This is a genomic window from Proteiniphilum sp. (assembly GCF_040307845.1).
Lineage (GTDB): Bacteria > Bacteroidota > Bacteroidia > Bacteroidales > Dysgonomonadaceae > Proteiniphilum.
This window is the reverse complement of the sequence record NZ_JAWRIS010000036.1, coordinates 1-186,538: the sequence shown is the minus strand read 5'-3', so window position 1 is coordinate 186,538 and position 186,538 is coordinate 1. Positions and strand designations below refer to the sequence as shown.

Below are 186,538 nucleotides of genomic sequence, written 5' to 3'. Positions count from 1 at the left end.
AATTTATCCTTATGCATTGTTGTTCTTTCTAAGAACTACAAAGATGAGAATTGAAATCCGTTTAATCCAAAAATGACTACAACTAACTAAATTTCAAATATTTCAAAGAACTCTACGAGATTTTAATAGGACAGTAATGATACATTATTAAATCGATAAATGAATATAAACATTGTTTTACTTATGGTGAGGACTGAAATCGAGTCCGTATAAAATACCAAAGAGAATAAATATTTTTAGTGTTATGAAAACGCATTTATATAAAAAATCGTTCTTATTTTTCTTTTTATTGGGTATGTCGTTTCTCCTTCTTATCGCTTGTTTCAGTGTAGGGGGAAGAGAAATTTCAAAAAATGATCAGCCGGATAAAGAAATGTTCAAGAATCCCGGCAAAGACCATTATCCCGAAACCTGGTTTCATTTTATCGGGGGCAACGTATCGAAAGAAGGCATAACGGCTGACCTGGAAGCCATTGCCGCGGCCGGCATCTCAGGTATCCAGCTGTTTCACGGCCAGTTCGGGGGTGAGTGGCCGGGTGTATCCCCACAGATCAAGGCATTGAGTGAGTCGTGGGACGACCTTATCGTCTGGACAGCCGAAGAATGCAAACGGCTGGATTTGAAATTCACCATGCAGAATTGTCCGGGATGGTCGTATGCCGGGGGACCATGGATAAAACCGGAGAACTCCATGCGGCACATGGTGTATTCCCGTACTGACATAGACGGCAGCCAGACGGTAAGCATCCCGTTGGGAATACCCCAACCCAGTGAGGAGGAGTGGCGCAATTATCAGGATCTTTTTGTGGTTGCCTTCCCCACACCGGAAGGTGATACGGGTGCCCGTTTAATTCCAGCCAGCGTGAATAGCAACCGCGCCGGTCTGCCGTGGAAAGGATGCCTTGTGGAACAAAAGCGGTTGATGTTACCACCTTCCTTGTCGGAACCGACAATTATCGATATCGAATTTGACAACGAAACAACCGTCCGCACGGTGGAGTTTCCACCGGTAAATTCATTTTCCCACGCCTGGAGCTATTCACCGGATATTACAGTGGCCATTTATGCCGTAACCGGTGATGGGATGAAACAGGTTGCCCGGCTGGACATGCCGCCGGGGAGCTGGCAGGATGACCGGCCCATCTCCATTGCTTGTGAAGAGACAACCGCACGGTCCTACCGGATAGAGATATCCAACCTGCATGACATGGCGATATCCTATATCAACCTTTACTCCGCCGCCCGTCAACAGAACTGGGAGTCGGAGGCGGCATGGACGTTAAGGAGGATCGTAAGGGAAGGTTATCCCCAACAATCTTCGGCCGCCTGGATTGATCCCTCCTCCATTGTGGATATCACGGAGAAAATGGATCCTTCAGGAGTACTCTCCTGGGATGTACCCGGAGGGAAATGGACTGTCCTCAGGATAGGCCATGTGAACACCGGGATGAAGAACGGTCCGGCTCCCCCGGAAGCTACCGGGTGGGAAGCCAACAAACTCGACGTGTCGGGAGCCAGGGCAAACTTCGAAGGTTATATAGGCCGTTTACTGGCCGACAACAGCAGCCTGAAAAACGGGTTACTGGATGGCATGCTGATAGACAGCTGGGAATGCAGGACGCAGACATGGACGGCAGGGTTGGATAACACCTTCCGGGAAAAATGGGATTACTCCCTTTTCTCCATGTTCCCCGCCATCTTCGGGTATGTAGTGGAGGATCCTGAAACTACAGCACGTTTCCTGCGCGACTGGAGGGTCACCTTAAACGACCTGTTGGTAAAGAATTTTTTCGGAGAAATGGGCAGCATCGCCCGTGAAAACGGGTTGAAGATATCCTTTGAAACGGCATCCGGAGATGTTTTCCCCGGGGATATCCTCGAATACTACAAGTATGCTGATGTTCCGATGTGTGAATTCTGGCACCCGAGGCAGGATTCTTATGTCGGCAGCTTCGAATTCAAACCGGTAAAGCCGTGTGTTTCGGCAAGCCGGGTATATGGAAAGGGAAGGACAGCCGCCGAGGCTTTTACCTCCTTCAACCTGACATGGGATGAACATCCCCGGTTCCTGAAAGAGATAGCCGATGAACATCTGGCGAGGGGAGTGACCCATCTGGTATTCCACACCTATACCCACAATCCCCGCATAGATTTTTTGCCTCCCAGTACCTCTTTCGGGTCGGGTATAGGAACTCCTTTTCTGCGTCTGCAGACATGGTGGGAGCATATGCCGTACTTTACGGACTATCTGGCAAGATGCAACTACATGCTGGAAAGTGGGAACCCGGTATCGGACGTGTTGATGTATCTGGGGGACGAGCAGAACCACAAACCGCGGCAGTCGCTGGAATTCCCGGAAGGATATGCGTACGACTACTGCAATCCGGACGTATTGTTGAACCGTCTGTCAGTCGAAAACGGGCAACTGGTGACCCCCGAAGGGATTGCATACCGCATGCTGTGGTTATATGACTGCAAGAGGATGTTGCCCGAAACACTGGAGAAGATACTTTCCTTTGCAGAGCAGGGGATTACCATCGTGGGGGAAGCACCTGCAGGCATTGCGACACTGAGTGGAGGAAAAACAGAAGAGGCCCGTTTTAAGAAGGCAGTCGAAGCCCTTTGGGGAGACAGTAGCCAAAGTGTCCGTCAAGTTGGAAAAGGGAAGGTTTATACCGGTGATATAGGGGTAGCTTTGACAGCGGAGAAAATTCAACCCGATATTGACATCAGGTTTTCAGATGTGCGTTGGCTACATCGCAAGGCAGGCGGCTCCGATTTTTATTACCTGTCTACCCCGGAAAAAAAAGGATATCAGGGTACCATCTCATTCCGTACCAAGGGTAATGCCGAGGTATGGGATCCGCTGACGGGTGAAACAAAAGGATTGGCATCCGGGTTGACGAAAGAGGGTTATACACAGGTTGAGATGGATCTCCCGGCAGGTAGTTCCTGCTTTGTGGTGTTTAGCGATAATGCAGCTCCGGCGGAGAAACCGTTTAACGTTACAGCAAAAACGGAAATTCACAACGGTTGGGAAGTCTTTTTCCCCGTAGGATGGGGGATAGGAGAGTCGCCCGTTAGGATCGACCGGTTGATGCCATGGAAGGATATCCCCTCACTAACCACGGAAGGGAAAGCTTTCTCGGGAACGGCTGTCTACTATACAACATTTAACATGGATGAGAAAGCGGATCATGTGAAGTACTTGCTTGACCTGGGACGGGTGGAAATGATCGCCAAAGTCAGTCTGAACGGAAAGGATGTAGCCACCAAATGGACTTATCCCTACCAGATGGATATCACCGAATACCTGCAACCGGGCGAAAACAGGCTGGAAGTAGCCGTGACCAGCACATGGTTCAACCGCCTTGCCTATGATGCGGGTTTACCCGAACAGGAGAGAAAAACCTGGACTATCAACGGACCGAAGGAAGGATTGCCACTCAAAGATTATGGGTTATTGGGACCGGTATTCATCTCTCGGGTAAATATCAGTGCCAATGTGGTGCTGGGGGTTTCCAAAGCCAGCCATTCAAAATCACTACAGGTCTCCTGAAACCTTCAGTTCCCTGAGTTAGAATGGTGTAATTCGATAGGGCTTCAACACCGCCCTATGCGCTGCCCGTTGCGCTATAAAAGCTTCCGCAGGCGTAATGGATGCCGGCACAAAACCATTTCCGACAACCGATTTACCCGACAAAAACTCGAACCAGGTGCAGGCCGCCGTATAACGTCCCAAACCGAGGCTCAGATGGTATCCGTCACGATTAAAATTATCGCCGATAAAGCTGCTCCGTCCGTTTTGTATGGCTGTTCCCGAAGGGACTATTTTGCGGATACCGACACGCTTCGCCGCTTTCCGGGAGGTTTTCACAATCGCGTTGTACATCTCCGTTTGATTGCTGTGATATTTTGGAAACTCGTTGTGTGTGGAATTGGCTGCGTATGCCCACGTTTGATGAAACAGGAACGTTACCCTGGGATTTGTCGCCAGGCCTTTCACGTAGGCCGTTAGATTGGCGAGATACGGAAAATAAGTATCCATCAATCCCGAATTGCCACTATTCTGTTGAAAGCTGATGTAATCCCATTTTTCGTTGGTAATACCCTGTTCCAGCGTGAAATTGTCAATGGTTTTCGTACCGTTCCCATCTATCCTGCGATAGCGGTAATCGGCCTTGTCGCTCTCGGCATTGTTCCAATGGCGTTCCAGGGAACAACCGCCGATGTAGAGATTGCCAATGACGAAAACCACGCCGGCGTCTTGCCCGAGACCGTAAAGGTAATTTTCTACCGCATCTTCCGAAAAACTGTTGCCAATTGCCAACACCCGAATGGTATCCTGCGACCACGCTCCGATGGTAAAAAGCAGTATAAAAACCCAGCAAATAAAAATTTTTTTCATTTTGCTATGTTATTAATGTAATTATGGTTATGTTCAATCAATTGAAATTGAAACGATGGAATTTCTTGCATTTTCGTATGACTTACAGATGATTCGCAGATAAAAAATAGATTGATAATCAATGCTGCAGGACAAAGGTATGTAAATTCTTTCACAATCAATAAACTCAGTCAATCATCTCTTATAGATCGATTCCAAAGTTTTTATTGAAATTCCGGTATTTGGTATATTGTTTTGTATTTTGAAATTATATTTTTAACAAAAGTCCATAATGATGAATAAGGATAATAATAAACATTTAGTTAGTCAATTGATTTTGCAACAAATTCCGGATTTTGTCCCCTGCCAGCATTTTTGTTTGTTTCAATTTCCGAATAGGGAACGGGGTACAAGTCATTATTATCGTTAATGTTATCTTTATTCGATGGATTATATTCCCTCACCCTATAGGTGTATTTGCGTTTTATAGGGTAGGGAGGGTATGTTTCACTGTCTTTTATTGCTTCTTCCTTCGTTCCGGAAATTCGTTACTTCTTTCTGAATAAAATCTCTTTCTGCCTGCTGGGCTTTGAATAATTTTTCGGGTGAGAGTACTTTTTCGAATTTGGTAGAGTACTCCTTGTCGAGTTCCGCCTCTTTGACTTTGACATCCACATCATCTTCCAGCATTTTTCTGTACTCTTCTTCAGAGATATTGCTGTTGTCTTTGATACGCTGCACCTTATCTCTGTGCGTTCTATGCAGTTTAAACTTCTTTTGTGTCAATTCACTGCTCAATGGAAAATATTTAGTGGCCTCATCCTGTGTGAGTCCCGCTTCCTTTGTCACATATTCCTTTCTCCTTTTTTCATAATCCGCCATATTCATTTTCCTGTTCTGGGGAGTCTGGGCAGAGAGAATTAAGAAGTTAGCCGGTAGTATGAGCATACATAAAAGCAAAATAACAATTCTTCTCATCACAAAATTTGTTTTTAAATGATGGTTGATACTTTCAGTTCAAATAATACTGATGATACATGTAGTCGAAATAGCTGTCGTCAACCAACTGCTCTTCGAGATATTGATAGAATTCTTCTTCGGTAATCTGTACGGTAGACCAATAATTATCGGTATTTTCGTATGAACCCGAGAGAGTTTGTTGACTTGCTATCTGGTTTTCAGCCATATTGTCATTTCCCGGAGTTTTCATCAGGAAATCAATGGTGATATAAAGTCCGACGAACATAGCAGCCAGATAGACCCACGGCTTGGCTCTGTCCCACATTGAGACCGGCTCCGGGACTACAATCTCTTTTTCCGGTAAGCGATTCATTATTTCTTGATTGAATTGCGCGAAATAATTTTCGGGAACTTTAAAAGGATTTTTAGTCTTATCTATTTCTTCTAATTTGTTAATTTTTGTATCCATACCTCCTGTTTTTGCGCTGCTCTGTTGAATAGACTTAATGGATCGGTAAAAGTTTAATGGGGTTCACTTAAAAATTTTTCAATTTTTTTTACCGCATGATGATAAGATGCTTTGAGTGCCCCTACTGACGTTCCCAATATATCTGAAATATCTTCATATTTCATCTCTTCGGAGTACTTCATCTGAAAGACGAGACGTTGCTTTTCGGGAAGGGTAAGAATGGCTTTTTGGAGAAGTTTTTGCGCTTCGTCGCCATCGAAATAGGGATCGCTCTCCAATGTATTCAGCAGAAATGAATTGTCGTCATCTAAGGGGATATTGTTTTGACTTCGTTTCTTATTGAGGAAGGTGATACTTTCGTTAATGGCAATACGGTAGAGCCAGGTGGTGAGTTTGGCTTCACCCCTGAAGTTCTCGAGATTCATCCAGGCTTTCACGAATACATCCTGTAAAATATCGTTGGCATCGTCATGTGAAAGTACCATTTTCCGTATCTGCCAATAGAGCCTTTCACTGTATTCGGAAACAAGCCTGGCAAATCCCTTTCGACTTGTTCGCGGATCACGCAGCTCTTCCAGTAACTGTTCCTCGTTATTCATTTCCTTTATATATGGACTTCAAAGGTAAACGATTTTTATTAACTTTTTGTTTAGTTCTCGTCTCCTTTTTCAAACCAGATCACAAAATCCACAGCGTCACCGGGATTCTGCTGCCACCATTCCATGGATTCGGGAAAGTAAGACACACTGATATAGCGGCAGAAGGTATCATAATAGCCGGATTCTGCAATATGGGAAAAGAAGGGAATATAAAAAGTCCAGAAAACGCCTTCTTTCGCCCCTTTGCTCTCCCGGGTGAGTACGTTCATGATTTCTTTGTTGACCGTTTTAAAGAGGGTAAACTCATCTTTTTCCCCGGGGGCGTTATTTAATGAATCGAGTGTAGTAGTGATGGCATGGTACACTAAGTTGCGGTTTAGTCCGTCTTCAATACTTAAAGGGGGAATCTTGTCGCGGTGCGGTATCGTATCGGGCTTATTGCGCATCATCTGTTGTTGGATGAACGACCTTTGCACGGGTTCTTCAGCTATTTTTATCTGCATGATATTCAGCATTTCCTCAAAGGCGGTCTTCGAACGCTTACTATCGGGTTCCAGCAAAAGAAACATCTGGAACGACAATATGCTCTGTACCCATAATCCATTATCATTAAGCGCATAAGCATTCAATAAAAAGGCGCCGCTATGTGATTTATCCAGGTCGATGGCTCTTTTTATATGCCCCAGTGTTTTATTGTTATCTCCTTTTTTATAATAATTCAGCGCCAGGTTGAAATGTAGCAGGTACTCATCACCATTTTTTATTAAACCTTCCTGAAGTAACGCTATGGCTTCATCTATCCTGTCCATTCCTGCCAGCGCCTCACTCTTTACCGCGTATGCGCCTGATGATAGTTGTTTGTTGCCGGAGTTGATTACTTCTGTACTATATTTAGATGCATTCTGATAATCCTGTAATGCCAGGTAGGACAATGATAACTCATAAGTTGCCTGTACCGATGCGGGATCAACGGCAAGAGCCTCCTTATATTTTTCGATGGCTTCTTTGAATTTCCCCTCATCATGCAACCCAACCCCTTCGTCGATTAATTCTTCCGCGTTGGCATTTTGCCCATAAGAAAGAAACAATGATGACGAAGCAATCAATAAAGTGATTAATAATATAATTTTTTTCATTATCGTGTAGTCTAAGTTTAATAAACAGGTCCCTTGAGTGATATATAGTATAGACGAGTTTGTCCGGATTATGTTATCACGAAAGGACGAATAACTCTTTACATCACGAAAGGGCGAATAACTTTTTTAAGAAGGTAAAAATAGGACAAAAAAATATAAGTTCCGGTTCTTATCGATAAAATCAAGTCCATTTGTAACACAAATAAACAAATGATTCCCTAAAACAAAATGATTTTTACATTTTTTGGTGTCGCCCATAAATTAGACTACCTTTGTTTTTTCTATTGAACAATTAATTATGCAGTATATCCAGGTACAATTCAATTGCGATCCCAATACAGAGGTGTTGACAGATGTCCTTTCGGCCCGGTTGGGTGAGATTGGATTCGAATCGTTTGTCCGGACGGAAACAGGTCTGGATGCCTATATCCCCTTACCATATCTATCCCCGGAAAAGGTAGATCAACTCCTATCCGACTTTCCGCTGGATGCCGGGATCACTTACTCCTGTTATGAGATGGAAGACAAAAACTGGAATGAAGAATGGGAGAAGAATTACTTTCAACCGGTAGTCATTGATGATGTATTATGTATTCGAAGTTCATTCCACAAGATTGAAGATGAGTGTAGATACCGTATATTGATAGATCCCAAAATGTCGTTTGGCACAGGGCATCATCAAACTACGGAACTGATGATGAGGGAACTGTTGAATATGGACCTGCAAGGCAAGTCCCTTCTCGATATGGGCTGTGGTACCGCTGTCCTGGCTATTCTGGCATCCATGCGGGGAGCTTCTCCGATAACTGCCATCGATATCGATGAATGGGCATATCAGAATGCCATGGAGAACACCCGACTGAATGGCATCGACAATATCCGCCTGTTCCAGGGTGGGGCGGAATTGCTTGGTGATGAAACGTATGATGTGATCCTGGCCAATATCAACCGGAATATTCTCCTTCAGGATATGCCGGTTTACAGGAAGGTATTGAATAGAGACGGGGTGCTGGTAATGAGTGGTTTTTATAAGGAGGATATCCCTGATATACGTGCCGCCGCCGAAGGCAAGGGCCTGACATACGGACACTTTTCAGAGTTGGACCAATGGGTTGCCGTTACATTTTGTTGTCAATAAAATAAGCGTTACCTTTGCGCTGATTTTTAGACCGTTTTCGTTAAGCTAAATGAGCAAAAGAAAACTTGTTTGTATTATGCCATAGCGAGAAAACGCCTAATATAATTGAAAGATTGATAATTTATCTGTTTTAGGTTAGTATAATATGGAGTGGTTGATAGAATTAATTACCGGAACGAGTATTGCACATTCAATACTTGTGATGGCTTTGGTAATCTCTATAGGATTATTATTGGGGAAGGTAAAGATCTTCGGTATTTCGCTTGGAACGACCTGGATACTCTTTTTCGGTATTTTTCTTGGGCATATCGGTTTACAGATCAATGAAGAAGTACTCCATTTCCTGAAAGAATTCGGTTTGATCCTGTTTATCTATTCTATAGGGATGCAGGTGGGACCCAGCTTTTTTTCATCGTTTAAACAGGGCGGGGTTACCCTTAATATGCTGGCATCCGGGGTGGTCCTGCTTGGTGTGCTTATCACCTATATTCTACATTTGGTAACCGGATTACCTATCGCTACCATGGTCGGTATATTGTCGGGTGCAGTAACCAATACGCCGGGATTGGGAGCAGCACAGCAAACTTATGCCGATGTGACGGGAACCACCGATCCTACTATCGCTACAGCCTACGCGGTTGCTTATCCGTTGGGAGTGGTGGGAATCATCATGAGTATTGTCCTTTTCAAGTATATCTTTAAGGTCAATTTTGCCAAAGAAAATAATACATTAGACAATAATGATACCTCCAAAATGACGGAAGCCCACATGTACTCTCTGCAGGTGATGAATCCCTCTATCTTCGGTAAAAATATCCGCGATGTAAAACGGTTGATAGATAAGGAATTTGTCATATCAAGGGTATTACATGCAAAAACAGGAGTGTTGGATGTTCCTCAGACAAAGACGATTCTTGAGGAAAATGACAAAATACTGGTAGTTTCCAACCTGAAGAATATCGATGTGATTGAAGCATTTATCGGACAACGCATTGATATGGACAGAAATGAATGGAATAAATTGGATTCCCAACTGGTCTCACGCCGGATATCGATTACCAAACCGGCAATCAACGGACGTTCCATAGGCAGCCTGAAATTACGTAATCTCTTTGGCGTCAATATTACCCGTGTGAACCGTGCCGGGGTCGACCTGATTGCCGACTCGCGTCTTCAACTACAACTCGGTGACCGGGTGACGGTCGTAGGCTCGGAAGAATCGATCGCGCATGTAGAGAGATTCCTTGGAAATTCTTTGAAGCGGCTGAGAGAACCCAATCTTATTTCTATCTTTATAGGAATTGCATTAGGGGTACTCGTAGGGAGCATTCCTTTTATGATTCCCGGAGTTCCCCAGCCGGTAAAACTCGGACTGGCAGGCGGACCACTTATTGTGGCTATCCTGATCAGTAAATTCGGGCCGAAGTACAAGCTGGTTACTTACACAACCATGAGTGCCAATCTGATGTTGAGGGAAATCGGGATTGCCCTGTTTCTTGCCTGTGTAGGACTCGGTGCCGGTGAGAATTTTGTGGAGACCGTCGTGAATGGCGGATATAAATGGGTAGGGTATGGAGTTATTATTACCGTGGTACCCCTGCTCATAATTGGGATTATCGGTCGGAAAGTGTATAAACTGAACTATTTCACGTTGATGGGGTTGATTGCGGGTAGTATGACCGACCCTCCTGCATTGTCTTATGCCAATGCGACAGCAGGGAATGATATGCCCGCGGTGAGTTACGCCACTGTCTATCCGCTTACGATGTTTCTCAGGGTGATCACGGCCCAATTGCTGATCCTTCTCTTCCTATAAACCGTATTATCCTGCAAATAAATCCATTATCCCGAAAATCAGCCGTATTATCACGGCTGCATTGTCCCGCAAACGATTGCATGGGAATCCGGAGAAAAAGCTCCCTTTTTTATCCGGCCCGTCCATGAAACATTGTAGCTTTGCTTGTCAACCATAAAAATAGTGAACAGATATTGGCAATGGCACACCTTACATTTACAATCAATTATCATACCGCATGGGGAGAACAGGTCTGTCTTTGCGGGGCTACGCCGGAACTGGGAAATTTCAATGAAAATCAGGCGATCATTCTTGGCGCCGATGGCGACAACTGGTCTACGGCAGTAAATATCGAAGACACATCAGAGATCACCTATTATTACTTCATCAGAAAAGGAGGGTATACCACCCGCCGTGAATGGGGGAATAACCGCAAGCTTCATATTACCACAGGCCGGAAAGAATTTATTATTCATGATCTTTGGAAGAACAAACCATATCATTCCTATCTTTACTCCTCTGTTTTTATCGGTACTGTCTTCCGGCACCAAATGATTCCGTTCCCTTCAAGATATTATTCCCAGACTGTTTTGTTGAATGTAATCTGTCCTTATGTCGCCGGTAATCAGATACTGATGATCAGCGGTGAATGTGAAGAACTGGGCCAATGGGATCTGAAGTTGGCCAAACCGCTCTCTTATATCGACGAAGGAGAGTGGCAGATAATGCTTGACGCAAAAAAACTACCTCCCACGAGTGAATATAAGTTCGTAATTATAGATAAAGTTACCGGTGATGCCATACACTGGGAAGATGGCGGAAACCGTGTATTGGCAGCTTCGGCGGCTCATAAAGGAAATACGGTGCTTGTGGAGATGGCTTTGCTCTTTCATTATCAATCCTTTACTTACCGGGGAGCGGGTGTGTCCATACCGGTTTTTTCCCTGAAAACGGATGAGAGCTTCGGGGTGGGTGACTTTGCCGATCTTCGCAAAATGGTCGACTGGGTATCGCTTACCCGTCAGCAGTTAATCCAGTTATTACCTGTAAACGATACTACCGCCACGAAGACCTGGCGGGATTCATATCCCTATAGCGCTATCTCGGCCTATGCCCTGCATCCCATATACCTGGGATGCAGTGACTACCCGCTGACAGTGAAGAAAAAACAAAATGCTTTCCGGAAAGAAGCAAAAGAACTGAATAGCTTGCCGGAACTCGATTATGAAAAAGTATTGTCGCTAAAAATACGCTATGGCCGGGAACTCTTTCAACAGGAAAGAGAGAAGGTGTTTGCCTCGGAAGAGTATCTCGCTTTCCGTGAGAAAAATGAATCGTGGTTGTTCCCCTATGTCTGCTATTGTTATCTGCGCGATAAAAAGGGTAGCGCCAACTTCAGGGAGTGGGGCGACTATGCCGTCTATGATGAAGCAGCATTAAAGAAAATGGTCGATACGGATACCGAAGCCAAAGAAGAAACACAATTCTGGGCTTTCCTGCAATACCTGCTTCACCGGCAATTCTCAGGAGTGAAGATCTATGCAAACGAAAGGGGGGTAGCGTTGAAAGGGGATATTCCTATAGGGATAAGCCGTAACAGTATAGATGCCTGGGTCGCTCCTGATCTCTATCATATGGATACCCAGAGCGGTGCGCCGCCCGATGATTTCTCTTTCTTCGGCCAGAACTGGGGGTTTCCTACGTACAACTGGCAGATGATGGAAAAGGACGGCTATGCCTGGTGGGTGACCCGTTTCCGCAAGATGGCAGATTATTTCGATGCGTACAGGATCGATCATATACTGGGATTTTTCCGTATCTGGGAAATACCACTCGACGCTGTTCAGGGATCACTCGGCCACTTCAGGCCGGCTCTCCCTTTCTGGGTAGAGGAGATCAACCGCGCGGGAATTCCCTTTGATGAGGAACGGATGGTACAGCCGTTTATCCATGAACATTTTTTACCGGATATTTTTGCGGAACATACCGAGGAGGTAAAACGGGAATATCTGGAGACAATTGGATGGCAGCGGTATGCATTGAAATCGCACTGTGATACCCAAAGAAAAGTAAAGCAACTTTTTGAGACTAAAAAGGATGATAAGAGCAGGAGGATATGCGACGGGCTTATGTCGCTATGTGCAGAGGTGCTTTTCGTGCGCGATCCGCAGGATTATCACCGTTTTCACCCGCGCATCACGGCACAATATACCCATTCGTATCGCTACCTCGATATTCATGTAAAGGAGGCGTTCAACCGACTGTATGATGAATTTTATTATCACCGCCATAACTATTTCTGGCGTGAAGAGGCAATAAAGAAACTGCCGGTACTTATCTCATCGACGAAAATGATGGTATGCGGCGAGGATCTGGGCATGGTACCCGATTGTGTGCCGTCGGTGATGCACGAACTGCAAATGCTGAGCCTGGAGATCGAGCGGATGCCCAAAGATCCATTCGTCACATTTACCGACCTGCAGAGATTGCCTTACCTGTCCGTATGCACTACTTCCACCCATGATATGTCGCCCCTGCGTTTATGGTGGACGGAAAACCGGGAACTTACGCAACGCTATTACAACGAGGTATTGCACCACGAAGGCGTTGCCCCTGCTGAGTGCGATACTGCTATCTGCCGGCAGATCATTGAGCGTCATCTTCGTTCATCGGCCATGTGGGTGATTCTGCCGTTGCAGGACTGGTTGTCGATCGATGAAAAAAACCGCAATCCCAATGTTGCCGCCGAACGGATTAATGTGCCCGCAAATCCTGAACATTACTGGCGCTATAGAATGCATATCTCGCTGGATGATCTGCTCAGGGAGGCCGGTTTTAATGGAGACGTGGCGATGTTGGCGGAGAGGTAGGTGGTTAAGTGCCTGAGTGCCTAAGTGGTTAAGTGCCTAAGTGGTTAAGTGCCTAAGTGGTTAAGTGCCTAAGTGGTTAAGTGCCTGAGTGGTTAAGTGCCTAAGTGGTTAAGTGCCTGAGTGGTTAAGTGCCTGAGTGGTTAAGTGCCTGAGTGGTTCGGTGGAAAGGTGAAAAAGTAAAAGAGGGTAAATCATTGCGATGTACCCTCTTTTTAATTATGAGGTTGTTGTATGGTTACGCTTTTCCGGCGCTTCCCAGTACACTTTCGGTTTTGTGCATATAAAGCTTCTTCAACTCATCGCGAGCCGGACCGAGGTATTTACGCGGGTCGAATTCAGCCGGTTTGTTGGCGAATACTTCACGTATGGCAGCAGTCATTGCCAGACGTCCGTCGGAGTCGATATTGATCTTGCACACCGCTGATTTGGCAGCTTCACGCAATTGTTCTTCAGGGATACCAATGGAATCGTCCAGTTTTCCTCCGTATTGGTTGATAGTCTTTACATACTGCTGTGGAACAGAAGATGATCCGTGGAGTACGATAGGGAATCCGGGGATTCGTTTTTCAATCTCTTTCAGGATATCGAAACGCAATGGGGGCGGTACCAGCACACCATCTTCGTTGCGGGTACATTGTGCGGGAGTGAATTTGAAAGCACCGTGGGAAGTACCTATGGATATGGCCAGTGAGTCAACGCCGGTACGCGTTACAAAATCCACTACTTCATCAGGTTCGGTATAGGTGTGGTGTTCTGCTTGCACGTCATCTTCAATACCTGCCAATACCCCGAGTTCCCCTTCAACGGTTACATCGTGCTGATGGGCATATTCAACCACTTTTTTAGTCAGGGCAATATTTTCTTCGTAGGGAAGATGAGATCCGTCGATCATCACAGAAGAGAAACCGCTCTCTATACAATCCTTGCAAAGCTCAAAGCTGTCACCATGATCGAGATGGAGCACGATAGGTATTTCATAACCCAGTTCTTTTGCATATTGCACAGCTCCCTGGGCCATGTAACGCAACAATGTCTGATTGGCGTATTTGCGTGCGCCACTCGATACCTGAAGGATCACGGGTGACTTTGTTTCAACGCAGGCCGAGATAATGGCCTGGAGTTGTTCCATGTTGTTGAAGTTGAAGGCCGGAATAGCATAACCCCCGTCAACTGCTTTCTTAAAGATCTCTCTTGAGTTTACAAGACCTAATTCTTTATAACTTACCATTGTTCTAATTATTTATTATAGATTGAAAAATCTGAAATTTTGTCACAAAAATACGATATAATCCGCAATGAAAGAAATTTTTATGCGAAAGAGTCATTAAAAATGATTATTGAACCGTGAAAAAAGACAAATCCCCGTGTTAACAAAAGCGTGGAAATGAGTTGTAAATCCCTTTTTTCTTCTTATTTTTGCAAGCGATACAACAAACTTTGAATGCATCATTGAGTCTGGATGATACCGTTAAAGTTATTTATCGCCCATTCTAATATTATTTACAATAACTTACAATTTTTATTTATGATGATCTTAGGAATACCGAAGGAGATTATGCAAGGCGAAGCCCGAGTTGCCGCAACTCCTGAAACCGTAAAAAAATTCATTAAAGATGGCGTGCAGGTATTAGTAGAGGCCGGTGCCGGGATAGGCTCACACTATTATGACGAACAATATGCCGAAGCCGGTGCGGAATTGATTTCCGACCCGAAGCAACTGTTTGAGAGGGCCGACCTTATTTTGAAAGTCAAAGAACCGCTTTTCAATGAGAAAGAAAACAAGCATGAAGTAGACATGATGCATAAGGGACAATACCTTATCACTTTTATTCATCCCGCTTCACCGGTGAACCACGTAATGGTGAGTAAACTGGCTGCGGCAGGAGTGACCAGCCTTACCCTGGACGGCATTCCCCGCATCTCGAGGGCGCAGAATATGGATGCCCTCACTTCCATGAGTACCTGTGCCGGTTATAAGGGGATGATCATGGCGGCGGACGACCTCTCTTATTTTATGCCGCAGATGTTTACTGCCGTGGGGATGCTCAAACCGGCCAGTGTCTTGGTTATCGGCGTGGGGGTAGCCGGATTGCAGGCGCTTGCCACAGCCAAAAGGCTGGGTGCCGTCACCTATGCCATGGATATTCGTCCGGCAGCCAATGAACAAGCCAAGAGCCTCGGTTCGAAGGTGATTGAATTGGGGATACCGGCTGAAGTGGCTATGGGAGAGGGCGGTTACGCCAAAAAACTTTCCGACGAGTGGTTGGCAAAAGAACGGGAGGAATTGCGCAAAGTGCTGAAAGATATGGATATTGTATTCCTGAGCGCGCTGGTACCCGGAAAAGTGGCTCCCATCCTTATCACCGAGGAGATGGTGAAAGAGATGAAGAACGGTTCTGTTATTGTGGATGTCTCCATCGACCAGGGCGGCAACTGCGCTATCACACCCGCCGGCAAGAAAGAGGTAAGGCACAATGTGACGATCAACGGTATCAAGAATATTCCCGGATTGATCCCCACAAGTTCCACATGGATGTTTGCACAAAACGTGTATAATCTGGCACATTATCTGATAAATGAAGGGGCGATTGTATTGGACCTGAACGATGAAATTACCCGTTCTATACTTGTGACCCATGATCAGGAAATAGTACATGAAGGAACCCGTGAAGCGATGGGGATATAATATTGCAAAATTGATAGATATGCATCCGATTATTTTGGTTCTTGTTTTTATTGTCGCCTCCATTGTCGGCTACCTGATTATCAGGAATGTACCGAGTTTGCTGCATACACCGCTCATGTCGGGAATGAATGCCCTCGCGGGGATCATCATCCTTGGTGCATTGGTGGTGGTGGGCCTTTCAGGTTTAGAAGCCGGAGGGGGGGCGCGACTTGCGGGGCAAATCCTGGGGGGACTGGCAGTGATAGGCTCCATAGTGAATGTGGTAGGAGGCTTCGGCGTGACACACAGGATGCTGAAGATGTTTGATAAAAAGAAAAAATCAGGTAAATCATGAGTAGTACCGTATACATAGTAACTTGTGTCATTCTGTCGATAGCTGTCTTGGTGGGAATCTCGCTCATGAGTAAAGTGAAAACCGCAGTGGCTGGTAACCTGCTCAGTGCTTTGAGTGTTTTTGCAGGCGTTGTTGTCACCTTGCTGCATTATAATATTGTGTCTGTATGGAGTATTTACCTCTACATGTTGATAGGAATATTAATAGGTGGCGCGATGGCGGTCAGGGTGAAAATGATCCAGATGCCACAGCTTGTAGCACTGCTCAATGGAATAGGAGGGATAGCTGCCGCATTGGTGGGAATCTTGTCGCTGCTCGGAATAGGCGTGCCACAGGGCGGATATCCCGCCTTTGAGAGATTCACCGCTATGTTGGCTATCGTGGTAGGCCTGGTCACCTTTACCGGAAGTATGGTGGCGGCCGGCAAACTCCATAAACTCTTGCCACAAAAACCGGTCATCCTGAAAAATCATGCGGCATTGTTGAAGACAAGCATCGTGGTGCTGATCGGAGTAATTCTCTTTTCCGCTTTTCCTGTCGACAGCGCTTTTTGGATCACAGTTGTGTTAATTATAAGCATCGTGGTGAGTTCCTTCTTCGGCTACGCTTTTACCATCAGGGTGGGGGGGGCAGACATGCCTATCACCATTTCGCTGCTGATTTCGCTCAGCGGGGTAGCCGGTGCTATTGCCGGAATGGCGCTCAACGACCTGCTGTTGGTGTCGGTAGGTGGTATTGTCGGTGCCTCGGGCTTGCTCCTCACCCAGATCATGTGCCGCGCGATGAACCGCAAGCTGGGAGACATCCTCACCGGCAAGACGTCCGTTTTGAGAGAAAACGTTGAATTGCCTGAAACCGGGGTAGAAACTGAAACTTTCCCGGAAGAGGATACCGTTCCTCAAGAGGGGGGTCAGCATTCTGAGGTCGAAACCATGGCCAATGAAGGAGAAATATTGAAAGCGGCCAAGACAGCCATCATCGTACCCGGTTATGGCATGGCATTGGCACAGGCACAGCATCTGGTGCGTGAATTGGCCGACAAGCTGGAATCCAACGGCACGGAAGTCAAATATGCCATTCATCCCGTTGCCGGACGTATGCCCGGACACATGAACGTGTTATTGGCTGAGGTCGATGTACCTTATGAACAACTCTATGAAATGGATGCGGTGAACGACCAGTTTGCCGAGACCGATGTGGTGATCGTGATAGGAGCCAATGACGTGATCAATCCCGCCGCCCGCGATGCGAAAGACACGCCTATCTACGGAATGCCGGTATTGAATGTGGACCACTCCAAAGAAGTTTTTATATGTAATTACGATTTGAATCCCGGTTATGCTGGGGTCGACAATCCCCTCTATAAAAGGAATCACGGGGTCCATCTCTTATTGGGAGATGCCAAAAACTCATTGAGTGAGATTATAGCCAAACTGGATTAAATGCAAATTTGCCTCTTATTTCCTTTGAAAAGATGAAAAATTTATTTTTCTTTGTTTATCATATTTAAAACATTTATAAGTAACCCTGAAATTATAGTCATTGACAATGGAAAATTTCAATAAGAGCAGCGAAATACAAATAGAACTAAGCGATGAAATTGCGCAGGGCGTCTATTCTAACCTGGCTATTATATCGCATTCCACGTCTGAGTTTGTTATTGATTTTATCCGTATTGTGCCGGGTGTTCCCAAGGCAAAAGTCAAGTCGAGAATCATACTCACGCCTGAACATGCAAAAAGGTTGCTGATGGCGTTGAAAGACAATATAGACAAATTTGAACAGCAGAATGGGCCGATCAGGATACAGAACGATCCTGGTTTCCTGCCGCCTATAGGTGGAATAGGGCAGGCGTAGGGTGAATTCTACAGAGAAGCGCTTCAACGGAATAATTAAGATTAAATATTCAAATTTATGGATTTACTAAGTGTGTCTACAGTCAATTGGTCGAGGGCACAATTTGCTCTTACTGCCGGCTATCACTGGATATTTGTCCCGATCACGCTCGGGTTGGGGCTTATTATGGCCCTCATGGAAACCATGTATGTGAAGACGGGAGATGAAAAATGGAAACAAGTCTCCAAGTTCTGGCAAAAGATCTTCGGCATCAACTTTGCCATTGGTGTGGCTACAGGTATCATCCTGGAGTTTCAGTTCGGCACCAACTGGTCTAACTATAGTTGGTTCGTGGGGGATATCTTTGGTGCTCCCCTTGCCATTGAAGGGATCTTGGCTTTCTTTATGGAAGCTACGTTTATTTCTATCATGTTTTTCGGCTGGAACAGGGTGAGCAGGAAAATGCACCTTGCCTCCACCTGGTTGGTATTTCTTGGTGCTACCCTATCGGCATTCTGGATCCTGGTCGCCAACGCCTGGATGCAATATCCGGTCGGCATGGAATTCAACCCCGATACGGTACGGAATGAAATGGTTAATTTCTGGGCCGTGGTGTCTTCACGTATAGCATATAATAAATTCCTACACGCCGTCTTCTCGGGTTGGGCTGTTGGAGCCGGTCTTGTGGTAGGCGTCGCCGCATGGTACCTGTTAAAAAAACGGCATATAGACTTTGCCCTGAAGAGTGCGAAGGTCGGGGGTATAGTCGGGCTGGTGGCTTTTGTCATGCTGGCGGTTACCGGTGACGGTTCTGCCTATGAGGTATCTCAGAAGCAGCCTATGAAACTGGCGGCCATGGAGGGTCTCTATGAAGGAAAAGAAGGTGCCGGACTGGTAGCTCTGGGAATGTTGAATCCTGCCAAGCAGTCACATGACGATGGAGTGGATCCCTATATTTTTAAGTTGGAGATACCCAAACTCCTGTCGTTCCTGGGATATAGAAATGTGAACGCGTTCGTGCCCGGCATCAACGATATCATCGATGGAGGGTATACTCTTCAGGACGGGACTACAGCCCTCTCTTTTGAAGAAAGAAAAGCCCGTGGAGAAAAGGCCATCCAGGCACTGGCCGATTATCAGGTGGCGATGGCGGAGGGACGTAATGCCGATGCGGCCAACCACGAGACTATCCTCCGGGAAAATTATGCCCATTTTGGTTACGGTTACCTTGAAACAGGAAAAGACCTGGTTCCCCATGTGCCTCTTACTTTCTATACTTTCCATTTGATGGTGGTCATAGGATTCTATTCTATCCTGTTCTTCGGGATACTCCTCTATTTTGTCTACAAGAAAGATTTGCGCGACACGAAATGGCTGCAATATGTGGCGTTGTGGAGTATACCCTTGCCCTTTATTGCCGGTCAGGCAGGGTGGATAGTGGCAGAAATGGGCCGACAGCCATGGACGATCCAGGATATCCTTCCCGTACAATTGGCTGCATCTGCGGTATCTCCCGGTAATATTATTACCACGTTTATCATTTTCACGGTATTGTTTACGGGGATGTTGATTGCGGAGGTGACTATTATGGTAAAGCAGTTCAAAAAAGGGCCAGATCCACTTCCCGGGGAAGAAAAAGCCTGATCGTATTACATGGTTAAACAGACTAAAAGAAAAAACAATGATAACTTACGACTTTCTACAACAATACTGGTGGTTTATAATGTCACTCCTCGGCGGTTTGCTGGTATTCCTGATGTTTGTGCAGGGAGGACAGTCCATGTTGAACTCCCTATCGAAGACAGAGAGTGAGAAGAAATTGCTTATTAACGCTCTTGGGCGCAAATGGGAATACACCTTTACCACGCTGGTCACTTTCGGTGGAGCTTTCTTTGCCTCGTTTCCCCTCTTTTACTCGACCAGTTTCGGTGGGGCTTACTGGGCCTGGATGATCTTGCTCTTCTGTTTTGTATTACAGGCCGTATCTTACGAGTTCCAGTCCAAGCCGGGAAATATCTTCGGCCCGAAAACCTATCGTGCCTTCCTTTTCCTTAATGGTGTGCTGGCTACATTTCTGCTGGGTGTAGTGGTGTCTTCTTTTTTTACCGGATCAGAATTCACTGTCGGTAAAGGGAACATTGCCGGGTTAGGTGCTTCAGGATTTACTATCAGCCAGTGGCAGAACCCGCTTCATGGCCTTGAATTATTGGCGGATGTGAGGAACCTATGCCTCGGGCTGGCGGTGCTTTTCCTTGCCCGCACCCTGGCAAGCCTTTTCTTCATGAACCGGCTCGATCATGAAGTACTCGAAAACAGATCCCGTAAATTCACCCTTTATAATGGGATACCTTTTGTGGTGTTCTTCCTGATTTTTTTGATCTGGACGCTGATTGCTGAAGGTTACGCTGTGAATCCCGAGACAAAAGAAGTATTCATGGAGCCAATGAAATACCTTCATAATTTCCTTGATATGCCGATTGTACTGGTGTTTTTCGTGTTAGGTGTAGTGGCGGTACTCTATGGAATTTTCAATACGGTTTTCAATCCCAACTTTAAGAAAGGTATCTGGTTCGCGGGTGCCGGGACTGTCGTCACCGTAACCATGCTCCTTTTGGTGGCCGGTTATAACAATACCGCTTACTATCCTTCATCGGTTGACCTGCAGAGCTCGCTCACGCTGCAAAACTCTTCGTCGAGTTACTTTACCCTTTCGGCAATGGCGATAGTGTCGCTCCTTGTGCCGTTTGTGGTTGCCTATATATTCTATGCATGGAGGGCGCTGGAGAAGAAGAAACTTAATCTGGAAGATCTGGAGTCCGACGGACACGCTTATTGATAAAATATGTACCTTTGTACCGATAATTGTAAAGTTTTTCATTATGGAGGTATATCATAGGATGTCGGTTTTCTTGCTGTTCATCCTTGCGTTGCTGTTCTTCATTTCCTGCAACCAGCAGCAGGGGGAACGCAGTATGTTCAGGGCAGAGAACAACATAGAGTTCGATACGGTCAGTCTGGTTGCCCGGCACCACCTCGACGGGGATACGGCAAACCCTTATTGTAATATAGGGGTGAATTTCGTGTATCCTGTTAGTAGTGGCAGGATGAGTCTGGATATGTTGCAGCAGTTCTTTATCCGGAATACATTGGGTACCCCGTATGATACTTTGTCCCCTTCCGGGGCAGTGCAGGCATATATGCATAATTATATCGAGAATTACACTGCCGATGCGAGAACATACCGGGAGAGTGCCGAAGAAATCCGTGAACTTAACAACTTTATCTCAGGTATCGATGCGTCCGACAGTGAACATTATACCGAAGATTTTTTCTATTCTTACTATGAAAGTCTTTCCGACTCCATTGTCTACAATTATCACGGGATACTGTCTTTTCAGGTGAAGCAATCCAATAACAAAGGGGGGGCGGCTTCTTATGACTCCTACCGGAATTATGTGTTGAACCTCAATACAGGCCGGCAGGTCACTGAGAATGATATTTTCAACGCCGGATATGATACGGCACTTCAGCGCCTTATTATTGCATCTCTACTGGAACAGGCCAATGCCGGAAGCATAGAAGAACTGGAAGATCTCGGTTTCTTCGGTGTGCAGGAGATTGTGCCTAACCAAAATTTTTTACTGAATGATAAAGGAATCATTTATACGTATAACAAGGGTGAATATTCGGCCTACCAGTTAGATGCACCACAGGTATTCATCCCCTATGAAATGATGTTCTCCCTGTTGAGGGAAAACAGTATTGCTGCTAAATTAGCCAATGTAAAGTGAAGAGTATAACCACTTATTTTCCTTCGCTTACCGCGGAGCAGAAACAACAGTTCGAAGCGCTGTCCGATCTTTATACCGACTGGAATGCAAAAATCAATGTGATTTCCCGTAAGGACATCCAAAATCTCTATCCGCATCATGTGTTGCACTCACTGGCTATTGCCCGTTATATCCGTTTTACGCCGGGTTCTACTATCTTGGATGTGGGCACGGGAGGCGGTTTCCCGGGTATTCCACTGGCTATTTTCTTTCCCGAAGTGCAGTTTGTACTGCTGGACAGTATCGGTAAAAAGGTGAGGGTCGCAAAAGAGGTATCCCAGGCAGTGGGATTGAAGAATGTAGAAACGGTGCATGCCCGTGTGGAAGAAGAGAAAAGAAAATTCCATTTTATAGTGAGCCGGGCAGTGATGCCTCTGCCGGAACTGGTCAGGATTACGCGTAAAAATATCTCACGGGAACAGATAAATGCTTTACCTAATGGAATTATTTGCCTGAAGGGAGGAGATCTTTCGGCTGAGTTATATCCTTACCGGCAGATAGCAGAGTTGGTTTCTCTTTCGGATTACTTCTCAGAATCGTTTTTCCAGACGAAAAAATTGGTCTACCTGCCATTAAGTTGAATCGTTTGATTTGAACGTTTTCCCATATTTTTCTGTAAATCCAAAAGAAAGCGTTATTTTTGTGCTAAATGAAAATACCACGGGAAAGGGTACAACTCCTTTCCCGATAAGAATGTGGCAAAATGAATATAAAAACATTTGAATTCAATCCGTTGGGAGTAAATACCTATGTATTGTCCGACGAAACCAGGGAGTGTGTCATAATTGATCCTGCTCCTTTTTACCCCGATGAAAAGGAATTATTGCTTAATTATTTGATCGATAATGGTCTTAAGATAAGGCATATACTGAATACCCACCTGCATTTTGACCATATCTTCGGGATCAATTTGCTTCACTCTCAATTTGGCCTTAAAGTGGAATGTCATCCCGACGATCTTTTTCTGTTGGAAGATATAGCCGGCCAGATGCAAGTCTTCGGACTGCCGGGCGGTAACGCCGATTTTAAACCGGAAATAGGGAATTACCTGAGCGAAGGGGATGTGATCACATTCGGGAACCAATCGCTGGAGGTATTTCATACGCCGGGACATTCGCCTGGCAGTGTGGTCTTCTATAATGAAGCGGAAGGTTGTGTTTTTGGAGGGGACCTGCTTTTCTATTCCGGCGTAGGACGGACTGACCTGCCGAGAGGAAGTTACGAAGAACTGGTAAGCAGCATACAAACCAAGATGTTTACCCTGCCCGATAGGACAGTAGTCTATTCCGGACACGGTCCTACCACTACTATCGGATTTGAAAAAAAGAATAATCCTTTTGTCGGACGATAATCAGACAATCAATAATAAGTAATTTACCCATAGTGCGAGTTATGATAAAAATGGAACAATTTAAAAACCGGCATATCGGTATTACTGAAGCCGATAAACAGAAAATGCTTGAAGCAATCGACCTCTCATCCATGGATGAGATGATCGATCAGACAATCCCGTCGGATATCCGCCTGACGGAGCCTGTCTCTTTGCCGAAGGCTTTGTCGGAACAGGAGTATGCCGAGGAGATCGCTCATATAGCATCACTGAATAACATCTATACTTCCTATATCGGTATGGGCTGGTATGATACCGTAACCCCTGCGGCGATCTACCGGAACGTCTTCGAAAATCCGGTATGGTATACCTCTTATACGCCTTATCAGGCCGAAATTTCACAGGGGCGGTTAGAGGCATTGCTTAATTTTCAAACCGTAGTGAGCGAGCTTTCGGCATTGCCTCTGGCCAACTGTTCACTGTTGGATGAGGCTACCGCCGCGGCCGAAGCCGCCACGATGATGTACGGGCTGCGTAGCCGGGAGCAGGTGAAAAATGGGGTAGAGACGCTGTTCGTGGATGAGAAAGTTTTCCCTCAGACATTGGCGGTGCTTAAAACGAGGATGTACCATGCAGGAATAGAGTTAGTTGTCGGTGATTATAAAACCATCACTTTTGATAAGCCTTTCTATGGGGCGATTATTCAATATCCTAATAGCGACGGGAGTGTGGAGGATTATGCCGACTTCACTGAAAGGGCGCACAAGGCTGAATGTAAAGTGGCTGTGGCCACCGACCTGATGGCGCTCACGCTACTCGTCCCCCCTGGTGAATGGGGGGCCGACATCGCTTTCGGAAGCAGTCAGCGTTTCGGCATCCCTATGTTCTACGGAGGCCCGTCCGCCGCTTTCTTTGCTACCCGCGAAGAGTACAAACGTTCCATGCCGGGACGTATCATAGGCATCTCTAAAGACGCTTACGGCAGGGAGGCGCTCCGCATGGCGTTGCAGACGCGCGAACAGCATATCAAACGTGAAAAAGCTACTTCCAATATATGTACGGCGCAAGCTCTGCTGGCTACCATGTCTTCTTTTTATGCTGTTTACCACGGTCCGGAAGGACTCAAAAATATTGCCCGCCGTATCCATTCCATTGCAACCCATGTGGGTGAGGAATTGAAAGAGATGGGTTGCAAGCAGTTAAACAGCAGTTATTTTGATACACTCAAGATCAGTCTGCCCGAAGGTATATCAGTACAGGATATCCGGGATAACGCCGAGATGCGCAGTATCAACCTGCGTTACTTTGAGAGCGGCGAAGTGGGAATCAGTATCGACGAGACTACCAATCCTTACCGGGTACATGAATTGCTGGCTGCGTTTGCCATGGCGACAGGCAGTTCGAAGGAGTACCTGCTCGAAGAGTTGCCCCTGAAGAGCAGTTTGAAAGAGGCACAACTCAGGAAATCCGATTTCCTCACTCATCCCACTTTCAACAGCTATCATACTGAAACGGAGTTGATGCGCTATATTAAACGGCTCGAACGCAAAGATATCTCGTTAGCGCATTCCATGATCTCGCTCGGCTCATGCACCATGAAGCTGAATGCAGCATCGGAACTGCTACCGTTGGGACTTGCGGGATTTCAGCGTATTCACCCCTTTGCACCGTTGGAACAGGTGGCAGGATATACGCAGATGATCAGCGAACTGGAAGAGATGCTGGCTGAGATCACAGGATTTGCCGCCACCAGTCTTCAACCCAATTCAGGAGCGGCAGGCGAATATGCCGGATTGATCACCATTTCCAGCTACCTCGAAAGCAATGGTGAAGGGCATCGCAAAGTGGTACTGATACCCGCGTCGGCGCACGGCACGAATCCCGCGAGCGCGGTACAGGCCGGATTCAGGCCGGTAACGGTCGCCAGCGACGCAAACGGGAATGTGGATATGGATGATTTACGGGCCAAGGTGGAGCAATATAAGGATGATTTGGCCGCCTATATGATCACTTATCCATCTACGCACGGCATTTTCGAAACAGGGATCAAAGAAATGTGCCGTTTGATCCACGAAGCGGGTGGTCAGGTCTATATGGACGGTGCCAATATGAATGCACAGGTAGGATTGACCAATCCCGGTACCATTGGCGCCGATGTGTGCCATCTCAACCTGCATAAAACATTCGCCATTCCCCATGGAGGCGGCGGCCCCGGCGTAGGGCCTATCTGCGTGGCCGAACACCTTGTACCTTTCCTGCCCGGACATCCGGTGAGCTTGTCGACCGACAAGAACACTGTGTCGGCTGCGGCTTACGGTAGTGCCGGGGTGACAGAGATCACCTATGCCTATATCCGTATGATGGGAGCCGATGGACTGAAAGAAGCTACAGAGGCCGCCATCCTTAACGCGAACTACGTGGCGGAAAAACTGAAAGATTCCTATGGCATCGTCTATCGGGGCGCCCGGGGCAGAGTGGGGCATGAGCTTATCCTCGAATGCCGCGGATTGAAAGATGTGTCAGGAATTAGTGAGACCGATATCGCCAAGCGTCTGATAGATTATGGTTATCATGCACCTACGCTCTCTTTCCCGGTACATGGCACATTGATGATAGAACCTACTGAAAGCGAAAGCCTGGCAGAACTGGATCGTTTTGTGGCAGTGATGAACCAGATCCATGAAGAGATCATAGAAGTGTCGCGCGGTGAGTATCCGGCGGATGACAATGTGTTGGTGAATGCACCGCATCCCCAGTATGAAGTCACGGCTGATGAATGGAAGCACGCCTATCCGCGGAGCAAAGCCGCTTACCCGCTACCTTTTGTTGCCGAAAACAAGTTCTGGGTGAATGTGGCACGCGTGGATAACGCCTATGGCGACAGGAATCTGGTTTCCTGCCTCTGTCAGCAATAATTGTTGAATGCTTTAATGAATGGGTTGGTCATGAAAAGATTTTTGAAATATTTGAAAACAAAATTCTTCCTTAGGTATATACTATACTGTAACCCTTTCATATAAATTTGTCATACTTCAGGAGTTGATGGATTAAATAAAAACAGAGGAGGCTGCCCACCGGGACAGCCTCCTCTGCTTTACGATGTTTATTTAGATAAACTATTTCCAATACTTGCCAATCAATAGCCGAAAATATCTTCCTGGGAAAGCCGAATGACAGGTCCATAAGTTTCGAGCTGTTGGAGATCAAGATCTTCTTCATTGCCCAGTATGCAATAGGAGTAGGTGCGGTTCTTCACCCATTTCTCCTGGAATGCTTTTACATCGGAAAGCGTCATGTCCTGTGCTTGTTCAAACAGTTCCTTCCGGCTATCGGTCTCCAATCCGAGATCCTGCGCGTTGATATATGCCCAGAGTATATTCTCCTTAGTGATGCGGTTGGTACGCAGCCGGGTAATCAGGCCGTCTTTTGCCAGGTTAAAGGCATTTTCCGATTCGGGCATGTCATTCAGTATCAGGTGGAATGCTTTCAATGCGTCGTCCATCTTGTCGTTCTGGGTGGCAATAAAAGCCCGTAAGATATAGGGACGGTTCAATTTTGAAGGGGGCATCAGGTAAGCATAAGCCGAGTAGGCGAGGCCCCGGGCTTCACGCATTTCCTGGAATACGATGGAATTCATGTTGCCGCTGAAGTATTCGTTATACATTTCCCGGATGGGTTCGATCGTCGGATCGAATACAGTCCCGTCGTTGGCGACCATTGCCATGTATATTTGCTTTGCATCGTATTTGGCCAGATATACATTGTTCTCCTTGATCGGTTCCTGTTTGAAACGGTTGTTTTCCGGCACGGGAGCCAGTGTGGCGGGAACGCGGTGCAATTGATTGAGGGTAGTAAGGAATTGGCTATCGCTTTCCGGCCCGTAATAAAGGATACGGTGTTGAAAATGGTTGAGTTGTTTTATTTTTGCCGTCAGTTCTGCGGGGGCCATTGTAGTGAGTTCTGTTTCCGAAAGGATGTTTTTGTCGGGAGAATCCGGCCCCCAGATGGCATATTGCAATAATTTGTTGAAGTTCTGGCCTTGATTCAGTTTGGCATCGGTACGTTTTTTCAGGATGTCGGCAGTCAGGTTGGCATAAGCCTCCGGATTCACCTTCGCATCAGCAAGCAGTTCTTCGAAGAGTTCCAACGCTTTATCCATGTTTTCGGCCAATCCGCTGAGCATCACATACACCCGTTCGCTACCGGGATATACCCCGAAAGAACACGCCAGGTTGTAAAATGCGGTTTTGATCTCTTCGGGAGATTTAGTAGAAGTCCCGAGATACCTCATATATTCGAATGCCGTCCCGATCGCCTTATCGTTGTTATTTCCCATGTCGAAAACATAAATCAGATTGAAAAGGCCGTTGTTTACATTTTGTTTATACAGGACGGGAATATCTGATTTGGCTTTCAATTGCTTGAGATCTTTTTCAAAATCGAGGAATACCGGCTCGATGGGTTTCACTTCCGATTGTTGTATTTCGACCAGAAACCGGCTGCTGGCATCGCGGTTCATCGCAATAGGGGTGATTTGTGGTTTGGCGATTTTCAGCTCATTGGGATCTTTGCCTTCACGTTTGTAAATTACAGCGTAATTGTTTTTAAAATAAGCATTGGCAAAATTGATCACATCTTGTTTTGTGATCTTTGCAAGACGGTCTAAACGATTCACCTGGTCTTTCCATTCCAGCCCATTGATGAAAGTGTTCACGTACCAGTTGGCACGTCCCGAATTACTTTCTATGCGTCTCATCTGGCTTAATTTCAGGTTGTTGACCGATGCAGAGATGAGTTCTTCCGAAAAATCACCTTTCTTGAGCTTATCGATCTGGCTGAGAAGTAAATCGCGCGCTTCTTCCAGCGTTTGTCCTTGTTTGGGGTTGGCACCCATGACGAAGGCGCAATAATCGCTCATGCTGTAAAGTCCGCCATAAGCAGAAAGCACCTTCTGCTGCTGGATCAGGTTCAGATCAATTAGGCCGGCCTGTCCATTGTTCATGATCAGGCTGATAATGTCGAGCAGGTCCTTTTCCGGGCTTGCTGTTCCGGGAAAACGCCATCCCAGTGAAACGTTGGCAGCTTCCAGGCCGAGCACTTCAACAGATACCGGTTTTGTAAGCTCTTCCTTATCGGTAAGTGGCAGGGGCGGTAAATTATTGTTCGGCTTCATATTTCTGAAATGAGTGTCTATGATCCTGATCATTTCATCGGGATCGAAATCGCCGGCGAGACAGATAGCCATGTTATTCGGCACATAGTAAGTCCTGTAATACTTCTTGATATTGGTAATGGAAGGATTTTTCAAGTGCTCCTGCGATCCCAGTATGGTTTGTGAGCCGTAAGGATGGTGGGGGAAGAGTGTTGCCAGCATCCTTTCATAGACTTTACGTCCGTCTTGTGTGAGCGACATGTTTTTCTCTTCATACACGGTTTCGAGTTCGGTGTGGAACCCCCGGATCACATTATGCTGAAAACGTTCCGCCTGGATTTTTGCCCAATTCTCCACCTGGTTCGAGGGGATATCGTCGGTATAGACCGTCATGTCGAAACCGGTATAGGCATTGGTTCCCGTGGCTCCGATGGCCGACATCAGTTTATCGTATTCATTGGGGATAGCCAGTTTTGACGCTTCATACGAAACACTGTCTATTTGCTTGTAAATGGCAGCACGTGCCTCTTCACCGGTCGTATTGCGGTATACTTCAAAAAGACGTTCGATCTCGTCGAGCAGCGGCTTTTCTTTTTCATAATCCTGTGTGCCGAATTTGTCGGTTCCTTTGAACATCAGGTGTTCAAAATAATGGGCCAGCCCTGTTGTTTCGGAGGGATCATTCTTACCACCTACTCGAACAGCGATAAACGTTTGTATACGAGGTGTTTCTTTGTTCACACTCATATACACTTTCAGTCCGTTGTCCAGCGTATAAATACGCGTGTTGATCGGGTCGTTGGGAACGCTTTCGTAAGTATACGATGCATTCTGCGCCAGAATAGTGGTAGCAAAGAGAATTGCTGCCAATAAAGTAAAGAGTTTTGTTGATTTTTTCATGAGATAATATTTTTATTATACTAACTTAGGTCATCAAAAGAAAATGGTTCAGAACCAGAACTCCCGGGTTCAAGAACTGGTGCTGATATGTCAATCGAAGTGCAACCCTTTTTACATTAATCCCGGTAGTTCTCCCTGTTCGAATATTATCAAAGGGGAGTTTACTACATCTTTCTGGAAGATCCGGATGGTGGCATCATCTACTTTTGTGAGCAGCACTTTTACCCGGTTTTCCATCACATCGGGATAGGCGCCGGCAAAACTACTCACCAAAGGATGATCTTCCGGGATGGAGCTATTCATTAAAAAGGCGTCTATACTGTCCATTACCCGCATCATTTGACGGTAAGAATATTGTACGGTCTCCACATTAAAATTGTCCGTGCCGAGTATCTCTGTTAAGCGTCTTTTGTGTTCCTCCCGGTTACCGGTTACCGTAACCACGAACATGCCGTTGTTATTAATGAAAGCCCCGCCGTAATATTCGGGATAGAGAGTAGGGTCAGCTTCCCTTTCCATCCAATCGTCGCCGAAAGAAGTTAACAGACGGTCGAATAATTCTTCGGGTGATAGGGCTTTTGGCGTATTTGAATTTTCGATTGCAGATTGTGAAAGGGTTGTCCCTTCATCCTTTTTATGTTGATTGCATGATACTGCAAAACAGATTATCAGAAAAGAGATAGAAATGAGGAATGTATTAGTTTTCTTCATAAAATTATTATCGTCTTTATTCTTTATTCTCCTCTACAAATACTATAACATCTATAAAAGCGATTTGTTTTCAGTGAATTCATGAAAATTAATTGTTTTTGTGTCTTATGCGAAGGGGTTTTATGTAATTTTGTGGTTGATATTCCATTTAAAAGAAGTTGACAATATGCGCTACCAGTCTTTTCTATACATATTGACCGCCACACTGCTTTTGTTTTCATGGCAGGCGTGCGACGAGGATGATCCCAGTGTCAATGCTTCACGTCTGCGACTCAAATTGACGGACGCAGCTTCCGTAGTGGTGAGGGATCTTTACGTGGATATCAGTGATATATCGGTTTTTCTGGTAGATACCGAAACCCGTGAGGGGGAGTGGGTTGACCTTGAATTTCCCGGGAGAACATACGATGTGTTGAAATTAAGGAACGGGAAAATGGTGCAATTGGTGGACCAATACGTGCCTGCCGGCAGGGAGTTGCAACAGATCAGGATAAAATTCGGGAACGACAATTATATGGTAGAAATAACCGATGTGGAGATTGAAACCATACCGTTACAGATTCCCCCACAATTAGAAGAGGGCCTGGTGATCGATGCCATCCCGATGGAAATGAGGCTTAACACGATTTCCAATATGGTTATCGACCTGAATGCCGCAATTTCCGTCCGGATAATGGAAAACGGGGATCGTTACCTCTTTCCGGTAGCACGGGCTTTTCCGGAAGTCTATGGTGGAAAATTGAAAGGCTACGTGGCGCCTCTTGATGCCAATCCGTATGTGAAAGTCATACAGGAAACGGATACCTTTTTTAGCATTCCCGAGATTGAAACAGCAGGAGACCAGATGGTTATGTTTCAGTTTATAGGATTAAGGGAAGGAGATTGGGAAGTGCATTTTATGCCCAATCCGGAATCGAATTTCAAAGATACGGTAATCATCGCGACCATCGAAGAGGGAGCGACTTTCAACATCAGTCCCAAACCTGTCCGGTTAAAGCGTCTCACAGAGGAATGATTTAATTTATTTTCACACTCGCAAAGATACAATCATGGGCATCTTTATTATCTTTGCTGCAAGATTTCACTATAATACAAACGGATCAAGAGTGAAGGATTAAGAGTTGATTTCAGAAATAAAACAATTTAATAAACATTGATCAGGCATGAGAAAGTTCCATTACGCATTGGTTTTAGTAACCCTGCTGCTTGTCGGGGTATCTTGTAAACCCAAACAAAGCGCTTATAAACAAGTATATGAAGCAGCCAAAGAAAAAGAAATGCAGGAAACTGCATCCCAGCCCACTACTGTGGTGAAAGATGCCAGTCCACTTCCTCCGGTAGAAGTATCCGTAAGAAAAGAGAAGGTGGAGCCGGTTTATCCTACCGATGCCGCAGGATTGAGGAAATATAGTGTGGTGATCGCCTCACTGAGCGTGAAGTTGAACGCTGAATCATTAAAAGGCCGTATGGAGAATGAAGGATATCCGGTTATCCTGGCTCAGAACGAACAAGGCATGTATCGCGTGATCGTTGCCAGCTATGATGATAAGGCAGATGCTGCAGCCAAACGGGATGAAATTTACCATGCTTATTCAGCCAAAGGTAATACGGAATATCTGAGGAGAACCTATGGAGTGCCTTTCAACGATCTTTGGATTTTGGAAAGAGAGTATTGATTTTCTACATTTTTTATTCCTGCTTTGTATTGAATTATTATAGTATACAAAACCGAGAGCTGCCCATTTCAGGAAATGTGGCGGCTTTTTTCTTACATTTGTTATATGAAAGTGAGATTTCTGGGTACGGGTACTTCCACCGGTGTCCCGCAAATCGGGTGCGATTGTGATGTTTGCAGTTCAACTGACCCGAGGGACAGGCGGCTCCGGACGTCGGTAAGGATCGAGATAGACGGGAAAGTGCTTATAATCGACTGTTCTCCCGATTTCAGAGAACAAATGCTATCTCAACCGTTCAAAAAAATTGATGGCATACTTCTTACTCATGAGCATTATGATCATGTGGGGGGAATTGATGATTTACGACCGTTCTCCATTTTCGGGGAAGTAGACCTCTATATGGAGGAACGGCTGGAGAACGCCCTCAGGGAGAGATTACCCTACTGCTTCGCGGAATACAGATACAGCGGAGTGCCCAATCTCGCCGTCAGGCGGATCAGCGCCGGTGAGGATTTTCAAATAGGAACCATAACGGTGACCCCTATCCGTGTAATGCACTACAAATTACCTATTTTGGGATTCCGGATACGGAATTTTGCTTATCTCACCGATATCAAGACGGTGGAGGAGGCCGAACTGAGAAAACTGGAAGGTGTAGACACGCTGGTTGTCAGTGCACTCAGGAAGACAGCACACATTTCACACCAGACATTGGATCAGGCGTTGGAAATGATAGGCAGGATAAAACCGAAGAAGGCTTACCTGACGCACATGAGCCATGAGATCGGCCTCCATGCGAAAGTGGAGGAGGAACTCCCACCGAATGTTTTACCGGCTTATGACGGGCTGGAAATATCAGTCTGATTGAGTCTCCTATTTCGTTTTTTTAACCTAACAAGACGCAGCGTTTTGCTGGCCTGTACATCTTTATTGTGAGACATTTGCTATATTTGTGTAGCGTTGTGTTTCGTCAGAAAAGAAACGGACTGGTTTTTGTCGATTTCTGTTTAAACTTTTCCGAAGTTTCTATGTCAAAGAGAATGACAGATAAATTATTTACAAACAAGATATAAAGAGGGAGAAACTATGAAGACTAAAAAAAACTTATTAGCAGTTTTGCTGGTCGCTGTTCCATTGTTCGGTTTCGCCCAGGAATGGGACGATATTTATGCCGATCCTACTAAGAAAGAGCCGGTAAAGGTTCAGAAGAAAGCCGAAGAGCCACAAAAGAAAAAAGTGGTGGTCGTGCAGGGTGACGCATCGAACATGGCGGTGACTGCCAATGGCCGGGACGTTGACGAATACAATCGTCGCGCCGGCAGCAATGAATTCGCAGAAGATACTGTCTATGAACAGGAGCAGAATAATTACGAAGAGTATGCATATACCGACCGGATCGTCCGGTTCCATGACCCGGAATCGAGCATCAAGATCACCGGTGCGGATGAGGTGATCGTCTATGTAGGCGATGACTTGTATGAGAATTATAACAACCGCGGATCGAACACCAATATATACTTTGGTATGGGAATGGGATGGGGTGCCGGTTATTATCCCTGGTATGACCCATGGTACGATCCCTGGTATTATGGTTATGGCGGTTGGTATGGCTGGGGAAGCCCCTGGTCTTACAGCAGGTGGTATTCGCCCTGGTATTATGGCTGGTATAGCCCCTGGTCTTACAGCAGATGGTACTCACCGTGGTATTACGGTGGTTGGTATGATCCCTGGTACTATGGTGGATATTGGGGCGGCGGCGGTTACTATCATGGTTTCCATGACGGCTATTACGGCAGTCTGACCCACAACCGTACCGGAAGAAGTTCCGGGACTTACAGACGGAGTTCCGCTACCAGCAGGGGAACCTCTTCCATGGCAAATGTTTCGGGAAGAGCATCAAGAAGCGGCACCCGCAGTGCTGATGTTTCGGGAAGAAATAGAACGACTGCTTCATCAAGGAGTGCTGTCTCCGGCAGGAGCAGTTCATCGGTGAGCAACAGGAGTGCTTCCGCTTCTCCAAGAACCCGGATTGTGGATAATTCCGGCAGGGTATATGATTCCAGGAACGGACAGGTGATCAACCGCTCAAACAGCAGTACGAGGTCAAGTGCAGTCAACCGCAACAGCAGTACATCAACCCGTTCATCGGGTACTTATAGCACTGGCAGAAGTTCATCTACTACTCCTTCACGGAGCAGTTCTACTTATCAAAGGAGCTCATCATCATCCCGCTCTTATCAGAGTACTACTCCCACCCGGAGTAACAATACCTATTCAACCCCGTCGAGAAGCAGTTCTACGAGCAGGAGTTCTTCCACCTATTCCTCACCCAGCAGAAGCAGCAGCTCTTCTTCCGGTTCTTTTAGTGGAAGCAGCAGTAGTAGCAGCGGACGTAGTTCCGGAGGAAGCAGTGGCGGTAGCTCACGTTCCAGCAGTGGTCGCAGGTAACAGAACGAAATAATTAAATGCCAAATCATTATGAAGAAGATCATTTATATCCTTTTTTCACTATTCCTATTCACGGTGCCTCTGTTTTCCCAGAGTGAGGTTGATGCTTTGCGCTTTTCGCGGGAAGATCTCCATGGCACAGCCCGCGCTATGTCGATGGGCGGAGCATTTGGAGCTTTGGGGGGCGACCTGACCGGCGTCTCCATCAATCCTGCCGGAATAGCGGTATACCGTAGTTCCGAAGTGACGGGTACGATGAATTGGATGAAAGAGGGTTCAAAGGTGGGGGACATAAAAGCCAATAAAAATACCTTCAACTTAGATAATATCGGGTTCGTGGGATATTTCCCGTTGAGAAACGACGTGACGCCGCTGATCAATTTCGGATTCACCTATAACAGGTTGAAATCGTTCGATAAGAAGGTTTCTGCGATGGGTGATGCCCGTGGGACCCTGTTGGATTATATTTACAATGATTACAAGGTTGGTTTGGACAATGGAGCTATCAGTAATCCGGACGACCTGGTATGGATTGAAGATAAATACGATCCTTTCTTGTCACAACCATGGTTACCAACGCTTGGCCGCAACGCTTTTCTTCTTCATCCCAATCAGGGAGGGACAGCGCTTGTGCCGCTGGATACGAGAGGGGAAACGGCCTTCAGCGAAATCGGGTTGCGTGAAAAAGGGTATATAGATAACTATGATTTCACGGTGGGGACGACGGTCAATAATGTCTTAAACCTCGGCCTGTCGCTTTCTATCAAAGATGTGTACTATAGTCTATACTCCCGCCTGGATGAAGATTTCAATGACGGTGGATATACATTGAACAATTGGATGAAGGTAAGTGGAGCAGGCGTAGGTGTCAAACTTGGCGCTATCTACCGGCCGGTGAACGCTTTGCGGATCGGTCTGGCTTGGCATTCTCCTGTCCGGTATGCGATGACAGAAACTTATCAGGCTGAGATGTTGGAAGATATCGAATCATACCTTCCTTCTTATGTGAATTATGAAGAGGGGGGTATCCATTCGGCCGTGTTCACCAACGATTATGATCTGAGGACACCGGGGAAAATAGTAGCCAGCGTGGCAACAGTGTTGGGAAGCAATTTTATTGCCAGTGTGGATTATGAATTGAAGGATTATGGTAATATGAAGCTGAAACTTCCTTCCAACTCACCCGACGATGATCGATGGTATGATGGAGACAATGAAATTATTTCCCAGGATCATAAGATGGCATCAACGGTGAAAGTGGGAATGGAATACCGTTTCACACCCCAATTCTCGGGCCGGTTGGGATATGCGTGGATGCAGAATCCCTATGATGCTGACCTGGTGGATTTCGGTGACGCCGTTATTGCGGGGGCAAACACCATACACCGTATCGAAGGTGACACTCATTACTTTACCGGTGGATTAGGTTACCGTTTCAATCAGAATTTCTATCTTGATATGGCGGTTGTCTATAAAACCCAAAAAGATGATCTATATCCCTTCCCCAATTATTATCTAAATGATAAACTGGAAGTTGATGCGGCTCCCTTTTCCCTGAAAAACAATTCCATCAGAGGATTGCTTACTTTAGGGTATAGGTTTTAAATGCAATATCTGTCAAAGAGCCGGGGCTATTTCAGTCCCGGTTTTTTTGTGCGGAATGGGAGGCATTGTAGGCCTCATGCTTTGAAAACAGGCTGAAAACGTGCAAAGAATTTGTAAAAGCACTACCTTTGCGGCAGAAACAAATCGAAATTTCAACTAAACGATTAAAAAGGTACATCAGATGTCAGAAGATAAAAAAGGATACCTTGCCTCCGGTAATCAAAAGAAAGTAACTACTCATCGCCTACGCGAGATGAAGCAACAGGGCGAAAAGATATCGATGCTCACAGCCTATGACTATTCCATGGCGTCTGTGATCGACCAGGCAGGTATTGATGTAATCCTGGTAGGAGATTCGGCCTCCAATGTGATGGCAGGAAATACTACTACCTTGCCGATAACGATAGAGCAGATGATCTATCACGGAAAATCAGTAATGAACGCGGTAAAGCGGGCGATGGTGGTGGTGGACATGCCTTTCGGCAGCTATCAGGGAAATCCCTACGAAGCTGTGGGCAATGCGGTAAAGATGATGAAAGAGACACAGGCCGATTGCCTGAAGCTCGAAGGAGGAAAAGAGGTTATAGAATCCATCAGGGCTATCCTGAACGCCGGTATTCCTGTGATGGGACACCTGGGGCTTATGCCGCAATCGATCAACAAATACGGAACCTATGCCGTACGTGCCAAAGAAGAAGAAGAAGCGGCCAAACTGATGGAGGATGCCCGTCTGTTACAGGAAATAGGATGCTCTTCCATCGTGCTGGAAAAAATTCCGGCAGCACTGGCGGGCGAGGTGACGGCGGAGCTGGCCATCCCGACGATAGGGATTGGCGCGGGGCCTCATGTGGATGGGCAGGTGTTGGTGATGCATGATATGCTGGGATTGAACAAAGGCTTCTCACCCCGTTTCCTGCGTCGTTACGCCAATCTGTTCGATGAAATCACTATTGCTGTCCGACAATATATGAACGACGTCAAATCGTCTGATTTCCCCTCAGCGGACGAAAGCTACTGACTGTTTGCTTCGCGTTATTCGATAGTTATTCGGCTTCGCCGTTATTCGCTTCGCTGTTATTCGGCTTCGCCGTTATTTGTGCTTCGCACGTAATACAATCGAATAACAACCGAATAACAACCGAATAACAATTGAATAACAACCGAATAACAATTGAATAACAACTGAATAACAATTGAATAACAATTGAATAACAATTGAATAACAATTGAATAACAATTGAATAACAATTGAATAACAATTGAATAACAATTGAATAACAACTGAATAACAACCGAATAACTATAGAATAATCTCGGGATAAGTAGGAATTTCAGTGAGGTATTGATAGGACTGGAGTGCATAATCCATGTGGCAGCAATGGTGAATCAAGCCGTTGGACACTACGATATAGGGGACTTTTAAAACGCTGTTGTAGCGGGTGATCTGGTCGAATACCTCCTGGGTGATGGTTACGTTCGGCCTTTTGTATTCCACCACCATTACCGGTTCAAGCTGACGGTTGTAAACCACCGTATCGCACCTTTTCGAAAGAGAGTTCAGTTTAATTCCTGCCTCGTTGGCTATCAGTGAGCCGGGAAATTGTTTCTCCGAAATAAGATAATGGACAAAATGCTGGCGTACCCATTCTTCAGGGGTCAGTGCCACGTATTTTTTACGTAAAGGATCGAAGATCTCCAACCCATCACCCTTATTACGGATTTTTGTATCGAAAGATGGCAAATTTAAATCGTACATTGTATCTTTGTTTGCAGAATAGCGGATTAGCCGGCACAAAATTACCTTTTTTAATGTGATAATACAAGGGGAAAGGTGGTTAAGTGGTTAGGTGCGTAAGTGCGTAAGTGCCTAAGTGGTTAAGTGCCTAAGTGGTTAAGTGCTTGAGTGTCCGAAGAGGTTGGGCGGTTAAGTAGTTACATGTCAGGGTACTTGAGTAGTGCCCAATTCGAATTTCTAAATTCTCAGTGCAAAAAATAATGAAAACAAAACAGGAAATTGTGGAGAATTGGCTTCCCAGATATACGAAGCGTCCGCTGGATGAATTTACTAAATTTGTCTTGCTGACCAACTTCCAAAAGTATGTCGAAATTTTTGCCGATCATTTCAATACGCCGATCATCGGTTTAGACGCCAATATGCCCAACGCTTCTGCCGAGGGAATCACTATCATCAACTTTGGTATGGGTAGTGCCAATGCTGCTACCATCATGGATTTGCTGAGTGCGGTATCACCATCGGCGGTGCTCTTCCTGGGGAAATGTGGGGCTTTGAAATCGAGAAGTGGATTGGGTGATTATATCCTGCCTATTGCCGCTATCCGGGGTGAAGGCACGTCGAACGACTATTTCCCTCCTGAAGTACCTTCCCTGCCTGCATTCAGCCTCCTGAGGGCGGTTTCTTCCAATGTGCGCGACTTTAACCGCGACTACTGGACAGGTACGGTCTACACGACTAATCGTCGCGTGTGGGAATATGACGATGATTTTAAGAATTACCTGAGGCAGATACGTGCCATGGCCGTAGATATGGAAACAGCTACGCTCTTCACCTGTGGCTTCGCCAATCATATCTCCACAGGAGCGCTACTGCTCGTGTCTGACCAACCACTGATCTCCACCGGCGTGAAAACAGAGAAGAGCGACCAGCATATCACCGAGAATTTCGTGGAAGAGCATGTGAAGATAGGTATTAAGTCGCTTTCATCCATTATGAACAGGGGATCCACCATCAAACATTTGCGATTCGACTGGTAGTCAATCAAAAAATTACCAATTACTAATTACCAATTACTAATTACCAATTACTAATTACCAATTACTAATTATCAATTACTGATTACTAATTACTAATTACTAATTGGCACTACCTGTCCCGGTTTGTCGAGATTAGTTTTATTATTCATATTGTCACATTAGCACATTGTTACATTGTCACATTAGCCTCATTATTCACATCATCACATCATCACATTATCGAATCATCAAATCATCAAATCAACCAATGGCTGCCTCCACACAATCATCTTTCAATATTCTTCGCAACGATATTCTGCAACGTCGGTTCAAACCAGTGTATCTCTTCATGGGAGATGAATCCTATTTCATAGATGCCCTGACTGATTTGCTTTCGGACACAGTCCTGACAGAAGCCGAGAAGGATTTCAATATGCTTACTTTCTACGGCGTGGATGCCGATGTCAATCTTATTATCTCCTCAGCGCGCCGTTTCCCTATGATGGCGGAATATCAGCTTATCCTTGTGAAGGAAGCGCAAAATCTCGACAAGTTCGAGTTGTTGGATCTCTATGCCAAAAATCCTATGCCTTCCACTATCCTGGTTATCAATTATAAACATGGCACGGTCGATAAGCGGAAAGCTGTAGTTAAGAGCATCCTTAAGACAGGAGAGGTCTTTGAATCTAAAAAATTGTATGAAAACCAGATACCGGCATTTATCCAGTCATGGTTGAAAGAGAAAGGGATAGGCATTGATGAGAAATCGGCACAGATGCTGACTGATTTTGTGGGGAATGATATCAGTAAACTGATCCCACAGCTTCAGAAACTAGAGGTATCGCTTCCGGAAGGAGAGCGGCGTATCACTTCCGCATTGATAGAGAAGAATGTGGGTATCAGTAAGGATTACAACAATTTTGAACTACAGAAAGCCATCATTTCCAAAAATATCGTGGCAGCTAACCGGATCGTGGATTACTTTGATAAAAATCCGAAGGAGAACCCGATGATTGCCACGATTGCCGTATTGTTCAATTATTTCAGTAATCTGTTGGAATGCTTCTGGTTGCCGCGGAAAGATGAACAAAGTATTATGAATACACTGAATATGCGGTCTGCTTATTTTGTGCGCGATTATATGACGGGGTTGCGTAATTATAATGCCCAAAAAGTGATGGAGATTATTTCAGACCTGAGGACATTCGACGCCCGGTCGAAAGGTGTAGATAATATATCTGCTACACAAGGAGAGCTGTTGAAAGAATTGGTTTACAGAATTATGCACTGAAACCGGCATCCCGGTCATCGGTACCCACGGGTTATTTTCCGATAATCCAGTTTATGATTTTGTCGCTCATAGGGCTTTCCTTCGGCAGTACAACATCCACCAGATACCCTTCTTCATCAACCATGAATTTCTGAAAATTCCAGGTCACCTCCTGATCCAGAACTCCGTTCTCTGATTTATTTGTAAGCCATTTATACAACGGGGCCTGATCTTTTCCTTTTACACTGATCTTTTCCATCATGGGAAAAGTTACGCCATAATTGGCTGTACAAAATTCTTTGATTTCCTGGTTGGTGCCCGGTTCCTGTCCCATAAAATTGTTCGCCGGGAAACCGATAATGACAAAATTCAGATACCGGTATTTCTCATAAAGCTCCTGTAATTGTTCGTATTGGGGAGTTAATCCACATTTAGAGGCTACATTCACTACCAGTACTTTTTTCCCTTTCAGGGAAGCCAGGCTGAAGTCGTTCCCGTCTATATCTTTTACGGTGAAATCGTATAACGTTTTTCTTAATTCCATATCATGATTATTTTCCGTGCTTGCTGCTGTTTGCCGGATGGATTGGTTTTGTCTTTCCCTGCCATTACATTGTATGGTGGTAAAAGTTAATAATATGACAGCCCAAAGTTTTATACTAATTAATCGCATATTCAATCTGTTTTAATTATTGCATTGGGGTATTCTCTATGTTCAACAGATAAAAAACATTCTAAACAAGTTTCATCTATTATATTCTTATCGGAATAGTCCCATTATTAAACAGTGATGGAGAACAAACAGTTCAATTCTTCCCTCTGTTTTTTTCAGGAGCAAAATATACACATAAAAAATAGCTATCAATTATCTATATATCAGATAGATATGCTTGTTTTAAGTCTCTGGGAGCAAGTTTATTCAATATCTTTCTTACATCAGTATGAATTTATATGATTCTCACGGAAAATGAATTTGTAAATTACATTCATGACATTTTTTAACTAACAAATGTACACTAATAACTCAATAATTCGCTTTACAAAAGTAAATAAGGGTGAGGCATACATTTGTTTAAAGTATATTTTTAGCATCAAACGATAAATGTTACATTTCTATATTCCATGGATTAACAGTTCAATATCAGAGTATAATATAATAGGTATATTATTATATAAAAGATTATTATTCGAAATATATGAACTTTAAAAACAGATATGATGGATATAAACTGGATATTGGCTGTCTCAGTGTTAAAAAATAGCATTTTATTATATTTAAATATTTGTATATGAGTTGTTTGTTATTATTGAATAAATAAATAGTTTAATAGTAATAGAGAGTGGTTTAGAATTGGCATTTTTATCCGGGTAGATTTGTAAACCAAAACATAAACATTTGTAATTTACAAATCTATCGGACTCTTGTTTCCATTTGTGGATAATTTGTTATACATTTGTATCGTTACTTTTGTACTCAGATAGAATATTTCATCCTAATAACGCCTAATAATGATTATATGAAGGATCGTATTAAACTAATCATGGAAAAAGAAAACCTGACACCTGCGAAATTTGCAGACAGGTTGCAGATCAACCGGGCTATCATATCTCATATTCTGAATGGTAGAAATAATCCCAGCCTCGACGTGGTCACCAGGATCCTGGGTGAAATGAATTACATCAATAGTGAATGGTTGATCAATGGTACCGGTAATATGTACAAAGAGGAATACAAGGGCAATTCTGCTTCGGTAGAGCCTGATTTATTCCATCAGGATACGCCGGATATGGGCAGAACAGCGGAACCCATTGAAAAATCGAAAGAAATTGGTTTTAAACAGCTAAATAATAATAGTTATACATCTGAAGAAGAGGTTATTATGTCCTATAAAAACAATGATCGAAAAATCACCCAAATAATTATTTATTATGATGATAACACTTTTGAGATATTCGGTCCTCACATGAAATAGTTTACTCTTTTTTGAGTATGCCATGTTAAGCGTCGCAATCTACCTGTTTTCCTTTTCGGAATAGCTTCATAAAAAAGTTAAACATTGAAAAGGGTGTTTTTATTTGCTGTGAATATTCATATCTTTGATTCTTTGGTATGGTATAATACATAACCACCGGACATACTTTAAGACGTGTTGCCGATGAAAGAAGAAGATCGACATACAGACCTGGCTGCTCCGGCACCCGTATTACGGCTGATTGACGCAATTGTCCTTATCGTGGGAATTGTGGTTGGTGCAGGAATTTTCCGAACCCCTTCGGTTGTTGCAGCCAATTCTCCCGATCAATTCTGGTTTATTGCCGCGTGGATATTGGGAGGGGGCGTTTCCCTGACCGGTGCTCTTTGTTATTCCGAATTGAGTGCGGCTTTCCCCAATGCCGGCGGTGATTACCACTTCCTGAAGACCGCTTTCGGAAAAAGATTCTCCTTTTTATTTGCATGGTCCCGCGTTACGGTCACACAAACAGGATCCATCGCCCTGTTGGCCTATATAGCGGGTGATTACCTGGCCGAACTCCTTCCTTTGGGAGCTTATTCTTCCGCCTTTTACGCTGCAGCCATTGTGGTTTTCCTTACGTTGGTAAATATATCAGGTATCCGTTTTGGAACAGGTTTTCAGAAGTTGTTCATGGCTTTGCAGATTGTGGGAATTCTGATTATTGTCCTGACCGGATTTTTAGTAGAACCCACCACAGTCCAGTCACCTGTGCAGGTTGCTGATCCCGGTGTCTCATCCAATGCATCAATAGGACTGGCACTTATTTTTGTGCTGTTGACATTCGGTGGCTGGAATGAAGCGGCGTATATTTCAGCCGAGTTGAAGACCGGCAGTCGGAAAATGGCGTTCGTGCTGATTATCAGTGTTCTGATTATCACATTGATCTATCTGCTGATGAATCTATCCTTCCTGAATGTGCTGGGATTAAGCGGAATGGCAGCATCGGAAGCGGTGGGGATTGATATGATGCGGGCTACGCTGGGAGAAAGAGGGGTGATCCTGATCGGTTTGCTGGTCTCTCTTTTTGCTCTTACCTCCCTTAATACGACCATTTTTACAGGGGCGAGAGCTAATTATGCGCTGGGAAAGGATTTCTCTCCACTGGCATTTCTGGGAAAATGGGACAAGAAAAAATCATCGCCTGTCAATTCATTGATATTGCAGGGATTGATTGCGGTGGTGCTGATCGTTTTTGGAGCTTTTACCCGAAACGGTTTTGAAGCCATGGTCGATTTTACCGCACCTGTCTTCTGGTTTTTCTTTCTATGTACCGGTTTAAGCCTGTTCGTGCTGAGAAGAAAACAACCGGATGTTCCACGCCCGTTTAGGGTACCGTTGTATCCGGTTATCCCGTTTCTGTTTGTCGCTCTTTGTGCCTATATGCTCTATTCCAGCCTTTCTGTCACCGGAACAGGTGCACTGGTGGGAGTAGCCGTCTTATTGGTCGGATGGGGAGTCTCTTTTTTTCAGTAGTTATTCAGTAGTTATTCGGTTGTTGTTCGGTTGTTGTTCGGTTGTTGTTCGATAGTTAATCAAATTTTAAAAAGTTAAAACCTATGAAACGAGCATGAACATCATTCACCCAAGTTGATGATTATCGCGAGTTCCATACAACGAAATGAAAAAAAATCGTATGAAATCAATGAATTTTCTTATTACATTCCTGTTTTTGTGCGGAGCGCTTCAGCTCAATGCACAGCAAATTGAGTTGGATGTGCCTTATGTGCCTACCCCGCAGAAGGTAGTGGAAGGTATGCTCGATCTTGCCAACGTAGGCAAGGGAGATATAGTGTATGATCTGGGATGCGGTGATGGACGCATTGTCATCACTGCGGCAAAGAAATATGGAGCCACCGGTATAGGGGTGGACCTTAATCCGGAAAGGATTAAAGAAGCCAACGAGAATGCCGGGGAGGCGGGAGTCGAAGACAAAGTGACATTCTACGAAGGCGATCTTTTTGATTTCGATTTCAGTAAGGCTTCGGTACTGACCCTTTATCTCTTACCGGATGTCAATCTGAAGTTGATGCCCAAAATATTGTCTGAGATGAAGCCTGGTAGCCGTGTAGTTTCCCATGCTTTTGATATGGGCAACTGGAAACCGGACGGACAAATTTCGGTGGATGGTAAATCCATATTCCTCTGGATAGTCCCGGAAAAGGAGTGACCTATTCTCAATGCCCGTTGGCAGAATAGAAATTTAGATGTATTTTTGTACTTTAAATAATTCAGATGCAAGTACTCGATTTCACTGTTCGCTCCAATGAGGCCCTGAATGATCACAATCACCTGATAAAGGTTGCACCGGCACGCAATGAAATATTGCCGGAAATGCATCCCGGGCAGTTTGTACAGATTCTCGTGGATAATTCGCCCCATGTCTTTTTAAGGAGACCCATATCTATCAATTTTGTTGATAAGGAGAAGAATGAGATATGGCTTCTGGTCCAGAAAGTAGGTGAAGGCACGGAGAAAATATGCAGCATTCCGGCGGGTGGGATCATAAACCTGATCTCTCCGCTGGGAAACTCTTTTACCCTGCCTGAAAGGAATGGCAGGTATCTTCTTGTGGGTGGAGGGGTAGGTACTGCGCCCATGCTTTTCTTGGGTAAGAGAATGAATGAGGTCGGTATTGAACCCGATTTTCTGCTGGGCGGACGTTCAGCGGAAGATATCCTGCAACGGGCGGATTTTGAGCGGTACGGGTCACTTTATTGTACAACCGAAGACGGCTCTTTAGGTGAAACAGGGTTTGTCACCCATCACTCTGTCCTCAAAGAAAAAAAATATGATTTTATTTACACCTGTGGCCCGAGACCAATGATGGTGGCCGTGGCAAAATATGCCCATGAGCATGGAGTTGGATGCGAGGTATCACTCGAAAACCTGATGGCATGCGGTTTTGGTGCTTGCCTCTGCTGTGTGGAAAAGACTGTCAGGGGAAATATCTGCACCTGTACCGAGGGGCCTGTCTTTAATATAAAAGAACTATTTTGGTAATGTATGTTTCACATGTAAATTTGAAATGGGGCACAAAATATTGCCAGATGAACGATTTAGTGGCAAACGTACGACTTACGAAACTTCAATTGGGTATAAATTACGTGTAATGAAATTAAACTCAACATGGCTGGATTAGAAGTACATATAGGGGATTTAAAACTGAAGAATCCGGTGATGACCGCTTCCGGCACATTCGGGTATGGAACGGAATATGCCGATTTTATCGATTTAGGACGTCTGGGAGGTATTTTTGTGAAGGGAACGACCCTTGCCCCCAGGCAAGGTAATGATTATCCCAGGATGGCTGAAACGCCCTCCGGCATGCTCAATGCCGTCGGACTTCAGAATAAGGGGGTGGATTATTTTGTAGAACATCTCTATCCGGTCATCAAAGAGTATGATACTCACATGATCGTGAATGTATCAGGATCTACCGTAGAGGACTATGTGGCTTGTGCCGGGAAATTGGCGGATCTTGACAAGATGCCGGCTATCGAGCTGAATATCTCCTGTCCCAATGTAAAGGAAGGCGGCATGGCTTTTGGTACTTCCTGCCAGTCGGCAGCCCAAGTGACCAGGGAAGTACGTAAAGTATTCCCCAAAACATTGATTGTGAAATTATCCCCCAACGTGACTGATATCACTGAAATTGCCCGTGGTGTGGAAGACGAGGGGGCAGATGCCGTGTCGCTTGTCAACACTTTTCTGGGAATGGCTATCGATGTGGAGAGTCGCAGGCCGAAATTATCCACCATCACAGGAGGGCTTTCAGGCCCCGGTATCAAGCCGATTGCCATACGCATGGTATGGGAAGTGTTTAATGCGGTGAAGATCCCCATCATCGGGATGGGAGGGATATGTAACTGGCAGGATGCCATTGAATTTATTTTGGCCGGAGCTACGGCGATACAAGTGGGTACCTATAATTTTATTGATCCTACGGCTTCCGTCAAAATCGTGGAGGGTATCAACGACTATCTCGACCGGCACCATATCTCTTCAGTGAATGATCTGGTAGGGAAAATGATTGTTTAACAGTATATTTTTATGATATTTGCTTTCGTTTTAACTCTAAATCTATCATAATGATGTTTTCTGAGGGTTATTGTTTGACAAAATGAATAAAAGTCATACCTTTGTGGATTCAAAATCTAAATTCACATTGAAGTAATATGTCAAAACTACAAATCCCTGCCGGTTATGCGCCGCTTCTGAACCTGAAGCAGACAGAACTGGGAATTAAAAGCATAAAAGATTTTTTTCAGGCTAATCTCTCTTCCGAGTTGCGTCTTCGCCGTGTCACTGCACCTCTTTTTGTGGAGAGCGGAACAGGTATCAACGACGACCTGAATGGCGTGGAGCGGCCGGTACGGTTCCCAATCAAGGATATGAACGACCGGAACGCGGAAATAGTGCATTCGTTGGCAAAATGGAAACGGCTGACTCTGGCTGATTATGAGATAGAAGAGGGGTTTGGGATATATACCGATATGAATGCAATCCGTGCCGATGAAGAGTTGGACAACCTTCATTCGCTTTATGTGGATCAATGGGACTGGGAACTGGTTATAGGAGAAAAAGACCGGACGGTAGAATTCCTGAAGCGGATAGTCAGACGAATCTATGCCGCCATGCTCCGTACCGAATACCTTGTGTATGAGTTGTTTCCTGCCATAAAACCGCAGCTACCCTGCGAAATATCATTTATCCACTCGGAAGAATTGTTACGCAAATACCCTGCTCTGGATGCCAAGCAGAGGGAGGATGCCGTCACACGGGAATATGGTGCGGTATTTGTGTTGGGCATCGGTGCCCCCTTGTCCAACGGTGAACTGCATGACGGGCGCGCCCCTGATTACGACGACTGGAGTACACCCAACAGCGACGGTTATCTGGGACTAAACGGCGACCTGCTGGTCTGGAACCCTGTACTGGAAAAGGCGGTAGAGCTATCTTCCATGGGTATCCGGGTAGATCCTGCCGCTTTGAAGCGACAATTGGAACTGCGTGGAAAGGAAGACCGGTTGTCGCTCTATTTTCATCAACGCCTGATGAAGGGAGAATTACCTCTATCCATCGGTGGAGGAATCGGACAATCGAGGCTCTGTATGTATTATCTCCGCAAAGCACACATAGGAGAAATACAGGCCAGTCTTTGGCCCCGTGAGATGAAAGACGAAGCCAGAAAACAAGGAGTCTTTCTCATCTGATCCCCATTTTTATGTGTTATTTCGTGGTCTTTCTCTCTTTTAGTGCTTGGGTAATTTTTCATTATTCACTTTTAGTTTTTAGTTTTTAGTTCTTAGTTTTTTCATACCTTAGTAGTTTCATTAGACATAACAAAGTATGGATGTAAAAATAGAGGAAAGCTGGAAGGAACATCTTCAGCAGGAGTTTGAGAAACCTTATTTCAGGACATTGACCGATTTTGTGCGGAAAGAGTATACTATCAAAACCGTATATCCACCGGCAAAGCTGATTTTTAATGCATTCGACAGCTGCCCTTTTGACAAGGTGAAAGTAGTCATAGTGGGGCAGGATCCTTATCATGAACCGGGACAGGCGCATGGTTTGTGTTTCTCGGTGAATGAAGGAGTACAGATTCCCCCTTCATTGGTGAATATCTATAAAGAAATTGAGGATGATCTGGGAATACCCGCACCCCGGTCGGGTGATCTGACACGATGGGCGGAACAGGGAGTGCTTCTGTTGAATGCCACCCTTACAGTGCAGGCACATCGCGCCGGTTCACATCAGGGAAAAGGATGGGAAGAATATACCGACGCCGTCATCCGATGCCTTGCCGAAGAGCGCGACCATCTGGTTTTTATCCTTTGGGGTGCTTATGCCCAGCGAAAAGGGGCAACCATTGATGCGAATAAGCATCTTGTGCTTAAATCTCCACACCCTTCGCCACTCTCTTCGCATAGAGGATTCTTTGGTAATAAGCATTTTAGCCGCACCAACGATTACCTGCTGGCCCACGGCAAGGATCCGATCAATTGGTAATATTAACTCCTTTATCCTACGCTTCCTTCCAGGCTGATCTGGAGTAATTTCTGCGCCTCTACGGCAAATTCCATCGGGAGTTTGTTCACCACTTCCTTCACATATCCGTTTACGATCAGCCCGATGGCCTCTTCTTCACCCAATCCGCGTTGGTTGCAATAAAAGACCTGATCTTCGCTGATCTTGGAGGTGGTCGCCTCATGTTCGAGTATTGCCGTAGGATTTTGTATATCGGTATAAGGGAAAGTGTGGGCGCCGCAATGATCGGTCAGCAGCAGACTGTCGCATTGGGAGTGATTACGTGCATTTTCCGCTTTCTGGGTCACCTTCACCAATCCCCGATAGCTGTTCTGGCTATTACCTGCCGAGATCCCTTTGGAGACGATACGGCTACGGGTATTTTTTCCTATATGGATCATCTTGGTGCCGGTGTCGGCCTGTTGATAGTTGTTAGTGACCGCAACCGAATAAAATTCTCCCACCGAGTAATCACCCGCCAGGATACAGGAAGGATATTTCCAGGTGATGGCCGATCCGGTTTCCACCTGGGTCCAGGAAATTTTGGAGTGGGCCCCTTTACAGATACCCCGCTTGGTGACGAAATTATAGACACCTCCTTTTCCTTCTTTATCACCCGGATACCAGTTCTGTACGGTAGAGTATTTTACTTCGGCATGATCGAGCGCGACAATCTCCACGATGGCCGCATGCAGTTGGTTCTCGTCACGCATGGGAGCGGTGCATCCTTCAAGATAGCTCACGTATGCGTTGTTATCGGCCACAATCAATGTACGTTCAAATTGTCCGGTATTGGCCGTATTGATACGGAAGTAGGTAGAAAGCTCCATGGGGCAGCGTACCCCTTCCGGGATATATACGAATGAACCGTCGCTGAATACCGCCGAGTTCAATGCCGCAAAATAATTATCCTTATAGGGAACCACTGTCCCTAGATATTTCCTTACCAGATCGGGATGGTGCTTTACTGCTTCACTGAACGAGCTGAAGATAATCCCTTTCTCGGCCAGTACCTCTTTAAAGGTGGTTTTGATGGAGACGCTGTCCATCACGGCATCTACTGCTACCCCTGTAAGTTGTTTCTGTTCTTCTAGAGGAATACCCAAACGCTCAAAAGTCTTCAACAATTCCGGATCGACCTCGTCCAGGCTTTTCAGACTTTTCTTTTTTGTTGGATCGGCATAGTAGATGATGTTCTGGTAATCAATCTGCGGAATCTTCAGATGTGGCCAGTCCGGCATTTCCATCGTCAACCAGTGACGATAAGCTTTCAAACGGAATTCGAGCAACCATTCCGGTTCTCCCTTTTTTGCCGAAATTAACCGGATAACATCCTCGTTTAACCCTTTCTCAATGACCTCGGTCTCCACGTCAGTGGTGAAACCAAATTTATAGTCCTGGGTAGTTAACTCATTTAATATCTGATCTTGATCTAATTCTTGCATAATTGTTCTATTTATTTACATGCACCTTTCTTCGTGACATGCGGCCTAAGCCATAGGGATATATTTCTTCCGGAAGGCAAAACCCCCGGCAGTTAGTAACAACTATTCCGCTGCTTTTGTTGTACAAAGATAATCCTTTTTCTCCAATTCAACCCTAACAGGTTACTTCAGAGGTGATATCTCAAAATTAATTTGAACAATCTTAACGATCGACATACCTTCAAAAAATATTTTTTTGATAGCTTTTTAACTTCAATTTGTAAGAAAAAGGGTTAAATTTGCAGAAAACAACAACAACGATTAAATCTGACACAATTATGGAGCGTATATTTTATATAACTTTCATTTGCTTCGGATTAAGCTATTTGTTAGCTTGTAATAACCCACAGCCGGAGGCCTCCGATTTACTGGAAGAGGCGGAGCGGCTCATTGAGGTTTACCCTGACAGTGCCATGCTTCTTATCGATTCCCTTTTTTATCCGGAAAAGAGCCTGAATCACGAAAATTATATGCGTTTTCTGGTAAGGCAGGTACAGGTAAAATATAAGGTCAACCGCCCCATAGTTGAGGATACGTTGATTTTTCAGGCAAGAGATTATTACTCAACCGGCAGGAAAGATCCTCAACTTGCAATATTAGCCTGGTTTTATAGCGGATGCGTTTATCGTGAACGAAAGGAATACAAAGAAGCAATGCAGCAGTATATAGAGGCCGAAAAGTATGCATCACAAGCCGGAGATATAAGTCTAAAAGGACTGGTTCAATACAATATGGGTGATTTGCTTGCCGGTCAAGGATTATATCTTAAAGCAATAGACCACTATAAAAATGCGGAACATATTTATGCACAATCTCCTGAAAAACTATATGAAAAACAGGCGATTAGTATTAGTGCTATCGGGCGGATGTTTTTGTTGTCAGGTGAAAATGACAGTGCGGTTCAGTATTTCCATGAAGGTTTGGAGATAGCTGAGTCTAAGAATGACACGAAATTACAAAGTCTTTTATCTCAAAATCTGAGTGTAGCTTTTAGAGAGAACAAGCAATACAAAAAAGCGGAAAAATATCTACGCAAGTCGTTTCAATTTAATCCGGATAGTATTGAAATACCCCGCTATTATTTAAATCTTGCCCGGCTTTTTAGGTATCAAGGACAGGTGGATTCTGTAATTTTCTATACCCATAAATTATACCAAAGCATCAGTACAATCGATAACAATACTTTAAAGGCAAGTGCATATGAGTTTCTGGCATCAGTCGAAAAAGAAAATGGCAATTACGAAACAGCGTTTGATTACAATCAAAAATACACCAATGTGTTGATTGAGATTATGAATGAGCGAAACAGGCAATCTATTTATGAAGTACAACAGAAATACAATTTTGAATTACAGCAAAAACAATTTGACGACAAATTCACAAAAGCAGAGCGATTTATCACCCTTCTTATAATTGTAATTTTGATGGGAGCCTTGACATTTTCTTTATATACCTTTAAACAAAGAAAGAAACATATCCTGGCACTACAAAAGATCAATATTCTTCGTAATATGGCGGATGATTTGAAACGGTTACATAGTAATTATGAGTCCGATAAAGACAGAAAGATACGCAGTTTAATGATGGATAAATTCGACACCGTTAAAAAGGTGGCACTGCTGAATAACTCGATTAAAGAAGATGACTCTCCTCAGAAGGTATTAGATAAGTTGAACGAGATTGTGTATGGTAAAAATTTTGAAGAGGAATGGTTGGCAATTTTCCGGGTTTTTAATGAAATCAATCCGGGTGTCTCTGAAGATATTCAGCACCAATATGCTAAGTTTTCAAATAACGAGTTCAGAATATTTATACTGAGTTACGCAAAATTCAGTCCTAATGAAATCGCTGTCGTTTTAAATCTCACCTACAATACTGTGTTGACTTTACGGAGTTCCATCCGAAAAAAAATAAAAATGAACGGTTCCAGACCGGACGATCTACTATACCTATAAACATAACTTTCCCTTTTAATCCGATAAAGATTCAAATTTCACTTCAAATATATTTCTTAATGCCATCTCAATGCCAGTCTACCTATAATACTAAATAACAGTATTATAGGCAAACATTATCATTAAATATTCTAAAGCCTATTGCCTACACAAAAAGGAAATTCTACTTTTCGGACATCATAATTTAAAACATTTGCACTATGAAAAGTCGATTACTTTTACTTACTCTTTTATCGTGTATGTCGATGCTAAGCGCGATAACAGTTCAAAACACGGAAGATAGCAATCCAATTACATTGGAAGGAGATCTTCAAACTGGCAGCATCCGCAAAGGAGGCAATGACGTTACAGCTGAGGTGCAGGGTAACGTGATTGTTGTTCAATTCCACACAAATGTAGGCAATCTGCTGGTTACGCTCACCAATAGCATGAGCGATACGGTATTTGAAATGACGGTAAATACTTCGGAACAAAGTCAGGCATTTATTCCGCTGTCGGGTTTATCATGCGGCATGTATACGATCACATTCAGTAACAATTTTGGCTCACTATACGGCGATTTTGAGATTTAATCTTTAACAACTGCATATATTACGGTAGCTGTTGCGATTTATTCTTGCAAAATATGCAAGTAAGTTCTAAAACAGAAAAATATGTAATATGAGTTTCCCATTTTTCAAGCAATTGGATGCAATGGATTGCGGCCCCTCTTGTCTGCGAATGATTGCCAAGTACTACGGAAAGAATTTTTCCGTACAACAATTGCGGGAAAAATCGCATATTCTGCGGACCGGGGTTAACTTATTGGGATTAAGTGAAGCTGCTGAAAGTATCGGTTTCAGGACTACAAGTGTCCGTACGACCATTGAAAAATTAAAGGAGCAATCCAAGTTACCATGCATCATTCACTGGAACCAGGAACATTTTGTAGTCTTGTATAAAATCAAACGTAAAAAAGATAAATGGTTTTTCTATGTGGCCGATCCGGCTTATGGGCTATTGAAATATGAAGAACAGGAATTTAGGAATTGCTGGATAACAACTGTTCAAGGAGGAGTAGAGAAAGGTGTGGCCATGATGTTGGAAACCACTCCCCAATTTTATGAGACAGACCCGGTAAAATACGAAAGTATATCGCTTTGGTTCCTCTTGAAATATGTAAGGCCATATAAAAAAATGGTCACACAATTGATTATAGGATTGTTCCTGGGCAGTTTATTACAACTATTACTACCCTTCCTTACCCAGTCAATCGTAGACCAGGGGATCGGGCACAGGAACCTGAATTTTATCCAACTGGTTTTAATAGCCCAATTGGTGCTTGTGTTGAGCCGCACAATCATAGAGGTCATCAGGCGGACCATCCTGATGCACATAAGTGCCCGTGTCAATGTATCCTTGATATCCGATTTCCTGATTAAACTCATGAAACTTCCGATGCGGTTCTTCGACAGTAAACTGGCCGGCGACTTAATCCGTCGTATAGAGGATCACAAACGCATCGAAACTTTCCTGACGCAGTCCGTATTGAGCATTCTCTTTTCCGGTATTACAATTATTGTTTTCAGTATTGTGCTGGCGGTTTATAACCTGAGGATATTTGTATTATTCCTTGTTTTCAGCATATTGTATGTCATCTGGATCAAACTGTTTATGAAAAGGAGGGCGGACCTCAACCGTAAAAATTTCGAACAGATGTCCTTGCATCAAAACAATTTGATGCAATTAATCTACGGGATGCAGGATATTAAACTGTTAGGTTGTGAAAAACAAAAGAGGTGGGAATGGGAAGGCATACAGGCGTCGCTATTCCGTATCAACATAAGTTCACTCAATTTGGGGCAATGGCAACAGGTAGGAGCCGTTTTAATAAACGAAGTGAAGAACATACTGATTACAGTGTCTTCGGCAGTGGCTGTCATAGACGGGAATATCAGCCTGGGTGCAATGCTCTCCATCCAATATATCATTGGACAGATGCAGGGCCCGATTGAACAGTTTGTCCTTTTCATGCAACAGGAACAGGATGCCCGGTTAAGCCTGGAAAGGTTAGGTGAAATTCATGGACAAGAGGATGAAGAACACAATGATATGAATGATATCAAAGAGATTGGCCATGAATTACCATTATCTTTCAAGGATGTGTCTTTTACTTACGGTTCATTAAAATCAAAACGGGTTATCAAGAACATTTCGCTTGATATTCCATTTGGCAAGACGACGGCTATCGTCGGACTCAGTGGCAGTGGAAAAACGACATTAATAAAATTACTGCTGGGATTTTATCCTCCTACCGAGGGAGAAGTATTATTGGGAGAAAATTCTCTCCAGCATGTAAGCTTCAAGGAATGGAGGAAACACTGCGGGGTTGTGATGCAGGAGGGATATATTTTTAATGACACCATTGCAAACAACATCGCGCAAGGTGACGATATGGTAGACAAGGAACGCCTGCTATATGCAGTACAGATGGCTAATATAAAAGAGTATATTGAAAGTTTGCCTCTACGTTATAATACAAAAATAGGAAATACCGGGCAGGGACTCAGCCAGGGTCAAAAACAACGCATATTGATCGCAAGGGCGATATACCGTAACCCTGATTACATCTTCCTTGATGAGGCCACGAACGCTCTGGATACCAATAATGAACGGGTCATCCAGGAAAACCTGAATAACTTCCTTGCCGGTAAGACGGTAGTAATCGTAGCTCACCGGTTAAGCACGGTAAGAAATGCCGATAGGATTGTTGTGCTGAAGCAGGGACAAATCGTAGAAGGCGGAACTCATGAGGAACTTGTCAACATGCAAGGTGATTACTATAATCTGGTAAAAAATCAACTGGAAATAAGCAACTAAAAGTATGGACACGCTTAAAAATATAACAGATAAGGATACTCCGACAGGTATAGAACTGTATAACAGGAGTGTTACTGATATATTGGGGGATGCTCCGGCATGGTTGATACATACCGGCAGCTACATGCTGTATGGATTATTGTTCTTAATACTGTCAGGTGCGACATTTATCAGTTATCCCGATGTCTCCAAAGGAACTGTAATTATCGAAGACACTGAAAATGTAAACTGGGTGACCACTAATTCCGGTGGAAAGATTGATATGTTTTTTGTGAGAAATGACTCCCTTATAAAAAAAGGCGACACAATCGGCATCATACAGAATCCGGCACGTTTAAGTGATGTGAAAAGATTCACCCGCATTCTTGGGAATGTTGAACGTTATTATATTACTAACAATACAAATCTTCTTAGAGTATTTCCCTTTGACCTGGTCATGGGTGAAATGTCTGAAGCTTACAATACGTTTACACAGGCCGTTAGAAATTGTATGATATACGATGATTATAACCACTATTCCCAAAGGAAAGCTTTCCTTCAAAAAGAACAACAGATTTTAAAAAGAAATGCGGAAAACAATGAATTGGCTATTTTAAGGATAGACCGGGAAATATTTGAACTTTCTGTCTCACATCAATTGGAAATGGAAAAGAACAGGAAACAACTGGAACTTGCCTACGAAAACATGGTAAACAGTATTATAAAATGGGAGACAAACTATATCATAAAAAGCAGGAATGATGGACGGATAGTACTGGGAGAAGTCAGGGATTTGACACATGTGGTAAGTATGGGAGATACAATATGTACGGTCATTTCAGATAAGGAAGAAAAATTTATCGGTAAAATGTATCTGACTCAGGAAAAGGTAGCAGGCATTGAACCGGGAAACACGGTCAATATAAAATTATTAAAGTATCCTCCCCATACTTTCGGAATTTTAGTGGGCGAAGTTTCTACTGTTTCTTTTGTTCCATTTTATAAAATGTATTCAGTGGATATCGTATTTCCCAACAAACTGAGGACAACGACGCGTAATGAGATAAAATATGAATTGGGGTTGAAGGGAGAAGCCGAAATAATCACTTCCAACAGGAGTATCCTGTCGAGGATATTTAATCCAATCTATAATATATTCAATGATCCATCAGATAGTAAAATAATTTAAATAATCACTTAAGGAGGAATATTATGAAAGAAAAGGATGAAGAAGAAAATATGGAAGAAGATACTTCCGAATTGAATATCGAAGAGTTGACCGACATACAGGGAGGAATTGAGGATGATGACAAAACAATTACCCCAACTTGCGGACTTGGATGTTTTCAGGGTTCCGGCTCGCCCGGGAAAGACTATGAAATAGATGAATAGTCTAAATATCAATAAAGTCCTAAAAAACAGGACATTTTATCAATTATTAAAAACAGATTTTATGAAAAAAGAAGAATTCAAGAAAATTGCTGACGATGTACAGACTGCAGCTGAAGAAGTAAAGAAAGATGTGGAAACTTTACTGGATGGTACTCTCGAAGAAATTGCCGGCGGAGCTCAAGGGGCTGTCGACCTTGAAGAAGATGGACTTTGTATTTGTCTTTCCAAAGCAGGTTCATAGTTAGTCAAGTAGAAGATGTGTGATTAGCTCACACATCTTCTACCTTTTAAAGTATCATTTAAATACGTATCCATATGAAAATCTACTTCAACTCCCAGTATGCTATCAGAAATGAAGAAAATTGCTCATATCTCGTAAAAAAGAATATGAAAGAGCCTCGTTTATCTAAAGAAGAATATGACAAGATTCTCCCAGTTACTCTTTTACCCCCGATTGTTGGATATCTAATAGATCGACTTGCCGGGAATGAGCTAAATGATGCAATTAATTCAATTCATATGGATCTTGATATCTCAAAGAATTCACTCTATGAATTTATTAGAAAGATCATAGACAATGAACATTTCCTGAGAATGAAATTTCAGTCAACGACGGTATTATTACCACCATATCTTCTTACTAAAAATTCAAATCACGGAAGGATCATTTCATTAACCGATTTTCATCCATTGGATAATTTTATTAAGAAAAGGCCGGCATTCCCGTTATTCATTAGCCTTATGATTACTTCAAAATGCCAAACCGATTGTGTATATTGTTATGCAGATAAATCACGCAAAGATGATCTGGACATAGAAACAATTTTAGGCGTAATCGATCAAGCATATACTGAGGGTGCACTCTACATGAATATAAGTGGAGGAGATATTTTTGCTATGAAAGAATGGAGAAAAGTCTTAAAAAAACTATATAAATGTAATTTACAACCATTTATATCAACAAAGATTCCTTTAAAGGAAGCAGATATTATATTTCTAAAAGAAACGGGAGTAGAGAGAATACAATTCTCCATTGACTCATTCCTTTCGGATGAGATTAATTTAATTGTGAGAAGAGATAAAGAATACCCTGAACAAGTAAAAAACACATTCTCCCTTTTAAAAAAATATGGGATTCTTCTGGAACTAAAATCCGTTATAACTAAATATAATTCTACTTTAAAAAGTGTCAGAAACACTCTTGAGATATTCGAGAACTTCAGCGATATTATTCAGAGTTGGAATATTACTCCTGCCTTCTACTCCGAATTTAAAGGTAATTACAGTAACTATCAAGCTACGGATAATGCCTTGGGTAATATATTAGAACTAATAGCTGGAGTAGAATCTCCCATTCCAGTTATTAAAAGAAATTTGGAAAACAAATTGCATATCTCTAAAATCCCTTATATGGATGATAATGATTTTGTTTGCAAAAACAGGAATTGTGTCGCAAATACTTATTCTATGGCCATAATGTCGAATGGCAAATCTACCCTTTGTGAAATGATGTATTATAATCAAAATTTCTATACAGGAGATATTAAAAATAGTACAATCAAAGAAATATGGAATTCAGATTTATCTCTCAAATTCTTTGCACCAAAGCAAAACGAAATAGTAAACACTGAAAATAATCCTTGCTTTACTTGTAAATTGTTTGAAAAGTGCAAAACTCAAAATTACAAAAAGATTTGTTATGTTGACGTCGTGAAGGTGTTTGGCCCACAAAGATATGATTACCCGGATCCTCATTGCCCGAAAGCCCCAACTCATAATCCCGAATTATTATTATATTAGATCGGTAGGACATAGGATTAGAGAGGGGATTTGTTCCTGTTGAATATTCACAACAGCTACATATAATGAATTATCCAATTACTCTTGTATAGAAATAAAATATTTAATTAAAGAACAAAAAGAAGGTGAAGATAATTTACAAGAAGACCTAACCAATTGAATATAGAAGAACTGACTAATATCCAAGGTGGGATTGATGATGATAATATCATACCTCGGTCTTGTGGACTTGGATGTTTTCAGGGAGCAGTATCTCCCCAGTGAGAGAAAAAGAATAATAATATTATCAATGAATATAGGTGATCACTATATATTAAGATAAATAAGACGTCAATTTATCAAACTCTGACAATCTTTTGAATAGAAAAAAGGATTGGTGGTTTTGCAAGTTAAAACAGCAAAATGTGAATTATTTATTAACAATTTAATTATTGAAAAATTATGAAAGAAGATGAAGTAAAAAAAACAGAAGATGCGAAAAAGGAAGAGGTCATTACAAATGACGAGGCACAAACTTTAGAAGGCGGTGTTGCAAATGTAGAATCTTCAGAGCCTGCAAGCACAATATCCGGAGACGGATATGCTGTTAAATGCTGTAACAAAGGAGAGCCCGTAGAAGTTAGTTGATGACAACCGTATTGATACAAAGACGATTAATCTATCAAAACATTTAAATAAAATATAGGATAGAGAGAAATAAAATTCTAAGTTACTTTCTATTTCTATCTTCTTGCCGTGTTATTAAAGATAGTAAACTTCGTCGATGATTATAACGATTATTTATGATTCAGGGTGCATAAGGAATTTGTCTGTATTAATTTTCAATGTGCACCCGAATCTAACCTCAAAAACAAATAAAAAGAAAGTTATGATAGATTTTCCAAAAATCACTCTTAATAGTAGATATATCCCTCGAATAGCACGTGGGGAAAAGAAATATCTATTAATAGATACAGTTGGACTTACAGAGTATTCACTTACATACCCTCTATTTTTCATATTAAATCAAATCAAATGTAATCCTATTTCCCTCAAAAATTTACAGATAGCATATGCAGAAAAGAAATTAGAATATCAATTCGATGATCTAATTGAAATAATAAAAGAAGACCAAATACCCAATTTGTTGGTTGAGTCTTCTACGAGTTCGTCAGAATCAAAAAATTTTTATCGGAATAAAAATCAAATAACGTCTCTCGCTGAATACAGTCCTGAAAGAGTTGATTTTTTTATTACAAAATATTGCAATCTCAAGTGCAAGCATTGTTTTGAAAGCTCATCTTTCGAATTAAGAAAACCTGCTCCAATTGATTTAGACTTGGCCAAGAAAGTATTTGAACAGATGGACTACATGAGCGTTAGTCAGCTCAAGATTACCGGTGGAGAAGTACTCACAATTCCAAACTTCATGGAAATATTAGAATTATCTCTAAAATTCCGTTTTCAAGTGATGATTTTAACAAACGGTATTCTATTGAATGACAAACTGATAGAAAAACTTAGAGCTAAAAATGTTTTGATAGGTCTTTCTTTAGATGGTGTTGACAAAGAAACTCATGAAGGACTAAGAGGAAGAGGAAGTTTCAAACGCCTGGATATAAATCTCAAAAAATTAAAAGAAGCTGGAATTAAATACTCCTTAACCACATCGGTTAATTCAATGAATTACAAACAAATAGAGGAGATAACTGAAAAAGCATTTAATACTTATGGTGCAGCGAATATCACATTTAGCTATGTTAGATCAATGGGAAGAGCCGCAGAAAATAAGTTTTTGTTTATAGATCCCGGAAAAGAAGATGAAATTAGGAGTAAAGTAGAAAACTTGGGCAGAGTTTTTGGAAATGACAAAGTGATATATTCAAATGATACCAATCTGACTAAAGAGGAAAGTAGCAGTAATACTATATCTTGTGCTGCAGGAACAAGTATCATGGCTATGGATTCTGATTTTAATGTTTATCCATGTATTTATGGTATTGGGATAAGAGATCTCTATATAGGATCATTGAAGAATGAGACTTTAGAAGACATATGGTACTCTGATAAGTTTGATATTTATAGAGGAAAATTAAAGTTAGAAAATTTACCAGAATGTTATAGTTGTACTTACAACAAGAAATGCTGTCTTAGAAACTGTAGAATTAAACCTGTATTCGATGGTATGAGTTTTTATGATCCTGTGTCATACTGTTTTAAAAATCAAATAATTAATAGCTAATATAAGCCTTCAAACTTTATCCAAACTATATAAAAAGTAGTGCAAATACGAAAAATAAAAAAATAAAATTATGAAGACAAAAATTATATCAACAATCCTATTACTCAACGTTTTCGTATTTACTATGAAAGCAACAACTTCAGTACAAGGTAGAATTATTGAAGAATCAACTAATTTACCCATGGAGTATACCAATATATTGTTATTATCTATACCTGATTCCGCTTTTGTTACCGGCACTACCAGTGATGAAAATGGATTGTTTCAATTCAATAATTTAAACAATGGAAAGTATGTACTGAAAATATCTTATATAGGGTTCGAACCTAAGCTTATTCCTATAGTCATATCATCTGAACCTCTTGAATTAGGAAGTATAAAATTAGAAGAATCAAATATATTGAGTGAGGTGATCATTACATCTAAAATCCCTCCATTTCAAGCCGGAATAAATGGAGGGATCGTAGCTAACGTATCAACCACTTTGTTAAGCAGTGTGGGAACAGCAAGTGATGTATTACAGCGGATGCCGGGCGTTATATCTGACAATGGGAAATTGTCAGTATTTGGGAAGGGGGCTCCCATTGTATACATCAACAACCGCAAAGTACAGGATGCGTCGGAATTGGAGCGGATTGAATCGTCGGAAATATCCACAGTGGAACTGATTACCAATCCCGGTGCAAAATATGATGCCGAAGGCCGTGCCGTGCTTTTGATCAAAACAAAAAGTCGGACAAACGGTTTTTCAACCCAGGTGACCGAACGTCTCAGGATAGGGAAATATTTAGGCGACAATGAAAACATCAGCGCCGCCTATACCACGGGCGGACTGAACCTGTTTGCAACCTATTACCATAACTATAGTAAGCGGGAATCGACCGAAGATCATTATTTCACATTAGAGAATGAGGAGGGCGTATGGAAATACAATACACTATTGCCCGACTATGTGTATTCCAACAATTCACAGCAAATTTCCGCCGGGTTTGATTATTCCATGAATGACATACACTCTGTCGGCGGGCAATATCAATTTTATACAAGTGACTATAAGGATACGATGCCAATCTATACTACCACGGATTTGAATGATGACCGGTACGAAACTTCACAGGCACAAACTTCTTCGAAAAACGACGGCTATCGACATTTAGTGAATGCGTTCTACAACGGCGATTTAAGCGACAGGTTTTCGCTCCGTCTTGATTTTGACTACCTGAAAAATCACGATGAAGGGAAGCAGCAGTCCAATGAGATCATCAATGATTCGGACACAAGGATAGTGGATATTTTCAATCAGACCGATTACGATCTGTACGCAGGCAAATTGACGAACAGTTGGAAATCGGGGTTCGGGCTTGTTGAATTTGGTGCGGAATACAATTACATCTCCGGCGACGGTTTCGTGCGCAGCAACGGCAGTACGGACAATACAGAATTTACCAACAAGGAGCAAAAAACGGCCGGCTTTGCCAGTTACTCGCACACGTTATGGAACGTTAACGTAGTTGCGGGTTTGCGTTACGAGTTTACCTCGGAACAGTTTACCGAAGGCGAAGAAAAGACAGAGATCATCGACCGCTCATACAGTGACTGGTATCCGAATCTCTCGGTTTCGGGTGCGTTGGGAGATGTGAATTTGAGCTTTGCGTTCAATAAAAGGACACGACGCCCCAGTTTCTCTCAACTTAACGGCAACGTGGTTTACATTAACCGCTTTGTTTTTCAAAGAGGCGATCCCTATTTAAAGAAATCCAATATTTATGACTTGAATCTGCAAGCGACACTGAAAGCTTTCACCATAAGTGGCGGTTATGCGTACACAAAAAACCCCGTTTTATTCTTTCTTACGGAACAGGAAAACAACGCCAACTCAATTCTATCCACGTATGCCAATTTTCCGAAATACCGGGAACTGTATGCCACGTTTAACTGGAACACCAGGATTGCCTTTTGGCAACCGAATTATTCGATTAGCGCGGCTCAACCGTTTTTTTCAGCAAATTACAACGGGCAAATGATTGATTACGACAAGTTCAACTACAATTTCCGGGCATATAACGATTTTACGTTACCCGCAGGTTGGGTGCTGTCATGCAATTTTATGCATTGGAGCGACCGTCAGGACGCCTTCTTTGAATTAGTTAGTTATCAGCGTCTTGATTTAGGTGTCCGCAAATCATTTCTTAATAATTCGTTACGGATGAACCTGATGGTATATGATATTTTCAATGGTGTAAAACTTGAAAATCAAATGAAAATTAATAATCTGGATTGGTTTTCAAATCAAAAGTTCGAATCTCGCTATGCCTCTCTTTCGATTACATATTTATTCAACAATTACAGAAAGAAATATAGAGGTAGCAGCGCTGCTCAAGACGATATTAACCGATTTAATTAGTAGTATCCATGCTATATAATGAAAATGAAGTCTACATCCTCAACCCGGCTTATGTGATGAGAAACGATTCACGCCGGGTTGTCATTTTTTCCGGATTAGAACGAAATCATTTAAGCGCAAGGAATTGGGAGAGTTATATCCTCCCTTTACATGCAAAACTGTTCAGCTTTTTCACTTTTGACAGGCCATTAAATGTTACCATCACCTTATTGAGCCAATATTTGAAACGCGATATTGAGGCTATAAAAAGAATCATTTTTCCTTTTATCGAGAATCCTTTGTCAGTATACACAAAATATAAAGATAAAAAGGTATTCATACCTAAAAATGTAATTATAAATAGAAACCAAATAGAGGGGGAAGTCAATTACTTGAATTTAAAACCAGATCATTTTAACTGTCATCAGATTGATATAGTATCACGGCGGTTGTTCACAGCCCCATCATTACTTACGATCATGCTGAACAATACATGCGCAGCCGATTGTGTGTATTGTTACGCAGATACGAAAACTAAAATTCAAAAAAGATTGAAGACTTCCCGTATCATGGAGTTAATTGAAGAGGCCCATGCAATGCAAGTGAGGGCCGTCAACCTCTTGGGAGGTGAAATATTCCTTCACCCTGATTGGTCCATCATACTAAAAAAATTAGTGGACTTGAACATGCCTCCAGAATACATTTCAACCAAATATCCAATCAATGCTGATATCATTGATGCCATCAAAAGAACAGGATATAATAATCCTATTCAAGTATCATTAGACACTTACTCAGCTGACATATTGAAAAGAACGTTATCAGTAAGGACCAGATACCTTTCCCAAATCATAAATGGAATCGAACTGTTAGATAAAAGCGGGCTAAAATACAGGATTGCGTCTGTACTGACAACCCATAATACGAATATCGAAAATTTTGAAAATCTTTTTCGCTTCATATCGAATTTGAAAAATATCAAGGACTGGCGTATAACTCCTGCCGTGAATTCAATCAAAGTAGAATATGAACGTTTTAGAAAACTCAAACCAACCAAGGATGCAATAGAATCTTTGTACGAATTTATAGAAAGGAATATAATCCCTTTTGTTGATTTTTCCATATTGCTGAACCGTATTGTACTTAACAGGGAATTTTATTACTGTAGAACCGGCAGCAATGACTTCAAAGGGGAGAGGTGTTCGGCATTGAATAATCACCTGTTTATTTTACCGGATGGGAAGGCAACCATTTGTGAACAGTTATATTGGCATCCACAATTTTTGATCGGAGATGTTTCAACGGATAGTATTTCGAAAGTCTGGACCTCGCGCGACGCTTTTAGATTGCTGACATTAAAAAGGGACGACATTCAAGAAAATAGTTCATGCAAAGAATGTCAACTTTTTGATGAATGTTTTTCCAACAATAACCGCTGTTGGGTTGATATTATCAAAGTGTATGGAAAAGAAAACTGGGATTACCCTGATCCTCGTTGTTTCTATGCTCCCCCAATGATCAATAATTTAGGATTCTAATATAATACGGCATCTACCGCTACTCCCGTAAGTTGTTTCTGTTCTTCGAGAGGAATACCCAACCGCTCAAAAGTCTTCAACAATTCCGGATCTACTTCGTCTAAGCTTTTCGGGCTCTTCTTCTTTGTAGGATCGGCATAGTAGATGATATCCTGATAATCGATCTCGGGAATTTTCAGGTGCGGCCAATCCGGCATTTCCATCGTCAACCAATGCCGATAAGGTGATATCTCAATTAATTTGAACAATCATTGCTTTCAGAATGTTAAATTAGCACATAAATGAATGAATGTGATGATTTATTATTGTGCAAATCATCAAATCAACAAATCAGTAAATCGACAAATCAATAATCTTATGAAAAGAGGAGCATTTTTCTTAATTATCTTTACCGCCTGCTTCGGCCTAATGGCGCAATCTAATTATAAAGTGGATCCGGCGCACGCTTCAGTGAACTTTAAGGTGAAACATAATGGTATTACATTTGTACAGGGGCGGTTCGATAAATTCGACGGTGCCATTATTGGTAGTCCGCAACAGTTGGAATCGGCAAGGGTCTTTTTCAATATAGAGGCAGAAAGTATCAATACGGGTATAGCCATGCGCGACGATCATTTACGAAGCGCTGATTTTTTTGAAGTGAAACGGTTTCCGACCATGTCGTTCGAAAGTACGAATGTCGAAAAGGTGGAAGACGACAAGTACAAATTACATGGCAAGCTCCAGATCAAGGATGTTACCAAAGATGTCACTTTTGACGTGGTATACGGTGGTACGGTGAAAGGAAAAGACGGTTCGGAAGTGACAGGATTTATTGCCACGAACAAGATCGACCGCTTGGATTACAAGATTGCTTTCGATCCTGAAGGGACAGGGATTGGAAAAGACGTTTTTATTACTCTTTTCCTGGAATTCAAAAATAATTAAGTAGCTGCACGAAAAAAGCCGGCATTACGTCGGCTTTTTTCGATTTTAATTTGCACTATTTCTATTTCTTTAAATACTTTGAAATAACACCATCTGGTAATAAGATATCCGACAATTCTGTATAAGGTACCGATACATCAATGATCCCCATGGCAAAAGGAGCGATCTCATACTGGTTATAGGAGTAATGGATATTTTCTCCGTCGAGCCAGAAGTTGTTATTAGGTACAATATCTTCAATGGTGAAGAATCCTCTCATAAGAAGGGAGTCAGGAACCGGCGCATCGTAATTTTTCATCAACTGGGCCACAATTTTTTCTGTAAGTGGCTTAAAATATCCCGGTACGAACAGATCCTCTTCCGAAAGGGTAACTAACCCGTTCAGGTCGATATTGGTATAGGTGATCCGGGAGGAGCCGTGCGCACCTCCCTCATAATCGCTGTACTCCACGGCATAACTCAACAGGGAATCGTTCCGGTATAATATTTTATTGCTGTTATTCATGATATACCAGTACCATGAAGGCATTTTTCCTTCTAAGCGGGTTTTGTCTTCATAATAATAGTTCGACAATGATTGATACCGTTCCGTATATTCTTTAAGATATTGATCCACGGCTTCCTGGGGGAGGAGGGCATCATAATTACTATCCCCAAAGAATGTTCCCTGGAATATCTGTTGTAAGCGCGCCAGGCTTTCGCTATCCCGGAATTTTACAGGATAGGTAAAAGACACATTTACATCGGCATAGGGCAGGGTAGTATCGTTTTCTTGCAAAAGCGGAATATGCCGCGACACCACAATGCTGTCAAAATCTATTCTGGATGATTTTGCTCCTCTTCTTTCGTTGCACGAGACCAGCATGATTCCCGTCAGGAGGATAAGGATTGAAAATTTAGTTGTGATTTGCATACTGTTATCGATTATCATATTGATATTTACTATATTGGCACTGCCTGTCCCGATTTATCGGGATTATTCCCATTGACACATTATTCCCATTGGCACATTAGTCACACATCATCACTTAATCACTTAGGCACTTAACCACTTAACCACTTTAGGCACATCGTCACATTTAACTACACTTCTGTTAACTCTGTTGATTCTGACGAATTCCGTTGAACGTTGTTTGTGCTATTGAATTATCTGCCTGATGGCACCCAATTCCGGATAGAAGTACACTTTGATCGGCTGTTTGCCATTATCGAACATCCTCCTTACAAGGACATCCTGTGAGCCGTACTGTGCTACATCCACCTCTTTGTTTGCCAACGTCCTGTTTTTGAATTCAACGCTCAATGCGGCTTTACCCGGAACATTGTATACAATCCCGTCACTGAGTTTATTTTCCAATCGTTTCAAATCGCGGTCGGACAGTTGCATCTCTACTTTTGGTGTTTTATTCACCAGTGACAGGTAGATGGGTTCTCCGGCAAGGTTATCGGCATCCACGGTACCCAATTTTTCTGAGAAACGGCCAATTACCCTGCGATCGATGTCACTCTCATCGGGAATAACCGTGTAGCTGTGAGTAAAGTACTCGGTCTGTTCGGTCCCGGCAAAAAGCTCCGTCAGCGCTTTCTCCTGCAGGTTGATTTCCTCCATTACCACCTTATAAGCATTTCCGTCGGGAGGCATGTTCTCTGCTTCGCCGGCCAATATATCTGTTCTGCTGCTTCGCAACCCGAATATCTGCCTGGCTACCAATTCTGCCTGTCTGGCAGTAGATCCGGCCATAAGTGTCTCCTGGGACAAGTAATTCCGTGGATTGACAGAAGGTGCTGTCCCCTGGGGAATTTTTAATTCCTGAAGTACTTCGGGTTCCGGATTTGCATTGATACTGACAATTATTCCGTCTTCCCGGAGGTAGACGAATGGTTCTGATGCTTTGGGCCGGAATGCTACCATAAAAGAGTTATTCTTGTCGGGTATACCCTTATTTATTATCGAGATATCTTCCAGTGTATATACGGTTTTATCCTCAGTGACAGGTTTTTCTATACCCAGGTAGCGTTGCGCATAAGGATAAAATTCTCCTTTCCGGAAAGTTGATTTCTTTACTAACAACGTTATTTCGAACGATGTCTTGGGCAATGAATAAATGACACCATAGTCATTGGCCTTGGTGGCGTTTACCCGTGTCGTCTTCTGCGCCGATGCTCCGACGGTGATAGTAAGGATAAGTGCCGGGACTATATATTTTACTTTCATCATAATTCGATTGTAATTCGGTTGTTATTCGATTGTTATTCAGTTGTAATTCGGTTGTTATTCGATTGTTATTCAGTTGTAATTCGGTTGTTATTCAGTTGTTATTCGGTTGTTGGTGGTTGCATTATCCCGCAAAGCGGGAAATAACAGCGAAGCGAATAACGTGCGAAGCACAAATAACAATTGAATAACGCGAAGCACATATTAGTGGGCTGATTGGAATTGTTCCAAAAAGCGGACGTCATTTTCAGAAAACATCCTCAGATCTTTTACCTGGTATTTGAGATTGGTAATACGTTCAATTCCCATTCCCAATGCATAACCGGAATAGACCTTGCTATCGATACCGCAATTTTCCAATACATTCGGATCTACCATGCCGCATCCCAGAATCTCCACCCATCCGGTATGTTTACAGAAAGGACACCCTTTCCCGCCACAGATATTACAGGAGATATCCATTTCTGCACTGGGTTCGGTAAAGGGGAAGTAGGAAGGCCGCAGCCGTATTTTTGTTTGTTCGCCGAACATTTCCCTGGCAAAGAAAAGTAATGCCTGTTTCAAATCGGCAAACGACACATCCTTGTCAATATAAAGCGCTTCTACCTGATGGAAAAAGCAATGGGCACGGTAAGAGATCGCCTCGTTCCTATACACACGTCCCGGACAGATGATCCGGATCGGGGGATCGGTTTTTTCCATTACACGTGTCTGTACCGAAGAGGTATGCGTGCGTAATACGACCTGCGGGTCGCTTTGGATAAAAAAGGTGTCCTGCATGTCGCGCGCAGGATGGTCATCCGCGAAATTCAACGATGAAAATACATGCCAGTCGTCCTCCACCTCCGGTCCTTCGGCAATGGAGAAGCCGAGCCGTTTGAAGATATCACAAATCTCTTCTTTGACGATTGAAAGAGGATGGCGTGTACCCAATGGTATGGGATAAGCGGTACGCGACAGGTCCATATCACTCCGGGTATCAGTGCTGTTTTCGAACTGCTTCTTCAATAATTCAATTTTTTCGGACGCTTTCTGTTTCAGTTCATTCAGCCGCATACCCACTTCACGCTTTTGTTCAGGTGGAACAGTGCGGAAATCATCCATCAGGGAAGATATACTTCCTTTTTTACTAAGGTATTTTATGCGTGCTGCTTCTACCTTTTCCGGGGCGGAGACCGTCAATTGCTCAATTTCGGAGAGGAGAGCCTCTATCTTTTCTATCATTGTCATTGAATCTTTATAAAACTATACAGCGCAAAAATAGTGATTTTATTGCTATTTATTCCGGTTTTTGGGTAAAGATTTGTTTGAAACCACAGTAGTGTAAAGGTTAAATTCGTACTTTTGCCGGATAAAGCATTTTCGGAAATGATCGAAAGGATACGCGGATTCATAGAAAAAGAGAAACTATTGACGCCTGGTGCTTCAGTCATCGTGGGATTGAGTGGGGGTATGGATTCTATGGCGCTGCTCGATCTGCTTACGTTGTTGGGGTACCAGTGTGTGGCGGCACATTGCAATTTCCATTTGCGTGGTGAAGAATCAAACCGTGATGCCGCATTTGTAAAAAAGTGGTGTAAAGCCATCGACATCCCTTTCACGTCTGTTGACTTCGATACTACCCAATATGCGGCAGACAGGAAGATATCCATTGAAATGGCGGCGCGAGAGTTGCGCTATGACTGGTTTGAAATTGTCCGCCGGCAGTATGATGCCGAAGCTGTTGCCGTAGCCCATCACAAGGACGATTCCATAGAAACTGTGCTGCTTAACCTGATCCGGGGCACCGGCATCCGGGGATTGGCAGGCATCATGCCGAGGAACAAACAGGTGGTACGCCCTCTCTTATGCGTGACACGTGCCGGGATTGAGGAGTATATCGCTCAACGGGATATACCTTATGTGTTTGACAGTACTAACGATGAAACTATTTTCCTGCGGAATTCGCTCCGGTTGAATATCATTCCTCAATTGGAAAAATTAAACCCTTCGGTGAAAGAAGCCATTTGGCGCACTTCCCGTAATCTCTCTGAAGCGGAGAAGGTTTACAGTGCTTCTATACGGAAAGCAGTTGGGGAGCTGTACCGGGAGGATACAATTGATATTGCAAAACTTCGGAAGACGGCCTCACCCCTGTCGGTGCTGTTTGAAATTCTCTCTCCGCTTGGTTTCGGGGCGTCGGTGATCGAGGATGCTTACCTTGGTATGGAGGGTGTTTCAGGAAAAGTCTTCTACTCGAAATCTTACCGTCTGATCAAAGATCGTGACTTTTTCATCCTCGACCGGATAGACGGTAATGAATCGCACGGAGAACTTATCTATATCAATCCGGAGACAGAAGAGGTTACCGGGCCGCTTCACCTGATGATCCGGCGGGAAAAGATGCCTCTTTCCATAGAGAAAGACAATCGGTTTTTGTATGCAGATATGCGTAGGTTGACATTTCCGCTTACATTGAGGAGATGGAAAGAAGGCGACTGGTTCATCCCTTTCGGCATGAAGGGCAGGAAGAAAGTAAGTGATTATTTCACCGACAGGAAATACAATCTGAAGGAGAAAGAAAACGCATGGCTGCTGCTTTCCCGAGATGATATCGTCTGGATTGTAGGGGAACGTCCCGATGACCGCTATAAAATAACGGAAGGGAGCACGGACGTTTTTATCATTGAAGTGATAGATAATGACCCTACAATAAAGAAAAAGTGAAAATTTTTCAGAATTGATGCAACCTTTTTCGCTTTTTTGCATCTATATTAAAGAGTAAAGAGTAAAGATTTGGAATTTGATAGTTTTTTCACTTAATCACTTAGGCACTTAATCACTTAGGCACTTAATATATAATCAATATGAGGGACAATACAATCAAAGACTTATTGGTAGTGGGATTTTTCATCGGCTTCGCCTATTATGTATCCCGCTATTATCAACAAAAAAAACAAAAAGAGAGGGAATTACGGGAAAGCCTCCATTTCCAGTTGTTTTAAGGTTTTCTTTTAGATGTCATCTTTTCGGAAATCTCTTTGGCACCTGAATTAAATTTTATTCCGGTAAGTTTTCGATGCCGGAATTTTTGTACCTTTGCGGGTCAATCAACAGTTTTATGCTTACACTCAGAATAATCAACGAAAACCCGGAAAAGGTTATACGGCAGCTATCGAAAAAACATTTCGATGGCAGGGAGATCATCGGTCAGATTATCGATCTGGATAATACAAGACGCAAGACACAGACTCAACTCGACGCTATCCTTGGCGAGATCAATACTATATCCAAGTCTATCGGCCAGCTTATGAAAGAGGGAAACAGGGAAGAAGCAGATGCAGCACGTGAAAAAGTGCGATTGCTGAAAGAGACCTCCGGAGAGCTGGGTGAAACGCTGAAAGAAGCAGAGCAAAAAATAGAGGCTTTGTTGGTCACTATTCCTAACTTGCCGCACGATTCTGTGCCGGAGGGGCGGACAGCCGAAGACAATCTGGTTGAACGGAGTGGGGGAGATATTCCGTCGCTCGATGATAATGCCCTTCCGCATTGGGAGTTGGCTAAAAAATATGACCTGATCGATTTTGAATTGGGGGTAAAAATTACCGGAGCCGGTTTTCCGGTGTATAAGGGAAGGGGTGCACGGTTTCAACGCGCTTTGATCAACTTTTTTCTGGACAGTGCACGCGATGCGGGATTCACCGAAGTCCAGCCTCCTTATCTGGTCAACAGTGATTCCGGCTTTGGCACGGGGCAGTTGCCCGACAAGGAAGGACAGATGTACCACGTGGGATTGGACGACCTTTATCTTATCCCTACTGCAGAGGTACCCGTTACCAATATCTACCGTGATGTGATCCTCGATGAAAAAGAACTCCCCGTCAGGAATACCGCCTATTCAGCCTGTTTCCGTCGGGAAGCGGGCTCCTATGGAAAAGATGTGCGTGGGTTAAACCGTTTGCATCAGTTTGATAAAGTGGAGATCGTCTGTATCGACAAACCGGAAAATTCCTATGAACGCCTCGACGAGATGGTACGGTATGTACAGACACTGGTCGAAAAACTCGAACTTCCCTGGCGTATCCTGCGCCTTTGTGGAGGAGATATCAGTTTTACTTCGGCGTTGACTTTCGATTTCGAAGTGTATTCCACCGCCCAGAAGCGCTGGTTGGAAGTGAGTTCGGTATCCAATTTCGAGAGTTACCAGGCCAACCGGTTAAAATGCCGCTACCGGAATGCAGAACGTAAGACCGAACTTTGTCATACACTCAATGGCAGTGCCCTGGCCCTGCCGCGTATCATGGCTGCATTGCTGGAAAATAACCAGACACCGGAAGGTATACGGATTCCGGCGCCATTGGTACCGTACTGTGGGTTTGACCTGATCGATTGAGGATCGGCGAACAGTGTAAGTTGCCGGTACTGTTTATACGAAGGGAATGCTTCTGAAAGAAAAAGAGTGGTATTTATTTTTTTATTTTAAATGATTGTCCTATCTTTGCACACCGAAAATTGAGAATATTCAAACAGCAGGATCAATGGAGTTTGTTCAAGGTCATCAGAGGACTGGTTACAAGTTGATGATCGGTGGCTTCAGAGACCGGAAAAAATAAAAATCAATATGAAGAAAGAGATTCATCCCAACAATTACCGTCCGGTAGTTTTCAAAGATATGTCGAATGAAGAGATTTTCATTTCACGATCTACGATTAACGCAAAAGAAACTATCGAAATAGACGGTGTTACCTATCCGTTGGTAAAACTTGAGATTACCAGTTCTTCACATCCGTTCTATACCGGAAAACAAAAACTGGTAGATACGGCTGGACGGGTTGACAAGTTCATGAGCCGTTACGGAAACCGTAACAAACACAAATAAATCCGGTATCCACAGGATTACACCGGTATTGAAAGGGTTAATAAAGTAACAATAGCGGCGGTCTGATAGGGATCGCCGCTATTGTTATATAAGTCATGGTTTGATTTTATGCAAAATTGTGTACTTTTGTATTATCCGACAGGGTATATCCAATAAAACCTCGAAGTTTTACGCTGAGGGAGAATGCCCGGGCTTACCAATAAACAAGTAGAGAGCCAATGAAACGAATTATCGAATCATTTTTATTAAAAACGGAGCTTCATACTTTTATTCGGCAAAAGAAGATTTTACTACTTCCGCTCATCATACTGTTCTGCCTTCCGTTACCGGCCCAGGTGCAATTAAATGACAATGCGAAGATAAGCCTTCTGACTGCTTCACCCTGGTATGGAGCCATATATGCTTTCTTTGGACATACCGCCATTCGTGTACAGGATGACTCTACCGGTGTGGATGTGGTTTTTAATTATGGCTATTTTGATTCGTCTCGACCCCATTTCATATATAACTTTATACGCGGGAAGACCGATTATGTCGTGGGTGATACCTCTTTTGAGGCATTCCTGAGTGAATATGAATACTGTGGGCGACAGGTGGTTGAGCAGGAACTGAATTTCTCGTCCGCCGAAAAGCAACAATTGTACGATGCGCTAACCATCAATGCCTTACCCGAAAACAGGAGTTACCGCTATAATTATTTTTATGATAATTGCTCCACCCGTCCCCGTGACATGATGGAAAAGTACACGGACGGCATCATCCAATATCCTGTAACTGCCGCGGACCAGTCTTATCGCGACCTGGTGCATGAATGTGTGGATGGTTATCCCTGGTATCGGTTTGGTATCGACTTGCTGATAGGCAGTCCTGCCGACAGCACTATCGATGTAAGGGCAAAAATGTTTATCCCGGGCTATTTGATGCGTTCTTTTGAGGAGGCTGCCATTCAGAGAGGCGACACGTTGAATGTTCCCTTGGTAAAAAATAGTAAAATTCTATTGCCGCTTGATACAGAGAAAAATAGCAGAAGCGAAGGAGGTATTTTTACGCCTATTATTACGGCATTCGCGTTATTGCTCCTTACCATAATCGTCTCGCTCATTCAGGTTGCCAAACTGAACACGACAAGCTTAACCAGATTTTATGATACCCTGTTGTTTGCGATTGCCGGACTGGCAGGAATAATCCTCCTGGTATTGATGTACTTTTCAGAGCATCCTGCCACCAATCCCAACTGGAATTTTGTCTGGTTGAATCCTTTTGCGTTGATCGCAGCTTCTTTCTTCTGGATGAAATCGGCAAATAAAGCGGTTTATTTCTATCATTTTATTAACTTTGCACTCTTAACGCTTTTCCTCTTGTTATGGTGGTTGATTCCACAGCAATTGCCCCTGGCAACAATCCCATTTTCAATGAGTTTATGGTTCAGGTCGGGGACAAATATTTATATGTTGAGGAAAAAGAGGTTAAAAAACAAACAGTTCACCACGAGTAAACACCTGAAAGCAGGGTGGGGTGGATTGTAGATCAGGTAAATGACAGAAATACGGGCATGACTAGAATATTATCTTCACTGGTTGCTTTTTTTTCAATCACTTCGCTTTTTGCGCAAACACCCGCGGGAGAGATCCCGAAATTGGTGGTGGGTATTACCATCGACCAGTTCCGGGGTGATTACCTGGAGATGTTCAGGCATAAATTCGGAAACAAGGGATTCAACAGGTTATTGAATGGCGGGCTTGTGTACAGTAATGTATACTACAATTTTCCCAATCTGAATAAAGCATCTTCCATTGCGACTATCTTTACCGGCGCCAATCCTTCCTATCATGGAATTATGGCAGAGAAGAGGTATTTGATAGAGTCAAACCGTGAAATATCCTCTTTCTTCGACGATAACTATCTGGGCAATTTCACTACCGAAAAGCTTTCTCCTCTTCCTATCAAGGTTTCTACCATTGCTGATGAATTGAAAATCGCTTCAGGGGGCCAGTCGGACATCTTTGCCTTTGCCCCCGACGCATCCCAGGCATTCGCTTCCGGCGGGCATGCTGCCAGTGGCGCTTTCTGGATCGAAGAGGAAAATGGAAAATGGGCAACCTCTACCTTTTACAAGGGGAAGCAACCAATTGTAGATCAGTATAATAGAAGCGGGCAGTCGCTCACCTATACCATCACCGGTACTTCATGGCGTCCGGCGATTGATGTGAACCGGTATGACGTTTTTCCGTATACCCGCAACAAGTATAATTTCCAGCACTTTTTCGTAACCGACAAGAAAGGAGATGTACGTCTGTTCAAGCAATCACCTTATATGAATAAAGAGGTGAATGATATGGCGGTCAGGTTCCTTGAAGCGGGAACTTTGGGCAAACGGATGAATCCCGACTTTCTGGCGCTTACCTTTTATGCCGGAAATTATGAAAAAGCACTTGATAAAAACTATTCAGTAGAGATTCAGGATACCTATTACCGTCTTGATCAGGAGCTGGAGAGGCTTCTTGATGCCATTGACGCTTCTGTGGGACTGAAAAATACACTCATTTTTGTGGTCTCTACCGGATATTTCGATGAACAGGAGACCATTCCCGACGGGATGGTGACATCCGGTGGTGATTTCTATCCCGAACGGAGCCAGGCGCTGCTCAATATGTATCTGATGGCGCTTTACGGCAGAGAGCAGTGGATCAGGAAATATTATGACAGACAATTTTTCTTCGACAGGAAATTGCTGGAAGACAAAAAGATCGATATAAGGGAATTCCAACAGAAAGCGGCGGAGTTCTTGGTGCAATCGGCCGGTATCCAGGATGTAATCACTTCGTACCAGATGCTGCATGGTGCCTACAACCAGGATGTGCAGTATTACAGAAACGGGTTTTATAAAGGTCAGTCAGGCGACCTTTTCCTCCGTTTACAGCCCGGTTGGCGGATAGTGGATCCACTGTCCGACCAAAATAATGTAAGAGTGCGGAACAATGCTGTGGTGGCACCGGTAATTTTCTTTGGGAATGATATCAAACCCCAGAAAATAGAACGGACAATTGAAGCTACCGAAATCGCTCCGAGCGTAGCGTACCGTTTGCGTATCCGTGCTCCCAATGCCGCTCAAGGAAATATTTTGGGGGAACTTTTTCGTTAAGCAATGAACAGAAATCAAGCTTGCTTGAGTTATGTCGTTGCGAGAAAAAGTCTGGCGATAGCCGAACTTTTTCGTTAAGCAACACGTGCAGAAAACAAACTTGTTTGTATTATGCCGAACGCAGAAAAAGTCTAACGAAGCCGAACTTTTTCAATAAATTAAAAACATACACAAATGGAGGTAGAAAAGTGGAAACTCGATTCAACCTCACAATAAATTGTAAAAAATATACCTAACTTATGGGATGGAATGATTTTATATCAAAAATAATAGGCAATAAGGCACAACGCGACCTGAACGAAATAAATCCTGTCGTGAAAAAGGTGAAAGAGACCTATGCCGAAATAGAGCAACTCTCACATGATGAGTTGCGTGCCAGGACGAAAGAACTTGAAAGGCGCATACAGGAATATGTCGCTGCCGAGAAGGCGCAGATTGAGGAACTTAAGGCTGGTATTGATGCGATTGATCTGGATAAACGTGAAACGGTCTGGAACCAGGTGGACAAACTGGAAAAAGAAGTGACCGAGAAGTATGGAAAGGTGCTCGACGAGGTGCTGCCGGAAGCGTTTTCCATCATGAAAGATACGGCCCGTCGTTTCGCGCAGAATCAGGAGATCGTGGTCACCGCGACCGATTTCGACAGGAACCTGGCGGCAACCCACGACTTTGTCCGTATCGAGGATGACAAGGCCATCTATCAAAACCATTGGATTGCCGGAGGAAACGAGATTACCTGGGACATGGTACATTATGATGTGCAGCTTTTCGGTGGGGTGGTATTACATCGTGGAAAAATTGCCGAGATGGCTACGGGAGAGGGTAAAACGCTGGTGGCGACACTGCCCGTCTTCCTGAATGCACTTACCCATGAAGGGGTGCATGTGGTGACCGTGAATGATTACCTGGCGAAACGTGACTCGGAATGGATGGGGCCCATGTATATGTTCCATGGTTTATCGGTGGACTGTATCGACAAGCATGAACCTAATTCCGATACACGTCGCAAGGCGTATGAATCGGATATCACTTTTGGCACCAATAACGAATTCGGTTTCGATTACCTGCGCGACAATATGGCGATCTCACCGAAAGACCTGGTGCAGCGCAAACATAATTACGCGATTGTGGATGAGGTGGACTCGGTATTGATCGATGATGCCCGTACCCCGCTCATTATCTCCGGGCCGGTACCCAAGGGTGACGACCAGTTATACGACCAGTTCCGCCCGAGGGTAGAAATGATCGTGAAGGTACAGCGCGAACTGACGACTCATCTGCTGGCCGAGGCAAAAGTGAAGATGGCCTCTTCCGATTCCAAGGAACAGGAAGAGGGTGCACTACTGCTTTTCCGTTCCTATAAAGGGATGCCTAAATATAAACCGCTTATCAAATTCCTCAGTGAGCAGGGAGTAAGGGCGGCAATGCTTAAGGTCGAAGCTTTTTATATGCAGGAGCAGATGCGCAATATGCATATTGTGACTGATCCTCTTTATTTTGTGATCGATGAAAAGCAAAACAGCATAGAGCTGACAGATAAAGGGATTGATCTCCTGACCGGGAAGTCGGACGATCCGAATTTCTTTATTCTGCCCGATATCGGGTCCGAAATGTCGGAACTGGAGAATGCTGAACTTTCGGAGGATGAGAAAGCGGCCAGGAAGGACGAACTGTTGCAGAACTATGCCGTGAAGTCGGAACGTGTGCATACTGTCAACCAGCTGCTGAAAGCGTATACCCTGTTCGAAAAAGATGATGAGTATGTGGTGATCGATAACAAAGTGAAGATCGTGGATGAACAGACCGGCCGTGTGATGGAAGGACGCCGGTACTCCGACGGCCTGCACCAGGCGATCGAAGCGAAAGAGCGGGTAAAAGTGGAAGCAGCCACCCAGACTTTTGCCACTATTACTTTGCAGAACTTTTTCAGGATGTACAGCAAGCTGGCCGGTATGACCGGTACGGCAGAAACCGAAGCGGGCGAATTCTGGGATATCTATAAACTCGACGTGGTGGTGATCCCTACCAATAAACCCATTGTTCGCGACGACCAGAATGACCGTATCTACAAGACCAAAAGGGAAAAATACACCGCGGTGATCGAAGAGGTGGTAAGCCTCACCGATAAAGGCCGTCCCGTCCTGGTAGGTACCACCTCTGTGGAGATTTCGGAATTGTTGAGCCGTATGCTTACCCTGCGCAAGATCAAACACAATGTATTGAATGCCAAGCTGCACCAGCGTGAGGCCGAGATCGTAGCCAATGCCGGGCAAAAGGGAATGGTGACCATCGCCACCAATATGGCGGGTCGTGGTACCGATATAAAGCTTGCTCCCGAAGTGCGTGAAGCTGGTGGTCTCGCCATCATCGGTACGGAACGGCATGAGTCCCGGCGTGTGGACCGTCAGTTAAGAGGACGTGCCGGACGCCAGGGAGATCCTGGGTCGAGCGTTTTCTTTGTTTCACTGGAAGACGATTTGATGCGTCTCTTTGCTACCGAGAGGATTGCCGGTCTCATGGACCGGATGGGATTCAAAGAGGGAGACGTATTGGAACACAATATGTTGAGTAAATCGGTAGAGCGCGCCCAAAAGAAGGTGGAGGAAAACAACTTCGGTATCCGTAAACGGTTGCTGGAGTACGACGACGTGATGAACTCCCAGCGTGAGGTGATTTACCGCCGCCGCCGTCATGCCCTGATGGGTGAACGTATCGATAACGATGTCGCCAACATGATCTCGGAGACCGCAAAGAATATTGTGGAGATGAACGAGGATAATTACGAAGGGATGAAACTCGATCTGCTTCGTGTGATGGCGCTCGATATCCCCTTCAAGGAAGAGGATATGAGGAAAATGAAACAGGACGATCAACTGGAAGATGTGACCACCCAGGCTTTTGAGACCTTTAAACGTAAAACGGGACGGCTTGCTGAAATTGCCCATCCGGTCATCAAACAGGTCTATGAGAACCAGGGAGCCATGTATGAAAATATCCTGATCCCCATTACCGACGGAAAAAGGGTATATAATATCTCCTGCAACCTGAAAGAAGCGTATGATACCGGGTCGAAAGCATTGGTGAAAGCTTTTGAAAAATCGATCTTGTTGCATACCATCGACGAGGACTGGAAAGAGCACCTCCGGGAAATGGATGAACTGCGCCAATCGGTGCAGAACGCCAGTTACGAGCAGAAAGACCCGTTACTGATTTATAAGCTGGAGTCGTTCAACCTCTTCAAGACGATGGTCGACGATATCAACTCCAAGTCAGTATCCATCCTGATGCGAGGCCAGATACCGGTGCAGGATCCGGGCAGTGTGCGGCGTGCTGCTCCCGAACAGAAAACCGATTACAGCAAGTACCGCACCCAGAAAGAGGATACGGACAGCATGCCGGGCGCGGGGGCCAATGGCGGAGGTCCCGGGCAGCCACAGAAGCAACCGCAGAAATTGGAGCCTATCCGCGTGGAGAAAAAAGTGGGAAGAAATGATCCCTGCCCCTGTGGAAGCGGAAAAAAATATAAAAATTGCCATGGCGTGTGAGCCTCTATAAAAATTTGAAACAGGAAGTAATAAACTTCCTGTTTTTTTTGTTAAATCGGGAAAAAAGTTGTACCTTAGTCTGTCCAAATATTGATAAAATTAAAACAGTTATTACTCTATTAATAAGCTACATAAGAATATTAATTGAAGAGAAAAATCACTTTGAAATATGATTGATCAGGAAGACAGAATCATCAAGATTAATATCGAAGATGAAATGAAGTCGTCGTACATCGATTATTCGATGTCGGTTATAGTTTCCCGGGCCCTGCCTGACGTGCGTGACGGCTTTAAGCCGGTACACCGCCGTATCCTGTATGGTATGTCGGAATTGGGTAATACCGCTGATAAACCCCATAAGAAATCAGCAAGAATTGTCGGTGAGGTACTGGGTAAATACCATCCTCACGGCGACTCTTCCGTATATAATGCCATGGTGCGCCTCGCCCAGCACTGGAGCATGCGTTACACGCTGGTAGACGGACAGGGTAACATGGGTAGCGTGGATGGTGACAGCCCCGCTGCCATGAGGTATACCGAAGCACGGTTAAACAAACTGGCGGAAGAGATGCTCAGGGATATCGATAAGGAAACGGTTGATTTTCAATTGAACTTCGATGACACACTACAGGAGCCCTCGGTGCTGCCCACCCGTATCCCCAACCTGCTTATCAACGGTTCAGCGGGGATTGCCGTGGGGATGGCTACCAATATAGCTCCGCACAACCTCACCGAATGTATCAATGGTACCATTGCCTATATTGATGACCCGGATATCGATACCCAGGGGCTGATGCAGTACATCAAAGCACCCGATTTTCCCACCGGAGGTTATATTTATGGCTACAAAGGTGTGGAAGAGGCGTTTGAGACGGGCCGGGGACGTATTGTAATACGTGGCAAGGCGGAGATTGAGACGGGTAAGACCCATGATAAGATCATTATCTCTGAAATCCCTTACCTGGTGAATAAAGCCGACCTGATTAAGCATATCGCCGATCTGGTCTCAGAGAAAAGGATCGACGGCATTTCTAATGTCAATGATGAGTCGGACAGGGACGGCATGCGTATTGTGGTGGATATCAAGCGTGACGGCAATGCCAACGTGGTGTTGAATAAGTTGTATAAGCTTACGGCACTGCAATCGTCATTCAGCGTGAACAGTATCGCACTGGTGAAAGGGCGGCCGGAATTATTGTCGCTCAAACGAATGATTAAGCTCTTTGTGGAGCACCGCATCGATGTGGTGATCCGGCGTACAAAATATGAACTCCGCAAGGCCGAAGAGCGCGCCCATATCCTGGAAGGACTGATCATTGCTTCGGATAACATCGACGAAGTGATTGCCATTATCCGCAGTTCATCTACCCCACAGGAGGCTATACAGCGGCTGATGGAGCGCTTTTCACTCACCGAGATACAGTCGCGTGCTATCGTCGAGATGCGATTGAGGCAACTTACCGGACTGGAACAGGATAAGTTGCATGCCGAATATGAGGAGATACAGAAACTGATTGCTTACCTCAATGAAATTCTGACCAATGAAGAACTTCGTATGAAAGTAATCAAGGATGAGCTGATTGAAATCCGGGATAAATATGGTGACGAACGTCGCTCCGAGATCATCTTCGCTTCGGAAGAGATGAACCCCGAAGATTTTTATGCGGACGAAGAGATGGTCATCACCATCTCCCACATGGGATATATCAAACGTACGCCTCTGGCCGATTTTCATACCCAGAACCGGGGTGGAGTAGGGGTCAGGGGAACCGATACCCGGGAAGAGGACTTCGTGGAATATATCTATCCTGCCACAACGCATAATTATATGCTTTTCTTCACTCAGAAAGGAAAATGTTACTGGTTGCGTGTGTTTGAGATCCCGGAAGGAACAAAAAATTCGAAAGGAAGAGCCATCCAGAATTTGCTGAATATCGATTCGGATGACGCAGTCAACGCATTCGTAAGGGTAGAGACCTTGCAGGATAAGGAATATATCAATTCTCACAACCTGCTTTTCTGTACCCAGCAAGGGGTGGTGAAGAAAACGCCGCTCGAAGCCTATTCAAGGCCAAGGCAGAACGGTGTGAATGCCATTACCATCCGTGAAGACGACAGGGTAATATCGGTACGTTTAACCGACGGTAACCAGCATGTAATTATGGCAAACCGCAACGGACGCGCTATCCGATTTGCCGAGGCAGATGTCCGCCCGATGGGACGTACTGCTACCGGAGTAAGAGGTATGACATTGGATGAAGACGGTCAGGATTGTGTAGTCGGTATGATCTGTATGAAACCGGATTCGGAAGATACCATCCTGGTGGTTTCTGAACAGGGATTCGGTAAAAGGACAAAACTGAATGATGAGGACGGTGAACCGGTATACCGGATTACACGGCGGGGTGGTAAAGGTGTGAAGACCTTGAATGTGACAGAGAAGACCGGTAAGCTGGTAGCTATCAAAAGTGTAACGGATGACAATGATTTAATGATAATTAACAAATCTGGCGTTACAATTCGTGTGAAAATTTCCGACCTTCGTGTCATGGGGCGTGCCACCCAGGGTGTCCGTCTCATCAATCTGGAAAAAAGGAACGACCAGATTGCCGCTGTGTGTAAGGTAAATTCCCAGGAAGAAGAGATAGAAGAAGTGGAAAATATTTCCGGGGAAGCTGAAGAACCTGAAGACACAAACACCGGTATAGATTGATCGTTTATAATAAACATATATGTATAGACTTATAAAGTTCTTTATTTAATTAAACTTTTTGAATTATTTTAGTCAATACATAGTGACAAACAATTTTCAAATGGAGATAATCCGAAACCGAAAGGTTCCAAATCACATAAAAAGTTTAATCTCAAAAATATGACAAAAATGAAAAGAATCCTATTCTTAACAATGGTTGCCATTCTCTCCGCGGGAACTGTTTTCGCACAGAAATCGGCACTTAAAGATGCTAAGAGGGCATTGGGGCGTGAGGATCTGAAAGAAGCGCGCACATTGATCCAGCAGGCATCCACCAATCCTGAGACTGCCACCGACCCTGAAACCTGGAAGGTAATGGGTGATATTGGCAATAAGGCTTTCGACAATGAAAGGACCAAGGCAATGCTGGGTCAGAGTGCCAATGACAAAGTGATGTATGACGGACTGATGGAGTCTTATCAACCTTATCTCAAAGCTGATTCGCTGGGTGAACTTCCGGACGACAAGGGTAAGACAAAGAATAAGTTCCGCAAAGATATAAGTGGTGTCTTGCGTGCCAACCATCCGTTTTATATTAACGGTGGAGTCTACTACAACGAACAGAACGATTATGCCAGGGCTACGGATTTCTTCGAAGTGTACTGGAATATACCTGCATTGCCGATGTTCGAAGGTCAGAAAGATGCATTCTTACTGGACAGCACCTATCAGACTATCAAATATTACGCCATCATCTCTGCCATCTCTGCCGATCAGAACGAGAGAGCCGTATCCTTGCTTCAACGTGCTTCAAAAGAGCCGTTTATAGAAAATAGCGCCTATAAAGAAAGCGATATATATGAATTGCTGGCAAGCCAATATGAAAGAGTAGGAGACTCGGTTAAATTTATAGAGACCCTCAATCTGGGGGCACAAAAGTTCCCTGAGAGCAAATATTTTGTTCCCAATCTTATCAATGTATTTATTCGTAATGGACAGACCGACAAAGCTGTGGAGTATCTGGACCAGGCTATTGCCAACGATCCGGCAAATGCCTGCGACCTGAACAGTGTGAAGGGAGCCCTTCTGGCCGAAAAGGGTGATTATGCCGGTGCTGAAGCTGAGTACCAGAAAGCACTTACGCAGGATCCGAATTGTGAGAGAGCTTTGGAAAACCTTGCCAGGAATTATATTATCCAGGCGCAGGATTTGAAAGAGACAACCGCTACATTGTCCAACAGGCAACAACAGGTGGAAAACGATAAAAAAACAGTCGAACTCTATCAGCAATCACTTCCTTTATTGGAAAAACTGGAACAAGTTACAAAAGCAAGGGACGGTGTTACCAAGCAAGAAATCAATAGTGTGCTTTTGCTGCTGAGAAATGCATACTATAACTTAAGTGTATTGGGTGTTGATAAGTCAGCGCAATTAAAAGTGGTTGAAGACCAACTGGATCTTGAATAAATTCAGGTAAGAGTCAATAAAACCAGGAAAAAGAAAGAAAAGAAGAAAGAAGGGAGAAGCCCCAAAAGGGTTTTCTTCCTTCTTTTTTTTCTGTTGCAATATTTAAAGAAAGTGGAAAAATTAAAGGTGGAAAGGTTGAATAGGGAATAATGAATTTATTCCGCTTTTACAATTAAACATAATAGTAATTATAGGAAAAATAACTCTATTTTGGGATTAGCCGCGTTGGTATATTAGCACATTCATATATTGGTACAAATATATTGGCATATTTTTATTACTTTTGCACTCATATAATCCTCATAAATAATTTCATGACTGATAATCAACGATATATACGACGTGGAGTTTCGGCATCCAAAGAAGATGTACATAACGCCATCAGATGGGTAGATAAAGGTATATTTCCGAAAGCTTTCTGTAAGATTGTCCCTGATTACTTAGGAAACAATCCGGAATACTGCAATATCATGCATGCCGATGGTGCCGGCACCAAATCGTCGCTGGCCTATATCTACTGGCGTGAGACCGGTGATATTTCCGTATGGAAAGGCATCGCACAGGACGCGCTGATCATGAATATAGATGATCTTCTCTGTGTGGGTGCTACCGATAATATCCTGGTCTCTTCCACCATTGGCAGGAACAAGAATCTGATCCCCGGGGAAGTGATATCGGCTATCATCAACGGTACCAATGAGTTGTGCGAAGAACTCTCAGAGCTGGGTGTGCATATCTATCCTACCGGCGGTGAAACGGCCGATGTGGGTGATCTGGTACGCACGATTATCGTGGACAGTACGGTCACCTGCCGCATGAAACGTTCCGATGTCATCGATAACGCCCGTATCCAGGCCGGTGATGTGATCGTGGGACTTTCGTCCACGGGACAGGCCACCTACGAGAAAGAATACAATGGCGGTATGGGCAGCAACGGCCTTACTTCGGCGCGCCACGATGTGTTTGCCAATTACCTGGCACAGAAATATCCCGAAAGCTATGATGCCTCCATCCCTTCCGACCTGGTCTATTCCGGCCGGATGAAATTGACGCAGGAAATTGATAATCTGGGGATTGACGCCGGAAAACTGGTACTCTCCCCCACCCGTACGTATGCGCCAATTATATCATTAATAATCAATGAATTAAGGTGGAGAATTCACGGGATGGTTCACTGCTCGGGCGGTGCTCAGACCAAGATACTCCATTTTCTGGGAGAGAAACTTAAAGTGGTGAAGAACAATCTCTTTCCCATCCCTCCCCTCTTCGATCTGATCCAAAAACAATCCGGTACGGCATGGGATGAAATGTATAAGGTATTTAATATGGGGCATCGTATGGAAATATATTTGTCTCCTGCAGATGCGCAACGGGTAATAGATATCTCCCGTTCATTCAATGTGGATGCGCAAATTGTGGGGTACGTCGAAAAATCGGATGTCCGGGAATTAGTGATCGAAAGCGAATTTGGACAATTCCGTTACATATAAAGAGTGTGTATGTCAGAAAACTCATTACTCGATAAATTAGCACATCTGGTGACCCGCTTCGAAGAGGTGGGCACATTGATTACCGACCCCGCAGTGATCTCGGATATGGAGCGTTACGTGAAGTTGAACAAGGAATACAGTGACCTCCAAAAAATTGTGGAAGTGCGCAATGAATATAAGGCCGCGTTGGAAAGCGTGACGGAAGCGAAGAATATACTTGCCAATGAATCGGATGCCGATTTAAAGCAGCTTGCCAATGAGGAACTGGCTGCCAATTCCGAAAAACTTCCCCAACTGGAAGAGAAAATCAAATTATTACTCATCCCGGCCGATCCCGAAGATGCCAAGAACGTGGTGATGGAGATCCGTGGGGGTACCGGTGGCGACGAAGCGGCCATCTTCGCGGGGGACCTTTACAAGATGTACCTCAAATATTGTGAGAGCAAAGGATGGGCTACAGAACTGGTCAGTTTTACCGAAGGTACTTCCGGTGGTTATAAAGAAATTATTTTCACGGTGAGTGGAACCGATGTCTATGGCACATTGAAGTACGAGTCGGGCGTGCACCGCGTGCAACGGGTACCGCAGACGGAAACCCAGGGACGTGTACATACATCGGCTGCTACGGTCGCCGTGTTGCCCGAAGCGGAAGAGTTCGATGTAGAGCTGAATCCGGCCGATATCGATTTCCATACTGCCCGTTCGAGCGGCGCGGGGGGACAGAATGTGAACAAGGTGGAGACCAAGGTACAACTCACCCACAGACCGTCGGGTATCGTGGTGGTTTGCCAGCAGGCGCGTTCTCAGCTTAAGAACAGGGAACTCGCCATGCAGATGCTGCGCACCAGACTCTATGACATAGAACTCTCCAAGCGGCAGGGGGATGTTGCCTCACGGCGGAAGACGATGGTATCTACAGGCGACCGCTCGGCCAAGATCCGCACTTACAATTATCCCCAGGGGCGGATCACCGACCACCGCATCAACTATACCATTTATAACCTGTCCGCATTTATGGAGGGCGACATACAGGGTGTCATCGACCAGTTGATGGTGAGTGAGAATGCCGAAAGAATGAAAGAGGCGGAGATGTAAATTGATATATCACACTAAGAAACGATCATATGACCAAGCAACAGCTATTTACACAAATACAGAAAAAACAATCTTTCCTTTGCGTAGGACTGGATACAGATATAAAAAAAATTCCGGGACATCTGCTGGATGCGGAAGACCCCATCTATGAATTCAACAAAGCTATTATTGATGCCACAGCATCCTGCTGTGTAGCTTACAAACCCAACCTTGCTTTCTATGAAAGCGAAGGGGTGAAAGGCTGGATGGCTTTCGAAAAGACCGTCGCCTATATCAGCCAGCGCTACCCGGACCAGTTTATTATTGCTGATGCCAAGCGCGGTGATATCGGCAACACCAGTGAGATGTACGCCCGTACCTTTTTTGATGAGGTAAAAGTCAATGCGGTGACGGTGGCTCCCTATATGGGAGAGGACAGCGTGAAGCCTTTCCTGATTTATCCGGAACGCTGGGTGATCCTGCTCGCACTCACCAGTAACAAGGGATCGAACGATTTCCAGTTGACGGAAGACCGTACCGGAGAACGCCTGTTCGAGAAAGTATTGCGTGTATCGCAGCAATGGGCTACCGATGAACAGATGATGTATGTGGTAGGTGCTACCCAGGGGAAACTGTTTGAAGATGTGCGGAAGATCATACCCGGCCACTTCCTGTTGGTGCCGGGTATAGGAGCGCAGGGCGGTTCGCTGGAAGAGGTGTGCCGTTACGGAATGAACAAAAGCTGCGGCTTGCTGGTAAACTCTTCGCGGGGAATTATCTATGCCGATAGCAGCGAAGACTTTGCTTATACCGCCGGACAAGAGGCCAGAAAGTTGCAGCAGAAAATGCGGGAGATGCTGGAAAAATACCTGTAGAGAGTTACTTTTCGCTCTTTATCAGCCAGTAAAGCCCTTTTACTCCGCTCCTTATATCATCGAGCCGCAAAAGTATGAGTATCTTTTCAGTATAGGCAAGAATTCCCCAAATGAGCACCAGATAATAAAACCAGGGATAAAATCCGAAAACGAATAACACGAAAAAGAAAGTTCCCTGAAGATACCCTGCCGAGACAGCCGAGTAGAGATGAAGTCCGGGGATTTTTCCGAAACGGATAAATGAGACCAGGTAACTGACAATAAAAATAAAGAGAAACAGGTATAATATCCAGGCATGCGGTGCTATGTCCTCCCACTTGAACAGGAAAATTCCCAGGAATGCCATGAAATAGGTACAGACATCCGCCAGATTGTCGAGTGCTGCCCCAAATTTGGTTTGTAACTTATAGTAACGTGCGATGTTACCGTCCAGGATATCACTTATAAGGCTGATACACAGGAAAATGGTGTACCATTTCTCCTGCCCGGTCAGCGCAAAATAAAGGATAAGCGGAAACGCCAGCAGGCGATACAGGCTCAGCGCATTCGGTACATTCAGTATATTTTCTCCTTTCCACAACAATTTTTTCATACGGTTATTCTAATTTTTTTCTATTTTTTTTACATTATTTTTTAACACCTAACCACCTAACCACCTAACCACCTAATCACTTAACCACTTTTATCCTACCACAGAAGCATAGGCACCGTTCTTTGATAAGCTTCCTATAAAGTATTCCAGCATCCGGAACACCGCTGTTTCGTCCGGATAGGATACGGCGGAGAGGCTGTCGAGGTTGGTCGTGTCAAATGCGAGATTGTGCTGGGCATAAGCACCGGTAAAGGACATTCCGATGGACATGATGCGTTCATAGACATCCATGTCGGCCGGGTCTACGGTGTTGTCCGGAATAAGCCGGATAGGCAGCAGCCGGTTCAGGCTTTCGATGATATAGCCGCTCCGGACAGCCTTTTTGGAAACCATATTCACGATTGTCGGCAATGCGGCGGTTTCGGTCATACAGACGAGATAATCTACCACCGTATTGATCGCGATCAGGTTTTGGGTTGCCTCCGGATCGATCTTGATACGTATGGTCTGGTTGGGATGCCGGTGCGACATGTTGTAAACCCGGCGGGCAAAATCGAAAATGCCGTAATCGGTTTTGGTCACCCCCGTGCGGCTATCCCCTACTACCTGCGACAACCGGATCACATGTCCCGGTAACTGATTCTCCCTGATATGCCTTTCGACTACATTCTCTGCAAATCTTTTCGACTGTTCGTAATAATTCCTGAATCCTGTTATATCTTCATTATTCTCATAAAATACTTCCCTAAAGTACCCGCCGTTCCTTCCGCAGGAATAGGCGGTGCTGATCATGAAAAAACGGGAACCGGGGAGTGCATGGCGACTGAACATGCCGATAGAATTTTCCAGACCGGTAATATTGGTCCTGAATATCTCCTTTTTCGATTTAGCGTCATATTTCAGACTGGCGGCAAAGTGAAAATAATCTGTCTCCGTGCTGAAAATCTCTTTCAGATGTTTGGGTGAAATAGCACAATCTTCCTCTACCAACGAATAGGGATATATTTTCAGGTTTTGGGAGGGACGGTAGCGACCGTCGGTAATTTCCATCAACACCTTGTTCATTCGCTCTTCAGGCGAACATTCGCCATTTTTCCTGATCAGGGCAATTACCTCATAATTCCTCTCTAACAACTCCAATATAAAATGGGACGCGACATAACCGTTCGCCCCATTTATAACTACTCTTTTCATTTTGGACATATATTTGTTTACTATTCTTATTGTGATCTTTTTTATAGAAAAAGGAGCAATACCAATAACACACCGAAAGGGATTGTAAGGTTATCGACTCCCCGCCATGAAACAAGTTCGGCAAGTGTGCCGGCTGTCGCCACCGCGAAGGCCAGCCAAAAAGTTTTCAGATCCAACACGGTCAGGTGAAGATACAGGGCAATAATACTGATCAGGAAACTTAAAATGAAAAATGCACCCGATCCTATCCATGTTTTCTGGATAGGTTTCCCGAATATTTTTATCTGACCGTTCATTTTTTTGATATTCATGCCCAGTATGGCCGCCAGCGGGTCACAGACCGCCAGGATCAACATGGGCAATATATAAAGGAATTTGTTTCCTGCAAGATCCGATACCAGGAAGGTGAGATAAATGGAAAGGGGTAACAGGTAACTGCCCCATGATTTCCGTTCAATGGAGTGAATGGAGCCTAAATGCCTGCTGTGCCACGTGGCAAACAAAAATAACGCGAAAACAAGGGCCAGCACGAGAACGTACCAATGGGAAGGAAAGATATAGGGAAAAGGCAGGGTCGCCAATGCCACGGAGAAATGGGCAAACTTGCGGGTGAACTCACCTTGCACACCCAACCTTCTATATATTAACTCATTGATAATGAGAAAAGTGGCTACGCCTATCAAATAAAAAAATGCTACTGCAACTATATTTACCATACTTTCTTATTTAAATATCTGCCAATTGACTGTATAACGCGACCCATGCGCCACCGGCGATCAGGCTGTCGAAACGGTCGAGAAAACCGCCATGTCCCGGTATCAGGTCATTGAAATTCTTCACTTCGTACTTTCTTTTATAATAAGAGGCTGCCACATCTCCAAGGAAAGCAAAAAGAATGATCCCTGCAGAGAGGAATAATAAACTCACGGGAGAAACCCCCAGCAGCTTACGCAATAGGAGTGCGCTGGCCAATGCCACACATGCGCCGCCTACCAGTCCACCCAAGGTTTTATTCGGACTGATATGCGGCAAGATTTTCTTTTTACCCCATAACTGGCCGGTTATCTGGCTAAAGGCGTCAAAGATGGAAAGGACGAGGAACGTGAACAATATCAAGTTTTTATTGAGTGTGGCAAAAAAGCAGAAGCCCAGTGCCAAAAGTATAAAAATTACTACCGATGTGGCAAAAAAACTCTTTCGGCTATACCCTGATATTTTGAACAAGCGAATCAGTTCTACCATACCCACGCCAGTGATTACCATAGCCAGATACCGGAAAACGACAGGCTCTATGGTGATGCTGAAAAACAAACCGTTCACAATGAAAAAGTAAACGATGAACTTGGTATAGCTTTTGCGGGCGACCAACGGATCTTTTTTACGGTTGATAAGATAAAAACCGATCCCTCCCAGAAGAAAATAAGTCAGTATAATCAGGTAAATATTCCAAATCATATTTTATTTGATTTATTTGATGATCATTAAAACCCCTATTGCAACCATTACCGCCGCATAGCCATATCTGATTTTATTTTCCGAACCGCCGACGTTGGCTTTCGACAGCAGCATCGGGCCGAGAATTGCTCCCAGTGCCGATCCGGCGGTAAGAAAATATACCAGTGTCAGGTCGATTTGCCCGACCAGCGCATGGGCGCCCACCGCAAATACGGTATTGACCAGGACAACCAGAAGGGATGTGCCGATCACCCTCTTCAACGGGATATCCATGGAAAACAGGCCGGCCAGGACAGGCGCTGTTCCGCTGGCGCCAAAGACGCCGGTAATCAATCCGGCCATCAGGCCGAAAAACGACCCTTTTATCGTTTTTGTCCATCCCCGCTGTTTTCGCGCTGTTTGATCTTTTTCCTTCCTTTTCCAGGTGTCATGAAGAATATTACCCGCGATAAGGACGGCATAGATCCCAAACGCGGCTTTTAGCCTTTCACTGCTGATCCAGCCGGCAATCGCGGCGCCGGAAAAAGTGCCGGCAATGCCCATTAGCAAGAAAACCGGTACAATATTAAAAGCGATGTTTCTACCCTTGACATGCCCCAACACCCCCACTATGCAAATGGGCAAAGTAGCCACCAGGGAGGTCGTTACGGCAATGGAAGCAGGCACATGCAGCAGGAGTGTCAGTACAGGCAGAAAAATAAAGCCTCCCCCTCCACCCAGCATTGTGCCAAACAAACCGACAATGAAGCCGATTGCCGGTAAAATATAGTAAATAGGTGTTATATCCGAATGAAAAAACATGACTATTCATTTTCCGTCATAAATCCGGGACAAATTGATTTTTTGAAATTCCATTGAATAAAGATTATGATACAAAACTGCAAAGTAATATTACAACGGAGTGAATTCGCAAAGGAGCTATACCCAAACAGCTATTTTGATTGCTGAAGCATAAAAAAACAATACCGAACGTTTTCGTTAAGCAACAAGAGCAGAAGACAAACTCGCTTGGATTATGGCATTGCGAGAAAACGACTAACTTTAGTGAACGTTTTCGTTGTTCAATTACATGTCATTTTGTAACATATCATTCTGATGGACAATTTTTTAAACGACTAAATATCAACCTTATATAATTATAATGAAAATTTATACAATAAAGATAGCAAAAAATTGGTTCTTAGATGTTATATTTGAGGAAAAACAGACAATAACAGAAGTAATATACATATGTCTCAGAAGCGGAAAATAATCAATGATCCGGTTTTCGGATTTATCAATATCCCGAATGATTTCATATATAAAATCATTCAACATCCTTTCGTGCAAAGGCTTAACCGTATCCGGCAACTGGGATTGGCCCCATTCGTATATCCCGGCGCGCAACATACCCGCTTCCTCCACTCCATCGGGGCAATGTTCCTGATGGATGAAGCACTCAGGACATTGAAAGAAAAAGGACATGATATATCGAGGGAGGAGACTGACGCGGCATTGGCTGCCATCCTGCTGCATGATATAGGCCATGGTCCTTTTTCGCATGTACTGGAACGTGCCCTGGTCACCAATGTGCATCATGAAACCATTTCGCTGCTGCTGATGGAGCAGATGAACAAGGAATGGCACGGGCGCTTGCAAATGGCTATCGATATTTTTAAGGATAGCTATCCCAAACGGTTTCTTCACCGGCTGGTGAGCGGACAATTGGACGTAGACCGGCTCGATTATTTACGACGGGACAGTTTTTTCACCGGTGTGGTGGAGGGTAATATCGGTTCTGCCCGTATTATTAAAATGCTCGATGTGAAAGACGATAAGCTGGTGATCGAATCCAAAGGGATTTATTCCATCGAGAACTTCCTGATGTCTAGACGGCTGATGTACTGGCAGGTCTACCTGCATAAAACGGCAGTGGCGGCGGAGAAGATGATGATCAACGTGCTCCGGCGTGCAAAGGAGTTGTCCATGAATGGCGAGACGCTGTTCGCCTCCCCTGCCCTCTCCTTTTTTTTGTCGCAAGAGACTACAAAAGCCGATTTTGAAAACAATGGAAAAGCATTGCTCCATTTTGTCAATCTGGACGATAATGATATCTGGTCTGCACTGAAAGTATGGAGTTCCCATCCCGACACGGTCCTGTCGGTATTAAGCGATGGCATGGTCAACCGGAAACTGTTTAAAATTGAGATTACTGAAGGAAAAAGCGGTGAAGAAAAGGTGTCAGCTTATATAACGTCGTACATGAAAAAATTCGGTATTACAGCTTATGAAGCAGCCTATTTCATCTCATCGGATATCCTGACGACAGATATGTATAGTGAAGAAGACGACAGTATCGATATAATCTATAAGAACGGTGAGGTAAAAGATATTTCCAAAGCCTCGGATATGCTTAATATAGAGTTGCTATCGAAAAAGATAAAAAAGTATTACTTCGCCTACCTGAGGAATTAACCACTTAGGCACTTAACCACTTAATCACTTTTCGCATTGGGTACAAAGAATACCACCACGATACAGCCGATAAATCCAAGGGCAAGGATCACCCATCTGATTGTGCCCGGACCCATTATCACGAATGAAGAAAACAGTACCATGATCGACATAAAAGCTATTACACCCAGTTTTCCTCTGCGGGTAATCCCTTTCCGACGTTGATAATTCCTGATACGGGGTCCTAATATTTTATTGTTCAACAGCCAGTTGTATAGTCTGGGTGAGCTTTTGGCATACAGGAAAGCCGATAACAGTGCCAGGGGAGTTACCGGAAGCCCCGGCAGCACAATCCCTAAAATAGCGAGTACGAGCGAGATAGTACCCCCAATGATGTACAGGGCACGTATGATTCTGTTTTTTTTGATCTCCAGTTTGACCTCTTTTTCAGATACGGCAATGGATAGATCTTGAGCAACAGGTTGATTATGTAGATTCGGATTTTGATCCATAGACACAAAGATAATCAAATAATCAGAAATATATTTTTTGTACTTCACTAAAATTCCATTATCTTTGCGGATATTGTTAAGGTTATAAAAAATCTGCTTTAAAAATAATGATGGCTTCTACAGAGGGAAAGAAAAAAAAGATACGCCTGCTTTTTGTTTGTCTGGGGAATATCTGCCGTTCACCGGCTGCCGAAGGCATTATGGCAACTGTTGTGAAGAAGCACGACCTTCAGGATATAATTGAAGTGGATTCTGCCGGCACGTCGGGATGGCATGAAGGTGAACTTCCTGATGAGCGTATGCGGCTTCATGGTGAAAGAAGAGGTTATAATTTCGATAGTCCCGCCCGTAAATTCAGGAAGTCCGATTTCGATGATTTCGATTATATCCTCGTGATGGACAGGCAGAATTTCTCTACCGTAAGGTCATTGGCAACGGGCAAGGAACAGACAGATAAGATCCATATGATGACGGAATTCTCACGACAGTACACGCATCATGATCATGTTCCCGATCCTTATTACGGTGGCACGTCGGGGTTCGAACTCGTACTCGACCTGCTGGAGGATGCCTGCGAAGGGTTGTTGCAAGCCATCAAAAGGAAATACGGCCTTTAAATTTAAATATAAAAAAAACGGCCGATCTCTCAGCCGTTTTCCTCTATTCTTTTTCGAATTAATAAGTCATTTTTGGCTCTATTTTTCCGGCCTCTTCAATCATACCGGCGAGTTGGTCCGGTGATGGCAGACGACGAACCAGTTTTTTCGCTTCGTTTACTTCCTGTATTTTAGCATACAGGTTTTCAGCCTTCCGGTTGCGAAGCTCTTTTACCGTATCTACCCCGGCAGCTTCCAACAGTTCTGAAAATTGCGGGCCGACACCGTTAATACGGAAAAGGTCCGCGTGATTGGTCCATTTCAAGATTAATTTCTCATTGATACCTGTGTCTTTGGCCAATGCGGCACGACCGGATTTGGCAGCACATTTCCCAAGTAATCCTTCCGGACTGATGATACCGGCTGCCCTCAACTTCTCTCCGTAAACGGAGCCAATTCCTTCAATTTCTTCAATTTTGTAAGCCATATAAATAATTTATAAGTTAATATTAGGTGATTCTTCCCCAAATATAGATACTTTGGTAGATATGCACGCCTCCGATTGGGGGATTTCAGCAAATGTGTGGAAAAAATACCTACTATTTTATACTATGTACAGCGAACTGATGGATTCGTTGTTGCATACCCGCATAATGGAGTCGGCAAACATGTCGGCGACGGAAAGGATTTTTACTTTTTCCGATTTTTGGGAATAAGGGATGCTGTCGGTAAATATGATCTCTGTCAGTTTCGACTGGTCCACTCTCATTGAAGCGGGATCAGACATCACAGCGTGGCTGGCAATCGCCCTCACCGAATTGGCCCCGTTTTCCATGATCAGGTCGGCCGCCTTGGTGATGGTACCGGCAGTATCTACAATATCGTCGATAAGCAGTACATCCATACCTTGTACATCACCGATAATCTGCATATCCGATATTTCGTTGGCTTTCTTCCTGAGTTTATAACAGATCACCATCGGGCAACCAAGAAATTTGGAGTAGGCGCTGGCACGTTTGGTACCGCCCACATCGGGAGTAGCGATCACCATATTGCTCAGGTCGAGTTGTTTGATATGCTCAATGAAGACGCCGGAGGCATAAAGGTGATCCACGGGTACATTAAAAAAGCCCTGGATCTGATCGGCATGCAGGTCCATGGTAATCAATCGACTGATCCCGGCGGCGGCCAGCATATCGGCAATCAGTTTTGCCCCTATGCTCACACGGGGCTTGTCTTTTCTATCCTGTCTGGCCCATCCAAAATAAGGAATTACCGCCACGATGGATTTGGCTGATGCACGTTTTGCCGCATCAATCATCAGTAACAGCTCCATCAGATTGTCGGAATTGGGGAAAGTGGATTGAATAAGGAACACCTGCTTTCCACGAATCGACTCTTCATACGAAACGGCAAACTCCCCGTCGGCAAAGTGTTCAATGATCATGTTACCCAGCGGGCAACACAAACTGTTACATACCTTTTCTGCAAAGTAACGTGACTTGGTACCCGAAAAGATTTTAAATGGTTTCTCCTGCATTATTATAGATAGTTTTCTGAAAAATAATTATTTGGATCTTGATGTATTTTCTTCTCTCTAAAATCTGAATACTGAAAGCACCGGCAAAAGTACGAAAAATAATGTAGAAAAAGTAGTATATCCTCCATAAAAACCGACAACAACAAACAGCCTCAATTGGGTTTCGAGTAAGCCGAAACGAACTGTAAGCCCTATTAAAAAACAATGATAAACAGCCTAGCCTGCTATATCCGCTCTTTCCACTCTAATAGACAATCCTGTAGATTTCTCCGGAATAAGGATCAAGTGAAATCCGGAATGGAAAACCAGATGAGAAGGATAACTCTTTATTTTCTACATGAAGCAGGGGCTTCAGCATTCCTTTTCCGGTGTCAGCAATTTCAAAGAATGTGAAAGCATGCTCCGGAATTTGGATGGTACATTCCCGCACCCTGTTATCAAAATTAGCTACCACCAGCAGTAGATCTTTTTTATCACCTCTGAAAAAAGCAAACAGACGGGTGGAGTCGAATTCCTGGTTGTCATAATTGGCCGGCATGAGATCGTAGAAAAGCCCGTCTGCAAGGGCTGCTTCTCCGTTGCAAAGCGTGATCAGCCGACGGTAGAATTCCTGCAATTCCTTCTCTTCCCCGGTGAGTTGTGACTTATCCCATAGCCCGTTGTTATTCCATCGCCGCAAGGTATCCACCGACCAATAGTCGAAGATAGTGGTGCGTCCGTCCCTCCCGCTAAAGCCCTCTTCGTCCATTCCTTTTTCGCCCAGTTCCTGTCCGGCATACACCATCACCGGATTGGTACCCACGCAACAGGAAACGATCATGGCGGCCTTTCCTTTAGTTCCCTCTTTCATGAAAAAGTCGGATGCTACCCGTTGTTCATCATGATTCTCCATGAAGTTGAGCATCCTGTGCTGAATATCACCTACATCATTTAAAGCGAAGGTGATATCGGAAGAAGGCCTGTAACCGCAGGAGACATCGCGCAACGTATCATATAGTCCCACTTTATCGTAAAGATAGTCGAAGGTGTTATCCGCTAGAAAATTGCGGTATGCCGATGGATTATATATCTCTGCCAGGAATATAATCCCCGGGAATTTATCCTTTACCTGTGGAATTGCCCACCGCCAGAATGCCAGCGGCACCATCTCGGCCATATCGCACCGGAAGCCATCCACATCCTTTTCTGCCCAGTAAAGGAGTATATTCCTCATCTTTACCCATGTATCGGGGATGGGATTAAAATGACCTTGTTTCCCGTTCAGGTAGTCCACCCCATAGTTGAGTTTCACCGTTTCATACCAGTCGAACCGGGTGGGCTTGTGCGAAAAACAGTCATTACCTGTAGCTTTCGCGGGAATTTCATTGTATGCCGGTCCGGTTGTCCTTTTTAGGGGGGATTCTATCTCTAATGCCTGACCGGGGATATAGTAGAAGTTGTTTCGGGGTGAGAATGCCTGTGAGGTATTATCTCCTTCTCCAAAGTCTTTTACTCCTTCCGGTTTGCAAACGGAGTGGTAATTTCTCGCTACGTGGTTAGGTATATTATCGATGATCACCTTCAGGCCGGCAGCATGTGTACGCCGGATCAATGCCTCGAATTCCACCATCCTGCCCGGAACATCTACTGCGAGGTCGGGGTCCACGTCATAATAATCCCTTACCGCATACGGTGATCCTGCTTTTCCTTTGATGATCTCCGGATATTCGGCCGGCAGCCCGTAGGCCGTATAATTGGAGGTAGAAGCATGCGCCAATACCCCGATATACCAGACATGGGTATAACCGCTTGCTTTTATCTTTTGTAAAACGGTATCGGAGATATCATTGAATTTTCCTGTTCCGTTCTCTTCAAGGGAGCCATTGATTTTATTGGTGGATATACTATTGCCGAATAACCTGGGCAATAACTGGTAGATAAACAGTTTCTGGTTCATGGGATGTTTGGGTTTTTGGTGATACCTGCTGTCTTTGGTTGTAGCACATCATTCTGTTCCCTGAGCTTTTGAAGGTACCCGTGTACTTTTTTGGTCAAAGCATAGTGCCTGTGACATTTTCTAACTATTTCCCACGATTCCTTTTCACTCATTTTCACCACGCTATAATGGTATCCAGCCTCCATGATCTTTAGCTGGTTTTGCAGGTCGAACATGGAATATCTTTCAATCCCCTGGGTCTCGATGAGTATATCGCAATATGCTTTATCGATGAGCGTATTGGAATTGGACATCAAATTAAAAGTACGTTCCAGCATCCTGCGGATATTATTTTTTTCCGGAGCCGGCAGGATCAGCGATACATTCACCCCAATTACATACTTGCATTTTTTCCGGATGACCGAAACAGGGAAATTTTTCAGCAATCCTCCATCCACATAAGGCACATCATGGATCATCTGGGGATGGAAGATGATGGGAACGGAGCAGGAGGCAACTACCGCGTCCACCAGATCATCTCCATTGGAGAAAGTGACAGTGGTAGCCCGGTCCCAGTCTGTGGTGACCACATGGAAAGGTATTTGGAGTTCCTCAAAACTTTTCGCCCTGAGATTTTTCTTCAGAAAATTATGTAATCCGGTGCTTTTGAAAAAACCGGTAGTGGGTAAGGTGAGTTCAACAAACTCACGGAATTCTTTTTTGTGGAAGAGCTCCACGATCTCATCGGGATGGTAGCCGTCGGCATAAAAAACGCCGGCGAGCGCTCCTGCACTGGTACCCGCGATCACATCGGGTTTCAGTCCGCATTTTTCCAACACTTTCAATGCCCCTAAATGTGCAAATCCTTTGGCTCCGCCTCCACTGAGGGCATAACCTAAAAAATGATCGTAACCTTTGCTGAAGATGGCCATGGCTTTTATCTCCTTTCTAATGTTTCGTACTACAAATATGGCACTTTTTTTCGACTATTCCACCAGAAAATCACTATTCTTACATCCTCCCCATCCCCCGTCTCTTCGTCTCCCCCGTCTCTTCGTCTCCCACTCTATCTCTATACGCCCAACCCCTCTCTTATTTCACGGATACTTTTCCCCAATACCGGGTGAATAACGTCGGGTGCAATTTCGTATAGGGGTTCAACTACGAAAGAACGGGTATGAAAGCGCGGATGTGGAATGGTCAGTTCCGGCGTGTCGATTATGGTATCCCCGGCTAATATTAGGTCGATGTCTATTCTCCTGTCGGCATATTGTCCGTTTATGCTTTTTTCAGTCCTTCCGATCTCTTTTTCAATATCTTGTGTAATTGCGAATAGTCTTTGTATTTCAATATTAGTTGCTACTTCGCAAACACAATTAACAAATATATTCTCAGATTGAAATCCCACCGGCGCTGTCAAATGAAAAGCGGAAAGGGAAGTAATATTCCCTATCCGCTCTTCTATCTTGTCCAAAGCCTCTTCTATATTTTTTTGCTTATCCCCGAGATTGGAACCCAACGCTAAATACACTATATTCGTTTCAGCCATATCAGTCTACAATCAGCATAGCATCGCCGTATGCTCCGAAGGCATATTTCTCCTTGATAGCCACTTCATAGGCACTCATCACCTTTTCGTAGCCACCGAAGGCGCAAGCCATCATCAATAATGTGGAATAGGGCAGATGGAAATTGGTGATCAGACTGTTTGTAAGCGTGAAATCATAGGGAGGAAAAATGAACTTGTTGGTCCACCCGTCCCGTGGTTTCAGGTGTCCGTCGGTACTGACGGTCGTCTCTACCGCGCGGAGCACGGATGTGCCGACCGCACAGATATTTCTCTCCTCGTCTTTGGCCTTGTTCACCTTGTCGCACAACTCCTCGTTAATGATCATCTGTTCCGATTCCATCTTATGCTTGGTCAGGTCCTCCACGTCGATCATGCGGTATGCGCCCAATCCGTTATGAAGAGTGAGATAGCCGAAATCGATATCCCGGATCTCCATCCTTTTCATCAACTCGCGGCTGAAATGCAGGCCGGCGGCAGGCGCCACCACTGCCCCCTCCTTCTGGGCGAATATATTCTGGTATCTATCCACATCCTCGGGTTCGGCATTGCGTTCCAGGTACTCCGGAATAGGTGTCTCCCCTATCGAAAACAACTGGTTCTTGAATTCGTCGTAAGGCCCGTCGTACAGAAAACGCAATGTACGGCCTCGTGAGGTGGTATTATCGATTACCTCCGCCACCAGTTCTTCATTTTCTCCAAAATATAATTTGTTGCCAATACGTATCTTACGTGCCGGATTGACAAGCACATCCCACAGGTGCTGGTCGGGATTCAATTCCCTTAATAGAAATACCTCTATCTTGGCACCGGTTTTCTCTTTGTTTCCGAATAACCGTGCCGGGAAGACCTTGGTGTCGTTGAAAATAAAGAAATCTCCTTTATTGAAATAATCAAGTATTTCTTTGAAGGTTTTGTGTTCCAGTTGATCCGATTTCTTATGGACAACCAGTAACCGGGACTCATCACGATGGGCCGCTGGGTATTTCGCAATAAGCTCTTCCGGCAAATTGAATTTAAATTGAGAAAGCTTCATAAGTTAAAAAAATCCTGTATCAATTATATTTTATCTGTTCTAAAAACCGATCCATATCATCCATCGTCAGACAGTCATCCACTGTTATATCCCCCACTTTTGTACGCCGTAAACCGGTAAGGTGCGCACCCGTATGCAGCGCCGTCCCGATATCCCTGGCCAACGCTCTTATATAGGTGCCCTTACTACATACCACACGGATGGTGATATCCGGCATATTATAAGAAATCAATTCGATATTATCTATAACCAATAATTTGGGTTTTAGTTCAATATCTTTATTTTTTCTGGCCAATTCATAAGCTCTTTTTCCATCCACCTTGACCGCCGAAAAAACGGGTGGCACCTGTTCTATGGTACCTGTGAAACGCTGAAGCACTTCCTCCACCATTTCCCTGGAGATATGGACAGTAGGATATTCGGCATCAACCGCCGTTTCGAGATCGAACGAAGGGGTGGTCGCCCCGAGCCGCACCTGTGCAATGTATTCTTTTGTCCCGGCTTGTAAACTCTCTATAAGCTTTGTTTTCTTACCGGTACAAAGAATCATCACGCCTGTTGCCAGCGGGTCAAGTGTTCCCGCATGTCCTACCTTCAGTTTCTTGATTCCTAATCTCCGGCATAACTTGGCACGCACTACGCCCACCACCCTGAAGGAAGTCCAGTGCAGCGGTTTGTCGATATACAGAATTTCTCCTTCGATAAAATCCATGTCTTTTACACCATACTTAGTCCTACACCCGACAAAATCAATACAAGCAACAGGGTGCCTACGATAATGCGATATATCCCAAATGCCTTGAATCCGTAGCGGGTGAGAAAATCAATAAAAAAACGGATGGCCAGAATCGCCACTACGAATGCTACTACATTCCCGATAACGAGCAACAGCGAGTTCTCTTTCAACATCGCGGCATTAATGGGATCTTTCAGCAATTGATAAAGCTTATACCCTGCCGCTGCGGCCATGGTAGGCACGGCCAGAAAAAATGAGAACTCGGCGGCATTCTTACGGGTGAGTCCGGTGGTCATCCCCCCTACGATGGTAGCCATGGATCGAGATACGCCGGGGATCATCGCGATACACTGGAAAAAGCCTATCTTAAGCGCCCTCCTCCATCCCATTGACTGTTCCTGAGAGGGTTTGTTGAACCATTTGTCCACGAATAACATAAAAATCCCGCCCAGCACAAGCATCACCGCCACTACAGTGACATTCTCCAGCAACGCGTCGATCTGGTCGCCGAGGAGTAATCCTATGACACCGGCCGGGACGACAGCAATAAATAGTTTCCAGTAGAAATCGAATTTGTGGATGAACCGGATAAGGTAAGTCCATCCTTTTTTCCCGGCAGACATGCCATGCACCGCTTCTTTGTCAAAAACAACGATCGGGTTCAGGCGGAAAAACCGTTTCCAGTAGAGAACTACTACCGATAAAATAGCACCGAACTGGATGATCACCGTAAATGCTTTTACAAAATCGGAACTCTCCATTCCCAGCAATGCCTGGGTGATGATCATGTGTCCGGTGGATGATACGGGAAGGAACTCTGTGAGCCCCTCTACGATGGCAATAATGATTGCTTCTAATATGCTCATGTTACTCTGTTTTGCAGTATCCGGCAATGGGATTATTTTCCGGTCGTACTGCTTTTATCTTTCGAGGGATAGAGAATGCCAACTACCATCAGTACAAAACCGGCAAGGCAAACGATAGGGGCTAATTTTATGCGTCTGGCGCTGAAAATATCGGATTCAAACCCACCTTCGAGGGTGGTGGCCGGTCCTGTCATTAACAGAAAACCGGCAATGATAAGAAGAAGGGCAATGCCACAGATAATCAGGTTCGTTTTACTTAAAGCAATACTTTTTTGAGACATATTGTGTGATAGTTTTTAAACATAATATAACTGGTCCGACCTCATTTTTACGTATCTGTTTACTGCAAAGGCAGTAGCTATAGTGGAGATAATTACTCCCAGCAGGATCACGATTGAGAATATGATAATCAATTCCGTTGAACTGATAATAGACTGTATTTCAGTATACTCTCTGCCAAAATAGGTAATGATGCCAAAGATAATCAGGTCTGCAATAATCCCCGCGATAATGCCCGTGAAAATATTATTTACCACGAACGGCTTTCTAATGAAACGGCCGGTAGCGCCCACCAGTTTCATCGTATTAATGAGGAACCGTTTCGAGTAGACACTCAGACGAATAGTATTGCGGATGAGTGTGAAGGATATCAATAACAGGACGGCGGCAAGAATCAGTAATACCGTTGTCACTTTCGATAGATTATCATTGATCAGATCGATGGCTTCCTGCTGGTAGAGCAGGTCCGTGACGTTGGTGTTCTGCCGGATCATATTGCTGATAACCGCGATGCTGTCGCTGTTGGCATATTCCGAATGGAGAAAGATTTCGATGCAGTCCTGCGCCGGGTTATATCCCAACAGTTCCTCCGGGTCGTCACCCAGATCTTTGATGAGTTGTTCCTTGGCCTCCTCCTTGCTGATAAACCGTGATGATTTGACAAACGGCTGTGCGTCCAGATTTTTCCTGATCTTGGTTATCCCGGCATCTGTCACCTCCGAAGAGAGCATCACGTTAAAACTCATGTTCTCCTTCACAAACCTGGACAATCCGTTCCCCATGAAAAGGATCAGTATGGTAATTCCCAGCAGCACCAATACTAACGAAATACTGATGGTGGACGTGATCTTCGCGTTCCAAAACCGCGCTGCGGACACCTTTTTTTTGCCAGTCATACGAGTTACAGATAGTGAGTGCAAAAATGCAGAAAGGACACTTTTTCCAAATAAACTGCAAAGTAATAAAAATTATCGCAGAAAAAGGAGTGAATGTGAAATATTAAGGTCTTTTCACTAACATGGATTTCACAATTCACTTTTCATTCTTCACTTTTCATTTTTCACTTTCAATCCCATCTCTTCCGCTTTCTTCAGCATAAACCCGAATGCTGCTTCCCGTTCGTTGGGAATTTCCCCTTCCAGGATTGCCTCCTTGATGGCCGATTTCAGCAAACCTATCTCCCTGCATTGCGGAAGGCCGAATATCTCCATGATCTCGTTGCCATCCACCGGAGGCTGGAAATTACGTACCCGGTCTTTCTCCTCGATTTCCTGTAATTTTCGGCGCACAATCTTGAAGTTATTCAGGAAGCGTCGTACCTTTTCAGGATTTTTCGATGTAATATCCGCTTCGCAAAGAGTCATCAGATCATCTATGTCGTCTCCGGCATCAAAAAGCAGGCGACGTACGGCTGAATCGGTCACCTCCTCCTCTACCAGTTGCATGGGGCGCATATGGAGTGACACCATCTTCTGGACATACTTCATCTTTTCATTCAGAGGCAACTTCAACCGCTTGAATATCCTGGGAACCATCTTCTCACCTATATAATTATGGTTGTGGAATGTCCATCCCAGCTTGGCATCCCACCTTTTGGTCACGGGCTTGGCTATGTCATGAAGAAGTGCCGACCAGCGTAGCCAGAGGTTGTCTGTCTGCCGCGAGATATTATCCAGCACCGTGAGTGTATGGTAAAAATTGTCCTTATGCCCCACCCCGTCTTTGGTCTCAGCTCCTTTCAATGCCGTTAATTCAGGAAAGATGATATCGAGCAGGCCTGTTTTTTCAAGCAGTATAAATCCGATGGATGGTTTGGGCGACAAAATGATTTTATTCAGCTCTTCGGTCACGCGTTCCATCGAGAGGATCCCTATACGATCCTTGTTTCGTGAGATAGCATCGAATGTATCGGGGTAGATGTCAAACCCCAGTTGGGAAGCAAACCGGACGGCACGCATCATCCGCAAGGGATCGTCGCTGAAAGTGATATCCGGATCCAGCGGGGTGCGGATAATCAGGTCTTTCAGGTCCTGTATCCCGTTAAAAGGGTCTAACAATTCTCCATACCGGTCTCCGTTCAGGCAGAAGGCCATGGCATTGATAGTGAAGTCGCGCCGTTTCTGGTCGTCCTCCAAGGTACCGTCCTCCACGATAGGCTTACGGGAGTCTAACCGGTAAGACTCTTTTCTGGCACCTACAAATTCAATCTCATACGCCTTGTATTTTATTTGTGCCGTACCAAAATTTTTGAAAATCGAAATTCTGCTTTTCTTTCCCAGTTTTTCCGCTACCGCCCTGGCCAATTCAATTCCCTGGCCGACAGCCACTATGTCGATATCGTTTGAGGGGCGGTAAAGAAAAAAATCACGTACATAACCGCCGATAAGGTAACACTCAAGTGCCATCTCATCGGCAGTTTCGGAAATCAACCTGAATATCTTTTTATCTAAATGTGTCAGTATCTCTTTCTGGGATATCTCCATTATATATATGGTTTTACGGACAGCCAAAGTGCCTACATGACAGTCCATTATCTGTTATGAATTGCAAAATTACAATAATTGTGCTTTAAAACCGCCTTTAAAAGGAATATATTCGTAATTTTGTAAAGTGTAAACAGGTCGGGGGATATTCTCCCGCATGCATAAAATGCTATTATCGAAATGCGTTTTTCTACTAAAACCACAGTGCTGTTCCTCTCTTCACTACTCCTGATTTCCTGTTCGGGAAATAAAGGAGCCAAGGAGTATCTTTCCGATGCCGGAAAGGCGTATCAGGAGGGTAATTACTCTTTGGCTAAGTTGAAGATTGACAGCATTAAAATTCTTTATCCTAAATCTTTTGATGAGATCAATGCCGGGTTTGAGCTCATGCAGGTAATACGCATGGCTGAAAACAGGAGAAACATTGTGTATTGTGATTCCATGCTTCGGGAAAAATATACGGAACTCAATGGGATGCTTACCCGGTTCGATTATATACGGGATGAGCGGTACCAGGAGTTCGGCGATTATTATCCCAAGTCCTACCCCTATCAATCCTCTTTAAACCAAAATGGTATCCGCTCCGGTGTGCGTGAGAAAGGAGTGCTCTTTATAGAAAGTATACTTTCCGGGAGCGCCATCAAGCATAACAAGGTAAAGGTAAGTACCAGGGATGGCAACTTTGCGGAAACGCTTGTTGTCTCTTCCGATGGACTCAATTACCGGTTTAATACACTTGATAAATCCTATGAGATTGTCCGTTATAGCGGAAACAGTGAAAACGGGGTTGCGAGTTTTATCTATACCTTCCGTGACCAGCCGGTCTCCCTTCAGTTTATCGGCAACCGTACCATTACTGTCACCATGACCCCTGCCGCCAAGAAAGGTGTCAGCGATTCCTTTGAACTTTCCTCCCTCCTGCTGGATATCGAGCAACTAAAATTAGAAAAAGAGAAAAGCGAAGCATTGATCAGGTATTTAGAGAGCAAGAAACCGTAGCTGAAAATGGAAACATTAAAATATACAGTAATAAAAGACCGGGGGCAATACGATAAATATTGCAATATTCTGGAGGAATTGATTATCCTGAATGAGAAAAAAACAGAAGATGAAATAGAATTTCTCTCTTTCTTAATTGAGAAATGGGATGAGGAGCATACCACCTTTAATGACGTGGATCCAGTTAAGTTGCTAAAGGCCTTGATGAAAGAACATACACTAAAAGCAAAAGATTTGGCCGATATTCTACATTTATCAAAAGGAACCGTTTCGAAAATATTGAATTACCATAAAGGATTATCAAAAGATACGATACGGAAACTCTCCGGCTATTTTAAAATGTCACAGGATGCATTTAACAGGCCTTATCCGTTGATTAATGGAGACAGGGTAGCCAGACGATCCCGCATTCCCGGTCGGATGAAATCAAGGTAGGCCATAATGAAGGCCTGATCTCTTTTTTTTAAAATTTATCAAACTAAATATAAAATAAAAACACTATCTTTGCGTCGAATTTTGGTGTCATTCACTTCAACGGCTTCGAAATGAATGATGAAAAGGGAATCAGGTGCAAATCCTGAACAGACCCGCTGCTGTAAGCTCCGCTTACGTGTCGGACAAATACCACAATGCCACTGTTCCAATAAAAAGGGATGGGAAGGCGTCCGGACACGGGAGTAAGTCAGAAGACCTGCCGGAATTTTTCATGTTCTTAAGCTTTCGGGGAGTAGAGCTGAAGACGCGTTGAGAAATCTTTCGTTTTTGTAATTTGTTTGGGTGCTTCTGTTATTTGTAGGTTTCTTATCAATTATCTTCAAACTTTTATTTTCTGCAAGCTATTTGACAACACTCAATTAGTTTAAAGATGTATTGTATCCAATTTTTGAGATTTTCCCCAAAAATCTTTTATATGCCAGTTGTCATGTTGGCTATAAACCTCTTTTTTTCACTCAATGTTTATACACAGGAATCAAAATCATCAATCACTATCATCAATAATGGTGTTGATTCCCTTTTACTACTTCGAGAAAGAGAAGTTGCAGACTCTTTATATCAACCGGGAGATATTCTTCTTGAAGATATTATAGTGATAGGGAAAAAAATTGAAAAGGATGTCATTCCTGCCCAAGTGATGACACTCCAGGATATTCAACGTTTAAATGCCCTCTCTGTGGCAGATGCTATCCGTTATTTTTCAGGTGTACAACTAAAAGATTATGGAGGAATAGCCGGACTAAAGACCATCAATATCCGTAGTATGGGAACAAACCATATGGGGGTATTCTATAACGGGATACAGCTTGGAAACGCGCAGAACGGACAGGTCGATTTAGGTAAATATTCTCTCGACAATATTGAAGAAATTTCCCTATATAATGGGCAGAAAAGTAATGTTTTCCAATCTGCCCGGGAATTTGGATCTGCAGGAACAATTTATCTGCAGTCCCGTGTGCCAAAATTTGAAGATGGCAAGACACATAATTTCAGGGCTTCACTCAGGACAGGCTCATTCGGCCTTGTCAATCCGGCTATTTTGATGGAGCAGAAAATCAATGATGATCTCAGCGTTTCTTTTAACGGTGAGTGGACCAATGCCACAGGCAGGTATAAATTCCGTTACCGTCGGCTGGATGTGTTGGGAGATGTGGCATACGATACAATTGCTATTCGAAGAAATGGGGATATCAATGCGACCCGTTTAGAGGCAAGTCTTGATGGAAAACTGCCTAGCCATGACGGTAAGTGGAAAATCCACGCGTACAATTATAATTCGGAACGTGGTGTCCCCGGTGCGATTGTCAATAACGTATGGCGTAATGGAGAAAGGATTTGGGATGTAAATTCATTCCTCCAGGGTTCAGCTGAGATGAATATTTCAAAACGATACAGAACCCGTCTTAATATCAAATATGCGGCAGACCAGACCCATTATATCAATAATGATTACCGCCTGATAACGATCGACAACCTGTATAAGCAAAAAGAGATTTATCTTTCCTCCGCCAATGTGTACAACTTGAAGGAGAACTGGGATATTTCCGCTTCGTATGATTTCCAATGGAATCGGCTTGAAGCCAACCTTAGGGATTTTCCTTTTCCGGAACGATTCACCCATTGGACGTCGTTGGCAACCTCCTATCAACATGATCGCTTCAGGGCACAGGCAAGTTTGCTAGGCACATTTATCAATGAAACAGTGGAACGGTTTGCCAAGCCACCGTCTAAAAGTGAATTTACACCGGCGCTATTTTCATCATACCGAATTTTGAGATATGAATCTCTCTGGATTCAGGCATTTTACAAAAAGATCTTCAGGATGCCAACCTTCAATGATTTGTATTATACGGATATGGGAAATGCCAACTTGAAGCCGGAATATGTGACACAGTACAATATAGGAATAAACTATACCAAAGACTTCAAACATGGGTTTTACCGCCATCTTAATTTACAGGTAGATGCATACTACAATGAGGTGACCGATAAAATTATCGCTTATCCCAAAGGGCAACAGTTCCGTTGGACTATGCTGAATTTGGGGGAAGTGGAGATTAAGGGGATAGATGTTTCGGCAATGAATACCTTTCAGATAGGAGAAGTGACGATCAACTCAAAGTTGCAGTATACTTACCAGAAGGCGCAAGATTTTACCAATCCGGCCGATACTTACTATGGCGATCAAATCCCCTATATACCCTGGCATAGTGGCTCGTTTATTGGGGGGGCCGATTGGAAAGGATGGTCTTTCAACTACAGCTTCATCTATGTGGGTGAAAGATATAATCAACAGGAAAATATCCGATATAACCATACACAGCCGTGGTACACCAATGACCTGTCATTGGCAAAAGTTTTGAAGTTGAAGAAGAATCTGATAAAAATTTCCTGTGAAGTAAACAACGTATTGAATCAGGATTACGATGTAATTCTAAACTACCCGATGCCGCTGCGGAATTATCGTGTATCAATGAGTATAGAAATTTGACAGGGATGAAACGCTTTATATATATCGTTTGTATTGTGCTGCTACCCCTGATGGGGTGTAGGGATATTGAACTGGTGCTCCCCACAGAGTACGACTTATTGCCTATTCCTGAAAATCACGAAGTGAACCCGGCCCGCATGTACCTGCTCAATGAAGGGAATATGGGAAGCAACAAGGCGAGCATCGATGTGGTGGATTTCAGGACCGGCATTTACAACAGGAATATTTATCCGGAGAAAAATCCTACCGTAGTAAAAGAACTGGGTGATGTCGGTAACGATATTCAAATATATCGGGGAAGATTATATGCGGTTATCAATTGTTCCCACAAGGTAGAAGTGATGGACGCGGCTACAGGAATAAGGATCATGCAATTTGAAATCCCCAATTGCAGGTATATCCGTTTCTATGGCAATTATGCTTACGTATCGTCTTATGTGGCACCGGTGAGGATCGATCCGGCAGCGCCACAAGGGGCTGTTTACAAGATAGATCTAAGAACCAACCGGATTGTATCGAAAATACTGGTCGGATTTCAACCCGAGGAACTGGAAATACGCGATGGGCTGATATTTGTCGCCAATTCGGGGGGATACCGTGCGCCGAACTATGACAATACGATTTCGGTGATAGATATCAACCGGAACAAGCAAGTAGCACAAATACCGGTAGCCATAAACCTGCACAGGCTTAAAGTGGATAAAAACGGTAAAATATGGGTTTCCTCACGGGGTGATTATAAATCGATCGGTTCTAATCTTTATGTGCTGAAGAAGACCGATAAAAGTCCATGGTCCTATGAAGTGGAGAAAACCATGGATATCCCATGTACCAATATGGCCCTCAAAGGTGATTCCCTTTATGTGTACAGTGTGGAATACAATCTTGAAACGCAAAAGAATACCGTTACTTATGGGATCATTGATGTAAACAAGATGGAACTGGTGAGTGACAGCTTCATTACCGACGGTACGGAGAATGAAATTGAAATACCCTATGGGATCGCCATTCACCCGGTAACCAATGAAATATTTGTTACCGATGCCAAAAACTATGTCTCAAGCGGCGTTTTACACTGCTATGGATCCGATGGCAGGAAAAGGTGGAGTGTCCGTACTGGAGACATACCGGCACATATGGCATTTTATAATGTAACCGAAGAATGGCAATGATAAAGACAAAAAAGATACTAAAACGAACAATCCTTTTTCTGACAATCTTTTTTTCAGCGTGTCAGACCGATGAACCAACGGTAAGCCTTGGATTAAGAGATCTATATATCTTACCCCGGATGCAGAAAGAGTGGCTGAACCCTGCATTTACCGGCCAAGGATATATGTGGACGGAAATTTTACCCGATGGACGTGATTCTTTGGTTTCCACAGAAAAGGACTACATATTCTTGAAGGAAAAACCGGGTACTTACAAGATGCGGTTTGAAATTATCGATCCCCTCAACTATATGAGGGAAGAGATCACGTTTGTAGTCGTTGAGGAACAAATAGAATATAAAGAGGGTATTGACAAAGTGTATGAATATGTTCCCGCCCCCGGACAGTTTATCAATAAAATTCCCGTATACGAGCCGGGAGATACGGAGGAGACCATGCGCCTAAAAGCGGAGGAAAGCCTCACGGGTGTAAATACAAGCGGGGTTAGCCTAGGTGCTTACGGGGGCTACATAACTTTTGGGTTCGACCATACGGTGATGAACATAAAGGGTCAGAGAGATTTTGAGGTATACGGAAACTCATTTTATTCTACCACCGGTGACAATGGAGGCAGCAATGAACCGGGAATCGTGTTGGTCTCGTTCGATGCCAATATGAACGGGATACCCGATGATGACTGGTATGAGCTTGCGGGCAGCGAATATTATAAAAAGGAGACGATCAAGGAATATGAAATTACTTATTTCAAGCCCGATCCCAACAAAATCCCAACACCTCATAAAACCGACACGTATCTGTCCGATACAACCTATATCAGATGGGATAGCAATCAGAATGACCATGGATATGTGAGTAAAAATGTTTTTCACGATCAGAGTTACTGGCCGCAATGGATAGATAAAGAGACGATAACTTTCAAAGGAACCAAGTTGGCGGATAATTATTATACCATATCCGGAGGCGTAACTTATTACATACAGGTTGCGTATGATTGGGGGTATGCGGATAATCATCCCAACGCTGCCGAAGATAAGGATGGAAACCGGTTGAGCTCTTTCGATATTGATTGGGCGGTAGATAAAAAAGGAAATAAGGTAAGACTCGCCGGCATTGATTTCATAAGAGTTTATACGGGCGTAAACCAATACTGCGGATGGTTGGGAGAAACATCCACCGAGATATATGGTGCAAGGAGCTTGCACGTAGGCTATACTTATAGATAAATATAGGTGATTCAAGCAATCATTCTAAATAAGAGAAATAGTCAGATAAAAATAGTTTTAAAAAAGTGTTTATTAAATTTTTACGTTATGAATGGAAAATTTTTGATTTTAAAAACATTGATCCTGTCGTTGCTGGTTGCCGGCTTTGCTTCTTGTTCGGATGATCCCGACAAGGAAGTGCTTACACCTGCGCAAAGTGAGCAAAAATTAATCTTGGCTGCGCTGGAATCAAGACCGGAGCTGTCCGAATTCACAGAGGCTTTCAGGTCACTTGACCTGGGTTCTTCCACGGCAACCGGATTTACCATCCTTGCCATAAAAAATGATGTAGCAGAAGGAGGTATTACCGCTGACATATTAAAAAGGCATATCCTGGAAAAAGCCTATACCCCATCCGCCCTCACCGAAGAAGGTAAAGTGAAGAGTCTGGGCGGAATTGAACTCGTAGTAAAAACAACCGAAGGGGTTGTCGCACTGAATAATGCTCCTATTGGCACCCATACGGTGATCGGTAACAGCACATTATACATTCTGGATGAGGTGATTCCGGCAGAGAACACCTTTTTGGGCTTGGCTCCGGAGTTTGCTGTCACCATCAGCAGGGTGGTAGCATTGCGACCGGAGGTGATAGACCTTGACAATGCTTCTTTCGAGTGGAAGCAAGAATTCGATGGCAATGAAAGTGTTGTTTCCAAAACACTGAATTACGACTTCATCACACTCGTTCCCGGAGAATATAAGTTGACTGTAATCGCAAAACAACCGAATGGGAAAACATTGAGTGCCACAACAACCATTACAGTTACAGAACCGGAAGAAGGTTTGAGTGCTTTCCCTAACAGGATATTTGATTTTACTCCCGCCCCGGGACAATACGTCACACTTTATGGTGATACCAAGGATCAAGCACTCAATACTGTTTTTGAACAATTGAAAGAAGGCAAAGGCAATGTCTATATGGGGGCTTTCGGGGGACAGATGGTCGTCGGTTTCGACCACACCATCATGAACAGGCCCGGTTTTTGCGATTTTACTACCAGATACGGGGGAGGCAATGCCTCACCGTCCATCATTTGGGTGGCTTACGATACAAATGGAAACGGAAAGCCCGATGACGACGAATGGTATGAAATCAAGGGGAGTGAATATGGTGGGGAAAATGACCTCGGCATACAGTCCTTCACTTACCAGACAACGAAATCGGATGGAGGTTTCCCCTGGACTACCCAGAGCGGTGAAGCAGGTCATGTACTCGATTCACCTCCTTTTGCCACCGTTGAAGTGGCAGCATGGTTAGCTTCCGAGCCGACATTTACATTGACCGGTCGTCAGTTGAAACCCAAAATCAAGGAAAATGACTTTTTCCTATCGGCTTTGCCTTTTGACTGGGGATATGCGGCCAGCCAGCCCAATAACAGCAAGCAGGCCGCCATTGATATCGACTGGGCGGTAGATGCAGAAGGAAATACAGTTCAATTGCCGGGTGTTGATTTTATCAAAGTGGTGAATGCCATTCAGGGCATGAGGCCGATGTCGGGTGAATACCGGTATCAGGTAACTTCTATCGAAGATCTCCATCTGCAAACCATAGAGATTACGACCGAAGAGGCACAATCTGCCAACTAAGGGATTGTAACGACGCTCTTTATTATAATGTGATTATATGATGAACTTTTGTTCCTTATATATGGAATCATAATGCAAGGGTATAAACAGGTACTCAAAAAGAGTACCTGTTTCTTTAAAGATTGATAAGTATGATGAAATTAAGGCACCTAAGGAACACATTGCTATTAGGCGTATTATTCCTGTTAACGGCAGTCGCTTGTAAAGACGAATTCCTGCGCGAAGACGTGGCAGAGTTAGAAAAGCAGGAGGAAAACAACGGAAATGAGGGAAGCAGTGACAATGACTATATCCGTGTGGTAGCCGATCCCGAGGTTGCCCTTGCCACCGCCAACTGCATCATGGCAATGCCCGGGGAGACCGTCTCGATACCCGTCGCAAAAGCTTTTGCGGTGTGGGAACAGAACCAGCAGCTTTTCGGTAAGAAGTTTTCTCCCGGTGGCGATTTGGGGGCCGTACTGATATGGGCCATCCCCAACGAACTGGTGGACACGGAACTGATGGAGATCACCGACTACGAGGATATCAACAAGGCCGCCATTCGGTTGAAGACAAAACCGGGAGCGAAAGGAAATGCCGTGATTGCCCTTACGGTGAATGGTGAAGTGCGCTGGAGCTGGCACCTATGGGTAACGGATTATGACCCGGGAGCAGATTTACAATTGAGCAACCTTCAAACGGGATCCAATAGTGTAGCGGGTGGCAATGTGTACCGTTATAAAAACAATGCAGGCGACAATATTTTTATGGACCGCAACCTTGGAGCCAACAGTGCCGATAAGACCAAGGGGAAAGAAACACACGGCATGTATTACCAGTGGGGAAAAAAAGACCCCTTACCCGGATTTGCCCCAAAGAATTATTACCCGGAATCCCCATTGGAGTTTCCCCCTCAATACCGTAAGAACAACCTGGCATACTCCATTGAATTTCCGGATGAATACATTGATGCGTTCCCGTCTGGAGATTGGTATAGTTATTACGATAAAGTATTCGACCATGATTTATGGGGTGGAGTGAGTGGGAAAAAGACCATTTATGATCCTTGCCCCGAAGGCTGGATGGTACCATTTTGGCCTTCAAAAATTACTGAAAACGGATGGAGTGACCTTTCGTATGAACTTTCTCCTTGGTATATCAGAGAACCTGAGAATCAATTTTTAAGTATAGGTTCTAATGTAGATATTGAATTTGAGTCACCGGTTCTGGGTTTTTATCCCGCAACCGGACATATGCTGGGGGAGGAAGTCTCAAAATATAGCGTAAACACATCTCTCTGGACGGCAAGTCCAATGATTTCACCCGATAGCCCCAATAAATTACTGGAGGAGAGTATTTTTATTAACGTGGGTTTAAATAACCATTTGCATGCCAGGCTTGAAGCTCGACCTTACGCCGCGAATGTCCGATGTGTACGATGTCTTGATGAAAGTAAAAATCTAAAGTAACGATACAGAATATCGAAAAAGACAGGATAGAAAATACAGTTTTACAGCTTATCATATATAACACTTAAAAAAAAGAAAACTATGAAACATTTATTTAAAAATTTTGGTTGGATATTTACGCTATCTGTATTCTTTTTTGCAGGTTGCCAACAGGACGAAGAGTTATTTTCGTCAGTTGAGAACAACGTAAATAACAGTGATTTGAGAAGCGCCAAGGCCGGATATGATTACCTGGCAAATATGGATGGCGTTTTTGTGTTATCGGAAGGCAATATGATGACTGAGAATGGAACACTTTCCTTTATTGATGGCTCTGTTTCCACTTTCCCTGCCACAAACTGGGTATATGGAAACCCGAGTACAGGAGCCATGGGAAATGTCTCCCAGGATTTGTTTATAGCCAATAACAAGATGTATGTGGTTTCTCAAAACGGTGACTCATATATATCTGGAGGAACTAAGCATATTCTCGTTCTTGACAATTATTTAGTAAAAACCAATGAATTTAATCCTGGCACCTATTTTCCAACCGGTTGGGGTGGAAATACACCTACTCATATAGCGATCAGTGGAAGTTCCATTTATGTAAGGACTAATAGTGGGGTGGTGATTACCAGTGAAACCACTTCAGGTTCAACACCTACATCTGTAAGCGGAATCACAAATCCTTCTCGGACCCGTATGGCAATGGTGCAGAATAGTGGAGTGAAGTATCTGTATGTGGGTTCAGAAAGTGGGGTTGTATATAGGATTAATACTTCTACAAATGCGGTTTCAAATATAACCGTACCGGGAAAAGTAGCCGGTTTAGTAGCCGTGCGTCGAAGTTCCAATACGGTACAGTATGTATATGCCCTCAGCATTCTGTCAAACACCCAGGCTGTTTTGTCGAAGATATCCGGAACGACAGTGCTATCCTCTGATACGATCACTTCTTCTTTCGATGCAAGCCTGTTTATTCCGTCTGTCGGCTTATGTTGCTATGCGGGTGGAGTACAGGATGTCCTCTATTTCAGGAGTAATGGTTGGAATCCTACGCAAATATTCAAGTATGCAATAACATCCGGGACAACCGGAACACTTAGTACGCTTTATACAATCCCCAGCGGGATCGATTCCAATGCCCAAATCATTTATGGTGATCTGGGAGTGGATCAGAATAACGGCGATGTATATTTCGGTTATGTAGGTAGTTGGGGGGCGTATGCCACCGTGAATGGCGTAGGACGTATTAAAGGGGGTAATCCTCTGACGATACAGGAATATAAAGCAAGTGCTACGGGCACAAGCAAGATTGATACACGTTTCACTGCAGGAATTTATTTTACAAGTGAATTTGATATGTAAACAAAGAATATCTATGATAAGCTGTAAAATTTTTTGTTCAGCATCCGGTATAAAAGCTCTTCCCATATGGAAACTGGTTCCGGTGTTTTGAGGAAAATATTATACAACAATATATTAATCATTATGGCTAAAAACAAAATAATCCTTCGTTTCAGCGTGATAACGCTGCTGATCCTGCTGGCCGCCTTGAGCCGGCTGATCCCCCACCCTGCCAACTTCGCTCCCATAGGCGGGATGGCATTATTTGGTGCGGCGTATTACAGTCGCCGTGCGTGGGCATTTGTGATTCCCGTCATTTCGATGTGGATCAGCGACCTGGTGTTGAATAACGTGGTATATGGCGCCTATTTCGATGGATTTGTATGGTTCTATAGAGGTGCATGGTTCACCTACGGCGCATTTATCCTGATCGTGCTGTTGGGGATATTCACCCTGCGGAAAATAAAAGTGCCGAACCTGCTGTTCTCCGCCTTGGGAGCATCCGTTATCTTCTTCCTGGTATCGAACTTCGGTGTCTGGTTCTCCGGCACCATGTACCCGAAAGATTTCGGCGGATTGATCGCATGCTACACTGCCGGCATACCGTTCTTCAAAAATACGGTGATGGGCGACCTGTTCTACACGGCTCTCCTTTTCGGCGCATTTGAACTGAGCGCGCGCCGCTTCCCGGTACTAAAAAAGGTGAACGCCTGACAGTAAATCTCCCGTCTTATCCTTTAACGAGGATAACATATAAGAAACCGGAGAACGTGTCAAAGTGAACCTTTGGCTGTTCTCCGGTTTTGTTTGTAATCACTTATCTCGTTAAAAAATCACTCAAAAGTAAACGTTTATATATACCTTTGTAAAAGACGTAGTTTTGTGGATAGTAGTATCGAACAATAAAGGACTGAAGTCAACACAATGAAAAAAATATTTCACCTATTCTTATTTTTATTTCTGCTAATGAATGGATTTGCACAGGATAATAACGGTTTTGAAAATGCGGTGCGCCGGGCGGTGGAGGAGCATATCCGGGAATATCCACAGTCTACGTTGAAAGACTTGTATAAAAACTTCTTTCAGGATGTTTATGGCCCGGGGCGTTTGCTTAATGATACGATAGCCGCTAAAAACTACCTGCTCAGAGAATTGGCATCCTATACTGAAATTGAGGGTAAGATAGCGGAGCCGACAGGACACAGGCACAATTTCTACAGGGTAAACCTGTCGGTGATTAAAAACAATCTCATCCCATTCGACCTGTTTTTTGATGCTTTCATGCAGAGTGCGAAAGATTTCAAGCCGGTCGATATTGAAGATTGGAAAAAAGAATGGCATCGGATAGAAGCCGTAATCCGCTTCATGCAATTGCCATTGACGGATTACGATAAAGAGAAAAATGAAATAATTGGACAGCTGAACCAGGGCAAATATATAGGTCACCACAGCCAGTTATTCAATGACAACTATAGGCCTCATTATCGCATCATCAGTACAAAAGTATATCATACTTTAATTCTTCCGGCTATTAATCGGAATGCAGATTAAGAGGATTCAAAAAAGCAAATACAATGGAAAAGAAATGTCCCCGCTGCGGAAATAAATTTGAATGCAAGCCCGACGATATTTTCTCGTGCGAATGCGCCGATATCTATATCCCGCCTAACCTGGCATTCCAAATCGATTCAATATATACCGAATGTATTTGTGCCAAATGCCTGAGAGAAATGATAGCGGAGTTTCATCAATCCAGGGCTGAAGGGAAAAAACAATAAAAAGAGAAGTAAAAACTGAAAAAGGAAATAGATTTTCCATGTATTACCCAAAGATACATGAAAATCAATTCAGATAAGCCCAAATGGGTAATTTTTTTGTAATATTCTTGTATTATAATTTTCAAAATGGAAAACTTCTTGAATTAAAATAATACCAAAGTTTTCTGTTCATATAAACTTTGTCGATATTCCATAGAAAATAAAATATCTTTTTAAGTATTAATCTCATTTTTTTATTCGATATTTGTTGCACGTTTTGGTGTTCCGGTCGGGAGGCCTCTCGATCGGGATGAAAAGGGAATCAGGTGTAAGTCCTGAACAGACCCCGCTGCTGTAAACTCATTCAAGTGTTTTCGCAATTCTTTTTGCCACTTTTATTTATTCGTAAAGGGAAGGCTGCCGGAAACAGAGTAAGTCAGAAGACCTGCCAAAACGGAAAATAAATTTTCTTTCGGGCTGACAAAGAAAATTGACTTTGTGATAATTTCAGACAATTCTATCTGATATTTATATATCAAATGTATGACAGGTTATGCCATACATGCGTATGTACATATATAGATTATTTACCAACATACAAAACAATTCAAAATGAGAAAAATCGTCAAATTCGAAAAAGAAGATTGCAATCCGTGCGTGATGGTATCACGCTTCCTTGAAAATAACAACGTTGTTTTTGAAGCAGTCAACCCGTTCAACAGTCCCGAATTGGCCATGCGGCATAAAGTGCGCTCCGTCCCCACGACGATACTGATCGATGGAAGCGAGGAATTGGCACGTATTGTGGGCTATGATCCGGAGAAGCTGAATATGATGGTCGCGCAGCTATGACCATTTATTGGGACAGCACGACGGGTAACGTGGAGCGTTTCGTACACAAGGTAGCGGCCAAAACCGGATGGCAATGCCTGAAAATAACCGGTCAATTGGTCGCATTAGAACTCGGTCACCTGATTACTTATACTACGAAGATTGGTCAGGTTCCGGAATCCACAGAACGGTTCATGCAGGCAAACCATCCTTTTATCCTCTCCGTCTCGTCGAGCGGAAATATGAACTGGGGTACCAATTTTGGCTTGGCAGCCGATAAGATTGCGGTAAAATATGGAATACCTCTATTGCTGAAGTTCGAATTGTCGGGGTTGGAACGGGATGTGAACGCTTTTATTGAAAAAGTCAATGCCTATAAGGCACAACAACAGATACAGGTTGTGTAAATAATAATTGCGGAGAAGAAATATAAAACGAGTATAAGTACCAATATGTTGATGTGATAATGTGATGATTTGAAAATTTCATGATTCTATAATTAATTGGTAATTGGTAATTGGTAATTGGTAATTGGTAATTAGTAATTGGTAATTAGTAATTAACCTTGGTTCTTGGCTCTAAAAAAAAATCAAATGAAAGTAAAAAACTGGATATTACTCAACAACCAGGTAATGGTGAAAAAGGACGATGAGTTTCAGTTCGAGAAGGACAAGGAAGCGGTGCGCTCCTACTTTCTCGAATATGTGAATAAAAATACCGTCTTCTTCTATACGCTGAAAGAAAAGATAGATTACCTGATCGAAAACAATTATTACGAGAACCTGCTGGAGTGGTATTCCTTTGAAGAGGTCAAACAGGTATACGATTTGATGTACCGGAAGAAATTCCGTTTCCCCTCCTATATCAGCGCGTTTAAGTTCTTCCAGAACTATGCCCTGCGGGATGACAGCGGCGAGAAATTCCTGGAACGGTATGAGGACCGCCTGGCGTGTGCAGCCCTCTATCTTGGTAGGGGCGATATCAACAAGTCGATGGAGTATGCCGAACTGTTTATCAACCAGGAATACCAACCCGCCACGCCTACCTTCCTGAATGCCGGCAAAAAACGGTCGGGAGAGCTGGTCTCCTGTTTTCTCGACGAGATTGGCGACAACCTGAACGGGATCGGTTATGCCATCAACTCCTCCATGAAGCTTTCCTCCATCGGCGGCGGCGTGTCACTCAATCTCTCCAAACTACGCGGACGCTCGGAAGCGATAAAAGGGGTGGAAGGGCGTGCCAGCGGAGTATTGCCGGTGATGAAATTGTTGGAAGATGTGTTCTCTTATGCCAACCAATTGGGACAGCGGCCCGGTGCCGGAGCGGTCTACCTGAATGTATTCCACTCCGACATCGAGGAATTCCTCGACTGTAAAAAAATCAACGTGGACGAGAAGGTGCGTATCAAATCGCTCTCCATCGGCGTGGTAGTGCCCGACAAGTTCATGGAGCTTGCCGAAAAGGATGAACCGTTCTATGTGTTCTATCCGCATACCGTCTATCAGGCGTATGGACAGTATCTTGACGATATGGACATCAATGAGATGTACACAGAACTGGTGGATAATCCCAAGGTAAGGAAGAAAAAGCTCAACGCCCGCATGATGCTGGTAAAGATCGCCCAGACGCAGAAGGAGAGTGGCTATCCTTACCTTTTCTTTAAGGATAACGCCAATCGTGAGCATGCACTAAAAGATATCGGTGAAGTGAAATTCTCCAACCTCTGCACCGAAATCATGCAGTTGTCGGAAGTATCGGAGATCAATGATTATTACGAGGAAGATGTGATCCGCCGCGGTATCTCCTGCAACCTGGGATCGCTGAATATCGTCACCGTGATGGACAACAAGCGGATCAAAGAGGCGGTAAAAACTGCGATCAGTTCCTTGACGGTAGTTTCGGATATTTCCAATATCGATATCGTTCCTTCCATCAAAAAAGCCAACGAGGAATTGCACAGCGTGGGATTGGGTGCGATGAACCTGCACGGGTTGTTTGCCAAGAATTTTATCGCGTACGAGAGTACAGAGGCACTCGACTTCTGCAATGTGTTCTTCATGATGATGAATTTCTACTCGCTGGAACGCTCCATGGAGATCGCCCGGGAAAAAGGGATCGTCTTCAAGGATTTCGATAAGTCGGAGTATGCCAAAGGTACCTATTTCGACAAATATACCGAACAGGAGTACCTGCCTAAAACCGATAAGGTGAAAGCGCTGTTCGAAGGGATTGAAATTCCGGGGATCGAAGAGTGGAAGGGCCTGAAGGAGCAGGTAATGCAACACGGGCTGTATCATGCCTACCGGCTGGCGATAGCGCCTAACCAATCGACCTCCTATATCATGAGTTCCACCGCTTCGGTAATGCCGGTGGTGGATACAATCGAGGTGCGCGAATATGGCGACAGTACATCGTTCTACCCGATGCCCTACCTCACCAACGATAATTATTTCTTCTACAAATCGGCGTATGACATGGACCAGATGAAGGTAATCAGGCTGATCTCGGTGATCCAGCGCCACGTGGACCAGGGCATATCGACCATACTGCATACCAAGAGCAGCCATACCACCCGCGACCTGGCAAGGTATTATATCTATGCCCATAAAGCGGGATTGAAATCATTGTATTATACCCGGACAAGAAAAACAACCGTCGAAGACTGTATCTCCTGCTCGGTGTAATTGAACAATAAAAAACACAGGTATTTTTGGAATATGTATCCGACTAAAGCGGAGACCTTTTAGATATTTTGTGGGGACCCATAGCTCGAAGTGAGTGTAAAAAGAGTAGTTGTTTGAGCGAAGCGAGTTATACTCTTTTAGCAAACAAGAGCTAAAATGGGTCACAAAATATCGGCAGTCGGAAGATTTAGTCGGATACATACCACAGCAAGAAGAACATAAGAAATCAAATAATCAAAAATAATGAAACAATTTAAAGCCGTCAACTGGAATACTCCCGAGAACGACTATGTGGAGATGTTCTGGGAACAAAACCTGAAACAGTTCTGGATCGACACCGAATACATCCCCTCGAAAGATATTGACTCCTGGAAGTCACTTTCACCCGAATTGCGTGAAGCCTATAAAAAAGCACTGGGCGGACTCACCCTGCTCGACACCCTGCAAAGCCATACCGGCATGCCAAAAGTGATCGACCATATCGAGGGATTGCAAAACAAATCGGTACTCTCCTATATGTGCATGATGGAGTCTATTCACGCCAAATCCTATTCCACCATCTTCACCACGGTGGCGTCCACCACCGAAATAGATGCCATTTTCGAATGGGCATCCACCAACGAGCAACTCCAGTTCAAAGCCAAAACGATTGATAGCTATTACCGCAAGCTCGACAAGGATAATGTATCGCAAGAAGAGGTCTATATGGCATTGGTCGCTTCGGTGATGCTTGAGACCTTCCTGTTCTACAGCGGTTTCTTCCTTCCCCTGTGGCTGGCCGGACAAGGGCAGATGGTGGCCAGTTGCGATATCATCAAAAAGATCATTGCCGACGAGTCGATCCACGGCGTGTTTGTCGGCTTGCTGGCACAGGAGATATTCAACACTTTTAGCGAAAAGAAAAAGGAAAAACTCAAAGCCGAACTGCTCTCAATGATGGATATGCTCTACGAGAACGAGATGAAATATACCGACCATGTTTACAGCGATGTAGGCCTTGGGGCTGAAGTAAAGGAATATATCCGTTACAACGGTAACAAGGCGTTGATGAATCTCGGCTTCGATCCTCGTTACGAGGTCAACGAGGTGAATCCCATCGTGCTGAACGGGCTAAATGTGGAAACGACACAACACGATTTCTTTTCCAAAAAATCGACCAACTACGAAAAAACCCTCGAGGTGGTACATCTTCACGACGAGGATTTCGACATGAAAAAAGAATTGGAGATGGCTTTTTAATTTACTCACTAACGTAAGGATTTATGTCAAAAGCTATTCCACCATTACCGCGTGTCAACAGTTTATTGTTAAACATTTTACAGGTTGTTTCATCGCTTCTTATTTTAAATATCGTTTCCGTTAAATTATTGATTTTACAAACCCTCAATGAATCATTTTGATAATAAAGCAGATTCATGCTTGCAGGGTCAATATTGCACAGCGCAACTCCGGTTTCCGGTACATCCAGTTTCTGGATAATATTGAAATCAGGAATGTGTCTTAATTCAAAATTCGAACCGACTCTCAGAAGAAGATTGTCAGGTTGAGAAGGTACAAACATGGCTCCTTTATAGTGCCTTGTGTCAGTATAGAGCAGATTTGTGGTTGTTCCGTCAATCTCGAATACTTCTATTCCATTTTCCGACGAAGCACAAAAATATTGCCCGTTTTCAGATACGGAAACAAGATCGGGAATATCGTATATTGTGTTATATGTGAATGGAAATTGAAATATTTTTTCTCCTGTCAGGGTATTAAAAACAAGACAGGTGTTGGAACTTTTCTGCACGACAAAAAATCTATCATTGCTTGTTAAGGCTGCTAAACGAGTTTGTACGCTGCCAGGTAATGGTTTGATGATGATTGGATCTGCAAAACGACTGTCAGAAAAAATCCTGGTCTCTTCACCGGTCATCGCGGCAACCGTTGAATTATGAGGAGCAGAGGATATTTTCCCGCCATATATAAGTCCCCAGGGATTACCAATAATCGATACCGAGTTTATCTTTTGCAAAGTTGTCGCGTTAAAAGCGACCAAATCATCGTAACTACTCGTATATATGATGTTGTCAGCGCTGTTATACGCATATAGTGGCCAATTGGGAATATCCAGGAAAATTCCTTGACAGAAGTTTCCATAAGCAGTTTTATTATTATGTAAGTTGTCATATTCGGCTATTTGCGGTTTAATTTTCAACTTAAATTGACGGGTTTTACCCCACAATTGAGGAATGGTAATGGTGGTATCTTGTATGGCGGAGGCAATGGTATTTGTATCATCGGTAACAATGTTAAACCGGCCGTTCGCAAAGGGTTTATCCCAATACACACGAAGTTTATCAAGTCCCAGATCTTCAAAGTATACAGTTGGAATTGGCGTATCTATTGAAAGTGTTTGATGAAATACCGCACTATCCTTGAGTTGTGTTTTTACTGCGTATACTGCATATCCACACACATAACCATAATCCACAACGGTAATCCACTTCAAACCGGTCCTGAGGATTATGTATAACGCGGATATTCCATGATAATTCTCCCGCATATCCCTCCAGTCCCATCATGTCGGCTAAACTGCCTGTGCCGGAAGTAAAAGTGGCACCTATCGTCAATTTATGTACTCCTTCATCCACATGGTCTGGATAGAATATAAAACCTGAAGGTCTGTCCCACACATTCATAGGTTCTTCTCCATCCAATAAAACTATTATTTGTTTTAAATCTTTTGGAGAATTTATCTTTATCGAGAATGAAGTGGGCTGATATAAGTATATTGTATCGGAAGGATTAACGTCATTCAATGAGATCTCAATAGCTATCTGATCCTCGGGAGGGGTTAAATCCAGGAAATTATTACCGCTTGGTTCGTACTCACAAGCCACAAACAATACTATTGTGGCTAATAGTATAAAATTCAACTTATTCATCGTGAAATTTCATTTTAGTGGTAAAATAAGATAATCCCTCCGTATAGACGAAGCCCATTCCATTTTGATTCAATTTGTGTTTTTTGTCCCGATAGCTTTATTTTACCCCGGAAATCGAATTCATAACCTCCTCCCAGTGAGAAGTGCAACCAATCAGTGAAGCGATAATTAACTCCAATTGTAGGTTCGAGATAGATGCCGGCACCTTTCAACTTTGTGTTTTCTAAAGAAAAGTTTTTTTACCATCCTGTTTAACACGGTAGTGTGCATGTTTGTAGTGAAAAAAAGTCAGGCACTCAAAAAGGACTTTTCCGTGGACGAAAATAGAATAAAACAATCATAAAACCTATTATTTTCCGGATTATTTTTTCTTACTCCCATTAGAAACAAACATGTCGATGTAAGTTTTATATCGAAGATTTCGACTTTTTCCCTATCTTTGCCGGACAAAAGTTCTTTTTATCATTTCTTCAACCGGTAAGGTGCCCCCTAAAAAGGGATAATAGGGAACCACGTGAAAATCGTGGACTGTCGCGCAACTGTAAGCACGGCCAAAGTTTCCGCCCATAACAATCCACTGTCCCGATCAATCGGGGTGGGAAGGATGGCGGCAATCGTGCAAGTCAGGAGACCTGCCTTTATTCGGATTGACAATGCTTCGCGATAAAAGTATGGTCTGGCTCATCAGTTTCTCCCTGTTAAGGGAAAAAGTACCCCTGCATTTACTCCATCCTTTTTATCGGCTGTCGCATTGCGAAAGTTCGGAAAAGACTTTTAGCTTCATGGGTTATTCACTTTAAAAAGTTAAAAGCGATGCAAACTAACATTCTTGGCTACCCGCGGATCGGTAGCCGGCGCGAACTGAAAAAAGCCTGCGAAAACTTCTGGGCGGGCAACATCACCGAAGAGGAACTCCTCAAAGCAGGAGCCTCTATCAGACAACAAAATTGGACGCTACAGAAAGAGTCGGGCATAGACCTTGTCCCGTCGAATGATTTCTCTTTCTACGACCAGGTACTGGATACTACACTGACGGTTGGCGCCATTCCTGCCCGTTATGCTTCGCTGCAAAACGACAGGATGGCGCTTTATTTTGCCATGGCACGCGGTTACCAGCGCGAAGGCAAAGACATCACCGCAATGGAGATGACCAAGTGGTTCGACACGAACTATCACTATATTGTCCCTGAATTTGCCCGATCACAAGACTTTTTCCTCTTTTACAACAAGGCGCTCGAAGAGTACAGGGAAGGGAAAGCACAGGGTATCGAAACCAAGCCGGTACTGCTCGGACCGGTCTCCTATCTCTTGTCGGGTAAGGAGAAAGAAGCCGGGTTCCACCGGCTGGAGTTGTTGGAACGGTTACTGCCTGTATATATCGAATTACTCAAAGAATTGGAAGAGGCCGGAGCGGTATGGGTGCAACTCGACGAACCATTTCTGGTAACCGATATCGACGAAAAAACAAAAAAAGCATATACCGAAGCCTACGACGCCATCAGAAAAGCTTGTCCACGGTTAAAACTGCTGATCGCTACCTACTTCGAGGGATTGAGGGAGAACATGCCGCTGGCGGTGCAACTTCCGGCGGATGCGCTGCATATCGATCTGGTACGTGCCCCGTCTCAACTGGATGATGTGTTGGCGCAACTGCCGGCGGACAAGGTACTTTCATTGGGCGTGGTGGATGGCCGCAATATCTGGAAGAACGACTTTGACCAATCATTGGTGATGATCGGAAAAGCGATCGGAAAACTCGGTGCCGGGCGGGTGATGATCGCCGGGTCATCGTCGTTCCTGCACGTACCCTACGACCTCGACCTGGAAACGGACGAAGAGGCGCTTACACCCGAAATAAAACAATGGATGGCTTTCGCCAGGCAAAAAGCGGAAGAACTGGCATTGTTAAAGAAACTGGCGGAAGGAGACCGGTCCCTTCTGTCCAAATTGGACGAGAACCGCCGGGCGATGGAGAACAAACGTACCTCTCCGCTGATCCATAACAGAAAGGTGGAGGAACGTTGTGCCGCCGTATCGGAGAACGATGCCAAACGAAAAAGTCCGTTCCCGGTGAGGAAGAAACTACAACAACAGGAATTGCAGCTTCCTTCTTATCCCACTACCACCATCGGCTCTTTCCCGCAGACGAAAGAGGTGCGATCCTGGCGGGCAAAATTCAAAAAGGGAGAGCTGTCGGCGGAAGAATACGACCGGCTGCTGAAATCCGAAACAAAAAAAACCATCGAATGGCAGGAACGGATCGGCCTGGATGTACTGGTACACGGCGAGTTTGAGCGAAACGATATGGTAGAATACTTCGGCGAGCAACTCGATGGCTTCGCCTTTACCCGGTTCGGCTGGGTGCAGAGCTACGGCTCACGGTGCGTGAAGCCGCCCGTTATTTATGGGGATGTATCCCGCCCCCATCCTATGACCCTCTATTGGGCAAACTACGCACAGTCGCTTACAACCAGACCGGTGAAAGGGATGCTCACCGGGCCGGTCACCATCCTGCAATGGTCGTTCGTGAGAAACGACCAGGAACGCTCCAAAACCTGTCTACAGATAGCCTTGTCCATCCGCGATGAAGTGTGTGATCTCGAACAGGCCGGCATCAGGGTCATCCAGATCGATGAACCGGCGATCAGGGAAGGGCTGCCGATCCGGCGGAACGACTGGAAAAGCTATCTCGACTGGGCTGTAAGATCATTCTGCATTGCCTCCACGGGCGTAGAAGACAAGACCCAGATCCATACACACATGTGCTATTCTGAATTCAACGATATCATCGAACACATCGCATTGATGGATGCCGATGTGATCACCATAGAATGTTCCCGTTCACAAATGGAACTGCTGGACGCCTTTGTCCGTTTCAGCTACCCGAACGATATCGGTCCCGGCGTGTATGATATCCACTCGCCGCGTGTGCCGACTGTAGATGAGATCGTTGACCTGCTGAAAGAAGCCGCCCGCGTTATTCCGCAGGAGCAGCTATGGGTCAATCCCGACTGCGGGTTGAAAACACGGGGCTGGAAAGAGACGGAGGAGTCACTGATAAGGATGGTGAAAGCTGCCCGGCTGATGCGGGAGCAATTGGCATAAATCCACTATTGAAGAGGTAAATAGTATATGGAGTGGTTTTATTCGCTTCTTTTTGAGGATGGTATTGCCCATACCATCCTTCTGTACGCGTTGATTATCTCCGCGGGAATCGCATTGGGGAAGGTCAAAATATTCGGTATCTCACTGGGTGTGACCTTTGTATTGTTTGTCGGCTTGTTTATCGGACACCTCGGGTTTGACGCCAACCATGATATCGTCCATTTCATGCGGGAGTTCGGATTGATACTGTTCATTTTTTCCATCGGCCTGCAAGTCGGTCCCGGTTTTTTCTCCTCCTTTAAAAAAGGTGGGATGAAGATGAACCTGCTGGCCGTGTCGGTGGTGTTGCTCGGCGTGGGAATCGCGGTCGGACTCTATTATATGCTCGAAGGAAGGGTATCGATGCCGATGATGGTCGGCGTACTGTCGGGGGCAGTCACCAATACGCCCGGCCTGGGTGCGGCACAGGAGACATTGCGGCAACTGTCGGAGTCGGGGGTAATCGCTGAAGCGCCCCAGATTGCTCTGGGATATGCCGTCGCCTACCCTCTGGGAGTAACGGGCATCATTTTGTCACTTATCGTGATCCGCCTTGTTTTCAAAATCGACCTGAAGAAAGAGAATCAAATGATCAAAGAGGTAAACGAATCGCAATCGGAGAAAATCGAGTTTCTGACCATCAGGCTGATGAATAAACATTTTGACGGGAAAAAACTGCACGACATCAAACAACTCGTCGGGCGGAGTTTTATCGTATCACGGATGATGCGTGATGAAAACTATTCCGTCCCGGTAGGCAATACCCTATTGAAACAGGGCGATATTCTTTTTGTAATCACCTCCAACATCGCTGCCGAAGCGGTGACGGCGTTCCTGGGAGAGCTGACCGAACTGGACTGGAAAGCGTCGGACAAAGTGCTGATCTCACGCCGGATTGTGGTCACACAGAATAAAATCAACGGGAAAACGGTGGGTGACCTGCATCTACGCTCCATATTGGGCGCAAATATCACACGCGTCCACCGTGCGGGTATCGACCTGCTTGCTACGCCGAATCTGGTGCTGCAGGTAGGGGACAAAGTGACGGTCGTGGGTGAAGTGGATGCTATCAAAAAAGTGGAGGACCTGCTGGGGAATACCTTGAAACGATTGGATCATCCCAATATCGCCACTATTTTTATAGGGATCGTACTGGGAGTATTGGTCGGAAGTATCCCTTTCACAATTCCCGGCATCCCGATGCCGGTCAGGTTAGGCCTGGCGGGTGGCCCACTGGTGGTGGCTATCCTTTTGGGCAGGTTCGGTTATAAGATCGGACTGATCACTTATACCACCCTAAGCGCCAATCTGATGTTGAGGGAGATCGGTATCGCCCTCTTCCTGGCGAGTGTGGGCCTCACCGCTGGAGGAAAGTTTGTGGAAACGGCTATTTCCGCCGACGGGCTGCTCTGGGTGGCCTGCGGTTTTGCGATTACCACGCTTCCGTTATTGATCACCGGAATCATCGGCAAGAAAATATTCCGCCTCGATTATTTTGCCTTGATAGGATTACTGTCAGGCAGTATGACCGATCCACCCGCATTGGCCTATTCTAATTCCATATCGGACAATGATGCGCCGGCTGTGAGCTATTCCACTGTTTATCCGCTGACGATGTTCCTCCGCGTGATTTCAGCGCAGATATTGATCCTGCTGTTCATATGAAGAAACATTTCCAACTAAAGCAAGGACCTTTAGATGTTTTGTGCGGTATCTATAACCTGCAAGAAACGTAAAAAAGAGAGCTATAACTATATTGTTTTCAACCGAATTGAGTGCGACGGAGAACAAATAGCAGAAAAATTTGTTTTGAATTATGCACATTTGGGAAATTAGTGGGAGAATCAAGCGTAAAGGATTGTAAGGTGTAATTCCATTTTTTTATAATAATGATACAGAAGATTTTAATAGCAAACCGGGGGGAAATTGCCGTACGTGTGATGCGCACCTGTAAGGAGATGGGTATCCGCACCGTGGCTGTCTATTCAGAGGCTGACCGGACGTCAAGGCATGTCTCTTATGCCGACGAAGCGGTATGTATCGGCCTGGCTTCTTCACAAGAGAGCTATCTCAACGCCGATAAGATCATCAAAGCCGCAAAACAGTTCAAGGCGGACGCTATACATCCCGGCTATGGGTTTCTGAGTGAAAATGCCGACTTTGCACGCCGCTGTAAGGAAGAAGGCATCATCTTCATCGGTCCGTCGGCAGAAAGCATCGAAGCCATGGGCGATAAGATATCGGCCCGCCGGACAATGATAAAGGCCAAAGTGCCTGTGGTGCCCGGCACATCGGAAGACCTGAAGCCGAGAGACCTGTTCCGTGTATGCCGTAAAATAGGACTTCCTGTGATTATTAAAGCCACTGCGGGCGGTGGCGGGAAAGGTATGCGGTTAGTCTATGAGGAAAAGCAGTTGCAGGAAGCTTATGAAGCGGCCAAATCTGAGGCAAGGGCTTCGTTCGGTAATGATTCGGTCTATATCGAAAAGTATATCGAATCTCCTCACCATATTGAGATACAGTTTCTGGGAGACTCTCACGGGAATGTGATACATCTGTTCGACCGCGAATGCTCAGTACAACGGCGTCATCAGAAAATCGTGGAGGAAAGTCCCTCTCCCTTTATCGATGAGAAGACCCGCCTGGCAATGGGGGCGATCGCTGTCAAAGCTGCCAAATCTATCGGTTATGTTGGGGCAGGTACCATTGAATTCCTGGTGGACGGCGATATGAATTTCTACTTCCTGGAAATGAATACCCGTCTTCAGGTGGAACACCCTATTACCGAGGAAGTATTGGGTGTGGATCTGGTAAAGGAGCAGATACATATCGCCAACGGAAAAAAACTGCGCTTGCGTCAGAAGCAGTTACACCAGCGCGGACATGCTATCGAGTGCCGTATATGTGCCGAAGATCCCGAAAACAACTTCGCACCATCGCCGGGTATTATCCGGCATATCCAGACACCCGAAGGCATAGGCGTACGGGTAGACAGTTTTATATATGACGGGTATGAAATCCCGGTCTATTACGACTCGATGCTTGGCAAACTGATCGTTTGGGCAACCAGTCGCGTCTATGCACTGGAACGTATGCGCCGCGTGTTGTACGAATATAAGATCACTGGGGTAAAGACCAATATCGACTACCTCCGCCGTATTATGGATACGCGTGACTTTGTGAAGGGAAATTATACCACGCATTTTATCGAGGACAACAGTAAAAAGTTGCAGGAAAGCGCCAGGTATGACAATGAGATAGAAGATATGGCCATCATCGCTGCTTATATAGATTATATAGTGAACAGCAACGATGCACCTTCATCCTCGCCGGCCGATAATCTTCCCATAAGCCGATGGCGTGCTTTTGGAAAGCAAAAAGGAGTTTTGAGAATATGAAAGCTAAAATAGACAACAGGACATGTGAGGTGGAACTGCTATCCAAGGATGGAAACAGGGTGGAGATCTCAGTGGACGGAAAAATATACGATATCGATGTGGTCATGTCGGAGAACGGATTCTGTTCTATTCTCCACGACGGACGTTCTTACAATGCGGAATCGGTACGCCACTCGGATGGAAAATACACCATCACCACTAATTTCAGATATTTCGGTATAGAGCTTTCAAACCCGCAGAAAAAATATTTGAGGGGACGACAAGCTGCCGTAGAAGAGGCACAGGAAACCATCACCTCCCCTATGCCGGGCAAAATCATTAAAATAATGGTTTCCGAAGATATGGAAGTGAAACAGGGTGATCCCCTTATTGTGGTGGAAGCCATGAAGATGCAGAGCACCTATACGGCTGCCCAGAATGCCGTTGTGGAGAAGATCCATGTGGAGGAAGGCGACTCGGTGGCCCGGGATCAGTTACTTATATCTTTTAAAACAAACTAAAACAGCAACCATGACGTTACAGGAAATATATCAGGCTTTTGAAGAAAAGAATAAAGCCGCCGAGTTAGGTGGTGGAGAAAAGGCGATCGAAAAACAAAAGAATGCCGGTAAACAAACAGCCCGTGAGAGGATTGATATGCTATTGGATGAGAATACGTTTGTAGAAGTAGATAAATTCGTACTTCATGAATGTAATGACTATGGCATGCAGAACAAGCGTATTGCCGGTGACGGTGTGGTAGCCGGTTACGGGAAGATAGACGGTCGTCTGGTGTATGTGTATGCTTACGATTTCACGGTCTATGGTGGCTCACTGAGCCGTACGAACGCCAATAAGATTGTAAAGGTGCAGAAGCTGGCGATGAAGAACGGTGCCCCGATCATCGCATTGAACGATTCGGGCGGCGCGCGCATTCAGGAAGGTGTGATGGCACTCAGCGGTTATTCCGATATTTTTTACCAGAACATCAAAGCTTCGGGTGTTGTACCCCAGATCTCCGCTATCCTTGGCCCCTGTGCCGGCGGCGCCTGCTACTCCCCTGCCCTCACCGACTTCATCTTTATGGTGAAAGAGAAAAGCTATATGTTCGTCACCGGTCCCGATGTAGTCAAAACGGTCACACACGAAGAGCTGACCAAGGAAGAACTGGGCGGGGCCAATACCCATGCCTCTAAAAGTGGTGTAGCCCATTTTGTGGGTGAAGACGAAGAGGAAACGTTGATGATGATCCGTGAACTGTTGAGTTTCCTTCCTTCCAATAATATGGAAGATCCGCCGATAGTGCCTACCAACGACAGCATCCATCGGGAATCACCCGAATTGCAGACGCTGATCCCTGATGATCCCAATATACCCTATGATATGAAGAAACTCATTGAAGAGGTGGTGGATGAAAATTACTTCTTCGAGATCATGCCGCAATTCGCGCAAAACATTGTGGTGGGATTTGCACGGATGGGAGGCCGTTCAGTAGGTATCGTGGCCAATCAACCGGCATACCTGGCCGGTGTACTTGATATCGACGCATCGGACAAGGCGGCACGGTTTATCCGCTTCTGCGACTGTTTCGATATTCCTATCATTACCTTCGAGGATGTGCCGGGCTTCCTTCCCGGACGCGACCAGGAGCACAACGGTATTATCCGCCACGGTGCAAAGATCGTCTTCGCCTATGTGGAAGCCACCGTGCCGAAGATAACGCTGATTACCCGCAAGGCTTATGGAGGTGCCTATATCGTCATGTCATCCAAAGAGTCGGGAGCGGATGTGAATCTGGCCTATCCGAATGCTGAAATTGCCGTGATGGGGGCAGCCGGCGCGGTAAACGTCCTCTATCGTTCATCCAATGATGAGGAGCGCCAAAATGCGTTGAATGAATATGCCGGACTGTTTTCAAATCCTTATCGTGCCGCGGAAAAAGGATATATCGATGAGATTATCCTGCCGAAAGATACCCGCCATAAATTGATCCAGGCATTGGAAATGACGGCCAATAAAACCGAAACCAACCCGCCCAAAAAGCACGGGAATATTCCATTGTAAAGAACTTGTCACTCACATATGATCGCAGATCAGAAGAAATAAAGCCCTTTAATGCGCTTTTGTATCTCTCTACTTTTTATTTATTGTTTTGACACGAAAGGCATTCCGGATAACTGGTTTGCCTTTCTCTTTTTTTCGGGTAACCCCCTACCTTTTTTATTTTATTTATCCACTTTCTCAAACAGAAAAGGTAACCGTATTAATCCGGAAATCGTACTTGAATTTTTCAAAATAGGAAACAGTGCGTATTTTTTTACAATATAAATTATCGATGTATAAACATAATGCGTTATATATTAATGATTTGTAAAATAAACAAGATGGTGTTGATAACTTTTTTGGAAAACTTTGTATTTTATTATGGAAGATAAATTATCTTTGTCTTGCATTTGGTTTTTATTTCGCACGACCTTAAAAGTGACTGCGAATAAAATGAAAAGGGAATGCCGTGAAAGTCGGCAACAGTTCCCGCTGCTGTAAACTCTATACAAAAACCTTTGCGCAATACTCACATCCACTGGTTCTCATCTCAACCCTCGGAAGAGGATTGAAAAAAGCCGGGAAGGACGCGCAAAAGGAGAGTAAGTCAGAAGACCTGCCAAATGTTTGCACTTTTTGATCTCTTTCGGGTAAAAAGAGGGTCGAAACTGGATGATTTCCTACGTATCAAAATGAACCCGGGTTCGTGAATGATATCCCATCGCCACTCCGACAACCAATTCCCGTATCGAAAAGTGTAATACCATTGACATATCAATGTAAACTAACAATATATTCGTATGGGAAACTTAGTACTTCAAATCGTGAAGCGGGACGGCAAACGGGTTCCCTTCTCCATCAAAAAAATTGAAAATGCCATCGCCAAGGCATTCCTTTCGGTAGGTGCGTTCGCCACCGAAGATGATTTTATCTCAATCCTTTCACGGCTTCACGTTTCGGACGGAATGACGGTGGAGGAAATCCAAAACCAGGTAGAGACGGCACTCATGGCGGAGAAATATTATGCCGTCGCCAAATCCTATATGCTTTACCGGCAAAAGCATACCGAGACACGGGAGATTCGTGATAATCTGAACTTCCTGATAAATTATTGTGATGCGCAAAACGCCGCTACCGGAAGCAAATTCGACTCCAATGCCAATGTGGAAAAGAAAAATATTGCCACGTTGATCGGTGAGTTACCCAAAAAAAGCTTTATCGACCTGAACCGCAGGATGATCACCGACCGGCTGAAAGAGATGTACGGGAAAGAACTGGCGGACAAATATATCAGCCTGCTGAACCGGCATTTCATCTATAAGAACGATGAAACCAGCCTGGCCAACTATTGTGCCAGCATCACCATGTATCCGTGGCTGCTGAACGGCACCCTCACCATCGGCGGCAACTCTACCCCGCCGACCAACCTGAAATCGTTCTGCGGCGGATTTATCAATATGGTGTTCATGGTATCGAGCATGCTGAGCGGTGCCTGCGCCACACCCGAGTTCCTGATGTATCTGGACTACTTTATCCGTAAAGAGTATGGCGATGATTATTTTACGCGTAACGGGAATGTGGTGGACCTTTCCAGACGCCAACGGACACTCGACAAGGTGATCACCGACTGTTTCGAACAGATCGTCTATTCCATCAACCAGCCTACCGGTGCGCGTAACTTCCAGGCGGTCTTCTGGAATATTTCCTATTATGATAAATACTACTTCGAGAGTATCTTCGGGGAATTTCGGTTTCCCGACGGCACGCCCCCTCAATGGGAATCACTCAACTGGCTGCAGAAACGTTTTATGAAGTGGTTCAACAAAGAACGCACCAAGACGGTATTGACCTTCCCCGTGGAGACGATGGCGCTGCTCACCAAGGAGAATGATGTCATGGACAGCGAATATGGCGATTTCACGGCGGAGATGTATGCCGAAGGACATTCGTTCTTTACCTATATGAGCGACAATGCCGATTCACTGGCCAGTTGCTGCCGCCTGCGCAACGAGATCCAGGACAACGGATTCAGTTATACCTTAGGCGCCGGAGGGGTTTCCACCGGTTCCAAAAGCGTACTGACCATCAACCTGAACCGCTGTGTCCAGCATGCGATACGCACGGGGCAATCCTACACGGCGTTTCTCGAAGAGGTGGTCGATTTGACACACAAAGTACAGACGGCCTATAACGAAAACCTGAAAATGCTCCGGCAGAAAGGAATGCTGCCGCTGTTCGACGCAGGATTTATCAATATCAGCCGCCAATACCTCACCATCGGTGTGAACGGTTTGGTGGAAGCGGCAGAATCGATGGGCATCGAGATCAACCATAACCTCCGCTATGTGGATTTTGTACAGGAAATCCTGGGAATCATCGAAAGGTATAACAAGAAATACCGGTCGAAAGAGCTGATGTTCAATTGTGAAATGATCCCCGCGGAGAACGTGGGTGTGAAACATGCCAAGTGGGACAAGGAAGACGGGTATGCAGTGCCGCGTGATTGCTATAACAGCTATTTCTACCGTGTGGAAGACTCTTCGCTTAACGTGGTTGATAAGTTCCGCCTGCACGGGCGTGATTACATCGAACACCTGACAGGAGGCTCGGCATTGCACATGAACCTGGAAGAGCATCTCTCCAAAGCGCAATACCGTCAACTGCTGCGTGTGGCAGCCACGGAAGGATGCAATTACTTCACCTTCAATATTCCCAATACGGTCTGCAACGACTGCGGAAAAATTGATAAACGCTATCTCAAACAATGTCCTGCATGCGGTTCCAAAAACCTGGACTATCTCACACGCATCATCGGGTATATGAAACGGGTAAGTAATTTTTCAGCCCCGCGGCAGGTGGAAGCATCCAGAAGGTTTTACGGGAAGTTGGAATCGGAGAAAGAAACAGCGGGTATAGCTGAAGTAAACAGATCAGTATAAAGTTCGTAGCAAATAGTTGTTGTATGTTGAAATATGTCGATTATGATATTGTCTTTCAGGAAATCCCTGATGAGGTAACGTTGGCAATCAACCTCTCTAATTGCCCATATCGCTGCAAAGGATGCCACAGTCCGCATCTACAACAGGATATCGGAAATGAGTTGAATGAATCGTCGCTTTCCGGACTATTACAGGTATACGAAAAAGCGATTACCTGTATCTGTTTTATGGGAGGCGATGCCGATGCCGGTGAACTGTACCGGTTGGCGGATTTCGTCTGGAGAAGCCGGGGAGGAAGGATTAAAACGGCGTGGTATTCGGGAAACGACAAGCTGCCGGAGGACTCAAAGGAACATTTTGATTTCGTGAAAATCGGCCCTTATATCGAAGCGCTCGGGGGATTGGATAAGAAGACCACCAACCAGCGGCTCTACCATATCGGGAATAAAAGAAAGATATAACTTTCCCACACCCGTTAATCCAATTTCAGCACCGCCAGGAACGCTTTCTGCGGTACCTCCACATTACCGACCTGTTTCATACGTTTCTTCCCCTCTTTCTGCTTTTCGAGTAATTTGCGCTTACGGGAGATATCGCCGCCATAACATTTGGCAGTCACATCTTTCCGGACGGCCTTCACTGTTTCACGGGCGACAATCTTTGCACCGATGGCTGCCTGGATGGCGATGTCGAACTGCTGGCGGGGGATCAGCTCTTTGAGCTTCTCACACATGCGCCGGCCAAAACTCTGCGCATTATCAAAATGGGTGAGCGTGGAGAGTGCATCCACCTGTTCGCCATTCAGCAATATATCCAATTTCACCAATTTGGACGGACGATAATCATGGATATGGTAATCGAATGAGGCATATCCTTTCGATATACTTTTCAGCTTGTCGTAGAAGTCGATCACGATCTCGCCCAACGGCAGGTCATAGATGATTTCTACCCTGTCCCCCGATACATATTCCTGCTTGATCAGTATGCCCCGCTTGCCAAGGCAAAGAGTCATGATAGGGCCTATGTAGGCAGTGTTGGTAATGACCGAGGCGCGGATAAAAGGCTCTTCGATGCTTTCAATCAATGTGGGGTCCGGCAGGCCGCCTGGATTGTGCACCTCTTTCATATTTCCCTTTTTGTCGTACACTTTATACGAAACATTGGGTACGGTGGTGATCACGTCCATATTGAATTCCCGTTCCAGCCGCTCCTGTACGATTTCCATGTGGAGCAATCCGAGGAAACCGCACCGGAAACCGAAGCCTAACGCCACCGACGATTCGGGTTGGAAAGTGAGCGATGCATCGTTGAGTTGCAGTTTTTCGAGCGATGAGCGGAGGTTCTCGAAATTCTCGCTCTCGATGGGGTACACGCCGGCGAAGACCATCGGCTTCACCTCTTCAAACCCCTCGATGGCCTTGGCGGCAGGCCGTTTCACATGGGTGATGGTATCCCCCACCTTCACCTCTTTCGAGGTTTTGATGCCGGAGATGATATACCCCACGTCGCCGCAACCCACTTCCTCCTTCGGCATCATATTGAGACGAAGGATGCCTACCTCGTCGGCATCATACTCTTTGCCCGTATTGATGAATTTCACCATATCGCCCTTCCGGAGGGTACCGTTCACGATCTTATAATATGCAATGATACCACGGAACGGATTGAATACCGAGTCGAAGATCAGCGCCTGTAACGGAGCTTCCGGGTCTCCTTGCGGAGCGGGCACCCGTTCGATAATGGCCTGGAGAATTTCTTCGATTCCGATTCCCGTCTTTCCGCTTGCACGGATAATGTCTTCACGGGGGATGCCGAGTAGTTGCACGATCTGGTCTTCTACCTCGTCGGGCATGGCGCTTTCGAGATCTATTTTGTTGAGTACGGGAATGATCTCCAGATCGTGTTCGATGGCCATATAAACGTTCGATATGGTCTGTGCCTGGATACCCTGGGCCGCATCGACCACCAGCAAAGCCCCTTCGCAGGCGGCGATGGAACGTGATACTTCATACGAGAAATCCACATGCCCCGGCGTATCGATCAGGTTGAAGGTATATTTTTCGCCTTCATATTCATAATCCATCTGTATCGCATGGCTTTTGATAGTGATACCCCGTTCCCTCTCCAGGTCCATACTGTCGAGCACCTGCGCCTGCAGGTCTTTTCCCTCGACGGTCTTGGTGAACTCCAGCAGACGGTCCGCCAGCGTACTTTTGCCGTGGTCTATATGTGCAATAATACAAAAATTGCGTATATTCTTCATTTAACTATTATCTTACTCTAATTCTCTCTTTTTCCCATTCACCCAGTCTCCGTTTCACCCCAAGTCTCCCACTCTCTAAACCTTTCCACCTTTTCACCTAGTCACTTAGTCACTTAGGCACTCAGGCACTCAGGCACTCAGGCACTTAGGCACTCAGGCACTCAGTTAAAAGTCAGCATTATTCGGCGTTCTCGGGAACGGGATCACGTCGCGGATATTACCCATACCGGTGATAAAAAGCATCAACCGTTCAAAGCCGAGGCCGAATCCTGAGTGCGGGGCTGTGCCGAACTTACGGGTTTCGAGATACCACCAGATCGGCTCGGTATTCATGCCGGTCTCCTCTACCCTCTTCATCAGCTTGTCATAATCCGATTCACGTTCCGATCCGCCGATGATCTCTCCGATCTTCGGGAAGAGCACATCCATCGCGCGGACGGTCTTTCCATCGTCGTTCTGCTTCATATAGAACGATTTGATCTCCCGGGGATAGTCGGTCAGGATAACCGGGCGTTTGAAATGCTTTTCTACTAAGTAGCGTTCGTGCTCCGACTGCAAATCAGCTCCCCAATATACGGGAAATTCGAACTTTTGCCCGGATTCTTCAAGGATCTTCACACCCTCGGTATAAGTCAGGCGGACAAAATCGTTTTCAATCACGAAATTCAGTCGGTCCACCAGTTCTTCGTCATACATCTTGGCAAGGAACTCAATATCCTCCCTGCAATGTTCCAGCATGTAGCGGATAAGATATTTCAGGAAATCTTCCGCCAGGTCCATATTGTCATTGATATCGTAAAAAGCCATCTCCGGTTCGATCATCCAGAACTCCGCAAGATGACGGGGAGTATTGGAGTTTTCAGCACGGAATGTGGGACCGAAAGTATAGATAGCGCCCAATGCCATGGCACCGAGTTCACCTTCGAGCTGTCCGGAAACGGTCAGGTTGGTCTGGCGTCCGAAGAAATCTTCCGAGAAATCTACCTTCCCCTCCTTATTGCGTGGTGGAGTCTCTATATTTAAGGTAGACACCTCGAACATGGAGCCGGCACCTTCCGCGTCGGAGGCGGTGATGATAGGTGTATGGAAATAATAAAATCCATTGTCGTTGAAATATTTGTGGATGGCATACGACAAATGGTGTCTCATCCTGAAGATTGCCCCGAAAGTGTTGGTTCGTGGCCGCAGATGGGCTATTTCACGCAGGAACTCCAATGAGTGTCCTTTTTTCTGCAACGGGTAAGTAGTGGGATCGGCGGGTCCGTAGACCTCGATCTCAGTCGCCCGTATCTCTACCGCCTGGCCCTGCCCCTGGGATTCCACCAATTCACCATTTACGTTGATGCATGCACCTGTAGTGATAGGCCGAAGTAATTCTTCATCAAAGCTGGCTATATCGATAACTATCTGTATGTTATTGATGGTGGATCCGTCATTCAAAGCGACGAATCCGACGTTTTTGTTTCCTCTGCGGGTACGCACCCATCCTTTTACATTGACTTCCTCACCGAAATTGGTAAGCCTTAAGGCTTCTGAAATTTTTGTTCGTTTTAGTTGTTTCATACACTATGTACTACACCCTGTTCCCGCACGAAACCGCACAGGAACAGTATTGTTATGTTTGTAATGTAAAATAAAACTCTTAAGGGAAGAGAAGTTCGTTAATCGAACGCCCCCATCCTGAGCATATTGACCTCTTGTTCTGAAAGGTAACGCCATTTTCCGCGTGAAAGTTTTTTCTTGGTCAGTCCCGCGAAATAAACCCTGTCGAGTTTCATCACCCTGTAACCCAATTTTTCAAAGATACGGCGGATGACACGGTTCTTGCCGGAGTGGATTTCAATACCCACCTGGGTAAGGTCTTCTTCACTCACATAGCTGATGGCATCGGCATGGATCTCACCGTCTTCCAGTTCAATACCGTCGGCAATCATCTGCATGTGTTCCATCGCCACCGGCTTATCGAGCCATACCTGGTAGATTTTCCGTTTTTCGTACTTGGGATGTGTTAATTTCGAGGCCAGGTCACCATCATTGGTCAGCAGCAGTACGCCCGTGGTAGCCCTGTCCAGTCGTCCCACCGGATAAATCCGTTCGGTAGCGGCACTTTTCACCAGTTCCATCACCGTCTTGCGGTTCTCGGGATCATCGGTCGTAGTCACAAAACCTTTTGGCTTGTTCAGCAATACATACACCTTGCTCTCGAGCTGTACAGGCTGATTGTGAAACATCACCGCATCGGCGCGGGTGATCTTGGTGCCCAATTCTGTTACCACCTCCCCGTTTACTTTTACCACACCTGCCTGGATAAACTCATCAGCCTCGCGGCGTGAGCAAACCCCCGCATTGGCCAGGTATTTGTTCAGGCGGATAGGTGCGTTGGGATCGGCATTCTCTTTGTACTTGATTTGCTTGAACGGTTTTTTCTTTTTCAGCTTTTTCACAGGCTGGCCTGGTCTTCCGGGTCCCGGCCTGCCCGGCCCGTTGGAAGGTTGATTGCCCCAGCCCCGGTTGTTGTAACCGCCGCCACCGCCGGAAACCCTTTGTGGCGACTGCGGACGCTCGCCTACGCGGGGACGCCGTTTCCGCATCCCACCTTCGCTGTTCCCGCCGTAGTTTTCCTGGCGGGAATCCCTGTAATTAGGGTTGTACGACGATCGTTCCTGTTGGTACGGTCGATCCTGATTGTAAGATGGCCTGTCTTGGTTGTAAGACCTTTGATTGTAAGACGGCCTGTCCTGGTTGTAGGATGATCTGTCCGGATTATAGGAAGACCTGTCGGAATTGTAAGATGGCCGGTCCTGATTATAGGACGGTCTGTCCGGATAGTACCCATCTTGCTGTGTCCTCCGCTCATTGCCGTAATTTCTGTTCGAAGCGTGTCTCTCATTGTTCGCGCTGTGATAACTCCTCCTTGGGCGCGATTCGTCATTGTTTGTTGTCATTGTTGTATTTACTTTGTTGATTACATAATGAAACCTCACGGTTTTTTCTTGTTTAAAATCGCATTTTTTTTCAAATTTCTACCGTCCGGCTAACATCACCGGAACCGGATTTTTTCAATTATTATTTACTGTTCAATCTCTCTACCCATTCAATGAAATAGTTTTCGTTTTGGCTTGAGATAAGTCTGTTTGTTGCTCGGTTTACTTGACGAAAATATTTTCTTAAAATCCTGTATAATTTTGGGGTGTGATTCCTTTCAATTCTTTTTTTACCTGTTCATTCACTTCCAGGTTGTCAATAAATTCCGAAATACTCTCCCGGGTGATACGTGCATTGGTTCGTGTCAAAGCTTTCAGGGCTTCATAGGGTTTCGGATATCCTTCGCGTCTTAAAATGGTCTGGATTCCTTCGGCAACCACTGCCCAATTATTTTCCAGATCCCTTTCTATTGCCTCTCTGTGTAATAACAATTTATGAAGCCCTTTTGTTGTACTTTTCAGCGCAATTAATCCATGTGCCATGGGTACGCCGATATTCCTGATCACCGTAGAGTCGGTAAGGTCGCGCTGCAACCGCGAAACCGGCAGTTTTGCCGCCAGGTGTTCCAGCAGGGCGTTGGCAATCCCCAGGTTTCCTTCGGCATTTTCAAAATCAATCGGGTTCACTTTGTGGGGCATGGCCGACGAACCCACTTCCCCTTCCCTGATCTTCTGCTTGAAATACTCCATTGATATATATTGCCATATATCCCTGGTGAAGTCGATCAGGATAGTATGGATGCGCTTCATCGCGTCGAATGATGCGGCGAAAGCGTCATAATTGGATATCTGGGTGGTGTACTCCTCGCGGTACAAACCCAGTTTCTCTTGGAGGAAGCGGTTACCGAACTGTTTCCAGTCGGTCTGAGGGTAAGCCACACGGTGCGCATTGAAGTTGCCGGTTGCCCCGCCGAATTTCGCTTTCGCCGGGATCCTTTTCAACACTTCTATTTGTCCTGTCAGCCTGTAACTAAAGACCTTCATCTCTTTTCCCAGGCGTGTGGGCGATGCCGGTTGTCCGTGCGTACGGGCCAGCATAGGAATATCTTTCCAGTCATCGGCCAATCCATCGATCCGGGCAACCACCTTTTCCAGTTCAGGGATATAAACCTTATGCAGGGCATCCCGCCACATCATCGGAGTAGCAGTATTATTGATATCCTGCGATGTCAATCCAAAATGAATAAATTCCTTATGATCTGTCAACTGGAGTACATCGAATTTCTCTTTCAGGAAATACTCCACAGCCTTCACGTCGTGGTTGGTGGTTTTTTCAATTTCTTTAATCTGCCGGGCATCCTCTTCACTGAAATTGATGTACAAATCCCTTAATTGTGTAAAGATATTCTCATCTTTCAATGGAAGGATCCCCTCTTCACAGAGAGCGATAAAGTATTCAATTTCCACTTGCACCCGGTACCGGATGAGCGCATACTCTGAAAAGAACGCATCCAGATCTGCGGTCTTGTCCCTATAGCGTCCGTCGACGGGTGAAATGGCTGTCAGTTGGTCTAAGTTCATTATAATTTGTACTCGTATTTCTTAACGAAGACATTTATTGCGGATTGATATAATCACTACCCCTGTTTTGAAAGTACAAAAATAGGGATAATTATAGAGCCATGAAAATTTTTAGAAAAATATTTGCAAAAAGTTTTGCGAGAAAATAAAAACGACGTATCTTTGCATCGCTTTTCAGGAAAGCAACCTCCACAGCGGTGGTGAAGATGGGAAAGCAAATCCGGGCGTTTAGCTCAGCTGGTTCAGAGCACTCCGCTACATCGGAGGGGTCGGCACCAAGCAAAATAGGTTCTTTAAAATATCGGGCGTTTAGCTCAGCTGGTTCAGAGCATCTGCCTTACAAGCAGAGGGTCGGCGGTTCGAATCCGTCAACGCCCACAGAGGTTGTCGAAAAATCGGCAACCTTTTTTATTATGTACAAGTTTTATATCCTATACTCTGAAAAATTAGACAGATACTACATTGGTTCAACCGGAGATGAAATCAGTGAGCGATTAAGAAGGCACAACTCAAACCACAAAGGATTTACCGGTCGGGCGAATGATTGGATCATTATGTATACGGAAAACTTTGAAACAAAAGTATTAGCCGGACAACGGGAAAGAGATGTAAAAAAATGGAAAAGCCGTAAATTAGTGGAGAAACTCATCAAAGGGGAAATTTAGTTCCGCTGGTTCAGAGCACTCCGAAATTTGGGGGGCGAAGGTTCGAATCCGTCAACGCCCACAAAAAGTTGTCAATAGTTAGGGTAAGGTTTTGTTTTAAAGAAGCAACTTGTGCAAAAATTGCGCAAGTTCAAACCGAAGGTAATAGGCAAGTTAAGTTTCCGAACGTCAAACGGAATAGTATTAGAGATTCACAGTTACACTAACGTTGGGTTCTTTTCGATTTGATAAGTTGTATGGTTTTCTCGATATAATCCGAGGCTTTTCCTTGCTTCACTCCGTCCTATTTCAATTAATTCCTCTGCTTTATGGAAATCAAATGATTTTGCGGAGTCCCTGGGGATATGGATGGTTATGTCCTGTGTACTTTCCCTTTCATCGTCCGTACTATACAGGTTGACTGCTACAAGGATATCGGTCAAAAATAATATCCTTTATCGATACGAGCAAATATTTCGGGTATTACTATAGATAAATGATAAGCTTGTCAAAGAACTATTGAATTCGCAACAAATAGTATAGCTATTTTGTTAAGTAAGGCGTTATTTAGAATTCATTGATATGTCTGATCAGGAAAAGTATGACCAAATATTTGAAGCCAATCGTAAATGGATAGAAAAGAATAAGATTGAAAATCCCGGATTATTCGAGCTGTTAGCCGCGGAACAACATCCCGATTTTCTGTATATCGGCTGTTCAGACAGCCGGGTGCATCCGAACCAGGTGATGGGATTAAAGCCGGGCGAGGTCTTTATTCACCGTAATATTGCGAATATGGTGAACTCCATCGACCTGAGCGCGCTTTCAGTCATTAATTATGGAGTGGAGCACCTCAAAGTGAAATATATCATTATCTGTGGCCATTACGGTTGCGGAGGCATACAAGCTGCCATGCAGAATCTGGACTACGGTATCCTTAATCCCTGGTTACGGAGTATACGGGATGTCTATCGTCTCCATCAGAAAGAGCTCAACGCCATTGAAGACACGGAAGCCAGGTACCGGCGTTTCGTTGAAATCAATGTCTACGAACAATGCCGGAACGTATTAAAAATGGCAGAAGTACAAAAGTCCTACTACAAAAACGGATATCCCAAAGTGGCCGGGTGGGTGTTCGATATAGAAGATGCCCGCCTCCACGACCTTCATTTCGATTTTGAAGGGGAGCTTGCAAAAATCAAGGAGATCTATGATATTACAGGTAAATTGTAATTGCAACAGCACAACCCACTACCCCTCCCTGCAAAGTATTGTAAGGAGGATAAAGGAAAAAGCCCCAAGAACGTCTTTTAAGCACCTAAAGCCTTAAAAGCTTCATACACCAGGAATGCGGGCCACACAATGGCTTTCAGGAATCCGACCACTCCGGCCCAGAAAGAGGTAGCCTGCATGATGAAATACACGGCCGCTCCGATCATCCCTAAGCCATACACAGCACCGCCGCCCGCTCCGTGGGAAGAGTGATGATGACCACACTTGTTTGTTTCTTTGTCCATTTTCGTTTTCTATAGGCTGTTATCAAATTTACCTGTCAAAAATAGGTATAATTATTCGAATCACAATAACATACACCGAGTTTTCATGTCAATCAACAGGAATTAGAATATTCCTGTTTTATTCATTCATACTACGTGCGAATCAGGAATTTTGTATAGGACGGAAGCCGGAACCAGGAATGTTATGGATCTTTTAGGAAATACTGAAGCAGCAGGTATTCTCCCCAGACGCGTTGATTGATGGAAGCCAGTCCGCCAAGTTTCGCCACGGGAATGAACCGGGGAGGCGAAAGTCTTGATCATTGCTTCGACAGGTAATCTACGAGCTCCTTGTCCGTGTCAAGGCCGGTGAGGAGAGCCTCCTGTGGCGCGTGTTTCACGAGCAGTACACCGTCGAGAAGGGGCATGAATCAATGTCTACGAACAATGCCGTAACGTATTAAAAATGGCAGAAGTATAAAAGTCCTATTACAAAAACGGACATTCCAAAGTGACCGGATGGGTGTTCGATATAGAAGATGGAGGAAAGAGACCACCTTACAATGAAGCGGTCTCTTCCCTCTCCTTGATACCGATTAGACACGACCGATATCAGTTTACAATCAACAGGATCTGTTACAACCTATTCATCAATAATATAAACCCAGATAAAATTCTGCAATCGCTACCGAGTTGGAAGCCTCGGTCCATTCATCATACCTCAACATGAAAAAACGGTAACTGCTTTCGGGTATCGTGACATTTCCCGTCACCCTGCCAGGATGGCCAGGATCTGAATTGTTGGATGCCAGATCGCTTCCCGGCAAGGCAATATTTTCCTGTATTACAGACCACTTGCTCATGTCGGTGATGCAATCGGGATCGTTACTCCCGAAAAAGCTAACCTTCTGGGGTTTCAGGTTACCATTGCTCTGCCCTCCCCTATAAATCATTCTGAAATAATTGAACGGCTCTTCTTCACCCAGGTCGATCATGAAATAAAGATCGTTGCCATCGCTCGACACACTGCCATAGCTGTGTGATACCCCGGTTTTATTACGATTGTCCAGATAAGTTTTCCCATATCCTTTTACCATTGAGAGATAGGTATTGTCATCCCCGTCGAAATGTGAGCGGGGAGATATTTGCCCGTCTGTACCCGAAGCGGCGTAAAATAAGAGATGGGAAAGGTAAGCCGATTTATTCTTCTCATTCACCTGGGCTTCACTGTTATTATTCAGCGGGGTGCCGTCTGAGATGCGGGTTTCAGGTGCTGCGTACCAATTGCTCCTGTCCAGATCGACATATCGGACAGTGGAAAATTCAATACCTTCGGAAGATACCGCGACATCATCAAACTCATACAGTGCCCTATAGGTGACAGCCATGCCGTCATAGTCCTGCAAGGTAATGGTGTTCGTATGGGTTACTTGGGACCTTTGCTCTCCTGATGTTTTATCTGTCCACATAAACTCATATCCTACCCAAAAGCCATCATCTAACTGCGGTAATGTAAAGGTTATACTCTCTTTGTCGAATTCCACCTCCGAAACCTCAGGAACTTCCATATAATATTCCCAGGAAGAATAAAACAAGTCTTCACTATCAGGTTCCGGAATATAAACTGAACGGTACCGGAACGAATTTGCTTTAAAATCCTTCAGGTAACCGGTCGTCTGAGCCGAATCAATGAACTGGGTAAAAGGAGTTCCGGCTCCACCTTGTCCACCCTGTCTCCATTCAAACTCAGTCCCCAGCAACCTTTCATCGATATTCACATCCCAGGTTATCTTGAAATCGTTTTCTTCTCTCTCCTGGGATGCGATAAGGCGGTTTTGTAAAATGGATTCCCATATTTCACCGTAAGATGTGGCAGTAATGGCTACCGGTATGGAGCTATTGCCTTTATCATCCAATATTGAAAGTTCAAATATGTAGGATGCTTCCACAAGGTCATCGATATATATGTTCGTTTCTTCGGAAGGATTAATGGACTCAACAAGGTGTTCCAGTTTATTCATCCAGTATATTTCGACCTTCGATGCACGGGGATCTTCCAGTTCCGGAATTACAATACGTATACGGTTGCGCCCGCCGACTCCTTTCACCTCTGACTCATCCAACTTGGTGAGGTATGTGATCGGCCCGTCTTTAATGAAGTCACTGTATTTGTGATCCATGGGAGTACATGAATAAAGCAGGGAGATCACTAAAATGATAAAAAAAGGTATTTTATGTTTCATACGATTATTTTATTTTTTTTGTAGGTGTATGGAATATTCGCGTTAAGCTAAATGAGCAGAGTCAAGCTTGCTTGAGCTATGCCATAGCGAGCGAATATCTAATTTCAATAAACTCGCAATAATCATGTTCCCGGGTGAGAACAATTTTCTTGCTCGTTTCATTATATGCTGATATTATTAGGTAGTACATGATTAGTTTGCTCCGAAAAAGCTGATTTCGCCTATCTGTATCGATCCGGCATGGAGGCTTGTAGCAAAAGCCTTGATGAACTGCACGCGTACGTAACGCACCGGTTGGTCAATGGCATTCAGTGTCATCTCATGTCCGTTCACAAGTATTTCGTTGTCTTCGGCCGTACGATCGTTAGTGCCGGGGTAAGGTTCGAATGAACCATCTGCCCTTGAAAGATAAAACAGTCCCAGGTCCAGCCACGCCTCTTCGTCGTTGATGTCGTCCACCAACTCACTCGGACTGTCTCCGTTGTACGATGCACCGTAAACCCGGACGATCTGTGGATGTCCGCCGCGGAACTGGTTCGATGCGTCGTTACGCGGCCACAACAGGAAGCGGCTGAGGTTATACTTGTCTCCGAGGTCGATGGTGAAATGGTGGGGAAAAGGAGCTAGCGGTTTTGTGTGATAGCATTGCGAGCTGGTTCCGATCTCACCGTCGTAAAGCCTGTCGAATGACGTCGCTGAACCCGACCACGAGTGCATCTTATGTCCCCAGAAGTTCGAGGGCAAAGCGTAACCAGTTTGGTCAGGCACTGATGAACCGTCGCCCGATAAGTTACAAAGGGCGATTTCCCTAAAGAGATTTTTCGGCAGTTCCATTTCGAACCATGGAGAGCAGGAAACATCTTTCGGAGGCGACCAATGCCCCCATCTGTCACGTACCTGTACACGGAAATTCTGGTCGATATCGGGCTCATGCCCGCGGTTGAAATATTCCACGTTCGGATTCACGGTATAGTAGGTACCCACTTCGACCCATTCATCGGTGGCTTCGTCCTGTTTAAACGTGCGGAATGCCAGTTTTGCTCCTGTTTCATTTTCCGCCGTAACACGGATACCCATGAAAGTGGGCGATATCTGGAGGTTATCATGTACGACCATATAGGGAGGGCGTGTGGGGTTTACCGTCACTTCTACCGGTTCGGAATAGGTCTGTCCATGGCTTACCGAATACAGTTTCACCGTATAACTTCCCTCTTCACCGAAGCCGTCTACCAGCAAGGAATCGGTATAAAATGATGCTGTTTGGTTATATTCGATTCCATCGTCTGTTGTCCAGACTGCTTTTACATATTGTAGGTTCTCGTCATTTGGGCGGTCGTAGTATATAATGGAAGCACCACTGAAATTTACCACCTCCTTTACCGTGACCTGCCGGGGTATATCCGTGCTTCCGGTGGGATTATTCAATTGGTCGTCACCACAGGCATAAAAGAGGATAATAGCTATGAAAAATGCTGTTTTAAGCTGTTTCATCATCAAAAAATTTAAATTGTTACCAACCATAATTCTGAAGTGTATTTTTGTTCCTTAATATTTCTTCATCCGAAATAGGCCAGAAATAGTCCTTCGGTGTGAAGTTACGTGTATAAATCCACGTCTCCCTGTAATACAGTGCCGGGTCGGAAGCATCCAGATTCCATCCTGTAACCGGTTTATTATATTCATCCATCGCCATCTTCCAACGGCGAAGATCCCAGAACCGGTGTCCTTCAAAGACAAATTCGATCAGTTTTTCCTGCCTCACGATCTCTCTCAACCCGTTTTGCCGTTGATACTTGGAGGGGTCGGTGGAGTAAGCGGACCAGGATTCAGTCACTCCTTCCAATCCCGCCCTCTCGCGTACCAGGTCGATATAACGGATGGCTTCATTCCGTGCTTCCTGCGTGTTGTATGCTTCGTTCAGCGCTTCGGCATACATAAGGTAAAGATCGGGCAGGCGGAAAACAGGGAAGGGATAACGGGTGTATGTAACCGTGGTGGTACCCGAACAAACAGTGAGCCAATGCAGTATTTTCTTAGGCCATATCCCGGTTACATTCCATGAATGGGAGATCTGATTCCCGGAGTATTCGCCGGAACGTGCATGCGGTGCCTGCCCGGTCTCGCTGGTATTACCCTGACCGAACCATATCCCGCGATCGAAACCTATACTGGCGTAAAGTCTGGGTTCCCGGTCGAAAAACATGCCGGCTGTGGCTTCCCCCACTTGCAGATAATAGAGCTGGTCTGTCCCGGCTATCTTTGGCGTAAACCGGCTGATATAATCCCATGTCTTGTCCTCCCTCATCGGCACCCCGTTCTTCGTATAGAACTGGTCGACGATCTTCAGGGGTACAGCGAAATTATTCCTGTTGGTAGTCTGTGAGTTTGCCTGCGTGGCATTAAAATCACGGGGATAGGCCTGAAGCTGGTATGCCTGGGGCCAACTCCGGGAATCGGCCCAGATGACATCTTCATTCCACCGTTCTACCAACGATCCCCGGATGCTTAGTTTAAGGCGGGTCTGTTCCGAGATATTCCCAAATTGGGTCCCTGTATAGCGATACAATTCATTTTGCCCGATCTCATCAAAAAAGTCGATCGCTTCCTTGCAGGCATCGGCTGCCCGTACCCATAAGGCGGTTTTCTCCTCTTCCGTTTTATTCGGATTGAATATTTCGATCCCCCTGCGGTCTGTCAATCCCGCATAATCGGTATTTCCGTTGAACAAGGGACTGGCGAATGTCACCAGCATTTTGGCTTTCATCGTCAATGCAACTCCCTTGGTTATCCGCCCTAATTCGGTTGCCTGGTCCTGTACGGTTATCATCAAATGGTTCCTGCTGAGGACGTCATCCATTTTATCGACACAGTATTCCACGCATTCATCCATCGTATTCCGGAATACATGGGTCACTTCGGTATCATCCTGTACGCTTAAATTCACATCTTTGATGGCGATGGGACCATACATTCGTATCAGGTAAAAATGCAGCCATGCCTTGATCACATCTACCTCCGCCACCCAACGGTTGCGTTCTTCCAGCGTGATATCGGGTACCCTGTCGATGTTGGCAAGAAAAATATTGCAGTCGCTGATCCCACGGTAAAGGTTCCGTCCACCGTTGATCCCTCTCCAGAAATCGAAAAGCGGACTACCGGAACGTTGGGCTCCCAAGGCAAGATTCTTGGCGTTATTGGCATCCGTATATTGGGTGGCCAACCAGATTTCATCTCCTCCCAATAAAGCCGGATCATCGTTGTATGAACCACTGTTAGGCAGGTAGGAATAACACATGAAGAAAAACTTTTCAGCCTGTGACCGCATCGAAAAGGCATTGTCTTCAATGGTGGCAATCATATCCGGCACAACATCGAGGTAGTTGTTACATGCCGTAATGAAGCTGAAAAAGATAATTATAACGGAATATCTTAGATTTTTCATACGATACTATTATTTTTTAAAATGATATATTCAGTCCCACATTGAAGGTTCGTTGAATGGGGTAACCCAGTCCGTTTCCCGCCATTTCCACATCCCATTGCTTGAATTTGCTGATGGAAAACAGGTTGGAACTGGAAAGATAGACACGTAAATTGCTTACTTTCATTTTAGATACCAGGTTTTCGGGAAGGGTATAACCCACTTCCAGGGATTTCAACCGGAGGAATGCCCCGTCACGCATGAACCATGTATTGCGTTGGTTATTATGATTTACCTGGCTTAGTGCCGTCGCTAATCGGGGCCAGGTGGCGTAAGGATTCCGGTCGGCTTCGCTCCAGTAACTGTCTGCGATAAATTGCATGAGGGCATTATTTCCCACAATAGTTCCTGGCGTATTGTTTACGCCGGTAGTATTGAAAAAAGGAGAAGTGGCGTTGTAATCGATCCAGAACGACCGGCGGTGGACCCCGTTAAAGAAGAATGAAAAGTCGAAGGACTTATAGCCCATTGACGCCCCAAAACCATATTGTATTTCCGGCGTGGTAGGATACCCGATGGGCGCCATGTCCCGGTCGTTGATGACGCCGTCCCCGTTCAGGTCGCGGTATTTGATGTCACCGGCCATCACCTGCGTGCTGCCGAACTGGGTAGGGGAATTGGCCACGTCCTCTTCGTCAATGAACAACCGTTCGGCAATATAGCCGTATTGCTGGGTAGTGGAGTTGCCTATCCGCAGTTTCCACCATTCGCTATCATAGTCGTAATCCTCGTATTTGGTGTATTCGCTCACCGCATAGGTGAAGTTCACCCTCGACTGCATCCAGAAGGAATTCCCGCCTACATAGTTATGGGTAAGGGAAAAGTCGGTACCTCTTCCTTTCGCTTCTCCCAGGTTCGCATTCGGATTGACCCACAACCCCATCGAATAGGGGATCGTACGGCGCTCCTGTAATATACTCTTACGTTTCTCGGTGAAATACTCCCAAATGACATTGAAATCATCAAAAAGTGTCAATTCCATGGCCAGGTTTGTTTTGTGGGATACTTCCCACGAAATCTCAGGATCGGCATACCTTCTTATCACCATTCCGGGACGTGAATAACCATCAATCTCATAACCGAACGTGTATCCGCTTCCGCCGGTTAGGCTGACATCCGATAAATAAAGAAACCGCTGGTCGCTGATATTGTCGTTACCCGCCAACCCGTAAGAACCGCGTAACTTCAGCTGTGTGACCACCTTCTTTAGCGGGTCGAAGAACTTCTCGTTCGACATCATCCAGCCACCACTGATCGACGGGAAGAATCCCCAACGGTGCTGCTTGGAAAAACGCTCGGAGCCATTATATCCGAAGTTCGCTTCCACAAAGTATTTGCTCTTATAAGCATAGGAAGCCCTTCCGGCAAGTCCCACATTCCTGTAGGGAAGTGATCCCAGTACCGTAAAAACATCATCGTCGGTAGCGGGAACGGTCCTGTTGCGCATTGTGAATACCAGTTGTGCATTGATGTCGTGTAATTCATTGATATTTTTACTGTAAACGGCCGATGACTCGAAATAAGTGGTATTTACCACCGAAGGTGTTTCAACATAGGACTGCAAGCTTTCTCCGCTGGCGTCCGGATTGATGATATCTACCTGATAGTCACCGGTCAGATAATTATGTTCCCCCAGTTTATAGTAGTAGGGAGAATAGGATCGCGAAATCGCGCTGAGCGCTTCCCGCTTGGTATTGAACAATGCCCTGACACTTAACCCGTCTACCAGAAAATCCATATCCTGTTTTAACTCGATCTGCGCCCCCATGATGGATTTATTGTATTCCCGGTAACCCCGTACCATTTGGGCGTAAGGATTCAGGTATTGTCCGTCTTCTGCATTGCCGAAGAGGGTGTGGGTGACGTATCTATGATCGTTATCGATAGGATAGAAGGCCGGGAACAAGACAGGGTTGCTCTTCATGATCAGGCCGTACATCGACGATCCGCTGTTAAGGGGGCCGCTATAATCTTCAAACGTGCCGTCGAGGCTTACTTTCAACTCGGTTGTCTTGGAAAGGTCGATGTTGACGTTCGAACGCAAGGTATATATATCGAGGTTGATATTATTGTTAAAGTTATTGCGGGAGTCGACTTTCAGGATGCCGCCATCTTTTGTGTAGGCTGCGGCCACATAATAACGGGCGATATTACCCCCTCCCCGTATATTCAGGTTTACCCGCTGGCTGGTAGAATAATCTTTCATCAGTTCCGACCGCCAGTCGGTTACGGGATACAAGAGAGGATACAAGCCCCGTTCGGTATTCTCTATCTTGTCGTCCGAATATAAAAGGGGAGCCCTCGGGTCACGGGTGATAAATGCTTCATTATGCATTCTCATATAGGTGATGGGATCGGCCAGCTTTATCTTGTGGGTAGGCTGTGAGATATTGTTCTCGATCCTGACATTCAACTGGGCACGCCCTACCCGTCCCTCTTTGGTCTTTATCAGGATCACGCCGTTGGCGCCCCTTGCCCCATAAAGGGCAGTTGCCGCGGCATCTTTCATAATGGAAAAACTCTCTATGTCATCGGGCTGGATACGGGCCAGTTCCGTTTTCGAAATTTCAATATTGTCCACCAGAATAAGAGGATCCACATTGTAACCGAATGTAGTGACCCCACGGATGAAAAAGTCCGCATTGTCCGCGCCCGGTTCACCGGAAGTCTGGTAGGAAATCATCCCGGCAATCTGTCCGGCAAACGAGGTAGTAAGATTGCTCGTCGGCATTTTCAGGTCGGAAGGCTTGACGGTGGTGATCGATGCGACCACGCTTTCCTTTTTCTGTGTTCCGAAAGCAACCACTGTGACTTCATCCAGCATGCTCGTTTCCTCCAACATGATCACGTTGATGACCGGTTTGTTAGCATCAACCGCAAACTCTTGAGAAACAAAACCCATAAAACTGAAACGCAGGGTACTTCCTGCTTTCACATTATTGAGTACATAATCTCCATCGATATCTGTTGTCGTACCCGTTGTGGTTCCAACAACAACAATAGTAACTCCGGGCAAGGCGTTCCCATCAGCATCCAATACCTTTCCCCTTATCGTTACTTGTTGTGCGATTAACGAATGGGAAAAGACGCACAAAATTAATAACATGATTGTTTTTCTCATCTCTATTGATTTAGTATAATTAAAAAATGATTCACAGGTGTGTACCTGCACAACCGAGTCAATCGGATATTCGTTTTGTCAAATTCAGCTTCATTTATCATGATGGTGTATCTGTTTATATTACAGGCCGACGGTGGATTTGTATCGTTGTAAACGGTATAACCCTTTTCGGCTGTTTATTGAAAAATTAAATGCTGTAGTTTCGCCAGTTTGTCATATCCCAATCTCATTTTATAGGCGGATTAATAACTTGCAAAACTTGAATTAAATAGGTATTTCCGGCTAAAGCAGGCAGAAAGAGGAAAGAGTTTTCAGATAACTGAACCCCGGTGCGGTATTAGACAGTCGTACGTGCGTAGAATAAATAGATATTCTGTTGATGAAGGAATAAAACTTCGATAACCAGTGTTTTAATAATCAGGCTTCTAAAATCTTATTCGATTTGCTCTAAAGTATATGCGGGGATATAAAAAAGAGGCGCGGACGATTGTCTATTCCTATCATCAGGCTCCGCAAGGGCCTTCACACGAGAATACGACAATGTCCACGCCCTTATTGCTAAGGGCGCTTCCATTCTTTGGTCTCGTGTTTGAATTTTGCGGATTCGATGATTAAGACCAAAAAAGCGCTATGTAAATCGTACCGTATTAAACGGTACAAAAATACTCATTCTTTTTAATTTCTATGTTTTCATACATGTTTTTGTTTAAGTTTTAGATATTCTTTGTAACTTTACCCCTCTTAGTTTATTTAAGATATTCAAAGGTGAATTTTTTAACTTTGAAATGTGCCTTCTTGGCAGATACTCATAGTTTAATAATGCAAATGAATGAAAAAACAATGAAACTTTGCGTTATATTGAAATGTTTCGCACAAGCGTATGCAAAAAGCTTACAATTGTAAGGCGAGTTGTACAAGGAGGCATACAAGTTGTATAACTTCTTATAAAATTATCTTCATCTTCTATTTTCTATTTTTTTTGTTATAAAATTCAAATTGAGTCAGTTATGAATAATACGGAAAACGATAAAAAGAGTGTCCATCAAGGTAGAAATGCAAAGCGGCTCAGGGAAGCCAAGGGCATTAAACAGGAAGCGATTGCCATTGACTTAGAAATTTCTCAACAAGCTGTATCTCAATTGGAAAAACGTCAGGAACTTGATGATGCGACTATAGCAGTATATGCCAAAGTTTTAGAGATAGACGAATCCTTTATCCGGAATATGGTGGATGAATCCCTGCTGGAAGGCAGTACTTACTTCTATGACCATAGTATTCAAAATAAGAATGTCAATACTCAATCTTTAACTTTTAATCCATTGGATAAGTTAGTAGAAGTTTATTCGGAAAAAGACCAGTTATATGAACGTATAATCGAACTGGAGAAAGAGAAAAGCGCTCTTATGGAGCAGATGATAAAGGAGAAGAAATAAGATTCCGTTTTTTCCTTTTCCGGCCACTTGATAAGATTGGAAAAGAGATAACAGTTGCCATGATCCTTTCCATTTGCGCACCTAAAGAGAAACGATGTTTGTCATTGAACTGATAACGAAGGTAAGCCCTGCAGGCGGAGTTCTTCCAAACATTGCAGTAGATGTTCATGTTTTCGTTTCTCAATTCCTCTCATTTTAATGCGCTAATCCCATATGTAGAATTTCATTTATAGATATTGACTACCTTGAAAACAACCCTTGCCACTTCAAACTGGCAAGGGTTGTGGAATACTATATGATTTTATAATAAGAATATAGAAAATAATCAATTACCACTTTTCCTCTAAGACTAAAGTTCCAGCTCCAACAAAATTGATATTGTAGGTCTCAAATTTATTTAAATATTTCAAATAATCTCCGGACCAATCCTGATCATTAAAGGTTATTCCTGTTTGGTTGGGATCATGTTTCCTGACTACAGTCCCGTCTTTTGCAATAAGATCGTATGTAATGAAAGCTGGTCCGCCATCACCATTTTCGTTCTCAAAGGTACGTCCGTATACTAAAATATAGGGAGATAATTCCCCTACTTTAATTTCAAATTCATAACCACTATATACGACCTGTTCTTTATCGTATATCCATGAATCGAAGGTATAGAATTTAATTGTATACGACTCTTCTGTCAAATCGTCTGTTAAGGTGTAGTACACTCTTATCTTTTTGTAATCATTTGATTCGGGATCATCCTCATCTCCCGGAGGCATAGCTAAAAATTCAATCGATGATAACTGTAAGAATGTAAACGTTCCATTTGGTTCCACAGTAATTTCTCTATCAATAACTAAATATCCATCATCTACCTTTTTTAATTGTAATATGCCCGTTAATGATTCTGTCAATACATAATTGATATTACCCTGCTCGGTATTTAATTCAAATCCATTAAACGTAGCCTTATATTTATCACGTTCTTCATGTGTAGCCCATTTTATATCCAAACTGAATTTAGTGTACTTATCTTCAGAGTAAGTATCTATCTTATTCCCAAGTTTAATAAACTGGATATTTTTATTGCTTGTCAAAGTCAACTCTTCCGTATAAACTGGTTCTTTATTTCCTTTTTCAAAAACCGTTAGTTTTCCGGTTGGATCTGCTCTATTTATATAATATATACTTTTTATTGTATCGCTATTAAACAGGATATCATAATTACTTCTGATGTTCGCGGGCGAAACGAAATCAGCACTTAATGTATAAAATCCATCAATTTCGCTAATTAAGTCTTCTTCGCTATTACAACTCACAACAGAAAATAAAACAAGAGCAATTGCTATATAATTTATTATTTTTTTCATAATTTGTCTCATTTTAGAATTTATAACTTGCGCTTAATGAAAGGTTGATTCCTTTCTTTATCCGGCTCATAACATAATCCCCTTTATTGTAATTCATGTCACCTGTTAAATCCATGTAAACGGCTCCCGATTTTCCTGTTTCCGGATCGGGATTTTCAGCAGTATATTCTACTATCCGGGTATTTCGATATACGATGATATCCTGATTAAAAATGTCGGAAATATTGAATTTTAATTCCAGACGTTGGTCCTTCATCAAACGGGTTGAAAATTGCAGGTCTAATACATCTCGCGAATTTTCATACTGGTCATATTTTGTTTCTTCTCCGGCATAGACCAGCTTACGTCCGTTACGGTTATAATTGATGGCAGCACCGATAATGTTTCCTTCATATGCAAGCCCTAAATTAAGGGTATAGGGGCTCAAACCCTGTAAAGGACGATCACGGTCGAAGTCAGGATTAGAATCTTCTATGTTCGGATTTAATAATTTTTCCTGATTATACTTTACATTGGCTTCCATCCATGTGTAGTTACCTGTAAAATAAAGATGCCGTAGTGCCGGGGAAATAAAACCTAATCCTTTTCGCCAGTTGAATTCCATGCCTTTAGCCGTGGAATTGTCCAGGTTCATATTGTACATTTCAAAATTCTGCATATCGCTTAGCATACGCATAACCATCTCCACCGGTTTGATGAATTTCTTATGGAAGTAGCTGACGGATAATACTTCTCCCGGACGTGGATACCATTCTACCCGGACATCGTAATTATGGATACGGCTTTGCTCAATACCTGAACCATTTATTACCCATACACGGTCATCTACGTTATAGTAGCTGGATTGGGATAACTCCCTGAAATCGGGACGGGCAAGGGTTTTGCTATATGAAGCCCGGGCATTCAATTCAGGTGTCATGCTGTAGATTAGGGTTGCCGCAGGTAGCCAGTCTGTTTTTTTGATAACGGTTGTACTATCTATCATCCCTCCGCCTATTGTTTTTTCCAACATCTCAGTCGTTACATGCATGTCTGTTTTCTCCATCCGTAGGCCACCAACCAAGCGTAATTTTCTCAAAAAACTGAAGTCGCCCATCAGATAGCCGGAATGGATATCTTGTCCCCCCTCATAATAGTCGGCCTTGGTTCCTTGCATCCCGGAAAGCTCATATATTAACGGATTCCCTCCAAAACGTTCCGAAGCAAAATACTCATCTATAGGCAGTCCTATATCTCCCTGATTGGGAGCATTATAATCTCTCATTGCTTTCAAATATTGTTGCTCGAAATTAGCTTTGCGAAATGCTCCCATGTATCCTATCTTTATGCTTTGACGATTGCCTTGTATAATGAAAGGATGTTCAAGGCTCGCTCCAATATTTTTCTTTGTCTCATGTAGCTTGCTGTACATGATATGCCCACTCCCCACATTAAAGCTATTGCCGTAATTTGTAGACCACCCCCAATCAATTAAGCTAACCTGATTTGCGGATTCACTTACGATAGAGCCCTGAACCATCCGGTCATCGGGATTGGTTCGGGTAATATCGTTGTAAGAAGCATTCCAAGACGCAATTAACTTGCCTGCGAAAAGATTGTGTTTACCATCCAACTGCGTTTGCCAAAGACTGCTTACCAAGGGTACGCTGTATTGTTCCACCAGACTATAATTTTCATAATATTTGTGGATATAACGTTGTTGGTTGGTATGATTGAATCGATTGTTAAACAGGTTACGCCATGTAATGCTGTGCCCACCCATCCGCCAACCGGTATTCAGCACAGCTCCAATACTTGTGGCTGCTTTATAACGGTATGAACCTTTACCCGATGGCTTAAAGATACTGTCACGGGTAATCATATTCGCTTCCAGGATTTCCTCCGTATTCTCTTCATGCCTGTAAGTCAAGGCTGCGACAACTCCCAGAGAGCTTCTCCCTAGGTTGAAAGGAAGCCCTGCAGTAAGACTGTAATTCTGCATTGGTGCAGCTTTATATCTACCAAAACCATAGGTATTTTTTTGTCCTGCATTAATGATATTCTGTGCGGTAGCGGCTTCATCCCCTCCTGAATACCATTTTCGTTTGTCAATTTCACCAAAGAACCAGTCGGAGCCGAAGCGTTTAGTACTGTAAAAATCTTTTCCCGTACTGATCGTGTTCATCCCTGTCCCGGTACCTAAACTAAGGAATTTTTCATCTGGAACGGCTAATGTGTTTACTTCGACGAGTCCTCCTGTAAATTCACCCGGCATATCAGGAGTAAAGGTTTTGCTGATAGTCACGTTATCCACCAGACCGGAAGGAATCACATCGAAAGCAAAGTTACGGCGGTTAGGCTCGGTGCTGGGCAGCGAACTGCCGTTTAGCTGTACATTATTATAGCGTTCACTCATACCACGCACAGTTACATATTTACCGTTATCGATAGTAACTCCTGATACACGTTTCAGAACTTGTGCCACATTATTGTCACTGGTCTTTTTGATCATATCGGCACTGACTCCGTCGCTCATAGCCGCTATGTTTTTTTGCTTGGCATAGAGTCCATTTGCCGAGGCCTGTCCGTAGGTCGCCGTTACCACCACTTCGCCCAGCTGCTGTGTAGCCTCTTTCAGAACCACGTCCAGAGGGGTGGTTTTGCCTGCCACGATCTTTACATCGTTTACTTGCAGGGTTTCGTACGACATGAAACTAATCTGGATAGTGGTCGTTCCTGCCGGAAGTTGAGTCAAAGTGTATTTGCCGTCGGCGTCAGTGGCCGTACCGGTCGTTGTTCCTTTCACCACCACCGTGGCCCCGATAACGGGGATTCCTTTTTCGTCAAGAACTACGCCGGAGAGGATACCTTTGCCGGAGGCTTCTTGTTGTGATTCATTTGTTTTCTTTACTATGACATACGAAGTTTCCGCAGTCTTTTTATAGGTAAAATCGGTAGAGGCAAGCGTTTTATCCAGAACTCCATTAATGTCATGTGCATTTACTGTAAGTTCCGGCACGGAAATATCTTTTTGTCCGGGATTGTACATCACATTGACTTTGTAGTCTTTAGATAGCTTGATAACCCGTGCAGCCAGCGTTTCATGTGGGTATGTTTTTGTTCCCGGACCTTGTGCCCACATACTGGCAGGGCAAAACAAGAGGCCAATAACAAGCAGGCTGAATACCCACCGGATTGAATTGAATTTCTGTTCCATTGATAAAATTAAAAATTTGATGATGAAAAAACTATTATCTATTTGTTAATTAATTGTTTAAGTCGATAAATATCCTTATCCCCAGGCACAGGGAAATAACTGTCCCATTCGTGGAATGAGAAAATACTTTCAATTTATGGGAGGAATAATCTTTTTACCTATATATAGTCACCCTTTCAGGGCTGATCTTCTTATATTTTACATTGTAAAGCAAACAGACCATATCCATTACCTGTGCGAAACCCGCATTTTTTTCAAACGAGACGACGACCCTTTCGTTTCGCAACACATCATTGTCCAATATGATTTCTATATCATACAGTTGCCTGACCCTTAATAAAAACTCGTCAATACCGGCATTTTGCAGTACGAGCCTGCTATCCATCCATGCACCCGCATCCTCCCAACTAATGGTAGATTCGCGCACACTTCCGTCGGATTTCGCATAAACGAGTTGCCGGTTAGGTGTAAGCGTTGCAATAATCCTGTCATTCTCCTGCACTTCCACTTTACCTGTCCTCACGGCAATGCTCATCTCGGAAAGCTCTTCATATGCTTTCACATTAAAACTGGTACCTCTTACGACGGTTTGCAGGTTTTCATTATGAATAATAAATAATTTTTCGGGATTCCTGGCTACGTCGAAATAAGCCTCCCCTTCGATCCACACTTCCCGCTTTTTCCTGTTGAACGCCTGTTCATCATAGCTGACCTTACTGCCCTTATTAATTGATAGCGAGGTACCGTCAGGGAGTGTTGCGTGCCTTATCCCGTCTTCTGCCGATAAGATGATCATGTTATTACTCCCTTCATTGTTGGCCACCGGCTCTTTTTTGCTGCCTTTGCCAATATCGCCGAAATATATCACGGAGAATGCCGTTATAAGGAGCACCGCAGCCACTGCCGCATATTTATAAAGGGGAGCAAGGAGAATACGCCTTTCTCTCTCCACTTTCTCCGATTTGCGGGGCTCCAATTTAGGAAAAACCCCGTCCGTGATACGCTGACACCCCCTGTCGAGTATCTCATCGGTGACTTCGATCCGTTCGGGCAAATCTTCCGGATTCCATTTTTCAAGGCTTTCACGAGACTTTTCATCAAGGGTATATTTATCATACCTGTCGAATAATCTTGTAATCCTCTCCAATGCCTCCCAATAACTTCCGTCTTCTTTCTTCATTCAATATATTGTTATATGATGGCTGTCTTCTTTTTTACGGGGCATGACATCTACCCCTCTATATAGATATACAAAACTCAACCGCTTTTTCGGGCAACGAAAATGTTACATTTTCCATTCAAAGCTGTTACGCCAAGTATATATAGTTGAAAAACAATATTATATGTTTTGAAAATATTTTTCTCTTTCATCAAATAATTTTTTATTTATGATAGTTTAACAACGAAAATTCCGCATTTAACCGTCTTGTAATATCATTCTTGTACTTTTGCGTCGAAATTGCAAGCATTAGAACCAGAGAATTGGGATATGTCCGATAAAGAATTGTTAGACGCCATATCAACAAAGGACAAATTGGCCTTTGAAGCATTTTATGCAAGATATAACCGTTTGTTATATAAATGGGCATATACCCGTGTAGCTGATATTGAACTGACGGAGGATTGTTTGCAAAACTTCTGGCTTTCGGTCTGGGAGGAACCTGAAAAAATAAAAACGGATGAACAGGGTTTGGCAAAGCAATTTCTTCTGCGTTGTTTTACCCACCGGATACTGAACAGCATCAAAAAAGAGATGGCAGGTGCTTTCGAGCATTATCCCCTTTCTGATGAAGCAAAGGACAGTCAACCTTACTGCCATGTGGAGGAAGAATTGAATGTCCAGGAAATTCATTCATTAATAGACCGTTTGCTTCAGGAGCTTCCTGAAACGCTCAAGGAGGTGTGTACCCTGCGTTGGCGAAGGGATTATTCGACAAAGGAAATTGCCGTAGAACTAAAGATTGATGAAAGGACTGCCTCTTACAAGGTAAAGGACGGACTTGCCATATTAAAGAAATCACTGAAAAAATGGTATGGAGATAATGAGCCTACCATTAAGGTATTGAGGGATACTTCTTCCTCTGTTATTTATATTATTTTTTTTGCCGATAAAATTGTTTGAAATATCCAATAATTCTCCCGGCTCCATTACTCAAAATTCATTGATATGTCTGATCAGGAAAAGTATAACCAAATATTTGAAGCCAACCGTAAATGGATAGAAAAGAATAAGGTAGAAAATCCCGGATTTTTTGAACTGTTAGCTGCAGAACAACATCCTGATTTCCTGTACATCGGCTGTTCCGACAGCCGGGTGCATCCGAACCAGGTGATGGGATTGAAGCCGGGAGAGGTCTTTATCCACCGTAATATCGCGAATATGGTGAACTCCATCGACCTGAGCGCACTTTCAGTCATTAATTATGGTGTGGAGCATCTCAAAGTAAAATATATCATTATCTGCGGCCATTACGGTTGCGGGGGCATACAAGCGGCCATGCAGAATCTGGATTATGGGATCCTTAATCCCTGGTTACGGAGTATACGGGATGTATATCGTCTCCATCAAACAGCGCTCAACACCATTGAAGATACGGAAGCCAGGTACCGGCGTTTCGTTGAAATCAATGTCTATGAACAATGCCGTAATGTATTAAAAATGGCTGAAATACAAAAGTCCTACTACAAAAACGGATATCCCAAAGTGGCCGGATGGGTGTTCGATATGGAAGATGCCCGGCTCCATGATCTCCATTTCGATTTTGAAGGAGAGCTTGCAAAAATCAAGGAGATCTATGATATTACGGGGAAATTGTAATCCCCCGATAACGCTTATCTTTGTGCCATGAAAGAAGAAGATCAAAATAAAAACATATTATCCGGTCTGGGGATTGAGAGCTTGAATGAGATGCAGGAAGCAGCCCGCCATGCCATCATCAAGGAACGGAATGTGCTGTTATTATCCCCCACCGGCTCAGGGAAAACACTGGCTTTTCTCCTGCCTGTGCTTCAGTTACTGGATGAAAGCATCGCAAAAGTACAATGCCTGATTGTCGTACCCTCACGGGAATTGGCCCTTCAGATTGAGCAGGTATGGAAAAAGATGGGAACAAAATTCAAGGTAAACGTTTGTTATGGCGGACATGCTATGGATACCGAACTGAAAAACCTGAGCAGTCCCCCGGCGTTGCTGATCGGCACACCGGGGCGGTTGACCGACCATCTGGAAAGGAAATCGTTCGATACCGGCTCCATCAAAACCTTGGTGCTGGATGAATTCGACAAATCCCTCCAGTTGGGTTTCCGGGATGGAATGAATACAATCATCGGGCAACTGCCGCGCTTACAAAAGAGAGTCCTTCTTTCAGCCACATCCGACATAGAAATTCCGGACTTTGTAAAAATGGAATCGCCTGTGACGCTTGACTATACAGAAGAGGAGAAAAACGAGGCCCTTTCGGTCAGGCTTGTCTTGTCCCCGGAAAAGGACAAGATCGATACTTTGTTCCATCTTCTCTGCTCCCTCAATTCAGAACCGGCACTGATCTTTTGCAATCACAGGGAAGTCACCGAACGTATCAGCGGTTTATTGCACAGGAAAGGAATCGAGACCGGCTATTACCACGGCGGCATGGACCAGGACGACAGGGAGAGGATCCTTGTACGGTTCAGGAACGGAAGTCTGCATTACCTGGTGACTACCGATCTGGCAGCCAGGGGGCTGGATATCCCCGAGATGAAGCATGTAATCCATTATCATCTTCCGGTCAAGGAGAGTGAATTCGTTCATCGTAACGGACGTACTGCGCGGATGCATGCTTCGGGAACCGCCTATATTATACAATTCAAAGAAGATAAGCTGCCCGATTATATTTCCGGTACTTTGGATGTCTTACCGGTTGCAGCAGACAATCCCCTACCCGATCCCCCCGAATACCAAACGATTTATGTAAGTGGAGGCAAGAAGAACAAACTGAATAAAAGTGACATTGTCGGTTTCTTTTTGCAAAAAGGAAAACTCGACAAATCCGACCTGGGGCTGATTGAAGTGAAAGACTTTGTTTCTTTTGTTGCCGTCCGTGCATCCGTCGTAAAAACGCTGCTGACGAATATCCGGGATGAAAAAATGAAAGGGAAGAAGTATAAGATTGAAGTGGCCAGATAGGGCGGTCTGTCCAGCAATGGGCTTCATACACATCGCCGATCACTCCCGATTGTACCCACTCGGCCACCTGACGGCGTCGATCGATTTTTCCATCCGGTCAAACATTATTCTCCAGTCCTTGAACTGTCGGGCATCAGGATAGTCTTTGAACGTCTTGGCGGCATATCTCCAGTCGACATCACAGAGTGCCACAATATTCCCTGTCTTCATGTTCGCCAGGTTACGGCATCCCATTCCTCCCACTCCGATCCCGGCGATATTCAGTTTGTCACTGGGAGAAGTGTATCTTCTTGCTTTGCCCAAAATAGTATTGGGTACAATGGTAAGGCCTGCAGCCCCCCATGGCTGCGGTCTTTAAAAATTTTCTACGTGAATAACTCATATAAACTATTTTTTTTGCAACAATTCAAAAACGGTCAGTACGGGACGATGGTCTGAGGTGACTAAGTCCGGCACGACTTGTGTCTCCTTCACTTGTAAAGCGTCATTACCCCGATAAAATATGTAGTCGATTTTAACTGTTGGCTTTGGACTCGGAAAAGTGAACTCTTTACTGGTTGAATCGAACCATTCTTCTTTGAGTGTGGCTATTGAAGAAGCGGAAGGGGCAGCATTAAAGTCCCCGCCAAGTATTATTATTTCGTCATCATCCGATACAAAAAGTTCATTTATTTTTCTAGCCTGCAAAATTCGTCGGGCTTCACTTTCATGGCAAAAATGTGTACAAATGAAGGACAATGTGTTTTCCTCATTCAAATGCAATTTAACTTTCAAAGCTCCCCGGTCTTCCAATTTAGCTGGATCGGTATTGGGTAGTTCTGTATATTCCGAACTTTCAATTGGAAATTTTGAAAGAATAGCAATGCCATAATCACCTCCACTACGATCTACTGTTTTTCCAAAAATCACATACATTCCGGTAAGTTCCGACAGCACTTTTGGTTGATCGATCTGGTTTGTCCGGTCTGTAAATCGGTCAACTTCCTGAAGGGCCACAATATCCGGGTTTAGGTCTTTGATGACTTTGGCTGTTTTTTCGAGATTCAGCTTATTGTCCATATCAATTCCTATATGGATATTATACGTCAAAACACGTAGCTCAACGGCACTATATTGTCGCGCCGGTATGGCAACTTGATTCTTGAAAGTTATGCTATCTTTTGCATACACAATAATTTTTCCTTCACGCTCCGATTGAGAGGATGGCAATGGTGTAGCCTTGAACGAGCAAATTTGTTTTCCCTTAGTTTTTGGCTTTTCTGATGTCATTTCGATCCAATCGGGTAAAACGAAATCAATAAGCACATTACTGTTTATTTCTAACGAGAAAGTAAGCCCTTTGTTTTCATTCACAAGAACTTGTTCTTCTTTTACCGTAAGTTCAGATTTTACGGCTGTTTGTCTTACTAATATATACTTTTTTTTCCCTTTTGATTCAACCTCAATATGAGCAATACGCTCTTCATTTAATTGATCATATTTTTCAACTGTTACTTTAAGATTTTGTTCTTTATCGGGTATAATTTCAACTGAACACCATGATTTGTCTGATGAAGCTGTAAATTCCGTATTGCTGAATACCTGGACTGTTTTAAAAGATGCTTCGGGCCAAAAGACCAGTTCTTCAGAAGAAATAGTGAAGTTCAAAAATGACTCATCTGATTTTCCTTGGCAGGAAAAGTAAGTACAAACCAGTAAAACCCATAAAATGGCCAAAATATAATTTATCCTTCTCATATTATTAACGTTTTATATTGGGGTTTCAGATGGAATTTGCCTATAATCAATCATATTTTTGGTTATGAACAATTATTATGCCTGTTCCATCTGAATAATCAATAGTCTATTTTTTATACCCCAATGCTTAATCAGACAATTAAAACAGGTTATCTTTGATTTCAAGCCTTAACTCTTCCCTCATCTCAAATGTATCGGTCCCTTGCTTATAAGAATAATGCAATAAGAAAGCATGATATCGTTTATAGCCATCGTCATCGACACGGTAAATATTAGGATATTCCGTATCTCCATCAATCTGGGTCACTTGAAGCTCTTTTACGGGAGTTATAGTAACCCGGTTATCTTCACCAATTTCAAGATACATGCCATTTGCCTCAATTTTATCCAAATCAGATTCGAATGCGACATTACTCACCATCACTCTTACTTTATTACGGCTGATGGGATCCATTCGTTTGGTGCCGGGTAATTGTGTGGTATTCCGGATGGCGCGCATCGTATAATTTGTAATTGATTCTTGTGTGGCCCACTTATTCTTTATGAGTACCCTATAAAGCACATAGTCTTTATCCGGATTTACTTCATAGGTGGAATTGGATATCTTCAACGGAATAAAATAGATAGAATCAGGAGATAAACCTTCAGGGCGAACACTGATCTTCATTCGACCAGAATAATCACCAGCAGGGATGTTGATCTCATAGGAGTCTATTGTATACATTTCTTCAGGCAACATTTTGGCATACTTCGAAATGTCGACATCATAATTATTGATATTGAATTTTTCAATGACCTCTGTGTTTAAAGACAAAGAGAGGTATATCATCTCATCAGAAGGGTGTGTTCCCCCACAAGATGCTCCCACATATCCGGTTGATTCGGGGTCATATAAATCATGCACAACCGGGAAAACATTATAATCTTCGTTACTGACTAAAGCTATCACTTTTTTGTACTGTTCTTTTTTATAGACGTCATCTATATCGCAAGAACTAATAGCTATGGGAACAAGAGTTATGAGAAATAACTCGAGATACAATATATTTTTCATTATTCTGTGTGTTATATTTATCTGGGATTTATACAATGCTTGATTATTACCACCCGGGATTCTGATCGAATGAAGGAAGACGGCGGATTTCAGTCCGGGAAATTGGCAAGAATATCATTTTCTTATTTACAACGCGACTACCGATCCGTGACGTATTGGGAACTACTCTTTGGAAATATCCTTCATCGGAAGCGTCAACATTCATTCCTGTAATGGGTGTTCCTTCAGACTCCTCGTAAATACCCCAGCGACGTACATCATAATAGCGTCGGTTCTCATACAGGAACTCTATCATTCTTTCTTTTTCAATGAGCGCTTGCATTTCTTCCGGTGTTTCAGTCCCTTTAATTCCAGGTAATCCAGCACGAAAACGGACCTGGTTAAAAGCCTGGGCTATAGCCTGCATATCACGGCTGTAGGTCTGAGACTGGCCATCAGTATCTATCGTATGGCTTTGCGTGAGATTATTCAGTGCTTCAGCGTATGATAGAAGTATTTCCGCATACCGGATAATAGGGAAGACTTTATCCATTCTACGGGCATTCACACCCTGCCAGGCGTCCATCGGATGGATGTATTTCTTGATTACATAACCGGTAGGCGTAAAATTGACACCTCCAACATTGGGATTAGATTTTCCACTACTGGAACTATAATCGTAGGTTACTGTAAACTTGCTATTTCCTGCATCTGTAGCCGAAAGAGCCGGCCAATAACATCCACTGAATCCTATATTGGCATAGAAACGCACCTCCCTGTTTGCGTACATATTGGATACTCCCGCATTTAACTGGTAGTTTGAGAAAACCTGTTGTTTATCCATAAAACCGGTTTCTGTATAGAGATCAGATTCCTGGATCGTTGTCCCGTCTGCCATATAGAATGCATCAACCATCTTTTGAGTAACAGCCAAACCGCCCCAACCTCCACGGTCTGCAGGAAAAGCGCCACGCATATATGATCCCAGCGAACTCGATTTATAGGCCCAGATAAACTCAGGGTTGATAGAAGCCACGCATTCACCGTCAAACATATCAGCGTATGAATGATAAGGGTCGATTCCGCCGGCTCCATTTGGGAAATCATCGGCCGGAACATTCGGAGGCAATGGAGGGGTGAATTCATCACGCTCAACCGTATAGAGCTTATAAAGCGGATTACCGCCATCACTCATCTCCATCACGCGTTTACAAGCGGCAGCGGCTATGGCCCAACGCTTTTCATCCTGAGTTTGCGACACATAAAAAGCACCATCACTCTTCCGTGTCCAATTACCAAAGTAGGAACGGGCTGCCTGCCCTCCGTTAAACAGCGGGCTTGCATGCATTAACCGTAGACGGGCAACCAAAGCGTAGGCAGCACCCTTTGTCGGACGACCAAAATTAAGTATAGGCAGGGTTGTTGGCATATACTTTGCTGCCTCTTCAAATTCACTGCATATGTATTCAATTGCTTCATCATAGGTACTACGGGACTTATCGTAATATTCAAGCCCGGCATTATTCTCCACGATCTCGTCATAAAGCAAGATGGGAGGTCCATAATCCACAATGATGCGATAATAGGCATAAGCACGCAAAAAACGGGTCATCCCGATGATGTTCATCCTGTCAGTCGTCCCTAACCCCGGGACTTCATCAATACGGGTAAGAATCGTATTACATTTACGGATCACTTTATACGAGGTATTCCAAGTCGTATTGAAAAAAGGACCAGGTGATTCAGCATTAATCATGCCTTGTACAAACCTCATTCCCCCGTAACTGCCGTCAGACGCAATATTAAACATAGTAAATGCCTCATCTGTGGCCAATGGCCCCGGAGTTGATTGTGTGGAGGTACTAAATATTTGTCCCTCATCGGGAAACAACTCTGCCGCACCCCACATGTATGCTTCAACATAACGCTTCTGACTGAAAATTGAATCTTGCTTAAATTCATCTGAAAAGTAACTATCTATATTGAGATAGTCACAGGAATTTAAAAGTAATATTGCAATTGTCGCCAGGAAGAGCGATATTATTTTTTTTATAGAAAGAGCTATCATATTCATCTTGTTTTACTTTTATAGATTTATATATAGTTGAATTGAATAAACCGAAGGAATTGGATATACGCGTCCATTCTTATTGGCTTGTTCCGGATCGAAAAGCTTGACCTTGTCTAAGACGAATATATTATTCCCGACAAGTTGTATGTCGACAGAAGCGACTCCTATCTTACGTAACATGTCAGATTTCCAGTTATAATTCACGGTGAGCTCTTGTAATCTCAAATAACGGGCATCACCCTTCCAAAAGTCAGATAAAACTGAATTATTGGCATTTTTTCCGTACTGTAAACGAGGAAAACGGGCGTTAGGGTTTTCAGCCAATTGAGGATCAATCCCATTCTCAATGGCATATTCCATTGGTATCCACCTATTTGAAGGATTATTCGCGATGGTTAATACATTACCTGATCTACCATCGAAAAATGGAACATATCCCATGCCATTCCCATCTTGTCCCACATAGTAAAAATCGGTTTTACCGGTGCCTTTAAACAATAAGCCAAGGGTAATATTTTTATACCTGAATTCAGCGCCGAATCCATACATTAAGGAGGGATATGTATTATTCGATAGTGGAACCTTGTCCGTCGCGTCAATCTTTCCGTCCCCATTTACATCTTTATATTTTATATCACCCGGCTTTTGCCCGCTACCTAGAGCTGCTTGCGAAGGACTATACTTGACGTCATCTTCATCTTTAAATAGACCAAGCGACTGGTATCCTGATATATATCCGTTTGGAAGGCCTGATTTCTGCAAATAGGGATATTCTAAATAGGCTTCTTCCCAATTCTGCACTTTACTGTTTGAAAATGTGTAGTTACCCCTTACAGTAAATGACATTTCTTTATTGATATCATGCGTATAACTGATATTACCGTCACTCCCAAAACTTTTCATCCTGCCAACATTCCCGTATGGCATGTTAATAAGCCCTACATAGTTTGGAATTTGCATTCTCGATTGAAAAATTCCATTTCGCTGATCTGTAAAGAAATCAACTACAAATTGTAATTTATCATCAAAAAAGCGGCCCTCAATACCGATATCGGTTTTAATGGCTCTTTCCCATTTCAGGTTATCCGCACCAATCCAACTTTCATTGATTGTTTCCACTGCATTGCCATCCCAAATGCTACTGCTTCCTAATCCCACCATTGTCAGGTAAGGAAAACGCCGCGAAGTAATCCGGTCATTTCCAACAGTACCGTATGATCCTCTAATTTTAAAAAAATTCACCCATGGCATTTTCTCCTTTACAAATTTATAGCTTGTGGGCACCCAGCCTAATGCCAGGGAAGGGAAAAAACCATATTGTTTACCCGGCTGGAAATTTTCAGAACCAGTGAATCCAAAATTAAAGTCCATCATATAAGTATCCCGGAAACTATATGTCAACCGGCTTGAGATTCCCTGGTATCGTACGGGGATAGCTGCCAGACTCGATGTGGATTTGTCTGTATATTTTTCATCGCTTATATAATAATAGACAAGTCCCGAAACCCGGTGGTCATCCGAAAACAAGCGGTCATAGTTCAACGTTCCTTCAAAATGATATTTACGGTATTGATTCGTAGTCTTGTTGTAACTTGCGGCTTGTGGCGCGACACTCTGGCGCATGATTAAACTCCCATCGTGGTGACGTCCCAAAGCCTCATAAAGGGCGGGCTGGATATAACGCCGTTCATAAAAATAATTCTGCACATCATAAGCTCCTTGTAGCTTGAATTTCAACCCATCCACAATGTGGGAGAGGTCTTGATTAACGGCCAATGTCGTTTTTCCCTTGTAGTTCTGTGTGGATGATTTGCCGGTATAATTCAGCAAGACATAAGGCGAGGCAAGGTCATTATTTCCGGCGGCAGGATACATGCCGTTTGAATATATGGTTGGAAATGCCAGGGGATTGAGTTGCGATTGGGCATACCACAAATAATCTGTATTGGCGATGCCCGGGTCATTCCGGATAGACAGATATCCATCCGTACCGAAATACAACACGGTAGACTCTCCAAGATTCATGTCAATGTTTGCACGGTAATTATAGGTGTTATATCCCACGTTCGACGAGTAAACACTGCTTTTATCTTGCTTATATGCCGCCGTTTCATCTGAGATACTGCCGCTTAAGAAATAACGTGCCACCTGACTCCCACCTTGCGCACTCAGGTAATAAGTCTGCTTGAATGAATTCGGATTCAATATCTCATCTTGCCAGAGGACATCCGGATAAAGGTCGGGGTCAAGATTGTATTCAATCTTTTCCATATCCAACGAGCTATACAATGCGGCGTCCCCACGAATCACATTCGCCTCATTCGCCAATTTCGCATAGTCATAAGCCCGGAGATATTTTGGCATCCGGGTAAGATGGGAGAGAGACCAATTTGAACGCGCTGTAATATTTAATTTGCCTCCCTGCCCGCGTTTGGTGGTTATCAATACAACGCCGTTAGCTCCTCTTACGCCATATACTGCCGTAGCCGAAGCATCCTTTAAGACAGAGAAACTTTCCACATCTGCCGGATCAATTGAATTAATATCTCCTTCCAATCCGTCAATGAGTACAAGTGCCCCACTGCTTGCACCAAAAGTGCCGATTCCACGCACCCAGAACTCGGAAATGTTTTTCCCCGGTTCACCGCTGGTTTGCATCGAGATAATGCCTGCGACTTTACCGCCTAAAAGATTGGCAATAGAAGCCGAAGGGGTCTGTAAATCTTTCACATCTACCGTTGTTACTGCCGCCACTGATGAAATTTTCCGTTGGATGCCATGGGCAACTACCACCACTTCATCCATTTGTTCGGAAGATGGTCTTAGATGTATTTTCAATTTTTTCTCCTCGGTGGTTACCAAATATTCCACATTTTCGTAACCGATATACGAGATAACGATAATATCGTTTTTTCTTGCTTTAATGGAAAAATTCCCATCTATATCGGTGCTGGTACCGATACCCACTTTTTCCTTAAGATACACACTGGCTCCGGGAGCTGGAATTCCGGTTTCATCCAAAACCGTACCTTCCATTATGAATTGTTGCCTATCCTGAGCCGTAATAGTGAAACACACCAGCAACATAAGGGCGATTAAATATCTTTTCATTTTTTATTATACTAATGGATTATTCTATAGCCAATTTTCTTACACGAGAATTTCCGTAATCAGCAACATATACTGTTCCCTCACCGTCTACACCTACCCCTTGCGGGTTATTGAAGAGAGCGTCCTCTTTGCTCCCATTCTTCCAACCTGCCACCCCGGGAATGCCAACCACAGTTTCCACTATATGATCGGGACGAATGCGACGTATGCAATGGTTGCTTTTATCTGCAATATAAAGATTACCGTCAGGGTCAAAATAAATCTGATAGGGTGCATTGAACAAGGCTTGAGAAAGCTCCCCGTCCCTATGCCCCGAACCGGCGGCATTCAACCGTTTAAAAGAACTTGGATCCCGGATATCCATGCTATAAATACCCCCCGCCATACTCCCTGAACGGACAGCAAGATAGAGCATCTCCGGATGTAAAGGATCGAAGGTTACCCCTTCACTGGTTCCTGCCGCCGTCATGTAAACGATATCCGTATCCATGGTTTTGGGATTGATCTTTACAATCTGACCGTCGTAAAAACGGGTATACACACATCCGTCCAATTCACAAAATCCCATAGAGTGTTTCCATGGATTAACGGGAAGAGCATGGCCATTCAGGTTTCTCCATATGATATTCTTCATCCTCGGAGCCCAATACTCCTTGGGGTCACAGGTGTAGAAGCCTGTAATGGAGTGTTCCGATGGAATATAGATAATACCGGTCTTTTTATCTGGACAAAGTGCATCCGGAATAATTAAAGCTGAATTTCCCATTATCAGGGAGGTCGCCAATCCTTCCATTTCATTGATACGGATAATGCCGTACTGGTTATTTGCCGATTCTCTTGAAGAGGCAAAAATATTTCCTTCATTATCAACGCATATATAGGCAGGTCGAAGCGTTGATTCAGATAAGGCTCCCCCCTGGTAAGCCGGAGTGCCGTTTCCTACGACATCGCTGACGGATACCGACATTCTATAATAAAAATTCCGGCTATAAATCACCGAATCATTCCCCACTACCACCGATACGGAACATGTGTCACCAGGCATACGAGGTACCATCACCAACATACGATCTCCTACCGTTTTAATGACGGAGGCTTTTTTCTTATTGAAATAAACCTTCACTAATGAAGGATCATTGCCAAAATTGCTTCCTTGCAATATGACTGACTCACTGATTCTTCCGGAATCAGGATGAAACGTTGTTAACTCCACAGGTTTGGACGGGTCGTATTCAATTGCACTACCCAGGTCTTCTTTTTTATTATCACAAGAAATCAAAATAGAAGAAGACATTATAAACAAACCTATTATCTGCAAATAAATAAAGATAAGACGTCTTTTTGTTTTCATTATTATTAAAGATTTTTTAAACAAATAAGATTGATAATTTCATGATTTTCAAGATGAAAAATGGATTACATAAATATTTTTTTTAGCATCATGATGTATTATGTTTCTGGTTTAATCCGTTACAAATGGCAAATACCCTGTCGGTATTTATACAAAATAAAATCAGTATTTCCGGCTAATGCCGGCTGTGAGAGAAAGAGTTTTCAGGTAACTGAACCCCGGTTCGGTATCAGACAATCGTGCGATGAAGTATAGATTATTGAATAAGACTCCCGGTAATCAGATATCTAACGTCTTATTCGATATGGCTCTAAAGTATATGTATGGATATAAAAAAGAGGCGCGGACGATTGTCTATTCCTTTAGTCTGGCTCCGCAAGGGCCATTACCAGAGAATACAACAATGTCCACGCCCTTATTGCTAAGGGCGCTTCCATTCTTGGTCTCTGGTTTTGAATTTTGCGGATTCGACTAAAAGACCAAAAAAGCGCTATATTATTTCGTATTGTGATTTACGATGGAAAGACAACTGCCGATGAACGATCATCAGAATGCACTGATCCTATTCCTGTCATAAATGCGCTACAAAGATAATAATTCGTTTTAAATTCTATGTTTTCATACACATTTTGTTTTAAGTTTTAGAAATTTTTCGTAACTTTGTTTCTCTTAATCAGCGTGAAGTGAGAGTAGCCGTTTTAACTTGGAAAGCCATCTTTCCGATAGATAGCCATAATTTGATAATGCAAATGAATAAAAAAATAATGTAAATTTGTGCTTTATTTAAATGTTTCGCACAAGCGTATGCAGAAAACTTACAATTGTAAGACACGCCGTACAAGAAGGCGTACAATTTGTATAACTTCTCATAAAATTATCTTCATCTTCTATTTTCTATTATCTTTGTTATAAATTTCAATTTGAGTGAGTTATGAATAATCTGGAAAACGATAAAAAGAGTATCCATCAAGGTAGAAATGCAAAGCGGCTCAGGGAAGCTAAGGGTATTAAACAAGAAGAGATTGCCATTGAATTAGAGATTTCCCAACAAGCCGTATCTCTATTGGAAAAACGCCAGGAACTTGATAACGAGACAATAGCAGTATACGCCAGAGTTTTAGAGATAGACGAATCATTTATCCGCAATATGATAGATGATTCTCTTCTGGGAGAAAGCAATTATTTCTATGACCAGAGTTCTCAAAATAGGGATTACAGCTCTCAAACTCAAAACTTAACTTTTAATCCATTGGATAAGTTAGTAGAAGTTTATTCGGAAAAAGACCAATTATATGAACGTATGCTTTTAGAGAAGGAAAAAGTCAATAATTACCTTGAAAAAGCTCTGGACAGATTATCCAAATAGCCCCCTCTTCAAATAATTACTGATTCTTCTTTGTTGGCTGTTGGTTGAGAAAATGCGTGTTTGCGAAACAGAGGTACGATCGAATTTATTGGTCTATGGGAAAACTTTTACAATCCGGATTTTAATTCCACCGAATTCGATGGAATTAAAAATATGACAGAGAGTAACAGTTTTTCCCTAACGCCTAAAATATGGAAGAGAGATTTTTCACCGATTATCCGGTTGAATGTACACACTATTAGAAATCTCCCGCATGTCGTGGGAAGTGAGGAATATCCAAAAATGGGTTGTGAACGGCTGCCAATCGGTGTCAAGAGAAATAACGGCTTTACCGGCAGCACGCGTACACCGACTGAATGTTTTCACCTCCGCAGGGTGGTCACTGTCAAAACAAACAATATTCATTTTATCATTATCACTTCCGGGTTGGGAGGGATATACAAGTTGCGAGTTCCAGTTGAAAATGGCCGTGTGGGATTGAGACTCAATATGAAGGTTGATATCCACGGGTAATTGAAGCCTCCCAACGACTAACGGAATCTGACTATAATCGAGACGCAAGTCGGGGTAAGTGCCGGTCACCGCTTCACGACAGGCTTTACCGACTAACTTCCTATAGACATTCTCATCTCCCGGATGGCCTCGCTTGATGATTTTATGCAGCGGGGAAAGCCCTTTATTGACCAGTGCAAACCTCGCACGTTGTTCCATCTGCCTGGGTGTTTTCGGGTTACGGGCTTTGGTGTAGCTTCTGAATACCTATTTCCCGTCTTTGGTTACATAAGCAACCACCGGACCTATCTTGCCCGATATCCCAAATAATTTTGAAAGATCTATCGTTCCCATGATGATTCGTTTTATGGCTGAATAACACTGCAATGATAACATATTTCGGCAACAAGTCCAAACTTTGGCTTAGAAAAGAAAAGAGATACTCCGTAATTTACGGAGAGGATATGGAGTAGATATAGAGATAGTATGGAATTGAATAAGCGGAGAACCGGCCCAGAACCGATCTTGGTAAAACTAAAGAACCATCATCAAGCAAATAGAATGCGGTTGAGTACTGGACGATACATTCCTTATTTCTGATATTTATTTCACAATCGGGTGGAGATATTATCGAAATACGTATTCAAGATATTACAGTTTGGCTTACTCAAAGACTTATGCCTAGCGTCCTGTTCCCCTTCTCGTACTGGATGGGGGAGGTAAATACTTCCTCCATTAACTGGAACTGACCGATATAACGGTAACCCCATGTCTGGTTATCCCAGCGAGCGACCGGGTTGCTCCAACAGTTGAGGTAGCTGTTGGCATCCGCATTCCTCTCCACGACCACCACCTTTTCCAGCGACCGGCTATCTTCCCGCAGCACGATATCAAAAGAAGTCCTTCCGGCGGTATTGATCTCCTGCCCCAGATAACCGATATAGGAGATCAGAAATATGTCCCCGCTTTCAATGGTGAGTGAAAATCGTCTGTCGGTATCAGTTACGGTACTGTTAGTAGTACCTTTCTCCATTACATTAGCACCGATAACCGCCTCGCCGTTGGTATCCGTCACCGTTCCCGAAACCGTTCTCCTCTGCTGTTGTACGGCAAAAGAAGTGTGCGGGTCGTGCGAGTAGTGAACGTAGTTGCCCGCAAACCCGTTGCCAGTGTCCAATACTACAAAAACGGCCATAAACTGGATGGTAAGGGATAGCCCTACCCTGCCCCATCGGGGCAATTAAATGATTTTCATTATTTTATTCATGCGATTAAAATTACAGGCCGACAGCCGAACTGAACCGTCACAAACGTCAAAATGCTTGTCGGCGTCTATTGAAAAATGAAAACAGGTATTTCCTGTGAAATCCGGCCAAGTGAGAAGAGAGTTTTCAGTTGACTGAAACCCGGCGCGGTATTAGACAATCGTACGGCGAAGGATAGCTATTCTATCTGTGAACGAATAAGGCTGCCCGTAATCAGGCATATATAATCTTATTCGATTTGCTCTAAAGGTATATGCGGGGATATAAAAAAGAGGTGCGGACGATTGTCCATTCCTTACTACAGGCTCAGCAAGGGGCTTCCCAAGAAAATATGACAATGTCCACGCCCTTATTACTAAGGGCGCTTCCATTCTTTGATCTCTTGGTTTGAATTTTGCTGATTCGTAGTAAAGATCAAAAAAGCGCTATATTATTTCGTACCGTAGTTTTACGGTACAAAGATAATAATTCGTTTTAATCTATTATGTTTCCATAGGCTCACTCTTTAACAATACAATGATTCTTTGCTTAAATTTTATGCATAGGAGAATTCAATTCACTATCCACTCCAACCTCTTTTATGAACAATCAATCAACTCATCATAAGATAATTGTCATGCTCGACAATAAACTATTCTCATCAGAATAGATAACACAATGACAAAGGAAAATAGCTTTTTTGTGTATAGTAGAACAAATTCGGAGTATAATTATACAATTTCCTGATATAATTATACGTATCTCACCAAAAGTCACTATTTTTGTTCTATAACACCGAAGACAGATAGTAAAAATGGAAACAAAAGAACGGACTCTAAAAAACACCCATCACGGGCACGCTATAAAGCGCATCCGTCATACCTTAGGAATCAAACAGGAAGTTCTGGCTGATATGATGGGAACCACCCAGGCACGGATATCTAACAGCGAACAGAAAAAGGTCTTGGAGGATGAAATGATCGATAAATTTGCCAAAGCCTTAAACGTAACTCCGGAATTGATTAAGGAACTGGAAGAAGACCCCGTGACGGTGATTATCGAGAATAATAACATAGAGACTAATAATGGTAGGGGGTATATAGCAGTCGATAATAGTACAAACCATTATAATCCCATAGAGAAGATTGTAGAGCTTTTTGAAAAGCTATTGGAAAAAGAGCAGGAAAAGATTACTTTGCTAGAAAAGTTATTAAAGTAAAAGAGATAAGGGTCTGATTTCTATATTAATACGACGAGCTATATATGGTTTTTAAATTTAATACTAGTTTATGAAAAGTAAATTTAATGAATACTACAAATTAAGCGAAAAAGAAATTAAAGATCATTGGGAGAATGATATCTTTTGTTTTGATGCTAATGTTTTGTTGAATTTATATCGTTACTCACCAAGTACCAGAGAGGCATTTTTCAGCTTACTAGAAAAAGTAGAAGACCGTATTTGGATTACTTATCAAGCAGCTTTCGAATATCAAAAAAATAGGCTTATTGTGATAAATGCGCAAAGGGAAGCTTATAAAGATATTAGGGATACATTGAGTAAAAAGAAAGGCGAAATAGAAGCTAAGCTTAATAGTTTTAAAAAACATCCTTATTTACAGATTACAGAATTAAAAAGGCAACTGGAATCTGCCTTTGATTCAATAGGTCGCGACTTAGATAAACTTGAAAGCAAACATCCGGATTATTTAGATAAAGATCCTGTTTGGGAGAAATTAAGTATTTTATTAGAAGGGAAAGTCGGAGATGATTTTCCTAAAGAGGAACTTGAAAAATTATATAAAGAAGGTAAGAAACGATATGATGAAAAAGTTCCCCCTGGATATATGGATATGAAAGAAAAGCAGAATGAAGGTAATCGTTCATTGTATGGAGATATAATTGTTTGGAAGCAAGTCATTGAAAAAGCAAAAACGGTTGGTAAATCCATAATTCTTATTACGGATGATTTAAAAGAGGATTGGTGGTATAAATTCAAAGGGAAAACAATAAGTCCAAGACCTGAATTAATCAAAGAATTCAAAGAAGAGACAAGCAAAAGAATCAATATTTATCAAGCAGATAAATTTCTAGAGATGGCCAATAAGAATTTGGCTCAACAAACAAAACAAGAAGCCATTCAGGAAATTAGAAATGTCCGTTTAGCCGATGAGCGTGACATTGAAAAAGAAATAAAAGAATTAGAAATGTTTTTAGAAGATAATGGTGTTGAGGATTTTAGAAAATACGCCAGAGATTTAATTAAACCTAAAAAAAGTGATTTTGAGACAGCAATAGAAGAAAGTATTAATAAGAATAAACTGGATAATAATGAATGATTTTGAAGGCTCTTTAAACTCTTTTCATGAGGATCAACCTAAAAATGATGCTAAACAATGGTTTTCCAAATTAATTCAGGAAGATCAATATATTGGAGATCTATATGCTACTAATTATGAAGAAGCGAAAGTATTGGTACACGATACCTACCGAGAGAAAGTAGGTGGAATACCTAGTCTTTGTTTTTTAATAGCAACGCGGATCAATCTTAAAGAAGATATCAATTTTAAAAGAGAAGATGCTTCAATCATTCTATTAAGAGTAAAGGATTCAACCTCTATACCACAGGATAGAGAAGTGGAGAAAGTAAGAGTACAAACAGCTCAAAGAGTAACAGGCTTAACTGATCGTCATTGGGATCATTCTGAATATATGGACGAAAAAACTCGATCTGTTTTTGGATTCGCAGGAATTGCATGCCGAATTATTGGTACCTTCTTTTTGGAGGAAAATGATCAAGGGCATTTAGAACTAAAATTCGGAACAGATCTTTCCAATTTCTACTCTAATATGGCGTTGAAAGTATATAAGCCAAAAGGAGAAGCTTTGGGTATTTTTGCCAATTATGTTGATCCAAAAAATATAAGCAACCATAAAAACAATTTCGAAAATACGCAATCAGTTAAATTAGGAGAGATTAGATATGCATCTACAAATAGGAAGCATCAGGGAGTTGACAATGTAGCAACTTACATTTTCCCTGCAGATCTACTATCTCAGAAATCGGCTCTATTTGGAATGACGAGGACAGGAAAATCTAATACTACAAAAATTATTGCTAAATCAGTCTACGAATTAAGAAAACCAAAGGATACGGATAATGACAAACCATTACGAATTGGTCAAATCATTTTTGATCCTAATGGCGAATATGCCAATGAGAACGTACAAGATAATAATTCTGCATTAAAAAATATTTGGCAATTGTTGGCAGACAGAAAAAAGGAAGATGAAATTGTTACTTATGGTATACATTCACACAAAAATGATACCGAAAGAAAAATGATGCTTCTTAATTTCTATCTTGATGACAATCTTCAAATTGGAAAGGATATAATCGATGCATCATTTAGAAAAGATGAAGCGAAGTTTATTGAGAACTTTAAACAAGTTTTTTTTGAAGAACCGGAAGAATCTGATAAAGGTGCAACAACGAGATACAAACGGAGAGTGTTAGCCTATCGTTCACTACTCGCCAAGGCTGGTTTCGAAATCCCAATAGGTTTAGATTTATCAACTGACGGATTATTCAAAGCAGAATTATTTAATGGTCGTCCTACAGCTAGAGAGGAATCTAAAAGATTTAATGGAATGTTGAATGTCCAGTCGGAGCCAAATAATGCAGCGAAATATCAATCTGCTGCAAAAATATTACAATCTACAAGTTTCTCTCTAAAAAGTCTTGCTACAGCATTTTCTACTCTCTATGATTTTATGAAAACTGTAGAATATAAGGCATTCGATAGATGGTACATCGATCAAAGTTCATCTGGAGAAAGTTGGGCAGATGGAGATTTCGAAAAAATTCTTGAAATGATTTGGAGACCCAACGGAGCGAAACAAATCGGTGCTGTAAGGGATAACCATTCACCTTCTACAAGTTCTGATTATGCAGAGGATATTTACAATGATTTAATCAACGGAAAATTAGTTATTATTGATCAATCAAGCGGAGAACCTTTACTAAATAAATCATCTGCAGAAAGAATTATGTGGTACATATTCAGGAAAAATCAAGAAGCTTTTAGATCAGGTCAATTACCGCCCGAGATATTAGTATATGTTGAAGAAGCGCATAATATTTTGCCTGCAGGAAGTGATCTGGACTTAAAAGATGTTTGGGTTAGAACAGCTAAAGAAGGATCAAAATATCATATTGGTATGGTATATGCAACTCAAGAAGTTAGTAGCATTCAAAAAAATATTCTTCGCAATACAGCAAATTGGTTTATATCTCATCTTAATAATACAGATGAAACCAAAGAACTAGTTAAATACTATGATTTTATTGATTTTGAACCCTCAATTAGACGTGCGCAGGATAAAGGCTTTTTAAGAGTAAAAACATTAAGCAGCCCATTTATTGTTCCTATGCAGATAGACAAATTTGAAATTAAGACCGATGAACAACGAAAGTAGTATTTCTTATAGTTCCTATGAACCATTAAGACGATTAATATCCGATACAAAGATCTCCGAACTCCGTTCTCAAATAAAAGTAAGGACAGATATACCAGATATTGATTGGAATGAGACAACCATTCCCCTTTCTTCTCTAGAATCATCTTTTTGGGAATCAAAATTGATTATAGCTATTGATGGAGATTATAGCAAACAATCTATTACAAACGGTTTTCCAGGATCTGAAGTAGGATATATAACTGTTTCTACAGTTGTTATTTTAATGGATAAACTCAAGGAACTTGAGGATAGTCGATTTGTTGATCCCAAACTTTTTCGTGAAACAGAAAAGCCTACGTCAATTGATAGTTTAGTTGTAGGATGCAATGTTGTTTTAAATGGTGAAACTTCTGCGAAGTCCACTATGAGGAGGTTATTATTCGAAAAATTAAAAGACACTAGAGTTTTTAGTGATACTGAATCATTACTTGATACATATGAATATCTTTTAAAAATTAAAAGACAGCAAGGAAGTTCAAATCCTCCGGATTGCCCTCATGATAATTGTGAAGAAAAATTAAAAGGAGGCTACGGAGAATATACTTGCGACAGTTGTGGCGGTAAATTATATTCAACTGATGCTTTAAGACTGCACGAATTAATGAAACCTTCCGGCACAAATGGTGAAATGTATGGGCAAATTATGGAAACAATAAAGAAACTTCAACTCATACATTTATTAAGATCATTTGAACAAAAGAATGGTTGGTTTAAAACACTAAAAAATATAGCTTTTTTTATTGAGGGCACTTTAGCTGTATTTAGTTCCTCTTCTTGGTTAGCTAAATGTTTTCGAATAGAACTTGAAAGAATTAATACTAAAGTAAGAGAATATAGTGGACAGGATTTGTTGATAATGGGGATTGAAAGAACAGGGAATTTTGTAAACCACTTTGAAGATATAGATACACAAAAGGATGGCCGTGATGATAATTTTCCTCATCAGTCTGTTTTTCTTTTAACCAATGACTACATAAGAAATAATATTATCTTAAATGATAATCCTGATTTTGTCTACTTAAAAGATACTGCATTTGGTCGTAAATTTTTTTATAAAACAAAATCAGGTTATAGAGTTGTACCGTCTATTGCCACATTTAGTAATTATCAATCAGAGGTCTCAACAGCTTTTCCTGCACAATTTCCGAGATTAGCAGATTGTTTAAAATTATTAGATAAACTTGTCTCTGCAAGATATAACAATTCTGTGATGCCTCTTGCTACTGCCCATGCTGAAGCTGCCATACCTCTTAATTTAGGCAAAACAATTTTTGATGAAATAGCAAGAGAAATAAGAGCTAACTCTACAAATAATGACTAAAATTGACGACATAATAAAAGGACAGCGAACGGCTGAAGCACGTTGGGCAAAATTTGGCCCTTATTACGCCATGTTTCCAATAGATTTTGCATTTAAAGTCGTAAAAAAATATTCACGAAAGGGTGATTTTATTATCGATCCGTTTGCAGGGAGGGGGTCTAGTATTTTTGCAGGAGGCGTGCTTGAACGACGTAGCTTAGGTATAGAAATTAATCCTGTTGGATGGTTATATGGTTCTACCAAACTAAGTCCTGCAGAACAACTATTGGTTTTAAATAGATTGGAATCCATCTATAAATTAAGAAATCGTTATGCGAAATCAATAGAAAAACTTCCAGAATTTTACAGGCTTTGCTATTGTGATGAAGTTTTAAAATTTCTGTTGGCGGCAAGAAAAAATCTGAATTGGCAAACTGAATCTGTTGATGCAACACTAATGTCTATCATTTTAGTCTACTTACATGGCAAACTTGGTGAAGGGTTATCTAACCAAATGAGAATGACTAAAGCCATGGGAATGAATTATTCCATCGAATGGTGGCGAGAAAAAGGGTACTTATCTCCTCCAGAAATTAATCCTCTGGAATTTATTACAAAAAAGATTAAGTGGAGATATAAGAAAGGAACTCCGAAAGTCGCAGATAGTTCCATTCTATTTGGAGACAGTTCAGATGAGTTAGCAAAAATTGCACAAAGAGCAAATGAAGCGGAAATAAAATTCTCTTTACTATTTACTTCACCTCCTTACTGGTCAATAACAGATTATTATGCAGATCAGTGGTTAAGATTATGGATGCTTGGTGAATCTTCGATACCTAAATCGAACGCACATAAACATAAAGGAAGATTTAACTCTAAGACAGAATATTATAATCTCTTAGATAATATCTTTGGCCATTGTGCGAAGATGATGGATCCGGAACGCAATACAATATATGTTAGAACGGATATAAGAGAATACACGTTTAATACCACATTGGAAATACTAAAAAAACATTTTCCATTACATAGTGTGACTATAAAAAAACAACCTTTTAAAAAGAAAACCCAAACACAACTTCACGGTAATTCTTCCAAAGAGAATGGTGAAATAGATATAATAATGACCAAAATTGAGTGACATCAGTACCAGCTGGATAATCCGGAGCATATGCACCCACTTTCCGGTCAAAATCCATTGATTTGAGGAGATAGTATAACCTTCAATAATCAATTATTTTGTCACATATTCATTAATACAGCTTTCATAATGATAAAGAAGGAGAGCAAAAATGGCTTAAAAACAGCGGCGCACCAATGATTCCGGAGCATATGCACCCAGCATTGCAAGGTAACGTGAAAATCCACGCGATTCCGGAGCATAGGCATCCACTTTTAGCATGTAACGTGCAGATATAATGCCTTTTAAAATTTTCCTCTTTCTTTTTTTATCATTTACGGATTCCGGAGCATACCCACCCACTAGTTAAAATTTTTTCTTATGATTGAGTGGTATTAAAACAAATCACACAATCATATGGCAGGAATAATAACTAGTATGAGCAAGGTAAAACAAGTACTGCGTTTACACGCGCAAGGAGTTTCAAACCGCAAGATAGCGGCCGGTCTCGGGATTTATAAAGGCACTGTTAACAGCTACGTTCAAAAAATCATAAATCACGAGTACAGCATTAAAGAGCTTTTAGCTCTTGAAGGTCCTGAACTGGAGCGTCTCCTGTTTGCCGGCAACCCGGCCTACAAACAGGAAAGATTCGATGAGTTCAAGAAGAAGATACCTTACTTTGAGAAAGAGCTTAAAAGGCCACACGTGACCCGCCACCTGCTATGGCAGGAATACCGGCAGGATCACCCTGATGGTTATGGCTACTCACAGTTCTGTTATCATCTGCAGCAGGTCATTAATGCCCGTAAACCAAGCAGTTTAATACAATACAACCCGGGAGAAAAGTTGTTGGTTGATTTTGCAGGCGATACAGTACCATATATTGATCGTGAGACCGGAGAGGTTATACAAGTCCAGGTGTTTGTAGCCTGCCTTCCATACTCTGATTACACCTTTATCATGGCAGTGCCTTCACAGAGAAGCGATGATTTTCTTCACGCTCTTACATGCTGTTTAAATCACCTGGGAGGCTCCCCTAAAATTATTGTACCCGACAACCTGAAGGCTGCTGTAATTAAAGCTGATCGTTATGAGCCCCAGTTGAACAGGCTGATGGAAGATTTTGCCAATCATTACGGTATCGCTGTTATACCAACCCGTCCTGTAAGACCAAAAGATAAGGCAGCCGTTGAGAACGAGGTGAAAATCATATACAGACGAGTTTATGCCAAGCTCCGTAATCATACATTCTTCTCCATAGATGAGATAAACCAGGCCTTTGCTGAGAAGGCCCGTGAACACAATCAAACACGGCAACAGCAAAAAGATTACTGCAGGGAGGAGAAGTTCCTTGCAGAAGAAAAGCCGTTGCTTATAGAGCTTCCAAAAGAGGCTTTCCAGGTAAAATACTATGCCAATCTAAAGATTGCAATAAATAATCACGTGTATCTTGCCCGGGACAAACGTTACTACTCGGCACCATACCAATATATCGGCCAACAGGCAGATATAATTTATACCCGGAGCCTGGTTCGCATATATGTCAGGGGAGAGTGTGTTGCTACACACGAACGTGCTGTAGGGTATGGATACTCTACAGAGAAAGAACATATGGGTTCCGGTCATAACTTCTATCAAAGCCGCAGCCCGGAGTTTTATATAAGGCGTGCGAGGAAGTGCTCCGATACACTGGCAGAGTTGTTTACCGCTATTTTTAAAGGGCAAGGGGTACCCGAGATAATGTATAAAAGATGTGACGGCCTCTTGGCACTTCAGCGTAAAACAGACCCTGTCATTTTTGAGCGAGTATGCCGCTACGCGCTGGAAAACGACATCCTTACCCTGAAGTCAATCAAAAGAGTGATTGATAACAAAGCGTACATGATTGATGTATCACAGAATGGAGGCCGGGAAGGTGAAAATAAAAATATAAAGCACATAAATATCAGGGGTAAAAAGTATTACGTGGGTTAATTTACCCGCATCATATTAATTAAATCAAACATTAAAAACGATGGAACAGATTAAATCAGAAATGGCAACATTACGCCTGCCAGGTATGGCCGAGACGTTGAAAACACTGGAAGAGAGCAGGAAAATGCAAGAACTCTCTTTACAGGACGGCCTGAGGCTTCTTTTACAGGGCGAACGTGATCATCGTGAAGCCAGGCGATACGCGCGTTTATTAAAAAATGCCGCGTTCAGGTATCAGGCAACACTTGAGGAAGTGAACTTCGAGGCATCAAGGGGTTTGAATAAATCTCAAATACTCTCGCTGGCAACAGGCAATTACATCCGTGGCGGAGAATCTATTTTAATTACCGGTGCAACCGGATGCGGTAAAAGTTTTATTGCTACCTCGTTTGGTTATCAGGCATGCAAACAGGGGTTCAGTGTAAATTACTTTAGTATGCAAAAGCTGATGGCAAAAATTAAAATCGCCAGGATAGAAGGCGTCATGATGCGCTTCTTCGAAAAACTGGCTAAAACAGATTTATTGATTTTTGATGACTTTGGAATAGGAACGATGGACAACCAGCAGCAACTGGATTTTATGGAAATAATAGAAGACAGGCATGCCCGCAAGGCGACCATCATAGCCAGTCAGCTGCCACCGGCAAGCTGGTTTGACCTGTTTTCTGATGAAACTATTGCTGATGCGTTTATGGATAGAATGATCCATACATCTCACAGAATAGAGTTAAAAGGAGATAGTTTAAGAAAAAAAAGATAACTTTGTCAAATTGATAGTTTAGCCAGTGGGTGGGTATCACCGGAATCACTGGGTGCATATCATCGGAATATCAACCAGCTCCCAATTCCTCTTTGGCATCGTCTTTTTAGTAGACTTCTCTACAGTTAGGTATACAGCTTGATAACGACCTCTTCCTAGGGATAAATGGGACTTCCGGTATTTAATATCCCTCTCCCCCAATTTTTTTCTCAATTAGGAAATTTTGTATCTCATATATCACTATAATCAAATAACTTTCTATTTATTCTGTTTATATCTCTCTGACATCCCCATCTAATTCCTGAAACTATACCTTTTGTCAATAATTCACTTTCTATCGTTTCCAATTTTTCTTCACTATCTAAATACTCTATAAATTTTTCAACTACAGCAACACGTCCTTTTAAGTTTCTCTTACCCGATTCGTCTGAAAAAGGAAAAACACTTTTCATCTGACTGAAATATTCTTCATCATAGATAGGAGTGTCCTCAAGAGTCATCTCGATGTATGAAAAGTTATTCATGAGGGTATTTATATAATGGTGTCCCTTCATTGAAATACAAATGCTATCTTCTGATTTTATCTCTCCAAAATCTTCAACATCGGATAATTGCTCATCTGTTTCTAATAAACGATATTTACAAAGTTCTTCTATTTCTTTCTTTACATATTTATATATATACCCCGCATCAACAAATAATTTTATCAATTCTTCAACATTATAATACTTTTCAGAATTTCCTTCAGTTATCAATTTATTATCTAGCATTTTTAAAATCTTTATTTTTAAGAAATGGTTCTTGCTTCCTTCTGCAGGATAAAATAAATTATTTATGATACTTATGTTGTGATTATAATATTTTTTGTTTGACAAACCAACGGCTTTAATAAATTCCCAATAAGGTATGATTTTTGTCCCTGTTGGATTTGTTTCTTGTCTCAAAATATATTCATGCACTTCTGTATGTCCAGAAATTAAAAAAAGCTTGAATATCTCAAGACCCTCTCTTATATTTGGATATGTTGTTTCCTGTATAAAACTTAACAGTTCAGAATTTTCTCTACCGAATAATGTTGATTCAAGACTTAAAAGAAATTTTCGAACTGAATCATTACTTAGAATTATTGTTTTATTATCACCTATGGCACCTCTACTTTTACCTTCTAATTCTATTTGACTTAAAGCATAACTAATCCTTTTTTGGAGAACTTCTTTATATGGTGGAGCTGTTACGTGATACACATTTGAAGGGAATGCATCAAATGGAGGTAAATATCTCCATTTATAATAATACCCCTCTCTCAAAGAGATAATAATTGTCACGTTTCCTTTTTTGTTTAGACTCTGAGAAAATAAAAAAACATCTTTTTGCACATCTGAGTCAAACTGGTCTGCATTGTCTATAACAATACATAAACGTGTCCTTCTATTTTTTATAAGATACTCTGACAGCTTAAAAAAATGACTCTCTGAATCCTTTAATTTTTCCTCTAAAAAAGAATTTAACTTTGACTGATAAGTATCTGTATGGTTTTCTAAATCATATTTCCATATACCTTCATTATTTCGCCTTATTTCCTTGTTATATATACTACACAATGCACTGTGAGTATTAAGTTCTATTTGATTATATTTATCATATACTTGTTCTAATATATCAATATATATAGTTTTTTCAAATGTATCTTTTATACCTGTATATTTTCTAAAGTCGATATAAACATAAGGATGAGATTTATATGTATCTTCAGCATCATGGAATAGATAGTTTATAAATGTAGTTTTTCCAGCACCTTTTGACCCAACAATAACAATGGGATTGGGAGGATTCGCATTAAATTTTAAATCATCATCTAAAATTTCTTCTGTTATTTGGGATATAATACTTTGAGTGTTTCTTGCTTTTACAACCTTATCAATTGGAGGGGGTGTATCCGCAAATAATTTTTCAATTTCGGATCGATTCTTTTTTATTTCTTTGTTTTCGATAAAACACTCCTTTATTAATTTTTTGTTTACAGAATCATCAATGTTATAGAGTTCCCCAAATAATTGATTAATTAAAGGTGTGAGCTCAGAACTTAGAGGATTTCTTACTAATTCTGAATCTTTAGCTGGAAGGGTCGATAAAATAGTTTTGCCTCCTCTTTGTACAGATTCTTCTAAATGTATTCTAAAACCTGAGTTTTCTGAAATAGAATTCTTCGATAAAATATTATAGAAGCTAATGAAACGTTCATCTATATCATTGAGTCCATTAAAAATTAAACATTTATTATGTCTCCAATCTGAACCATCTGAATTAGAAAATTTACCTATGATAAATTGATGTCCATTTGTTATAACGGCATATTGAAGGCCAATCTCAAACAAATATTTTCGAATTTGACCAACTACATCCTTATTAGATTTTTCAAAAGTTCCAATAGTTACGGTTTTATGATTGGTCGGTATAACAAAGTCTATTAGATTTTTCTTTGCTTCAACAATAAATTGAAATCCAGGAACGCCAAATAAATAATCATAATAGCCTTCTACCACGTATCCCTCTCTCTTTATGCACTTTTCATCCCAGTCAAGGACCTCCATAAATAATTTATCAATAATCTTTGATCTTGTATCTGATTCAGATAGAGAATCTTTTTTCAATGAATGAAAACTCTCTTTATATACTAAAAAATCTTTATGACAATCATTTATATCTTTCATAAGAGCAACTAACTGGAATTATTGAAATGTAAAATTAATACATATTTTCACCATATAACTGTATTCTATATAATTTATTTTTACAAATTAATTATTATGTGCAAATTCCGTTTTATCCTGACCCCTCATTCCGGAACAAGCTGACCCCTGTTCCGGGATCCTGACCCCTCTGTAAAACTCCCCTGGATACGCATTTTATTAAAGACTTGCAGGGGTCAACATGCCGGAATGTCCACCTCCTGCCGTTCCGGCATACTGACCCCGCCCGGGCGCCGAAGGTTTTCCCTTTTTGAGTTGTTTATGTTCCCAGAGTAAACATAAACGATAATCAA

General features: G+C 43.5%; 146 protein-coding genes, 1 tRNA gene, 3 pseudogenes and 4 riboswitches. Of the genes and pseudogenes, 93 read left to right on the top strand and 57 right to left on the bottom strand.

What is annotated here, in order from left to right:
* The first annotated feature begins 244 nt into the window (after nt 1-244).
* Complete coding sequence (locus ABV001_RS09110) at nt 245-3,559, top strand: glycosyl hydrolase (RefSeq protein ID WP_352422508.1); 3,315 nt, start codon at nt 245-247, stop codon at nt 3,557-3,559.
* Nucleotides 3,560-3,577: 18 nt separating this feature from the next.
* Here the strand turns inward: ABV001_RS09110 and ABV001_RS09105 are convergent, their stop codons facing one another.
* The 5 genes from ABV001_RS09105 to ABV001_RS09085 all read right to left on the bottom strand — a co-directional run bounded on the left by ABV001_RS09105 (nt 3,578) and on the right by ABV001_RS09085 (nt 7,551).
* Nucleotides 3,578-4,408 carry a DUF4886 domain-containing protein gene (locus ABV001_RS09105; RefSeq protein WP_352422507.1) on the bottom strand — a complete coding sequence of 277 codons (831 nt, stop codon included), beginning with the start codon at nt 4,406-4,408 and terminating at the stop codon, nt 3,578-3,580.
* A 486-nt stretch (nt 4,409-4,894) separates the two neighbouring features.
* Entirely contained in the window at nt 4,895-5,365 is a 471-nt protein-coding gene (locus ABV001_RS09100) for a hypothetical protein (protein ID WP_352422506.1), read from the bottom strand.
* 34 nt (nt 5,366-5,399) lie between these two features.
* Entirely contained in the window at nt 5,400-5,816 is a 417-nt protein-coding gene (locus ABV001_RS09095) for a hypothetical protein (protein ID WP_352422505.1), read from the bottom strand.
* A 53-nt stretch (nt 5,817-5,869) separates the two neighbouring features.
* Nucleotides 5,870-6,415: an RNA polymerase sigma factor gene (locus tag ABV001_RS09090; protein ID WP_323425733.1), complete on the bottom strand. Its 546-nt coding sequence runs from the start codon at nt 6,413-6,415 to the stop codon at nt 5,870-5,872.
* 50 nt (nt 6,416-6,465) lie between these two features.
* Nucleotides 6,466-7,551, bottom strand: coding sequence for a tetratricopeptide repeat protein (locus ABV001_RS09085; RefSeq protein WP_352422504.1), 1,086 nt, complete (start codon nt 7,549-7,551; stop codon nt 6,466-6,468).
* 298 nt (nt 7,552-7,849) lie between these two features.
* On the opposite strand from ABV001_RS09085, the gene prmA reads away from it, so the two are divergent.
* The 3 genes from prmA to ABV001_RS09070 all read left to right on the top strand — a co-directional run bounded on the left by prmA (nt 7,850) and on the right by ABV001_RS09070 (nt 13,354).
* Nucleotides 7,850-8,689, top strand: a complete 840-nt coding sequence (gene prmA, locus ABV001_RS09080) for a 50S ribosomal protein L11 methyltransferase (protein WP_352422503.1) — start codon at nt 7,850-7,852, stop codon at nt 8,687-8,689.
* Nucleotides 8,690-8,834: 145 nt separating this feature from the next.
* Entirely contained in the window at nt 8,835-10,505 is a 1,671-nt protein-coding gene (locus tag ABV001_RS09075) for a putative transporter (RefSeq protein WP_352422502.1), read from the top strand.
* A gap of 179 nt (nt 10,506-10,684) precedes the next feature.
* Nucleotides 10,685-13,354 (top strand): 4-alpha-glucanotransferase, encoded by a 2,670-nt coding sequence (locus ABV001_RS09070; RefSeq protein ID WP_352422501.1) that lies wholly within the window; start codon nt 10,685-10,687, stop codon nt 13,352-13,354.
* 235 nt (nt 13,355-13,589) lie between these two features.
* On the opposite strand, the gene ABV001_RS09065 is transcribed toward ABV001_RS09070, so the two are convergent.
* Nucleotides 13,590-14,582 carry a class II fructose-bisphosphate aldolase gene (locus ABV001_RS09065; RefSeq protein ID WP_323425738.1) on the bottom strand — a complete coding sequence of 331 codons (993 nt, stop codon included), beginning with the start codon at nt 14,580-14,582 and terminating at the stop codon, nt 13,590-13,592.
* 300 nt (nt 14,583-14,882) lie between these two features.
* On the opposite strand from ABV001_RS09065, the gene ABV001_RS09060 reads away from it, so the two are divergent.
* The 10 genes from ABV001_RS09060 (at nt 14,883) to gcvP (ending at nt 26,285) form a co-directional block, all read left to right on the top strand.
* Nucleotides 14,883-16,040: an NAD(P) transhydrogenase subunit alpha gene (locus ABV001_RS09060; RefSeq protein ID WP_352422513.1), complete on the top strand. Its 1,158-nt coding sequence runs from the start codon at nt 14,883-14,885 to the stop codon at nt 16,038-16,040.
* Nucleotides 16,041-16,059: 19 nt separating this feature from the next.
* Nucleotides 16,060-16,374 (top strand): NAD(P) transhydrogenase subunit alpha part 2, encoded by a 315-nt coding sequence (locus ABV001_RS09055; protein ID WP_352422500.1) that lies wholly within the window; start codon nt 16,060-16,062, stop codon nt 16,372-16,374.
* Nucleotides 16,371-17,816, top strand: coding sequence for an NAD(P)(+) transhydrogenase (Re/Si-specific) subunit beta (locus tag ABV001_RS09050; protein WP_352422499.1), 1,446 nt, complete (start codon nt 16,371-16,373; stop codon nt 17,814-17,816). The genes ABV001_RS09055 and ABV001_RS09050 overlap by 4 nt, the downstream gene beginning before the upstream one ends.
* A 106-nt stretch (nt 17,817-17,922) precedes the next feature.
* Nucleotides 17,923-18,231 (top strand): DUF3467 domain-containing protein, encoded by a 309-nt coding sequence (locus ABV001_RS09045; protein WP_352422498.1) that lies wholly within the window; start codon nt 17,923-17,925, stop codon nt 18,229-18,231.
* 57 nt (nt 18,232-18,288) lie between these two features.
* Entirely contained in the window at nt 18,289-19,854 is a 1,566-nt protein-coding gene (locus tag ABV001_RS09040) for a cytochrome ubiquinol oxidase subunit I (protein ID WP_352422497.1), read from the top strand.
* A 37-nt stretch (nt 19,855-19,891) separates the two neighbouring features.
* On the top strand, nt 19,892-21,046 hold the full coding sequence (gene cydB, locus ABV001_RS09035; RefSeq protein ID WP_352422496.1) for a cytochrome d ubiquinol oxidase subunit II: 1,155 nt from the start codon (nt 19,892-19,894) through the stop codon (nt 21,044-21,046).
* A 43-nt stretch (nt 21,047-21,089) separates the two neighbouring features.
* Entirely contained in the window at nt 21,090-22,001 is a 912-nt protein-coding gene (locus tag ABV001_RS09030; protein ID WP_352422495.1) for an RsiV family protein, read from the top strand.
* Complete coding sequence (gene rsmG / locus ABV001_RS09025) at nt 21,998-22,621, top strand: 16S rRNA (guanine(527)-N(7))-methyltransferase RsmG (RefSeq protein ID WP_352422494.1); 624 nt, start codon at nt 21,998-22,000, stop codon at nt 22,619-22,621. The genes ABV001_RS09030 and rsmG overlap by 4 nt, the downstream gene beginning before the upstream one ends.
* 122 nt (nt 22,622-22,743) lie before the next feature.
* Nucleotides 22,744-23,391, top strand: a complete 648-nt coding sequence (locus tag ABV001_RS09020) for an MBL fold metallo-hydrolase (RefSeq protein WP_352422493.1) — start codon at nt 22,744-22,746, stop codon at nt 23,389-23,391.
* A gap of 44 nt (nt 23,392-23,435) precedes the next feature.
* Nucleotides 23,436-26,285 (top strand): aminomethyl-transferring glycine dehydrogenase, encoded by a 2,850-nt coding sequence (gcvP, locus tag ABV001_RS09015; protein ID WP_502929868.1) that lies wholly within the window; start codon nt 23,436-23,438, stop codon nt 26,283-26,285.
* A gap of 221 nt (nt 26,286-26,506) precedes the next feature.
* Here gcvP and ABV001_RS09010 read toward each other — a convergent pair whose 3' ends face one another.
* Complete coding sequence (locus ABV001_RS09010) at nt 26,507-29,422, bottom strand: M16 family metallopeptidase (RefSeq protein WP_352422491.1); 2,916 nt, start codon at nt 29,420-29,422, stop codon at nt 26,507-26,509.
* Nucleotides 29,423-29,533: 111 nt separating this feature from the next.
* Nucleotides 29,534-30,133: a hypothetical protein gene (locus tag ABV001_RS09005; protein WP_352422490.1), complete on the bottom strand. Its 600-nt coding sequence runs from the start codon at nt 30,131-30,133 to the stop codon at nt 29,534-29,536.
* A gap of 166 nt (nt 30,134-30,299) precedes the next feature.
* Here ABV001_RS09005 and ABV001_RS09000 point away from each other — a divergent pair, with 166 nt between their 5' ends.
* The 6 genes from ABV001_RS09000 (at nt 30,300) to panB (ending at nt 36,880) form a co-directional block, all read left to right on the top strand.
* A complete protein-coding gene (locus ABV001_RS09000) occupies nt 30,300-31,148 on the top strand; it encodes a DUF4382 domain-containing protein (protein ID WP_352422489.1) in 849 nt (282 codons plus the stop codon).
* Nucleotides 31,149-31,296: 148 nt separating this feature from the next.
* Entirely contained in the window at nt 31,297-31,809 is a 513-nt protein-coding gene (locus ABV001_RS08995) for an SPOR domain-containing protein (protein ID WP_352422488.1), read from the top strand.
* 105 nt (nt 31,810-31,914) lie between these two features.
* Nucleotides 31,915-32,673, top strand: coding sequence for an MBL fold metallo-hydrolase (locus ABV001_RS08990; RefSeq protein ID WP_352422487.1), 759 nt, complete (start codon nt 31,915-31,917; stop codon nt 32,671-32,673).
* Between the two features lie 222 nt (nt 32,674-32,895).
* Nucleotides 32,896-34,257, top strand: coding sequence for a hypothetical protein (locus tag ABV001_RS08985; RefSeq protein WP_352422486.1), 1,362 nt, complete (start codon nt 32,896-32,898; stop codon nt 34,255-34,257).
* A 30-nt stretch (nt 34,258-34,287) separates the two neighbouring features.
* On the top strand, nt 34,288-35,862 hold the full coding sequence (locus tag ABV001_RS08980) for an OmpP1/FadL family transporter (RefSeq protein ID WP_352422485.1): 1,575 nt from the start codon (nt 34,288-34,290) through the stop codon (nt 35,860-35,862).
* Nucleotides 35,863-36,043: 181 nt separating this feature from the next.
* A complete protein-coding gene (gene panB, locus ABV001_RS08975) occupies nt 36,044-36,880 on the top strand; it encodes a 3-methyl-2-oxobutanoate hydroxymethyltransferase (RefSeq protein ID WP_352422484.1) in 837 nt (278 codons plus the stop codon).
* 282 nt (nt 36,881-37,162) lie between these two features.
* Here the strand turns inward: panB and ABV001_RS08970 are convergent, their stop codons facing one another.
* Nucleotides 37,163-37,618 carry a type I restriction enzyme HsdR N-terminal domain-containing protein gene (locus tag ABV001_RS08970; RefSeq protein ID WP_352422483.1) on the bottom strand — a complete coding sequence of 152 codons (456 nt, stop codon included), beginning with the start codon at nt 37,616-37,618 and terminating at the stop codon, nt 37,163-37,165.
* A 239-nt stretch (nt 37,619-37,857) separates the two neighbouring features.
* On the opposite strand from ABV001_RS08970, the gene ABV001_RS08965 reads away from it, so the two are divergent.
* Both ABV001_RS08965 and holA read left to right on the top strand, forming a co-directional pair.
* Nucleotides 37,858-38,634: an AMP nucleosidase gene (locus ABV001_RS08965; RefSeq protein WP_352422482.1), complete on the top strand. Its 777-nt coding sequence runs from the start codon at nt 37,858-37,860 to the stop codon at nt 38,632-38,634.
* A 247-nt stretch (nt 38,635-38,881) separates the two neighbouring features.
* A complete protein-coding gene (holA, locus tag ABV001_RS08960; RefSeq protein ID WP_352422481.1) occupies nt 38,882-39,904 on the top strand; it encodes a DNA polymerase III subunit delta in 1,023 nt (340 codons plus the stop codon).
* A 31-nt stretch (nt 39,905-39,935) separates the two neighbouring features.
* Here the strand turns inward: holA and ABV001_RS08955 are convergent, their stop codons facing one another.
* Nucleotides 39,936-40,427 (bottom strand): glutathione peroxidase, encoded by a 492-nt coding sequence (locus ABV001_RS08955; RefSeq protein ID WP_352422512.1) that lies wholly within the window; start codon nt 40,425-40,427, stop codon nt 39,936-39,938.
* Between the two features lie 973 nt (nt 40,428-41,400).
* Here ABV001_RS08955 and ABV001_RS08950 point away from each other — a divergent pair.
* From ABV001_RS08950 to ung, 7 genes are all read left to right on the top strand, one after another.
* Nucleotides 41,401-41,856 carry a helix-turn-helix domain-containing protein gene (locus ABV001_RS08950; protein ID WP_352422480.1) on the top strand — a complete coding sequence of 152 codons (456 nt, stop codon included), beginning with the start codon at nt 41,401-41,403 and terminating at the stop codon, nt 41,854-41,856.
* A 183-nt stretch (nt 41,857-42,039) separates the two neighbouring features.
* The gene (locus tag ABV001_RS08945) at nt 42,040-43,371 is read left to right on the top strand and encodes an APC family permease (RefSeq protein WP_352422479.1); all 1,332 of its coding nucleotides are present in this window, start codon (nt 42,040-42,042) and stop codon (nt 43,369-43,371) included.
* Nucleotides 43,372-43,531: 160 nt separating this feature from the next.
* Nucleotides 43,532-44,065: an SAM-dependent methyltransferase gene (locus ABV001_RS08940; RefSeq protein ID WP_352422478.1), complete on the top strand. Its 534-nt coding sequence runs from the start codon at nt 43,532-43,534 to the stop codon at nt 44,063-44,065.
* Between the two features lie 59 nt (nt 44,066-44,124).
* Nucleotides 44,125-44,898 (top strand): dihydroorotate dehydrogenase electron transfer subunit, encoded by a 774-nt coding sequence (locus ABV001_RS08935; protein ID WP_352422511.1) that lies wholly within the window; start codon nt 44,125-44,127, stop codon nt 44,896-44,898.
* A gap of 126 nt (nt 44,899-45,024) precedes the next feature.
* Nucleotides 45,025-45,936 carry a dihydroorotate dehydrogenase gene (locus ABV001_RS08930; protein ID WP_352422477.1) on the top strand — a complete coding sequence of 304 codons (912 nt, stop codon included), beginning with the start codon at nt 45,025-45,027 and terminating at the stop codon, nt 45,934-45,936.
* Between the two features lie 137 nt (nt 45,937-46,073).
* Nucleotides 46,074-47,111: an aspartate--ammonia ligase gene (asnA, locus tag ABV001_RS08925; protein WP_352422476.1), complete on the top strand. Its 1,038-nt coding sequence runs from the start codon at nt 46,074-46,076 to the stop codon at nt 47,109-47,111.
* 136 nt (nt 47,112-47,247) lie between these two features.
* On the top strand, nt 47,248-47,910 hold the full coding sequence (ung, locus tag ABV001_RS08920) for a uracil-DNA glycosylase (RefSeq protein ID WP_352422475.1): 663 nt from the start codon (nt 47,248-47,250) through the stop codon (nt 47,908-47,910).
* 11 nt (nt 47,911-47,921) lie between these two features.
* Here ung and sufB read toward each other — a convergent pair whose 3' ends face one another.
* The gene (sufB, locus tag ABV001_RS08915; RefSeq protein WP_352422474.1) at nt 47,922-49,373 is read right to left on the bottom strand and encodes a Fe-S cluster assembly protein SufB; all 1,452 of its coding nucleotides are present in this window, start codon (nt 49,371-49,373) and stop codon (nt 47,922-47,924) included.
* 278 nt (nt 49,374-49,651) lie between these two features.
* Here sufB and ABV001_RS08910 point away from each other — a divergent pair, with 278 nt between their 5' ends.
* The 11 genes from ABV001_RS08910 (at nt 49,652) to ABV001_RS08860 (ending at nt 63,539) form a co-directional block, all read left to right on the top strand.
* A complete protein-coding gene (locus tag ABV001_RS08910; protein ID WP_352422473.1) occupies nt 49,652-51,367 on the top strand; it encodes a tetratricopeptide repeat protein in 1,716 nt (571 codons plus the stop codon).
* A 200-nt stretch (nt 51,368-51,567) separates the two neighbouring features.
* Entirely contained in the window at nt 51,568-51,939 is a 372-nt protein-coding gene (locus ABV001_RS08905; protein ID WP_352422472.1) for a DUF3244 domain-containing protein, read from the top strand.
* A gap of 88 nt (nt 51,940-52,027) precedes the next feature.
* Nucleotides 52,028-54,226 (top strand): peptidase domain-containing ABC transporter, encoded by a 2,199-nt coding sequence (locus ABV001_RS08900; protein WP_352422471.1) that lies wholly within the window; start codon nt 52,028-52,030, stop codon nt 54,224-54,226.
* 4 nt (nt 54,227-54,230) lie between these two features.
* The gene (locus ABV001_RS08895; protein ID WP_352422470.1) at nt 54,231-55,394 is read left to right on the top strand and encodes an HlyD family secretion protein; all 1,164 of its coding nucleotides are present in this window, start codon (nt 54,231-54,233) and stop codon (nt 55,392-55,394) included.
* Nucleotides 55,395-55,417: 23 nt separating this feature from the next.
* The gene (locus ABV001_RS08890) at nt 55,418-55,597 is read left to right on the top strand and encodes a hypothetical protein (protein ID WP_352422469.1); all 180 of its coding nucleotides are present in this window, start codon (nt 55,418-55,420) and stop codon (nt 55,595-55,597) included.
* 61 nt (nt 55,598-55,658) lie between these two features.
* A complete protein-coding gene (locus ABV001_RS08885) occupies nt 55,659-55,838 on the top strand; it encodes a hypothetical protein (RefSeq protein ID WP_352422468.1) in 180 nt (59 codons plus the stop codon).
* 146 nt (nt 55,839-55,984) lie between these two features.
* Nucleotides 55,985-57,397, top strand: a complete 1,413-nt coding sequence (locus tag ABV001_RS08880; RefSeq protein ID WP_352422467.1) for a radical SAM protein — start codon at nt 55,985-55,987, stop codon at nt 57,395-57,397.
* 441 nt (nt 57,398-57,838) lie between these two features.
* Nucleotides 57,839-58,024 carry a hypothetical protein gene (locus tag ABV001_RS08875; protein WP_352422466.1) on the top strand — a complete coding sequence of 62 codons (186 nt, stop codon included), beginning with the start codon at nt 57,839-57,841 and terminating at the stop codon, nt 58,022-58,024.
* 241 nt (nt 58,025-58,265) lie between these two features.
* Entirely contained in the window at nt 58,266-59,618 is a 1,353-nt protein-coding gene (locus tag ABV001_RS08870; protein WP_352422465.1) for a radical SAM protein, read from the top strand.
* A 70-nt stretch (nt 59,619-59,688) separates the two neighbouring features.
* Complete coding sequence (locus ABV001_RS08865) at nt 59,689-62,022, top strand: TonB-dependent receptor domain-containing protein (RefSeq protein WP_352422464.1); 2,334 nt, start codon at nt 59,689-59,691, stop codon at nt 62,020-62,022.
* Between the two features lie 56 nt (nt 62,023-62,078).
* A complete protein-coding gene (locus ABV001_RS08860) occupies nt 62,079-63,539 on the top strand; it encodes a radical SAM/SPASM domain-containing protein (RefSeq protein WP_352422463.1) in 1,461 nt (486 codons plus the stop codon).
* Nucleotides 63,540-63,541: 2 nt separating this feature from the next.
* On the opposite strand, the pseudogene ABV001_RS08855 reads toward ABV001_RS08860, so the two are convergent.
* Nucleotides 63,542-63,769, bottom strand: a pseudogene (locus ABV001_RS08855) (Fe-S cluster assembly protein SufB); the annotation flags it as partial.
* Between the two features lie 127 nt (nt 63,770-63,896).
* Here ABV001_RS08855 and ABV001_RS08850 point away from each other — a divergent pair.
* Nucleotides 63,897-64,466, top strand: coding sequence for a YceI family protein (locus ABV001_RS08850; protein WP_352422462.1), 570 nt, complete (start codon nt 63,897-63,899; stop codon nt 64,464-64,466).
* Between the two features lie 61 nt (nt 64,467-64,527).
* Here the strand turns inward: ABV001_RS08850 and ABV001_RS08845 are convergent, their stop codons facing one another.
* From ABV001_RS08845 to ABV001_RS08835, 3 genes are all read right to left on the bottom strand, one after another.
* Nucleotides 64,528-65,379 (bottom strand): DUF3298 and DUF4163 domain-containing protein, encoded by an 852-nt coding sequence (locus ABV001_RS08845; RefSeq protein WP_352422461.1) that lies wholly within the window; start codon nt 65,377-65,379, stop codon nt 64,528-64,530.
* Nucleotides 65,380-65,604: 225 nt separating this feature from the next.
* Complete coding sequence (locus ABV001_RS08840) at nt 65,605-66,684, bottom strand: DUF4831 family protein (RefSeq protein ID WP_352422460.1); 1,080 nt, start codon at nt 66,682-66,684, stop codon at nt 65,605-65,607.
* Nucleotides 66,685-66,885: 201 nt separating this feature from the next.
* Nucleotides 66,886-67,905, bottom strand: coding sequence for a phenylalanine--tRNA ligase subunit alpha (locus ABV001_RS08835; protein WP_352422459.1), 1,020 nt, complete (start codon nt 67,903-67,905; stop codon nt 66,886-66,888).
* Between the two features lie 144 nt (nt 67,906-68,049).
* On the opposite strand from ABV001_RS08835, the gene tilS reads away from it, so the two are divergent.
* From tilS to pyrF, 12 genes are all read left to right on the top strand, one after another.
* On the top strand, nt 68,050-69,387 hold the full coding sequence (gene tilS / locus ABV001_RS08830; protein ID WP_352422458.1) for a tRNA lysidine(34) synthetase TilS: 1,338 nt from the start codon (nt 68,050-68,052) through the stop codon (nt 69,385-69,387).
* Between the two features lie 140 nt (nt 69,388-69,527).
* The gene (locus tag ABV001_RS08825; protein ID WP_323425770.1) at nt 69,528-69,665 is read left to right on the top strand and encodes a hypothetical protein; all 138 of its coding nucleotides are present in this window, start codon (nt 69,528-69,530) and stop codon (nt 69,663-69,665) included.
* 116 nt (nt 69,666-69,781) lie between these two features.
* Nucleotides 69,782-71,053: a serine--tRNA ligase gene (serS, locus tag ABV001_RS08820; protein WP_352422457.1), complete on the top strand. Its 1,272-nt coding sequence runs from the start codon at nt 69,782-69,784 to the stop codon at nt 71,051-71,053.
* A gap of 228 nt (nt 71,054-71,281) precedes the next feature.
* Nucleotides 71,282-71,539, top strand: coding sequence for a type B 50S ribosomal protein L31 (locus ABV001_RS08815; RefSeq protein WP_323425772.1), 258 nt, complete (start codon nt 71,282-71,284; stop codon nt 71,537-71,539).
* A gap of 218 nt (nt 71,540-71,757) precedes the next feature.
* Complete coding sequence (locus ABV001_RS08810; RefSeq protein ID WP_352422456.1) at nt 71,758-73,065, top strand: lipoprotein N-acyltransferase Lnb domain-containing protein; 1,308 nt, start codon at nt 71,758-71,760, stop codon at nt 73,063-73,065.
* Between the two features lie 26 nt (nt 73,066-73,091).
* Nucleotides 73,092-74,681 carry an alkaline phosphatase family protein gene (locus ABV001_RS08805; protein ID WP_352422455.1) on the top strand — a complete coding sequence of 530 codons (1,590 nt, stop codon included), beginning with the start codon at nt 73,092-73,094 and terminating at the stop codon, nt 74,679-74,681.
* Between the two features lie 239 nt (nt 74,682-74,920).
* Nucleotides 74,921-78,226, top strand: a complete 3,306-nt coding sequence (gene secA, locus ABV001_RS08800) for a preprotein translocase subunit SecA (protein WP_352422454.1) — start codon at nt 74,921-74,923, stop codon at nt 78,224-78,226.
* A gap of 169 nt (nt 78,227-78,395) precedes the next feature.
* Nucleotides 78,396-80,939, top strand: a complete 2,544-nt coding sequence (gene gyrA, locus ABV001_RS08795) for a DNA gyrase subunit A (RefSeq protein WP_352422453.1) — start codon at nt 78,396-78,398, stop codon at nt 80,937-80,939.
* Between the two features lie 168 nt (nt 80,940-81,107).
* Entirely contained in the window at nt 81,108-82,385 is a 1,278-nt protein-coding gene (locus tag ABV001_RS08790) for a tetratricopeptide repeat protein (protein WP_352422452.1), read from the top strand.
* A gap of 314 nt (nt 82,386-82,699) precedes the next feature.
* Complete coding sequence (locus ABV001_RS08785) at nt 82,700-83,875, top strand: AIR synthase related protein (RefSeq protein ID WP_352422451.1); 1,176 nt, start codon at nt 82,700-82,702, stop codon at nt 83,873-83,875.
* 9 nt (nt 83,876-83,884) lie between these two features.
* A complete protein-coding gene (prfA, locus tag ABV001_RS08780; protein ID WP_352422450.1) occupies nt 83,885-84,970 on the top strand; it encodes a peptide chain release factor 1 in 1,086 nt (361 codons plus the stop codon).
* 29 nt (nt 84,971-84,999) lie between these two features.
* On the top strand, nt 85,000-85,824 hold the full coding sequence (pyrF, locus tag ABV001_RS08775; RefSeq protein ID WP_352422449.1) for an orotidine-5'-phosphate decarboxylase: 825 nt from the start codon (nt 85,000-85,002) through the stop codon (nt 85,822-85,824).
* A gap of 4 nt (nt 85,825-85,828) precedes the next feature.
* Here pyrF and ABV001_RS08770 read toward each other — a convergent pair whose 3' ends face one another.
* The 5 genes from ABV001_RS08770 to ABV001_RS08750 all read right to left on the bottom strand — a co-directional run bounded on the left by ABV001_RS08770 (nt 85,829) and on the right by ABV001_RS08750 (nt 89,866).
* Nucleotides 85,829-86,416 carry a CDP-alcohol phosphatidyltransferase family protein gene (locus tag ABV001_RS08770; RefSeq protein ID WP_352422448.1) on the bottom strand — a complete coding sequence of 196 codons (588 nt, stop codon included), beginning with the start codon at nt 86,414-86,416 and terminating at the stop codon, nt 85,829-85,831.
* Between the two features lie 90 nt (nt 86,417-86,506).
* Nucleotides 86,507-87,610, bottom strand: a complete 1,104-nt coding sequence (locus ABV001_RS08765; RefSeq protein WP_352422447.1) for an SDR family oxidoreductase — start codon at nt 87,608-87,610, stop codon at nt 86,507-86,509.
* A 41-nt stretch (nt 87,611-87,651) separates the two neighbouring features.
* Complete coding sequence (locus tag ABV001_RS08760) at nt 87,652-88,326, bottom strand: hypothetical protein (RefSeq protein ID WP_352422446.1); 675 nt, start codon at nt 88,324-88,326, stop codon at nt 87,652-87,654.
* Nucleotides 88,327-88,336: 10 nt separating this feature from the next.
* Nucleotides 88,337-89,065, bottom strand: a complete 729-nt coding sequence (locus ABV001_RS08755) for a phosphatidate cytidylyltransferase (RefSeq protein ID WP_352422445.1) — start codon at nt 89,063-89,065, stop codon at nt 88,337-88,339.
* A gap of 12 nt (nt 89,066-89,077) precedes the next feature.
* Entirely contained in the window at nt 89,078-89,866 is a 789-nt protein-coding gene (locus ABV001_RS08750) for a sulfite exporter TauE/SafE family protein (RefSeq protein WP_352422444.1), read from the bottom strand.
* 429 nt (nt 89,867-90,295) lie between these two features.
* Here ABV001_RS08750 and ABV001_RS08745 point away from each other — a divergent pair, with 429 nt between their 5' ends.
* Nucleotides 90,296-91,519: an HD domain-containing protein gene (locus ABV001_RS08745; RefSeq protein WP_352422443.1), complete on the top strand. Its 1,224-nt coding sequence runs from the start codon at nt 90,296-90,298 to the stop codon at nt 91,517-91,519.
* Between the two features lie 20 nt (nt 91,520-91,539).
* Here the strand turns inward: ABV001_RS08745 and ABV001_RS08740 are convergent, their stop codons facing one another.
* Nucleotides 91,540-92,010, bottom strand: a complete 471-nt coding sequence (locus tag ABV001_RS08740) for a YbaN family protein (protein ID WP_352422442.1) — start codon at nt 92,008-92,010, stop codon at nt 91,540-91,542.
* A 107-nt stretch (nt 92,011-92,117) separates the two neighbouring features.
* Between ABV001_RS08740 and ABV001_RS08735 the strand changes: the two genes are divergently transcribed.
* Nucleotides 92,118-92,627 (top strand): low molecular weight protein-tyrosine-phosphatase, encoded by a 510-nt coding sequence (locus ABV001_RS08735; RefSeq protein ID WP_352422441.1) that lies wholly within the window; start codon nt 92,118-92,120, stop codon nt 92,625-92,627.
* Nucleotides 92,628-92,685: 58 nt separating this feature from the next.
* On the opposite strand, the gene ABV001_RS08730 is transcribed toward ABV001_RS08735, so the two are convergent.
* The 11 genes from ABV001_RS08730 to ABV001_RS08680 all read right to left on the bottom strand — a co-directional run bounded on the left by ABV001_RS08730 (nt 92,686) and on the right by ABV001_RS08680 (nt 103,028).
* A complete protein-coding gene (locus tag ABV001_RS08730; RefSeq protein WP_352422440.1) occupies nt 92,686-93,093 on the bottom strand; it encodes a DUF4332 domain-containing protein in 408 nt (135 codons plus the stop codon).
* Between the two features lie 117 nt (nt 93,094-93,210).
* Nucleotides 93,211-94,146, bottom strand: coding sequence for a ribose-phosphate pyrophosphokinase (locus ABV001_RS08725; RefSeq protein ID WP_352422439.1), 936 nt, complete (start codon nt 94,144-94,146; stop codon nt 93,211-93,213).
* A 244-nt stretch (nt 94,147-94,390) separates the two neighbouring features.
* Nucleotides 94,391-96,082 carry an alpha-amylase family protein gene (locus ABV001_RS08720; RefSeq protein ID WP_352422438.1) on the bottom strand — a complete coding sequence of 564 codons (1,692 nt, stop codon included), beginning with the start codon at nt 96,080-96,082 and terminating at the stop codon, nt 94,391-94,393.
* Nucleotides 96,079-96,993 carry a patatin-like phospholipase family protein gene (locus ABV001_RS08715; RefSeq protein WP_352422437.1) on the bottom strand — a complete coding sequence of 305 codons (915 nt, stop codon included), beginning with the start codon at nt 96,991-96,993 and terminating at the stop codon, nt 96,079-96,081. The genes ABV001_RS08720 and ABV001_RS08715 overlap by 4 nt, the downstream gene beginning before the upstream one ends.
* Before the next feature lie 140 nt (nt 96,994-97,133).
* Nucleotides 97,134-97,610, bottom strand: coding sequence for a 2-amino-4-hydroxy-6-hydroxymethyldihydropteridine diphosphokinase (gene folK / locus ABV001_RS08710; RefSeq protein ID WP_352422436.1), 477 nt, complete (start codon nt 97,608-97,610; stop codon nt 97,134-97,136).
* Between the two features lies 1 nt (nt 97,611).
* The gene (queA, locus tag ABV001_RS08705) at nt 97,612-98,664 is read right to left on the bottom strand and encodes a tRNA preQ1(34) S-adenosylmethionine ribosyltransferase-isomerase QueA (protein WP_352422435.1); all 1,053 of its coding nucleotides are present in this window, start codon (nt 98,662-98,664) and stop codon (nt 97,612-97,614) included.
* Between the two features lie 19 nt (nt 98,665-98,683).
* Complete coding sequence (gene truB, locus ABV001_RS08700; protein WP_352422434.1) at nt 98,684-99,376, bottom strand: tRNA pseudouridine(55) synthase TruB; 693 nt, start codon at nt 99,374-99,376, stop codon at nt 98,684-98,686.
* 5 nt (nt 99,377-99,381) lie between these two features.
* Nucleotides 99,382-100,266, bottom strand: a complete 885-nt coding sequence (locus tag ABV001_RS08695; RefSeq protein ID WP_352422433.1) for an undecaprenyl-diphosphate phosphatase — start codon at nt 100,264-100,266, stop codon at nt 99,382-99,384.
* 32 nt (nt 100,267-100,298) lie between these two features.
* Nucleotides 100,299-100,547, bottom strand: coding sequence for a DUF3098 domain-containing protein (locus tag ABV001_RS08690; protein ID WP_323425802.1), 249 nt, complete (start codon nt 100,545-100,547; stop codon nt 100,299-100,301).
* Nucleotides 100,548-100,562: 15 nt separating this feature from the next.
* Nucleotides 100,563-101,441 carry a cell division protein FtsX gene (locus ABV001_RS08685; protein ID WP_352422432.1) on the bottom strand — a complete coding sequence of 293 codons (879 nt, stop codon included), beginning with the start codon at nt 101,439-101,441 and terminating at the stop codon, nt 100,563-100,565.
* 150 nt (nt 101,442-101,591) lie between these two features.
* On the bottom strand, nt 101,592-103,028 hold the full coding sequence (locus ABV001_RS08680) for a CCA tRNA nucleotidyltransferase (protein WP_352422510.1): 1,437 nt from the start codon (nt 103,026-103,028) through the stop codon (nt 101,592-101,594).
* A 180-nt stretch (nt 103,029-103,208) separates the two neighbouring features.
* On the opposite strand from ABV001_RS08680, the gene ABV001_RS08675 reads away from it, so the two are divergent.
* The 15 genes from ABV001_RS08675 (at nt 103,209) to nrdF (ending at nt 120,319) form a co-directional block, all read left to right on the top strand.
* Entirely contained in the window at nt 103,209-104,027 is an 819-nt protein-coding gene (locus ABV001_RS08675) for a hypothetical protein (protein WP_352422431.1), read from the top strand.
* 6 nt (nt 104,028-104,033) lie between these two features.
* On the top strand, nt 104,034-104,462 hold the full coding sequence (locus tag ABV001_RS08670) for a helix-turn-helix domain-containing protein (protein WP_352422430.1): 429 nt from the start codon (nt 104,034-104,036) through the stop codon (nt 104,460-104,462).
* A gap of 65 nt (nt 104,463-104,527) precedes the next feature.
* Nucleotides 104,528-104,740, top strand: a riboswitch (cobalamin riboswitch).
* 197 nt (nt 104,741-104,937) lie between these two features.
* Nucleotides 104,938-107,013: a TonB-dependent receptor gene (locus tag ABV001_RS08665; protein ID WP_352422429.1), complete on the top strand. Its 2,076-nt coding sequence runs from the start codon at nt 104,938-104,940 to the stop codon at nt 107,011-107,013.
* 5 nt (nt 107,014-107,018) lie between these two features.
* Nucleotides 107,019-108,185, top strand: a complete 1,167-nt coding sequence (locus ABV001_RS08660) for a YncE family protein (RefSeq protein WP_352422428.1) — start codon at nt 107,019-107,021, stop codon at nt 108,183-108,185.
* Nucleotides 108,182-109,408, top strand: a complete 1,227-nt coding sequence (locus ABV001_RS08655; RefSeq protein WP_352422427.1) for a cell surface protein — start codon at nt 108,182-108,184, stop codon at nt 109,406-109,408. The genes ABV001_RS08660 and ABV001_RS08655 overlap by 4 nt, the downstream gene beginning before the upstream one ends.
* Nucleotides 109,409-109,495: 87 nt before the next feature.
* A complete protein-coding gene (locus ABV001_RS08650) occupies nt 109,496-111,034 on the top strand; it encodes a fasciclin domain-containing protein (RefSeq protein WP_352422426.1) in 1,539 nt (512 codons plus the stop codon).
* Between the two features lie 131 nt (nt 111,035-111,165).
* Nucleotides 111,166-112,482, top strand: coding sequence for a hypothetical protein (locus ABV001_RS08645; RefSeq protein ID WP_352422425.1), 1,317 nt, complete (start codon nt 111,166-111,168; stop codon nt 112,480-112,482).
* Between the two features lie 81 nt (nt 112,483-112,563).
* Nucleotides 112,564-113,829, top strand: a complete 1,266-nt coding sequence (locus ABV001_RS08640; RefSeq protein WP_352422424.1) for a DUF5074 domain-containing protein — start codon at nt 112,564-112,566, stop codon at nt 113,827-113,829.
* A gap of 123 nt (nt 113,830-113,952) precedes the next feature.
* Nucleotides 113,953-114,522, top strand: coding sequence for a DUF6580 family putative transport protein (locus ABV001_RS08635; protein ID WP_352422423.1), 570 nt, complete (start codon nt 113,953-113,955; stop codon nt 114,520-114,522).
* Between the two features lie 210 nt (nt 114,523-114,732).
* Complete coding sequence (locus ABV001_RS08630) at nt 114,733-115,359, top strand: hypothetical protein (RefSeq protein WP_352422422.1); 627 nt, start codon at nt 114,733-114,735, stop codon at nt 115,357-115,359.
* A gap of 23 nt (nt 115,360-115,382) precedes the next feature.
* On the top strand, nt 115,383-115,586 hold the full coding sequence (locus ABV001_RS08625) for a cysteine-rich CWC family protein (protein ID WP_323425808.1): 204 nt from the start codon (nt 115,383-115,385) through the stop codon (nt 115,584-115,586).
* Between the two features lie 240 nt (nt 115,587-115,826).
* Nucleotides 115,827-116,032: riboswitch (cobalamin riboswitch) on the top strand.
* 145 nt (nt 116,033-116,177) lie between these two features.
* Nucleotides 116,178-116,417 carry a thioredoxin family protein gene (locus ABV001_RS08620; RefSeq protein WP_352422421.1) on the top strand — a complete coding sequence of 80 codons (240 nt, stop codon included), beginning with the start codon at nt 116,178-116,180 and terminating at the stop codon, nt 116,415-116,417.
* A complete protein-coding gene (gene nrdI / locus ABV001_RS08615) occupies nt 116,414-116,803 on the top strand; it encodes a class Ib ribonucleoside-diphosphate reductase assembly flavoprotein NrdI (protein ID WP_352422420.1) in 390 nt (129 codons plus the stop codon). The genes ABV001_RS08620 and nrdI overlap by 4 nt, the downstream gene beginning before the upstream one ends.
* Before the next feature lie 186 nt (nt 116,804-116,989).
* Nucleotides 116,990-119,080, top strand: a complete 2,091-nt coding sequence (nrdE, locus tag ABV001_RS08610; protein WP_352422419.1) for a class 1b ribonucleoside-diphosphate reductase subunit alpha — start codon at nt 116,990-116,992, stop codon at nt 119,078-119,080.
* Between the two features lie 243 nt (nt 119,081-119,323).
* Nucleotides 119,324-120,319, top strand: a complete 996-nt coding sequence (gene nrdF / locus ABV001_RS08605; protein WP_352422418.1) for a class 1b ribonucleoside-diphosphate reductase subunit beta — start codon at nt 119,324-119,326, stop codon at nt 120,317-120,319.
* 1 nt (nt 120,320) lies between these two features.
* On the opposite strand, the gene ABV001_RS08600 is transcribed toward nrdF, so the two are convergent.
* Together ABV001_RS08600 and ABV001_RS08595 are read right to left on the bottom strand one after the other, a co-directional pair.
* Entirely contained in the window at nt 120,321-121,571 is a 1,251-nt protein-coding gene (locus ABV001_RS08600) for a hypothetical protein (RefSeq protein WP_352422417.1), read from the bottom strand.
* Nucleotides 121,492-121,779, bottom strand: a complete 288-nt coding sequence (locus tag ABV001_RS08595) for a hypothetical protein (RefSeq protein ID WP_352422416.1) — start codon at nt 121,777-121,779, stop codon at nt 121,492-121,494. Before ABV001_RS08595 ends, ABV001_RS08600 begins: the two co-directional genes overlap by 80 nt.
* Nucleotides 121,780-122,472: 693 nt before the next feature.
* Nucleotides 122,473-122,661: riboswitch (cobalamin riboswitch) on the top strand.
* Nucleotides 122,662-122,820: 159 nt separating this feature from the next.
* Between ABV001_RS08595 and metE the strand changes: the two genes are divergently transcribed.
* The 7 genes from metE (at nt 122,821) to nrdG (ending at nt 133,971) form a co-directional block, all read left to right on the top strand.
* Nucleotides 122,821-125,112 carry a 5-methyltetrahydropteroyltriglutamate--homocysteine S-methyltransferase gene (metE, locus tag ABV001_RS08590; protein ID WP_352422415.1) on the top strand — a complete coding sequence of 764 codons (2,292 nt, stop codon included), beginning with the start codon at nt 122,821-122,823 and terminating at the stop codon, nt 125,110-125,112.
* Between the two features lie 27 nt (nt 125,113-125,139).
* Nucleotides 125,140-126,816 carry a putative transporter gene (locus ABV001_RS08585; RefSeq protein WP_352422414.1) on the top strand — a complete coding sequence of 559 codons (1,677 nt, stop codon included), beginning with the start codon at nt 125,140-125,142 and terminating at the stop codon, nt 126,814-126,816.
* A gap of 224 nt (nt 126,817-127,040) precedes the next feature.
* Complete coding sequence (gene accC / locus ABV001_RS08580) at nt 127,041-128,549, top strand: acetyl-CoA carboxylase biotin carboxylase subunit (RefSeq protein WP_352422413.1); 1,509 nt, start codon at nt 127,041-127,043, stop codon at nt 128,547-128,549.
* Nucleotides 128,546-129,049: an acyl-CoA carboxylase biotin carboxyl carrier protein subunit gene (locus ABV001_RS08575; RefSeq protein WP_352422412.1), complete on the top strand. Its 504-nt coding sequence runs from the start codon at nt 128,546-128,548 to the stop codon at nt 129,047-129,049. Before accC ends, ABV001_RS08575 begins: the two co-directional genes overlap by 4 nt.
* 10 nt (nt 129,050-129,059) lie before the next feature.
* The gene (locus ABV001_RS08570; protein WP_352422411.1) at nt 129,060-130,592 is read left to right on the top strand and encodes an acyl-CoA carboxylase subunit beta; all 1,533 of its coding nucleotides are present in this window, start codon (nt 129,060-129,062) and stop codon (nt 130,590-130,592) included.
* A gap of 373 nt (nt 130,593-130,965) precedes the next feature.
* Nucleotides 130,966-131,209: riboswitch (cobalamin riboswitch) on the top strand.
* Between the two features lie 162 nt (nt 131,210-131,371).
* Nucleotides 131,372-133,510, top strand: coding sequence for an anaerobic ribonucleoside-triphosphate reductase (gene nrdD, locus ABV001_RS08565; protein WP_352422410.1), 2,139 nt, complete (start codon nt 131,372-131,374; stop codon nt 133,508-133,510).
* 23 nt (nt 133,511-133,533) lie between these two features.
* On the top strand, nt 133,534-133,971 hold the full coding sequence (nrdG, locus tag ABV001_RS08560) for an anaerobic ribonucleoside-triphosphate reductase activating protein (RefSeq protein WP_352422409.1): 438 nt from the start codon (nt 133,534-133,536) through the stop codon (nt 133,969-133,971).
* Between the two features lie 14 nt (nt 133,972-133,985).
* Here the strand turns inward: nrdG and lepA are convergent, their stop codons facing one another.
* The 4 genes from lepA to purB form a co-directional block, all read right to left on the bottom strand.
* On the bottom strand, nt 133,986-135,773 hold the full coding sequence (lepA, locus tag ABV001_RS08555; RefSeq protein WP_352422408.1) for a translation elongation factor 4: 1,788 nt from the start codon (nt 135,771-135,773) through the stop codon (nt 133,986-133,988).
* Between the two features lie 165 nt (nt 135,774-135,938).
* Nucleotides 135,939-137,336: an asparagine--tRNA ligase gene (gene asnS / locus ABV001_RS08550; RefSeq protein WP_352422407.1), complete on the bottom strand. Its 1,398-nt coding sequence runs from the start codon at nt 137,334-137,336 to the stop codon at nt 135,939-135,941.
* 98 nt (nt 137,337-137,434) lie between these two features.
* Nucleotides 137,435-138,718, bottom strand: a complete 1,284-nt coding sequence (locus tag ABV001_RS08545; RefSeq protein ID WP_352422406.1) for a pseudouridine synthase — start codon at nt 138,716-138,718, stop codon at nt 137,435-137,437.
* Nucleotides 138,719-138,940: 222 nt separating this feature from the next.
* Nucleotides 138,941-140,278: an adenylosuccinate lyase gene (gene purB, locus ABV001_RS08540; RefSeq protein ID WP_352422405.1), complete on the bottom strand. Its 1,338-nt coding sequence runs from the start codon at nt 140,276-140,278 to the stop codon at nt 138,941-138,943.
* Between the two features lie 303 nt (nt 140,279-140,581).
* On the opposite strand from purB, the gene ABV001_RS08535 reads away from it, so the two are divergent.
* Together ABV001_RS08535 and ABV001_RS08530 are read left to right on the top strand one after the other, a co-directional pair.
* A tRNA-Val gene (locus ABV001_RS08535) sits at nt 140,582-140,656 on the top strand.
* Between the two features lie 35 nt (nt 140,657-140,691).
* The gene (locus tag ABV001_RS08530) at nt 140,692-140,943 is read left to right on the top strand and encodes a GIY-YIG nuclease family protein (protein ID WP_352422404.1); all 252 of its coding nucleotides are present in this window, start codon (nt 140,692-140,694) and stop codon (nt 140,941-140,943) included.
* Between the two features lie 197 nt (nt 140,944-141,140).
* Here ABV001_RS08530 and ABV001_RS08525 read toward each other — a convergent pair whose 3' ends face one another.
* Nucleotides 141,141-141,365: a hypothetical protein gene (locus ABV001_RS08525; RefSeq protein WP_352422403.1), complete on the bottom strand. Its 225-nt coding sequence runs from the start codon at nt 141,363-141,365 to the stop codon at nt 141,141-141,143.
* Between the two features lie 139 nt (nt 141,366-141,504).
* Between ABV001_RS08525 and ABV001_RS08520 the strand changes: the two genes are divergently transcribed.
* Nucleotides 141,505-142,155, top strand: coding sequence for a carbonic anhydrase (locus tag ABV001_RS08520; RefSeq protein WP_352422402.1), 651 nt, complete (start codon nt 141,505-141,507; stop codon nt 142,153-142,155).
* 77 nt (nt 142,156-142,232) lie between these two features.
* Here ABV001_RS08520 and ABV001_RS08515 read toward each other — a convergent pair whose 3' ends face one another.
* The 5 genes from ABV001_RS08515 to ABV001_RS08495 form a co-directional block, all read right to left on the bottom strand.
* Nucleotides 142,233-142,439, bottom strand: coding sequence for a hypothetical protein (locus ABV001_RS08515; RefSeq protein WP_352422401.1), 207 nt, complete (start codon nt 142,437-142,439; stop codon nt 142,233-142,235).
* Between the two features lie 629 nt (nt 142,440-143,068).
* Nucleotides 143,069-144,661, bottom strand: coding sequence for a DUF4998 domain-containing protein (locus tag ABV001_RS08510; RefSeq protein WP_352422400.1), 1,593 nt, complete (start codon nt 144,659-144,661; stop codon nt 143,069-143,071).
* Nucleotides 144,662-144,853: 192 nt separating this feature from the next.
* Nucleotides 144,854-146,155, bottom strand: a complete 1,302-nt coding sequence (locus ABV001_RS08505; RefSeq protein WP_352422399.1) for a DUF4959 domain-containing protein — start codon at nt 146,153-146,155, stop codon at nt 144,854-144,856.
* Nucleotides 146,156-146,171: 16 nt separating this feature from the next.
* Complete coding sequence (locus ABV001_RS08500; protein WP_352422398.1) at nt 146,172-148,103, bottom strand: RagB/SusD family nutrient uptake outer membrane protein; 1,932 nt, start codon at nt 148,101-148,103, stop codon at nt 146,172-146,174.
* Between the two features lie 16 nt (nt 148,104-148,119).
* On the bottom strand, nt 148,120-151,263 hold the full coding sequence (locus ABV001_RS08495) for a SusC/RagA family TonB-linked outer membrane protein (RefSeq protein ID WP_352422397.1): 3,144 nt from the start codon (nt 151,261-151,263) through the stop codon (nt 148,120-148,122).
* A gap of 1,007 nt (nt 151,264-152,270) precedes the next feature.
* On the opposite strand from ABV001_RS08495, the gene ABV001_RS08490 reads away from it, so the two are divergent.
* Nucleotides 152,271-152,696 (top strand): helix-turn-helix domain-containing protein, encoded by a 426-nt coding sequence (locus ABV001_RS08490; RefSeq protein ID WP_352422396.1) that lies wholly within the window; start codon nt 152,271-152,273, stop codon nt 152,694-152,696.
* A gap of 329 nt (nt 152,697-153,025) precedes the next feature.
* On the opposite strand, the gene ABV001_RS08485 is transcribed toward ABV001_RS08490, so the two are convergent.
* The 3 genes from ABV001_RS08485 to ABV001_RS08475 form a co-directional block, all read right to left on the bottom strand.
* Nucleotides 153,026-154,054 (bottom strand): hypothetical protein, encoded by a 1,029-nt coding sequence (locus tag ABV001_RS08485; protein ID WP_352422395.1) that lies wholly within the window; start codon nt 154,052-154,054, stop codon nt 153,026-153,028.
* A gap of 13 nt (nt 154,055-154,067) precedes the next feature.
* On the bottom strand, nt 154,068-157,250 hold the full coding sequence (locus ABV001_RS08480; protein ID WP_352422394.1) for a TonB-dependent receptor domain-containing protein: 3,183 nt from the start codon (nt 157,248-157,250) through the stop codon (nt 154,068-154,070).
* Nucleotides 157,251-157,404: 154 nt separating this feature from the next.
* On the bottom strand, nt 157,405-158,430 hold the full coding sequence (locus tag ABV001_RS08475) for a FecR family protein (protein ID WP_352422393.1): 1,026 nt from the start codon (nt 158,428-158,430) through the stop codon (nt 157,405-157,407).
* A 309-nt stretch (nt 158,431-158,739) separates the two neighbouring features.
* Here ABV001_RS08475 and ABV001_RS08470 point away from each other — a divergent pair, with 309 nt between their 5' ends.
* The 3 genes from ABV001_RS08470 to ABV001_RS08460 are packed head-to-tail and all read left to right on the top strand — an operon-like array spanning nt 158,740 to nt 161,415.
* Entirely contained in the window at nt 158,740-159,372 is a 633-nt protein-coding gene (locus tag ABV001_RS08470) for an RNA polymerase sigma factor (RefSeq protein WP_352422392.1), read from the top strand.
* 45 nt (nt 159,373-159,417) lie between these two features.
* Nucleotides 159,418-160,068 carry a carbonic anhydrase gene (locus tag ABV001_RS08465; RefSeq protein WP_352422391.1) on the top strand — a complete coding sequence of 217 codons (651 nt, stop codon included), beginning with the start codon at nt 159,418-159,420 and terminating at the stop codon, nt 160,066-160,068.
* 27 nt (nt 160,069-160,095) lie between these two features.
* On the top strand, nt 160,096-161,415 hold the full coding sequence (locus tag ABV001_RS08460; protein WP_352422390.1) for a DEAD/DEAH box helicase: 1,320 nt from the start codon (nt 160,096-160,098) through the stop codon (nt 161,413-161,415).
* On the opposite strand, the pseudogene ABV001_RS08455 reads toward ABV001_RS08460, so the two are convergent.
* The 6 genes and pseudogenes from ABV001_RS08455 to ABV001_RS08430 form a co-directional block, all read right to left on the bottom strand.
* Nucleotides 161,405-161,797: pseudogene (locus ABV001_RS08455) on the bottom strand (twin-arginine translocation signal domain-containing protein); the annotation flags it as partial. The gene ABV001_RS08460 and the pseudogene ABV001_RS08455 overlap by 11 nt on opposite strands.
* 5 nt (nt 161,798-161,802) lie before the next feature.
* Nucleotides 161,803-163,152 carry an endonuclease/exonuclease/phosphatase family protein gene (locus ABV001_RS08450; RefSeq protein WP_294082378.1) on the bottom strand — a complete coding sequence of 450 codons (1,350 nt, stop codon included), beginning with the start codon at nt 163,150-163,152 and terminating at the stop codon, nt 161,803-161,805.
* 139 nt (nt 163,153-163,291) lie between these two features.
* Nucleotides 163,292-164,206, bottom strand: coding sequence for a BT_3044 domain-containing protein (locus tag ABV001_RS08445; RefSeq protein WP_352422389.1), 915 nt, complete (start codon nt 164,204-164,206; stop codon nt 163,292-163,294).
* Between the two features lie 46 nt (nt 164,207-164,252).
* Nucleotides 164,253-166,253 carry a RagB/SusD family nutrient uptake outer membrane protein gene (locus ABV001_RS08440; RefSeq protein WP_352422509.1) on the bottom strand — a complete coding sequence of 667 codons (2,001 nt, stop codon included), beginning with the start codon at nt 166,251-166,253 and terminating at the stop codon, nt 164,253-164,255.
* Nucleotides 166,254-166,271: 18 nt separating this feature from the next.
* Entirely contained in the window at nt 166,272-169,367 is a 3,096-nt protein-coding gene (locus tag ABV001_RS08435; protein WP_352422388.1) for a SusC/RagA family TonB-linked outer membrane protein, read from the bottom strand.
* A 19-nt stretch (nt 169,368-169,386) separates the two neighbouring features.
* The gene (locus tag ABV001_RS08430; protein WP_294082373.1) at nt 169,387-170,718 is read right to left on the bottom strand and encodes an IPT/TIG domain-containing protein; all 1,332 of its coding nucleotides are present in this window, start codon (nt 170,716-170,718) and stop codon (nt 169,387-169,389) included.
* A 244-nt stretch (nt 170,719-170,962) separates the two neighbouring features.
* Between ABV001_RS08430 and ABV001_RS08425 the strand changes: the two genes are divergently transcribed.
* Both ABV001_RS08425 and ABV001_RS08420 read left to right on the top strand, forming a co-directional pair.
* Complete coding sequence (locus ABV001_RS08425) at nt 170,963-171,193, top strand: hypothetical protein (RefSeq protein WP_352422387.1); 231 nt, start codon at nt 170,963-170,965, stop codon at nt 171,191-171,193.
* A gap of 456 nt (nt 171,194-171,649) precedes the next feature.
* Entirely contained in the window at nt 171,650-172,084 is a 435-nt protein-coding gene (locus ABV001_RS08420) for a helix-turn-helix domain-containing protein (protein ID WP_352422386.1), read from the top strand.
* Nucleotides 172,085-172,291: 207 nt separating this feature from the next.
* Here the strand turns inward: ABV001_RS08420 and ABV001_RS08410 are convergent.
* Nucleotides 172,292-172,810: pseudogene (locus ABV001_RS08410) on the bottom strand (DUF6266 family protein); the annotation flags it as partial.
* A gap of 433 nt (nt 172,811-173,243) precedes the next feature.
* Entirely contained in the window at nt 173,244-173,816 is a 573-nt protein-coding gene (locus ABV001_RS08405; RefSeq protein ID WP_352422385.1) for a carboxypeptidase-like regulatory domain-containing protein, read from the bottom strand.
* An 818-nt stretch (nt 173,817-174,634) separates the two neighbouring features.
* Here ABV001_RS08405 and ABV001_RS08400 point away from each other — a divergent pair.
* From ABV001_RS08400 to ABV001_RS08380, 5 genes are all read left to right on the top strand, one after another.
* Nucleotides 174,635-175,039 carry a helix-turn-helix domain-containing protein gene (locus ABV001_RS08400; protein WP_352422384.1) on the top strand — a complete coding sequence of 135 codons (405 nt, stop codon included), beginning with the start codon at nt 174,635-174,637 and terminating at the stop codon, nt 175,037-175,039.
* 70 nt (nt 175,040-175,109) lie between these two features.
* A complete protein-coding gene (locus tag ABV001_RS08395; RefSeq protein WP_352422383.1) occupies nt 175,110-176,156 on the top strand; it encodes a PIN-like domain-containing protein in 1,047 nt (348 codons plus the stop codon).
* On the top strand, nt 176,149-178,296 hold the full coding sequence (locus tag ABV001_RS08390; protein ID WP_352422382.1) for a helicase HerA domain-containing protein: 2,148 nt from the start codon (nt 176,149-176,151) through the stop codon (nt 178,294-178,296). The genes ABV001_RS08395 and ABV001_RS08390 overlap by 8 nt, the downstream gene beginning before the upstream one ends.
* Nucleotides 178,280-179,659, top strand: coding sequence for a DNA double-strand break repair nuclease NurA (locus tag ABV001_RS08385; RefSeq protein WP_352422381.1), 1,380 nt, complete (start codon nt 178,280-178,282; stop codon nt 179,657-179,659). The genes ABV001_RS08390 and ABV001_RS08385 overlap by 17 nt, the downstream gene beginning before the upstream one ends.
* Entirely contained in the window at nt 179,652-180,779 is a 1,128-nt protein-coding gene (locus ABV001_RS08380; protein WP_352422380.1) for a DNA methyltransferase, read from the top strand. The genes ABV001_RS08385 and ABV001_RS08380 overlap by 8 nt, the downstream gene beginning before the upstream one ends.
* A gap of 156 nt (nt 180,780-180,935) precedes the next feature.
* Here the strand turns inward: ABV001_RS08380 and ABV001_RS08375 are convergent, their stop codons facing one another.
* The gene (locus ABV001_RS08375) at nt 180,936-181,121 is read right to left on the bottom strand and encodes a hypothetical protein (RefSeq protein ID WP_352422379.1); all 186 of its coding nucleotides are present in this window, start codon (nt 181,119-181,121) and stop codon (nt 180,936-180,938) included.
* A 54-nt stretch (nt 181,122-181,175) separates the two neighbouring features.
* On the opposite strand from ABV001_RS08375, the gene istA reads away from it, so the two are divergent.
* On the top strand, nt 181,176-182,735 hold the full coding sequence (gene istA / locus ABV001_RS08370; RefSeq protein WP_352422378.1) for an IS21 family transposase: 1,560 nt from the start codon (nt 181,176-181,178) through the stop codon (nt 182,733-182,735).
* Between the two features lie 40 nt (nt 182,736-182,775).
* Entirely contained in the window at nt 182,776-183,495 is a 720-nt protein-coding gene (gene istB, locus ABV001_RS08365; RefSeq protein WP_352422377.1) for an IS21-like element helper ATPase IstB, read from the top strand.
* A gap of 230 nt (nt 183,496-183,725) precedes the next feature.
* Here istB and ABV001_RS08360 read toward each other — a convergent pair whose 3' ends face one another.
* The gene (locus ABV001_RS08360; RefSeq protein WP_352422376.1) at nt 183,726-186,206 is read right to left on the bottom strand and encodes an AAA family ATPase; all 2,481 of its coding nucleotides are present in this window, start codon (nt 186,204-186,206) and stop codon (nt 183,726-183,728) included.
* Between the last annotated feature and the right edge of the window lie 332 nt (nt 186,207-186,538).

Bases quoted from the DNA above. Each gene is read 5' to 3' on its own strand.
- ABV001_RS09110 (WP_352422508.1), top strand. From the start codon at position 245: ATGAAAACGCATTTATATAAAAAATCGTTCTTATTTTTCTTTTTATTG.
- ABV001_RS09105 (WP_352422507.1), bottom strand. From the start codon at position 4,408: ATGAAAAAAATTTTTATTTGCTGGGTTTTTATACTGCTTTTTACCATC.
- ABV001_RS09100 (WP_352422506.1), bottom strand. From the start codon at position 5,365: ATGAGAAGAATTGTTATTTTGCTTTTATGTATGCTCATACTACCGGCT.
- ABV001_RS09095 (WP_352422505.1), bottom strand. From the start codon at position 5,816: ATGGATACAAAAATTAACAAATTAGAAGAAATAGATAAGACTAAAAAT.
- ABV001_RS09090 (WP_323425733.1), bottom strand. From the start codon at position 6,415: ATGAATAACGAGGAACAGTTACTGGAAGAGCTGCGTGATCCGCGAACA.
- ABV001_RS09085 (WP_352422504.1), bottom strand. From the start codon at position 7,551: ATGAAAAAAATTATATTATTAATCACTTTATTGATTGCTTCGTCATCA.
- prmA (WP_352422503.1), top strand. From the start codon at position 7,850: ATGCAGTATATCCAGGTACAATTCAATTGCGATCCCAATACAGAGGTG.
- ABV001_RS09075 (WP_352422502.1), top strand. From the start codon at position 8,835: ATGGAGTGGTTGATAGAATTAATTACCGGAACGAGTATTGCACATTCA.
- ABV001_RS09070 (WP_352422501.1), top strand. From the start codon at position 10,685: ATGGCACACCTTACATTTACAATCAATTATCATACCGCATGGGGAGAA.
- ABV001_RS09065 (WP_323425738.1), bottom strand. From the start codon at position 14,582: ATGGTAAGTTATAAAGAATTAGGTCTTGTAAACTCAAGAGAGATCTTT.
- ABV001_RS09060 (WP_352422513.1), top strand. From the start codon at position 14,883: ATGATCTTAGGAATACCGAAGGAGATTATGCAAGGCGAAGCCCGAGTT.
- ABV001_RS09055 (WP_352422500.1), top strand. From the start codon at position 16,060: ATGCATCCGATTATTTTGGTTCTTGTTTTTATTGTCGCCTCCATTGTC.
- ABV001_RS09050 (WP_352422499.1), top strand. From the start codon at position 16,371: ATGAGTAGTACCGTATACATAGTAACTTGTGTCATTCTGTCGATAGCT.
- ABV001_RS09045 (WP_352422498.1), top strand. From the start codon at position 17,923: ATGGAAAATTTCAATAAGAGCAGCGAAATACAAATAGAACTAAGCGAT.
- ABV001_RS09040 (WP_352422497.1), top strand. From the start codon at position 18,289: ATGGATTTACTAAGTGTGTCTACAGTCAATTGGTCGAGGGCACAATTT.
- cydB (WP_352422496.1), top strand. From the start codon at position 19,892: ATGATAACTTACGACTTTCTACAACAATACTGGTGGTTTATAATGTCA.
- ABV001_RS09030 (WP_352422495.1), top strand. From the start codon at position 21,090: ATGGAGGTATATCATAGGATGTCGGTTTTCTTGCTGTTCATCCTTGCG.
- ABV001_RS09020 (WP_352422493.1), top strand. From the start codon at position 22,744: ATGAATATAAAAACATTTGAATTCAATCCGTTGGGAGTAAATACCTAT.
- ABV001_RS09010 (WP_352422491.1), bottom strand. From the start codon at position 29,422: ATGAAAAAATCAACAAAACTCTTTACTTTATTGGCAGCAATTCTCTTT.
- ABV001_RS09005 (WP_352422490.1), bottom strand. From the start codon at position 30,133: ATGAAGAAAACTAATACATTCCTCATTTCTATCTCTTTTCTGATAATC.
- ABV001_RS09000 (WP_352422489.1), top strand. From the start codon at position 30,300: ATGCGCTACCAGTCTTTTCTATACATATTGACCGCCACACTGCTTTTG.
- ABV001_RS08995 (WP_352422488.1), top strand. From the start codon at position 31,297: ATGAGAAAGTTCCATTACGCATTGGTTTTAGTAACCCTGCTGCTTGTC.
- ABV001_RS08990 (WP_352422487.1), top strand. From the start codon at position 31,915: ATGAAAGTGAGATTTCTGGGTACGGGTACTTCCACCGGTGTCCCGCAA.
- ABV001_RS08985 (WP_352422486.1), top strand. From the start codon at position 32,896: ATGAAGACTAAAAAAAACTTATTAGCAGTTTTGCTGGTCGCTGTTCCA.
- ABV001_RS08980 (WP_352422485.1), top strand. From the start codon at position 34,288: ATGAAGAAGATCATTTATATCCTTTTTTCACTATTCCTATTCACGGTG.
- panB (WP_352422484.1), top strand. From the start codon at position 36,044: ATGTCAGAAGATAAAAAAGGATACCTTGCCTCCGGTAATCAAAAGAAA.
- ABV001_RS08970 (WP_352422483.1), bottom strand. From the start codon at position 37,618: ATGTACGATTTAAATTTGCCATCTTTCGATACAAAAATCCGTAATAAG.
- ABV001_RS08965 (WP_352422482.1), top strand. From the start codon at position 37,858: ATGAAAACAAAACAGGAAATTGTGGAGAATTGGCTTCCCAGATATACG.
- holA (WP_352422481.1), top strand. From the start codon at position 38,882: ATGGCTGCCTCCACACAATCATCTTTCAATATTCTTCGCAACGATATT.
- ABV001_RS08955 (WP_352422512.1), bottom strand. From the start codon at position 40,427: ATGGAATTAAGAAAAACGTTATACGATTTCACCGTAAAAGATATAGAC.
- ABV001_RS08950 (WP_352422480.1), top strand. From the start codon at position 41,401: ATGAAGGATCGTATTAAACTAATCATGGAAAAAGAAAACCTGACACCT.
- ABV001_RS08945 (WP_352422479.1), top strand. From the start codon at position 42,040: ATGAAAGAAGAAGATCGACATACAGACCTGGCTGCTCCGGCACCCGTA.
- ABV001_RS08940 (WP_352422478.1), top strand. From the start codon at position 43,532: ATGAAATCAATGAATTTTCTTATTACATTCCTGTTTTTGTGCGGAGCG.
- ABV001_RS08930 (WP_352422477.1), top strand. From the start codon at position 45,025: ATGGCTGGATTAGAAGTACATATAGGGGATTTAAAACTGAAGAATCCG.
- asnA (WP_352422476.1), top strand. From the start codon at position 46,074: ATGTCAAAACTACAAATCCCTGCCGGTTATGCGCCGCTTCTGAACCTG.
- ung (WP_352422475.1), top strand. From the start codon at position 47,248: ATGGATGTAAAAATAGAGGAAAGCTGGAAGGAACATCTTCAGCAGGAG.
- sufB (WP_352422474.1), bottom strand. From the start codon at position 49,373: ATGCAAGAATTAGATCAAGATCAGATATTAAATGAGTTAACTACCCAG.
- ABV001_RS08905 (WP_352422472.1), top strand. From the start codon at position 51,568: ATGAAAAGTCGATTACTTTTACTTACTCTTTTATCGTGTATGTCGATG.
- ABV001_RS08900 (WP_352422471.1), top strand. From the start codon at position 52,028: ATGAGTTTCCCATTTTTCAAGCAATTGGATGCAATGGATTGCGGCCCC.
- ABV001_RS08895 (WP_352422470.1), top strand. From the start codon at position 54,231: ATGGACACGCTTAAAAATATAACAGATAAGGATACTCCGACAGGTATA.
- ABV001_RS08890 (WP_352422469.1), top strand. From the start codon at position 55,418: ATGAAAGAAAAGGATGAAGAAGAAAATATGGAAGAAGATACTTCCGAA.
- ABV001_RS08885 (WP_352422468.1), top strand. From the start codon at position 55,659: ATGAAAAAAGAAGAATTCAAGAAAATTGCTGACGATGTACAGACTGCA.
- ABV001_RS08880 (WP_352422467.1), top strand. From the start codon at position 55,985: ATGAAAGAGCCTCGTTTATCTAAAGAAGAATATGACAAGATTCTCCCA.
- ABV001_RS08875 (WP_352422466.1), top strand. From the start codon at position 57,839: ATGAAAGAAGATGAAGTAAAAAAAACAGAAGATGCGAAAAAGGAAGAG.
- ABV001_RS08870 (WP_352422465.1), top strand. From the start codon at position 58,266: ATGATAGATTTTCCAAAAATCACTCTTAATAGTAGATATATCCCTCGA.
- ABV001_RS08865 (WP_352422464.1), top strand. From the start codon at position 59,689: ATGAAGACAAAAATTATATCAACAATCCTATTACTCAACGTTTTCGTA.
- ABV001_RS08860 (WP_352422463.1), top strand. From the start codon at position 62,079: ATGAGAAACGATTCACGCCGGGTTGTCATTTTTTCCGGATTAGAACGA.
- ABV001_RS08850 (WP_352422462.1), top strand. From the start codon at position 63,897: ATGAAAAGAGGAGCATTTTTCTTAATTATCTTTACCGCCTGCTTCGGC.
- ABV001_RS08845 (WP_352422461.1), bottom strand. From the start codon at position 65,379: ATGCAAATCACAACTAAATTTTCAATCCTTATCCTCCTGACGGGAATC.
- ABV001_RS08840 (WP_352422460.1), bottom strand. From the start codon at position 66,684: ATGATGAAAGTAAAATATATAGTCCCGGCACTTATCCTTACTATCACC.
- ABV001_RS08835 (WP_352422459.1), bottom strand. From the start codon at position 67,905: ATGATAGAAAAGATAGAGGCTCTCCTCTCCGAAATTGAGCAATTGACG.
- tilS (WP_352422458.1), top strand. From the start codon at position 68,050: ATGATCGAAAGGATACGCGGATTCATAGAAAAAGAGAAACTATTGACG.
- ABV001_RS08825 (WP_323425770.1), top strand. From the start codon at position 69,528: ATGAGGGACAATACAATCAAAGACTTATTGGTAGTGGGATTTTTCATC.
- serS (WP_352422457.1), top strand. From the start codon at position 69,782: ATGCTTACACTCAGAATAATCAACGAAAACCCGGAAAAGGTTATACGG.
- ABV001_RS08815 (WP_323425772.1), top strand. From the start codon at position 71,282: ATGAAGAAAGAGATTCATCCCAACAATTACCGTCCGGTAGTTTTCAAA.
- ABV001_RS08810 (WP_352422456.1), top strand. From the start codon at position 71,758: ATGAAACGAATTATCGAATCATTTTTATTAAAAACGGAGCTTCATACT.
- ABV001_RS08805 (WP_352422455.1), top strand. From the start codon at position 73,092: ATGACTAGAATATTATCTTCACTGGTTGCTTTTTTTTCAATCACTTCG.
- secA (WP_352422454.1), top strand. From the start codon at position 74,921: ATGGGATGGAATGATTTTATATCAAAAATAATAGGCAATAAGGCACAA.
- gyrA (WP_352422453.1), top strand. From the start codon at position 78,396: ATGATTGATCAGGAAGACAGAATCATCAAGATTAATATCGAAGATGAA.
- ABV001_RS08790 (WP_352422452.1), top strand. From the start codon at position 81,108: ATGAAAAGAATCCTATTCTTAACAATGGTTGCCATTCTCTCCGCGGGA.
- ABV001_RS08785 (WP_352422451.1), top strand. From the start codon at position 82,700: ATGACTGATAATCAACGATATATACGACGTGGAGTTTCGGCATCCAAA.
- prfA (WP_352422450.1), top strand. From the start codon at position 83,885: ATGTCAGAAAACTCATTACTCGATAAATTAGCACATCTGGTGACCCGC.
- pyrF (WP_352422449.1), top strand. From the start codon at position 85,000: ATGACCAAGCAACAGCTATTTACACAAATACAGAAAAAACAATCTTTC.
- ABV001_RS08770 (WP_352422448.1), bottom strand. From the start codon at position 86,416: ATGAAAAAATTGTTGTGGAAAGGAGAAAATATACTGAATGTACCGAAT.
- ABV001_RS08765 (WP_352422447.1), bottom strand. From the start codon at position 87,610: ATGAAAAGAGTAGTTATAAATGGGGCGAACGGTTATGTCGCGTCCCAT.
- ABV001_RS08760 (WP_352422446.1), bottom strand. From the start codon at position 88,326: ATGGTAAATATAGTTGCAGTAGCATTTTTTTATTTGATAGGCGTAGCC.
- ABV001_RS08755 (WP_352422445.1), bottom strand. From the start codon at position 89,065: ATGATTTGGAATATTTACCTGATTATACTGACTTATTTTCTTCTGGGA.
- ABV001_RS08750 (WP_352422444.1), bottom strand. From the start codon at position 89,866: ATGTTTTTTCATTCGGATATAACACCTATTTACTATATTTTACCGGCA.
- ABV001_RS08745 (WP_352422443.1), top strand. From the start codon at position 90,296: ATGTCTCAGAAGCGGAAAATAATCAATGATCCGGTTTTCGGATTTATC.
- ABV001_RS08740 (WP_352422442.1), bottom strand. From the start codon at position 92,010: ATGGATCAAAATCCGAATCTACATAATCAACCTGTTGCTCAAGATCTA.
- ABV001_RS08735 (WP_352422441.1), top strand. From the start codon at position 92,118: ATGATGGCTTCTACAGAGGGAAAGAAAAAAAAGATACGCCTGCTTTTT.
- ABV001_RS08730 (WP_352422440.1), bottom strand. From the start codon at position 93,093: ATGGCTTACAAAATTGAAGAAATTGAAGGAATTGGCTCCGTTTACGGA.
- ABV001_RS08725 (WP_352422439.1), bottom strand. From the start codon at position 94,146: ATGCAGGAGAAACCATTTAAAATCTTTTCGGGTACCAAGTCACGTTAC.
- ABV001_RS08720 (WP_352422438.1), bottom strand. From the start codon at position 96,082: ATGAACCAGAAACTGTTTATCTACCAGTTATTGCCCAGGTTATTCGGC.
- ABV001_RS08715 (WP_352422437.1), bottom strand. From the start codon at position 96,993: ATGGCCATCTTCAGCAAAGGTTACGATCATTTTTTAGGTTATGCCCTC.
- folK (WP_352422436.1), bottom strand. From the start codon at position 97,610: ATGGCTGAAACGAATATAGTGTATTTAGCGTTGGGTTCCAATCTCGGG.
- queA (WP_352422435.1), bottom strand. From the start codon at position 98,664: ATGAAGCTTTCTCAATTTAAATTCAATTTGCCGGAAGAGCTTATTGCG.
- truB (WP_352422434.1), bottom strand. From the start codon at position 99,376: ATGGATTTTATCGAAGGAGAAATTCTGTATATCGACAAACCGCTGCAC.
- ABV001_RS08695 (WP_352422433.1), bottom strand. From the start codon at position 100,266: ATGAGCATATTAGAAGCAATCATTATTGCCATCGTAGAGGGGCTCACA.
- ABV001_RS08690 (WP_323425802.1), bottom strand. From the start codon at position 100,547: ATGTCTCAAAAAAGTATTGCTTTAAGTAAAACGAACCTGATTATCTGT.
- ABV001_RS08685 (WP_352422432.1), bottom strand. From the start codon at position 101,441: ATGACTGGCAAAAAAAAGGTGTCCGCAGCGCGGTTTTGGAACGCGAAG.
- ABV001_RS08680 (WP_352422510.1), bottom strand. From the start codon at position 103,028: ATGGAGATATCCCAGAAAGAGATACTGACACATTTAGATAAAAAGATA.
- ABV001_RS08675 (WP_352422431.1), top strand. From the start codon at position 103,209: ATGCGTTTTTCTACTAAAACCACAGTGCTGTTCCTCTCTTCACTACTC.
- ABV001_RS08670 (WP_352422430.1), top strand. From the start codon at position 104,034: ATGGAAACATTAAAATATACAGTAATAAAAGACCGGGGGCAATACGAT.
- ABV001_RS08665 (WP_352422429.1), top strand. From the start codon at position 104,938: ATGCCAGTTGTCATGTTGGCTATAAACCTCTTTTTTTCACTCAATGTT.
- ABV001_RS08660 (WP_352422428.1), top strand. From the start codon at position 107,019: ATGAAACGCTTTATATATATCGTTTGTATTGTGCTGCTACCCCTGATG.
- ABV001_RS08655 (WP_352422427.1), top strand. From the start codon at position 108,182: ATGATAAAGACAAAAAAGATACTAAAACGAACAATCCTTTTTCTGACA.
- ABV001_RS08650 (WP_352422426.1), top strand. From the start codon at position 109,496: ATGAATGGAAAATTTTTGATTTTAAAAACATTGATCCTGTCGTTGCTG.
- ABV001_RS08645 (WP_352422425.1), top strand. From the start codon at position 111,166: ATGATGAAATTAAGGCACCTAAGGAACACATTGCTATTAGGCGTATTA.
- ABV001_RS08640 (WP_352422424.1), top strand. From the start codon at position 112,564: ATGAAACATTTATTTAAAAATTTTGGTTGGATATTTACGCTATCTGTA.
- ABV001_RS08635 (WP_352422423.1), top strand. From the start codon at position 113,953: ATGGCTAAAAACAAAATAATCCTTCGTTTCAGCGTGATAACGCTGCTG.
- ABV001_RS08630 (WP_352422422.1), top strand. From the start codon at position 114,733: ATGAAAAAAATATTTCACCTATTCTTATTTTTATTTCTGCTAATGAAT.
- ABV001_RS08625 (WP_323425808.1), top strand. From the start codon at position 115,383: ATGGAAAAGAAATGTCCCCGCTGCGGAAATAAATTTGAATGCAAGCCC.
- ABV001_RS08620 (WP_352422421.1), top strand. From the start codon at position 116,178: ATGAGAAAAATCGTCAAATTCGAAAAAGAAGATTGCAATCCGTGCGTG.
- nrdI (WP_352422420.1), top strand. From the start codon at position 116,414: ATGACCATTTATTGGGACAGCACGACGGGTAACGTGGAGCGTTTCGTA.
- nrdE (WP_352422419.1), top strand. From the start codon at position 116,990: ATGAAAGTAAAAAACTGGATATTACTCAACAACCAGGTAATGGTGAAA.
- nrdF (WP_352422418.1), top strand. From the start codon at position 119,324: ATGAAACAATTTAAAGCCGTCAACTGGAATACTCCCGAGAACGACTAT.
- metE (WP_352422415.1), top strand. From the start codon at position 122,821: ATGCAAACTAACATTCTTGGCTACCCGCGGATCGGTAGCCGGCGCGAA.
- ABV001_RS08585 (WP_352422414.1), top strand. From the start codon at position 125,140: ATGGAGTGGTTTTATTCGCTTCTTTTTGAGGATGGTATTGCCCATACC.
- accC (WP_352422413.1), top strand. From the start codon at position 127,041: ATGATACAGAAGATTTTAATAGCAAACCGGGGGGAAATTGCCGTACGT.
- ABV001_RS08575 (WP_352422412.1), top strand. From the start codon at position 128,546: ATGAAAGCTAAAATAGACAACAGGACATGTGAGGTGGAACTGCTATCC.
- ABV001_RS08570 (WP_352422411.1), top strand. From the start codon at position 129,060: ATGACGTTACAGGAAATATATCAGGCTTTTGAAGAAAAGAATAAAGCC.
- nrdD (WP_352422410.1), top strand. From the start codon at position 131,372: ATGGGAAACTTAGTACTTCAAATCGTGAAGCGGGACGGCAAACGGGTT.
- nrdG (WP_352422409.1), top strand. From the start codon at position 133,534: ATGTTGAAATATGTCGATTATGATATTGTCTTTCAGGAAATCCCTGAT.
- lepA (WP_352422408.1), bottom strand. From the start codon at position 135,773: ATGAAGAATATACGCAATTTTTGTATTATTGCACATATAGACCACGGC.
- asnS (WP_352422407.1), bottom strand. From the start codon at position 137,336: ATGAAACAACTAAAACGAACAAAAATTTCAGAAGCCTTAAGGCTTACC.
- ABV001_RS08545 (WP_352422406.1), bottom strand. From the start codon at position 138,718: ATGACAACAAACAATGACGAATCGCGCCCAAGGAGGAGTTATCACAGC.
- purB (WP_352422405.1), bottom strand. From the start codon at position 140,278: ATGAACTTAGACCAACTGACAGCCATTTCACCCGTCGACGGACGCTAT.
- ABV001_RS08530 (WP_352422404.1), top strand. From the start codon at position 140,692: ATGTACAAGTTTTATATCCTATACTCTGAAAAATTAGACAGATACTAC.
- ABV001_RS08520 (WP_352422402.1), top strand. From the start codon at position 141,505: ATGTCTGATCAGGAAAAGTATGACCAAATATTTGAAGCCAATCGTAAA.
- ABV001_RS08515 (WP_352422401.1), bottom strand. From the start codon at position 142,439: ATGGACAAAGAAACAAACAAGTGTGGTCATCATCACTCTTCCCACGGA.
- ABV001_RS08510 (WP_352422400.1), bottom strand. From the start codon at position 144,661: ATGAAACATAAAATACCTTTTTTTATCATTTTAGTGATCTCCCTGCTT.
- ABV001_RS08505 (WP_352422399.1), bottom strand. From the start codon at position 146,155: ATGATGAAACAGCTTAAAACAGCATTTTTCATAGCTATTATCCTCTTT.
- ABV001_RS08500 (WP_352422398.1), bottom strand. From the start codon at position 148,103: ATGAAAAATCTAAGATATTCCGTTATAATTATCTTTTTCAGCTTCATT.
- ABV001_RS08495 (WP_352422397.1), bottom strand. From the start codon at position 151,263: ATGAGAAAAACAATCATGTTATTAATTTTGTGCGTCTTTTCCCATTCG.
- ABV001_RS08490 (WP_352422396.1), top strand. From the start codon at position 152,271: ATGAATAATACGGAAAACGATAAAAAGAGTGTCCATCAAGGTAGAAAT.
- ABV001_RS08485 (WP_352422395.1), bottom strand. From the start codon at position 154,054: ATGAAAAAAATAATAAATTATATAGCAATTGCTCTTGTTTTATTTTCT.
- ABV001_RS08480 (WP_352422394.1), bottom strand. From the start codon at position 157,250: ATGGAACAGAAATTCAATTCAATCCGGTGGGTATTCAGCCTGCTTGTT.
- ABV001_RS08475 (WP_352422393.1), bottom strand. From the start codon at position 158,430: ATGAAGAAAGAAGACGGAAGTTATTGGGAGGCATTGGAGAGGATTACA.
- ABV001_RS08470 (WP_352422392.1), top strand. From the start codon at position 158,740: ATGTCCGATAAAGAATTGTTAGACGCCATATCAACAAAGGACAAATTG.
- ABV001_RS08465 (WP_352422391.1), top strand. From the start codon at position 159,418: ATGTCTGATCAGGAAAAGTATAACCAAATATTTGAAGCCAACCGTAAA.
- ABV001_RS08460 (WP_352422390.1), top strand. From the start codon at position 160,096: ATGAAAGAAGAAGATCAAAATAAAAACATATTATCCGGTCTGGGGATT.
- ABV001_RS08450 (WP_294082378.1), bottom strand. From the start codon at position 163,152: ATGAGAAGGATAAATTATATTTTGGCCATTTTATGGGTTTTACTGGTT.
- ABV001_RS08445 (WP_352422389.1), bottom strand. From the start codon at position 164,206: ATGAAAAATATATTGTATCTCGAGTTATTTCTCATAACTCTTGTTCCC.
- ABV001_RS08440 (WP_352422509.1), bottom strand. From the start codon at position 166,253: ATGATAGCTCTTTCTATAAAAAAAATAATATCGCTCTTCCTGGCGACA.
- ABV001_RS08435 (WP_352422388.1), bottom strand. From the start codon at position 169,367: ATGAAAAGATATTTAATCGCCCTTATGTTGCTGGTGTGTTTCACTATT.
- ABV001_RS08430 (WP_294082373.1), bottom strand. From the start codon at position 170,718: ATGAAAACAAAAAGACGTCTTATCTTTATTTATTTGCAGATAATAGGT.
- ABV001_RS08425 (WP_352422387.1), top strand. From the start codon at position 170,963: ATGAAGTATAGATTATTGAATAAGACTCCCGGTAATCAGATATCTAAC.
- ABV001_RS08420 (WP_352422386.1), top strand. From the start codon at position 171,650: ATGAATAATCTGGAAAACGATAAAAAGAGTATCCATCAAGGTAGAAAT.
- ABV001_RS08400 (WP_352422384.1), top strand. From the start codon at position 174,635: ATGGAAACAAAAGAACGGACTCTAAAAAACACCCATCACGGGCACGCT.
- ABV001_RS08395 (WP_352422383.1), top strand. From the start codon at position 175,110: ATGAAAAGTAAATTTAATGAATACTACAAATTAAGCGAAAAAGAAATT.
- ABV001_RS08390 (WP_352422382.1), top strand. From the start codon at position 176,149: ATGAATGATTTTGAAGGCTCTTTAAACTCTTTTCATGAGGATCAACCT.
- ABV001_RS08385 (WP_352422381.1), top strand. From the start codon at position 178,280: ATGAACAACGAAAGTAGTATTTCTTATAGTTCCTATGAACCATTAAGA.
- ABV001_RS08380 (WP_352422380.1), top strand. From the start codon at position 179,652: ATGACTAAAATTGACGACATAATAAAAGGACAGCGAACGGCTGAAGCA.
- istA (WP_352422378.1), top strand. From the start codon at position 181,176: ATGGCAGGAATAATAACTAGTATGAGCAAGGTAAAACAAGTACTGCGT.
- istB (WP_352422377.1), top strand. From the start codon at position 182,776: ATGGAACAGATTAAATCAGAAATGGCAACATTACGCCTGCCAGGTATG.
- ABV001_RS08360 (WP_352422376.1), bottom strand. From the start codon at position 186,206: ATGAAAGATATAAATGATTGTCATAAAGATTTTTTAGTATATAAAGAG.